Below are 222,720 nucleotides of genomic sequence, written 5' to 3'. Positions count from 1 at the left end.
CGCCCAAGTGAAGATATAATAGGTCTCCAACTCCGGCCCGGCGACATCGGCGTCAGGTGCGGTGCCCTGCGGAATTTCTTCGGCCGGTACTTCAGGGATGTTGGTATCGACCTCGGGGTCTTCCGCCGCAACATCGGCCATAGGCGCAATGCCATCGTCGGGCATCTGGGCCACGTCCGCCGGGCGGTCGTCGGGGTTGGTCTCATCCGATGGGGTTTCGATGATACCGCCTGCGGGCTCCTCGGCGGCGACATCCATGATTGGCTTGTCTGCCGCGTCATCGCCGGGCAGATCGCTGTCGAGCTTTTCGGGCACGTTGGTATCGGCAGAGGGGTCCATTGCATCATGGCTGCCATCTTTCGGCATCACGACATCAACGGGTTTCACCTTGGTCCGCTCGTCTTTTTCCGCCTTGTACCCCAAGCCCTCCATCAGGTCGGCGAATTGCTCAAGCGTCATGCCCGTGATCGACAGCATGTCAGGCTTGGCTTCGAACCCACCACGGGAATCTTCGGCGCGCAGCATGTCGGCCAAACGCTCCAGCATGTCGATGCGGATCGCGCGTTTGCCTGCATTGCGGTAGCCCGACATGGTGTCGGCCCCTTCGGGCGCGCCGGTTTCGACCGGAATGGTCACCAGACCGGGAGGGGGCGATTCCGGGAACTCGTTCAGGCCCTTGCTGAGCGACCATAGCACCAAGCGCAGACGTGTCGGCGCAGGCTTGAGCATCAGCGGCATAAAGATAGTGAACTGGCCAAAGCGGATGCCATGTTTACGCAATGCGCCGCGGGCGTCTTGATCCAGCGCTTTCACGTCCTCGGCCACTTGGGCGCGCGGCAGAATGCCGAAATTCTCAACCAGTTGGAAAGCAAAGCCACGGGCCAAGCCGGTCAGCGTCTCATCCTTGCTCAGCCCCAGCAGCGGCTCGAACAATGCGGCAACCTTGCGGTCGATGAAGTGCTGCAAACGGCGCTTCACCTTCTCCGCCACTTCGGGACCGGCGATATCATCGACGAAAACCTCGACCTGCGGCTTCAGCGCGTCGCTGCCAGCGGTCAGTTTACCAACCGCAGCGCTGCCCCACATCAGGCCGCCCTGTTCGGTGAAATCAATCTCGGTATCGGGTGCGTTGTAGAACCGGTCGGCACGCAGATGGAACTGCGGAGCCAAGGCCTGCAATGCGGCGGTTTTCACCGTCTTGTCCTCGGCCGCGCCCGCGCCCTTGTCCACCCGAAAGCGGAACCCGTCCAGCTTGCCTACAAATTCACCTTCAACGGTGACTTCACCGGTCTCGTTTACATCGGCCACCATGGCTTCCTTCTGTCCAAGCCGGCGCAGCAATACGGATGTGCGCCGATCTACAAATCTTTGAGTCAAACGCTCATGCAGAGCATCCGACAAGCGGTCTTCTACGACACGCGTCGTGTCGCGCCAATGGCTTTCGTCCCTCGTCCAGCCTTTGCGCTGCGCAACGTAGGTCCATGTGCGAATAAACGCGAGTCGTTTGGACAACGCATCAATGTCGCCATCGGTTCGATCAATTCTCTTGATTTGTCGCCCAAGCCAATCGTCGGGGATATATCCGCGCTGGTGCAGGTCGTTAAAAATGGTCTCCAAAAGCCCCGCATGTTCCGCGTGGCTGATGCCGCGAAAGTCGGGAATACGGCAGACATCCCAAAGTAGCCGCACCGAAGCGCCGTCGGTGGCGCGGGCAAAAACTTCATCCACCTGCGCCAGCGCTTTCAAGGCCCGCAGATCATCGGATTCACGCGCCCGCACCAACCGCTCATCCTCAGGGGGCATTTCCAGCGTCTGGATCAGCCGATCGATGCTGCCGAACTGCAGAGCGTGGTTGCGCCAGTTCACTTTGTTCTGCGGGGTAAAGTTGTGATCCATGATCGCGCGGGCCACGTGATCGTCCAGCGCAGGCGCATCGCCGGTGGTGCCGAAGGTGCCGGACTTAAACCCGCGCCCCGCCCGGCCCGCGATCTGCGCCAACTCATTCGGGGCCAGCGGCCGCATGCGACGCCCGTCGAATTTGGAAAGCGCCGAGAAGGCCACGTGATCAACGTCTAGGTTAAGCCCCATGCCGATGGCATCGGTGGCGACCAGATAGTCGACTTCTCCGTTCTGGTACATCTCTACCTGCGCATTGCGCGTGCGCGGGGAAAGTGCGCCCATCACCACGGCTGCACCGCCCTTTTGGCGGCGGATCAGCTCGGCGATGGCATATACATTCTCAACCGAAAACCCCACGATCGCGCTGCGCGGCTTCATTCGGCTTATCTTTTTCTGACCAGAATAGACCAATTCGCTCATCCGGTCGCGGCGCATGAAATCGACACCCGGAACCAGCGCCGCGATGGTGCCGCGCATCGTATCAGACCCCATGAACAAGGTCTCATGCAGACCACGCGCCCGCAGCAAGCGGTCGGTGAACACATGGCCCCGCTCGGGGTCGGCGCAGAGCTGGATCTCATCAATGGCCACGAAATCCGCGCCCATCTCTTGCGGCATCGCCTCAACGGTGCAGACCCAGTATTGCGTGCGCGGCGGCACGATCCGCTCTTCGCCCGTGACCAAGGCCACGACCGAGGGGCCACGCGCCTTGACGATCCGGTCATAAACCTCACGCGCCAGCAGGCGCAAAGGCAGGCCGATCACTCCGGTCCGGTGCGCCAGCATCCGCTCGATAGCATAAGTCGTTTTGCCGGTATTTGTCGGGCCGAGAACGGCCACGACGCGCTTGTTGCCTGCCACCTGTTTATCCTTGAATTAAAGCTCGCGTCCGATGCCGTCCCGGCGCAGACCCTCAAGGGCCGACCGGGCGTCTTCGTGATGCGGGTTGAGGGCGAGCACCTTACGGTAAAGCGCCGCGGCGCGGCCCAGATCTCCGAACTCCTGTATCATCACGGCAAGCCCGAAGATCGCGTTGTAGTTGTTGGGGTTCAGCGCCAGCGTCCGTTCCAGATCATCCAGCGCGGGACCATAGAGGTTGGCCGCATAATAGGCCTGCGCCCGCGTGTGAAACCCTTCGGCAAACTCGGGCGCGTGATCGGTCAGCGCAGTCAAATGCTCAATCGCCAACCGGCTGTCGCCATTTGCCATCGCTTCGCGCCCTCGCGACAGCAGCAAATCCATCGAGGCCGAGCCGGACCGCTGCCAATGCGCTTCGATCTCATGGGCGATTCTGGGGGCTTCGGCCGCCGGGGCCTCGCGCAGCTTTTGCATAAGCTCAGGCAGCGCCCCCTCGGCCACGGCCATGCCCGCAAGCAACACAAAGCCACCAACTGCCGCAACGGTATGTTTGAGGTTGACGGGTATGATGCGCATAACAAAACTGAATGTAACAGGCTGCCGCCGCAATTCCAGACGTAGCGGGGCCAAATGCCAAAAAAGGGCGAGCGATGAGCGATATTGTGAACGAAGCGGTTGTGGTGCTGAACGAAAAGCTGGCCGGCAGCGATTTTGACGGCACGGCCAAGTTCGACATCGAAGGCGAAGGCACCGTGATGATGGACGAAAACGGCGCCCGCGCTGCTGACGAAGAAGCGGACGTGACGCTCAGCGCCGACGCCGAAACCTTCCAGTCGATTCTCGAAGGCGACACCAACCCGACCTCCGCTTTCATGACCGGTAAGCTCAAGATCGACGGCGACATGGGCATGGCGATGAAGCTCGCTGCTGTGCTCGGCTGATGCGGCTGGACCCGGCCCCGCTTTTTACCGATATCGCCCCCGGCCCCGAGGGGGGCCAAGCCCATTGGGCCGAGACATCGGATGGCAAGCGGATCAGGCTGGGTCATTGGCCCTGCGCCGGGGCGCGCGGCACGGTGCTGCTGTTCCCCGGGCGTACCGAATATATTGAAAAATACGGGCTTTGCGCCGCCGACTTCGCGCGGCGCGGCCTTGCCACCATGGCGATTGACTGGCGCGGTCAAGGTCTGTCGGACCGGCTGCTGCCAGATACCCGCATCGGCCATGTGGATGTTTTCAGCGACTATCAAAAAGACGTTGCCGCCATGCTGCGCGCCGCGCGCAGCCTGAACCTGCCGCGGCCCTATTTCCTGCTGGCGCACTCCATGGGGGGCTGCATCGGGCTGCGCGCCGTGATGGAGGGGCTGCCGGTGCAGGCCGTCGCTTTCACGGGCCCGATGTGGGGCATCTATGTCGTCCCGCACCTGCGCGCCGTTGCTTGGTCCTTGGCGCAGTTCATGCCCCGGGTCGGACAGGGCCACCGCTTGCCGCCGGGCACCAAGATCGAAGCCTACCCCGCCATCGCCCCTTTCGACGACAACCTGCTGACCACCGACCCGCAGATGTACGACATGATGCGCGATCAACTGGCCGCCCATCCTGAGCTTAGCCTTGGTGGCCCCAGCTTCGTCTGGCTGCGCGAGGCGCTGGCCGAGACGAAGCACCTCGCCGGGCGGTCCGCGCCCAACATTCCTTGCGTCACCTATCTTGGCAGCAACGAGCGGATCGTCGCCACAGACCGCGTCCACAAGCGCATGGCGCAGTGGAAAGGCGGGCGGCTTGAGATTGTGCCGGGCGGCGAACATGAGGTGCTGCTGGAGACCCCCGAGTTGCGCAAGCCGATCTTCGATGGGCTGGAAAAGCTCTATCTGGGCAATATCACCGGTTAACCCCGCTCAGGCGTCATTTTCCTGTGCAATCGGCCCGCGCCGCCTAGATTGCTTGGGATGACACGTGAACCCGTCCTTACCTTCACCGAAAACGGCATCTATTGCCCTGCAGGTGACTTTTACATCGACCCTTGGCGCCCCGTTGACCGGGCGTTGATCACCCATGGTCATGCCGACCATGCCCGCGACGGGATGGGCAGTTACCTTGCCACCCACGCTGCCCTGCCCGTTATGCGCCACCGCTTGGGCGAGATCGCCATCGAGGGCATCGCCTATGGCGAGAGGCGGCAGATCGGCGGGGCCACGGTCTCCTTCCACCCGGCGGGCCATGTGCCCGGCAGCGCGCAGATCAGGGTTGAGGTCGGCGGAGAGGTCTGGGTCGCGTCGGGCGATTATAAGGTGATCGACGACGGCATGTCAGAACCCTTTGAGCCGGTTCAGTGCCACCATTTCATTACTGAGAGTACCTTTGGCCTGCCGGTCTTTCGCTGGGCACCGCAGGCCGAGGTGGCAGCGCAGATCAACGACTGGTGGGCGGGTTGCAAGGCGGCGGGCAAGACCGCTTTCCTCGGGGCCTATTCGCTGGGCAAGGCGCAGCGGCTCCTGTCGATGCTCGATCCCACGATCGGACCGATCCTGACCCATACTGCGGTGGAAAATACCAATGCGGTGCTGCGCGGACAGGGCATCACCCTGCCCGAGACCACGCTCGTGACGCCCGATCTCGTCCCCAAAGACCACCCCGGCGCGTTGGTGCTGGCGCCGCCCTCGGCCTTGGGCAGCCAATGGGCGCGGCGCTTTGGACCGCAGGAGAGCGCCTTTGCCTCGGGCTGGATGGCGCTGCGCGGGGTGCGCAGACGGCGCGCGGGGGATCGTGGATTTGTCATCTCGGACCATGCGGATTGGCATGGGCTGCTTTGGGCCATCCGTGAGACTGGCGCGGAAAACATATATGTAACCCATGGTTACACCGATATCTTCACGCGTTACCTTAACGACGAGGGCTGGAACGCGCAGGTCGTCCCGACCCAGTTCGACAGCGATGGAGGCGACAGCGAATGAAGGACTTTGCCGCTCTTTTCAATGCCGTCGACCAGACCACCAAAACCACGGTAAAGGTCGCCGCCTTGGCCGAGTATTTCACCACCGCGGCCGAAGACGACCGTCTTTGGACCGTGGCGCTTTTCTCAGGCCGCCGCCCGAAACGCGCCGTCACCACGACCCGCCTGCGGGAATGGGCGTCTGAGGCGTCCGGTGTGCCGCTGTGGCTGTTCGAAGACAGCTACGCCATCGTCGGCGATCTGGCCGAGACCATCGCGCTGGTCCTCCCCCCGGTAGAGAACGACGACACCGGCACGCTGACCTCGTGGATCAACGCCCTGCGCGGGCTGAAAGACGAAGACGACGCGGCGCGCAAGGCATTCGTCCTTTCGGCTTGGCAACAGCTTGGCGGCACCGAGCGGTTCCTGTTCAACAAGCTCATCACCGGCGGTTTTCGCATCGGCATCAGCCAAAAGCTGATGACCCGCGCCCTGTCCCGCGCCAGTGGCCGCCCCGAGCCGGAAATGGCGCACCGCCTGATGGGTAACTGGCACCCCGATGACGTGACGTGGCACAGCCTGATTGAGGCCGAAGACGCCAGCGCCGACGCCTCGCGCCCCTTCCCTTTCTACCTCGCCTATGCGCTGGAAGACGGACCAGACGCCTTGGGCGACCCGACCGACTGGCGGGCGGAATGGAAATGGGACGGCATCCGCGGCCAGTTGATCCTGCGCGATGGCGACTACTTCGTCTGGTCGCGCGGCGAAGAACTGATGACCGACCGCTTCCCCGAGCTTGCCCGCGCAGCCGATCACCTGCCGCCGGGCACGGTGCTCGACGGCGAGTTGCTGGTCTGGCAGCCGGGGGCCGAATTCCCTTCATCTTTCAACGCATTGCAGGCCCGCATCGGACGCAAGACTGTGCCCAAAAAGCTGCTAAAGGAAGCGCCCGTGGTGCTGCACGCCTACGACCTGCTGGAATGGCAGGGCGAGGACATCCGCGACCGTCCCTTTGCCGAGCGCCGCGCGCTGTTGGAGCAGGCCGCAGCCGATTTGCCCGCCGACGCGCCCGTGCGCCTGTCGCCGCAGCACCAATTCACCGATTGGGCCGAGCTGGCCACCCTGCGCGACACCGCCCGTGAGGCGCAGGCCGAGGGGTTGATGCTGAAACGCGCCGACAGCCCCTACCTGTCGGGCCGCAAAAAGGGCGACTGGTGGAAATGGAAGCTGGATCCGCTGACCATCGACGCGGTGATGATCTATGCGCAATCGGGCTCGGGCCGCCGGGCGAACCTTTTTACCGATTTCACCTTTGCAGTCTGGAACGGCAATGATCTGGTGCCCTTCACCAAGGCCTATTCCGGCCTGACGGATGCCGAGTTCCGCCAGATCACCGCATGGGTGCGCAAGAACACACAGCAACGCTTTGGCCCCGTGCGGCAGGTGACCCCGCATCATGTATTCGAGATCGCCTTTGAAGGCATTCAACCCAGCCCGCGCCATAAATCCGGCGTCGCCCTGCGGTTTCCGCGCATGCTGCGCTGGCGCAAGGACAAGCCGCTGCAAGAGGCCAACACCCTCGACGATCTGAAAGAAATGCTGCGCATCTACGGATAGGTTGTTCCGGCCCGCCCGGAGGCATAGATGTGACGAAACGCAAATGAGGTACACCGATGTTTCAGCTTCCCTTCCCGCTTCACGATGCCAACGCCAGCGCCGGGGGCAAAAACCTCGGCGATCTGCCGGAATGGGATCTGAGCGACCTTTACACCGCCGAAGACGCGCCCGAACTGAAGCGCGACCTCGACTGGCTAGAGGAAGCCTGCGCGCGTTTTGCCACTGATTACCAAGGCAATCTGGCCGCGCTCGACGCCAAAGGGCTGCTCGACTGTGTGCTGCGCAACGAAAAGATCAATCAGGTCGCGGGGCGCATCATGTCCTACGCGGGCCTGCGCTATTACCAGCAGACGACGGACTCAGGCCGGGCCAAGTTCATGTCCGACTGCCAAGAGAAAATCACCGATTACACCACGCCGCTGGTCTTTTTCACGCTGGAACTGAACAAACTGCCCGACGATCACCTTGCCAAGCTCTTGGACGAAAACCCGGATCTGGCACGCTACAAACCCGTCTTCGACCGTATCCGCGCCATGAAGCCCTATCAACTGTCGGATGAAATGGAGAAATTTCTGCACGACCTCGGCGTGGTCGGCGATGCTTGGGAGCGGATGTTCGACGAGACAATCGCCGGGCTGGAATTCGAAGTCGACGGCGAGACGCTTAACATCGAAGGCACGCTGAACCTGCTGACCGACCCCGACCGCGCCAAACGCGAAGCGGGCGCGCGCGAATTGGCCGAGGTGCTGGGCCGCAACATCCGCACCTTTGCCCGCGTCCACAACACGCAGGTAAAAGAGAAAGAGGTCATCGACCGCTGGCGCGGCATGGAGACACCGCAGACCGGGCGGCACCTCAGCAACCATGTCGAGCCCGAGGTGGTCGAAGCGCTGCGCAACGCCGTGGTCGAAGCCTATCCGAAGCTGAGCCACCGCTACTATGAGCTGAAGCGCAAGTGGCTCGGCCTTGATGTGATGCAGGTCTGGGACCGCAACGCGCCGCTGCCGATGGAAGACCCCAAGGTGGTCGACTGGGCGCAGGCCGAAGCGACCGTGATGGAAGCCTATACCGCCTTTGACCCGCGCATGGGCGAGTTGGCCAAGCCGTTCTTCACCAAGGGCTGGATCGACGCGGGTGTGAAACCGGGCAAAGCACCGGGCGCCTTCGCGCATCCCACCGTGACCGACGTGCATCCCTATGTGATGCTGAACTACCTCGGCAAACCGCGCGACGTGATGACGCTGGCGCATGAGTTGGGCCATGGCGTGCACCAAGTGCTGGCCGCCGATCAGGGCGAGATGCTGTCCTCGACCCCGCTGACATTGGCCGAAACGGCCTCGGTCTTTGGCGAAATGCTTACCTTCCGCAAAATGCTCGACAAGGCCAAGACGCAGTCAGAGCGTAAGGTGCTGCTGGCTGGCAAGGTCGAGGACATGATCAACACGGTCGTGCGCCAGATCGCCTTTTATGATTTCGAGTGCAAATTGCACGAAGCGCGCCGCGGCGGGGAGCTTACGCCCGACGACATCAACGCGCTGTGGATGAGCGTTCAGGCCGAGAGCCTTGGGCCAGCATTCGAGTATATGGACGGCTATGAGACCTTCTGGGCCTATATCCCGCATTTCGTGCATTCGCCCTTCTACGTCTATGCCTATGCCTTTGGCGACGGGCTGGTAAACGCGCTCTACGCAGTCTACGCCGAGGGCGAGGAAGGCTTTGAAGAGAAGTATTTCGACATGCTGAAAGCAGGCGGTTCGAAACACCACAAGGAGCTTCTGGCCCCCTTCGGGCTTGATGCCTCTGACCCCGCCTTCTGGGACAAGGGACTGTCGATGATCTCTGACATGATCGACGAATTGGAAGCGATGGAGGTCTGATGTCCCTCGCCGAGCGCATGAAGGACAGGTTCGCGCCGTTCTTTGCTTGGGTCCAAAGGCGGGTCCCGCCCGGGTTCAGGTTTGCGCTCGGCCTGCTGCTGATCTGCGGCGGCATCCTTGGGTTCTTGCCGATCCTCGGCTTTTGGATGCTGCCGCTTGGTTTCATGGTGGCGGCGATGGATGTGCGGTTGTATCGGCGCTGGCGCTCTCTTCGGCGTCGGCGCCGGGCAATGCGCCCCTAACATCACTTCAACTGGCTGTCTTTCGACCCGCGCCGGTTTATCCCGCCGCGCATCTGCGCCTGCCCGTCCCGGTCGCGCACGCAATCAATGCAAAGTTTCACCCCCGGCAGAGCGATACGTCGTGCTTCGGGGATAGGCTCTTCGCATTCCGCGCAATGGGTCAGGCTCTCACCCACCGGCGCGCGGCGGGCTTTCAGCCGTGCCAATTCGTCCGATATGGATGCTTCGATCTGTTCGCTTACCGCGCCATCACGCGCCCATCCGCCTGCCATCCCACGCCCTCCTGTTGCTATGCTCATCATTGATATGGCGCCCGCGGGCCGCATGTCACGGACCTGCGCCCGACATCTATGCCAAGCCCTCGCTGCCCTCATCAGAGTGTAACAAATGGGGGGCCTGCGCGAATATACAAGGTCCACAGGCCGAGCCGATGCGCCGGAGGACAATTGCGCGAAACGCGACCGTACCGCCTGCCCGACATAAAAAAACACCCCCATAAGGGGGTGCAGTTGCTAGGCATTGGACTGTGCGTCAAGCAGCACGCAGGGTCGTATCTCCTTCATTTTGACGATTGATCAGGACGGACAGGGTAACGGCACTTTGAATGAGCCGTTGGCGAAGCTCTTGGCGCTGCCCGGCAGGGCGCAGCGGCACGTTGGTGCGCAGGTACACGGTCTGCGGCATGGCGCGCGGATGGTGCGTATAGGTCACCTCGACCACCGCCTCCACCCTGCCAAAGTCGCGGTCATGGTGGACACTGTGGAAACGCGCGCTGCAAATGTTTAGAACAGCGGGAAATTCATCGGAAGGATGACAGACGGTAACGGGTTCATAGCTGCGCCTACGGCGGATAATGTCACCTGCATTGAGGGACGCGATGGGGCCGGATGTTTCTGGCGCGATGGAGCGGCTTTGCATGTCTAATCCTCTTTCTACTCGTCTGTTCGTTAGTCTTCCCTTTCTGTGGGCTGTTGCGTTCCCTCGGGAGGTTCCGCTGTTGCCCAACCTGTATACATGTTGTCCGATCCAATTGCGGCAAGAATGGGGCAACAACTTGCCGACAATTGGGCAATCGTATAATTCGACAATCTTTTTTCACACGATCTATGCGAATGGAGCGCTTAACCCGCCTTTTCGACCTCTAGGAGCCAGGTCTCCTGAAGGCGGTTCTCGATTGCCTCAGGGAAGTGATCCCGCACTAGGGCAATGGCGTCGCCTGCCGGAAGCCCGGCCCCCATCAGCAACCAGGCCGCAATAAGTCCGCTACGGCCCGCCCCGTATTGGCACGACAGGGCCACCGTCTCCCCCGCATCCAACGCCTGCTCAAAACCGGCCCGACGTTCCGGCCATTGCGTCAGGAAAGCGTCGCCGGGCACATTGAAATCTTGGATCGCCGCGAAAGAAAGCCTCAGGCCAAGGGGTTGAGAAACTTTGGAAATCAAAGGAAACGCCCCCTCGGGAAGCTCTGCTTCCTCAGTCAGGATGAGCAATTGACGGGCGCCGGTCGCGCGCAACCCTTCCAAGGTTTCGGCCATTTGATGCGGATCAAGATAGGCAGAGCCATCGACATGGGTCAGCAGCCCCGGATAGCCGGTCATCGCCAGATGCCCCCCACGCGGGGTCGGGATAACGGCGCGTATCGAGGTCGCTTCGGGATCGAAAAAAGGCAGAACGACAGACATGACAGCATCCATAAAATTTGAGTAAGCGCAGCGACACCTGTATACATGTTAGTCAGGCAAGATGTGAACAGACCGAAGGATGCCGGGCAATGCTCAACCAAGTCAAATCCAGCACTGCGATTGCTGACACGCTCCGGGCGGATATCTGCCTGAATCGCGACATTGCGGATGGTATGTTGCACGAGATGGCCTTGGCGCAGCGGTTTGGCGTCTCCCGCACGCCCATCCGACAAGCGCTGCAACGGTTGGCCTATGAGCGGATGATCGCCGTTAAATCCGGTGTAGGCTCTGTCGTGACGCCCTTGGAGGAATCGATGCGCGCTGACGATATCTGCGCAGCAGCGGCGATTATCGAGGCCGCGGCCAAATGTGCCCCTTCTAGCCCCGCGCCGCCAACGCAATTCATGTCGCTGGCCGGGCTTTTGGGGATGATGGACATCAGTCAGCTGGACCAAGCCGAGGCGTTTTTCGAGATACGCGCCCAGCTTTTGAATGCCTTATCCGAGATGATCGAGAACCCGATCCTCAGTGATGCTTTTCGCGCGGCCTATTGGCGTCTGATCAGGTGGTCGCTGCGGGATTTTGAAACCCAGCCACAGGTCCAGATTGCGCATCTGCGTGAGGTGCTGCAAACCGCGGCCCGCGCGATGAAGAGCGGCACCCTTGCCGCCTGCTTTGAACAGATTGCCGAAATTGAAAGCAGGGTTGCCGAACCGAGCCAGACGTAAAAAAAAGCCCCGCTCCTGGGAGCGGGGCCATCTATGTTAAGTTAGCCTAGAATTAGCTGGCCGCCATCATGCCTTTTTCCTTCGCCAAGTCGCGCATGCGCTTCTGCAACTTTTCAAAAGCACGTACTTCGATTTGGCGAATACGTTCGCGGCTGACATCATATTGCGACGACAGGTCTTCCAAAGTGACCGTCTCATCCGACAGGCGGCGTTGGGTCAGAATGTCCTTTTCACGGTCGTTCAACACGTCCAAGGCTTCGGCCAACATCTCACGCCGGGTTTCCAACTCGTCACGTTCGGCATAGTCGCCCGCTTGGTCGGCGTCTTCGTCCTCCAACCAATCTTGCCACTGCATCGTGCCTTCGCCTTCGGACCCGACGGTGGCGTTAAGCGAGGCATCCCCGCCCGACATCCGCCGGTTCATCGAAACGACTTCAGCTTCGGTCACGCCCAGTTGGGTTGCAATCTCTGTCACATTCTCAGGGCGCAGATCGCCTTCTTCCAAGGCACCGATCTTGTTCTTTGCCTTACGCAGGTTGAAAAACAGCTTTTTCTGACCCGAGGTTGTGCCAAGTTTCACCAGCGACCACGACCGCAGGATATACTCCTGAATTGACGCGCGGATCCACCACATCGCGTAGGTCGCAAGGCGAAAGCCCTTCTCCGGATCGAAACGTTTGACCGCCTGCATCAGGCCGACATTCGCCTCCGAGATCACCTCGGACTGCGGCAGCCCATAGCCCCGGTAGCCCATCGCGATTTTCGCGGCAAGACGCAGGTGCGACGTGACCATGCGGTGCGCGGCTTCGGTATCTTGTTCCTCGACCCAACGTTTGGCCAGCATGTATTCTTCCTCAGGCTCCAACAGCGGGAACTTGCGGATCTCTTGCATATAGCGGTTCAGCCCGCCTTCTGGTGTCGGTGCGGGCAGATTTGCATAATTTGCCATGTCTTGTCCCTTTCCCCAGTTTGATCGGGGCCTATGTTATTTCGCTTAACATGCAATATGGGCGGCCCCCTTCGTGCTTTCAAGACAGAAGCCTTCACGCTTTTGTTCATGGTTGCACAGCTTCTGTGAACAAAACGTAACCAATCCTAGGGCGGTTCCCTGAGGTGGCGGGGTCACGCCGACGGGGTTGCTGGCCCTTCACGAAGCAATTGCAACAGCGCTGCCATATCCGATGGCAAAGGCGCTTCGAAACGCAGGCTTTCGCCCGTCACTGGATGCTCAAACCCCAAAACAGCGGCGTGCAGCGCTTGGCGGGGGAAGGCGCGGATGGCGTCGGCGGTGGCCTCGGGCAAGGCCGCTTTGGCCAGCTTGCGCCGCCCGCCATAGGTCGCATCCCCCACCAAACCGTGGCCTGCGTGAGACATATGCACGCGGATCTGGTGCGTGCGCCCCGTTTCCAGCCAGCATTCCAGCAGCGCCAGAACGGGTGGCGTGCCGAAACGCTCAACCGTGCGGGCGCGGGTTACGGCGTGGCGGCCGCCTTGGAACAGCACCGCCTGCCGCTGGCGGTCGGTCTTGTGCCGCGCCAACTGGGTGGTCATGCGCAGGATATTCCCCGCCTCAAAGGACGCGCCTTTGACGCCGCGCAGACGCGGGTCATTGGCATCGGGCACCCCGTAGACGAGGGTTTGATAATACCGCTCAACCGTATGTTTTTCGAACTGCGCCGCCAGCCCGTGATGCGCCGCGTCGGATTTGGCGACAACCAGCAGTCCCGTGGTGTCCTTGTCAATCCGGTGCACGATGCCGGGCCGCTTCATCCCGCCCACGCCCGAGAGATCATCGCCACAGTGTGCTAACAATGCGTTTACCAGCGTACCGGAAGGCGAGCCCGGGGCGGGATGGACCACCATGCCCGCTGGTTTGTCGATCACGATCAGGTCGTCATCTTCGAACACCACCGACAGGGGTATGTCTTCGGGCAGGATGTGGCTTTCCGCCGCTTCTTCGACCGTGATCTGCACTACCTGCCCTTCGGCCACTTTGGCGCGGGGGTCTTGGACTTTGACACCGTCCAGCGTCACGGCCCCGTCGGCGATCAACCGGCCCAATCGCGTGCGCGACAGGTTCGCTTCCTCTGGCACATCGCGGGCCAGCGCCTTATCAAGACGGGCGGGCGGGCTATCGCCCAGAATGAAATCAATGCGGCGGTGAGACATGGACACGGACAACCCTGATGAACCGGCGAACCTGCGGTTTCTGCGGCGGATGGTGACGGTCTTGACCGTCGTGATGATTGGCGGGGTTCTAGTGCTGATCTTCGTGCTTGTCACCCGTCTGAGCGATCAAGGCCCGACCATGCCGCGCAGTATTTCCCTGCCCGATGGCAGCAGCGCCCAAGCATTTACGCAAGGACGCGGCTGGTATGCGGTGGTGACGGACGCAGATGAAATCCTGATCTTTGACCAGTTGACCGGCGAATTGCGCCAGACGATCCCGATCGAATAATCAGCCGCGGATCGTTTTGGCGAAGGTCGAATAGATCGGCTCGTTGGAGCAGATAATCTCGCCGTGCTGCAGGATATTGCGCTCGGGACGGATCGCTTCGACAAGGCCACCGGCCTCTTTCACGATTAACATGCCTGCGGCCACGTCCCACGGCTTCAAACGGCGTTCCCAGAAACCATCGTAGCGGCCCGAAGCGACGTAAGCCAGATCAAGCGAAGCCGCACCCCAGCGGCGCACACCGGCGCAAACGGGCAGAAGTCGGCCCAGATCTTTGAGCGTTTCGGGCAGGTCGGCGCGACCGCCGAAAGGCAGACCCGTGGCAAAGATCGACTCGATCATCCGGTGACGGCCCGACACCCGCAGGCGGCCTTCGTTCATCCAAGCGCCGGTGCCCTTCTCGGCAAAGAACATCTCATCCTTGGCGGGGTCGAAAACCACCCCGGCAACGATTTCGCCCTTATGCTCCAACGCGATGGAGACAGCCCAATGCGGCAGACCGTGCAAGAAGTTGGTCGTGCCATCCAGCGGGTCGACGATCCAACGGCGCGTGGGGTCTTGGCCCTCTTCCTCGCCGCCCTCTTCGGCCAGCCAGCCGTAGGTCGGGCGCGCGCCCATCAGGTCGTCTTTGATGATCTTCTCGGCGCCAATGTCGGCTTTGGTTACGAAATCGCCCGCGCCTTTGACCGAGACCTGAAGGTTCTCGACCTCGCGGAAATCCTTGACCAATGCACGCCCCGCTTTGCGTGCCGCTTTGATCATGATGTTAAGATTCGCACTACCGATCATTGTTCGCGCCCTTTGATGGATAAGGCGGGACGTATAGGGCGCAAGAGCGCAATTGCCAAGGGGGCAGAAACCTAGGCCGCTGGGGCATTCTTACGCAGCGTGCGGGTTGTTTTAAAAGCACAAGGTGACACCTTGGACCCAAAGCAATCAGCCCGAAGGAAATCCCATGTCCGACCAGATGCAAAAAATCGTCCTCGCCAGCCGCCCTGACGGCGCGCCCACGCCTGAGAACTTCCGTCTAGAGAGCGCGGATATGCCCCAGCCGGGCGACGGGGAAATCTTGGTCGAAGTGCACTACATGTCGCTTGATCCCTATATGCGGGGCCGCATGGATGATGCGAAATCCTACGCGCAGCCCGTGCCTATTGGCGGGCTCATGGAGGGCGGCAGCGTCGGCAAGGTGATCGCCTCCAATGATCCGAGCTTTAACGTTGGCGATTTTGCCTTTGGTGCCTTTGGATGGGCGACCCACGGCGTTGCCCCGGCCAAGCAGTGTCAAAAGGTCGATGCCGAAGCCGTGCCGATCACCGCCTCGCTTGGTGTGCTGGGGATGCCCGGATTGACCGGTTGGTACGGGCTGAACGAAATCGGCCAGCCGAAAGAGGGTGAAACGCTTGTCGTCGCGGCCGCCACGGGGCCTGTCGGGTCGATGGTGGGGCAGTTGGCCAAGGCCAAAGGGCTGCGCACCGTCGGCATCGCGGGCGGGGCCGAGAAATGCGAGATCGCCACGCGCGACTTCGGCTTTGACGTCTGTCTTGACCACCGCGCCTATGACGACGCCAAATCCCTGCGCGCCGCGTTGAAAGAGGCCGCGCCGGATGGCATTGATATCTATTACGAAAACGTCGGCGGCAAAGTGCTGGATGCGGTACTGCCGCTGATGAACCCGCATGGCCGTATCCCGCTTTGCGGCATGATCGCGTGGTACAACGCGGGCGGGCTTGGTGCCGACGCGGAGGGCGCTGGCCTCACCGCGCCGCGGCTGTGGCGGACGATTTTGGTGAACTTCCTCACCGTGCGCGGCTTTATCATCTCGAACCACTGGAACCGCATGCCGGAGTTCCACCGCGAGGTGGCCCCGATGGTCGCGGATGGACGTGTAAAAGTGAAAGAGGACATCACCGAGGGGCTGGAGAATGCGCCGCAGGCGTTCATCGACATGCTGAATGGCGGCAACACTGGCAAGGCAATCGTTAAGGTGAAGTAAGCCTTGCGCCTACCTTTGGCCCGGAATCAAGCCGCAGGCGCCGGGCCATCGCCTGCCCGCCCAGACGGGTAGGCGATTTGGTGGGGCTGGGTGCTGCCCCTCAGAACGCCGCCTAGGCCCGCTGCAACTTCCGCGCCTCTTGCCCGGCCAGTTTCAACAACTCATCCATAAACGGTTTGCCCAGATCATCCTTGCGCACCGCCGCATAAAGCCGCCGCGTTATGCCCTGTGCCGTCAAAGGCCGCGTGACGTAATCCGACGAATATTTCACCTCGCGCACCACCCAATCGGGCAGGACCGACACCCCGCGATTGGACGCCACCAGCAGCAAGATCACTGCCGTTAGCTCGACCTGTCGGATCGCCGCAGGCTCGACCTTGGCGGGGATCAACAACTGGCTGAACACATCCAGTCGCGTCCGTTCCACCGGATAGGTAATGAGCGTCTCACCGCGAAAATCAGCCGCCTCGACAAAGGGTTTCTCGGCCAGAGAGTGGCTTTGCGATGCCACGAAAACCGGATTGTAATCAAAGAGTTCGACAAACTCGACCCCCGGCAGTTCTTCGGGATCCGATGACACCACCAGATCAACCTCTTCGCGCAGCAGAGCGGGCAGCGCGTCAAATGCCAGACCGGGGCGGATATCGACATCAACATCCTGCCAATGCCGCCGGAACTGCTCCAACACCGGGAAAAGCCACTCGAAACAGGCGTGGCATTCAATGGCAATATGCATCCGCCCCGTGCTGCCTGCCCGCAGCCCCGAAAATTCATCTTGCAAGGCTTCGACCTGTGGCAATACCTGCTGCGCCAGTTTCAACAACCTCTGCCCGGCGGGCGAAAGCTTCAACGGTTTTGAGCGCCGGACAAACAACTCAACCCCGGCCTGATCCTCCAAGCCCTTCACCTGATGACTTAACGCCGATTGCGTGATATTCATCTGATCCGCCGCGCGGGCCAGCCCGCCCGCCTCGTGAATGGCCTTGATTGTGCGCAGGTGACGGAACTCAATGTGCATGTGAGGCATTACTCATGTTCAAGATGAATGTTATGAGTTTGTCTCACAAGGCTAGATGTGAGACAAGACGTGAAACCGCCAAAAGGATCTCTCAATGACCACGCCTGCCGTTTCCTTCGAAGTCTTCCCGCCCCGCACCGTCGGCGCGGCGTTCAAACTGTGGGATGCAGCTCAGGCGCTGGCCCCACTGGCGCCGCGTTTCTTCTCGGTCACCTATGGCGCGGGTGGCACGACCCGGGATCTGACCCATGATTCGGCCCATGTGCTGCACCGTACCTCCGGTCTGCCTGTCGCCGGGCACCTGACCTGCGTGGGGGCCAGCCGCGCGGAAACCATGGAAGTCGCCGATAAATTCGCCGAAGCGGGCATCAAAGACATCGTCGCCCTGCGCGGCGATCCGCAGGCGGGCACCGACAAATTCGCGCCCCACCCCGAAGGTTTTGCCGATAGCTGCGAGTTAATCGAGGCGCTGGCGAAAACCGGCAAATTCACCATCCGAGTGGGCGCCTACCCCGACCCGCACCCCGAAGCGGCCGACCAGCAGGCCAATATCGATTGGCTGAAACGCAAGTTCGACGCGGGCGCGGATGAGGCCTTGACCCAGTTCTTCTTTGAAGCCGATACCTTTCTGCGCTTCCGCGACGCCTGCGTCAAAGCAGGCATTGACAAACCGATCACGCCGGGCATCCTGCCAGTGGTGAATTGGACCTCAGCCCGCAAATTCGCCGTCAAATGTGGCACGCCCATCCCGGAATGGGTCGACCAAGCCTATGAAGCGGCGATCCGCGATGACCGTCATGACCTGCTGGCCCAAGCCATGTGCACCGAACTGTGCAGCGAATTGATCGACGAGGGCGTGGACGCACTGCATTTCTACACGCTCAACCGCGCCGAACTGACCCGCGATGTTTGCCGCGCCATCGGTGTGACACCGCAGGTTGATCTGTCGGACGTCGCGTAAACTTGGCACCTCGGGCGCAGGGGCTTGCCCCTGCCCCCCTCGGGCGTATCCTCCGGCGAAATTCATCTGCCGGAGAAGACCATGCCCCGCATCGCCCAAAGCCCTGCTGACCTTTTGTCCCAATCCGAGGCCCTGAAACTGTCGGGGCTGGAGTTCATGCAGGCCATCCTCGACGGCACCAACCCCGGCCCGCCCATCGGCCAAACCATGGGCTATGCGCTGCATTCGGTCGAAGAGGGCCGCATCATCTTTCGCGGCGCGCCGAGCTTCGCCATGACCAACCCGATGGGCACGGTGCATGGCGGCTGGTACGGCACGCTGCTCGATTCGGCGATGGCCTGCGCGGTGATGACGAAAGTGCCGCGCGGCTCGGTCTATACCACTTTGGAATACAAGATTAATATCCTGCGGGGCCTGCCCTTGGGGATGGAGATCGACTGCATCGGCGTGACCGATCACGTAGGCCGCTCCACCGGTGTGGCGCATGGTGAAATACGCGGGGTCGAGGATGGCAAACTCTATGCCACCGGCTCAACCACCTGCATCGTGATGAAGTTGGGCTAACGCCATCCATGAAAAAACCCCGGCGTGGACGGCGCCACGCCGGGGTCAAAACTCTTTCGGCAAAGAGTTAACCGTTCAGATTAGTCCCAGAAACCTTCGTCAACGCTGGGCAGCGCTTCCAGTTCTTCTTCGCTCAGGCGGGTGACATAGGCATAGGTTTGGTCGTCGACCGCCACGAGGTTCACGTCGGGCGTGGAAATCATGACATGTTTGTCACCAATATCGAGGAAACCACCGACTTCGGCCACGATACCGACCATTTGGCCGTTTTTGGACAGAACGATGTCTTCGATCTCACCGATCTCGTTCCAGTCGGTGCCGATTTCGGCATATGCCGTGTTGGGGCTCCATTCGTCGCCGGCTTCGTTGATGGTGAAGATCTCTCCACCGGTGATATCCCGCGAGCGGATCAGATCGCCGCGCATCTCGTTCATCGCCACACTGTCGAGGTTGGAATGGTCGACCATATGGGCCTCTGCGAAAGCGGCGGTGCCTGCGATTGTTAGGGCAAGGGTGCTGGCTGTGAGCGTTTTCATGTCTCTCTCCTCTTTCGTTAATTGCTGTGGTTACAACGAAAGCTGCGAATTAACGTTCCAGAAAAAGCTAAAATTAACTATGGATTAGGGCGGAAACGCTGGTGCGGCACCGCGCGGCCAGCCCTCGCGGACAGGTGCCAGCCTCGCTGGAAAGAGTGACCGATGTACTAAAGGGGGGGATGGTACCACCTCCTGGTCTCGAACCAGGGACCTCTTGATCCACAATCAAGCGCTCTAACCAACTGAGCTAAGGCGGCACTGGGGCGGATTTAGCGCCCGTGGCAGAGGAATGCAAGACCTCAGGGACAGAAGAATGGTCGGTTTTGGGCAGAATTTTCGCGTCATCCCGAGCGTCACCTTTTCCGGGGGAAACTTCGGCGGCTGGCCATTGGTTCTTGCGCCCCTGCCCTTAAACCTCGCCTTCTTCAGTCCGCTCGGCTCAGAGGTGTGCCAGAAAACGGCATTGTAGCCCACCACGCGCCGCATAGAAGGTCAGCGTTTCCCGCCGGCATCCGCACCTTGCCGAATCCCGGTCCCCAAAGCCCCGCAACACCGCAAGATCCCTTGCCTTTTCTGCCACGCCGCGCTAGCGATAAGCCCCACCAAACCGGAGGCTCCCATGGGCATCGACACCGAACGCGATATCGAAGCAAACCTGCAAATCGGCCCGACCGACAAAGGCATGGTCCGCCTTTTTGTCGAAGGGGACGGCGTTGAAATTCCGATGGATTTCACGCCCGAGGAAGCCCGCGAAATCGCCGAAGAAATCATGGCCGCAGTGAACCGCGCGGGCAAAAAGGGGCGCTAAGCCCCTTTGAGGGAACGGTAGCCTGCAGGGCATTGCGTTCTTCCAGCGCTCTGCCAAGGCACCCTTTCGAAGCAAAAACTGCGCCCGGCCCCACAATCAAGACCAGTTCGGCACCATATCTGGATCGCGCAGCCGATGCAGGCGCCGGGCGGCATGGGTCGCGAACTTTTGCACCATCACCTTGCGCCGGGCGGGCGCAAGCTTGGTCTCATCGCTCATCCGAACGATCTCGGCCCCATAGGCGTCACCGATGATAAGGCCGCTGTCCTCCGGCAGCAGCTCGGCCGGAAAATCACTGTCGACGGCCCAAAAGAACCGGTCCGCCCATTCCAAATAGCCCTCCCATTTTGCATCACCCATGAAATCGGCGCGGCAGGATTTACATTCGACGATCCAAATCTCCCCCTTGGGGCCAAGTGCCATCACGTCCACCCGCAGGCCGGGCGTTGGCACCAGTTCCTCAACAGAGGCGAAACCCAGATCGGCTAAATGCCGCATCACCCCCCGCGCCAGAAGCTGACCGGGTTGGAACTGTCGTATCTCGTTTTCCATCATAGCGACAAATATGAACATTTGGTGAACATTCGCAAGAGCCCAAACCGGAAAGTTTGGTATTTCCCCCACAACCCCCTATCTTCAAACAAGCAAAGCGAGGGGGGCCCATGGCACAACGCGAACCGATGAGTGAGACACAGGCGCGCGGGGTGCGCTATGCCCGTGAATTGGAGGGCCATTTGACATGGCTCGACACATTCTCTGGCACGGCGCTTGGTGTCCTCGCCGTGGCCTCGGGCATCTACACCTACCTTGGCGTCTCCTCACTGCTTGATGACAACGGCGCCATGTCGGCCTTTGCCGCGATCGCCTATTCCGTGGCGGTTTCGGTCGGTATCTTCGTCTTTTGGTCCTATCTGCTGCGGCTCTTCCCTGCCGTGCGCACGACACGGGCGCGGATGGGGCTTTTAGGGGCCATGGGCCTCGGCTCCGTCGCGATCATTGCGATGTCGAGCTGGCTGAACGCCGCGGCGCTGGCCGGGTCGGCGGCGGTCGAACAGCATCTGGCCGAGACGGTGCAAGACTACCAAGGCGCGCTGGAGCGCACCCATGAAATCGCTCTTTCCGCTCAAGGGCTTGAGCGTGACGTGGCGCGGGTTAGACAGAGCTTCGAGGACCTGAGCGAACAAGAGGCCGCGGGCAGCCTTTCGGGCCTTGCCGGGCGCGGCGCGGTGTTCCGTGTCCTGCGGCAGAAATCGGCGGAATTGGCAGGGCTAGAGGCGCAGATCGCCACGCAGACCCCGCTGGTGAATGACGCCTTTGCAGAGGGCAACCAAATCCTCAGCCGGATGCGCGCGCTGACGGTAGAGCCCGGCCCGGTCCAAGCACGCTCGGTCGAGTTTTCCGAACAGGCCGTGCGCCTTGCCGGTCTGATTACCCGTTTGCGGCAACTTTCGGTCGCACCACTGGTTGAACGCGCGGCGCAGGATTTGGCGGCCTCCGTCGTGCTGCCGGAACTGGACGGCAGCAACGAAGAACAGCGCGGCGCGCAGGGCGCAACGATCACCTCGGTGCTCGAAGTGCTGGCGCAGCGTGCAGCGACATTGGAACGCGCGGCGCAGGATGTGCAGGCCATGCCGCCCGCCGCCGACACGACCTATACGCCGATCTCCAGCGCCGATGCGGTGATCCTCTATGCGCGCAACTTCGTGCCCTCTTGGGCCGGGGCGATTGCGATTGACCTGTTGCCCGCCGTGCTGGTGATGATCCTCGCCATTACCCAAGGCGCGATCCGCTCTGGCCGCGAGGGGGCCGCGGTCGAAGACACGCTGACCCTTGCCGAGCTGCGCGCAGCACTGGCCGCCGTGCGCGATGTCGATGTGGCGATGCAAGAAAGCCCCGCCCACAAACGCCCCACCGCCGAAGCCGCCCCTTTGCCCAATGAGAGCGTGCGTGAAGACGCTCCCGGCCACGTCACGCCGATCAAAAGCACATGAGCGAGGAGACTTCGGAAGAAATGGAAGGCACCCGCCGCCCGCCCATCGTCGGGCGGGTGCTGATCGGCGTGCTGATCTTTCAACTGGGCCTCGCGGTGCTGCTGTTCTGGGGCGATTTGGGCGAAGGACTGCGCCTGCCCGGCTTTGGCCCGCGCGCACCGGAACTGACCGAGCCCATCCGCCCCGGCGACCAGACCCGCCGCTTTCGCCCCGAACGCGCGCCAAATCCCGGCCAGCCGATGCCCGATACCGCCCTGCCCGACCGGCTGATCCTGACGCCCGTCTCTGGCGGTCGCGCGGCATTGTTAGAAGGCACCATCGAAGCAGGCGATGCAGAGCGGATCGCCAAGCAACTGGCCGAGCTTTCCCCCGCGCCCGAGGAAATCTATCTCAACTCCCCCGGCGGGTCGGTCCGCGATGCGCTGGAACTGGGCCGCTACCTGCGCCGCGAAGGGTTCGATACCGCGCTGCGTGAGGGCGACATCTGCTATTCCGCCTGCCCCTACCTGCTGGCCGCAGGCGAGGCACGCACGGTCCCCGACAGCGCCTCGGTCGGGGTACATCAGCATTACTTTGGCGAAAGCACGATCCTGCCCGCCTTTGTCGCCGTTGAGGATATCCAACGCGGCCAAGGAGAGGTGATGCGCTATCTGGATGACATGGGGGTAGACCCGCTGGTGATGCAGCATGCGCTGGTCACCCCGCCCGATGAAATCTACGTGCTGCTGCCGGAAGAGTTACGCCGCTATGGCTTTATCCCTTCTGAGGACTGAGCGGAGCGCAGAAGTTTTGCAAATCCACCTTCGCCCCCTTGCCGCAGCCCCCCATGGACCCTACATCGGGGGTCGACGGGTTCTGCCCTGTTCGTGAACGTTACATTCCAGTGGCCTTAAGCAAATCCGAGGGAGCTGGCTCTGTCCGAGCCCTGGTTCGGTTACCTGGCGCCCACCTGTACATACAGGTCCTCGGGAATATAAAACAGCAGCGGCAGGCGCGGTTCCCGTCACTTTTCCCAAGATTATGATGTGGTTGATGGCCCCTCGGGGCCACTTTCCCTTGCGTTTAAAACGCTTCGGGACGGGCCTCGCGGGCCATATGGTCGAGCACGGCGTTCACAAAGCTCGGCTCGCGCCCTTCGGGGAAGAACGAATGCGCCACGTCGACGTATTCCTTGATCACCACACGCGGCGGCGTATCGTCATGGCGGAGCTCGGCACCCGCGGCGCGGAACAGCGCGCGCAGGGTCGGGTCGATCCGGGCGATGGCCCATTTGGCGACGATGGCACGGTTGGCCATCTGGTCGATCGGTGCCTGATAGTTCACCGCATCTTCAAGCACGCGAGAGAAGTGATCGACATCCCCCTCCTGCATTTCGTCGCCCTCATAGACGGCGCCGAAACGGTGGTCGATGAACTCGTGACGCACGACATCGACCGTCTGCGCGGAATGTTCCATCTGGAACAGCGCCTGCACGGCATAGAGCCGCGAGGCCGACTTCATCTTACGTTTCTGATTGCCCGAAAGCGCGTTGCTGGTCATGCGAGGTTTGATCCATCCGTATCGCCGGCCATCAAAGTGTCCTGCCCGAATGGCTTGAACCCGATGCCCTTGCTCTGGCGGCCCCATTTACGAGCGAGCGCGATAAGATGCAAGGCCGCAGCCGCCGCCCCGCCACCTTTGTTTTGCCCCTCAGGGTCGGCGCGGACCTCGGCTTGTTTCTTGTTCTCGACGGTCAGGATGCCATTGCCGATGCAAAGCCCTTGCAGACCAAGCAGTTGCAAGGCGCGGCTGCTGTCGTTGCAGACGGTTTCATAATGCGTCGTCTCGCCACGGATCACGCAGCCAAGCGCGACATAGCCGTCAAAATTGCTGCCTCGGTCGGAAATGCCGATGGCGGTGGGAATCTCCAACGCGCCGGGCATCTCGATGATCTCATAGGTCGCACCGGCGGCCTCAAGCTCGGCCTTGGCGCCGGTCAGCATGCCGTTCGCAATGTCCGAATAATAGGGCGAGACAACGATCAGCAGCTTCACCGGCTCATCAAATTCCGGGCGCGGCAGGATGGTGTGTTCTTCGGCGGAAGCCATGGCGATTACTCCGTGGTGATGGGCCGGGTGCCCACGATTTCCAGCGCATAGGCATCAAGGCCCAGATAGCGCGTGTCGGGATTGTCGGTCAGCAGGACCAACTCATGCAGCCCCATCGACGACAGGATCTGCGCGCCCAGCCCGGTGCGTTTGATGGTGCGCGGACGCTCATCATCTTCGGCATCCAGCCGCAGGCGCGGATAGGGATCGCGGAACAGCACAACAGCGCCGCGGCCCTCATCAGCGATGATCTGCATGGCACGCGGCAGCTCATCCGCCGGGCTGGGGCCGAGGCCGAGGATATCCTCCAGCGCATTGATCGCATGGGTCCGGATCAGCACCGGCTCAGGGGTCGAGATATCGCCCTTGGTAAGCACCACATGGTCGGTCCCGGTGATCTGGTCGGAGAACACCCGCATCTGCCAATCGCCGCCATAGGCGGAGGTCACGGTGCGGCTGTCGCGCTCCACCAGCAGGTTGTCGTGTTTGTGGCGATAGGTGATCAGGTCGCTGATCGTGCCGATTTTCAGCCCGTGTTCAGCCGCAAACGCCACCAGATCGGGCAGACGCGCCATTTCGCCATCGTCTTTCATGATCTCGCAGATCACGCCCGAAGGGTGCAGCCCCGCAAGTCGCGAAATATCGACTGCCGCTTCGGTATGCCCTGCCCGCACCAACACGCCACCATCGCGGGCGCGCAGTGGGAAGACATGGCCGGGGGTCGCGATATCCGCCGAGCCTGCTTGCTCAGAGATCGCCACCGCCACGGTCAGCGCGCGGTCGGCGGCGGAAATACCCGTGCTGACCCCCTCACGCGCTTCGATGCTGACGGTAAAGGCCGTTTCATGCCGAGACGAATTGTTCACCGCCATCATCGGCAGGCCCAGATGATCAACCCGCGCTGAGGTCATCGGCAGGCAAATCAACCCGCGCCCATGGGTCGCCATGAAATTGATCGCCGCGGCATCGGCAAACTGCGCCGGGATCACCAGATCGCCTTCGTTCTCGCGGTCCTCATGGTCCACCAGAATGAACATCCGACCTTGGCGCGCGTCTTCGATGATGTCTTCGATCGGCGAAATCGCGTCGCTCAGCCCTGTCTCGACCGGTCCGGGTTTGTCAAATTGCATTGGCTGCTTCCATCTATCTGTTGCCCGGCTCTTAGCCTGACCCGCGCCGCTTGGCCAGAGCGCGCCCCGAAGGGCGCCGCGTCACATCTCGTTCAGCCGCGCGACGTAGCGCGCCAGCGTGTCGATTTCGAGGTTGACCAGATCGCCAACCTTGGCGTCACCCCAAGTGGTCACCTCTTTGGTATGCGGAATGAAGTTGATGCCAAAATCGCAGCCTTCGACGTCATTCACCGTCAGCGAGGTGCCGTTCAGCGCCACGGAACCCTTGGGCGCGATGAACCGCGCCAAATCCTTCGGCGCGCGCAGCGTCACGCGGGTGCTGTCGCCCTCATCTTTCATCTCGGTAATCTCGGCCACGCCATCGACATGGCCCGAGACGATATGCCCGCCCAGCTCATCGCCCACCTTCAACGCGCGTTCAAGGTTCACGCGCCGCCCTTCGGCCCAATGCTGGCCTAGGTTGGTCTTGGCCACCGTCTCGGCGCTGATCTGTACCTCGTACCAATCATCGCCCAGCCCCACGACCGTCAGGCAGACCCCGTCGCTGGCGATTGACGCGCCCATGTCGATGCTGCTGGTGTCATAGCCGGTCTGAATGCGCGCGCGCAGGTCGCCTTCCTGTTCCAGCTTGGTCACGCTGCCAACGTCTGTGATAATGCCGGTGAACATGGATAGGCTCCTTTGCTGTTTGGCGCAGTGGTAAACCCGCGCACCGCCACAGGCAAGAGCGGGTGACGCCACATTGTCGCCCCTATTATATGGTGGTTAAGGGTAAAACACGCCGATTTAGGACCCGTATGACCGTGACCGCTGCCCCCGCCCGCACCTTCCTGTTCCTGCAAGGCCCGCATGGGCCTTTCTTCAACAGTCTGGGCAAGATGCTGCGCCGGGCGGGCGCTGAGGTCTGGCGCGTAGGGTTCAACGCGGGCGACCGGGCCTTTTGGTTTCATCCGTCGACCTACATCCCCTATCGCGGCACGGTTGAGGACTGGCCGAGCGTTTTCGCCACCCTGTTAGAGCAAAAACAGGTCACCGACATCGTGCTTTATGGTGACACACGGCCCATTGCCGCGCGACAAACAAGGTGAGAATCCAGCGTCAATCAGGATGAGAACGCGGGGATTGGGGCTCGCAGGGAGGGCGTAGCCCGACTGGAGAGGTCCAATCCCCGCGTTGCGCCCAGAATGGGTGGGTCTGACGGTCGTGGCCGGCTCGGATAGGGAATGATTTTCTGCGTAAGGAGATCGTTCATGCCGGGCCGTCATGTCACCGACCAACAGATGAGGCTTTTCATGACGCTCAGACAGACCCACACCGTTCCTGTGGCCGCGGCCAAGGCGGGGATCAGCCAGGCAACTGGCTATCGGCTGCAAGCCGACCCAACTTTACCATCCCAGAAGAAGACCCCGCGTGGCCGACGTCGCCCGGATCCGCTTGCCGATATTTTCGATACGGATGTCGTGCCGCTGCTGCGGTCCTCACCGGGGTTCCGTCCTGTCGCCGTTTACGAAGAGCTGCTGCGGCGACACCCCGAGCTGGGCACCGGCATCCGGCGCACTTTGGAACGGCGGATACGCGCCTGGAACGCCGAGCATGGCCCCGAACAGGAAGTCATTTTCCGGCAGGTCCACACGCCGGGCAAGATGGGCCTGTCGGATTTCACCGCCATGGGCAAACTGGGGGTGACCGTGGCCGGTGAGCCGTTGGATCATCGGCTATATCACTTCCGGCTTGCTTATAGCGGGTTTCAGCACGCCCATGTTGTGCTGGGCGGCGAAAGCTATGTGGCGCTGGCTGAGGGATTGCAGAACGCCCTCTGGGCGCTCGGTGGTGTGCCGCACGCACATAGGACCGACAGCCTGTCGGCGGCCTTCAAGAACTTGGACAAGTCCGCCCAGGCTGATCTCACCGACCGTTTCGATGCTCTGTGCAGTCATTACGGCATGACGCCAACGCGTAACACCAAAGGTGTCGCGCACGAGAACGGCTCGATCGAAAGCCCCAATGGCCATCTCAAGCGCGCCATCGAAGATGCGTTGCTCATGCGTGGGTCGCGCGACTTCCAGACTTTGCCGGACTACCGCCGCTTCATCGATGAGATCGTTGGGCGGATCAACGCGCGCAATGCAAAACGCATCGATGTGGAGCGCGCCAGCCTCAGGCCTTTGCCTGCGCGTCGCACCACGGATTATGAAGAGGTCAGGCTGCGCGTCACGTCCTCCGGTGGCTTCACCTTGCGCAAGGTGTTCTACACCGTGCCGTCCCGGCTGATCGGTCATCATCTGCGCATACGGCTCTACGATGATCGGCTGGAGCTGTTTCTCGGAGGCACCTCCCTGCTGACGCTGCCACGCGGGCGCGCATCGAGCAACGGCAGCCATGGTCACGTGGTCAATTACCACCATGTCATCCATTCGTTGCGCAAAAAGCCGATGGCCTTGATGGGACTGATCTATCGTGACCAGCTGTTTCCGCGCCGGGCGTTCGGCGACATGTTCGCAGTCCTGCTGGAACAGACCGGCGAGAAGAAGGCTTGTCGCATGACCGTCGATCTTCTGGCGCTGGCCCACGACCGGGGGTGCGAGGCCGAATTGGCCGCTCAGATCGAGGAGGATCTTCGTCAGAACCGCCTGCCTGACATGGCAGCCCTGCGCGTGCTCTTCAGCCCGTCGACCGAGGCGCTCCCCCAAGTCGAGGTGCGCCTGGCCGACCTGTCATCCTACGACCAGCTGGTCGGCAATGCGGCATCCGCCGAGGAGGTTGCAGCATGACGTCGTCGCAGATCGACACCGCCCGTCTCACCCTCGCTCTGAACGAATTGCGCCTGCCAGCCATCAAGGCGCTCTGGCCGCGCTTCGCTGAACAGGCCGACAAGGAAGGTTGGCCCGCCGCCCGGCTGCTCAGCACCCTGGTGGAGCACGAGCTGGCCGAACGCGTTCGCCGCCGTATCGAGCGACATCTCGCACAGGCCCGCTTGTTGCCCGGAAAGACCCTCGAGACCTTCGACTTCTCAGCCGTCCCCATGCTGTCCAAGGCCCATGTCAGCGCCATCACCGCGGGTGACAGTTGGATCGGAAAGGGCAGCAACATCATGCTGTTTGGCCCGCCGGGCGTAGGCAAGTCGCATCTCGGCTCCGCCATCGGGCTCGCACTTGTCGAGAAAGGCTACCGCGTCCTCTTCACCCGCACCACCGATCTGGTCCAAAAGCTCCAGCAGGCGCGCCGCGATCTCGTCCTCGAAAGTGCAATCGCGAAACTCGATAAGTTCCACCTGCTCATCCTCGATGACATCACCTACGTCACCAAGGACCAAGCCGAGACCAGCGTGCTCTTCGAACTCATCAGTGCAAGATACGAACGCCGCTCCATGCTGATCACGGCCAACCAGCCTTTCGGGGAATGGAATACGATCTTTCCTGACCCGGCAATGACACTGGCCGCCGTCGACCGGCTCGTCCACCACGCGACGATCTTCGAGATGAATGTCGAAAGCTACCGCCGGAGAGCCGCCGAAAAGGCAAAGGGGCCGGGGCGGCCCGCGCACAGGGCCTCACCGACAGATATGAAAGCTGATTGACGCGCCGCGACAATCAAAAACACAAATCCCTTGATCGCGGCTGAAAAGGCCACCATCGTTACCAGTGTCGCGACCAAGGATTCTCATCCTGATTGACGCGCTCTTCTCACCCAGATTGTCGCGCTACAGCCCATCCACGCCGAAGCGGTGGCCGAGGCCAAGCGCCGCGGCATCACCGTGCATGTTTTCGAGGAAGGCTATATGCGGCCCTATTGGGTCACCTATGAGCGCGGCGGCTCAAACGGCAACTCGCGCCTGATGGAGATGACCATTCCGCAGATGCAGGCAGCGCTGGCGCGCTCGGACATGGAAGCCCCCCTGCCCCCCGGCCACTGGGGCGACATGCGGCACCACATCTTTTACGGCGCGCTTTACCATTGGTTCGTGATGTTCCGAAACGGCGACTACCGCAATTTCAAACCCCACCGCAGCCTGCCGGTGACCAAGGAATTCCGCCTCTATCTCAAGCGCCTGCTGCTGATGCCGGTGCTGGCCGCCGACCGTTTGCTGGCGACGCTAAAAATCCGGCTGGGCGGTTTTCCCTATCATCTGGCGCTGCTGCAACTTGAGCATGATTCCTCTTTTCAAAAGCATTCACCCTTCGACACGATGGCCGATTTCCTAGAGTTGGTGATCGAAGGCTTTGCCAAGGGCGCGCCGCAGCACCACCACCTCGTCATCAAGGCGCATCCGTTGGAGGATGGCCGCGTCCCCGTGCGGCGCGATGTCAAACGGCTGGCACGTGCCTTCGGCGTTTCAGACCGGGTGCATTTTGTCCGCGGCGGCAAACTGGCACAGCTTTTGAACGACACGCGCAGTGCTGTGACAGTGAACTCCACCGCCGGGCAACAGGTGCTTTGGCGCGGCATCCCCCTCAAGGTCTTTGGCCGGGCGGTCTATTCCCAGCCAGAATTCGTTTCGGACCAGCCTTTGCCGGATTTCTTTGCCACGGCCAGCCGCCCCGACAACCGCGCCTATAAGGACTACCGCCGCTATCTGCTTGAAACTTCTCAGGTTCCGGGCGGGTTCTATGCCGCGCGGGGGCGGCGGCAATTGCTGCGCCAAGTGGTCGATATGATGCTCGCGCCCGACGATCCATATGACGCGCTGGAACAGGGCACCGCGGCCCCTCGGCAACAGTTGCGGGTCGTCACCTGAGTTAACCCATTCCGGCCTGTAGATTTTTTCGTTAGGCTGCGCTAAGTTGCAAAGTAATACGCCAAAACAATTGGCGATTTCGAGGCAGATATTTCAGGTCGAGGAGACCGGGCAGTGAAATCCGTATCTTTCCGGTGGGCGCGTCCCGTCGCAGCACTGGCGGCAGTGGCCGTCATCTCATCTTGTGGTTTGCCGCAGGTCGGGCCGAACAAGCGGCAAATCTATGCAGGCTCCGTTCAGCGCGAGGGCGATGCCTTTGTCGTCAGCGTGAACGACCGCGTCACCCGTGCCACCGCCGTGGCCCCCGCGCTTGGCTTTTCCGAAAGCTTTAAAAACGCAGGCCGGGTCGGCTCTGACACGATCCAACCGGGCGACATCCTTGGCATCACCGTGTATGAGAACGTGGATGACCCGCTTTTGGGCGTCGAAGGCGCGCCGGCCACCCTGCTCGAAGAAGTGCAGGTCGACGGCGCGGGCTTTATCTTTATTCCCTACGCGGGCCGCATCCGCGCTGCGGGCAACACACCCGAGGCCATCCGCCGCATCATCACCCAAAAATTGGGCGAACAGACCCCCGACCCGCAGGTCGAAGTGCGCCGCGCTGCTGGTGACGGCTCGACCGTATCGCTCATTGGCTCCATCGGTGCGCAGGGCGTTTACCCGATTGAGCGCCCCACCCGCACGCTGGCCGCCATGCTGGCCCGCGCAGGCGGTGTGACCATCATTCCCGAAATCGCTCAGGTCACCGTGATCCGTGGCGGGCAGCGGGGCAAAATCTGGTTCCAAGACCTCTATGACCACCCCGAACTCGATATCGCGCTACGCCCCGGCGACCGTATCTTGGTCGAAGAGGATACACGTTCATTCACCGCACTTGGCGCCACAGGCGGTCAGGCCCGCGTGCCGTTTGAATCGCAAAACCTGTCACTGCTCGAAGGCATCGCACAGGTCGGCGGGCTGAGCCCGATCTCGGCTGACCCAACCGGCGTCTTCGTCTTCCGCAACGAGCCGGAAGCAGTTGCCGAACAGGTGTTGGGCCGCAGTGATCTGACCGGCGCGCAGCGTATGGTCTATGTGACCGATCTGACCAAGCCCAACGGCATGTTCATGGCCCGTGACTTCGTTATCCGCGACGGTGACACGATCTATGTGACCGAAGCCCCCTTCACCCAGTGGAGCAAGGTGATTTCGGCCATCACAGGCACGGCAAGTTCGGCCGACAGCATCTCATCGCTCACCAGCGGCTGATCCACGCCGGTGGCCTTTGAAGCTGACCCATACCAATACCCTGCCGCCGGTCCCGAAAGGAGCCGGCGGCTTTTCGTATATAACGGCGGGTTTCTGACGCAGCGGCGGGTGCGGCGCATTTTGCAGCTGTCGGGCCATTCCTTGCGTCTTGGCCTGCCTGGCCCTGGTGATGCCGTGGCGGTTTGGGGCAACTCCCCCACCGCGCACCGCGGGCTGGCGGTGGCCGCGAAACGCGATGTGCCGGTGATCCGGGTTGAAGACGCGTGGCTGCGTTCGCTCCATCCGGGCCGCGCAGGGGAGCCGCCCTTGGGGCTACTGATCGACAGCCGGGGGGCGCATTTCGACCCTGCCCAACCTTCCGACCTTGAAGAACTTCTGGCCCGTCACCCTTTGGACGACACCGCCCTTCTGGACCGCGCGCGGGGCGGCATGGCGCAGTTGGCCGAGGCGCATCTGACCAAATACGCGGGCTTTGACCCTGCCACGCCAGCGCCTGATCCGGGCTATGTGCTGGTGATCGACCAGACGCGCGGCGATGCATCAGTCACCGCCTCGGGCGCGGATCGCGCACGGTTTCTAGAGATGCTCGTTTTCGCCCAAGAGGAACACCCCGGCGCGCGGGTCATCATCAAAACCCACCCCGAAACGGCCCAGGGGTTTCGTCCCGGCCACTACAGACCCGAGGACAGCAACGACCGGATCACCCTGCTGACCGATCCGGTCAGCCCTTGGAGCTTGTTTGAGGGGGCGGTGGGTGTCTATACCGTCTCTTCGCAAATGGGGTTCGAGGCGATTTTTGCAGGTCATAAGCCGCGTGTCTTTGGCCAGCCCTTCTACGCCGGTTGGGGGCTGACGGAGGATGAATTCCCTGTCCAACGCCGCCAACGCCTCCTTACCCGAGCGCAACTCTTCGCGGCGGCGATGATCCTTTATCCGGCGTGGTACGATCCCTATCGCGACCGGCTCGGGGATTTCGAGACGGCCCTCGCCTGCCTCGCCGCGCAGGCCCGCGCGTGGCGAGAAGATCATGCCGGTTGGGACGCATGGGGCATGCGCCTGTGGAAGCGCCGTCCGCTGCAGCAATTCTTTGGCGCGTCAACGCCGCTTCGCTTTCGCAAAGGCGCTGCAGAGACGCCGCAGCCGCCCCGCCGCGCCATGGTCTGGGCCAACCAGGCAGAGACCGCGCCCCAAGGCGCATTGAGGGTGGAGGATGGCTTTCTCCGCTCCCGCGGGCTGGGGGCCGAACTGGTCCCGCCCCTGTCGCTGGTCTGCGATGATCTGGGCATCTACTACGACCCCCAAGGGCCAAGCCGTCTGGAAAAATGGATCGAAAAGCGCGCCGAGCTGCGCCCCGATCAACTGGCCCGCGCCCGCGCGCTGATCGACAGGCTCACCGGCGCGGGGCTGAGTAAATACAACCTTGGCGGCGCCGCGCCCGATCTGCCAGCGGGACGCCGCATCCTTGTGCCCGGTCAGGTGGAAGATGACGCTTCGATCCTCACTGGCACAGACACCGTGCGCAGCAACGCGGCCCTGCTGGCCGCCGCCCGTGCCGCCAACCCGGATGCCGTGATCCTCTACAAACCCCACCCCGATGTCGAAGCGGGCCTGCGCAAAGGCGCGACCGAGGCGGGCGACGCCGATCTGATCCTGCACCACGCCGACCCGATGGCGCTTTTGGATCAGGTCGATGCGGTTTGGACCATGACCTCGCTCTTGGGGTTCGAAGCCCTGCTGCGCCGCGTGCCGGTCGTGACCTTGGGCGCGCCTTTTTACGCAGGCTGGGGGCTGACCGAAGACCGGAGCGATGTGCCGCCCCGCCGCCGGGCGCAACCGACGTTGGAAGGGCTGGTCCATGCTGCCCTCATCGACTACCCACGCTACCGCGATCCGCTAAGCGGCCTGCCCTGCCCCGTCGAAGTGGTGGTCGAACGGCTGGCTTCCGGCAGCCTGCCCCGCGCCGGGCTGGGCAACCGGCTGCTGTCGAAACTTCAAGGGGTCTTTGCCAGCCAGAGCCACCTCTGGCGGCGGTAGCGTTTAGTCGGCCGCGTTCCGACGCCAAACGTGCAGCAAGTCCGGCCCGATCTGCTGGCTCGATTGCAGGGCAAAGCGCGGCGCCTCGGCCAGCCGCGAAAGACCGAGCGCTCCGATCCCCGGCAGACCTTCGGCGCCGATCACCAGCCCAGCGGTAAAGCCCACCAGCCGGTCGACCAGATCCGCCTCAATCAAGGACGCGGCCAAGGCGCTGCCGCCCTCGCAGAAGATACGGGTGAGCCCATGGCCCGCCAGTTGCCGCAACACATCAGTGGGGTTCAATTGCGCCCCCCGCGCCGCGCACGGCAGCAGCGTCGCCCCCAGATCGGACCACGCTTTGACCAAGGCCGGATCGGCATCCGTGCCATGGCAGAGGATCAACGGCACCTCTGCCGCCGTCCGCGCCAACTGCCCCATCAGCGGCAGGTCAAGCCTGCGCGAGACGACGACGCGGGCCGGTTGCTGGGCGACGCCAAGACCGCGCACCGTGAGGCTTGGATCATCCTTGCGCGCGGTGCCTGCCCCGACCATCACCGCGTCGTGCCGCGCGCGCATGGCATGGGTCAACCGCCGCGCCGGGGCGTCGGTGATCCACTGGCTCTCGCCCGTACCGGTGGCGATGCGCCCGTCAAAGGAATTGGCCAGCTTCAGCGTGAGCATCGGACGGCCCAAATCGGTACGGCAGAAGAAACCCGCGTTATCCGCGCGGGCCGCGTCTTCGTGCAGCCCGACTGAGACCTCGATCCCCGCCGCGCGCAACATCGCGATGCCGCGTCCGTTCACCCGCGCGTCGTCATCTTGCGTCGCGATCACCACCCGCGCCACGCCCGCGTCGATCAGCGCCTGCGCGCAGGGCGGTGTCTTACCGTGGTGGGAACAGGGCTCAAGCGTGACATAGACCGTCGCCCCGCGCGCCGCAGCGCCCGCCTGCGCCAGCGCCTGCGGCTCTGCATGGGGGCGCCCGCCGGGCTGGGTCCAACCGCGCCCAACGATCCGAGCGCCTTGCACGATGACACAGCCGACCGCCGGGTTGGGCCAGACATTGCCCTGCCCGCGCCGCCCCAAGGACAGCGCAAGCGCCATGAACCGCACGTCGCTCACCCCATCGCCGGTCACTCTTCCGGCAGGGCGTCGGGCCGCAGTTCTTGGACGAATTTATCGAAATCATCCGCGGCTTGGAAGTTCTTGTAAACAGAGGCGAAACGCACATAGGCCACGGTGTCGATCCGGGCCAGCGCCTCCATCACGATCTCGCCGATGTGTTTCGAGCTGATGTCGGTCTCGCCCATGCTTTCCAACCGCCGCACGATGCCAGAGATCATCTGATCGATACGCTCGGGATCGATGGGGCGCTTTTGCATGGAGATGCGGATCGAGCGTTCCAGCTTGTCGCGGTCAAAGTCTTCGCGTTTGCCAGAGGTTTTGATCACCACAAGATCGCGCAGTTGCACCCGTTCATAAGTGGTAAAGCGACCCCCGCAGGCCGGGCAAAACCGTCTGCGCCGGATCGAGACGTGATCCTCGGCCGGGCGGCTGTCTTTCACTTGGGTGTCGATATTTCCGCAAAACGGGCAGCGCATGGGCCGTCCCCCTCTTCATCCTGCCTCACTTGTGGGGCGCGCGGCCCTCTTGTCAAAACTTATAGGGGAGCCGCGAGGTTTTGGGTAGAGAAGATTTCCACAGCTAGATGTTGCGTTCAAAAATGTGTCATGGACCCAACGCCATGCCCCTGCGTTGGTCAGCCAAGGACATAAACGGAGCATGCTATGACCAAGACACTTTTCCTCACCGGTGCCTCCAGCGGGATCGGCGCGGCCACCGCGCGAGCCGCAGCCAAGGCGGGCTGGAACATCGGCCTGTTCGCCCGCAGCGAAGAGAAACTGAACGCCCTCGCCGATGAGATCGGTGATCAGGCGCTGGTGCTCGTGGGCGACGCCACCGATTACGACACGCAGAAACAGGCGCTCGACAAGCTCGCCGATCACTTTGGCGGGGTCGATGCGGCATTCGCCAATGCCGGACGTGGCACCAGCCCGGCGGGCACCGAAAAGGGCGATCCGCAGGATTGGAAGGCGATGGTAGACCTCAATATCATGGGCGCGCTCTATACCGCTCATGCCGCCATGCCGCATCTGCGCAAAACGACCGGGCAATATGTCGTCACCGGCTCTGCCGCAGGACGGCGCCATATCCAAGGCTCGATTTATAGCGCCACCAAATGGTTCATCCACGGCTTCGCGGGCAATCTGGCGGATGAGATGGCCGAATGGGGTGGCCGCTGCATGGTGGTGTCCCCCGGCATGGTCGATACGGCCTTTTTCGATGAGGCCAAACCCGACAAGCTGCAACCTGAGGACGTGGCAAATGCCGTCATGCATGCGCTCGACGCGCCTGCGCGGGCGGCGGTGCGTGAAATCCATCTGATGCCGACGGGCTAAGCCCGGTCCGGTCCGGCGTCAGTCGGGCCGGAAATGCGCCGCGATTTGGCGGTGATGGGGGGCGTTGCGGTGCTCGAACAGATAGATGCCCTGCCATGTCCCCAGCATCATCCGCCCCCGCCCCACGGGGATGCTGAGGCTGACGGGCAGAACCGAGGCTTTGATATGCGCAGGCATGTCATCCGGCCCTTCCAACAGATGCGTGAGATAGCCCATTTGCGGCGCATCCGCAGGCGGCACCAGCCGCGCGAAATAGGCCAAGAGGTCGCGCTGCACGTCTGGATCGGCGTTCTCTTGGATCAACAGCGAGGCAGAGGTGTGCCGCACAAGGAGCGTCAGCAGCCCATCCCCCTGCCCGGCAAGCCAGCGGGCCACATCATCGGTGAATTCGTAGAGCGCCTGCCCGCGCGTTTCGACGGTAAATACAGTCTGCATCTTAGCAGGCTCCCCAATTTTGCGCGTCAGCGTCCTAGCATTGGCCCGCCGCCTGTTTCGCATCGCTGAGCGCAAAGAGCCCCAGTTCCGCCGTGCCGCTGTCGCAGGTAAGCGCCGCGATCTCTCGGCCCTGCTCGGTCACTGTCACACCGCCATTGCTGGTTTGATCAATCTTGTCGTATGCGCCGTAGACCTCATAGGAAAACGCCCCGTTGCGAAAGGTCGTGCTCTCCCGAATGGCGCGACCAATCCCCGGCCAAGGCTGATGCGCGACCTCCATGATCGGAGCGCTCAGCCTCAGGTCAGGCGCGGTGTGAGGGCCAAAGCGGTAGGTCACGCGATCCCCGGTGATACAGACATCCAACTGCTTGGTGCCCCTGCCGGTCGTACAGCTCAAAACCGTGGTGCTGCCTGCGTCGCAAAGGGCAGCGGCTTGGCTGACGCCGAGGGTCAGAAACAGGCTGGCAAGAACGAGACGCATGAGATTGATCCACCGCAACATCCCACGCAGGATAGGCCCGAGGTGCCGCGCAAACAACGGTCTAGGTCAGAGTGTGGCTCTAGAAATCTTCCAACTCGATCAGGTGGTCCAAACAGAACTGGCGCGCATGGTGGCTGGGCAGGTTCTCTCCCGCGCGGCGCAGGGTGACGGAATAGGACTGCCGGATATCGCCGTTCACCCGCTCGGGATCGGTGGTGAAAACAACGCCGGTTCGGCCCACACCGCTGAGCGACGGTCCACGGGGCGTTTTGATGAAAAGCCGCTTACTGCTCGGCAGGCCCAAAACATCCTGCGCAAACTCCGCAGCGGCGCACCAGACGTGACGCGCGCCTGCGCCGTGGTCTTCGATCACTTCAAAATCACGCGCGGTGAGGGGCACGACGACCAACCAATTCTCGGCCCGATAGGCCTGCGCGGCGGCTTGCAGCGGCAGCACCAAGCACAGAAGCGTAAGGAGAGTTTTGCGCATCATGGGATCCTCCTTGGGATATCCCATTGATGTAAGCGGCGCGCGCGGCAGGTCAAAGGCCCACCCCGCAAAAGGAAACGCGGCCACCGGGGCCGCGCATCGTTTTATTGATCAAGGAAGCTGCGCAGCTTGCGCGAACGGCTCGGGTGTTTGAGCTTGCGCAGTGCCTTGGCTTCGATCTGGCGAATACGTTCGCGGGTGACCGAGAACTGCTGACCGACTTCTTCGAGCGTGTGGTCGGTGTTCATGCCGATACCAAACCGCATCCGCAGGACACGCTCCTCCCGCGGGGTGAGCGAAGACAGCACGCGGGTCGTGGTCTCCTTGAGGTTTTCCTGAATGGCGCTGTCTAGCGGCAGCACGGCATTCTTGTCCTCAATGAAATCGCCCAGTTGGCTGTCTTCCTCATCGCCGATGGGCGTCTCAAGGCTGATCGGCTCTTTGGCGATTTTCATCACCTTGCGGACCTTTTCGAGCGGCATCTGCAGCTTCTCGGCCAGTTCCTCTGGCGTCGGCTCGCGGCCGATTTCGTGCAGCATCTGACGACCGGTCCGAACCAGCTTGTTGATCGTCTCGATCATATGCACCGGAATACGGATGGTGCGCGCCTGATCGGCGATCGAACGGGTGATCGCCTGACGGATCCACCATGTTGCATAGGTGGAGAACTTGTAGCCGCGGCGGTATTCGAACTTATCCACGGCCTTCATCAAGCCGATGTTGCCTTCCTGAATGAGATCAAGGAATTGCAGGCCACGGTTGGTGTATTTCTTGGCGATGGAGATGACGAGGCGCAGGTTCGCTTCGACCATTTCCTTCTTGGCCTGACGGGCTTCTTTTTCGCCCTTCTGGACCTGCTGCACGATGCGGCGGAATTCAGAGATATCAAGACCGACGTACTGACCGACCTGCGCCATGTCAGCGCGCAATTCTTCGACCTTGTCGCTAGAGCGTTCGATAAACATCTGCCAACCGCGACCGGACTTCTCGGCCATCCGCTCCATCCAGTTGGGATCAAGCTCGTAGCCACGGTAGTTATCGACGAACTCCTTGCGGTTGATGCGCGCTTGGTCGGCGAGCTTTACCATCGCGCTGTCGATCTGCATGATGCGGCGGTTGATGCCGTAAAGCTGGTCGATCAGGGCTTCGATACGGTTGTTGTGCAGGTGCAGTTCATTCACCAACAGCACGATCTCGGACCGCAGCTTTTGGTACATCGCTTCCTGATCTTTGGTGAAAGACCCGTCTTCGTTCAGCGTGGCCGAGATACGGCTGTCCTGCATCGCGCTGAGCTTTTCGTAGTCGTCGGCGATGATGTCGAGCGCTTCGAGAACCTGAGGCTTCAGCGCCGCTTCCATGGCCGCAAGACTCATGTTGGCCTGTTCGTCCTCATCGTCATCGTCGTCGGAAGAGATCGGGTTGCCGTCGGCGTCGTACTCGGGCTTGGCTTCTTCGCTCTTGGTCTCGGTCCCGGCGGCAGGGGCCACGACCGGCGTGGTTTCTTCCTCATCGCCCATCTGCGTGCCAAACGTCGCCTCAAGGTCGATCACGTCGCGCAGCAGAATGTCTTCGGACAGAAGTTCGTCGCGCCAGATGGTAATCGCCTGAAACGTCAGCGGGCTTTCGCAAAGCCCGGCGATCATCGTGTTGCGGCCCGCCTCGATCCGCTTGGCGATGGCGATCTCGCCCTCACGGCTAAGCAACTCAACGCTGCCCATCTCGCGCAGGTACATGCGGACCGGGTCATCGGTGCGGTCGAGTTTTTCAGAGGTGCCAGAGGACAGCGCCACATCACGGTTGGACTCGGTGGTCGTGACTTCGGTCGAGCCTTTGTTCTCTTCCTCTTCGGCCTCTTCGTCTTCGATGATGTTGATGCCCATTTCCGACAGCATCGACATCACGTCTTCGATCTGTTCCGAGCTTACCTGATCGGGCGGCAGCACCGTGTTGAGCTGATCATAGGTGATATAGCCCTTCTCGCGGGCCTCGCCGATCATCTTCTTCACGGCGGCTTGGCTCATGTCGAGCGAGTGGCCAGCCTCTGAATCGTTGCTCTTTGCGTCGTCATTCGTATCTTTGGCAGCCATCTCATGCTCCTTCAGCGCGTCAGCGCGAATCATCCGCAGACGATTCGGTTTTCCGAATCATGCGGGGTTATTGGTGATTCTTAAACCCGTTGCCCAGCATTTTCAAAAAGTCCTGCAAATGGGCCACGCTGATGCCTCATCCGCGACCCTTCGACTTCTCATATTTAATCGTTCCAAGCAGCGCATCCAGCGCACTGCGTTCATCGCGGTCCATGGTCATGCCGTTGTCGCCCACGTCGAATTCCCCGTTGCTTTCTTCCTGCGCGCTGCGGCGGGCAAGGTCGGCGGCGCGGGCCGCTTCGCTCAGACGCCAGGTTACCCCCTCGTCCGCCGGGCCACTGAGGTCTTCGACGGCTTCGGCAATCTCTTCGTTCAGTCCACGGGCGGCATCCAGCTTGGCCAGTTCCTCGGCGACGGTCAGGCGGGTCATGTCCACGTTGCCGGGATTGCGAATGCAGGGCGTGATGGCAACGTGGCGTTGCCCCTTCATGTTTTCAAGTGTCTCCCAGCCCAGCGAATAGGAAATCTCATCGCGCAGCGTCTCTTGACCCGCGTGGCCAAAGCGCAGCAGCAGATCGCGCAGCCGGGCGTGGTCGGGATCGTCGCAGCGCATCGCCTCCAACCCGGTCTCGAAAGTCTCGACCAATTGCGGGCAGTCCACGAGGGCCACGAGGATCACCGCCTCGCGCAGATGCATGCCCACCTGTTCATCGCTCATCGCCACGAGGGCCGAGGCTTTGGTGCTCGCCAAAGGGGCCAGCGGCGCGCCCCATGGAGCACCCTTGCCTCCTTTGCCCCCGCCCTTGCCCGGCCCCCTGCCGCCCACGGGGCGGAATTCAGGGCGCTGTTTTTGGGGGCGGAAAAGGTCCCACCGTAGGTCTTTGATCTCTTGCCCATAGTGGCTGCGGATCGACGGATCGCGGATAAGTTTAATCTTTTCACGCAGACTTTTATCCAGCGCCGCTTTTCGTTCGGGGCTGTCAAAGACTTTGCCCTCGGTCTCGCGCTGCCACAGCAGGCGCACCATGGGCAGGGCGCTGTCCAAAAGCTTTTGCAAGGCCCCGGCCCCTTGGGCCCGCAGCAGATCGTCGGGGTCTTGCCCCTCGGGCATCACCGCGAAACGCAGGCTTTGCCCGGCCTCTAGCAGCGGAAGCGCCAGATCGATCAGGCGAAGCGCAGCACGCTGGCCCGCCGCATCGCCATCCAGCGTAATAATCGGCTCGGGCGCGATCCGCCAAAGCATCTGCAACTGGTTTTCGGTAATCGCGGTGCCAAGCGGGGCCACGGCCCCCTCGAACCCCGCCCCGTGCAGGGCGATCACATCCATATAGCCTTCGGCCACGATCAACGCCTGCCCCCGACCTGCAGCGGCGCGGGCGTCTTTCACATTGTAAAGGCTGCGGCCCTTGTCGAAGAGTTCTGTCTCAGGCGAGTTGAGGTATTTCGCCTTATCCTCTGGGTCCATCGCGCGACCGCCAAAAGCAATCGCCCGCCCCCGCGCATCGCGGATCGGGAACATGATCCGGCCCCGGAAAGTGTCATAGGGTTTGCCCCCCTTGGACGAGGGTTTCGCCAGCCCCGCACCAAGGATCAACTCATCCGCCACGCCCTTAGATTTGAGGGCATCCCAAAGCCCCTGCCAACTGTTCGGCGCAAAGCCAATCTCCCAATGCGCCTGCGCCTGTTCCGAGAGGCCGCGCTTGATCAAATAGTCCCGCGCCGCCCCCGCCGCGCCGGTGCGCAATTGCAGGCGGAACCACTGCACCGCTTGCTCCATGACCTCGGCCAATTGGGTCCGCTTGTCGGCCTTGGCCTGCGCGCGCGGGTCTTGCTTGGGCACCGGCATGCCGACTTCACGGGCGATGATCTCTACCGCCTCCATAAAGCTCACATTCTCGGTCTCGCGCACGAAAGAGATCGCATCCCCCTTCGCGTGGCAGCCAAAGCAGTAGTAGAACCCCTTGCGGTCATCGACGTGGAAGCTGGCGGATTTTTCCTGATGGAAAGGGCATGGCGCCCACATGTCGCCCTTGCCCTGATTGGACTTTCGATTGTCCCATATGACCTTGCGCCCCACCACCTGAGACAGGCTGGCGCGGTCACGCAGTTCTTCCAAAAATCCAGGGGGCAGGCTCATGGTTTCATATACCGGCTGGGGCGGATCAGAGTCCAGAGGAGGCAGGTCAGCCACGGGCGGCAAAGCGCCTTTCCATGCCGGGCAGCGCCCCTGCCCGGCATGGTGTTTGTTAGCTTACTGCGCGAGGCACATTTCTTTCCACGCGGCGGAGAGATCGTTCTTTTTCACGTCGCGCATTTTCATCTCATAAACCCAAGGGGTCACCAGCGGGATCGCGGTGTTAAAGCTTTCGGGCCATGTCGCCTTGGCCTTCACGGCGGCAGGCACTGCGCGTTCCTTCACGCGGTCAAGCCTCGCCTGCTGCACGGCGGCGACCACGGCGGCCTGATGCATACAGCTGTCTTCTTTTTTCGAGGCTGCCAGCGCCGGGCCCGAGACCGCCATGCTGATCGCGGCCAAAGCGGCGAAAATCGTTTTGTTCATGTCTATGCTCCGTTGTTTGCCAAACGGGGATTCGGGCCCCCGCCGGACAACCTAGCGCCGCGATGCCACCGCTTCCATAGCGCGGCGCAACTCCTGCACCAAAGTGGCGGCCATCGACCGATAGACCATCAGCAGGAAGCCGGTCTCAGTGCGGGTGATCAAGGCAGGCATGTCGCGCAACGCGCTGCGCAGGGTCTGACCGGGTTTGAACGCCGCCGCGCGCAGATCCACCGGGGCCAAACGCGCCAAGACGTCTTCGGCCCCCGGCCCCTGCAATTCCGCCACCGCCCATCCGTCTGAGACATCGACGAGGGCCGCATGTTTCGTCAGCGCCTCGCCCGGCGCAACACCGAAGAGCAGCACTTCATCCCGACCAAAGCACAGGCAGCGGGCATCGCCTTTGGCGGTGCTGCGTAGCGGGTCGGGCAAGGCGAGGCCATGGGTCGCCTCAAGCGCCTCTGACAGGCCCGCACGATCGAAAGCGCCCAGGACGGTCAACTGACCCATGTCACAGGCCGCCACCGTCATGCCGCCAATCTTTAACGGGAGCAGGTCGCCAAAGGGCGTTTGTGCTTTCAACTCAACCACGGGCGCGCCCTCCTTCGGGGTCGACAAAGACTGGGGCGCAGATCTCCACCTCCGCCTCAATCTCGCGCAGATGGTCGACCATGCGCATCACCTCTCCGTGCCGCTGACGGCCCCGCGTGACAAAACCCAGCCCGATAAAGGTGCCGATATCCGGCGAAAAGCCGACCGAGGTCGTATGCCCCTGCGCATTCTCGCGGCGCGCCTCGGCCCCGGCCTCAAACAAAAACGCCCCCGCCGTCAACTGCTTCACCGCGCCCACGGGCTGCAGCCCCACCAACTGCCCCCGCTCCGGATCGCGCAGGCCGGGGCGTTCGGACATGGTCTTGCCGATGCAATCCTTGGCGTCCGACAGCATCCGCCCCATGCCGATATCCTCCGCCGTGGCGCGGCCGTCGATCTCTGCATGGGTGATATGGCCCTTTTCCAACCGCAACACGTTGAGCGCCTCCATCCCGTAGGCCCCACCGTCCAGCGCCTCGGCCCGCGCGACCAGCAGATCAAACAGCGCCGCGCCATAGCGCGCGGGCACCGCGATTTCATAGGCATGTTCGCCAGAGAAAGAGATGCGGAACAGCCGCGCCGCGACACCGCCGAGCCACACGTCACCACAGGCCATGAAGGGAAAGCTGTCATTGTCGATCGGCTGCTCCAGCAGCCCATTCAGCAATTCACGAGACTTCGGCCCCGCCACGGCGAATTGGGCCCATTGTTCGGTGACCGAAGACAGATGCACCTGCCATTCGGGATGCAGACATTGCGTCACGAATTCCAGATGGCGCATCACCTCACCGGCAGCGCCGGTGGTGGTGGTCATCAGGTAATGCGTCTCCCCCAACCGCGCGCAGGTGCCGTCGTCCATGACGAAACCATCCTCGCGCAGCATCAACCCGTAGCGCACTTTGCCGACCTTCAAGGTGCTGAACTTATTCGTATAAACCAGATCGAGCAGCTTGGCCGCGTCCGGCCCTTGAATGTCGATCTTGCCCAAGGTCGAGACATCGCAGACCCCAACCGTGTTGCGCACAAAACCGACCTCCCGGTCACAGGACTGCCGCCAGTTACGTTCCTGCCCGCGCGGGAAATAGCTGGGGCGATACCACAGCCCCGCCTCCACCATCGGGGCGTTCATGGCAAGGCTGGCCGCGTGGCTGGTCGTCAGCCGTTCGGGCGCAAAGCCCTTGCCCTGCCCGCCCGCGCCCATCGCTGCAATCGCAACCGGGGTATAGGGCGGGCGGAAGGTGGTCGTGCCCGTCTCGGCAATGCCGCGCCCCGTGGCATCGGCCAGCACCGCCAGCGCCGCAACGTTTGAGTTTTTACCCTGATCGGGTGCCATGCCTTGGGTCGTGTAGCGTTTCATATGCTCGACCGAGCGGAAGTTTTCTGCCGCCGCCTGCTGCACGTCTTTCACACAGACATCGTTCTGAAAATCGAGCCACGCCCGGCCCTTGCCCGGCACCGCCCAGAGGGGTTTGAGAGTGTATGGCGCATCATCGGCCTGCGGCAGGTCCACGGCCTCTGCTTTGCAGCCCAGCGCCTCCAGCGCGTCCCCGGCCGCGGCCACACCCGCGGCAAGGCAGCCGTGGGTCGAGAAGGTGCCGTTGCAGGCCCCCGCCACATGCATCCCCGGCACAGCGCCGGGGGTTGGGACGAAGGCGTGAATATCGGGCTCCCACGTCGGTCGCCCGCCCAGATGACAGGTCAGATGCAGCGAGGGGTTCCAGCCGCCCGACATGGCCAGACAGTCGGCCTGTATCTTATGCTCTCCGCCCGCTGTGCGGATGGTCACGGCCTCCAATTCCTTGCGACCCGAAGCGTTGCAGACCACGGCACCGCGCAGCACCGGAAAATCCGCGCCTTCAATGCTGACCCCCTCGCGGCTGTCGATCAATGCAGCCACATGCACCCCCGCCGCTGCCAGATCGCGCGCTGTGCGGTGGGCGTCGTCGTTGTTGCCAAAGACCGCCACTTGCTTGCCCGGTGCCACGCCCCAACGGTTGAGATAGGCCCGCACCGCGCCTGCCGTCATGATGCCGGGGCGGTCGTTGTTGGCGAAGGCCACGGGGCGCTCTAACGCGCCTGCCGCAAGGATCGATTGCTTGGCCGCGATGCGCCAGAAACATTCCAGCGGCGCACCCTCGCCGCGCCGCGCGCGGTGTTGGTTGACCCGTTCGAGCGCGCCGAACATGCCGCCGTCATAGGCCCCGGTGACCGTCGTGCGCGGCATCAGGCGGACGTTCTCCATCGCGGCCAGTTCCGCCACCATTCCCGCTGCCCATGTGTGACCCGGTTGGCCACCGATACTCTCGTTCTCGGCATAGAGCCGCCCGCCCATCAGCGCGTCTTCGTCGGCGAGGATCACATCGGCCCCAGCCCGCGCCGCGCTCAGCGCCGCCATCAACCCCGCCGGCCCCGCGCCGATGACCAAGAGGTCGCAAAAGGCATAGGCTTTCTCATAGGCATCGGCATTGGGTTGACCGCTCAGCCGACCAAGCCCCGCAGCACGGCGGATCACCGGCTCGTAGACATGTCGCCAGAACCGGCGCGGCCACATGAATGTCTTGTAATAGAACCCCGCCCCCAGAAAGGGCGCGCCAAGGTCGTTTACCGCCATCAGATCAAAATCGAGGCTCGGCCAAGCGTTCTGGCTGCGCACCGCCAGCCCCTCGTAAATCTCTTGCATCGTGGCGCGAACGTTAGGCTCTGACGCGGGACCGACACCTGTGGTCACCAGCGCGTTCGGCTCTTCGCTGCCCGCGCTGAGCACCCCGCGCGGGCGGTGGTATTTGAACGACCGCCCCATCAGCCGCTGCCCGTTCGCCAGCATGGCCGAGGCGACCGTATCGCCCGCAAAGCCGTCATAGCGCCGCCCGTCGAAGGTGAATCTGACCGGCTTGTCCCGGTCAATCAATCCGCGCCCTGCGATCCTCATGCCATGGCCCTTTTCACATCAGATGCCAGTTCCACGGCCTGCACCGCATGGGTCACCGTATTGCGGGTGACGACCACCCACGCGCCGCAACCGCTCTCATGCTGCCACAGGTCGCGCGTCTGCCCTGCCGGGTTGTCGCGCAGGTGGAGGTAGCCGTCCCAGACATCGTCGCCAGCATCAGGTGCTGGCCGCGCCAAGGCGATGGCGTCGCCGCGATAATAGAACTCTCGCCGGTCCCGGCTGCCGCAGATGGGGCATTCAATCCGCATGGTCGCCCTCCCTCAATGCAAGTTGTGCTGAGACCCGGTGGCCTCTTCATCCATCAGACCTTCGCCCGAGCGGAAACGGTCGAGCCTAAGGCCCGCCGCCGTCTCATGGTGTTGCCCGGTGGCCATCAGATGCGCCAGCGCGTAGCCCGAGGCCGGCACCGCTTTGAAGCCGCCGTAACACCAGCCGCAATCGATGAACAAACCTTGCGTATCAGTCTTGTCGATGATCGGGCTGCCATCGGGGGTCATGTCCATGATCCCACCCCAAGAACGCAGCACACGGGCCTTGCCGAGCATCGGCATCAGGGTCATCCCCGCCTCCATCACATGTTCCATCATCGGCATATTGCCGCGCTGCGCGTAGGAGGCATAGAAATCCAGATCGCCGCCAAAGACCAATCCGCCCTTGTCGGACTGGCTGATATAGAAATGCCCCATGCCGAAGCTCACCACATGGTCGATCACCGGCTTCAGCCCCTCGGTAACGAAGGCTTGCAATACATGGCTCTCAATCGGCAGGCGCATCCCGGCCATCGCGGCCACTTGGCCCGAGCGCCCCGCTGTCACAATCGCCACCTTCTTGGCCCGGATCGGCCCGCGCGTGGTCTCTACGCCGCGCACCTTGCCGTTCTCGATGTCGATGCCGGTGACCTCGCATTGCTGGATCAGATCGACGCCGCGCTGGTCCGCGCCGCGCGCATAGCCCCATGCCACCGCATCATGCCGCGCGGTGCCGCCGCGCCGGTGCAGCAGCCCGCCGTGGATGGGAAAACGGCCGTTGTCGTAGTCCAGATAAGGCAGCAATTTTCGCAAGTCGTCGCGGCCCAAGAGTTCCGCGTCGTCGCCTTGGTTGATCATCGCATTGCCGCGCCGGGCCGAGGCGTCGCGCTGTGCGTCGGAGTGAAACAGCGTGATCACCCCGCGTTGGCTGAACATGACGTTGTAGTTCAATTCCTCCGACAACCCTTCCCAGAGCTTCAGCGAATGGCTGTAGAACTCGGAATTGCCCGGCAAAAAGTAATTGCCCCGCACAATCGTGGTGTTGCGCCCCACGTTGCCACCGCCCAGATAGCCTTTCTCAAGCACCGCGATATTGGTCATCCCGTGGTTTTTGGCGAGGTAATAGGCCGTGCTCAGCCCATGGCCGCCGCCGCCGATGATGATGGCGTCATATTCCGCCTGCGGCTCTGGATCGCGCCATTGCGCTGTCCAACCGCGATTGCCGGTCAAACCTTCGCGCAACACCCGCAGTCCTGAAAATCGCATCATTCGCCTCCCCCGGTCTTGCCGCAGTCAAGCAACTTGGGGCGCAAGTATCAATGACCGAAAACGCCCTCTGCCCCCATCGTGGGCCCGGTCAGCAAAAAGGGGCGCACTGCGCCCCTTTTTCGTTCACTTAAGGGGAAATACGCCCCCTTAAAGCCCCTTGGCGTGATAGCTCGCCGCCACCTTTTCGATCGAGACGAGATAGGCGGCCGTGCGCAGGTCATCGACATCGTCGCGGCTGTGCCAGACATGGGCCATCGCCTCATAGGCCGTGCGCATCGTGTCGTCCAAGCCAGAGCGGACCAGCTCCAACTCGCCCGCGCCGCGCAGGTACTTCTCTTTGAAGTTCGGGCTCAGCGTCCAACCCAGTTGCTTGTCCGCGCTCAGCCGCTCAAGCTCGTCCACCACCAGTTGGTGACGCGATTCCTCGGCGCGGCGCTGCATACGGCCAAAGCGGATGTGGCTAAGGTTCTTGACCCACTCGAAGTACGAGACCGTCACACCGCCCGCGTTGGCATACATATCCGGCACGATGACCGTGCCCTTCTTGCGCAGCACCTCATCCGCCCCGGCGGTCACAGGGCCGTTGGCGGCCTCGATGATCAGCGGCGCTTGGATACGCTCGGCATTGCTGAGGTTGATGACACCTTCAAGCGCGGCAGGGATCAAGATATCGCATTCTGCTTCCAAAAACTTGGCGCCATCTTCCTCAAACTTCGCATCAGCGTAGCCTTTGATGCTGCCGTGCTTTTCGATCCACTTGTGCACGGCTTCGACGTTCAGCCCGTCTTCGCTGTGCAGCGCGCCATCGCGTTCGATGATTGCGGTGATCTTTGCGCCATCCTCTTCGCTCAGGAACTTGGCGGCGTGATAGCCCACATTGCCGAGACCCTGAATGATGACCCGCTTGCCCTCAAGCTTACCGCTCAGACCGGCTTTCTTCAGCCCCTCGGGATCACGGAAGAAGGCTTGCAACGCATATTGCACGCCCCGGCCCGTCGCCTCGGTCCGGCCTTGGATGCCGCCCGCGTTGATCGGCTTGCCAGTGACACAGGCGACACCGTTGATGTCGGTGGTGTTCATGCGTTTGTATTGATCCGCGATCCACGCCATCTCACGCTCGCCAGTGCCCATGTCGGGGGCGGGCACGTTCTGCGCGGGGTTAATCATGTCGCGTTTGATCAGCTCATAGGCAAAACGCCGGGTGATCAACTCTAGCTCATGCTCGTCGTAGTCGCGCGGATCAATGCAAAGCCCGCCCTTGGACCCGCCAAAGGGCGCTTCGACCAAGGCGCATTTATAGGTCATCAGCGCCGCCAGCGCTTCGACCTCGTTCTGGTTCACGGCCATGGAGTAGCGGATGCCGCCCTTCACAGGCTCCATATGTTCCGAATGCACCGAGCGGTAGCCGGTGAAAGTATGCATACGGCCCCGCAGGCGGACGCCGAAACGCACCGTGTAGGTGGCGTTACAAACGCGGATTTTCTCTTCAAGACCGGGTGGCAAATCCATCAGCGCGACCGCGCGGTTGAACATCAGGTCCACACTGTCGCGGAAACTCGGCTCATTGGCTGGATTCATCGGTCTCTCCTCTTCTTGTCTGGCCGCGTTACCTCTGTTGCGGGGCGCGACTCATCTGGCTGCCCTAGGGGCATGCTGCCGCACCGTAGGACGCCTCATGACGGGGTGCGACCTAATTCAGCGCGATTTGCAAAACTTTATCAACCCTGGGTAGGGCCGGGAAACACGCCCTCCCCGTTCGGTGGAAATCAGCCAGTGCTAGGTGGGTCATTTCCATGAAAACCTGCCCGGAACGCTGCCTATTGCCCCAGATGCGCCAAACTCTGGACACTTTCCCACAGCACAACAAGGGCAAGGCAAATGCCGCCCATTCCCTTTGGTGCCCGCAGGACGCCACAGGAAGAAAGGTTGATGACGATGCGCAAGACATCTCACAGTTCGGAACATTCCCCGCGGCCCCTGCCCGCGCTGCTTCGGCGTTTTGCGCGGGAAGAAGACGGGTTGGTCACGTTTTTCGCCATTCTGATGATCCTGTTGATGATCCTTTTGGGCGGTGTCGGGGTGGACCTGATGCGCCATGAGCGTGAACGCTCTCTGGTGCAGGCCGTGGCCGACCGCGCCGTGCTGGCGGCAGCTGACCTTGATCAGACGCTCAGCCCCGAAGCTGTGGCCCGCGACTATTTCGATAAGGCAGGGCTGGCCGAATATGTCTCAAGCGTCACGGTCGAAGAAGGGCTGAACTACCGCCGCGTCACGGTCGATGCCTCCCATACCCTGAACACCATGTTCATGAGCAAATTCGGCCAAGACAACCTGCGGGTCCCCGCCAAATCCCAAGCCGAGGAAAAGGTGAACAAGGTCGAGATTTCCATGGTGCTCGATATCTCCGGCTCCATGCGGGAGAACGGCAAAATGGCCAACCTACACGATGCAAGCGATGCCTTCATCGACACGGTGATCAAACCCGAGAACGCCGACCTGATCTCAATCTCGGTGGTGCCCTATACCGCGCAGGTGAACGTCGGGCAGGACATCATGAATGAGCTGAACGTCACCCAACTGCACTCCTTTTCGCACTGCGTTGATTTTGACGACAGCGAATTTGATCTCACCGCCATCAGCCAGACCCGCAGCTATGAGCATATGCAGCATTTCGAGGCGGGATATAGCTGGAACGGCTATGACCGCGAGAACACCGGGCGCTATGACAACATCTATAATCCCGGCTGCCCGAAACAAAGCTATGAAGAGGTGGCCGCCTTCTCGCAGAACGCCGCCGCGCTGAAGGCCCGTATCTCAAATTTCCAGCCCCGCGCGAATACTGCCATCCATCTGGGGATGAAATGGGGCGTGGCCCTGCTCGACCCGTCCTTCCGGGCGATCAACCAGGCCACGGGTGGCGAGGCTGCATTTCAAGATCGCCCGGCGGCCTATGATGATATCGAGACGCTTAAGACAGTGATCCTGATGACTGACGGCGTGAACGTGACCACCCGCCGGATCAACCCGCAGGTCTATGCCAACATGGACCACTACCGCCACTGGAGCGATTACCCCTTTTATTGGTGGCTCAACCGCAATGTCCGCTCAAGCGAGCAATACCGCTGGTATTACACCAAATACACCGCCTCGCGGGCCGACGCCCTGTTGGACAACATCTGCGACGCGGCCAAGGCCAAGGGCATCGTGATCTGGTCGATCGGCTTTGAGGTGACCGACCATGGCGCGTCGGTCATGAAAAACTGCGCCTCTTCCGACAGCCATTTCTTCCGCGTCGAAGGGGTCGAGATCGTCAGCGCCTTTGAGGCCATCGCCCGGCAAATCAACCAGTTGAGGCTGACGCAATGATACAACGCAGCATCAAAGCATGGCGCCGGTTTCGCGGCGATGAGGACGGATCGGCGATGCTGATTGAATTCGCCATTCTGTCGCCGCTGCTGTTTGGCTGTCTGCTTATGTCGGTCGAAATGAGCTTTTACGCCATCCGCCACATGCTCCTTGATCGGGGCTTGGACATGACGGTGCGCTATGTCCGGCTAAACACCAACACACCGATGACGCATCAGACCATCAAGGACAAAATCTGTGAATCCGCGATCTACTTGGAAGACTGCAGCGAAGTCCTGCGTCTTGAGATGATCCAAGTGGATCCGCGCAATTTTGCAAGTTTCGATCAGTCACCCGATTGCGTCGACACCTCCGAAGACCCCAAACCGGTGCGCGGCTGGACCCTCGGGGTCGAGCATCAGTTGATGCTGCTGCGCGCCTGTGCCCGGTTTAAACCTTTCTTTCCGACCACCGGCCTTGGCTATGCCCTTGAGAAAGACGGCGCGGGCCGTGTTTCCATGGTCTCAAGCGCGGCCTTCGTACAGGAGCCGAACTGATGCGTACGCTCATCTCTCTGCTGGCCCGGTTCAAAGGGCGCGAAGACGGCTCGATCGCCGTTGAAACGGTGATCATGCTGCCGTTGATGTTCTGGGCCTATCTGGCCATGTATTCGACCTTTGACACCTTCCGCATGTATAACCTCAACCAGACGGCGGCCTATACCGTGGGCGATGCCATCTCGCGGGAGACGCAGGCGATTGACCCAGACTACCTGCAAGGAATGCAGCAACTTTTCGAATATCTCACCCGTGGCACAGGGCAAACCGACATGCGGGTCAGCTCGATTTGGTATGATGAGGCCAACAACCGCTACCATACGGATTGGTCGCAGGTGCGCGGCACCCCCACCCCTCTGACCAGCGATGACGTGCGCAATTGGCACGACAAGCTGCCGGTGATGCCCAACAACGAACGTGTCACCTTGGTCGAGACATGGCGCGATTTCGAGCCACTGTTCAAAACCGGGCTCGAGCGCCGCGATATCTATAACTTCGTCTTCACCCGTCCGCGCTATGCGCCGCGCACGGTCTGGTCAGACGGTTAAGCCGCGTCACGCTCGGCCAGTTTGGCGCGGATGATCTCGGCGATCAGCTTGGTCTCGTTGGCCGGGGTCATGCCACCAACACCAATACGGCGGCCAAGGCTCCACCACAGGCCCAAGCGCCAGCCCCGCGCCACGCGGCGGTTGGTCTTGAGCAGGAAACCGTTTGAGGGTTTGACCGCGAAAGCCCCCTGATCAATGCGGGCGATTTCGTCGATGCGGACGATCACCCGGCCATCGGCATCGCGCAGCGCCTCATTGGTGAGTTCCACGCCGCTGGCGGTTGAGCGGCGCATCAATTCGGCAATGCCGATGAAGCCCAGCCCCACCAGCGCCAGCGCGATCTGCCACCCCGGATCGGGCGAACGGGTGAGCGCGGAATAGATCAGCAACAGCCCCAGCCCCGCCAGCGACAAAAGCCCCACCCCGCGCCGCGCGGGAGAGGCTTTGGCCCTGGCCAGCACGGTTTCCGCGCCGCTGTGCATCGTCTGGGGGGTATCGGTCATCGGCCGGGCTTTCTGAGGGGCAATGGGGCCGCACGCCTGCCGCCGCCTGCCGATTTCATTCGCCCTCGGCCTAGCCCGCCGCCCCGCAAAGGGCAAGACCGCGCGCCCGGGGGCGCCCTGCCCGATTAACGCTCAGCCTTGCTCTCGCGCTTGTCTCTTTTGCGGGCGTGCCCGGCTTGCAACCGCTCTTGCAGCTTGTCGGCATAGGCTTTGCGGGCGGCGGCATCCATCGCGCTGACCTCGGCCAGCCATGCGTTATGGGCCACGGTTTGAACACTGGCCGCAGCCTCTCCTTGCGCGGCGAGCACCGCCGCGGCCACATCCGCCTGAAACGGCTCTGCCCGCAGCGCGGCAAGCATCTCGTCATAAAGCGCGCGCCGTGCCGCCCGGTCGAGGTGATGCGCCGTGCCGCTGCTGCGCATCTTGCCGTGCAGATCGCGCCGCGCTTCGGGCGGCAAAGCTTGCACATAGGGCGAAGCATAGCTGCGCAGCCCCGGCAGATCGCCATCGCCGCGCGGCCCCGGCCCGCCATGACGCCACATCGCCCCGCCAAGCGCGCCGAGGATCATCACGTTCAGCGCCAGCGACAGACCAAGCGCCAAGCGCATCAGTCGCTTGCGCCGTGGTGTGGGAACCTGTGTCATCTCAACTTTCCTCCATGTCCCAGCCAAAACCACCCAGTTCTGTGCCTGTATCGGCTTCGCCCGTGTCCAATGTCTCGGCCGTCCATGTACCAGAGACGAATTGCCCGGCGAGATCCGGCATGCCCTCAGGCGGGGCAACGCCGACCCAAACCCCAACCGCCGCGGCGGTGGCAAGACCGCTTAGCCCCGCCGCACCGCCCAAAAGATGCCAAAGTGCTTGGTGCCACGGCTGGCGCGCTGCTTTGGGCATATGCGCTTCGGCATCGGCCAGAACCCGCGCTTGCAGATCGGCAGAGACCTGTGGCGGAGTAGCCCGGGCTGCGGCAAAGAAATTTTCCAGTGCGGCGTCACTCAATGCCCCATCACTTAATGCGTCGTCAAAATCATTCATTTTCAAACCCCAATGCGTCCCGTTGCGCAGATAGCTGCGCGGCCAACGCCCGTTTGCCCCGTGCGGTCAGGCTCTCCACCGCTTCGACCCCAATGCCCAAGACTTCGGCAATTTCGGGGTTTGCCATACCGTCAATGTGGCGCAGCACCACCGCCTGACGCTGCCGGTCGGGCAGGCTGGCCAGCGCCTGTTGCAGCGCATCCACACGGGCGGCCTGCTGCATCTTCTGTGCGGCACCCGGCGTCGGATCGACCGGCTCGGCCACGTCATCAAGCCCTGCCGCCCCCGCGCCACGACGGCGCAGACGGTCAGTGCAAAGGTTGGCCACGACGCGATAAAGCCATGTGGTGACCTTGGCCTCACCTGCGCGCCACTTTGGCGCCTGACGCCACAGCCGCAGCATCGCTTCTTGGGCCACATCCTCTGCCTCGGCACGGTCGCCGAGCACCCGCAGCGCATGGCCGTGAATGCGCGGCACCAGCCGGGCCGTCAACAGCCGCGCCGCCGCCGCATCGCCGCTGGCGTAGCGCTGCAACAACTCGGCATCCGCATCGTGCTGCTCGTCGGACAAATCCTGCATCCCGTCCATCGCTAAGGCCCGGGCGCGCCATGATCAAGCGCGCCCGACGCATCATTTAGTCGCGCTGCGGCTTGTCATGGTCCATCTTCTGGCCCTTGCCGTGGCGCTTGCCATGCATTTTCTTCGCCGCTTCGAACTCTTCGGCGCTGATGCTGCCGTTTTCGTCCTTGTCCAGACGCTCGAACATCTTGGCGGGGTCGTGGCGCTGCGTCATTTCTTCCATCGACAGCTTGCCGTCGTCATTGGTGTCCATACGCTCGATCATGCGCGCGCCCTTGTCGCCGCCCTTGTCACCGCGCTTGCCGCCCTCTTTGCCGCCGTGCATCTCGCCGTGTTTGCCCCCCATGGCTTCCAGCTCTGACGCATCGAGGCTGCCGTTGCCGTCGGTGTCGAACCGCTCCAGCATCTTGGCGGCACGCTCAGCATGGCGCGCTTCGCCTGCAGCTTTCATTTCTTCAGCCGTCACGAAGCCGTCGCCATCTGCATCAACCTTAGCAAAACGCGCCTCGGCGTGGGCCTGAAACTCTGCCTGTGTGATCTCACCGTTGCCGTCAGCGTCAAGCTGCTGGAATGGGTTCTGATCGCCGTTCTGCTGCGCAAATGCAGCTGCGCCACCGAGTGCCAGCAAACCGCTGAGAGCTGCGATCTTCATATTGGTACGAATGGTCATCTTGATACTCCTCGTTTTTTAAAGATCGTCTCACGCTTTTGCGCCGCGATCACAGGGTCAAACGGCTGGCGCCAGAACTTCCGTCGCTCGAACCCGAAGTTTTTTCAAAAAGTCGGCAAAGCCCCGCCCCCTGCGCGACATGGCGCCGCAACGGCGTCCTCAAGTCTTTTCTTTTCACGCCCCAGCCTGCATCTACCCCTCAACCAAAGGATCGCCCCCATGTCACAGACACAGCAATTGTCCCCCGACACCGCAGAACCGCACGACAGCGAAGAACGGGCCCGCCTGCCCGCCATGCTGCGCGGCTGGCGCGGCAAATGCCCCTCTTGTGGGGGCGGTCAGTTGTTGCACGGCTATCTTAAGGTGAATGACGACTGCGCCGTCTGCCGCCAAGAGTTCCACCACCACCGCGCCGATGATGGCCCAGCCTATCTGACCATTCTTCTGGTCGGCCACCTGCTGGCCCCGGGTCTGCACATCGCTTTCGTCGTCTGGCGGCCCGAGCCTTTGACCCTGTTCACCATTTTTGCGGTTGGCTGCACGGCGCTGTCCCTCTACCTTCTGCCCAGACTGAAGGGGGCCATGATCGGCTTTCAATGGGCCAAAAGGATGGGCGGCTTCGGCGGCACCACCTAGCGCGGCCCGCCCTTCGGCCCCTGACCGCCGGAGCATCGCCGCATGACCATCGACAAGACCAAAATCCGCAACGCCGCCACAGTAATCGTGCTGCGCGACCGCCATGTGACGCCGCATATCCTGATGGGGCAGCGCGGGGCCAAAGCGGCATTCATGCCCAATAAATTCGTTTTTCCCGGTGGTGCAGTCGATGCGACCGATGCGCAGGTGCCGCTGGCCGCGCCGGTGAACGCGCTCTGTCACGGCAGGCTTTGCGATGACGCCGAACCGTCCTTGGCCCATGCCATCGCCGTCGCCGCCATTCGTGAGTTGTGGGAGGAGACCGGTCTGGTGCTGGGCCGCAAGGGCGCGTGGGAGGGCGACGTGCCCGCCGATTGGCAGACCTTTGCCGCTACGGGGCACTTGCCCGACGCCTCTGCCCTGCAATTCGTGTTTCGCGCGCTGACACCTCCGGGCCGTCCGCGCCGCTTTGATGCGCGGTTCTTTTTGGTCGACGCCGAAGACATCGCCAGCGATCCGGATGATTTCGATGCCGCCTGTGATGAGCTTTCGCATCTGCAATGGGTGCCGCTCAGCCGGGCGCGGTCGTTTGACATGCCCTTCATCACCGAGGTCGTGCTGGCCGAAGTCGCCGCCCGCGCGCGCGATACCAATCCGCCCGCCTCGGTCCCGTTTTTCAAAAACAACGACGAAGAGAGCCTGTTCCTGCGTCTCCATGGCCGCCCGATGACGGGCTAAGTCGCCAGCACCAGCGCCAGGATCGACAGCGCCAGCACGGCCATCCCCGCCCATTCCCGGCGCGAGATCCTTTCGCGGAAAAACAGAGTTGAGGCGGCGATGCTCAGCATCAACTCCACCTGCCCCAAAGCCTTCACATAGGCCGCGTTTTGCAGGGTGAAGGCGATGAACCAGCACAGCGATCCGCCCATTGACGTCAGCCCGATCCACACTGCCACGCGGCGCGCGGCCCAGACCCGACGCATCTGTCCCGGTTCGCGCAGCCGCAGCCAGACAGCCATGATCAGCGTCTGCATCAGCACCACCGCCGCCAGCGTCACGCCCGCGCGCAGCAGCGGATCGTCAGAGACCACGGCCAGCGACGCGCCGCGATAGCAGACCGCCGAAATGGCGAACAAAAAACCCGAAGCAATCCCCAGCCCCGCCGCGCGGTTGCGCAGATCGGCCAACCGCAGCCCCTTGGCCTCGGCCCCGCCGGACAGAACCAGCAGGCCCACCACGCCAAGCGCAATGGCAGCAAACCCCGCGCCCGAGACACCTTCGCCCAGCACGATCCAGCCCATCAGCACGGTCTGGATCACTTCGGTCTTCTTAAAGGTGATGCCGACGGCAAAGTTGCGTTGCTTGAACAGCAGCACCACGCAAACCGTCGCCATGATCTGCGCCGTGCCGCCCATCGCACCGTACAGCCAGAACCCCGGACCAAGCGCCGGCAGCGCCTGCCCGCTAAGGCCCAGATAGAGCGGCAGCAGCAGCGCGATGAAGGGCGCAGAGTAGAGAAACCGCGAAAACGTCGCCCCGCCCGCCGAGAGCGTATCGGTCGCCAGATGCTTTTGCAGCATGAAGCGCCCGGTTTGAAACGTGGCGGCGGCAAGGGTGACGAGGATCCACAGATCGGGCGCGAAAATACTGTCCATAACAGCCTATAGGCCGAAGCCGGGCGGCAGTGCCAGCGCCGTCGTGGTCAGCGCCTCATTTGCAGCGCACTGAGGTCGTAGCCGTTGAAATCTAAAATCTCTTGCGCCGCGGTGATCCGGTCTTCGCCGCCTGTCGCCTGACGGTCAAGGATCCAGCCGTACCCCCCCTCGGGGCTGCCGATGACGGCGGTGCGGAACCCCTCATCGACCCAAAGCACCCAGAACGCACGCTCGGCCCCACCCATGGCGGCGCGCATGGTATAGCGCCCCGGCCCCTCTTCGCTCAGCGCCCAGAGATCACGGCGGTCGGTGCAGATTCCAGCAGCATCACAGGATTGGCGGTGCTCGATCAGCGTTGGCCCCTGCGGCGCGAAGGTCACCGCGCGCAGATTGGCATCATTGGGAAAGGCCGCCCGGACCTGCCAATCACCGCCAAACCGCGCCGCGTCATAGCGGCTGGTGGCCCCGATCAGCGCCTCGGCATTGCGAAAGCCGGTCTGCGCGGGCGGCGGTGCGCTGCGGTTGCAGGCGGCCAGTGCGCCGAGCAACACCAGCACAACGACACGGCGCGCCCCAGAAGATGCGAAACGGCCCATCAATAGGGCATCGGATGGGATTTATGCGCCGCATCAAGGTCGGCCATCACCTCATCGCTCAGGGTCAGGTCGGACCCGCCGAGCGCCACATCAAGCTGCTCAAGGCTGGTCGCGCCAAAGATCACCGAGCCCATAAAGGGCCGCGTCGCGCACCACGCCAGCGCCATCTGCACCGGGTCGAGCCCATGTTTCTGCGCCACATCAAGGTAGGCGGCAACGGCCTCAAAGGCGCGGGGTGTGACGCGACCGCCCAGGTCTTCGTTCAGAGAGAGGCGCGATCCGGCGGGCACTTTGCCACCCTGATATTTCCCGGTCAGCAGCCCTGCGGCGAGGGGTGAGAAAGACAGCATGTCGATCTGTTCGTTCACACATGTTTCCGACACATCGGTATCGGCCAAACGGCACATCAGCGAATATTCGTTCTGCACCGAGATCGGGCGCGGCCCGCCCGTGCGCTCGGCCACGGCGGCCCATTGGGTCAGCCCCCATGCGCTTTCGTTGCTCAGACCAAAGGCGCGGATCGTGCCACGCTCAACCTCGCGCTGCAGCGCGCCGAGGGCGTCTTCCATATGGGCAATTGTCTCGGCCCGGTTCTGACCGGACGGGTCAAAGGTCCAATTCTTGCGGAACATATAGCTGCCGCGGTTGGGCCAGTGAAATTGGTACAGGTCGATATAATCCGTCTGCAACCGCTTCAGCGACCCTTCGATGGCACCGGGGATCGTGTCGGATGAAATCGGCGCACCGTTGCGGGCATGTTGCATCCCCTCGCCGGAATGTTTGCTGGCCAAGACCACATCATCGCGGCGGTTGTCGCGGGCAAACCACTGGCCGATGATCTCTTCCGTCCGGCCAATCGTCTCGGCGCTAATCGGGTTCACGGGGTACATCTCGGCCGTGTCGATGAAGTTGATCCCGGCGTCGAGCGCGCGGTCGATTTGCGCGTGGCCCTCTTCGGCGGTGTTCTGGGTGCCCCATGTCATGGAGCCCAGACAGAAATGCGAGACCTCGATATCGCTTGAGCCGAGCTTGTTCATCTTCATCTTGTGGTCCTCGCTTGTGATTTGCCCGCAACCTAGCCGCCTGCCCGGCCTTCGCAAGGGCAATTGCCAAGCGCCAATCTCACGGTCCCGGCAAAAATGCGGACCCGGCGCATTCGCGCTTCCGTTCGGGCAGCAATGGACGCAATGTGCCCTCATGCGCCTGCTCATTTCCTTCGCCGCCCTGTTTTTCTCGGTCATCCTTTTGCAACTCTCCACCGGGGGTGTGGGGCCAATTGATGTGCTTTCTGGCGTGCAGCTTGGGTTTAGCCGTCAGGAAATCGGTATGCTCGGCTCGGCGCATTTTTTAGGGTTTTTCATCGGCTGCTGGTGGGCCCCGCGGCTGATGGGCAGCGTCGGCCACAGCCGCGCCTTTGCCGCCTTCACCGCCGCCGGGTCAATCGGGTTGATGGCGCATATGATGGTGGTGGATCCTTACGCATGGGGCCTGATGCGGGTGGCGTCGGGCATGTGCGTCGCCGGGTGCTATACGGTGATCGAGGCGTGGATGCAGGCCAAGGTCACCAATGAGACGCGCGGGCGCACCATGGGGGTTTACCGGGTGGTCGACATGAGCGGTTCGCTCGCCGCGCAGTTGATCGTCGGCGTGCTCGCCCCGGCGTCATATGTCTCGTATAATCTGCTCGCCATCGGCTGCTGTGCCGCACTTTTGCCCCTGACGCTGACCAAAGTCCGCCCGCCAGAGACGCCAAACCAACCACGGCTGCGCCCGCGCCTCGCCTTTGACCGTTCGCCTTTGGCGGCGGCGGGTGTCGTGGTGGCGGCGGTCTCAAGCGCGTCGTTCCGGATGGTCGGGCCGATCTACGGGCAAGAAGTGGGTCTTAGCGCCCCACAGATCGCTTGGTTCCTTGCCGCTTTCGTGCTCGGCGGGGCGCTGGCGCAATATCCGATGGGGATTCTCGCCGACAAATACGACCGCCGCTGGGTGTTGATCTGGCTGTCGTTCGCGGCGATGGGTGGCTGCGCTGTCACGATGATGGGCGCGGGCTATGGCACGGCGGGGATCATGCTTTCGGCAGGGTTCTTTGGGGCCACGACATTCCCGATCTATTCCGTCTCTGCCGCCCATGCCCATGATTTCGCAAGCTCTGACGAGCGTGTCGAACTGTCTGCCGCCTTGATGTTCTTTTTCGCCGTGGGCGCCATCGGCGCGCCCTACCTTGCCTCTGTGCTGATCGACGGTTTCGGTGCATCGGCGTTGTTCGCGATGATCGCGGCGGCCCATGGGGTGCTGGTGGTCTTTGGCCTTGCCCGGATGCGCGCCCGGCCCACGCGCGCAGAGCGTACGCCCTATGTCTATGCCCCCCGGACCACCTTTCTTATCGGCCGCTTGCTGGGCCGCACCCGAGACCGCGACTAGCCGATCCCGTCTTTTGCTGGCAACAGCGCAGCCCTTGCGATAAGGCTGCGCCAAGCACCGGGAATATTGATATGACACGCCACCTCATCACCTCCGCCATCCCCTATATTAACGGGATCAAACATCTGGGTAACCTTGTAGGCAGCCAACTGCCTGCGGACCTTTACGCGCGCTACCAGCGTGGCCGGGGGCAGGATGTTCTGTTCCTCTGCGCCACCGACGAACACGGCACCCCTGCCGAACTCGCCGCCGCCAAAGCGGGCAAACCGGTCGAGGAATACTGCGCCGAGATGTATGAAACACAGGCCCGCATCGCCGAAGGCTTTGGCCTGTCGTTCGACCACTTTGGCCGTTCTTCAAGCCCGCAAAACCGCAAGCTGACCCAGCATTTCGCGGGCGCGCTGGCGGATCAGGGGCTGATCGAAGAAGTTTCGCAGCGCCAGATTTACTCCCCCACTGATGGCCGCTTCCTGCCGGATCGCTATGTCGAAGGCACCTGCCCCAACTGCGGGTTCGAGGACGCGCGCGGCGATCAATGCGACAACTGCACCAAGCAGCTCGACCCCGAAGACCTGATCAATCCGCGCTCCACCATCTCGGGCGCGACCGATCTGGAAATGCGCGAGACCAAGCATCTGTTCCTGCGGCAGAGCAAGCTGAAGGACGAGCTGGACGACTGGATCAATTCCAAGACCGATTGGCCCGTGCTGACCACCTCCATCGCCAAGAAATGGCTTCATGACGGCGATGGTCTGCAAGACCGTGGCATCACCCGCGACCTTAGCTGGGGCGTTCCGGTGAAGCGCGGCGATCAGGATTGGCCGGGCATGGAGGGCAAGGTCTTTTACGTCTGGTTCGACGCGCCGATCGAATATATCGCCTGCGCGCAGGAATGGGTCGATACGGGCAAAGGCTCTGACTGGGAAAGCTGGTGGCGCACCGACAAGGGCGCAGACGACGTGCGCTATACCCAGTTCATGGGCAAGGACAACGTGCCCTTCCACACGCTCAGCTTTCCGGCCACGATCAAGGGCTCGGGCGAGCCGTGGAAGCTGGTGGATTACATCAAATCCTTCAACTACTTGAATTACGACGGCGGCCAGTTCTCCACCTCGCGCGGGCGCGGGGTCTTTATGGATCAGGCGTTGGAGATCCTGCCCGCGGATTATTGGCGCTGGTGGCTGCTCAGCCACGCACCCGAGACTTCGGATGCCGAATTCACATGGGAAAACTTCCAAGCGTCGGTGAACAAAGATTTGGCAGACGTGCTGGGCAACTTCGTCAGCCGCATCACCAAATTCTGCCGCTCCAAATTCGGCGAAGCCGTGCCGGAGGCTGGGGAATACGGTGAGGCGGAGCACGCCTTGATCGAAGACATCACCGCCCGCGTCGCGCGTTACGAGGCGCTGATGGAGGCGATGGAAGTCCGTAAATCCGCCGCCGAACTGCGCGGCATCTGGGCGGCTGGCAACGAATACCTGCAGGCCCAAGCGCCCTGGACCACCTTCAAGACCGACCCCGACAAAGCGGCGGCACAGGTGCGGCTGGCGCTGAACCTGATCCCGCTCTATGCGGTGCTATCGGCCCCATTCATCCCTGCGGCTTCGGCCTCGATGCTCGAGGCGATGAAGGTCGAAGACATGCCTTGGCCCGATAATGTGCCAGCGGCCTTGGGCAAACTAGCCCCCGGTCATGGCTTTGACGTGCCCGAGGTGCTTTTTGCCAAGATCAGCGATGAGGACCGCGAAAGCTGGGCCGAACGCTTCGCCGGCAAGCGGGATTGATAGAAACCGACGGATCAGCGGCGCCGCGTAAGTCGCCGCTGTTTCTTTATGCGCTGATGGGCATTCGCGGCTAGCTGCCCATGGCGCGCCGCGAAGCCCCCTTCCCCAACGCGCGCACCGGTCCCACATCGTTCGCCGCGGCTTCCACGCCCCGAAACCGGATGGTTTGAACCCGCCCATCAGGGCCGCACGCCGCGCTGAACTGTCCGTCGACGATCCGGGCTGTGTCCTCTCCCGGGTGCATCTGAAAACGCCCCTGCGGACACTGCCCCCGCAGGACCTGCGTCCAAAGTTTGCCGATCTCAGCCCCATCGCAAAGCCTTGGGCCAAAAAGATCGTAGATATGCTGCCCGTTCAGACAATCCCCCAGCCCGTAGGTGACGCCGCAGGCCGCCTCATTCGCGTGGCGGACGTGCCCGTCCGGCGCGAAGTCCACTTCGATCTCAGCCATATCGACGTTGACGTTGGAAAGGATGCGCGCACCTTCGGCCCCCGTCAGCGCCGCGTGACAGAAAGTGGGGAAAAGCCCCCCGCAGCGCCGCGCCTTGGGCGCCCCCCCGCCTGTGACGCCATCGTGATTGTGCCTAAACATGCGCCGCTCTGCCGCGAAAACGATGGAGATAAGCGGGAATTGCCCTAAGGTAAGCGGTCCCTCTGAACCAGTTAAGTCCTTGCGGAAAACCAGCCTGTTTTCGCACTGCCTTCCTCGCCCAAACGCACGACGCTGCCGCGCCCGCCCCATCAGCTGCCCGACATGGCGAAACAAGCGAAAAACAAATCGCCGCAATGGGTTAGACGGTTTTACCCGCTCGTTTAACTCTACCATACCCCCGCCTTTTCCTCATCTCGCCGCAATACCGATCATGGCTGAGGTTTAGCGCCCTGCCCTTAAGAACGAGTTAAAACTGCAGCATAGTGTGAACTTGCGGGGGCCTTATTTTGGCCTTATTCGGCCAGCAATTAACTAAATCTTAGTATTTGATAGGATTAAGATGTTCCGGGTCGCCCACAGTATTCATCATGATCACGACCTCGGGCTCGTGCTGCTGGCGGCGCTGCTTTGTATCTTTGGCAGCTGGGTGGTGTCGCGGCTTTATCAGCATGTGCTTGAGCAGCCGCGCGCACAGGCAATGATCTGGTGCTATCTGACCGCGATGACCGCCGGGGTCACGATCTGGTGCACCCATTTCATCGCGATCCTCGCCTATCAGCTCGACGCGCCAGCAACCTTCCATTTTTCCCTGACTTTCCTGTCCCTGATCATCGCCATCGTTGGATCGATCTTGGGTGTCGTCATCGCGGGTCTGTTAAAATCGCGCCGCGCCACGGTTTTGGGGGGGGCGATCTTCGGCTTGGCAATCTCGGCCATGCATTACACCGGCATGATCGCCTACCGTGTGCAGGGCACCATCCAATGGGACATTGGCTATCTGGCCGCCTCTGTGATCATCGCGGTGACCCTCGCCACCCTTGCGCTCGGGGCCGCCGGCCGTGGGGGAAAGGGCAGCGTGCTGTGGATGACCGGGCTTTTGGCCTTGGCCATTATCCTATTGCATTTCACCGGAATGGCCGCCTTTCAGGTGACGCCGCTCGCCGCGCAGCCTCTCTATGACAATCCTGTCGAATACCGGCTCATCGCGCTGATCATCGCCGGAACCGCCGCCATCATCGCGCTGGCCGCGCTTTTCAGCTATGTGGTCGAAAACCGGACACGCAACGAAAGCGTCGAGGAACTGCGTCAGGCCCGCGATGCCGCCGAAAGCGCCAGCCGCGCGAAATCGGAATTCATGAGCGTGCTCAGCCACGAATTGCGCACCCCGCTGACCATCGTCATCGGCTACGCTAGCTTCCTGTCGGAACTCAAGCGTCACAACCTTGCCAAGCTCGAACCGGAGGAGAAACCGGCATCAGAGCATTTCACCAAGATGGGCGATCAGGCGGAACTCTACGGTCAGCGCATCAAATTTGCGGGCGGGCAATTGCTGACCATTATCAACGACATCCTCGATTACACGAATATGGAATTGAACGACCTCGCGCTGGACAAAACCCCCTTTGATACGCGCATGTTATTGGAGGAAGTGGTCGAGCAGCACCATGGGGCGGCGCATGACAAGACGGCCAGGCTGCATATCGACACCCCCCCGCTCACCGTTACCGCCGACCGCCGCCGCAGCCTGCAGCTGCTCGGCTATATCGTCGGCAATGCGCTGAAATTCTCCAAGGCGCGCGACATTCACCTACGCGCCCGCCCGCATGCAGGCGGGTTCGTTTTTGAGGTCGAAGACAACGGCGTCGGCATCGCCGCGCAGGACTTCGACCGCATCTTCGAAGCCTTCACCCAGATTGAAGACGCCGACGACCGCGCCGAAGGCGGCACAGGTCTGGGGTTGGCGATCTGCAAGAAACTGGCGCTCGCGCACGGCGGCGACATCACGGTCAAAAGCACCCTTGGCCAGGGCACGATCTTTACCGTCTTCATCCCCGGCGCCACGCAGATGGCGGAACCTGCGACGCTGGCCCAAGCAAGCTAAGTCTTTGAAAAAGGTGGTGCGGGCGGTGGGACTCGAACCCACACGGGGCTACGCCCCAACAGATTTTAAGTCTGGTATGTCTACCATTCCATCACGCCCGCATCGGGGCGCACAATAAGCATCACGTGGGCGGTGTAAATGGGGGAATGCCCCGGCCCACGGTTTAGGCCGTATCGGCCAGCATGGTTTCTTTCACCGCCTCCATCGCCACATAGGTCGATGTGCTGGCCACATGCGGCAGGGTCGAAATAACCTCCCCCAGAAAGCGCCGATATTCCGACATGTTCCGCGTGCGAATCTTGATCAGATAATCGAAATGGCTGGCGATCATATGGGCCTGTTCGATCTCTGGCACCTTGGCGACGGCGACGTTGAAGGCCCTCAGCGCCGCCTCGCGCGTGTCGTTCAACCGGACCTCGACAAAGGCCACATGGTCGAGCCCCAGCCGGATCGGATCCAAAAGCGCGCGGTAGCCGAGGATCACGCCGCTTTCCTCCAACCGGCGCAGGCGCGCTTGGGTGGGTGACTTCGACAGGCCGATGCGGCGGGCAAGGTCGGTGATGCTGATGCGGCCATCCTCGGCCAGCACCGATAGAATCGCGCTGTCGAACCGGTCCAGATCGAAAAGTTCATTTGCCATGTGATTACCCCATACTTCAGTCTGATCGACTGAAGTATGGATTATCTTCAGTCGAATATCCCGCCGATCATCAGGTATTTTGGGTCAAACATCAACTGGAGCTTGCCATGCCCCTCGATCACGCCCCCGCCCTTCGCCAAACCATTGACGCGCGCACCTATGCCGACCCGGATGCGCTGCTGACCGAGCTCAAGGCGCAGGCCAATCTTTCTGCCGAAGATCGCGCCCAGATCACCGCCGATGCGGCGGGTCTTGTCCGTGACATTCGCGGCACCTCCGCGCCGGGGATGATGGAAGTCTTCCTCGCTGAATACGGTCTCAGCACCGACGAAGGCGTGGCGCTGATGTGTCTCGCCGAGGCGCTGCTGCGGGTCCCAGATGCCGAGACCATCGACGCGCTGATCGAAGACAAGATCGCCCCCTCGGACTGGGGGCGCCACATGGGGCATTCGACCTCCAGCTTGGTGAACGCCTCCACTTGGGCGCTGATGCTGACGGGCCGCGTGCTCGACGATGACCAGCCCGGCCCGGTACGCCACCTACGCGCCGCGATCAAACGTCTGGGCGAGCCGGTGATCCGTACCGCCGTCAGCCGCGCCATGCGCGAGATGGGCCGTCAGTTCGTTCTGGGCGAAGACATCCACGCGGCGATGAAACGCGCGAAGGGGATGGAGAAAAAGGGTTTCACCTATAGCTACGACATGCTGGGCGAAGCGGCGCGGACTGAGGCCGATGCCAAACGCTACCACCTCAGCTATTCCCGTGCGATCTCGGCCATTGCCGATGCCTGCACCCATGACGATATCCGCAAGAACCCCGGCATCTCGGTCAAGCTATCGGCCCTGCACCCGCGCTATGAATTGGCGCAGGAAAAGGCGGTGATGCGCGATCTAGTGCCGCGTCTGCGGGCGCTGGCGCTCTTGGCGAAATCCGCGGGCATGGGCCTGAACATCGACGCCGAAGAAGCCGACCGCCTCGCGCTCTCGCTCGAAGTGATCGACACGGTGATGGCCGAGCCTGCGCTGGCAGGCTGGGACGGTTTCGGCGTGGTGGTGCAGGCCTATGGCCCGCGCGCGGGCGTGGTGCTCGACACGCTTTATGACATGGCCAAACGTCACGATCGGCGCATCATGGTCCGTCTGGTCAAGGGCGCCTATTGGGACACCGAGATCAAGCAGGCGCAGGTCGAAGGCATCGACGGCTTCCCGGTCTTCACCCGCAAGGCCGCGACCGATGTGAGCTATATCGCCAACGCCCGCAAACTGCTGAACATGACGGATCGCATCTATCCGCAGTTCGCCACCCACAACGCGCATACCGTTGCCGCCGTGCTGCATATGGCCGACGACCCCGAGGCCTATGAGTTCCAACGCCTGCACGGCATGGGCGAGACCCTGCATGACATCGTGATGGAAAAACACGGCACCCGCTGCCGCATCTACGCCCCCGTCGGCGCGCACCGCGACCTGCTGGCCTATCTGGTGCGGCGTTTGCTTGAGAACGGCGCGAACTCCAGCTTCGTGAATCAGATCGTTGACGAAAACGTGCCGCCCGAAGTGGTGGCCGCCGACCCGTTTGACCAATTGCAAGACAGCGCGCCGACGATCCCGAAAGGCCCGGACGTATTCCAGCCGCAACGCGCCAATGCGCGGGGTTTCGATCTGGCCCACACCCCGACGCTTGCCGCCATCGAAGAGGCCCGCGCCCCCTTTGCGGACGCCATATGGACCGCCGCGCCAATCCTCGCGGGCGATGCCAAACCCGAGGCGGAAGAGACCGTCAGCAACCCCACCGGCGGCACCTCTCCCGGCACGGTACAGCCTGCCTCCGAGGCCGATGTCGCCACTGCGCTGGACAATGCCACTCCTTGGGATGCGCCACTCGACACCCGCCGCGCCTGTCTGCTCCGCGCCGCCGATATGTTCGAGGACCGCTACGGCGAGATCTTCGCCATCCTCGCCCGCGAAGCTGGCAAAGGTCTGCCCGACTGCGTGGCCGAGTTGCGCGAAGCGGTGGACTTTCTGCGCTACTACGCCGGCCAAGCCACCAATACGCCGCCCTCGGGCATCTTCACCTGTATCTCGCCGTGGAACTTCCCGCTGGCGATCTTTTGCGGGCAGGTCACAGCGGCGCTGGCGGCTGGCAATGCCGTGCTGGCCAAACCAGCCGAGCAAACCCCACTGATCGCCAAACTCGCCGTGGAAGTGCTACACGAAGCGGGGGTGCCACGCGCCGCCCTGCAACTCCTGCCGGGTGGCGGCAAGGTCGGCGCGGCGCTGACCGGTGATGCCCGCATCAATGGCGTGGCCTTCACCGGCTCCACCGCCACCGCCCTGCGCATCCGCGCCAACATGGCCGAACATTGCGCCCCCGGCACCCCGCTGATCGCCGAGACCGGTGGCCTTAACGCCATGATCGTCGACAGCACCGCCCTGCCCGAGCAGGCCGTGCAGGCCATCGTCGAAAGCGCATTCCAATCGGCCGGCCAACGCTGTTCCGCCGTGCGCTGCCTCTATGTGCAAGAGGACATCGCCGAAGACCTGATCCGCATGCTGACGGGGGCCATGCAGGCGCTCAACATGGGCGATCCGTGGCACCTGTCGACCGATGTCGGCCCGGTGATCGACGCGCAGGCGCGCAAGACAATCGTGGATCATATCGAAGCGGCCCGCGCCGAGGGGCGGCTGATCGCCGAGATGACGGCCCCCGAGGGCGGCACTTTCGTCGGCCCGGCGATCCTGCGGGTGGGCAGCATCAGCGAGATGAAACGCGAGATTTTCGGCCCCGTGCTGCATGTCGCGACCTTCAAGAGCCACGAACTTGACACCGTGATCGACGCGATCAATGCCACGGGCTACGGGCTCACCTTTGGTCTGCACACCCGCATCGACGACCGGGTGCAGCATGTCTCGGAACGGATCGAGGCGGGCAACATCTACGTCAACCGCAACCAGATCGGCGCCATCGTCGGCAGCCAGCCCTTCGGCGGCGAGGGGCTTTCGGGCACCGGGCCAAAGGCGGGCGGGCCGAACTATCTGCCACGTTTCTCGGCACCTGACCATCAGGAGGCCGCTGGCACTTGGGACAGCGCAGAGGCCAAGCTTCCCACCCTGCCCGCCCAGCATCCGACCGTTCTGGAAACCCAGTCGATGCCCGGCCCGACCGGTGAGAGCAACCGCCTGTCGACTCTGCCGCGCCCCGCACTGTTGTGCATGGGACCGGGCGCCGAAACGGCAGAGGCGCAGGCCAAGGCCGTGCGGGCGCTCGGCGGTGTTGCGGTCACGGCCTCTGGCCGGATCGACCCTGAGGCGCTGACCACCGGCCCGGCCTATGGCGGCGTGCTTTGGTGGGGCGAGGATGCGACGGCGCGGCAGATCGAGAAGGCGCTGGCGGCCCGCGAGGGCGCGATCATCCCGCTTTTGCGCGGCAAACCCGACACCGCCCGTGTCCGCGCCGAACGGCATGTCTGTGTTGACACCACGGCCTCGGGCGGCAATGCACAGCTCTTGGGCATGATGGCCTAAAGCAGACAATCGGAGGAGCGCCATGCTGACGAACAGCGACATCGAAGACCTGACGCGGTTTCGCAGGGCGCTCCACCAATATCCCGAAATCTCGGGCGAAGAGATTGAGACCGCCCGGACCATCGCGGCGGAACTGGAGAAACTCGGCCCCACCCGCATTCTCTCCGGCCTCGGCGGGCACGGTGTCGCGGCGGTCTTTGACAGCGGCAGCCCCGGCCCCACGGTGCTGTTCCGCGCCGAGTTGGACGCTCTGCCGATCCCCGAAGAGCACGACATTCCGTGGGTCTCGAAAGTGCCGGGGAAAGGCCATGTCTGCGGGCACGATGGACATATGACCATGCTGCTGGCGCTTGGGCGATTGGTCGCACGACAGCCGGTTGCAAAGGGCCGCGTCGTGCTGATGTTTCAACCCGCCGAAGAAGACGGCAGCGGCGCACGCGCCGTGGTGGACGACCCGGCCTACGCCGAGATCGCCGCCGATTATGCCTTTGCCATCCACGTCGAGCCGGGCCGCCCCTTTGGCCATGTGGATACAGCCCCCGCCCTGATCAATTGCGCCTCCAAGGGCATCGCCCTGACCCTCAGCGGCAAGACCGCCCATGCCGCCAGCCCCGAAGACGGCAGATCGCCCGCCGTGGCGCTGGCCGAGTTGATCCCGGCGCTGCAAGCCCTCGGCCCCGGCGGGCCGCTCGACGATGGCTTCCGCCTTGTCACCCTGACCCACCTGCGCATGGGCGAGCCGACCTTTGGCATTGCCCCCGGCGCAGCGGTGCTCTACGCCACGCTGCGCAGCACCCGCGACGATGCACTGGCCGAGATCGAAGCCGCCCTGCGCGCCGAGGTCACCCGCAGCGCAAAGGCCCATGGGCTGAGGGCGGAATTCGCAGAGTCCGACCATTTCGCCGCCTCAATCAATCATCCCGAAGCCTATGAGATCGCCGCCGCGGCGATGAACGCGCTTGGCGTGTCGCACGGGCAGAGAAATCTGCCGATGCGCGCCTCTGAGGATTTCGGCCTGTTCGGACGCGACGCCAAGGCGGCGATGCTCTGCCTCGGGCCGGGAGAAGATTACGCCGCGCTGCACAATCCCGATTACGATTTCCCCGATGATCTGATCCCCATCGGCGCGGGTATTTTTGAGCGGATCGCACGGGATTTGCTCGGTTCTGCTTGACAGACGCCCCGGCGGGCGCAGCTAAACATGCAAGTTCCCCCCGTGCCGCTTGACGCTGCGCGCGACTTGGCAAAGGCTGGCCCGCATGTTCCCGATCCGCGATCATAACCCCTCGGGCCGCACGCCCTATGTCACCTATGCGCTGATGGCGGTGAACATCGGGGTGTTCCTGTCTTCCCTGTCGCTGATGGCGGATGAGCGTGCCTTGGCAGAGTTTTACTACACCTACGCTCTGCTGCCCGCGCGGCTGAGCCATGGAGAGGGGTATTTCGGCCTCATCACCTCGCAATTTCTGCATGGCGGCTGGATGCATTTGGCCGGTAACATGCTGTTTCTGTGGATCTTCGGCGACAATGTCGAGGATGAGATGGGTCACGGGCGCTACCTGCTGTTCTACCTTGCCTGCGGTATCGCGGCGGGGCTGGGCCAAGTCGTAACAGAGCCGCTCTCATGGGTGCCCATGGTCGGCGCCTCGGGCGCGATTGCGGGGGTCATGGGGGGCTATTTGCTGCTGTTCCCCCGTGCCAAGGTCGACATTCTGGTGATCCTTATCGTGTTTTTCCGCATCTTCGCGATCCCGGCTTGGATCATGCTGGGCCTGTGGTTCGGCATGCAGTTCATCGGGGGGATCGGCGCCACACCGGGCACCGGCGGCGTGGCCTATTGGGCCCATGCGGGCGGGTTTATCGCGGGGCTGGTTCTGACCCTGCCGCTGTGGCTGCGCCGGGGCGGTTTTGCCTTTTGGCGGCAGACCGACGGCCATCCGCCCCATGCCGCTGCCGACTATGACCTCAGCGAAAGTCGCATTCCGAAAGTGAGACGCAAATGACCGAAACCTCAGAAACCCGCCGCGCCTCCTGCCATTGTGGGGCGGTACTGATCGAAGCCCTGTTCCCGCGCGGTCTGGCCTCGGCCTCGCGCTGCACCTGTACGTTCTGTCGCCGTCGCGCGGCGGCCACGGTGACCGCACTGGCCGAGACCGTGACCGTGTTGAAAGGCGCCGAGAACCTCACGCTTTATACATGGGGCACCCATACGGCGCAGCATTACTTCTGCAAGACCTGTGGCATCTATACCCACCACCGCCGCCGCTCGAACCCCGATGAATGCGGCGTGAACCTTGGCGCGATCGAAGGGGTCCTGCCTTGGGAGATGGAGCCGCTGCCCTATAGCGACGGGGTCAATCACCCCTCGGACCGCGAGGGCAGCTAAAGGCTGGAAATCACCCCCTGCATCCGCGCCAGAAGCCCCGGCTGCGGCTCGGCGTGCGCACGGCGTTGATCCACGCTTTCGTGCAGCCGCTCTGACGGGTCCGCGCCCACCAGACGGCGGCGGCGGGTCACAAGCATTTTGCCATAGCCGCGCCAGCGCCCGATGGAGGGTGCAGCGGGGTCTTGATCAAAGCGTGTGGTCCAGCCGTCGGGGAGCGGCAGACCGCTTTCTTCCATCCGCGACAACAGCCAGACAAGCGGGATATTTGCCAAGGGGCGCGCGGCCTCATCACCGCCCAACTGCCCGCCGACATCGCCGTGGGTGCCCGGAAACCAGACCTGCTCAAGCCGCCCGGCATAGCCCTCGGGCGTGGTCCACATCACCGGGGCATAGGCGACACGGGTTTCGTTCAGCGCCAGCGCCTGAAAGCCGTTCTTCACATTGCGGCTTAGATCGTGGTTGTGGAACATGTGCAGCGGCTGCGAGAACCGCCAGAACAGCGGCGCGTTCAGACCCAACGACTTGACCGTATCCCAAACGCCGATCGCCTCGATCTCCACCTCGGGGTGGCAGTTGGCCCGCGCAAACAATTCGCCCGCCTTGCTCAGATGATGCGCCTCGTAATGGCGGTAGACATCGCGAATGTTACGCTCTGTCGCGACCTCGGCGCGCAGGAGGCCCACACGGTCGATCACCCCGGCGAGCGAACGCACGGCATAGCCGCCACGCGAATAACCCATCAGGAAAATCCGGTCCCCGGGTCGGTAGCGCGATGCGAGATAGCCATAGGCGCGGCGGATCTGTCGGTTGATCCCGCGCCCCATGATCACATCGCGCGCGCTGCGCCAATCACGCCATTGCAGACCCGGTTCATAATAGATCGAGAGAGCACTGCCCATCTCGCGGCACAGGCTATAGGCGATGCCGGCGTTGGTCTCTCGCCCCAGTTCGAGCGAAGACATGGTCCCATCAAGGATAATGACGTGGGTCACCGCCCCCCGGCGCGGGCCGAAGTCACTTTCAGGCCGTCGCCATAACCGCCCAAAGAGCCGTTGGAACAGGCTTTTACTCGGCTGCGATTGCGGCACCTTGCAGCATCTCCCAGACCCTATGCGGGGTGAAAGGCATATCCGCCTGCCGCACACCGCGTTCCCAAAGCGCATCCTGCACCGCGTTCGACACCGCCGCCAGCGCGCCCACAGTCCCAGCCTCACCACAGCCCTTCATGCCCATGGCATTGGCGGTCGAGGGCACAGGCTCAGACGTGAAAGAGATCATCGGCAGGTCGGCGGCGCGGGGCATGGCGTAGTCCATGAAGGTGGCGGTCAGCAGTTGCCCGTCTTCGTCATAGACGACCCGTTCTTGCACCGCTTGGCCGATGCCTTGAGCGACCCCGCCATGCACCTGCCCTTCGGCCAGCATCGGGTTGATCAGGTTGCCGAAATCATCGACCACCGTATAGCGGTCGAGGGTCACCACCCCGGTTTCAGGGTCGATCACCACCTCGGCCACATGCGCCCCGTTGGGATAGCTGCGCCCCGGCAGGCTGGCGCGTTCGTGGTGAGACAGCAGATCATCCCGGCCCTTGGCGCGGGCCATTTCGGCCACTTCCATCATCGTGGGGCTGACGTTCGACCCCTCGGCGCGGAAGCGTTCATCGTCAAAGGTGATATCGCTCGCCGCAACGCCCAGTTCATCAGCCAGAAACGCGGTGAAGACTTCGGTTATCTTCGCCACGGTCGCCAAGGTCGCCGTGTTCTGCGTGGTGACCGAACGCGAGCCGCCGGTGCCGCCGCCCTTTTTAATCAAATCGCTATCCCCCTGCACAACGCTGATCCGCTCCGCCGGGATGCCGGTCTGATCCGACAGGAACTGCGCATAGACCGTCTCATGCCCCTGACCGTTGCTTTGGGTGCCGACATAGATCGTCACGTGGCCATTCTCCTCAAAGACCACTTTAGCCCCTTCGGAAGGATCGCCCAGAATGCTTTCGATATAGTAACACAAGCCCTGCCCCCGCAGCAGGCCGCGCTTGGCGTCGGCGGTACGGCGGGCCGCGAACCCCTCACGGTCGGCCTCCTCTGCCGCCCGGGTCAGGAGGCGCGCGAAATCGCCCACGTCGTAAAGCTCTCCCGTGGCGGTGGTATAGGGAAACTGATCCGGCTTGATAAAGTTGATCCGCCGCAATTCCCACGGATCGACGCCCAACTCACGCGCGGCGCGGTCCATCAACCGCTCCAGCACATAGATCGCCTCGGGCCGCCCGGCGCCGCGATAGGCGTCGACCTGTACGGTGTTGGTGTAATAGCCCTCGACATGCAGATAGGTGTCTTGCACGTCATAGACGCCCATCAAAACCTTAGAGAACAGCGTCGACTGAATCGGCTGGCCGAACTGGCTGTTATAGGCCCCGAGGTTGCAGCGCGTGTCGACACGGTAGGCGGTGATCTTGTGGTTATCGTCAAACGCAAATTCGGCCCAAGACACCAGATCGCGCCCGCCATTGTCGGTGAGCATGGCTTCGGTCCGCTCTGACATCCAGCGCACCGGGCGGCCCAGCGCCCGCGCGGCTTGAGCGATGCAAAAATACTCTGGGTAGGTCATCGCCTTCATACCGAAACCACCGCCGACATCGGGGTTTGTCACGCGCACGGCATCTTCGCTGAGACCAAAAGCTTTGACAAAGAAGCCCTTATGCGCCCAGACGCCCTGCCCGCCCAGCGCCACATGCAACCGGCCATCGGCCCATTCGGCATAGCAGCCGCGCGGCTCCATGGAGTTGACGATGATGCGGTTGTCGCCGATCTCCAGCTTGACGCGCTGTGCAGCCTTCGCAAATGCCGCCTCGACCTTAGCCTCATCCCCCATGCCCCAGTCGAAGGCGCGGTTGTCGGGGGCCTCAGGATGCAGGGTCTCGCCTCCGGGGGTGAGGTCCATCTTGGCGGGCAGGTCATCAGCGTCGAAAAGGATCAGTTCAGCCGCATCGCGCGCCTTTTGCAAGGTTTCGGCCACAATCAGAGCGACCGGCTCTCCCACATAGCGCACCCGGTCTTTCGCCAACATCGGGCGCAGCGGTGCCGCTCCCTTGCTGCCGTCACGGTTGTCGACCACCGTATGCGGCAGGGCGATATTCATACCCGCCGCTTCCAGATCGGCACAGGTCAGCACCAGATGCACGCCCTCCGCGTCGCGGGCATCGCTCACGTCCAATTCAGTGATCACCCCATGCGCCACCGGCGCGCGGAAGAACACGCCGTGCAGTGCCCCCTGGGGGGCGATGTCATCGACATAGCGGCCATCGCCGGTCAGGAAACGGTGGTCTTCCACCCGTTTGACCGGCTGGCTTTTCCCGAACTTTTCCATCTGACGCTGCCCCTGCTGCCCTGCCTATTCCAGCGCAACAGTAGCGGGCGAACCGCCAGTGTCCAGAGGCTCAGGCCGCCTTGCGTTTGGGCACGGCTCCAAGGTCCGAAACAAGCGTGATCCCTGCCAGCCCATAGCCATTAAAGGCGGTGGACATGGCGATGGAATAAGCCCCCATGCCGCCGAACAACAGATAATCCCCCGTCTGCGCATCTTCGGGCAGCGGCAGGCCGTCGGGCAAGCGATCCAACGAATCGCAAGTGGGGCCAAAGACCACGCGCGGTGTCGGCGCCCCTTGGCGCAGCGCCCCCTCAGGGCCGACCACATCCACCAGCCCAGACAGGCCCATGTCCCGCAGATCGGGCAGACCGCCATAGATACCGTCGTTCAGGAAGACCGTCCGCCCGGCGTTGCGCATCCCCTTGATACGGGTCGCCAGCACGGCGGCATCGGCAACCATCGCGCGCCCCGGCTCGCAAAGAAGCGAGGGCGCATCCGTGCCAAAACTCTCGGCAAGCGCACCCTTCACCGCGGCAAAAACCGCCCGGTGATCCGGCGCGTCAAATCCACGGTCTACGGCAAAACCACCGCCGATATTCATCCGTTTGATCGAGACACCCGCCGCACGCAGAATATCCGCCGCCGCGTGGACATATTGCACCCAGGCCTGCGGATCATTGCACTGCGTGCCAGGGTGGAAACACATCGACGGGGTGAACCCCATCTCAACCACCGCGCGCAACAGGTCAGCCGCCTGCTCAGGGGCCGCGCCGAATTTCGACCCGAAGTCATAGGCCGCACCCTTCACTGGCAAGGCAAAGCGCACCGCAACTTCATTGTCGCGCGGCACGTCGCGCAGCTTGGCCAGTTCCGACATATCGTCGATCGACCAGCTATAGACGCCCGCCGCGATCCCGGCCCGCACCTCTGCCGCCGAGCGGACAGGGTTGTTGTAATGCAGCACCGCCTGCGGGCAGACCGCCCGGACCGCCGCCATCTCTGCCGGAGAGGCCACATCGAAGGTGGTGATCCCCGCCGCGACAAGGTTCGAGAGCACCTCGGGCCGGTCATTGGCCTTGACCGCATAGGTCACCAACCCGTCGAAGTCCGCCTGAAAGCGCCGCGCCGTGGCTTGCAGCACCGAGGGGGCCAGGAACAACACCGGCGCATCTGGGCTATGTTTGGCCAAATAGGCGGCGGGGCTGTCGGAAAGGGGGGCGATATGCTGCATGGGGGCCTCTTGTTTGCTTTTCTCCAGTAAACCCGCGATTTCAGTCGATTCATCGTGTCAAACCGCCTAAAGTGATGCGAACTTTCGGCGGATTGACGAGATGGCAGTACAACTTGACGACACCGACCGCGCTTTGATCGCGGCACTGCAGGGCAACGCCCGATTGCCGGTGGCCGATCTCGCGCGCAGTCTGGGCCTTGCCCGCACCACCGTTCAGGCGCGGCTGGAACGGCTGGAACGCAGCGGTGCTATTGTCGGCTATACCCTGCGCTTGGGCGAGGCAGCCCGCGCGCCTCTTCATGCCACGGCGCTGGTTAATATTGAGTTGCGCGCTGGCCCCGCCGTGCTGGCCCGGTTGCGCAGCCTGCCGGGCGTGCAGGTGGTCCACACCACGTCGGGCCGTTTCGACCTGCTGGTGCAGATCGCGGCGCAGACCACGCAAGAGTTGGACGAAACCCTCGACCGTATTGGCGAGACGCGCGGCGTGAAGGGCAGTGAGAGCCTCATTCACCTTAGCACCAAGATCGACCGGCGCGGCTAGGCCGCTTCCCGCCCCAAATCCGCTTTGCCATAGGTCTTTCCCTCGCCGCGCCAGACCGCTAAACGGGGCGCAACAAAAGGGATCATGACCATGGCACTCGAAAAGACCTTCAACGCCGCTGAGGCCGAAAGCCGCATCTACGCCGATTGGGAAACCAAAGGCGCGTTCAAGGCCGGCGCAAACGCACAACGGGATGAGCATTTCTCGGTGATGATCCCGCCGCCGAATGTCACCGGCTCGCTGCACATGGGGCATGCGTTTAACAACACGCTGCAGGATATTTTGATGCGCTGGCACCGGATGCAGGGGTTTGACACGCTCTGGCAGCCGGGCCAAGACCACGCGGGCATCGCCACGCAGATGGTGGTGGAACGCGAATTGGCCGCCACCGGACAGCCCGGCCGCCGCGAGTTGGGCCGCGAGGCGTTTACTGCCAAGGTCTGGGAGCAGAAGCAGAAATCCGGCGGCACGATCATCGACCAGCTGCGCCGTTTGGGCGCCTCTTGCGACTGGTCGCGCAACGCTTTCACCATGTCCGGCGCGCCGGGTGCCCCCGAGGGCGAGGAAGGCAACTTCCACGACGCCGTGATCAAGGTCTTTGTGGATATGTACAACAAAGGGCTGATCTACCGCGGCAAGCGGCTGGTCAACTGGGACCCGCATTTCGAGACGGCGATCTCGGATTTGGAGGTCGAGAGCACCGAAGTCGACGGCCACATGTGGCACTTCAAGTATCCGCTGGCCGGGGGCGAGACCTATACCTACGTCGAGAAAGACGAAGACGGGAACACGCTCTTCGAAGAGACCCGCGACTATATCTCCATCGCCACCACACGGCCCGAAACCATGCTGGGCGACGGCGCGGTGGCGGTTCATCCATCAGATGAGCGTTACGCCTCAATCGTGGGGAAACTCTGCGAAATTCCCGTGGGCCCGAAAGAGCAGCGCCGCCTGATCCCGATCATCACCGACGAATACCCAGACAAGAACTTCGGCTCTGGTGCTGTGAAGATCACCGGCGCGCATGACTTCAACGACTACGGCGTCGCCAAGCGCAACGGCATCCCGCTCTATGCGCTGATGGACACCCAAGGCCAGATGCGCGCCGACGGGTTGCCCTATGTCGAAGCCGCCGCCCGCGCCCAAGCCATTGCCGACGGCTCCGAGCCCGCCCCCGAGGACGCGACTGAGATCAACCTCGTGCCCGACGCCTACCGCGGCCTCGACCGTTTCGAGGCCCGCAAGCGCGTGGTCGAGGACGTGACCGCCGAGGGCCTTGCCGTGATGACCGAGGCGACCGACCCGCGCCTCGGCCGCGCCGCCAAGAAGGCCCCGGTCGAGCCCGGTGAAGGCGGCGAGATGCGCACCGAGGAAGAGAACCTCGTGCCGCTGGTCGAGGCCAAGAAGATCATGCAGCCCTTCGGCGACCGCTCCAAAGTGGTGATTGAGCCGATGCTGACCGACCAGTGGTTCGTCGCCACCGATAAGATCGTGCAGCCCGCCATCGACGCCGTGCGCTCGGGCGAGGTGACGATCCTGCCCGAACAGGACCGCAAGGTGTATTTCCACTGGTTGGAGAACATCGAGCCATGGTGCATCTCGCGCCAGCTGTGGTGGGGGCATCAGATTCCGGTGTGGTTCGACGATGAGGGCAATGAGTATTGCGCGCCGACCGAGGCCGAAGCACAGGCCATGGCCCCCGGCAAAACCCTGCGCCGCGACCCCGACGTACTCGACACATGGTTCTCCTCCGGCCTCTGGCCCATCGGCACGCTGGGCTGGCCCGAGCAGACCGCGGAGCTTGAGAAATACTTCCCCACCTCCGTGCTGGTCACCGGTTTCGACATCATCTTTTTCTGGGTCGCCCGGATGATGATGATGCAATACGCCGTGGTCGATCAAAAGCCCTTCGACACCGTCTATGTCCACGCGCTGGTGCGCGATGAGAAGGGCAAAAAGATGTCGAAATCCTTGGGCAACGTGCTCGACCCGCTGGAGTTGATCGACGATTTTGGCGCGGATGCGGTGCGCTTTACGTTGACCTCGATGGCCGCCATGGGGCGTGACCTGAAACTCAGCACGCAACGCATCGCGGGCTATCGCAATTTCGGCACCAAGCTCTGGAACGCGCACCGCTTTGCGGAGATGAACAACGTCTTCGACAGCATGCCCGCCGCGATGCCGCAGCCGCAGGCCACGCTGAACAAATGGATCGTGGGCGAGACCGCGCGCATCCGCGAAGAGGTCGACGCTGCGCTTGGCAACTTCCGCTTTAACGACGCGGCCAATGCGCTCTATGCCTTTGTCTGGGGCAAGGTCTGCGACTGGTATGTGGAACTCTCCAAACCGCTTTTGCAAGACGACGCGCCCGAGGCCGAAGAGACCCGCGCGACGATGGCATGGGTGCTGGAGCAATGTCTGGTGCTGCTGCACCCGATCATGCCCTTCATCACCGAAGAGCTGTGGCAGACCACCACCAAGCGCGACCAATTGCTCGCCCTGACCGATTGGCCGACCTACACCACCGCCGATCTGCTGGACGCAGAGGCTGACCGGGAACTGAACTGGGTGATCGGCCTGATCGAAAGCATCCGCTCTGCGCGTCAGCAGATGCATGTGCCCGCCGGGCTGAAGGTGCCGATGCTGGTGACAGAGATGGACGAGGCTGCACAGGGCGCATGGGATCGCAACGAGGTGATGATCAAACGCCTCGCGCGGGTCGAGAGCCTTGAGCGTGCCGAGAGCTTCCCCAAAGGCACCGTGTCGATTGCGGCACCGGGGGCCAGCTTCGGCCTGCCCTTGGCCGGGTTGATCGACATCGACGCCGAGAAGGCACGGTTGCAAAAGTCGCTCGACAAGCTGGGCAAGGAGATCGGTGGGCTGAAGGGGCGTTTGAACAACCCCAAATTCGCGGCCTCCGCGCCCGAGGAAGTCGTGGCCGAAGCGCAGGCCAATCTGGCCGCGCGTCAGGAAGAGGCGGACCAGTTGCAGGCCGCACTGGACCGTCTGGCCGAACTGGGCTGAGATTGAGGGCGTGGCGGTTTAGCTGCCACGCCAAAAACGCCACGCGAGCCGGGCAGCGCCAGACCGCGGGGTGGCGCTGCATACGGGGCAGTTGGGCAGTTTATCCCTGTTGCGCATACACATTTATTTCAGGACAGCACTTCGATTGCAAAAGCGCCAGCCCGTCCGGGCGGTCTGGCTCTGCCCGGCGGCCTTACGGCCTTGATTCCGGGCTGTTCCGGAGAACGCCACCAGCCTACTTAAACACCGCAGGCCGCTTGCCGAACTCCGCCGCGATCACCTCCATCTGCTCTGGCCTGCCCAAGAGCGCCGCCTGCTCGCGCGACTCGGCCTCCAGTACATCCACATCCGACGCCCCGGATTCCGCATATCCAATCAACCGCTTGGCCGCCCGCACGGCAGTCGGCCCCTTCCCCGCAATCACCTGCGCCAGTTTCAAAGCCGCCGCCTGCGGGTCATCGGCGACCTCGGTCACCAGCCCCCAGCGCTCGGCCTGCGCGGCCCCCACGGGTGCCGCCGTATAGGTCAACCGCCGCAGCACATCCGAGCGCACCAAACGCGGCAGCAACACCATGCCGCCCATATCCGGCACAATGCCCCATTTCATCTCCATCACCGCCAGCTTGGTATCCGGCGCGGCGATGCGGATATCCGCGCCAAGCGCCAATTGCATCCCAGCGCCATAGACCACGCCATGCAGCGCCGCGATCACCGGGATTTCCAAACGGTGCCAGACCATCGACACCTCCTGCCATTTGTTCGTTGTGCCCTCGCCATGGGTGCGCGGCATGATCAGCGCCTCAACATCCTGCCCCAGCATCCCCGAAAGCCCGCCGATATCGATGCCCGCGCAAAAACCTTTGCCCTCGCCCGACAACACCACCACGCGGGCATCCGAGGCCGCAACCTCCTGCCCTGCCGCGATGATCGCTTCGATCATCTCATCATCCACGGCGTTCATCTTGTCGGCGCGGGTGAGGGTCACATGGGCGATATGGTCTTCGATCCGGGTGGTGACGCGGGGCATGGCTGTTCTCCTGAATGTTTGGCGCAGTTCAGCGCAGATCAACGCGCGGCACCAGCAAAACGTGGCGGCAGGTGCTGCGACCCTTGCCCTCTCAACGGCGCAACCCTACACCTTGGCGCATGACATATGCACGCCTCACCCCACTCGCCCAAAGCCTGCCCGCCAACGTCCCCTTTGTGGGCCCCGAAGCGCAGGAGCGCACGCTTGGCCGCCCCTTCAAAGCGCGGCTTGGCGCCAATGAAAACGTCTTTGGCCCTTCGCCTCGCGCCATCGCGGCAATGGCTGAAACGGAGATGTGGAAATATGGCGATTCAGAAAGCGTGGAGCTGCGCGCGGCATTGGCCGAATTGCATGGCGTGACGCCCGACAATATCATCGTCGGCGAAGGCATCGACGGACTGCTGGGCTATCTCGTCCGTCTGCTGGTGGACGAAGGCGATGCGGTGGTAACCTCGGAAGGCGCGTACCCAACCTTCAACTACCATGTCGCGGGCTTTGGCGGCGTGCTGCACAAAGTGTCCTACCGCGACGATCACGAAGACCCGGCAGCGCTTTTCGCCAAAGCGGCAGAGGTTGACGCCAAGCTCGTCTACCTCGCCAACCCCGACAATCCGATGGGCACTTGGCATGAGGGCACGGCACTGGCGCGCGCGCTTGACGATCTGCCCCAAGGCAGCCTGCTTTTGCTGGATGAGGCCTATATCGAATGCGCCCCCGAGGGCACAGCACCCCAGCTTTCCGCCGATGACCCGCGGGTGATCCGGATGCGCACCTTCTCCAAAGCCTATGGGCTCGCCGGAGCGCGGATCGGCTATGCGATTGCAGCGCCCGACTTGATCACGGCCTTTCACAAGGTTCGCAATCACTTTGGTCTCAACCGCGCAGCACAGGCAGGTGCCTTGGCGGCGGTACAGGATCAAGACTACCTCAAGAAAGTTCAGATCCAGATCGCCGAGGCCCGCGACAGGATCGCTCAAATCGCTGAAAAGAACGGGCTGAGCACCCTGCCCTCCGCAGCCAATTTCGTCGCGATCGACTGTGGCGGCGATGGCGCCTTCGCCAAGGCGGTGCTGGATGCCCTAGTGGCGCGGGGCGTCTTTGTGCGCATGCCCTTCGCCGCGCCGCAAAACCGTTGCATCCGCATCAGTTGCAGTACGACAGAGGAATTGGATTACTTCGCCGCCGCCTTACCCGACGCTCTGACCGAAGCGCGCGGGGCTTAAGCCCCGCCGATCACCTCCGCCGCCGCTTGCAGTGCGCCGGGCCCGTGTTCGATCTTCAGCGCCGAAAGCCCAGCTTCGATCCCGCCGAGCAGCCCCATGACCATATGGCCGTTCACATGGCCCATGTGGCCAAGGCGGAAAAAACCATGCCACGCAGGCTCCCCCGGCAGGGCCATGCCCAGACCCACGCCCAGTGTCAGGCCCAGATTGCTCTGTACCCAATCGCGCAACTCTGTCGCATGGGGCGCTTGCAGCCGCAGAGCGGTGACGGCATGGCTGCGCAGGGCGCGGTCTTCGATGTTGAACCGCAGGCTGCCCTCTGCCGACCATGCCTCGCACGCTGCCCAAACCGCGCGGGCCAAGGTGGCATGGCGCTGCCAGACCTGCTCGATCCCCTCTTCATGGATCATATCAAGGGCGGCCCGAAGGCCATAAAGGTGATGCGTCGGCGCGGTGCCGCCGTGGTATTGATAGAATTCCTGCGCATGGGCGCGCGGCGACCAATCCCAGTAGCGGCTCACCCGCGGCAGACGCGCGCGGGCTTCCTCGGCACGGTCGTTGAAAAACACGAAGGCCATGCCCGGCGGCACCATCAGCCCCTTTTGCGAAGCGGTGACCATGACATCGACGCCCCAAGCGTCCATCTCGAACCGCTCGCACCCAAGCGAGGCGATGCAATCGGCCATCAAAAGCGCGGGGTGGCCTGCCTCATCCAACAGGCGGCGCAGGCCGGGGACATCGTTGCGCACCGAGCTTGAGGTGTCGACATGCACCGCCATCAGCGCCTTGATCTGGTGGCCCGTGTCGGCCTTCAAACGCTCGGCCACCTGCGCCAGATCAACCGGCGCATTGCGGCCAAAGTCGAGGATATCCACCTCCGCCCCCAGCCCCGTTGCCATCTCGGCCCAACCATGGCCGAAACGCCCCGTCGCCAAGACCAGCACGCGGTCGCCCGGTGCTATGACATTGCTCAGCGCGGCCTCCCAGGCGCCGTGGCCGTTGCTGATATACATCGCCACATGACGATCTGTACGCGCCACACGCTTCAAATCGGCCGCCAGTGCCGGCATCATCTCAACCAACTCACCCTCATAGATATTGGGCGCGGCGCGGTGCATCGCGCTCAGCACCGCGTCGGGCATGACCGAGGGGCCGGGAATGGCAAGGTACGAACGACCTTGGACGAGTTTATTCTGCTTTGTCATGATATTGGCTGCCGTTTTGAAAATGCGTGACCGGGCTGCGGTCGGGCGCAGCTTACTGCCCGCCGGGCCGGGGTCAACACGCGATCGGACGTAAGGTAAGCCGCGCCCCGGACGCCCCTACCCCGGCCCGCTCCGGCCCGGATGCGCGTCCCATGCGCGCCCTGCGACGGCTTGCCCTGCCTGCGCGGCTTTCGTACACGGGATCCGACTGCCCAAAAGGATCAGGCACCGGCATGAATGATGACAGTTACACCTCCGCGCAGTTGATGCGTTGGCTTTGGCATGACTATCTAAAGAAACACACCGGCCTGATGGCCATCGCGGTGATCTTCATGATCATCGAAGGCTCGACCTTGGGCGTGCTGGCCAAGCTGATGGAGCCGATGTTCGACCGCGTCTTTGTCGGCGGCGACCAAGGTGCGCTGGTTTGGGTGGGGCTGGTGCTGGTGGCGATCTTTGCGCTGCGCGCGCTGGCCACGGTGGTGCAAAAGGTGCTGCTGACCCGCGTGGCGCAACGCACGGCGGCGGACCTGCGCATCGACCTGTTGGACCGGATGATGCAGCAGGATGGTGCCTTTCACCAAAACCACCCGCCCGGTTTTCTTGTGCAGCGCGTGCAATCGGATGTGAACGCGGTCAGCGATGTCTGGCGCGCGGTGATCACCGGCGCGGGGCGCGATCTGGTGGGGCTGGTGATCCTGATGGGCGTCGCCATCGCGATTGATCCGATCTGGGCGCTTTTGGCGATGGTCGGCGTGCCGCTGATGGTGCTGCCTGCCGCCATCGCCCAGCGTTTCGTCCGCGCCCGCTCGCGCGAGGCGCGCGACATCGGCGCCAGCCTCTCGACACGTCTGGACGAGGTCTTTCACGGCATCGTGCAGATCAAACTGAACGCGCTGGAAGACTATCAGGCCCGACAATACCGCGAGTTGACGCGCACCTTTATTCGCACCGAAGTTCGCGCCGCCTTTGGCAATTCCGCGATCCCGGCGATGATCGATATTATGTCCGGCATCGGTTTCATGGCCGTGATCGTCTACGGCGGGTCCGAGATTATCGCGGGCAACAAGACCATTGGCGAGTTCATGACCTTCTTTACCTCGCTCGGGTTCATGTTCTCCCCCCTGCGGCGCCTCGGTGCGATCAGCGGCCTGTGGCAGATGGCCGCCGCCGCGCTGGAGCGGATCAAGGAGCTGCTCGACGCGCCCCTGCACCTGCGCAGCCCGGCCAAGCCCGTGGCCGCGCCCGATGGCCCGCCTGACGTTACCTTGGCGGATGTTTCGCTCTCCTACGGCGATACGAAGGTGCTGAATGCGTTGAACCTGACCGCGCAAGCGGGCCAGACGACCGCCCTTGTTGGCGCCTCCGGCGCGGGGAAGTCGACCATTTTCAACCTGCTCACGCGGCTGGTGGATCCACAAAGCGGCACGGTTCAAATCGGCGGGGTCGACACCACGTCGATGACCATCCCAGACCTGCGGGGCCTGTTTTCTGTCGTGACGCAAGAGGCGCTGCTGTTTGATGAGACCCTGCGCGAGAATATCGTGCTGGGCCGCGAGAACGTCAGCGACGAAGAACTCGACCGGGTGTTGAAAGCCGCCCATGTGGCCGATTTCCTGCCGCAGCTTGAACAGGGGCTAGAGACCCGCGTCGGTCCGCGCGGCTCGGCCCTGTCGGGCGGGCAGCGTCAGCGTGTGGTGATCGCCCGCGCCCTGCTGCGCGACACGCCGATTCTGCTGCTTGATGAGGCCACCAGCGCCTTGGATGCGCAATCTGAACAGGTTGTGCAGGATGCCCTTGATCGGCTCGCCAAGGGGCGCACCACCATCGTGATCGCGCATCGGCTCTCGACCATCCGCAGCGCGGATAAGATCGTGGTGATGGACCGCGGCCAAGTCACCGATGAAGGCACCCACGACGAATTGATGGAGCGCGGCGGCATCTATGCCGACCTTTACCGCCTGCAATTCCGCGACGGAAAGACGGTGTCGGATGCCCGCGGCCTCAGCGCCCTCTCTGCAAAAAAGCGCCGCGAAAGGGCGCGCCAGCCCAATCTGTTCCAACGGATCGGGGCGGTCTTCTTTAACTGAGTGCAGGGGCGTGAGGGCAACCCGCGCCCTTTTCACGACCGCCGATAGCTTTCCGCAAGGGCTTCGGGGCTGGCGCCCATAGCGTAGCGCATCAGCGTCCACAGGTTGCGCCCACCGCGGCGCAGCCAGCCCTGACGGCGGTATTTCTCGGCACTGGTCACGGCGATGCCCTCAAGCCGCGCCAATCGGCCCCGCAGGGCGCGGGCCAGTGCGACATCCTCCATCAGCGGCTGATCGGGGTAACCGCCGACCGCGTCATAAAGCGCGCGGGGCAGCAGCAGCCCCTGATCACCATAGGGCAAGCCGCAGACGCTGCGCAGGTTCGCCCAACCTGCGACCAATCGTGGTGGCAGCCCGCGCTGATCGAACCTGAGGCGAAACCACCCCGCAGCCCCTGTCCCGCGCGCCATGTGATCCTGCACCGCATCGGTCCACCCCGGCGCCAGCACCGTGTCGGCATGGATCACCAAGAGCCACTCCCCCCGTGCCGCTTCGCATCCGCGGCGCAACTGCCCCCCCCGCGAGGGCGCGCCCGAGATCACCTCGCCCCCCCAGCCTTCGGCCAGCTGAGGCGTGCCATCTGTCGATCCGCCATCGCTCAGGATCACCTCGCGGATCAGCCCGGCCTGCAACCCTTCGACAAGCGCGGCAAGGCAGGCAGGCAGCGCGGCGGCTGCATTGAGACTGGGAATGACGACAGAGATCGGCGCGCGCATGGTTGCCCCTTTTGGATGGGTTTGACAGGTTATATGTCATGGCCAGCAATCAAAGGACAACCGCATGACCACGCGCCGCATTCTGCGCCTCTCCGGCCCCGACACCCGCGATTTCCTGCAAGGCATCGTGACCAATGACGTTGGCAAACTGGACCAAGGCCCGGTCTACGCCGCCCTGCTGACGCCGCAGGGCAAATATATGGCCGATTTCTTTCTGATCGCTGACGGCGATAGCGTTCTGCTTGATGTGGACGAAAGCCTTGGCGACATGCTGAGCCAACGGCTGTCGATGTATAAGCTGCGCGCCAAGGTGACGATTGAGCCGAGCGGGCTGCACCTGCACCGTGGCACCGGCCCCGCACCCGAAGATGCCGTGTCCGACCCGCGTCATTCGGAAATGGGCTGGCGCGCCTATCGCGACACGCCGCAGACAGATGACACTACCGATTGGAACGCCCTGCGCGTGGCGCATCTGATCCCCGAAACCGGTGTGGAACTGACGCCTGATACGTTTATCCTCGAAGCCGGGCTTGATCGGATCAACGGGCTCGACTTCCGCAAGGGCTGCTATGTGGGCCAAGAGGTCACGGCGCGGATGAAACACAAGACCGAGTTGCGCAAGGGGCTGACGCGAGTTGAGGTCAGTGGCAGCGCCGCGCCGGGCACGGCGATCACGGCAGAGGGCAAACCGGCGGGCACGCTGTTCACTCAAGCGGGGGACCAGGCGCTGGCGCATCTCCGCTTTGACCGCGCCAACGGGCATATGCAGGCCGATGAGGCGCAAGTCACATGGCCCGGCCCAGCCGCCTGAGCACCCCAAAACAAGAAAAAGCCCCGGCAAAACCGGGGCTGATCTAGCTTACGTTGGATGACGTTGCGTCAAGCGCGTTCGACATATTCCATGGTTTCGGTGTTCACCACGATCGCTTCGTCCTGCCCTACGAAGGGCGGAACAGAGATCTTCACACCGTTTTCCAGAATGGCTGGTTTGAAGGAATTCGCCGCTGTCTGGCCTTTGACGACCGGCTCGGTCTCGGCAATGTTGCAGACCACTTTTTGCGGCAGACGGGCGTTCAGCGCCTCGGCGTCATGGTACTCGACCACGATCATCATGCCGTCTTGCAGGAAGGGGCGCGTGTCACCCAAAAGCTCGGCATCAAGCTGCACCTGCTCATAGGTTTCGGTGTCCATTACCACCAGCATACCGTCGTCTTCATACAGAAATTGCTGGTCTTTTTGCTCCAGTCGCACGCGCTCGACCTTATCGGCAGAGCGGAAGCGTTCGTTCAATTTGGAGCCGTTGCGAAGGTTGCGCATCTCGACTTGGGCAAAGGCACCGCCCTTGCCGGGCTTCACGTGATCGACCTTCACGGCCGCCCAAAGGCCACCGTTATGTTCAAGGACGTTTCCGGGGCGGATCTCGTTTCCGTTAATCTTGGGCATGTGACAAAACCACGACATAAGGTTGATGATAAGATGACCGGGTCTATATCGGGAGGGATGGTCCCCTGCAAGCGGGCGATATCCGGGCGTCGCTGCGGCAACTAGATATGCGCAAGTTGCATGGGAGGTATGCTAAATAGAGGTATCCGAATCAAAGGATATCCGTCATAAGGGCCTCCACGCCCGAATGACAAGAGCAAGAATAATCGAAAGGACGACGAGATGAAAGATTTCGTTGATGGCACCGCTTTCAACAACGAGCAAGGCAACCGCGCACGCAAGCTCTTTGCTGCTGTGGTGCTTGCTGCTTTGGATGACGCAATTGCCGACGACAAGAAATATGGCAACGGCCCAGAACAGATTGCCCGCTGGGCCCGTTCGCGCGATGGCCGCGAAGTGCTGAGCTGTGCCGGGATCGACCCCAATGAGCGGGTCGTCGAAGGCCTGATGGAATTTGTCGGCAAAGGCGTGCGGACCTCCGTCGCCCTGTCGCGCGAAGAGTCCGAGCGCCGCAATGCCGCGCTTCAGGCCGAAGCCGCCTGAGAATATCCGCCAAGCGGAGCAATTGACGCAGCCTTCGGGCTGCGTTTTTTTGTGTCTGCTGTTTCTCGCGCGGTCAATCTGCCCCGAAAAAGAAGATCCAGTTGCGTAGGGCGAGCCCCTCGGCCAGCAGCAGCGCCAACGTCAAGCAAGAGAGCACCCACCCCGGCCTGCGCCACCACAGCGTAATGGCGGCAAGGGTGCTGACCAGCGCCTCAATCGGTGCGACCCAGGCCGCGCCGTGACGCACATCCCAATAACTGACCGGGCTTTCGAATATCCAACCCGTCAGCGGCCAGAAATGCGCCCGCCCATCATCGTGGTGCAGCGGCAGGTCGAACAGGAGATGCAGCAACGCCGCCCCCGTCAGCGCCACGGCCCAGCCCGCCTGCCGCCAGACCGCCAGCGCCAAAAGCGCACCCCAGACGATGAATGAATTATCTATCGAAAAGATCGTCTGCCAGAGGTCCGAGTAGTAAAGCTCCCCAAAGACCACACTTCCCGGCAGCCCTTGGATATAGAGCGCAAAACCCGCCATCAGATAGAGCGACAAGTCCGGCAGCAGGGCCCCGGCAAGTGCTGCCCAGATTAACGGCTTGGCCCCTTCCCGCCCCATCACGGCAGCGCCCAAAAGCAAATGTGCAGGCGTGTTCATCGCGGCTCTTTCCCCTTGGATCATTTTGCGCCAGTTTGCGCGAAACAGGGGCAGAATGACATGACCAAAGCCATCATGATACAGGGCACCGGCAGTAATGTCGGCAAGTCGATGATCGTTGCCGGATTAATCCGCGCCTGCACCCGGCGCGGGCTGCGCGTGCGCCCGTTCAAACCGCAGAACATGTCCAACAACGCCGCCGTCACCGAGGACGGGGGCGAGATTGGCCGCGCGCAGGCCTTGCAGGCCCGTGCCGCAGGCGTGGCACCGCATACGGACATGAACCCGGTGCTGCTGAAGCCTCAAAGCGCCACCGGCGCGCAGGTCGTGGTGCAGGGCAAGATCGCGGGCCAGCAACAGGCGTGGGAGTTTGGGCGCAACAAAGCGAGCCTGATGCCCGCCGCGCTACAGTCCTTTCACCGCTTGGCCGAAAACTGCGACCTAATCGTGATCGAAGGCGCGGGCTCCCCGGCAGAGACCAACCTGCGGGCAGGCGATATCGCCAATATGGGTTTCGCCCGCGCCGCCGGGGTGTCTGTGGTGCTGATGGGCGACATCGACCGTGGCGGGGTGATCGCGCAGATCGTCGGGACGCAGGCGGTGCTAGATGCCGAAGACAACGCGCTGATCCGTGGCTTTGCCGTCAATAAATTCCGCGGCGACCGCAGCCTCTTTGACGCAGGCCGCGATGACATCGCCAAGCGCACCGGCTGGCCCAGTCTTGGGGTAATCCCGTGGTTCGACGCCGCCCACCGCCTGCCCGCCGAAGATGTGATGGACCTGCCCGCCCGCGCCCGTTCCGGTGGCTCAGGCTGTGTGATCGCCGTCCCGCGCCTGCCGCGTATCGCCAATTTCGATGACCTCGACCCATTGGCCGCCGAGCCGGGCGTCGACCTGAGGATGATTATGCCCGGCAGCCCCCTGCCCGCCGACGCCGATCTGGTGCTGATGGTCGGCAGCAAATCGACGATCTCCGATCTCGAAGCCTTCCGGGCCGAGGGATGGGACATCGACCTTGCCGCCCATATCCGGCGGGGCGGCCATGTGCTGGGGCTGTGCGGTGGCTATCAGATGTTGGGCAAGACCATCACAGACCCGCAGGGCATCGAAGGCCCGGCGGCGCGGGTGGCGGGGCTGGGGCATCTGGACGTGGAAACCACGATGGCCCCGCTGAAACATCTGGCGGAAAAATCCGGCCAGCATCCTGCCAGCGGCACCGATTTAACGGGATATGAAATTCACATCGGGGAAACCACCGGCTCCGATTGTGCCCGCGCATGGCTCACCTTTGACGGCACGCCCGAGGGCGCGGCCTCCCCCTCGGGCCGGGTGCAGGGCTGCTATATGCATGGAATTTTCAGCTCAGACGCCTTCCGCCGCGCCTACCTTGGCGGTTTTGGCGTGACCTCATCGCTGGATTTCGAAAGCGGCGTGGATGATGCGCTCGACGCGCTGGCCGATCATGTCGAGACCTATATCGATGTCGACCTGTTCCTCTCCCTCGCGGCAGAGGTCTAGGCTGGAGAGCGCGCAGCCCTCCAGCCCAATATTTAGAATTCGACGACCGCGCGGATCGATTCACCTTTGTGCATCAATTCAAAGCCTTCGTTGATCTGATCCAGCGTCAGCTTATGGGTGATCATCGGGTCGATCTCGATTTTGCCGTTCATGTACCAATCAACGATCTTGGGCACGTCCGTCCGCCCCTTGGCCCCGCCAAAAGCGGTCCCGCGCCAAACCCGGCCGGTGACCAATTGGAATGGCCGCGTCGAAATCTCGGCTCCCGCAGGTGCCACGCCGATGATGATGCTTTCGCCCCAGCCCTTGTGGGCGCATTCCAGCGCGTCGCGCATGACCTTGGTGTTGCCAGTCGCGTCAAAGGAATAATCCGCGCCGCCTTTGGTCACCTCGACCAGATGCGCCACCAGATCGCCCTCGACGTTCTTAGGGTTCACGAAATCGGTCATCCCGAAATAACGCCCGACCTCTGCTTTGTCGTCGTTAAGATCGACACCGACGATCTGATCCGCGCCTGCCATCCGCAGCCCTTGGATCACGTTCAACCCGATGCCGCCCAGCCCAAAGACCACGCAGCGCGCGCCCAGTTCGACCTTGGCCGTGTTGATCACCGCACCGATGCCCGTGGTCACGCCGCAACCGATGTAGCAAATTTTATCAAAGGGCGCGTCTTTGCGGACCTTGGCCAGCGCGATTTCCGGCACCACGGTGTGGTTGGCAAAGGTTGAGCAGCCCATATAGTGGTGAATCGGCGTGCCATCGAGCATCGAAAACCGCGTTGTGCCATCGGGCAGCAAGCCTTGGCCTTGGGTCACGCGGATTTTTTGGCAGAGGTTGGTTTTGCCCGACAGGCAGTATTCGCATTCGCGGCATTCTGGCGTGTAGAGGGGGATCACATGGTCGCCCGGCTCCAGCGTGGTCACGCCTTCGCCCACTTCCAGCACCACGCCCGCGCCTTCGTGGCCAAGGATCGCGGGGAAGATCCCTTCGGGGTCGTCGCCCGAGCGGGTGAATTCGTCGGTATGGCACAGGCCGGTTGCCTTGATCTCAACCAAGACCTCACCGCGTTTCGGCCCTTCAAGGTTCACCTCCATGATTTCAAGCGGTTTGCCAGCTTCCACGGCAACGGCGGCACGGGTTCTCATCATGGGTCTCTCCTTCGAGGTTAATCACTTGGTGCTATATGGCGCACGCGGGCGTCAAATGTCCATTTCAGAACGACACCGCAACTTCGCGCGCGTTTCGCCAGTGGGGCACGCGGCGTTCACCTTAGCCGGTGATCGGCGCGTCGGATTTGATCTGCCGCAAGATCACATTGGTGGTGGCCGAATTGACCGCCGGATGTAGGAACAAAAAGCTTTCTAGAAAGGCGTTATAGGCGTCGATATCGCGGCAAAGAACGCGCAGGTGATAATCCGCTTGGCCGGTGGTGGCGAAACACTCCGTCACCTCCGTCCGGCTTTGGATCGCACGGATGAAACTGGCAAGGGCCGAGGCGTCATGCCGGGTCAGATGCACATGCACCATCGCCTCAAACCCCAGCCCCATCGCCTTGGGATCGACCACCGCGGCATAGCGTTTGATCACCCCCGCCTGCTCCAACGCCTTGACCCGCCGCCAGCAGGCAGAGGCCGAGATATTCAGCTTTTCGGCAAGTTGCGCATTGGGCAGACGCGAATCCTGCTGGAGCAAAAACACAAGCTGTCGGTCTGTCGCATCCATCTCACTCATCGGGTAAATCTTTCACTTCACGGAACTACAATGGATAAATTACCCGGATTTCACCCATATCGCCAGCAAAACCGGAGCGAAAATTCGGACCCCCTGCGGTATACTCCCAAGTGAGGAGACCCCCATGACAGAACAACCGCGCGAATTTACCACTTATAAACTCGACGACCGCTATGATCAGACCGAAGGCCGCGTTTTCCTGACCGGAACGCAGGCACTGGTGCGCATCATGCTGGATCAGGCCCGCCGCGATCGCGAGGCGGGGCTGAACACCGCCGGTTTCGTTTCGGGCTACCGCGGCTCCCCCTTGGGCGGGCTCGATCTGGAATACTGGCGCATCAAAGACCGCGTGGCCAAGGCGGGGGTGAAATTCCTGCCCGCCGTGAACGAAGACCTCGGTGCCACCGCGGTCTTGGGCGCGCAACAGGCCCACCTCGACCCGCAGGCGGAGGTCGAGGGCGTCTTTTCTATGTGGTACGGCAAGGGGCCGGGGGTGGACCGTTCGGGCGACGCGCTGAAACATGGCAACGCTTACGGCTCCGCGCCCAAGGGCGGCGTTTTGGTGGTGGCGGGCGACGATCACGGCTGCGTCTCGTCCTCCATGCCGCATCAATCCGATGTGGGCTTCATGTCGTGGTTCATGCCGACGCTGAACCCGGCAAGCGTGGCCGAATATCAGGCGTTTGGCGAATACGGCATCGCGCTTTCACGCTTCTCGGGCACTTGGGTGGGTTTCAAGGCGATCTCGGAAACCGTGGAAAGCGGCGCATCGGTGACACTGACACCCGACCGCGTGTTCAACCAGCCCGACTACACCGCGCCTCCGGGCGGGCTGTACGTGCGGCTTGGCGATCTGCCCTCGCCCGAGATTGAGACGCGGCTGCATCACAAGCTCGACGCGGTGCAGGCTTTCATGCGCGCCAATCCCATCGACCGGCATATCTACGACACGCAGGACGCCTCTTTCGGCATCGTGACCACCGGCAAAGGCCACCTCGACACGATGGAAGCGCTGCGGCTTCTGGGCCTTGATGAGACCGCCTGCCGCCGCCTCGGCATCGACATCTACAAGATCGGCATGGTCTGGCCGCTGGCGCTGGACGACGCGCTCGACTTCGTCAAGGGCAAGCGCGAAGTGCTTGTGATCGAAGAGAAACGCGGCATCATCGAAAGCCAGTTTAAAGAGGCCTTCTATGACTGGCCCGGCTCCAAACCTGCGCGGATGGTGGGCAAACATGACGAAAACCTTGAGGAGTTGGTGCCTTGGACCGGCGAGCTGTCGCCGCTCAAGCTGCTCCCGATCATTGCCGCGCGGCTCAGTGCCTTCTTTCCCGAAGAGAACCTGCTGGAAAAGGCCCGCGCCCTGACTGACCAGCCGCCCGTGCTGCTGAACGTCCCCGGCGCCACCCGCACGCCTTACTTCTGTTCGGGCTGCCCACATAACTCCTCGACCAAACTGCCCGAAGGATCAAAGGCCAACTCCGGCATTGGCTGCCATGTCATGGCCTCGTGGATGGACCGTGAAACCGCCGGTTTTGCCCAGATGGGCGGCGAAGGCGTGCCGTGGATCGCCACCTCGATGTTCAACGGGGGCAAACATGTGTTCCAGAACCTTGGCGAGGGCACGTGGTACCACTCCGGCTCGCTCGCCATCCGCCAAGCGGTCGCGGCAAAGACGAACATCACCTACAAGATCCTCTACAACGACGCGGTTGCCATGACTGGCGGGCAGCCTGTCGATGGCCCTGTCTCAGTCGCCGCCATCGCGCAGGCCTGCCGCGCGGAAGGCGTGGCGCGGATCGCGCTGGTCTCGGACCGGCCCGAACTGCTGGAGAAGGGTGATTTCCCCGACGGCACCACATTTGATCACCGCAGCGCGCTTGACCGCGTGCAGCGCGAGCTGCGCGATATTCCGGGCGCCACGGTGCTGATCTATGAGCAGACCTGCGCCACCGAGAAACGCCGCAAGCGCAAGCGCGGGCTGATGGACGACCCTAAGAAATTCGTCATGATCAACGAACTGGTCTGCGAGGGTTGCGGCGATTGTTCGTTGGAATCCAATTGCCTAAGCGTCGAGCCGAAGAAGACTGAGTTCGGCACCAAACGGCAGATCAACCAATCGACCTGTAACAAGGATTACTCCTGTCTCAACGGGTTCTGCCCCTCTTTCGTCACCGTCGAGGGGGGCAGCCGCCGCAAACGCTCAGGGGCCGGGCTGGACGTGGCGGGCCTTTCGGCGCAGCTGCCGATGCCCGAACTGCCCAGGCTCGACCAGCCCTTCAACCTGCTGGTGACTGGCGTAGGCGGCACCGGCGTTGTCACCGTGGGCGCGCTTATCACTATGGCGGCGCATCTCGAAGGGCTGGGCTCCAGCGTGCTGGACTTCACCGGCTTTGCACAGAAGTTCGGCACCGTGCTGGGCTATGTGCGGCTCGCCCAAACCCCCGAGGAAGTGCATCAGGTACGCATCGATCAGGGCGGCGCCGACGCGGTGATCGGTTGCGACATGGTGGTCAGCTCCGCGCCCAAAGCCTCGGCCCACTACCGGCGCGGCACGCGGATCGTGCTTAACCGCGCCGAGATGCCGACCGGCGATCTGGTGCTGAACCGCGACGCCGAGTTGCGCATCGACGACCGCGAAGCGGCGATCGCGCAGGCGGTGGGAGCTGAGAACCTCAGTGCCTTTGACGCCAACGCCATGGCCGAAAAACTGATGGGCGACGCGGTGTTCGCCAATGTGATGATGCTGGGCTATGCTTGGCAGAAGGGGCTGGTGCCGGTCTCGCTCACCGCGCTGGAGCAGGCGATCGAGTTGAATGGCGTGGTGCCCGACAAAAACCGCGCCGCCTTTGGTTTTGGCCGGGTCATGGCCGCAAACCCCGAGGCGATTGAGGCGCATTTTGCCCCGGCGCCCGCCCCCGATCACAGTGTCGATAGCCTGATCGCGCGGCGGATGGAGTTCCTCACTGGCTACCAGAACGTTGCCTATGCCCAGCGCTACAAGGAAAAGCTCGACGCGCTGGCATTGAAGGTGCCGCAGGGGTCGGATGACCTGCTGCGCGCCGCAGCGAAATCGCTGTTCAAACTCATGGCCTACAAGGACGAATACGAGGTCGCCCGCCTGCACCGCCAAAGCGGTTTTGAGGATCGCATCGCCGATAGTTTCGAGGGCGACTACAAGGTGCACTACCACCTCGCCCCGCCCGCATGGCCCACCGGCCGCGATGGCCGCGGACGCCCCAACAAGCGCAAGTTTGGCCCATGGATGGGGCGTGCCTTTGACCTATTGGCCGCGATGAAACCCCTGCGCGGCACATGGGCCGACCCGTTCAGCTATGGCGCTGATCGCAAGCTGGAGGTCGGGCTGATCGACTGGTACGAGGCGGTCATGGCCAAGGCCCCGGCCCTGCCCCATGACGAGGCGCTCGCGGTGCTTTCCGCACCGATGGAGATCCGCGGCTACGGCCCCGTGAAAGAGGCCGCGGCCGAAAAGGTGCAGGACGAAGTCGCTGCGCACTTAGTCTAAGAGCGTCGTCGAGAAATCACCGCGCAGCCCGGCCTCATACAATTCGAGGTCGGGCGAACAATGGGCAAAGTGGGCCACCATCCCCGGGGGGATGACGAAAGCGTCGCCCGCCTCCCGCCTGCGCAGTGCTTGCACAGGTTCCGCCAAGATCGTCCAGCAAGCGCTTCAACATGGTCCCCCTCACGGCTCTTACAGTAGTTGAGCGCACAGGCGCGGCAGGCTTTTACTGCGCGCAACGTACGACATCCGATAAAGTTTCCCTCAATCACCTAAGCGTGAAGACGAGTCGCAGTGCGAACCCCCCCAGGTTCACAAGAACCGCATATTCTCGCCCTGTTTTGGCTCTTTATTCCGCTTCTCTGCGCCCAGAATTCCGCACGATATCCGCCAAATCACCTCCCGCGACGCGGGAAAACAAGGGCGCGAGGCTGCCACAGGCTGCGAATTCAATGGTTTCCCGGAACTTCAAAATATGGTTAATAATTAACGGAACGGCACAAACTATTGGTGCAGCAACGTCACAATTTCGCCGGGTTTATACGACTAAATGTGAACAGATTATAAAGACACCCGGACTGCCCGTCTGCCCCACGAAAGAGGTGCCAAAAATGAAAATTCTTGCCGTCGACGATGACCCTTTTATCCGCGAATTGCTGCCCGTCGTTTTCCGCGAAGCTGATTATCCCTATCTGACACTGGCCGATTCCGGCGCTGCCGCTTTGGAACTGCTCGAAACCACCAAAGACCATTTTGATTGCCTGCTCTTGGATATCGAAATGCCCGAAATGGACGGCATCACCCTATGCCGCCGCATCCGCACGCTGGAGGCTTATCAAGACACGCCGATCTTGATGGTGACCTCGCGCGCCGACGCGACCGCGATCGAAAGCGCTTTTGCCGCTGGGGCCAACGACTATGTGACCAAACCTTTCGATGTGAAAGACATCGCAACCCGCGTGCATATCGCCGAGCGGATGTTGGAAAACACCCAGCGTGCCCCGCGCCTTGACCCGCATCATCTGAAAGAAGCAGGAGAGCCCGGCGCCCATGATTTCGCGCTGGCCGATCCTGTGCATATCAACGGGGTCGAGCAGTTGGTGCTGCCCTTCTCTTTGGGCAATTACCTGTCGCAATTGTCGCGCCAGCACCTTGATATCTGTCAGGTTTTCGCCGTGAAGATCGAACATATTGATGAGCTTTACGCGACCTGCAACACCCGCGAATTCGCCCGCGCCGTTACCTCTGCCGCCCAAGCGATCGCGCGGGTGGTCGATTGCCCGCAACTGCTGATGACCCACAATGGGTCTGGCACGCTGCTGTGCATCGTGACCGGCGACAGCCTGCCCGCATGGCCCGAGATCGAAGTGCTCATTCAAGGCGAGCTTGACGGGATGGACCTGCGCTACGACGACAACAGCCCACTGTCGGTAATGCTTTCCGTGGGCGGCCCGATCCAGCCCAATGCCAGCCGCACCCAGCGGGTCAGAAAGACATTTGATCGCGCCATTCGCCGTGTGGCGATGCGCCAGAAGGTGAAACTTGACACCGCCCCGACCGAGAAACCCTCCGTCTCTGCCGCGCATTGAGCCAAAAGAGACCTCATGAAAAACCCGCCTCACTGGCGGGTTTTTGCATTCAGTTGATGGGGAATTGCACCAGACAACGCTCGGCGATGCGGCGGTAATCCTCCAATGTGTCCGGCACGCTGCGTCGGTCGCGCATCACCTCCATCGCCGCACGTTTCTGGGCCCAACTGCCCTCAACATGTCGGTCAAGGATGCGCACGGTGACGCCCAGCATCACGTTTTTCTCCCCCTCGCCGATCAGCTCCGCCGAAGAAAGCGCCACAGCCGTCAGGGCCAGCGTGTTGGCGCAGCGCAAAGCGGCGGCCTCGCGCCCCTCATAGATACGTGTGCCCGCTGTCGCCATGCCGGGATGGGCCAGCGCGCCAAAGGACAAAGCAAAAACCGCAACCGCCGTTAGAGAGAACCTGCGCGGCACCTCAAAAGACCTTGAAGGTCATCGTGGTCAAGGACCGCTCAATGCCTTCGATGTCCAATAGGTTGTCGTTGATGTAGACGCCCACATCCTCCCCCTTGGGGATATAAAGCTTCATTAACAGGTCATATTCACCAGAGGTGGAATAAAGCTCAGAATGGATTTCGCGCAGGGCGATTTCCTCGGCCACACGATAGGTCGTGCCCGGTCGGCAGCGGATCTGGATGAATACGCAGGTGGTCATGTCGCGCCTCTTTCTGGGATTTGGTTCAAGCTGACATATGGGCCCTGCCCCCGCAATCCCCGATCGCGTCAGCCCGGGCTAAAGGTGCTTCACCGCTTGGGCTTGGCGTGGCGGCATGCCCTGCTATAAGGGCGCAGCAATTGCCTTCGGAGATGCCCTATGCGTCGCAGCACCCTGACCCGCACCACTGCCGAAACCGACATCACGGTCGAGATCAATCTCGACGGCAGTGGCCGCTATGACAATGAGACCGGCGTGGGTTTCTTTGACCATATGCTCGATCAATTGTCGCGCCACTCGCTGATCGATATCACGGTGCGCGCCAAAGGCGATCTGCACATCGATGATCACCACACGGTCGAAGACGTAGGCATCACGCTGGGCCAAGCACTGACCCAAGCGCTCGGCGACAAACGCGGCATCCGCCGCTACGGGTCTTGCCTATTGGCGATGGACGACGCGCAAATCCGTTGCGCGCTCGACCTCTCTGCCCGGCCCTTTCTGATCTGGAACGTGGATTTCCCCACCAGCAGCATCGGCACATTCGACACCGAACTGGTGCGTGAGTTCTTCCAAGCACTCAGCACCCACGGCGGCATCACCCTGCATGTCGACGCGCTGCACGGGTTCAACAGCCACCATATCGCCGAAGCGGCCTTTAAATCGGTCGCCCGCGCCCTGCGCGAGGCGGTCGAAACCGACCCGCGCAAAGCGGATGCCATCCCCTCGACCAAGGGCGCCTTGTAAGCCAATGCTGACAGCAATCATCGACTACGAATCCGGAAATCTACACTCGGCCCACAAAGCCTTCGAGCGTATGGCCCGCGAAAACGACGCAGGCGAAGTCACGGTGACCTCAGACGCCGAGGTCGTCGCCCGCGCCGACCGTCTGGTGCTGCCCGGCGATGGCGCCTTCCCGGCTTGTATGGCAGCGCTGAAAGGCGCCGGTGGCCTCTATGACGCCATGGTCGAAGCGGTTGAGGAAAAGGGGCGCCCTTTCCTTGGCATCTGTGTCGGCATGCAACTGATGGCCAGCATGGGCCGCGAATACAAAGACACCCCGGGATTGGGCTGGATCGGCGGAGAGGTGACCCAGATCACCCCCGCGGACCCGAAACTTAAAGTCCCCCACATGGGCTGGAACGACTTGGTGATCGATCATGACCATGCGGTCTTCGACGGGTTGCACACCGGTGATCATACCTATTTCGTGCACAGCTACCACATGGCCGTAGCAGACCCTGCCGAACGGCTGGCCCATGTCGATTACGGCGGCGAGGTCACGGCGATTATCGGCCGCGATACGATGTTGGGCATGCAGTTTCACCCTGAAAAAAGCCAAACCACTGGCCTGCGGCTGATCTCGAACTTTTTGAACTGGACGCCTTAACGGTATTCCCCCCGTTTTTGCGGGGCTCGGTCGTAGAATTTACGCAGCCATTCTCAGTTTCTGTGCGGGGGTCATCCCGCCGTTGCCCATGTTGGGGCGTTCGTTGTTGTAGGACCAGAGCCACTCGGTGGCAATCTTCTGGACCTCTTCGATGCTTTCGAAAATGTATAAGTCCAGCCATTCGTGGCGGCGGACCGTCCGGTTGTAGCGCTCGACTTAAGCGTTCTGCTGAGGCTTTCCGGGCTGGATGTATACCAAGGCAATACCCCGGTCCTCCGCCCATTCCATGAAGGTGCCACTGACATATTCCGGTCCGTTATCGACTCGAATTTTCTCAGGTGCGCCACGCCATTCGATGATCTGGTTCAGGGCTCGAACGACCCGTTCCGCAGGCAGTGAAAAGTCGATCTCAATGCCCAGTCCTTCGCGGTTGAAGTTTTCCAGAACGTTCAGCAGCCGGAATTGCCGTCCATCCCCCAGCCTGTCGGCCATAAAGTCCATCGACCAGACCTCATTCGGGGCCTCAGGTACCGCCAGTTCGTCCGGCTTTTCCCGCTTCAGACGCTTGCGCGGCTTGATCCTGAGGTTCAACTCCAGCTCACGGTATATCCGGTAGACACGCTTGTGGTTCCACCTGTGACCCAGCACGTTGCGCAGATACAGGAAACACAGGCCAAAGCCCCAGGTCTTCCTTGCAGCCGTCAGGCCGAGGAGCAGGTCGGCGATTTGCTCGTTCTCCCCGTCCAGCTTCGGGCTGTACCGATAGCACGTCTCACTGACATCGAATGCTCGGCATGCCAGCGCAATGCTGACGCCCTTCATCGCCACCTCTTTCACGGCCAACTCTCGGCGTTGAGCTGGCCGGATCATTTTTTCCGAGCGCCTCCTTCAGCAGGTCGTTCTGCATGCTGACGTCAGCATACATGCGCTTCAGGCGCCGGTTCTCTTCCGCTATCGCCTTCATCTCGCTGATGAGGCTCGCGTCCATGCCGCCATACTTCGCCCGCCATTTGTACAGCTTGGCGCTGCTCATCCCGTGCTCGCGGCACAGCTCGGCTGCCGGCACACCGCCTTCCATCTGGCGCAGCACTCCCATGATTTGGGCTTCTGTGAATCGTGTCTTCTTCATCGGAATCTCCTCGTTCATCCTGCCGAGAAAATTATACTTCCGCATCCCCTTAAGATCCGGGGGGATTACCTAACCAGCGCCGCGCCTGCCGAAGCGTCGGACGGTATTTAAGAAAGGATGAAGTTGAAGAAAGACCCTCTTCAACTTCATCCTTTCTTAAATACCTCTGCGCTGCGCTTGCCTTCCGCAAAACGCAAAGAAGGCGCGGAGATCGTCCCTCGCGCCTTCTGACTTTCGTATTGAGGCAACGGCTTTACTTAATGCGCGCCCAGGTCTGTTTCGAACAAATCAACCCGCCCGCGACGCAGCCCGAGAGTTTGAGCGATTTGCCAGAGACGTCCATCTTGCCGATATAGATTTTGCCGTTCGACGGGCGCCATACTTTACCGGCGTATTTGCCGCCGCCCTGGGGCTTCATATCGATGACGAGCGTTTTGCCGATATTGGGTGATTTATACTCACCGCTGTCGTTGAACGTGCGCGCGATAGTGCCGCAGATCGCCCCGCCGCAGGGGGCCATTTTCACATGGGCGTATGCGCCGTCATCCACCTGAGTTTGCCATGTACCGACTGCCGGATCCGCCGCATGGGCGGCACCGGTCAGGCCAAGGCCCAGAAGGGCCGCTGCAAAAAACTGTTTCATGATCTCTCCTCCCGATCTGGGTTTAGTGTTAGACACAACTTTCTTTCGGGCAAGACTGACCTAGGGTCGCGTTGCAAAATCCTTGGCGACGTGCAAAAGGAAACCAACGTTCAGAACAAGGGCCCGGCCATGATCCTCTACCCCGCTATTGATCTCAAAGACGGTCAGGCCGTGCGCCTCGTGCATGGCGATATGGACCGCGCTACCGTTTTCAACGACGACCCTGCCGCGCAGGCGTTGAGTTTCGTCGAGGCGGGCTGCGAATGGCTGCATCTGGTTGATCTTAATGGCGCCTTTGCCGGAACACCGGTGAACGCCGCCCCGGTCGAGGCGATTTTGAAGGCCTGCAAGGTGCCCGCGCAGTTGGGCGGTGGCATTCGCGATATGGCGACGATCGAAAGCTGGCTGGATAAGGGCTTGGCACGGGTCATTCTGGGCACCGTTGCAGTAGAGAACCCTGAACTGGTCCGCGAGGCCGCCGCCGCCTTCCCCGGTCATGTTGCCGTGGGAATCGATGCACGGGGCGGCCGGGTTGCGACCAAGGGCTGGGCAACGGAGACCGATGTCATGGCCACCGATCTCGCGAAATCCTTTGAGGACGCGGGCGTGGCCGCGATTATCTATACCGATATCATGCGCGATGGCGCGATGGGCGGGCCGAATGTCGAGGCGACGGCCGATCTGGCGCGGGCGGTTTCGATCCCTGTGATCGCCTCGGGTGGGGTTTCGTCGCTCGAAGATCTGGCGGCGCTGCGCGACACCGGGGTGATCGAGGGCGCGATCTCGGGCCGGGCGCTTTATGACGGCGCGATCGATTTGACCGAAGCCATGAAGATGTTGAAGGGCTGAGCCATGCTGAAGACCCGCATCATCCCCTGTCTCGACGTGGCCGATGGGCGCGTTGTCAAGGGCGTGAACTTTGTCGGCCTGCGCGATGCGGGCGATCCGGTGGATGCCGCCATTGCCTATGACGCGGCGGGGGCGGATGAACTTTGCTTTCTCGACATCCATGCCACGCATGAAAACCGCGGCACGATGTTTGATCTGGTCACCCGCACGGCCGAGCATTGCTACATCCCGCTGACCGTGGGCGGTGGTGTGCGGACCGTGGCAGATGTGCGGGCGCTGCTCTTGGCGGGGGCCGACAAGGTCAGTTTCAACTCCGCCGCCGTGGCGAACCCGGATGTGATTGCCGAAGCGGCGGATCATTTCGGCAGCCAGTGCATCGTTTGCGCGATTGATGCCAAGACAGTCAGCCCCGGTAAATGGGAGATCTTCACCCATGGCGGGCGCAAGCCCACGGGCATCGACGCGGTCGAATTCGCGCGCACCGTGGCGGCCAAGGGCGCGGGGGAAATTCTGCTGACATCCATGGACCGCGATGGCACCAAACAGGGCTTTAACCTGCCGCTGACCCGTGCAATTTCGGACGCGGTTTCAGTGCCGGTGATTGCTTCGGGCGGGGTCGGCAATCTGGATCACCTCGTTGACGGGGTGATCGAAGGCGGTGCGTCGGCAGTGCTGGCGGCGTCGATCTTTCATTTCGGTGAATATACCGTGCATGAGGCCAAGCAGCATATGGCAGCAGCAGGCATTCCAATGAGGCTTTCATGACGCTTGATGACCTTTACGCCACCATCCTGAGCCGCAAAAGCGCTGATCCCTCAAGCAGTTGGACGGCGCAATTGCTGGCCAAAGGACCCGAAAAATGCGCTGAGAAGTTTGGCGAAGAAGCGGTTGAGGCGATCATTGAGGCGGTGAAGAACGATCCGAAGGGGCTTACCTCGGAAGCGGCGGATGTGCTCTATCACCTGCTCGTCATGCTGGCGTCGCGGGATGTGCCGCTTAGCGATGTGTTGGACGAACTGGCGCGGCGCCAGTCGACATCGGGCATCGCAGAAAAGGCCGCACGAAACTAGGCCCAGCCCAGCAGGCGCGGGATTTCAACCTTGGGGCAGCGGTCTTGGATCACATCCACGCCGCGTGCTTCGGCCTTGGCCGCGGCTTCGGCATTGGTGATCCCCATTTGCATCCAGATCGTTTCCAGATCGGGAAACGCCGCGAGCGCCTCATCCACGACGGGGGGCACATCCTCGGACCGGCGGAAAATATCGACCATCTGGACCGGCGGATCAATCTCGGCCAATGTCGCGACGATGGTCTTGCCGAAGACTTCTTTGCCCGCGTGCACGGGGTTCACCGGCACGACGTCATACCCCTTTTGTGCAAGGTATTCAGAGACATAGTGGCTGGGTCGCGCCGGGTTGGGAGAGACGCCAACCACCGCGATGCGGCGGGTGCGGGTGAGAACGTCTTTGATCAATGCATCTGTCATATGCTGAACTTAAGCGCCTGCGCGCGGGTTTCAACGCCATAATGACGCGGCGTAAAGCGTGGTGCCCCCTGCCCGTGATTGGCAAGCCTGCAGCGATTGCATAGGCTTGCCCCAAAGGAACGCCCAGCGGAGGAGCCGGGCGGCACCGCGAACCATCATCACCGGGAGCATAGGATGATCGATCAGACCTTGGACATGAACAATCTCGATATTTCGGAAAAGGCCAAACCGCTTTTGGCAGCTGTTACCAAGCACATCCGCGAGAATGTCGATCCGATCACCGAGGAGTTTTTTCGCCTTGGCGAAGGCCGCGCCGACCGTTGGTCCTATGCGCCGGGTCAATTGGAATTGCTTGATGGGGCCAAGCAGAAGGCGCGAGAGGCGGGGTTGTGGAACTTCTTCCTGCCCAATGCAGAAACCGGCGAAGGGCTGGCAAACCTTGATTATGCCTATATCGCCGCCGAACTGGGCAAAAGCCCCCTAGCCCCGGAAACGCTGAACTGCTCGGCGCCCGATACCGGCAATATGGAGGTGCTGGAGCGTGTCGGCACGCCTGAGCAAAAGGAGCAATGGCTGAAGCCCCTGCTCGCGGGCGAAATCCGCTCGGCCTTTGCGATGACGGAGCCTGATGTCGCCTCTTCGGACGCGCGCAATATCTCTACCAGCGCGGTTCTCGATGGCGACGATTGGGTGATCAACGGGGAGAAATTCTATATCTCCGGTGCGGGCGATCCGCGCTGTAAGATTATGATCGTCATGGTGAAAACCTCGCCCGAGGCTGAAACCTTCCGCCAGCAGAGCCAGATCCTCGTGCCGATGGACACGCCGGGGGTGGAGATCCTTGGCCCGATGCATGTCTTTGGCCATGACGACGCGCCGCATGGGCATATGCATATCCGGTTCACCGATGTGCGCGTGCCACGTGAAAACGTGCTTTGGGGCGAAGGGCGCGGGTTCGAGATCAGTCAGGTGCGGCTTGGGCCGGGGCGGATTCACCACTGCATGCGCTCTATCGGGTCGGCGGAAAAAGCGCTGGACCTGATGATTGAGCGCGGGCTGGGCCGTGAGGCATTCGGGAAAAAGATCATTGATTTGGGCAAGAACATGGAAACCATCAGCCGCGCGCGGATCGACATCGAAGCGATGCGGCTGATGGTGCTGAAAGCGGCCAAAGCGATGGATGTCTTGGGCAACAAAGAGGCCCGCATCTGGGTCAGCATGATCAAGGCGCTGGTGCCGGAAAAAGCCTGTGAGATCATCGACGCCTCGATGCAGGTGCATGGCGCCACGGGGATGAGCCAGTGGAGCCCGCTGTCGGGCATGTACACGTGGCAGCGCGCGCTGCGCTTTGCCGATGGGCCGGATGAGGTGCACCATCAGGTCATCGCGCGGGCCGAGGTGAAGGCGTTTCAGGCGTCGAACACGCGCGGCTCTGACGGCGACAGCTGATATGGATCTCGCGGGGCGCGTCATCGTCATCACCGGGGCGGCCAGCGGCATCGGGCGGGCCATGGCCCTGCGCTTTGCCAAGGAAGCGCCAGCGCATCTGGTCTGTGTGGATATCGACGGCCCGGGGGCCGAGGCGACAGCGACCGAGGTCGGCGGCACGGGCTTTCGCGTCGATGTTGCACACGAGGCCGAGATCGCCCAACTGATCGAAACCGTCGAGCGTGACATTGGGCCGATTGATCTATTCTGCTCCAACGCTGGCATCTCGGTCGAGGGCGGGGTCGAGGTGCCGGATGCCGATTGGCAGCGCATTTGGGAGATCAACGTGATGAGCCATGTGCGCGCCGCGCGGCATCTGGTGCCGCTGATGCGCGCGCGGGGCGGAGGTTACTTGCTCAACACCGCTTCGGCGGCGGGCCTGCTTAATCAGGTCGGGGCCGCGCCTTACGGGGTGACGAAACACGCCGCCGTTGGCCTCGCTGAATGGTTGGCGATGACCTATGGCGATGATGGGATCAAGGTTTCCGTGCTTTGCCCGCAGGCGGTGCGGACCGAAATGATGCGCGGGCTGGAGGATCATGTCGCCGCGATTGACGGCATGCTTGAGCCCGAACCCGTGGCCGACGCCTGCGTGCAGGCGATCCGCGATGAGGTGTTTCTGGTGCTCCCGCATCCACAGGTGCGCGATTATATCCGAAGCAAGGCGCAGGATTATGACCGCTGGATTGGTGGAATGCGCAAGCTGAACCGGCGGTTCGGGGCGCCAAACGACAGCTAGAAAACGCCTGTCCGGTGGCACAGCGCCCCAACCTCAGGGGAGGGTGCTGCCTTTAGCTTTAACCCTTAGGCCGCATCGGCCGCAGCAGCCCCTCTTGCGCCACGCTCGCCACCAACTGACCGTTCTGATTGTAGATCATCCCGCGATTGAACCCCCGCGCACCACCAGTAAACGGCGCATCCAGCGCGTAGAGATGCCATTCGTCAAAGCGGATCGGCGCGTGGAACCACATGGCGTGATCCAGACTTGCCGTCATCACCTTGCCCTGAAACCACGTGAGCCCATGGGGCCGCAGCGACGAGCCCAGCAGATTCATATCAGAGGCATAGGCCAAAAGCGCGTGCTGCATGACCGGGTTCTGGCCTTCGGCGGCCGCCATGCGGAACCACAGATAGTTGCGGTCGTCGACCTTTTCGGGCGTCATGAAATCACGTGGCTCAACCTCCCGAATCTCAATGGGTCGCTCGCGCAGAAAGTCCCCGCGATATTTTTCGGGCAGTTTCTCGGCAAAAGCCTCGCGCAACTCAGGTCGGTCCGGCCAGTTTTCGGGGGCAGAGACCTGCGGCATCTCATGCTGCCAGTCGAACCCCTCTTCCTCCACCTGAAAAGACGCCGACAGGTTCAGGATCTGCTTGCCATGCTGGATCGCCACCACCCGCCGGGTCGTAAAACTGCCCCCATCCCGGGCGCGGTCGACCTGATAGATCACCGGGATCTTCGGATCCCCGGGCCGGATGAAATAGGCATGAAGCGAATGGCATGCGCGCTCGGGCACGGTGCGATATGCGGCCATCAATGCCTGCGCGATGACATGGCCGCCAAAGATCCGCATCGATGTCTCGCCCCCCGCACCGGTGCCCCGAAACAGATCGACCTCAAGCTGTTCGATATCCAACAGATCAAGCAATTGCCGCGCAGCATTGGTCATGGGTCATCCTTTCAGGCCGGGGTGTTCCGGCCCTAGCAACAGGTTTTCGCCCCAAAGCTCAAGCACCAAAAGCCCCGCCGCCCGGTCAGCGGTCGCGATCCAGCGCCTCTAGCCCGTGGCGCGCAAAAACCGGGACATATTGCCCTAATTTCAGCCCATATTCGGGGTTTGAGGCATTGCCCTCCAACGCGCGTTTCAGCACGCCTTGGATGATGGCGGCCATGCGGAAAAAGCAAAAGGCGAGGTAATAGCCGAAGTTGTCGATCCCCTTTAGCCCGCGCCTGCGGCAATAGGCGGCGATAAACTCCGCATCGGTCGGCAGGCCAAGCGCCTTGCGGTCCACCCCGGCCAAGCCGCGCCCCTCGGCCCCCACGGGCATCTGCCATTGCATGATGACGGCGGCGAGATCGGCAAAGGGGTGACCGATTGTGGAAAGCTCCCAATCCAAAACCGCGCGGCAGGCCGTGCCATTGGTATCAAAGATCATGTTGTCGATGCGGTAGTCCCCGTGCACCAACGTGCGCTGCCCGTCATCTTCGGGCAACTCGGCACTCAAGCGCTGCATCAGCGCATCCATATCGGGCTGTGGCTCTGTCTCAGACGCGCGGTACTGCTTTGACCAGCGCCCCACCTGCCGCTCAAAATAGTTCCCCGGCGGGCCATAGTCCGACAGGCCAACCGCGTCGATATCGACCTCATGCAAGGCGGCCAACACGCCGTTCATCTCATCCACGACCGCGCCGCGCTCGGCCGGGGTGAGTTCCGGCAGGGTCGGATCGTTGAAATTGCGGCCCGGGACATGATCCATGACATAGAACATCGAGCCGATGACGCTCTCATCCTCACAGAGCAGATGCATCCGCGCGACCGGCACCTGACTGTCGGCCAGCGCCCTTTGCACCCGAAACTCCCGGTCCACCGCATGGGCGGATTTCAACAGCGTTCCCGGGGGCTTGCGGCGCAGAACATAGTCATGCGCAGGGGTCGAGAGCAGGAAGGTGGGGTTCGATTGGCCCGCCTGGAACTTGGTCACTTCAAGCGGCCCGGCAAAGCCCGGCAGGTTTGCTTCCAACCAGTGGCAGACAGCCGCCTCGTCCAAGGTTTGCGTATCCGTGCTCATTGCGCAAACTCCGCGGCCAACCGGGCCCCAGCGGTGCGGTATTCGGTCTCGATCCGGTCCACCAGTTCAGCCACCCCGCCGATTTGCTTGACCGCGCCAATGCCCTGCCCCGCGCCCCAAATTTCCTTCCACGCTTTGGGCTTGGAGGAGCCGGAGCCGAAGTTCATTGAAGAGGCATCCGCCGATGGCAGATTGTCCGGGTCCATCCCCGCCGCCTCAATCGAAGGCCGCAGGTAGTTGCCCGAGACCCCGGTGAAGAGCGAGGAGGTCACGATGTCATCCGCGCCGCCAGCAACAATCATGTCTTTGTAACCCGGCAGGGCGTTGGCCTCTCGCGTGGCGATAAAGGCCGACCCCATATAGCCCAAATCCGCCCCCATGGCACGCGCGGCCAGGAGCCCCTCGCCCGTGGCCAAAGCCCCAGAGAGCAGTACCGGGCCATCGAACCATTCGCGAATTTCGCGGATCAACGCAAAGGGAGACTGTGGCCCCGCGTGCCCCCCGGCCCCGGCGGCCACGGCGATCAGCCCATCGGCGCCCTTCTCAATCGCCTTCCGGGCAAAGCGGTTGTTAATGATGTCATGCAGCACCACGCCGCCACAGGAATGCGCGGCCTCGTTCACCTCCACCCGTGCGCCGAGTGAGGTGATCCAGATCGGCACCCGGTGCTTTACGCAAATCTCAAGGTCGCGCTCCAACCGGCTGTTGGAGCGGTGCACGATCTGGTTCACCGCAAAAGGCGCCGCAGGCCGGTCCGGGTTTTCTTGATTGTGCTTGTCCAAAGCCTCGGTGATCTGGGTCAACCACGCATCAAGCAGCGGCGGCTCGCCCTCGGCCTCGCGGGCATTCAATGCCGGGAAAGAGCCGACGATCCCGGCCTTACACTGTGCGATGACCAACTCAGGCCCCGAAAGGATGAACATCGGCGAGGCGACCAGCGGCAGGCGCAGCCCGCGCAGGGCTTGGGGTAGATGGCTGTCGTCACGCATGGGCGGTCTCCGTCTGAGTTTTCGTATTGGTCATGACAATGCTCTTTCAAAAATATTGGGGCCTGACATCACGTTGATGCCACCGCTGACCGGGATCACCGCACCGGTGACATAAGCCCCGCCGCGCCCGCAAAGGAACAGCATGCAGCCTGCGATATCTTCATCGCGGCCGACACGCCCAAGGGGGACATCTTTGCCCACGGCTTCGCGCGTGGTCTCATCTTGGGTGGCGAAGGCCGTCATACGCGACACAAATGGCCCCGGCGCCAGCGCGTTCACTGTGATCCCCTCCCCGGCCAGTTCTTTGGCGAGGATTTTGCTCAGGTGGATCACCGCCGCTTTGGAGGCGGCGTAGCTATAGGCCCCGTCGCCCATCTCGCGCTCGCCCATGACCGAGCCCAAATTTACGATCCGTGTCGGATCATCCGCCGTGGCCCCGGCCCGTAGTAGGGGCAGCAGCTTTTGCGTCAAATCGAAAAGGCCGGCAACATTGACGCCCATGACCTTATCCCATGCTCGGAAGGGGAATTGCCCCAGCGGCGCGCCCCATGTCACGCCCGCGTTGTTCATGAGAATATGCAGCCGGTCGCCGCGCGCCTGAACCTCGGCCACAAGCGCGTCAACGCCCTCTTCGCTGCCGACATCCCCGGCGAAACCTTCAGCACTGCCCCGGGCACCTAACGCATTCAACTCCTCTGCGACTGCTTGGCAGGCCTCTCCGGTCCGGCTGGCCAGCAAAACCCGCGCGCCCGCCCGTACCAAAGCCTCAGCCGCCATGCGCCCGATGCCCGTGGCGCCGCCAGTGATCAGCGCGGTTTTCCCCTCCAGCCCAAAGAGCGTCTCAATATCCATGTCCTGCCTCCCAGCCGCCGACTTTGACGCCACTGTGACAGGGCCTTGGGCGGGGTCAAGCGGATGGGAAGCCGCGACTGCAGTAACCGGGCGTCATAACAACTCGACAAAAGTGTAGTTTTACAACACAAAACCGCCGCAGCTTTATAGCTGCGGCGGTTTTGTTATTCTGTTGATCGTTGAGAGATACTTTTTTTATCAGGAACTTATTAGGTTTGGCGATGACCTACTCTCCCACGTCTTAAGACGCAGTACCATCGGCGCTACGGCACTTAACGGCTGGGTTCGGGATGGGACCAGGTGTTTTGCTCGCGCTATGATCACCAAACCAAATAAACTCCTGATAAAGCGCTCTGCGCGTTGCGACGCAGAGCGTGTTCCAAGTCATGTACAACTGATTGTATGTGTATGCTTTTGATTGATAAGTTGAAGTCTTGCTTCTACTGGATCAAATCAAGCCTATCGAGCAATTAGTACCAGTCAACTGAACGTGTTACCACGCTTACATCTCTGGCCTATCGACGAGGTGGTCTACCTCGGCTCTCAGGGATACCTTGTTTTGAGGGGGGCTTCCCGCTTAGATGCCTTCAGCGGTTATCCTGTCCGATCATAGCTACCCAGCACTGCTATTGGCATAACAACTGGTCCACCAGTGGATCGTTCACCCCGGTCCTCTCGTACTAGGGGCAACTCCTCTCAAGTATCCTACACCCACGGAAGATAGGGACCGAACTGTCTCACGACGTTCTAAACCCAGCTCACGTACCTCTTTAAACGGCGAACAGCCGTACCCTTGGGACCTGCTCCAGCCCCAGGATGAGATGAGCCGACATCGAGGTGCCAAACACTGCCGTCGATATGGACTCTTGGGCAGTATCAGCCTGTTATCCCCGGCGTACCTTTTATCCGTTGAGCGATGGCCCTCCCACTTGGGACCACCGGATCACTATGGCCGTCTTTCGACTCTGCTCGACTTGTCAGTCTCGCAGTCAGGCTGGCTTCTGCCATTGCACTCAACGAGCGATTTCCGACCGCTCTGAGCCAACCTTCGCGCGCCTCCGTTACGATTTAGGAGGCGACCGCCCCAGTCAAACTACCCGCCACACAGGGTCCCGGAACCGGATAACGGTCCGCGGTTAGACATCAAGCAGAACAAGGGTGGTATCTCAAGGGAGGCTCCACCGAGACTGGCGTCTCGGTTTCAAAGCCCACCACCTATCCTGCACATGTTCGGCCTAATGCCAGTGTGAAGCTGTAGTAAAGGTGCACGGGGTCTTTCCGTCTAACCGCGGGTAACCGGCATCTTGACCGGTAATTCAATTTCGCTGAGTCTATGTTGGAGACAGCGGGGAAGTCGTTACGCCATTCGTGCAGGTCGGAACTTACCCGACAAGGAATTTCGCTACCTTAGGACCGTTATAGTTACGGCCGCCGTTTACCTGGGCTTCAATTCAGAGCTCTCACCCCTCCTTTTAACCTTCAGGCACCGGGCAGGCGTCAGACCCTATACGTCGTCTTGCGACTTCGCAGAGCCCTGTGTTTTTAATAAACAGTCGCCACCCCCTGGTTTGTGCCCCCAGCCTCTAGTTGCCTAGAAACCGGGCCTCCTTCTCGCGAACTTACGGAGGTATTTTGCCGAGTTCCTTCAACATAGTTCTCTCAAGCGCCTTGGTATTCTCTACCTGTCCACCTGTGTCGGTTTAGGGTACGATCTAGCGATGGAGCTATTTCCAGGGACCTCTAAGCAGCCCATTCAATCCGATAAGGATGAACTACCCTCGAGATCCGTCACTTCCATCTGGCCCAGGAATATTAACCTGGTTCCCATCGACTACGCCTTTCGGCCTCGCCTTAGGGGTCGGCTTACCCTGCTCAGATTAGCTTTAAGCAGGAACCCTTGGACTTTCGGCGAGAGTGTCTCTCACACTCTTTGTCGCTACTCATGTCATCATTCTCACTAGTGATCTCTCCACCGGATCGCTCACGCGCCAGCTTCACAGAAAGCTCCTTGTGTCCAATCCTACCTAAGTAGGTAAGGACACATGGAACTATGTCACACTACGCTCTGCTACCATGCAATAAATGCATCCTCAGCTTCGGCTCATGGCTTGAGCCCCGTTACATCTTCGCCGCAAGACAACTTATTTAGACCAGTGAGCTGTTACGCTATCTTTAAAGGATGGCTGCTTCTAAGCCAACCTCCTGGTTGTTTTGGTCGTCTCACCTGCTTTCCCACTTAGCCATGAATTAGGGGCCTTAGCTGGAGGTTAGGGTTGTTTCCCTCTTCACGACGGACGTTAGCATTCGCCGTGTGTCTGCCGACTAGTACTCCTCGGTATTCGGAGTTTGGTTAGGATCAGTAAGCCTGTGGGGCCCCATTACCCATCCAGTGCTCTACCCCCGAGGGTATTCGGTCGACGCTCTACCTAAATAGATTTCGCAGAGAACCAGCTATCTCCGAGTTTGATTGGCCTTTCACCCCTAGGCACAGCTCATCCCGATCTTTTTCAACAGATGTGGGTTCGGTCCTCCAATAAGTGTTACCTTATCTTCAACCTGGCCATGCCTAGATCACTCGGTTTCGGGTCTGATCCCACGAACTCAACGCCCTATTAAGACTCGCTTTCGCTACGCCTACACCTAACGGCTTAAGCTTGCTCGTGAGACCAAGTCGATGACCCATTATACAAAAGGTACGCTGTCAGGACGCAAGGTCCCTCCAACTGTTTGTAGGCGTTCGGTTTCAGGTACTGTTTCACTCCCCTCGTCGGGGTGCTTTTCACCTTTCCCTCACGGTACTGGTTCACTATCGGTCAGTAAGGAGTACTTAGCCTTCGAAGGTGGTCCTCCGATCTTCAGACAGAATTTCACGTGTTCCGCCCTACTTAATACGTCCAATCATGCTTCTTATACGGGACTATCACCCACTTTGGTTGCGCATTCCAACGCATTCTAACCACACTCATGGCTCGGCTGGTCCCCGTTCGCTCGCCGCTACTAGGGGAGTATCATATTGATTTCCTTTCCTCCGGGTACTTAGATGTTTCAGTTCCCCGGGTTTGCCTTTTTAAGCCTATATATTCAGCCTAAAAATACCTGGTTTACCAAGTTATTAGCTGCACCGAAGTGCAGTAATAACAAAGTATCAGGTGGGTTGCCCCATTCAGAAATCCATGGATCAAAGCTTATTCTCAGCTCCCCATGGCTTATCGCAGAGTATCACGTCTTTCATCGCCTCTTACTGCCAAGGCATTCACCAAACGCCCTTTTCGCGCTTGATTTGATCCAGAAAAAGCAAGACTTAGCGTCTCGCGCGAAGATCAGAAGCTGGTAAGAAACTGATCCTCTTTATCCTGTATCAAAAGCATACTTTTACCCGCCCAGACTATCGTCTGGACAATGAGCGATGCAGATAGCGAACCGTCCGTGCAGGAGGTCCGCGTCATCGCTCTGGTTAGTGTACTTGACTTGGACAACATATTCGTTTCGGTCGCGATATGTCCGAAAGGCCGAGGAAACAGCCATTCAAACACCGGCCCCGAAGGGCAGCAACCGAGATCATCCCCTAACGCGGGCCGATCAAACATGTTGTTAGTATCTCTCTTTACGATGTCAATTCGTCTGTGGGATGAAGCTTGCTTCATCCGGGAACAGACGTTCAAACACATGGGTATGTGCTTGAAGGTATGTTCCGTGTGCCATCCGAAGGAGGATGGTGGGTCGAGGAGGACTTGAACCTCCGACCTCACGCTTATCAGGCGTGCGCTCTAACCACCTGAGCTACCGACCCAGAGATTTTGCCGTAGGCAAAACTCGTCGTTCCGGCAGGGCATTCCGAAGGAATGGCCCGAGAGGAACCAGCCCTTAGTGGTTGAAGGTTTAAGGACCGTTACGCTGCCCCTCTCGCACGTCCATTGGACGGGCAACCAGGGCGACGCCTTTTGCTTTGCAAAAGGCTTGGTGGAGCCTAGGAGGATCGAACTCCTGACCTCCTGAATGCAAATCAGGCGCTCTCCCAGCTGAGCTAAGGCCCCAAACTTTTGAGACCTACGCGTTCAGCGCAGGACCTATTTCTGAAGAGATATGAGGACGGCTCGGTTCTAATATAGTCGGCTTTGTTTGCCGACTTGCTAAGTGTTCCACGAGTGAGACAAGTCTCGCTGCTAGGAACATCCTTAGAAAGGAGGTGATCCAGCCGCAGGTTCCCCTACGGCTACCTTGTTACGACTTCACCCCAGTCGCTGATCCTACCGTGGTCCGCTGCCTCCCCGAAGGGTTGGCGCACGGCCGTCGGGTAGAACCAACTCCCATGGTGTGACGGGCGGTGTGTACAAGGCCCGGGAACGTATTCACCGTGGCATGCTGTTCCACGATTACTAGCGATTCCGACTTCATGGGGTCGAGTTGCAGACCCCAATCCGAACTGAGACAGCTTTTGGGGATTAACCCATTGTCACTGCCATTGTAGCACGTGTGTAGCCCAACCCGTAAGGGCCATGAGGACTTGACGTCATCCACACCTTCCTCCCGCTTATCACGGGCAGTTTCCTTAGAGTGCCCAGCCGAACTGCTGGCAACTAAGGATGTGGGTTGCGCTCGTTGCCGGACTTAACCGAACATCTCACGACACGAGCTGACGACAGCCATGCAGCACCTGTCACTGCGCCACCGAAGTGGACGCCCGATCTCTCGGGTTAGCACAGGATGTCAAGGGTTGGTAAGGTTCTGCGCGTTGCTTCGAATTAAACCACATGCTCCACCGCTTGTGCGGGCCCCCGTCAATTCCTTTGAGTTTTAATCTTGCGACCGTACTCCCCAGGCGGAATGCTTAATCCGTTAGGTGTGTCACCGAACAGTATACTGCCCGACGACTGGCATTCATCGTTTACGGTGTGGACTACCAGGGTATCTAATCCTGTTTGCTCCCCACACTTTCGTACCTCAGCGTCAGTATCGAGCCAGTGAGCCGCCTTCGCCACTGGTGTTCCTCCAAATATCTACGAATTTCACCTCTACACTTGGAATTCCACTCACCTCTCTCGAACTCAAGACCAGGAGTTTTGGAGGCAGTTCCGGGGTTGAGCCCCGGGATTTCACCCCCAACTTTCTGATCCGCCTACGTACGCTTTACGCCCAGTAATTCCGAACAACGCTAACCCCCTCCGTATTACCGCGGCTGCTGGCACGGAGTTAGCCGGGGTTTCTTTACCAGGTACTGTCATTATCATCCCTGGCGAAAGTGCTTTACGATCCTAAGACCTTCATCACACACGCGGCATGGCTAGATCAGGCTTGCGCCCATTGTCTAAGATTCCCCACTGCTGCCTCCCGTAGGAGTCTGGGCCGTGTCTCAGTCCCAGTGTTGCTGATCATCCTCTAAAACCAGCTATAGATCGTAGACTTGGTAGGCCGTTACCCCACCAACTATCTAATCTAACGCGGGCCGATCCTTCTCCGATAAATCTTTCCCCCGAAGGGCGTATGCGGTATTACTCACCGTTTCCAGTGGCTATTCCGCAGAGAAGGGCACGTTCCCACGCGTTACTAACCCGTCCGCCGCTAGACCCGAAGGTCTCGCTCGACTTGCATGTGTTAGGCCTGCCGCCAGCGTTCGTTCTGAGCCAGGATCAAACTCTCAAGTTGAAAAGCTATTGCTAGCTTATCCTTGACGTCGAACCTCTGCACATCGACCTGTATCCCTTACTGAAAGATACAAGCCATTCTCTGTTTGTTGTGCTTGAGACTACAAAGTAGTCGAAAGCCGTCCAAACAGTGAAGCTGACACTCTATCATCGGGCCTAAACCCTAAGAGCGCGATATACAGACGTTGATCCATCGAATGAACCAAACCGCCCACATATCTCTTCAGATATCAAATTTTCAAACAGCGTTGAGACAAAAGAAACTGAGATGCGCCCTAACTTCTTGGCGCGCCCCGCCCTAATACCTCGAATTTTTATCCACCTTCCGAACCGAACTCAGCGTCTCCGCTCCCGTCCGCCCCGTCTGGCGCCCCGCCGCTGCATCTCTGCGCCGCCGGTAGAGGGGGTTCTAAGGCGAGTGACAGAAACCCGCAAGCGGAAAGTTGAGAAAAGTGAAGGTTTTGAAGAGCCTTTGGGCAAGTTTTTGAAATCGCGTACTATTTCTGGTGTTTGAAACAGTAAACAGGCTCACCTGACGACAGGATGTTACGGGTATTTAAGTCAGCTGCCTCTGAGGTGACGTGAATCGCTTTGGACCTGACGCGGTTTGATGCCGCTCCTTTGATAGCATTTACTGCAACAAAGGAGATTGACTATGGGACTGAAACGGACGGACAAATTCCGCCAAGATGCGGTGCGTATCGCACTGACCAGTGGACTTACACGCAAGCAAGTGGCGGATGATCTTGGCGTCGGGATGTCGACGCTGAACAAGTGGATCACAGCACACCGAGATACAGATGTGGTGTCGAAAGGGGACTTGAGCCTTGCCCAAGAGAATGACCGGCTTCGGCGCGAAAGCCGCATTCTCAAGGAGGAGCGGGAGATTCTAAAAAAGGCCACGGTGTTCTTTGCGGGTCAAAAGCCGTGAGGTTTAAGTTCACCGAAGAGCACCAAACCACGTTTTCCATACAGCGTATGTGCCAAGTGACCTGCTCCCCATTGAGTCCGCTAATTTAGGTTAGCTCTGTTCAGGTTTTGGTCCTCTTCTGACCTGTTAGCATATTCGACTGGCGTCAGGCCAGCGAGGCTTGTGTGTGGGCGGTGGTGGTTGAAGTCGGTACGCCACGCAGCGATCAACTGGCGGGCATGGCGCAGGTTGTCGAACAGGTGCTCGTTTAGACATTCATCCCGCATCCTCCCGTTGAAGCTTTCCACGAACCCATTTTGCGTGGGCTTGCCCGGTGCGATGTAGTGCCAGTCAACCTTTCGTTCTTCCTGCCATTTCAGGATCGCATTCGAAGTTAGCTCTGTGCCGTTATCGCTGACCACCATGCAGGGGTAGCCGCGCATCTCAGCAATGCGGTCCAGCTCACGACCCACACGGTCGCCTGAGAGCGATGTGTCGACCACGGCAGCCAAACATTCGCGGCTAAAGTCGTCGATCACGTTCAGAATGCGGAACCGGCGACCGCAGGACAGGCTGTCGGACACAAAGTAGAGCGACCACCGTTGGTTTGGCCCCTGCGGGATCGCCATCGGCGCTCGGGTGCCCACTGCACGCTTGCGACCGCCACGTATACGGACTGTTAATCCCTCTTCGCGGTAAATCCGGTACAGCTTTTTCCAGTTTACTTGCCAGCCTTCGCGTTTGAGCAGGATGTGCAGACGACGATAACCAAACCGCCGCCGCTCAGACGACAGATCCTTCAACCGATCTCGCAGATCAGTATCCGCTGGCCGCTTCGACGTACGCCGATAAACACGCGGGTCGATCCCAGCCAAGGCGCACGCCCGCTTCTGATTGTATCGTTTCTCTGTCATGGCCCAGGTCACCGCGCTTCTGCGTGAACCGGGCCTCAAAAGTTTTTTCCCAACATCTCCTTGAGCGTTGAGACATCCATCATCTGTTCCGCCAGAAGTTTCTTCAGTTTCGCATTCTCAGCTTCCAGCGCTTTCAACTTCTTCGCGTCTTCTTCGCGTCGGACACCTCCATGCCGCCATACTTAGATCGCCATTTATAAAACGTCGCATCACTGACGCCATGCTTGCGACAAAGCTCCTTCGCGCCAAGCCGAGCTATGCTTGAATTTGGGTGACGCGCATCATCAGGCGGCGCGGTTTTCGGTGTCGTTGGTCACTTCGACACCGTCGTTGAATTTGATTCCTTCGATAACCTTTGGCAACTGATTTCTGCCCTTGAGGCGCAGCCATTTTTTCGATGCTGCCTGAATGAGGGTGAAAACCATCAGTTTTGCGGTCTTTTGTGACAGCGCCCCTTTGGTCCTCACCGTTCGGTGCCGAACAGTGGCGAACACGCTTTCAATCGGGTTCGAGGTGCGCAGATGGCCCCAATGCTCGGCTGGGAAGTCGAAGAATGCAAGCATCGCCTCTTCGTCCTTTGTCAGGCAGGCAACACCTTTTGGGTATTTGACGCCATACTTTTCGGAGAAAACTGCCAACGCAGCATCGGCTTCTGCGCGCGTTCCGGCGTGCTGGATGTCGTCCAGATCTGACTTGACCGCCGGGGCCATCTGCTTGGGAAAACAGTTCTGGACGTTCTTTACCTTATGCACCCAACACCGTTGGTGCTTTGTGCCTGGAAACGTTTTGTCCAGTGCGTTCCAGAACCCCATGGCTCCATCCCCAACCGCAATTTCCGGTGCGACGGACAGCCCGCGGCCTTTGATGTCGGTCAGCAACTCATGCCAGCTCTGCGCGCTCTCCCGCAGGCCGACCTGAAAGCCGATCAGCTCTTTCTTGCCCTCCGGTGTCGCGCCGATGATCACCAGCATGCATTCGGCATTTTCCTCCATCCGCGCCTGAAGATAAACGCCGTCCGCCCAAATGTAGACGTAGTGGCGGGCAGACAGATCCCGCCGTGCCCAGGCATCATATTGAACCTGCCATCCGGCAGTCAGACGCGAGATGACGCTTGGCGAGAGGTTGGGCGCATCCGGCCCCATGATGGCCGACAGCGCGTCCTGGAAATCGCCCGTCGATATGCCCTTCAGATAAAGAACAGGCAGCAGCGCGTCCAAGCTGATCGAGCGGCGCGCCCATTTCGGCAGAATGTTCGAGGTAAAGCGGATCTTTTCTGCCCCATCAGAGGACGCCATCCGGTCGCGCACCTTGGGCCGCTGGACATCCAGAGCACCGATCCCCGTCTGAATCTTCCGTTCAGGGCCAAATCCATGCCGCACAATCCGCTGACGCCCGTCTTCCAACTGCTCATCGGCAAAACTGGCGACAAAGGCATCAGCCTCGGCCTTCAGCGCTTCCGCCAGCATCCGACGAGCACCTTGCCGAGCAAGCTCTGTCAGCGGATCGACGATCGTTTCCGATTGGCGAAATGGCAGGATCGTTGTATCTTCCTTCATGGCGTATCGCTCCTTGTGAGGTTCTGGCCGGCTTTGACACCCGCCACGATACGCCGCACTTCAAATCACGCCATCACCCAAATTCCCGCATAGCTCGCCAAGCCCAGCCTGATGCTCCTTCAATATCACGATTATCTGCTCTTCGCTGAAACGGCTTCTCTTCATCGTCTGTCTCCTTTTGAGAGAACAGGCTAACTCAAAAACCGGACTTTTCAGGGGAGCCGGTCACAGGTCAGGCGCTCCCCACGCAGATGAGACACCAAACAGCGAAAATGGACGATGGAGCCCCCTCGCCGGTGGTGGCGCTCACGCTGAAGGTTCGTGCGGAAGACGTCGGGCATTAGGCAAGAATATGCCCCGCCCCCCAAAGACAAAACCGCCGCAGCTTTATAGCTGCGGCGGTTTTGTTATTTTTCTCATCGTCGAGAGATACTTTTTTTATCAGGAACTTATTAGGTTTGGCGATGACCTACTCTCCCACGTCTTAAGACGCAGTACCATCGGCGCTACGGCACTTAACGGCTGGGTTCGGGATGGGACCAGGTGTTTTGCTCGCGCTATGATCACCAAACCAAATAAACTCCTGATAAAGCGCTCTGCGCGTTGCGACGCAGAGCGTGTTCCAAGTCATGTACAACTGATTGTATGTGTATGCTTTTGATTGATAAGTTGAAGTCTTGCTTCTACTGGATCAAATCAAGCCTATCGAGCAATTAGTACCAGTCAACTGAACGTGTTACCACGCTTACATCTCTGGCCTATCGACGAGGTGGTCTACCTCGGCTCTCAGGGATACCTTGTTTTGAGGGGGGCTTCCCGCTTAGATGCCTTCAGCGGTTATCCTGTCCGATCATAGCTACCCAGCACTGCTATTGGCATAACAACTGGTCCACCAGTGGATCGTTCACCCCGGTCCTCTCGTACTAGGGGCAACTCCTCTCAAGTATCCTACACCCACGGAAGATAGGGACCGAACTGTCTCACGACGTTCTAAACCCAGCTCACGTACCTCTTTAAACGGCGAACAGCCGTACCCTTGGGACCTGCTCCAGCCCCAGGATGAGATGAGCCGACATCGAGGTGCCAAACACTGCCGTCGATATGGACTCTTGGGCAGTATCAGCCTGTTATCCCCGGCGTACCTTTTATCCGTTGAGCGATGGCCCTCCCACTTGGGACCACCGGATCACTATGGCCGTCTTTCGACTCTGCTCGACTTGTCAGTCTCGCAGTCAGGCTGGCTTCTGCCATTGCACTCAACGAGCGATTTCCGACCGCTCTGAGCCAACCTTCGCGCGCCTCCGTTACGATTTAGGAGGCGACCGCCCCAGTCAAACTACCCGCCACACAGGGTCCCGGAACCGGATAACGGTCCGCGGTTAGACATCAAGCAGAACAAGGGTGGTATCTCAAGGGAGGCTCCACCGAGACTGGCGTCTCGGTTTCAAAGCCCACCACCTATCCTGCACATGTTCGGCCTAATGCCAGTGTGAAGCTGTAGTAAAGGTGCACGGGGTCTTTCCGTCTAACCGCGGGTAACCGGCATCTTGACCGGTAATTCAATTTCGCTGAGTCTATGTTGGAGACAGCGGGGAAGTCGTTACGCCATTCGTGCAGGTCGGAACTTACCCGACAAGGAATTTCGCTACCTTAGGACCGTTATAGTTACGGCCGCCGTTTACCTGGGCTTCAATTCAGAGCTCTCACCCCTCCTTTTAACCTTCAGGCACCGGGCAGGCGTCAGACCCTATACGTCGTCTTGCGACTTCGCAGAGCCCTGTGTTTTTAATAAACAGTCGCCACCCCCTGGTTTGTGCCCCCAGCCTCTAGTTGCCTAGAAACCGGGCCTCCTTCTCGCGAACTTACGGAGGTATTTTGCCGAGTTCCTTCAACATAGTTCTCTCAAGCGCCTTGGTATTCTCTACCTGTCCACCTGTGTCGGTTTAGGGTACGATCTAGCGATGGAGCTATTTCCAGGGACCTCTAAGCAGCCCATTCAATCCGATAAGGATGAACTACCCTCGAGATCCGTCACTTCCATCTGGCCCAGGAATATTAACCTGGTTCCCATCGACTACGCCTTTCGGCCTCGCCTTAGGGGTCGGCTTACCCTGCTCAGATTAGCTTTAAGCAGGAACCCTTGGACTTTCGGCGAGAGTGTCTCTCACACTCTTTGTCGCTACTCATGTCATCATTCTCACTAGTGATCTCTCCACCGGATCGCTCACGCGCCAGCTTCACAGAAAGCTCCTTGTGTCCAATCCTACCTAAGTAGGTAAGGACACATGGAACTATGTCACACTACGCTCTGCTACCATGCAATAAATGCATCCTCAGCTTCGGCTCATGGCTTGAGCCCCGTTACATCTTCGCCGCAAGACAACTTATTTAGACCAGTGAGCTGTTACGCTATCTTTAAAGGATGGCTGCTTCTAAGCCAACCTCCTGGTTGTTTTGGTCGTCTCACCTGCTTTCCCACTTAGCCATGAATTAGGGGCCTTAGCTGGAGGTTAGGGTTGTTTCCCTCTTCACGACGGACGTTAGCATTCGCCGTGTGTCTGCCGACTAGTACTCCTCGGTATTCGGAGTTTGGTTAGGATCAGTAAGCCTGTGGGGCCCCATTACCCATCCAGTGCTCTACCCCCGAGGGTATTCGGTCGACGCTCTACCTAAATAGATTTCGCAGAGAACCAGCTATCTCCGAGTTTGATTGGCCTTTCACCCCTAGGCACAGCTCATCCCGATCTTTTTCAACAGATGTGGGTTCGGTCCTCCAATAAGTGTTACCTTATCTTCAACCTGGCCATGCCTAGATCACTCGGTTTCGGGTCTGATCCCACGAACTCAACGCCCTATTAAGACTCGCTTTCGCTACGCCTACACCTAACGGCTTAAGCTTGCTCGTGAGACCAAGTCGATGACCCATTATACAAAAGGTACGCTGTCAGGACGCAAGGTCCCTCCAACTGTTTGTAGGCGTTCGGTTTCAGGTACTGTTTCACTCCCCTCGTCGGGGTGCTTTTCACCTTTCCCTCACGGTACTGGTTCACTATCGGTCAGTAAGGAGTACTTAGCCTTCGAAGGTGGTCCTCCGATCTTCAGACAGAATTTCACGTGTTCCGCCCTACTTAATACGTCCAATCATGCTTCTTATACGGGACTATCACCCACTTTGGTTGCGCATTCCAACGCATTCTAACCACACTCATGGCTCGGCTGGTCCCCGTTCGCTCGCCGCTACTAGGGGAGTATCATATTGATTTCCTTTCCTCCGGGTACTTAGATGTTTCAGTTCCCCGGGTTTGCCTTTTTAAGCCTATATATTCAGCCTAAAAATACCTGGTTTACCAAGTTATTAGCTGCACCGAAGTGCAGTAATAACAAAGTATCAGGTGGGTTGCCCCATTCAGAAATCCATGGATCAAAGCTTATTCTCAGCTCCCCATGGCTTATCGCAGAGTATCACGTCTTTCATCGCCTCTTACTGCCAAGGCATTCACCAAACGCCCTTTTCGCGCTTGATTTGATCCAGAAAAAGCAAGACTTAGCGTCTCGCGCGAAGATCAGAAGCTGGTAAGAAACTGATCCTCTTTATCCTGTATCAAAAGCATACTTTTACCCGCCCAGACTATCGTCTGGACAATGAGCGATGCAGATAGCGAACCGTCCGTGCAGGAGGTCCGCGTCATCGCTCTGGTTAGTGTACTTGACTTGGACAACATATTCGTTTCGGTCGCGATATGTCCGAAAGGCCGAGGAAACAGCCATTCAAACACCGGCCCCGAAGGGCAGCAACCGAGATCATCCCCTAACGCGGGCCGATCAAACATGTTGTTAGTATCTCTCTTTACGATGTCAATTCGTCTGTGGGATGAAGCTTGCTTCATCCGGGAACAGACGTTCAAACACATGGGTATGTGCTTGAAGGTATGTTCCGTGTGCCATCCGAAGGAGGATGGTGGGTCGAGGAGGACTTGAACCTCCGACCTCACGCTTATCAGGCGTGCGCTCTAACCACCTGAGCTACCGACCCAGAGATTTTGCCGTAGGCAAAACTCGTCGTTCCGGCAGGGCATTCCGAAGGAATGGCCCGAGAGGAACCAGCCCTTAGTGGTTGAAGGTTTAAGGACCGTTACGCTGCCCCTCTCGCACGTCCATTGGACGGGCAACCAGGGCGACGCCTTTTGCTTTGCAAAAGGCTTGGTGGAGCCTAGGAGGATCGAACTCCTGACCTCCTGAATGCAAATCAGGCGCTCTCCCAGCTGAGCTAAGGCCCCAAACTTTTGAGACCTACGCGTTCAGCGCAGGACCTATTTCTGAAGAGATATGAGGACGGCTCGGTTCTAATATAGTCGGCTTTGTTTGCCGACTTGCTAAGTGTTCCACGAGTGAGACAAGTCTCGCTGCTAGGAACATCCTTAGAAAGGAGGTGATCCAGCCGCAGGTTCCCCTACGGCTACCTTGTTACGACTTCACCCCAGTCGCTGATCCTACCGTGGTCCGCTGCCTCCCCGAAGGGTTGGCGCACGGCCGTCGGGTAGAACCAACTCCCATGGTGTGACGGGCGGTGTGTACAAGGCCCGGGAACGTATTCACCGTGGCATGCTGTTCCACGATTACTAGCGATTCCGACTTCATGGGGTCGAGTTGCAGACCCCAATCCGAACTGAGACAGCTTTTGGGGATTAACCCATTGTCACTGCCATTGTAGCACGTGTGTAGCCCAACCCGTAAGGGCCATGAGGACTTGACGTCATCCACACCTTCCTCCCGCTTATCACGGGCAGTTTCCTTAGAGTGCCCAGCCGAACTGCTGGCAACTAAGGATGTGGGTTGCGCTCGTTGCCGGACTTAACCGAACATCTCACGACACGAGCTGACGACAGCCATGCAGCACCTGTCACTGCGCCACCGAAGTGGACGCCCGATCTCTCGGGTTAGCACAGGATGTCAAGGGTTGGTAAGGTTCTGCGCGTTGCTTCGAATTAAACCACATGCTCCACCGCTTGTGCGGGCCCCCGTCAATTCCTTTGAGTTTTAATCTTGCGACCGTACTCCCCAGGCGGAATGCTTAATCCGTTAGGTGTGTCACCGAACAGTATACTGCCCGACGACTGGCATTCATCGTTTACGGTGTGGACTACCAGGGTATCTAATCCTGTTTGCTCCCCACACTTTCGTACCTCAGCGTCAGTATCGAGCCAGTGAGCCGCCTTCGCCACTGGTGTTCCTCCAAATATCTACGAATTTCACCTCTACACTTGGAATTCCACTCACCTCTCTCGAACTCAAGACCAGGAGTTTTGGAGGCAGTTCCGGGGTTGAGCCCCGGGATTTCACCCCCAACTTTCTGATCCGCCTACGTACGCTTTACGCCCAGTAATTCCGAACAACGCTAACCCCCTCCGTATTACCGCGGCTGCTGGCACGGAGTTAGCCGGGGTTTCTTTACCAGGTACTGTCATTATCATCCCTGGCGAAAGTGCTTTACGATCCTAAGACCTTCATCACACACGCGGCATGGCTAGATCAGGCTTGCGCCCATTGTCTAAGATTCCCCACTGCTGCCTCCCGTAGGAGTCTGGGCCGTGTCTCAGTCCCAGTGTTGCTGATCATCCTCTAAAACCAGCTATAGATCGTAGACTTGGTAGGCCGTTACCCCACCAACTATCTAATCTAACGCGGGCCGATCCTTCTCCGATAAATCTTTCCCCCGAAGGGCGTATGCGGTATTACTCACCGTTTCCAGTGGCTATTCCGCAGAGAAGGGCACGTTCCCACGCGTTACTAACCCGTCCGCCGCTAGACCCGAAGGTCTCGCTCGACTTGCATGTGTTAGGCCTGCCGCCAGCGTTCGTTCTGAGCCAGGATCAAACTCTCAAGTTGAAAAGCTATTGCTAGCTTATCCTTGACGTCGAACCTCTGCACATCGACCTGTATCCCTTACTGAAAGATACAAGCCATTCTCTGTTTGTTGTGCTTGAGACTACAAAGTAGTCGAAAGCCGTCCAAACAGTGAAGCTGACACTCTATCATCGGGCCTAAACCCTAAGAGCGCGATATACAGACGTTGATCCATCGAATGAACCAAACCGCCCACATATCTCTTCAGATATCAAATTTTCAAACAGCGTTGAGACAAAAGAAACTGAGATGCGCCCTAACTTCTTGGCGCGCCCCGCCCTAATACCTCGAATTTTTATCCACCTTCCGAACCGAACTCAGCGTCTCCGCTCCCGTCCGCCCCGTCTGGCGCCCCGCCGCTGCATCTCTGCGCCGCCGGTAGAGGGGGTTCTAAGGCGAGTGACAGAAACCCGCAAGCGGAAAGTTGAGAAAAGTGAAGGTTTCGGGGAACCTTTCGGCAAGCGGCTGAAATTATGCGCTATTTTCAAGCTTTCGAAGGGCAGGTTCCAGCCGCCCTGCCCCGGCTCCGACGGTAGATCGGCAAGATTCCAGTGAATCACCCACGATTCACGGCCGCGAAGCACCTATTGGGTGAATCAAATCGAAAGCCAGCACCCCTTCATAATGCCGCAATCCTCAACCCTCTGCTTCATCATCCTCTGAACGGCTGAGCGGCAGCGGCTCTTTGAAGGTGAGCGTACGGTAAGGGAATGGTATCTCAAGCCCGGCGTCATCCAGCGCCCGCTTCACCGCCGTCACGACCTCGTCTCGGGAGCGGCGCTGTTCCAGCGGAGCCGAGCCTGTCCACCAAGTCACTTCGAAATTGATAGAGGAATCCCCAAACTCTTGGGCGAAGATATGAATGGGGTGATCCCCCTGCTCTACTGTCTCACAGCTCTCGACCGCTTTGGAGATGACAGTGCGCGCCTCATTCAAATCCACATCATAGGCCACGCCGCAGATCACTGTTTGACGGCGGTGTTTTTGATCCGTGCGAACATAAACTGATGGATTGGATGCCCCTCCTGCTGGTTCATTATAGAACCGTCCGAGCCATGGTGGTGCGGACGTCTTGCAGGAGGAACAAATGTCAGAAGCATTTATCATCGGTATCGACCTGGCGAAGCGCGTTTTTCAAATACACGGCGCTGATGCCGCAGGTAAAGTCTTATACCGTAGAAAGCTGAGCCGGCCTCAGTTCAATAAGTTTCTAAATGAGCACCCAAGTTGCATTTTTGCGATGGAAGCGTGCGCGTCCGCCCATCATTGGGGGCGTGAAGCGCTTGCTGCAGGTCATGAGGTTCGATTGGTACCGGCACGATATGTGAAACCGTTTGTCAAACGCCACAAGAGTGATGTTGTCGATGCAGAGGCCATTGCAGAAGCCGCGATGCGTCCCTCAATGCGCTTCGTCCCAGTGAAAGCCCCGGAACAGCAAGCACAGGCGATGTTGTTTCGGACGCGCGAATTGTTCGTGCGGCAGCGCACCCAGCTTATCAATTCGCTTCGCGGATACTTGGCGGAGTTTGGGATTGTGCTGCGGCTACGCATTCGGAACGCTGATATTCTCAAACGAGAAGTAGAGGAACAGGCACATAAACTGCCCGACGAAGCCAAAGGCTTGGCGGAACGGCTCCTAGCGCAGATCGAGACTATCAGCGCAGAAGTCGAAGGTCTGGATCATTCCATCAAGATGCATGCAAAAACGTCAGAGGAAACGCGGCTTATGCAAACGATGCCTGGCGTCGGCCCGATGTCCGCCATCGCAATTTCGGCCTTCTGTCCTCCCGCCAAAAACTTTCGCACGGGGCGGGATTTTGCAGCATGGCTTGGTCTTGTACCTCGACAGCATTCGACAGGTGGTAAGGAACGGTTGGGGCGAATTACAAAAATGGGCCAGAAAGATGTGAGGCGGTTGCTGATCATCGGTGCAATGTCCGTCATCAATTCCATCGAACGATGGAAGCGTTGTGCCGAACCATGGTTAGCGCGTATGCTTGAAACACGCCCCCGTATGGTTGTTGCTGTTGCTTTGGCAAACCGCATGGCTCGGAGGCTTTGGGCCATGTTGATGACGGGCCAGATTTATCGCATTCGCGGGGCCGTCGCTTAGCGGCAGACCCACGGATACCGGCAGGTATGTGAGGACGAAAGGATCGACTAAGGAAAGCGGATCGACGAGAACGAACATGGAAAAACCAGTGCAACCCTTCGCGGCTTCGAGCCCGATAAACTGATTTGGAGCCAAGTTCGCGCATCTCCATAAGGGCCAGCAGCCAAGTGTGCTGCACAAACAGGCCGGACACGTGACTGCACCCGATCATGCTATCTAAACGTCGAAACAATCACCCACATAAACCGGGGCATCCACACGTGGGTTTTTGAACAGCATCGCGTTCGGGACGATCACAAGTTGCCCGTCCGTCTGGCGAATGTGGCTCTCTCTGATGGCGATATGGGCGACTTTGCCCTCGATCCCCTCGCATTCGATATGATCCCCCATACGCATCTCGCGGCGAAAGAGGATGATGATCCCAGCAAGGAAGTTCTCAAAGACATCCTTGAAGGCAAAGCCGATGGCGACCGACCCGATGCCGAGGCCAGCCAGAATGCTGGCGGGAGTAAGGCCGGGGAAGACGATCACGGCCGCGACCATGATGCCGAAGACCCAAATGAGGATAGACGTCAGGAGCGTAAAGAGGTCTTGCAGGCTTGGGCGGAGTTTGGTTCGCGACAGGGTTCTAGTGACCAGCGAACGGCCAAGCGCGGCGATCGCCCAAGTCAATATCAATACAAGGGTGGCGACGGCAATCTGCGGCAAAAGCGCAATAGTATCCCGCGCCATCTCCATGATCTGGCGCCACATAATCCTAACTGGCTCCACCCTGCCCCTCCTCCTGCTTTTCGATAGAGTGCCGCAAAACCCTTGCTGCGGCGAGTGTAAATTGCCCGCGCCTGTCACGGCATCCCTGGCCGCTTGGCTGATGAGGGCTAGCTTAGACCAGCCACTAACCCACCTAGAAAGGAGCCCGGCGGCCCCGGCGTGACACTATGGACATCATTCGCATTATCATCGCTATTCTATTGCCCCCTCTGGGGGTGTTCTTGCAGGAAGGTCTAGGAAAGCACTTCTGGATTAATATCATCCTAACGCTACTGGGCTACATCCCCGGGATCGTCCATGCGATCTATATCATTATCAAGAAGTGAGCGCGCCTAGCCTTGCGGCTCAGACAGAAAAGCGCGCCTCCGGTCAGAGGCGCGCTTTTGCGATTAGTCTGATAGCTTATCTTTGGCGTCGCCGACGCCCTTTTGCACCTTGCCTTCAGCCTGATCGGCCTGACCTTCGTGCTTGAGGTCGTCGTTGCCTGTGGCATCGCCAGCTTCTTCTTTCAGCTTGCCACCGATGTCTTTCGCCTTGCCTTTAGCTTGGTCGTCATTCGCCATGGTTGCTCTCCTCTATATGGGTAGAGGGACAACGTCAGAAAGCTGGCGGAGGTTCCGGGCCGGGTGCGGAAGTCGCGCGCGCGGCAGGGGCGGAGGGTGCGATTTGTTTGGTTTGGTACAAATGGTGCCCGGGGGCGGAATCGAACCACCGACACGAGGATTTTCAATCCACTGCTCTACCCCTGAGCTACCCGGGCACGGGTCACCTCTTTCGAGATCGGGTGAGCGGGTTCTAGGACCTGTAGCGCGGGGTGTCCAGCCCCATTTTGCCCCGAAACCCACTTCTTTTCACGAAACGCAAATTATCCTGTCTTAATGGGGCTTTGCGGGGCGGTCTTGTGCTGCTTCGGCGGCTTCGATGGCTGCTTCAACGTCTTCAGGATCGTGCGAGGGGACGGCGTAGTTTCCGCTGAACCAGCGGCCCAGATCGATGTCGGCGCAGCGGCGCGAGCAGAAGGGGCGGTGTGCCTTGATGGTTTCGGCTTTGCAGATCGGGCAGCTCATAGTCCTGCCCCTGCAAGTACCTCCGCCAGCACCGGACGGGCGCGTTTACGCTGCAATTCGTAGTGACCCAAAGGCGTCCAACCGACCAGCGTCGTGTCCACGTCATCGGCGCGGAAGGCCGCACGCAGCGCGCTTTCGAAGGTGCGGCGGTCTTTCTTGGGCATGGGGGCCAGATCGAGCGTGATCTGCCCGCCCAGCCCGCGCAGGCGCAATGCGCGGGGCAGCGCCTTGGCGCAGGCCATATTGGCTTTCACCCCAGCCGCGAGCGAGGCGTCACTGCCCGTGTTCACATCCACGGCCACCAACGCGCGGGTCGGCTCGACAAAGATCGACGCCCCGCCACCAAGCGACACTTGGGAGGAGGACACGCGGTCAAGCTCTTCCAATACCCCATGATCGGCAAAGCCCCCGGCTTCGGTCACCACCTCGGCGGGCGCGGTCCAATCGCGCCATGCGAGCAGATGCGGCCCATCGCCTTCGCTCAGCACCTCCATCTCCTGCGCGTCGTCATTGGCCACGGTATCCGCAAGCGCCAACATATTCGCGATATCCTCGGCAATATCCTCGCCATCGGCCCCGGCGCAGGAGGACCGCAGGATCAGACCCAGATCAGCACCGCCTGCGGCCTCATGAGCGATTTCCAGCAGTCGGTCACGTTCTTCTTCGTCCTTGATAGAGCGCGAGATGTTCAGCCCCGGCGAATCTGGCGTCACGATGGCATAACGCGATTTGAACAGCAGCTTATTGGTCACCGGGATCGCCTTGCCCGGTTCAGCATGACCCGAGACCTGCACAAGAATCGTCTGGCCGGGGGCCAGCCCTTTGATCTGGCGCAGAAAAGCCGCCCCATCGGGGGTCTTGAGGAACATCCCCCCCTGCCCCTTTACCGGGCGATCGGCAATCGCGCGATACACGGTGCCAACGCGCGGCGCATCGCTGTCGACCAGAAAATCGTCCAGCTTGCCATCCACCATGAGTGCTGCAGCTTCAACATCGCCAAGATGGTCAAGAATGATCGTACGGCCCTTCATGCGGCACCTCCGTCAAATGGGTAGCCTGCCGCTTGCAGCAGGTTCGCAGCCTCGGCCAATGGCAGGCCGACGATTGCGGTGAATGAGCCGCTGATCCATGGGATCAGCGCGCCAGCGGGGCCTTGGATGCCATATCCACCCGCCTTGCCGCGCCAATCGCCGGTGGCAAGGTAGCGGCGAATCTCAGGCTCGGATAAAGATTTCATCTTCACGTTGCTTTGCACATCGCGCTGCCAAAGCTTGTCGCCCCGCTTCACGGCAACGGCAGTGACCACCCTATGCCGACGGCCCGACATCAACCGCAGGAAAGCTTCGGCTTCAGCCTCATCCTCGGGCTTGCCGAGGATGCGCCGCCCGAGCGCCACAGTGGTGTCCGCGCAGAGCACGATGTCATCCGCCCCAGCGGGCACAGCCGCCACCTTTTCACGCGCCATGCGGGCGCAATAGGGGCGCGGTAGTTCGACCTTATGGGGTGTCTCGTCAATGTCGGGGGCGCGGATGGCATCGGGGACCACGCCGATCTGGGCCAAAAGCTCCAACCGGCGCGGTGATCCTGATCCGAGAATGAACTGCATCTTATGGGCCTCTTTGCCTGAGGCCGGCAGCCCGGTCGGGGCCGCGCACGGCCCCGCCTGCGCCGCGCAACGCGCGAACGCGGTGCCGCTTACTTGAAGCGATAGTTGATCCGACCTTTGGTCAAATCATAGGGTGTCATTTCCACCTGAACCTTGTCGCCAGCCAGAACACGGATGCGGTTTTTCCGCATCTTGCCTGCCGTATGCGCGATGATCTCATGGCCGTTTTCCAGCTCGACCCGAAACGTCGCGTTAGGCAGGAGTTCCTTCACGACACCGGGAAATTCGAGCGTATCTTCCTTGGCCATGGTCTCTCCTTGAGCACAAAACCCTCCAATTTGAGGGCGCAGGCTTAAATGGGCGCATTTTTGCGCTTTTTCAAGGGGGATTCAGCGCAAAGCGACGTTTATCGCCTTTCCGTCGCGGCCAATCTGGTCTTGCCAGTCCCTTCGGTTCAAAACGATGCCATCTGCGCGCACCTCGGCGACCTGCGCCAAATCGGCTTCTGCAATGGTCCAGCCGGGGGCGTTCACCTCGCGCAGGCCCAAAATGCCCGTCGGCGGGAAGCCGCGATCCGGCGGGCAGAAAATCCCCCCCGCGCCAAAAGACTGCCCCAAAGCCTCGGACCAATCCGCCGCGCCCACCACCGAAGACATCGCCGTGATGCACTGATTCTCTAACGCGCGGGCCATGGATCCGATGCGCACCCGCCAATAGCCCGCCAGCGTTTCGGTGACACTGGGCACGCAGATCACATCGCAATCGCTCAGCGCCCGGCCCAGCAGGGGAAACTCACTGTCATAACAGATCAAAATCCCGATCTTGCCAATCGCGGTCTCGAAAACCTGAAGCGCATTGCCTCCGATCACGCCCCACTCTTCACGCTCGAAACGGGTCATGATCTGCTTGTCCTGCACCCCCACCTGCCCCGTAGGCGTGATCAGCCGCGCGCGGTTGACCGGACGGCTCTCGGTCGCCGCGGGGCCAGAGCCTGCTACGATATGCACATTGTGCTCGGTGGCGAGCTTCACGTGCAGCCGGTCGGCTTCCTCAAGCTTGTCCGAGACCGAGAAAAGCGAGCGCTCCAGATCGGCGGCCACTTCGGCCCCATCCAGCGTGGCCAATTCCATCGCGGCATATTCGGGAAAAACCAGCAGTTCCGCCCCCTGCACCGCGGCCTCGGCGACCCAATGGGCCAGTTTGTCTTCGTACTGCGCCCATGAGGTCAGAACATCGAGCGGATAGGCAGCTGTGGCGATTTTCATTCGGAGAGGCTCCTGAGGGCTGTTTGCCCGCAGTCTGCGCAGCTTTGGCGGCGGCTTCAAGGGGGCGGCCCGTGGGCCCGAAGCGCCTCCCGTCGCTTTCCCGAAATCAACAGATATGCTGCCACTTCCATGGGCAAATGCTTGACCTGAGCCGCCCGTGGTTTCACAAGATCCGAAAGAGTTGGGACCACATGCTGAACAAAGGCATCACCCTTCGGGGCATCGAAGTGTTTGAGGCGCTCGCGCGCAGCGGATCGGTGGCGCAGGCAGCAGAGGCCACGGGGCTCAGCCAGCCCGCCGTCAGCCAGCAGATGCGCAACCTCGAAGCCGCCATCGGGGCGGAACTGGTCGATCACACCCGCCGCCCCATGCGATTGACCCAAGCCGGGCAGATGTTTCTGCGCCGGGCCGAACAGGCGCTCAGCGAATTGCGCCAAGCGCAGAGCGAAGTCACGGTGATGGATCTGGCCCATCTGGAGGCGCTGAACCTCGGTGTGATTGATGATTTCGACGATGACCTGACCCCGCGCCTTGCCACAATCCTTGGCGACAGCCTGACCGGGTGCCGCTTTCGCATGATCACCGCAGGCAGCAACGAACTGGCCCAGGCGCTCCGCGATCAAAGCCTGCATATGGCGCTTTCGGCGCAGATCGACGGACCGATTGACGGGGTTTTGGAATACCCGCTGGCCCGCGACCCCTTCATCCTCGTTACCCCTGCGGGCGCGCCCTATGACCCCGAGGCCCTGCTGCGCGGCAGCACCGACCTACCCTTTTTGCGCTACGCCGCCGACCAGTTGATCGCGCGACAGATCGAGGCACATCTTACCGCGCAGGGCCACAACCTGCGCGCACGGTTCGAGATCGGCAGCCATCTGGCACTAATGGCCATGGTGGCACGGGGCATTGGCTGGGCGATAACGACGCCCTTGGGCTACATGCGCGCCGCCCGTTTCCACGACCGGCTGGCCGCGCATCCCCTGCCCGCCCCCCTGAACACCCCGCTGCCCGCGCGAACCATTTCGCTCTTTGCCGGGGCCGAATGGTCAGGCCCGGTGCCGCGCGACATTGCCCAGACCATGCGGCAGTTGATGCAGACGCATATGATCGCCCCTGCCATCGCGCAGCTGCCGTGGCTGGCGGATGGGTTTCACCTGCTTGAAGCCGAAGACCCGATCGGAGAATAATACCCCATGACCAAGATCGTGATCCTTACTGGCGCGGGCATCTCTGCCGAAAGCGGGCTTGAAACCTTCCGCGCTTCCGATGGCCTTTGGGCGCAGCACCGCGTCGAAGATGTGGCAACCCCCGAAGGCTTCGCCCGCGATCCAAAACTGGTGGTCGATTTTTACAACGCCCGCCGCGCACAGGCGGCCGAGGTGTCGCCCAACGCCGCGCATCGCGCCCTCGCCCGGCTAGAGGCCGAGCTTGACGGCGAGGTGGTCGTCATCACCCAGAATGTCGATGATCTGCACGAACAGGGCGGCTCGCGACAGGTGATGCACATGCATGGCGCCCTCAAAGGCGCGCTCTGCGCCGCCTGCGATCACCGCTGGCCTGCGCCCATGGTCATGGCACCGGGCGATCCCTGCCCCGCCTGCAACGCCCCCGCCGCGCGACCCGATATCGTCTGGTTTGGCGAGATGCCCTATGAGATGGACGCACTTTTTGATCATCTGGCCGAGGCGGATGTCTTTGCCGCGATTGGCACCTCCGGCAACGTCTACCCCGCCGCCGGCTTCGTCGCCGAGGCCCGCCGCGCCGGGGCGCATACGATTGAACTCAATCTCGAACGCTCTGCCGTGGGCAATCAGTTCGCGGAGCATCGCATCGGGCCAGCCAGCCAGACGGTCCCCGAATGGGTGGCAGAGGTTTTGGCGGCGCGCCGCTAAGTTACGGCGCGCCAGATAGTCTCAGCGCGGTTCGCTGCGCAGACCCTTGTAGACCGTATAGCACATCACCAGCATCAAGATTGCAAAGGGCACACCCGTCGCCGTGACCCCGGCCTGCAGGGCCGAGAGCCCGCCGCCGATCAACAGCACGATGGCGATCAACCCTTCGACGATGCACCAAAAGATACGCTGCGGGACCGGCGCGTCGATCTTGCCGCCCGCCGTGATCGTATCGACAACCAGCGACCCCGAATCCGACGAGGTAACAAAGAACACCAGCGCCAAGAGAATCGCGATGGTCGAGGCCACCTTGGTGAAAGGCAGTTCATTCAACATCCCGAAAAGCGACAGTTCCGGCGAATAGCTGTCGATCACATTGGCCTTCACCAACGATGTTTCGGGGCTGGTCAGGATTTGATCAATCGCAATACCGCCAAAGACGCCCATCCAGATAAAGATGATGAGGGAGGGGATCAGCAGCACGCAGATGATAAATTCCCGCACCGTGCGCCCGCGTGAGACCCGGGCGATGAACATGCCCACGAAAGGGGCCCAAGATACCCACCACGCCCAATAGAACGCCGTCCACCCTTCGCGGTAGCCGTCGTCATCGCGGCCAAAGGGGTTGGAAAGCGGAATGATCTCTTGCGTATAGGCCACCAAGCCGGTCCAAAAGCCATCAAGCCCCACCAACGTTGGGCCCACGAACAGCACAAAGAGGAAGAACAGGACCGCCACGATCATGTTCACCTCCGACAGGATCTTTACCCCGCCGTCCAACCCGCGCCAGACCGACACCAGTGCCACGGCAGTGACCAAAAGGATGATGACCACCTGCACGTTGGTCGAAATTTCAAGCCCGAAGGCAAAGTTGAACCCCGCGTTGGCCTGCTGCGCGCCCAAGCCAAGCGATGTGGCAAGACCAAAAAGCGTCGCGAAAACCGCCAAGATATCAATGATATGTCCCGGCCAGCCCCAGACCCGATCGCCCAGAAGCGGATAGAAACAGGACCGGATCGAGAATGGCAGCCCCTTGTTATAGGTAAACAGGGCCAAGGCCAGCGCCATGATCGCATAGACCGCCCAGCCATGCAGCCCCCAGTGGTAAAAGGTCGCCGCGAGCCCCATGGCGCGGGCGGCCTCGACATTCTCAGGTATGATCGACCCATCTTCGGCAATCGGCAGGGGCACCCCCAAGGGGCCAGAGACGTTCATATGATACACCGGCTCAAGCACGCCAAAGAACAAAAGCCCGATGCCCATGCCCGCGGCGAAAAGCATGGCGAACCAAGCAAGGTAGGAATACTCTGGCACGGCCTCTTTCCCGCCAAGCCTGACTTTGGAGATGGGCAAGAAAATCAGCACGATACAAAAGATAACGAAGATGTTCACGATGATCATGAACAGCCAGTCCAGCTTGGTGGTGGCGAAATCCCGAACAGCAAGGAAGACCACCCCGGCTTGATCCGGGAAAAGCATCGTCAGCAGCACAAAGGCCACTGCCGTCAGGCCGGACACCATGAAGACCGGGTTGTGGATGTCAAAGCCCAGCGGGCCCAATGTCCCGTCGATGTTATCTTGGCCAACCTCGAAATCAGTCTCGATCTCATTCGTGTCGGCGGGCGTGCCCGAGGGCGGGCTAGAGTTTGGCGTGCCGGGGGTGGGGTCAGTCATGAAATCTCCGATCTTGATGCACGGTCTGAGCCCCGCTTGGCAGGTAGCATGGCCAGAACAACAAATGTCAGAGGATCAATTAGCGCGCATTTCCAAGGTTTCCCGAATAAAAACATACCCCTGCGCAACAAAACCGCCAATGGCAGCGCGGGGTGCCATCCTGATAGCCGGGAAACCCTTAAGAAAGACCTAAGCCCAAAACGAAAAAGCCCCGATCCTTTCGGATCGAGGCCCAATCTGGTCTGTGGTAAGCCTTAGCTCAGCACATCGGCGGTCGCGCTGGTTTTCGCGATGGCCTTTTTGATTTTCAACGCATTGTCGGACAGTTCAACGTCCTTGGCTTTCGCCAGGAACTTGTCCAGACCACCGCGGTGGTCGACGCTGCGCAGGGCTGCGGCAGAGATGCGCAGCTTGAACGCGCGGCCCAGTGCTTCGGACTGCAACGACACGTCGTTGAGGTTCGGCAAGAACCGACGGCGTGTACGGTTGTTAGCGTGGCTTACGTTGTTGCCCGTCATCGGGCCTTTTCCGGTCAATTCGCAACGGCGCGACATGGGTTCATCCTTTTGCTGTTGTGTCCTTCCAGCGATCCGGAAAAACACATAACGTGGGGGCCGCGCAGAGCCGACCCTGAATTGGTTCGCTGGCTTTAAGGGGAATCGCGGTAGCCGTCAACCCGAAGCGCGGGACTTGGGCATATTTCCTGCGCAACGCCCGGCCCCGTCAACTGCGCCCCCGCTGACCCGCCTTTGCTACGCTGGTTTTTGCCGCCCACGCCAGAGTTTCCTTTGCATCCCCCCGGCGGATTTGCGATGCAGACACATGACCATACAGATGCGCGCTCTTTTCGTTCACCTTTTCACTGCCACCGGTGCGGTGCTTGCAATGCTTGCCATGCTCGCCGCCGTGGAAGAGAAATGGGACCTGATGTTCCTTTGGCTGGTGATCGCCTTCTTCGTCGATGGTATCGACGGCCCGCTGGCGCGCAAATACGATGTGAAGACCAACGCCCCGGAATTCGATGGTGTCTTGATGGACCTCATCATCGACTATCTCACTTATGTCTTCATCCCGGCCTTCGCGCTGTTCACCTCGGGCCTGATGGATGGCTGGAGCGGCTGGGCGATGATCATTATCATCACCTTTGCCAGCGTCATGTATTTTTCCGACACCCGCATGAAAACAAAGGACAATTCCTTTAAAGGTTTTCCCGGCTGCTGGAACATGTTGGTGCTGGTGCTCTTTGCTTTGCAGCCCGAATGGTGGATCAGCCTGATTGTTGTCACGATCCTTGCCGCAGCGATGTTTCTGCCGATCAAATTCGTGCACCCCGTCCGGACCGAGCGTTGGCGCCCCGTGACGCTGCCCATGGCGCTGGCATGGACCTTCTTCGCGGGCTGGTCGGCTTGGGTGAACTTTCACCCCGAAAGCTGGGCCCATTGGGGTCTGGTGATCACCTCGATCTACCTGATCTGCGCTGGTGCTGCGCAGCAGTTGATCCCCCTCGCCGAAGACTGAGCCTGCCTCGCGGGGTTAAATCAGCAGCCCCGCCGCGCCCTCATGGCGCAGCAATGCGACCTTGGTTTCAACCCCGCCCGCCCCGCTAAAGCCGGTCAGACCCTTCGCCCCCATCACTCGGTGGCATGGGATAATGACCGGGATCGGATTGCCGCCACAGGCCCCGCCGACCGCTTGCGCAGGCACGCCGAGGTCGCGGGCAATCTCTCCGTAGGTGCGGGTGTGGCCAAAGGGAATCGCAAGAATCGCGGTGCAGACCGCACGCTGGAAATCGCTCCCCATAACGCGCAACGGTAGGTCAAAGCTTTGACGCTCGCCTGTCGCGTATTCCTTGAGTTGGCGCAGCGCGGCATCAAGCAGATCCGAGCGATCCTGCCGCGCTGCCTGCCCCCACCCAAGCGCCGTGATCGCTCCGTCCTCTTCGGTCAGGGTCAGATCGCCGAAGGGCGTGGAGAGGGAGGCTTGTTTCATCGCGCCACTCTGCGCCAGAAATCACATGTGCGAAAGAGCGCTGAGGGCATCGCCCTCCCTGGACATCTTTCCGGCGGGCATGGGCGCCCAAGAGGCGCTGAAGGTGCGATCTGTGGAAACGCTGCAAAATTGCCCTCCAGCGGGTGGGCCAACGGGCAGGACATATGATCAGGGTCGCGCAAAGAAAAACGGGCGACAGATAAACCGCCGCCCGCCATTTTCAGTTCTAATGCTGGCTCAGGCGTCCGCCAAAGCCTCACGCACCGCCTCATCACAGCGCCCGCAAACGCCGGGATGCTCATGGGTGCCGACATCCGGCAGCACCTTCCAGCAACGCTCGCATTTGGCGCCTTCGGCCTTTTCGAACACCACAGCGACGCCTTGCGCCTCAGGCATGCGGAAAGCCTCAGCCGGGGCCGCGTCGCCGGTTACGGTGATGTCCGAGGTAATCGCCACATCCTCGAAAGACACGCTCTCCAATGCGTCGCGCTGCGCCGCGTCGGCCACATGCACCACGGGGGCTGCTTCGAGCGAGGCACCGATCACCTTCTCGGTCCGCTGCACCTCCAGCGCCGCCGTCACCACACGGCGCGCGGCACGGACCTTGGCCCATTTCGCGGCCAGTTCCGGGTTCAGCCATGCCTCGGGCGTTTCGGGCATATCCACCAGATGCACCGAAGATGCGTCACCGGGGAAGCGCTCGAGCCAGACTTCTTCCATGGTGAAGACCAATACCGGCGCCAGCCATGTCGTCAAACGGTGGAACAGGATATCCAGCACCGAGCGCGCGGCGCGGCGGCGCAGGGTATCGCCATCGCAATAAAGCGCGTCCTTGCGGATATCGAAATAGAAGGCCGAGAGATCGACCGTGGCAAAGGTAAACACCGCCTGGAACACACCTTGGAAGTCAAAGCGCGCAAAGCCGTCGCGCACCACCTTGTCGAGTTCCGCCACCCGGTGCAGCACCCAACGCTCTAGCTCCGGCATATCTGCCGGATCAACCCGGTCCGCCTCGCTGAAATCATTCAACGCGCCGAGCATATAGCGCATGGTGTTGCGCAAGCGGCGATAGCTGTCGGCCACGCCTTTGAGGATCTCATCCCCAATCCGCTGGTCGGCGGTGTAATCGGTCTGCGCCACCCAAAGCCGCAGAATATCGGCGCCATATTGCTGGACGATCTTCTCGGGCACGATGGTGTTGCCGATGGATTTGGACATCTTCATGCCCTTCGCGTCCAGCGTGAAACCGTGCGTCACCACGTTGCGGTAAGGCGCGCGGCCCGTGGTGCCCACAGACTGCAACAGCGAGGAGTGGAACCACCCGCGGTGCTGGTCGGTGCCTTCCATATAAACGTCAGCGATGCCGTCCTCCGTCCCGTCTTCACGGTCGCGCAGGGTGAAGGCATGGGTCGAGCCGCTGTCAAACCAAACGTCGAGGATGTCGGTCACCTGATCGAACTCTGCCGGATCGACGATGCCCTCAAGGAAGCGTTCTTTCGCGCCTTCCGCATACCAGGCATCCGCGCCTTCGGCCTCGAAAGCCTCAACGATACGCTGATTGACCTCAGGATTGCGCAGCAGGAAGCTCTCATCCGTCGGAGCGACGCCCTTGCGCACAAAACAGGTCAGCGGCACGCCCCAGGCGCGCTGGCGGCTGAGCACCCAGTCGGGCCGTGCTTCCATCATCGAATGCAGGCGGTTGCGGCCAGATTTCGGCACCCAGTTAACCTTGTCGATGCAAGTCAATGCGCGTTCGCGGATGGTCTTGCCGTTCTGGTCCAGCCCGTCGCCGACAACCTTGTCGATCGCGGCAAACCACTGCGGCGTGTTGCGGTAGATCACCGGCGCCTTGGAGCGCCAGCTGTGCGGGTAGCTGTGCTTGATCTTGCCACGCGCCAGCAGCCCGCCGACCTCAACCAGCTTGTCGATGATCGCGCTGTTGGCGTTGCCCTCTTTGCCGTTCGGCTTGAGGATTGCCTTGCCGCCAAAGAACGGCAGATCATCGCGGAAACGCCCGTCTTCCATGACGTTATAGGTGATGACCTGCGGCAGCATGCCCAGATCGCGATAAAGCTCGTATTCCTCAAGACCGTGCGACGGCGCGCAGTGCACGAAGCCAGTCCCCTCGTCCGAAGTCACAAAATCGGCGGCACGGAAATCTCGCGGATCATCCCACTCGCCCTCCGCCCCTTCGGCGCCGGCCAGCGGGTGCAAAAGCGAAATCTTGGCCAATTCGTCATTCTCGACACCGCGCACACGGTTCCACATACCGTCTTCCAGACGGGCACGGGCAAAGACATCCGCCGCCAGATCATCGGCCAGCAGGAAACGCTCGCCCACATTGGCCCAGCATTCGTCCGGTGTGCTGGTCACTTCGTAAAGGCCATAGGAAATGCCCTCGCCGTACACCACGGCCTTGTTCGAGGGCATGGTCCAAGGCGTCGTGGTCCAGATCACCACCTGCGCGCCGTCCAGATCGCCTTCTGTGCCGACGACCTTGAACTTCACCCAAACCGTGTGGCTTTCCTTGTCGTGATACTCGACCTCAGCTTCGGCCAGCGCGGTCTTTTCGACCGGCGACCACATCACGGGCTTCGAGCCTTGATAAAGCGTGCCGTTCATCAGGAACTTCATGAATTCCTCGGCGATGACACGCTCGGCATGGAAATCCATGGTCAGATAGGGGTTTTCCCAATTGCCGGTGATGCCCAGACGCTTGAATTCCTCGCGCTGCACGTCGACCCAACCGCGGGCGAACTCGCGACATTCGGCGCGGAATTCATTGATCGGCACCTGATCCTTGTCGCGGCCCTTCTTGCGGTACTGCTCTTCGATCTTCCATTCGATCGGCAGACCGTGGCAATCCCAACCGGGGATGTAGCGCGCGTCAAAGCCCATCATCTGATGGCTGCGCACAATCATGTCCTTGATCGTCTTGTTCAACGCGTGGCCGATGTGCAGGTTGCCGTTGGCGTAAGGGGGGCCGTCATGCAGCGTGAAGGGCTGGCGGCCCTCTTTCTCGCGCAGGCGGTCATAGACGCCGATCTTTTCCCACCGCTCCAACCAGCCGGGCTCGCGCTTGGGCAATCCGGCGCGCATGGGGAAATCGGTCTTGGGCAGGTTCAGCGTGGCTTTGTAGTCGGGGGTCTCGGCGCACATGGGGAGCGTCCTTTAGGCATATGGGGGTTATTCAATCTCGGTCGGTGCGAATGGCTCAAGCACCTCGGCCCGGCGTCTCAATTGCTCAGAGCGCCGGGGATATAATTCGAATAATGATCGCGGTGAGGCGTGTCATAGGGGCGCTTATAAACAGCCCCCCCTGCCCCGACAAGCCCCGGAAGAAGCGCAACAATCCGTGCTGAAAATCCTGCCACATGCGCCGCCCGCCAAACTTAACATTTTTTATGATCCCCGGCCTTCCCTTGAATTTTTCGGCAAAAACAGCATCATAAGCCTTTCGATAAAAGATATAGCCCGCGGACCCTGCATTTAAGGACCCGCGTCATTTTCATTGGGCGAAAGACTTACGTGTGACGATCAAAGACTCCTTTTACAACGATATGTCGGTCAAGCCCTGTGGCATGGTGGACCATCTAGACGGTGCGCAATGGGCTAGGCTTGCGCCGCTGTTGACCCAGCACAAGCAATTTACGCCGGGCGCCGTGATCAGCCGCAGGGGTGATTTCTTGGATTATAGCCTGCTGCTGCTGAATGGGCTCATCGCCCGCAGCGTGCCCCGCGGGCAGCGCGCGCGGAGCACGTTCGTCGCCCTGCAGTTCCCCGGAGAGTTTGTCGATCTCCATGCCTTCCCGCTCAAACGGCTAGACCATGATGTCATTTCGCTGACCGATACGCGGGTCGCCATGATCGCGCATGAGCCGCTGCGCGAATTGCTGAATGGCGATGTCGAAATGGCCCGGAACCTCTGGCTCATGACTTTGGTCGATGCCTCCATCCACCGCCATTGGGTGATGCGCAACAGCGCCATGCGCGCGCTCGCCCGGGTCGCGAATTTCCTGAGCGAGTTTGATGCCCGCATGTCCGCCGCCTACGGTATGGAGCGTCAAAGCCTGCCCTTCGACCTGCGCCAGACCGACATCGCCGATGCTACCGGCCTCACCTCGGTGCATGTCAGCCGGACATTGCGCGAATTGCGCGAACACGGCTGCTGTGCCGTAACGGGCGGCAAACTGCTGATCCATGACCGCGCGGGGCTGCATAAGGTCGGCCAGTTCGAGCCTGCCTACCTCTATATGCCGCAGTCCGAAGCGGCCCTTTAACCTGCCTCTGCCAGAGGCCGATCCGCACCCTCCACATGCAGGGCGATCGCCGGATATGTTCTGTGCGGCACTGCCACGTCGCCCTGCGCTAGGGCCGCGTGATAAAGCCGCTCGAACTTTGTCACCATCGCCTGCGCATCAAACAGCCGCGCCACACGGGCGCGCGGCACCTCGGCGGGGATCGCGAGCGCCTGTCGCAGTGCCTCAGCCAAGGCCACGGGGCTGTCATCCACAGCAATGACACCCGCCTCGCCCAACACTTCTTCAACCGCCCCATGCGGCGTCGCGGCCACTGGCAGGCCCGTCGCCATCGCCTCTACCGCCGCGAGGCCAAAGGGTTCCTCCCACTGCGGGGTAAACAGCGCCACCGACGCCCTGCCATAGGCCCGCCCAAGGGCTTGGGTATTCAAATGCCCAACATAGGCCACATCGTCATAAAGATGCGGTCTTACCATATCGTTAAAGTAGTCCTGATGCTCCACCACGCCGTAGATGCGCAGCGGCACCCCGGCGATCTGCGCCGCCTCTGCCGCCAGATGGGTGCCCTTGGTCGGGGTAATGCGCCCAGCCCAGACAGCGCTTCCGTCGCCCGGCCCGCCTTGGGGCCATTCGGATAGGTCGATCCCGTTGTGCACCACATGCGCCGTTTCCGGCGCGCCCTCGGGCCACCAGATGCCGCGCTGCCGAGCCGACACGACAGAGGACAGATGCCATGGCGCCGCCCCATCCATCAGCGCGCCGCGCAGCACTTTGAAGGGCGGAATATGCAATGAAGTGACCATCGGCAGACGTTCTGCCCGCGAGAGCCGCGGCAGGTAGCGGTGCAGTGCGTTGTTGTGTACCACGTCAAAGCGCCCCTCCAGCAGCAGCCGCGCGGCGCGAGCATAGCAGGCATCGAGGTGGTAGTTCAGCGCATCGGTGCCGTGAAACTCATGCCACGGATAGCGCGCGTCGTAATGCGCCTCGCAAATCGGCAGCAGTTTGACCCCCGGCGGCAAACCCGCTGCACTGTCCCCACTGGCCAACAGGGTCACGTCATGGCCCCGCTCGGCCAGCATACGGGCAAGGCTATGGGTAAAAGCCTCCATCCCGCCCTTGAACGGCGGGGCGATGGGGTGCCGAATATGGCCGACGATGGCGATGCGCAGGGTCATTCCGCCGCGATCCGCTCTTCGCCCCGCAGATAGCGCAGCACACGCGCGGTATTGGCATAGGGCTGGTCTGACTGCTGCTCACAAAGCGCAAAGTCATCTGCATCCGGTTCGCGCAGCTGCACCAGCGCATCGCCATCAGCCCCCACCAAACCCATCAGGCGAAAAGCGGTGAGCCAGTGGTTCATGGTACGGTGGCCCCATTTGTCGGCAAAGATCTCGGTATTGCGCAGGATCGATGGGATGTGGTGAATCGGCGGCATGCAATGCGGGTGATGCTGGTGAAAGACCTTCGCCCCCTTTGCCCAGTGAATCGGAACGCCGCGTTCGTCCAATTCGCGGCCAAAATCGGTATCCTCGCCCCCGTAGCCGGTGAAACGTTCGTCGAATCCGCCGGAGCGGTCCCAATCCGCGCGGTGAATGGCAAAGTTCAGCGACCAGAAGCAGCGGTAATCGTTGCAGCGCTTCAGCCCTTCTGCGGGCGGTCCTTGGCGGTCGGAATGGCGCACGGCCACGGCTTTGAGCGTGTCATAGCTCCATCCCTCGGTCGCCGTGCCCGCGGGGAGGTAATTGACCTCGCCCATGATCAGCCCGTTGCCCGGCACCGCATAGCCCATAAAGTCGGCGATCAACTCTGGGGCCGGAATGCAATCCACGTCGAGAAAGACAAGGCAATCGCCCATTGCCTCTGCCGCGACGGTATTGCGCGCGCGTGACAGCGGCAGTTCGCGGCCCGTGACCTGCACCTGCCGGATCGGGAAATCGGTCTGTGGCAGATCGTCATAAAGCCTGTCTTGCATGACCCCGATAACCAGTTCATCCGGCTGCCGGGTCTGACGGGTCAGGCCAAGGATCACATTGCGCAGATGAGCAGCCCGCCCCCGCGCAAGCGTCAGCGCGCTGACTGTGGTGGTTTCAGGCACGGATGGGGTGAACGATGTCATGTAAATCTCCGGTTTCATTGGATGTTTCGGATAGCAACTGATCGGTCAGGCCGGTCAGCCAACGGGTGGTCTTAGCCGCGGCATCTTCGTCGACCAAAGCGCGTTGCAGGGCCGGGTCATGGGTATCGAACGTGCGTTGGATCGCCGCGCGCCATGCCCCGGCAGAGGACGGGAAATGCGGCAGATGATGCGCCGCCCCCGCGCGGTGCAGCGCCGCAGCCTTTTCGATCTGTTCATCGAAATAGCGCCACTCCGGCACGGCCAGCCACGGCGTCTCGGCGGCGAGGATTTGATGACAGGTGGTATTGCCTGTCGAGGCCACGACCATGTCCGCCGCCGCCAGATAATCCGCCGCGTTATCGACCCAACCGTGATGGTGCAGGTTCGCAGGTTCGGTCGCATGCCAATCCCGCGCCATCCGACCGATGGTGACGAATGCCGTCTCAGGCAGCGCCCGCGCCGCGATGCCAAAGGGCGCCGAGGCAAATCCGGTGCCGCCCCCGCCTGACATGACAACCACCATGCGCTGATCCGGTGCGGTGCCAAGGTTTTCGCGCGACATCGCGCGCCGTGCGGGATCGGGTCGTTTTACGTCGACCCCCAAACCCCCGGCGAAATGCGTCTTTCCCATATGCCGTGCGGGCCAATCAGGCTGCGCCAGCGCCTTTGCGGCAGGACAGAGCAGGCCGACCGCGCCGTCATAGGCCGCCTGATGCCCCGGATCGCTGCGCTGGCCGTGTTGCAACACTTTCACATGCGGCACCGAACAAATCCGTGCCAGTTGGGCCACCTCCGCCGAGACATCGCTGATCATTAGCACCGGGTTGGCGCTGGCAAACCAAGAGGCCAGTTGCGCCATGGCCTGCCGAATGCCCGGCCAGCCGAGCGGCGCGCAATGCACCGTGTCCGGCGCGCTGGTGGTATCGTTGATGTCTTCGTATCCTGTGGGCTCAAAGAGCGACGGCAGGGCAATAAGCTCAACCTGCCGGGTGAAGGCGGGAAAGATATCGGGCTTGGCACAAAAGACAGTCACCGGCTGGCTTTTCGGCAGCGCGTTGACCACTGCGGCGCAACGTTCCGCATGGCCCCGGCCCTGATGGTGGACGAAGTAACCGATGGGCCGCGTCATTGCGCCACCATCTTGACCGGCGGCTCCATCGCGTTGAGGGCGAAACCAAAGGTCTCAAGCCCTTCCAAGACCCCCGCCGCATGGGCCGCGCGGGCATGGTAGAGCCGTCTGCCGCTCAGACGTTCGCGCAGCCCGTCCATCGCATTGCCGACCAAAATGCCCCGGCCCGGCCCATCCTCCACGGCCTGCAGCATATCGAAATCATTGCCACTGTCCCCGGCCACCACGACCCGGTCCATCGGCATGCCCAACCGCCGCGCCGCGGCATAGACCGCAGGGCCCTTGCCCGCGGCCAGAGGCAAGACATCAATCAGCCGCCCGTGGGAGGCCACGATTTGCGCCGCCACGCCGCGCCGTGCCAGATGGCGTTCCAACCGGCGCGCGGTGCGCATGTCGCCGAAACCGCTGAGCTTCCAGCGCCGCTGTTCGACCCGTGCCTGCCATTTAAAGCCGAACTCCTTCAGCGCGCGCTCCACCCGGTCGCGCTGCCATCCAGCGTCGAGCTTTTGGGCGAAACGCTCATCCAGACAAAGCCGCCCTTCCGCATCGGGCAGATAGACCTCAGTGCCTACAGAGGTGATGAAAACGCGCGGGCTTGGCAGGTTCCAATCGCGCAGGATGCGGCGGGCCTCCGGCAGGCTGCGGCCCGTGGCCACGGCAAACATCGGACGGTCGCGGGCGATCCATGCGTTGAACAAAGCAGCGGAAGGCGCGCAGCCGGTCAGCGTGTTGTCGATGTCGCTGGCCAGCATGACCGACGCTTGCGCCGTCACTGGCGCGGGGTTGCAGATATCCTCGCAGATATGCTGCACCTCTTCGGCCCATTTCGACCAATCGTAGCGCCCGACATGGGCGCGCCCGGCTTGTGCTGCATCGGCCCAGAACGAAGGCTCGTCCAAAAGCTTCAACAGCGCCGCCTGTATCGCCTCCACATCTCGGGGCGGCACGCAGATGCCATGGCCAAGGTCCGCCACGATATCGGCAGGCCCGCCCTCTTGCGTCGCCACCACCGGCAACCCATGAGAGGCCGCCTCCAACATGGTCAGGCCAAAGGGTTCATGCAGCGCGAGGTTCACGAAAACCCCGCCCGTTTGCGCCGCGCGGTCATAAAGTGCGGCCACATCGCCCTGCGTATGACTGGGCGGCAATGCCACCTTGCCCCGCAACGCTGGCACCTCCAGCGTCTCGCGCAGGCGGGTCAGTTCCGCGCGGGCCTCTGCATTCGCCTGCAGCGCATCGCCGTGCTGCCCTGCGAGGATCACAAGGTTCGCCCGCGCCTGTAGCGCAGGGCTGTCCGCATAGACCCGCGCCAAGGTTGCAAGGTTCTTGCGGGCTACGGGGCGCGCCACGGCCAGCAGCGTAGGGCGGTCGGGATCGCTCAGCCTATCCGCCAGCAAGGCGCGGCCCGCCCCGGCCTCTGCCGGGCGGCGCAGCGACACACCCGGAGAGACACGGTGCACCCGCGCCTGCGCATCCGCCCCATAGGCGGCGACCTGCACCTCTGCCTCATCGCGCGAAGACAGCACCACCGCATCCGCCTCTAGCAGCGCGCGCCGTTCCGCCGCGACCCGGTCGGTATCTACTGCAGGCCCCGATTTGCTCAGCGCCAGCGAATGCGGGGTATAGATCACCGGGATGCCGAACCGCGCGCGCGCCTCCAGTGCCAATTGCGCCGCATCGGCAAAGTGCGCGTGGATCACATCCGGCAACCGCTGCGTCTGCGCCAAATCCTCTAGAAAAGCATCCACCAGTGCGGGAATTTCCGCGGCGAGGTTTTCTTTGCTCAGATACCCCCGCTGCGCGGTCCAAAGCCGCCGGATCGACAGGCTGCGGCTGACCTGTTGTTCGGTCTGCACGTGAACCGCCCCGAGCGTCGGCTCATCGAAAGCACGGGTCACGATCTGCACCAAATCCACATCACCCCGTGCCGCCTGCGCGCGGGCGGCCCCCAAGATATAGGCGATGTGACCGCCGGTATCTTCGGTCACGCCATAGTTGACAGACGGCGCCGTGAGGCACCCCCCGAGGGCAATGTGGCAAATGAACATGAACGGGTCTCCTTATGGAGAGGTGACCCCCCTCGCGCCCTCTCCGTTCCGATAACAAATGTTAATGCATACATTTCTCGACGGCGGGCATGGCGGTCCTAGCTTCTAGCCACTGTACCCTGCCCAGCCCCAATCAGAGCCCGCCAATGCCTTCCCAGATCCCTCCGCGCTATCTGTTCATCGGCGGGCTGCACCGCTCTGGCACGTCGTTGGTCAATCGGCTGGCCAATGCCCTGCCCGGCGCGGGCGGCATCGCCGGATCGGCAGCGCCCGAGAATGAAGGCGTCTATCTGCAAGGGGCCATCCCCCACACGGCGCAATCCGGGCGGCCCATGCATTTCGCCACCAATCCACAGGAACATCTGACCGAGGCCCACCCGCTCAACACTTTGGAGACAAAGACCCGGCTGGCGCAGGACTGGGCGCCGTGGTTCGCCCCCGACCTGCGCTGGCGGGTTGAGAAATCGCCGGTGAACCTGACCCGCATGCGGTTGATGCAGCACCTCTTTCCGATGTCGCAATTCATCGTGGTCCTGCGCCACCCCGAAGCGGTCGCGGCCTCCGTCGCCGCATGGGTCGATGCCCCGCCACAGGCGTTGATCGATCACTGGATCGCGGCACAAGCGCAGATGTTGGGCGACCTGCCCTATCTTCATGCGGTGATGGTGCTGCGCTACGAGGACATCGTCGCCGACGCCCCCCGCGCCCTGCGCCGGATCGCGCGTTTCATCGACCTTTCCGAAGCGGCGCTGCCCGAAGGCATCGCGGATGGCAACCAAAGCTATACCGGGGTCCCGCAGATGACGGCGGAACAGGCGGAGGAAGCCGCGCGGTGGGGCTATGCCCCCGGGTTGCAGGTCTCACCTTGGCCCGGCCTGATCCAACACCCGCTGCGCGCCGTGCGGGAGGCGGTCGCAGCGGCCTGATCCGTTAGCCGTTGCCAAACACCCCGGTCAGCGCGCGTTTGACGATGCCCCGCACGCCGGGGCGTTTTTCGCGGGCAAAGGGCAGTGGGCGGCAGACCTCGATCGCGGCCACGCCCACGCGCGCGGTCAGCGCGCCGTTCACCAGCCCTTCGCCAAAACGTCGGCTCAGCTTGGCCACGATGGAGCCCCCCAAAAGCGGCTCAATCAGGTCGTCGCCCACCGCCACGGCCCCGGTGGCGACCAAATGCGACAGCACTGCGCGGGTCAGCCGCCACGAGCCGAAAAAGCCCGAACGCCCGCCATAGATCTCGGCAATGCGGCGGATCATCCGCAGGTTGCTGCTGAGCGCCGCGGCCACATCAGCCAGCGCCAAGGGGACCAGTGCCGTCACGGCGGCGACCTGCCGGGCGGCGGCCTCGACCTCGCGGGTGGCGGCGCGGTCGAGGGGGGCTAGAACCTCGCTCTCGGCCAGCCCTAGCAGCGCCTCGGCATCGAATTGATCGCCGCGCAGTTCGGTCAGCCGGTCGCGGCCCCAGCGGGTGTCTTCACGGTCTTTGTAAAGCGTTTCCAGCCGATCCGTCACGCTGCGGGCGGCGGCCAAATCCCCCTGTGCCAGCGCCTCGCCCGCGTCATGGCGCAGCCCGTCCAGCCGCGCCAGCCGTCCAAAGGCCGCCATTTCACGCAGGGACAGCAGCAGTAGCACCAGCAAGAACGCCCCAATCAGCAGCGTCATCGCCCAGCCCAGCAGCGGGTAGCGCGCCATCAGGTCGATAACGAAGGTCCAAGCCGCGATCGACACCAGCGCCGTCACCAGCGCCCCGGCCAGCGCCCAGAACATCCGCACCAGCCGCGAGGGTTTGCGCGCGGCGAGCCGTGCGGCGATCTGCATCGCTTGGCCCTTGGGCGGCGGCGCTTCCACGTCCAACTCTGGCACAGCAGGCGCGTCGGCGACCGAGGGCTGGGGCTTGGCGTCTTCTTCTAGGTCGAACAGGATCGGTCCCCGGGCCATCAGGCGGCCTCCCTTTGCCAGTGCAATGTTAGATCGGGCAGCCCTTCGTCATTGGCGCTGCCATCGCCGCGTGCGGTTTCGGCAAACCCGTGGTGGCGGTAAAAAGCGATGGCCTCTGCATTGGCCTGAAATGTCCAGCAAGTCAGTGCCTTATGGCGCGTCTTTAACCTTTTCAACAAGGCCGAGCCAATGCCCCGTCCCCGCGCCGCCTGCGACACATAAAGCGCATCCAACTCGCCGCCCTCACAGGCCGCGAAACCGGCGATCCGGCCTGACTGCTCGGCCACCGTGACCCAGCCGCGGGCGATCATTGCGTCAGCGTGGGCAATATCCTCAGCCGCCGTATGAATGCGCGGCAACCAATTGGTATCGCGGGCAAAATCGCTCATGATGCCGCCCACCGCGCCAGCGTCGAGGGGTTGCGCGAGGCGCAGGGTGGCGGGGCGGGTCAGCACCGCGGTCATAGCCGGTCCCCGATCAGAAATTCAGCCGCGCGGTCGAGCCGAATATGGGGCGGGCCGTCGCCGGGGCGCAGGTCCAACACCGCTGGGGCAAAGCGCATGATCTGGTAATCCGCGCCCAGCCATTCCTGCGCGCCCTGCCGGGCGGGGGTCAGCAAATGCGCCGGGTCTTCGGGCAACTCTCCGGGGTAGAATGCCGCCTGCCGCCCGCGTGTTTCATCGTCGTTCAAAAGCGTGCCGCGCACCACGTCGAGCGGCTCTCCACCATGGGTCATCACGTCTTCGGTCGTGGCGCGCAGGCTGGCGATGGCCATCGCCCGCGTGCCCGCGCCTGCGTATTGAGCCCGGTCCCGCGCGTCACGGATCAGCGCCTGCATGATGCCGCTCAACCGTGGGTGCTGGCTGTGGTGCAGGTGGTCGGCCTTGGTGGCCGCAAACAGGATTTTCTCAACCCGCTTGCCGCGCAGCAGGCTGGTCAGGAAGTTGTTTGTCCCCGGACGGAAGGCGCCCAGAATATCGGCCATCGCGCCGCGCAGGTCTTCGACCGCCCGCGGCCCTTGGTGGATCGCGCCAAGCGCGTCGACCAGCACCACCTGCCTGTCGATCCTAGAAAAATGATCCCGGAAGAAGGGCTGCACCACCTGTTTCTTATAGGCCTCGAACCGCCGCGCCATTTCGCGGATCAGCGACTTACGCGGTGCCCCGTCTGAGCCCGGCAGCGGCGCGAAGGTCAACACCGGTGAGCCTGCAAGGTCACCGGGCAGCAGAAACCGCCCCGGCGTACAGTCGGAATAGCCATTGGCGCGGGCGGTTTGCAGATAATCGGCAAAGCTGTCGGCAAGCCTGCGGGCGGTGGTTTCTTCCAACTCGGCATGGGGGTCGGTCTGCTCGGCCAACGCGCGGTAGCCCGCCGCCTCCTCACGCGAGGCGATACGCTCAATCACCTGCGCGGACCATTCGGCGTAGGAGACATCCATCAGCGCCAGATCAAGCAGCCATTCGCCGGGGTAATCCACGATATCCAGATGCAGCGTGCGCGGCCCTTGCAGCCCCGCCAGCAGCCCATTGGGCCGCACCTTGAGCGACAGCCGCAGTTCCGAAATCGCCCGCGTGCTTTCCGGCCAATGCGGCGTCTTGCCGGTCAGCGCGGCGAGGTGGTTCTCATAGTCAAAACGCGGCACGGTATCGTCGGGCTGTGGCTGCAAAAACGCCGCCTCTATCCGCCCTTCGGAGGCCGCCAACAGCCCCGGCATCCGCCCCCGGTCCAGCAGGTTCGCCACCAGCGAGGTGATGAAAACCGTCTTGCCCGAGCGCGCAAGACCCGTGACCCCAAGCCGGATCACCGGCTCGAAAAACGTCTCTCCCACCGTGTCGGTGACATTCTCAAACTGCCGCCAAATGCCGTCGGCAATGCCTGTGATACCCAAAGCTGCGCCCGTCCCCTTGTCTTTGCCGTTAACATAGGGTCGGCAGCCGGGGATTGCCAGAAGCGCCCGCCCGCGCTAAGGCCCCGTTCATGCCCAGATATGCCTTGAAAATCGAATACCACGGTGCGCCCTTCAATGGGTGGCAACGTCAGGTTGACCAACCCACGGTACAAGGCGCGATCGAGGCCGCCTTGGCCAAGTTGGAGCCGGGCGCGCATACCATCGCCGCCGCCGGGCGCACCGATACCGGCGTGCATGGGCTGGGGCAGGTTGCCCATTGCGACATGGCCCGCGACTGGCGGCCCTTTCGTCTGGGCGAAGCGCTGAATTATCATCTGAAACCGCAGCCCATTGCGATCACCGATTGCGTACTGGCCCCCGAGGACTTCCATGCCCGTTTCTCGGCGCTTGAGCGCCGCTATCATTTCCGCATCCTCAGCCGGCGTGCCCCGGCGGTGCATCAGGCGGGGTTGGTTTGGCAGATCAAACATGGCTTGGATGTAGAGGCGATGCAGGCGGCGGCGGATCTTTTGGTGGGTAAACATGATTTCACCACCTTCCGCTCAACCGTCTGTCAGGCGGAAAGCCCGGTGAAAACACTAGACCGCTTGCAGGTCTCTCAGGTCGAGACCATGGCCGGGACGGAATATCATTTCGACGTCCGCGCGCGGTCTTTCCTGCACAATCAGGTGCGCAGCTTCGTCGGCTCGCTGGAGCGTGTCGGCGCGGGCTCTTGGAGCGTGGCGGATATGGGGACGGCGCTTGCGGCAAAGGACCGTGCGGCCTGTGGGCCGGTCTGCCCGCCGCAGGGGCTTTATCTGGCGCATGTGAGCTATCCGGTGGACCCGTTTGCCAAAGCCTAACGAGGTCCATCGCCTCCCCGCGGGGTGGCGATGCTACGCTAATTTCATGCCACTTTATGGCGCAACCATGGGTGGGCTTTTCGTCGTGTTCCGCCCGTTGCTAAATCGCCTCCCCGACCGGGCGGGCAGGCGATGGTCCGGCGCCTTCGGCTTGTTTCCGGACCCGTAAGCCCCCTTACGGCAAAGGCGTCCACGTCCCGTGGAACTTGCCCTCTTCGCTTATCCGCTCGAACCCATGCGCGCCGAAGAAATCGCGCTGAGCTTGGATCATATTGGCCGTGCCGCGCGCCCGGCGCATGCTATCATACCACGCGAGCGCCGCCGACAGCGCAGGCAGCGCCACGCCGAGCAGCGCGCCCGCCGCCACCACACGCCGCAACGCGGGAACGCTCTCTTCCAGCCGTTTGCGCATGGCGGGGGCAAGGATCAGATGCCCGCCCGGCAACTCACCCCGGAAGGCGTCGGCAAACTCGTCCAACAGCGCCGAGCGGATGATGCAGCCCGCCCGCCAAATCTCGGAAATCCGCGCCATGTCGAGGGACCAGTCGAACTCCTCCGAGGCCGCAGAAAGAATGCGAAAGCCCTGCGCGTGGCCGATGATCCGCCCCGCCAAAAGCGCCATTTCCAGATCGTCCACCTCAGGCAGTGGCGCGTCTTGCACGCCTTCGGCCAGCAACGGTTCGGCCATCTCGCGCACGGCCTTTTCGCTCGACCAGCCACGCGCGCCGACGGCGGCTTCGATGGTATTGGCCGATTGCCCCATCTTGAGCGCTTCGATCAAGGTCCAGCGCCCGGTGCCCTTCTGCCCCGCCTGATCGCGGATCACGTCGACCATCGGCGTGCCGCTTTGGGCATCGACCGACAAAAGCGCGGCCGCCGACACTTCGATCAGATAGGAATTCAGCGGCCCCTTGCGCCAGTCGGCGAAAAGGTTGCCGATCTCCACCGCGCCCTGCCCGCCTGCATCCCGCAGCAGGCCGTAGACTTCGGCGATCATCTGCATGTCGGCATATTCGATACCGTTATGCACCGTCTTGACGAAATGCCCCGCCCCGTCGGGGCCCAGATGCGCCACGCAGGGGGAGCCTTCGAAATGGGCGGCAATCGTCTCGGCCATCGGTTTGAACTGGGTCCACGAATGTTCGCTGCCGCCCACCATCATCGACGGGCCATTGCGCGCCCCGGCCTCTCCGCCCGACACGCCCATGCCGACGAAATGCAGACCGGTGCCGTCCAATGCGGCACTGCGGCGGCGGGTGTCGTGGAAATCGGCGTTGCCGCCGTCGATCAAGGTGTCGCCCTCATCCAGCAGCGGTTTGATCGTCTCGATCATCGCATCGACCGGTGCGCCAGAGGGGATCATGAACAAGATGCTGCGCGGGCGGGCGATGGCGGCGACGAAATCTTCCAGCCGTTCGGCCCCGATCAGACGCTCGGCCAGCGGGCCGGCTTCGTTAAGGAAAGGCGCGATCCACTCTGCCTCACGATTGCTCACCGCCACGGTAAAGCCGTTGTCGGCCAAGTTCAGCGCCAGAGCCGAGCCCATGGTGCCCAGCCCGTATACCCCGATATCGGCGCCTGCCCCCCGTGCCGCGCCCCCGTCCGCCTGCGTGCCAGTTGCCATAACGATCATGCCTCATTTCTAGCCGGTCATACTGCCAAGCCCGCCGATCCGGCGCGCCGCAGTTTGATTTGCGTTCGGGAACACTATATAATGCGGGGATAACAAGAAAAACACCCGACCGAGGCATAGTTCTGTAATGACACAAGTATTTAGACGCGCTTGGGAGGATATGGTCCTTCCTATTTTCAAACGTCCCCGCCGCGTGCAGGTGGCGGCCCTTTGCTACCGCGAGTCCGAGGCAGGCAAAAAGGTGCTGCTGATCACCAGCCGTGACACGGGCCGCTGGATTTTGCCCAAGGGCTGGCCGATCGACGGGTTGGACGGTGCCGGAGCCGCCTTGCAAGAAGCATGGGAAGAGGCCGGGGTGACAAAAGCCGACATCGAATCCGATCCGATGGGCATTTTCGACTATGACAAGGGTCTCGGCGAAGGCTTGACCGTGCCCGTGACCACACAGGTCTATCTCACTCGCGTGCGCGATTTAAGCGAGGAATACCCCGAAGCGGGCATGCGCAAGCGCGCGTGGTTCACGCCCCAAGAGGCGGCGGAACTGGTGGATGAGCCTGATCTTAAAGCAATCTTATCTGCCTTTCACTAAAGCCTAATGGCATCGGGTCTCGGCCCGGTGCCCCATTGCCCTTCCCCAACAGCCAATGCCGCCCTCCGCCGAATGTTACAATTTTGTGACAGGGTGACTTGCGCCCTCGATAGCCTTATGTCACCCCCCGCTGAACGTTAGGATCGTTGGGAGATCATACAGGAATGGCAACGGAACCGCAGGGCAGCCAGTGGAAGACGCTGGACAAGGACCTCAACCGCATTTCGCAAGTCGAACTGGCCGCGACCTATGTCGCCCGCCCCCTCGTGGCGCCGGGCATTGCGCTGGCCTTTATCGTGGTGGCAGGTGCCGTTGCGGCGGTCTTCTTCGGGCATCAGCCCTCTAGCTTTGTCGTGATCGCGGCGGCGATCTTCGGCGCCTATATGGCGGTGAATATCGGCGCGAACGACGTGGCCAACAACATGGGCCCCGCCGTGGGCGCCAATGCGCTGACCATGGGCGGAGCGATCGTGATTGCGGCCTTGTGCGAATCCGCCGGTGCCTTGCTGGCGGGGGGCGATGTCGTCTCGACCATTTCCAAGGGCATCATCGACCCGGCCAGCGTGGCCGACACGCGCATCTTTGTCTGGGCGATGATGGCAGCGCTGGTGTCTTCCGCGCTTTGGGTAAACCTTGCCACATGGGTCGGCGCGCCGGTGTCGACGACCCATTCGGTCGTGGGCGGTGTCATGGGCGCGGGCATCGCAGCTGCGGGCCTTGGCGCGGTCAACTGGAGCTCGATGAGCATGATCGCCGCAAGCTGGGTGATCTCTCCCGTGTTGGGCGGTGCCGTGGCGGCGATGTTCCTTGCGTTCATCAAGGCACGGATCCTGTACCAAGACGACAAAATCGCCGCCGCGCGCACATGGGTGCCGGTGCTCGTGGGTCTGATGGCCGGGGTCTTTGCGGCCTATTTGGCGCTGAAGGGCCTCAAGAAAATCATCAGTATCGACATGCCCATGGCCTTGATCATCGGGCTGGTGACGGGGCTGGTGGTCTATGCCATCTCCGCCCCGTTGATCCGCCGCGCGTCCGAGGGGATGGAGAACCGCAACCGCTCGGTCAAAACGCTTTTTGGCCTGCCGCTGGTGCTGTCTGCCGCCCTTCTCAGCTTTGCGCATGGGGCCAATGACGTGGCCAATGCGGTGGGGCCGCTGGCGGCGATCGTACATGCGACAGAGTTCGGCGGCTTTGAGGATAAGGTCAGCATCCCGACATGGGTCATGATCATCGGCGCCTTCGGCATCTCCTTTGGTCTGTTCCTTTTTGGGCCGAAACTGATCCGCATGGTCGGCAGCCAGATCACCAAGCTGAACCCGATGCGCGCCTATTGCGTGGCCCTTTCGGCGGCGATCACCGTGATCGTGGCAAGCTGGCTGGGCCTGCCTGTGTCCTCCACCCATATCGCTGTGGGCGGGGTATTTGGCGTGGGCTTTTACCGCGAATGGCATATGGAGCGGCGCCTGCGCCGGATCGGCGGCCAAACCAGCGAAGTGAAACGCATCGCCAAGGAAGAGCGCCGCCGCCGCAAGCTGGTGCGCCGGTCGCATTTCATGACCATCGTCGCGGCTTGGGTAATTACCGTGCCCGCCGCGGCCCTGCTCTCTGCCATGGTCTTTTGGGTGCTCAACACCCTCGTGAACTGAGGTCAGGCGCGTCCGCGCCTTACCCCTCTTGCTGGTCCTGCCCTGCTGCCATCTCGGCCCCCAGGGCGGTGACCGGCAAATGCGGCAGCCCCTCGCCTGCAAGCTCTGCCCAGCCCATCACCCGCAAGACCATATCCGTTACCGGTGTCGCCCGGCCAAGCGCCTGCCCGCGGCGCTGCACCTCGCCTTGCAACGCGTCGATCTCGGTCGGGCGGAGGGCGGCAAGGTCCTGCGCCATGGAGGTCCGCGCCTGCGGATCAATCTGCAACATGGCCGAGGCGATGCGTGAGAACAGCGGTGTCGGCAGGCGCAACAGAGCCGGGACCAGCCGCGCCGGGATTGGCGTGGTCATAGCAGGGCGGATCTTCTCTGCCCGCAGAATGGCAAGCGCCTCGGCCCATTGATCGGCCATCAGACGCCGCCACGCCCGATCCTGCAACTGGGCTTGCAACGGCAACCCGCTTAGCGCGTTCAGCGCGTTGTTGAGGTTCATCAGGAACTTACCCCATTGCAGGGCCGTGATATCCGCGTGTTCCACCACCTTCAGATCCGGCAACGACAGCCGCGCCGCCAGATCCGCCGGTCCGCCCTCGATCACCAGATCGCCCGAGCTTGCCCGGTGGTAGCACCCCTGTCCCATGGCCACGACGTTGAAGGGCACCAGCCCGGCGCGCAGATCATGCTGCGGCAGATGCTGCGCCAAAATCGCCCGGTTGCCCATGCCGTTTTGCAGGCTGATAACCTGCACGCCCTGCGCGCTGTGGCGGGCGATTTGCCGGGCGATGTTTTCGGTGTCGCGCGATTTAACCGTGACCAGCACGATATCGGCATCGCGCAGGCAGGTCTCATCACCCGCAAGGGTCAGATCATCCGCCGAGAGGTAGCGGGCCATGCCGCCAAAATCGGTCAACGTCAGCCCGTGGGTGCGGATCTCGGCCTGAATACGAGGCCGGGCCAGCAGGGTTACGGAATGCCCGGCCCCGGCCAGCAATCCGCCGATGAAACAACCGATCGCCCCCGCGCCCGCCACAACGATGCGGGGGCCGTCGCTCATGCCCCCAGACACCAGCGCATGACGGCTTTTTGGGCGTGCAGACGGTTTTCGGCCTCATCAAAGATCACCGAATGCGGGCCATCCATGACCGAGCTTGTCGCCTCATCATCGCGGTGGGCGGGCAGGCAATGCATGAAGAGCGCGTCAGGTTTCGCCAGCGCCATCAGCGCGTCGTTCACCTGATAGCCACGCAGCTGGTTGTGCCGCCGTTCGCGGGCCGATTGCGGATCATGCATGCTGACCCATGTGTCGGTCACCACCAGATCGGCGCCCTCGACAGCCTTTTGCGGATTGCGTTCGACGGTATAAAGCCCGTCGAGCGCCGCTTCAGGGTCCAGCGGCTCGGGGCCGGTAAAGACGAGATCAAAGTCGAACTGTTTCGCCGCATGGGCAAAGCTGGCAAAGACATTGTTGCCGTCGCCCGACCAGACCACCTTGCGCCCCTTGATCGGGCCGCGGTGTTCCTCAAACGTCTGGATGTCGGCCATGATCTGGCAGGGGTGCGTGCGGTTGGTCAGCCCGTTGATCACCGGCACGGTAGCATGTTCGGCCATATCAAGCAGGGTCTGCTCTTCGAAGGTGCGGATCATGATCATGTCCACATAGCGTGACAGCACGCGGGCGGTGTCGGCGATGGTCTCTCCATGGCCAAGCTGCATGTCCGCCCCCGAAAGGACCATGGTCTGCCCGCCCATCTGACGCACGCCCACGTCGAAAGACACGCGCGTGCGGGTCGAAGGTTTTTCAAAGATCAGCGCGACCATGTGGTCTTTCAGCGGCTGATCTTCATCCGGCGCGCCGCGCGGGCGGCCTTGGCGCGCGGCCTTCATGGCGGCGGCGTTGTCGATGATCTGCCGCAAATCGGCGGGGTCGGTTTGGTGGATATCAAGAAAATGGTTCATCTGTCGTCTCTGTCTTGCGGGTTTAAGGCCACGGCCTCCGGTGCCCGAGGAATATTTTAGGTGAATGGCGTTCAGGCCGGGGTCAGCGCACGCGCGATGGCGTCAAGGCGGGTCACGGCCTCGGCGATCTCATCGTCGGAAATGGTCAGCGGCGGCAGAAGGCGGATCACATTGTCCGCGGCGGGTACGGTGATCAGGTCATGGTCATAGCCCGAGGCGACCACATCCGCATTCGCCACTTTGCATTTCAGCCCCAGCATCAGCCCCGCGCCACGGACCTCTTCAAAGACACCCGGATGCTCTGCCACCAGCCCCTCAAGGCGCTGACGCATCAGCCCCGCTTTGCGGTTCACCTCTGCCAGAAAGCCCGCATCGGCGACCACATCCAGCACGGCGCAGCCCACGGCACAGCCCAGCGGGTTGCCGCCATAGGTCGACCCATGGGTGCCAGCAGTCATGCCCGACGCGGCCTTTTCATTGGCCAGCACCGCGCCCAACGGAAAACCCCCGCCGATGCCCTTGGCGACCATCATGATGTCGGGTGTCACCCCGGCCCATTCATGGGCAAAGAGCCGTCCGGTCCTCCCAACGCCGCATTGCACCTCGTCCATAATCAGCAACAGCCCATGTTGGTCACAAAGCGCGCGCATCTGCTGCAACTCGGCATCTGGCACGGCGCGGATGCCGCCTTCGCCCTGAACCGGCTCCACCATGATGGCGGCGGTTTTATCGGTGATGGCGGCCTCCAGCGCGTCACTGTCGCCAAGATCGAGATGTACGAAACCCGGCAGCAGCGGGCCGAAACCTTTGGTCATTTTCTCAGACCCCGCCGCGGCAATCCCGGCAGATGAACGGCCGTGGAACGACCCGCTGAAAGTGATGATCTCAACCCGCTCGGGCTGGCCTGCTTCATAGAAATACTTGCGCGCCATCTTCACGGCCAACTCGCAAGCCTCGGTCCCTGAATTGCAGAAAAATGCCGTGTCGGCAAAAGTCTCGGCCACCAGCCGGTCAGCCAGCGCCTCTTGCTGCGGGATGTGGTAAAGGTTTGACGTGTGCCACAGCGCTTGGGCCTGATCCGTCAGCGCCTTCACCAGCGCTGGATGCGCATGACCAAGCGCGTTCACTGCGATCCCCGCGCCAAGGTCGAGAAAACGTCGCCCATCCGCCTCGATCAGCCATGTGCCTTCGCCTTTGACAAAGGTCAAAGGGGCGCGATTGTAGGTTGGCAGAACGGAAGGGATCATCTGTTTGTCCTTGAAAGAGGGCCGCGTCACGCCGGTAAAAGGGCATGGGGCTGGCGCAGGGTCAATGGGATTTGGTTGTTTTTGAAAGGGTGCAGCATGTCTGCTGCGAGATCAGGCCATCACGCCGCCCCCTAAAGGGCGCCATGTTTATCGAACGAAGCGTCGTCGGATGGAATATGTGGCACATTTGATCATGGGCCTTGCATAGCCGCCCTTCATCCCCCACGTAAAGCCCCAATCGCAGCGCGCCGCCCTCAAGGGGCATCGGCGCTTGCACCTGCGGCCCCAGAAGATAAAATGGGGGCCGATACACTGACAAAGCGGTCCGGGCTATGGGGCCGCTTTTTAACTGGGGAACCCCGTATGTCCTGGACTGATGAGCGCGTAGAGACACTTAAAAAGATGTGGGGCGAAGGCCAGTCCGCCAGCCAGATCGCAAAAGAACTGGGCGGGGTGACGCGCAATGCCGTGATTGGCAAGGTGCACCGTCTGGGCCTGTCGAACCGCACCGCCGGGGCACCCGCCGCCGCAGCGGCTGCCAAGCCAGAGCCCAAGGCCAAGCCCGCAGCGCCCAAGGCCGAGGCCAAGCCAAAGCCCGCCGCCAAGCCAGCAGCGGAACCCGAGGCCGAAGCCGCCCCTGCGCCCGAAGCCGAAGAGCCCGCCGCAGCCCCGGCGCCTAAGCCCAACCTGCCCGCGCGCAAACAGATCATCCCCGCAGGCCAACCGCTGCCGCCGCAGCCTTCGGCCAATGAGATCAGCCCAGAGGCGCTCGCCAAGGTCAGCGAAATCGAGAAGAAGGCCAAGAAGATCGGCCTGATGGAACTGACCGAGCGGACCTGCAAATGGCCCGTCGGCGACCCCGCGACCGATGACTTCTGGTTCTGCGGCCTGCCCGTACAACAGGGCAAACCCTATTGCGAGGCCCACGTCGGCGTCGCTTTCCAACCCATGAGCGCCCGGCGCGACCGCCGCCGCTAAGACTGGCAAGATGCAATGAAAAAGGCGGGCGGGCGTGATTGCCCTGCCCGCCTTTTCTTTGCCTCAAGGCAAAATTAGCGCAGTTTCGGCGGTTTCGCCGGATCACTGCCCGGGGCCATCCGGGGCGTGTTCTGCAAAGGCTCCATCTGCGGCAGGTCAAAGCGCAGGCCAACGCGGGCCAGTTTTTCGACCACCGCATCGTTGGGACCAAAGAAGCCCACATCCATCGCCCCTGCCTCGATCCCCGAAAAGGTCAGCGCCTCTGAGGCTGCCCGCACCAGCGCATCCTGCGCGCGGGGGATCGCGCCGACGAAGGCCAGCAGATGCCCGCGCCCGCCGCCGGTATATTCGACCCCAACGAGGAAGGCCCCTGCCGCCATGCCGGTCGCTGTTGCCAGCTTGGCGTCGATCGCGGCGATCAGCGTCTCTGGCAGCCCCTGCGGGGGGAACACCTGATCGATGCCCGCCTCCACTTCACCCGGGGCATGGGCCAAGGTGCTGCGCAGCCAGTCCAACGCCTCGGCAGGCAACAGGATTTCCGACGGGGCCACGCCGATGTTCACCGCCATGCCAAGCGGCTGGCCCTCCAACATCGCGGCAATCGACCGACCCGAAAGCGCCACATAGGGAGACGCCTCCCCCACATGGGCCGACAGCCGTGCGGCGCGGTCGAAAACCATGACATAGCTGTCCTCAAGCAGCACCGGGCTGATCTGATCGCCCTGCGGTTCATCCTCCAACAACATGAAAAGCTCAACATCCGCGATACGCTCGTAAAAGCGCAGGCGGGCGGCGTCATCCTCGGGGGCGGCCATCATCGCGGCATGGGCTTGGTCCAGCGGGGTCGGCTCAATCAACCGGGCTGTCTTAAGGTCAGCTTGGGGGTCAGTTTGGCGGTCGGTCATTCATCACCTCGGACACGGCGGCGCGCAGACGGGGCAAGACCTCTTCCGCGAACCAGGGATTCTTGTTCAACCATCCGGTATTGCGCCAAGACGGATGAGGCAAGGCAAAGACCCCCGGCGGATGATCCCGCCACCCCGCGACGGCCTCGGTCACATTGCGGAATCCGGGCAGGTGATACTTCATCGCATAGGCCCCGATCAGCACCGTCAGACGCAGGTCGGGCAGCATCTCAAGTACGGGCTTGCGCCAAGTTTGGGCACAGATACGCGGCGGCGGCAGGTCACTGCCCTTGGCGTCATAGCCCGGAAAGCAAAAGCCCATCGGCACGATGGCAACACGGTCGCGATCATAGAATGTCGCCTCGTCCAAGCCCAACCAGTCGCGCAGACGGGTGCCGGACATGTCCCAAAACGGCTTGCCCGCCTCATGCACCCGTTTGCCGGGCGCTTGGCTGGCAATCAGCAGCCGCGCGCCGGGTTTGAACCAGACGATGGGCCGTGGGCAATGCTGGGTCGCCGTCACGGCAAAACGCTCGGCACAAAGGCGGCAGGCCGCCAGATCATCTCGGATATCCTTCATGAGGAGGAGATAAGCGGTAGGGCCGAAAGATAAAGGGCCGCAACAGATCACTTCGACAAATATCGAAATAAAGCTTGCGTAAGGCTGACATTTCGATATTTCTAGAATCATGAAACAAGAATCCGCAACCCCCGCCCTCACCCTCGCCGCCAGCAGCTTTGCAGCACTTGGATCGGAACAGCGCCTCTTGGTGCTGCGCACCTTGGTGCGCGCCGGATCGGCGGGGCTGAGCATCGGCACGCTGGGCGAACGCACTGGGGTGACCGGCTCGACCCTGACGCATCACCTGAAACTCTTGGCCTCTGCCGGATTGGTGAAACAAGAAAAGCAAGGCCGCAGCACAATTTGCGCCGCCGTCGCCTATGAAGAAGTGCAGGCGCTGGCGAATTTCCTGCTCACCGAATGCTGCGCAGACGCAATCAACGAATGTACGGAGCATGACCATGGCTGAAACCACGCAATCCCCTCCCGTGCTCCATCGACTGGCGTTCTTGAAAGGCGCTTGGGGCATCACCTTGGCTCTTCTTGCCCTCCTCGCCCTGCTGGATCCCCCGCAAATCGTGCCGACCGTTATCTTCACCGCCGAGGCGCTTTTGGGCACCGCCCCGTTCATCGCCTTCGCCGTGCTGGCCGTGGCCTATCTCAAAGCCAGCGGCGCCGAGAGCCTGCTCGCCCGCGCATTTGAGGGCAATCCGGCCCGGATGGTGATCATGGCCGCCGCCCTTGGCGGGCTGTCGCCCTTTTGCAGCTGCGAGGTGATCCCCTTTATCGCTGCCCTGCTCGCCGTTGGCGCCCCGCTGGGTGCGGTTATGGCCTTCTGGCTTGCCTCCCCCTTGATGGATCCGGCCATGTTCGCGATCACCTCCGGCACGCTGGGGTTCGATTTCGCCGTGGCGAAAACCATCGCAGCACTTGGCGTCGGCATGTTCGGTGGCTTCACCGTATTGGCTCTATCGCGGACCCCGCTCTTTAATGATCCGCTGCACGCCCAGCCGGCGAAAAGCAGCTGCTGTTCGTCGGCCAAACCCTTTTCCGGCGCACCGGTCTGGAAGTTTTGGCAAGACGCCGATCGCCGGGCAAGTTTCAACGACACGGCTCTGACCAACGCGCTGTTCCTCGTGAAATGGCTCACACTCGCCTATGTGGTCGAAGCCTTGATGCTGACCTACGTGCCCGCAGAATGGATCGCCAATATCTTGGGCGGCACCGGGATCATGCCCATTATCCTCGGCGCTTTAGTGGGGGCACCGGCCTATCTCAACGGCTATGCCGCCGTGCCACTGATCGACGCGCTGTTGGCCCAAGGCATGACCCAAGGCGCGGCCATGTCCTTTGTCATCGCAGGCGGGGTCAGCTGCATCCCGGCGGCCATCGCTGTCTGGGCGCTGGTCAAACCGCATGTTTTTGCCGCCTATCTTACCTTTGCCTTTGTCGGAGCCATCTTCGCGGGCATGGCTTGGCAATTGGTGGCCTAATGGGGCACGGGCATCGCCCTTGCGCATATCCGCGATCAGGTCAAAGCGGTGTTGGCAGACCGCTTTGACCCGCACCACGGCACGCAGGCCACGAAAGACGCACAACAAAGCTGCGCCGAGACGAAAGTGATTGGCCACTGACGACGGGCCGGGCAGCCGCGAACCTAGGCCGCGGCCCGATCCCCGGAGGGTTTCTGGGGCTCTTCATCGCCGATCGGCCCGTCCCCGTTGACCATATCTTTGACATGTATCCCATGCGCCAACTCGCGCCCGGACCCATTGCCCAACGGCATATCGATATAGAACGTCGTGCCGGGGCCCGCGTTTTTGAAGTAGTCGATCTGACCGCCCAAGGCTTCGATGATCCGCTTGGAGATGTTCATGCCCAGACCGGTGCCACCCACGGCGCGCTGGTCAGACGAGTCGATCTGCGAGAATTCGTCAAAGACCTTCTCCCGCTCGGATTCCGCAAGGCCGATCCCCTCATCAATCACGCTGATCCGCACCTTATCCTCGTGCTTGACGGAGGTGACCTTCACCGTCGACCCCGCGGGCGAGAATTTGGCCGCATTGGACAGAAGGTTGGACATCACCTGCTGCAGGCGTTTTTCATCGGTGGCAATGCCCGCCGCATCCGAAGGCTTGGCATAGCGCAGCGTCACGCCCAAGTTGCCTGCAAAAGCCTGATTAAGCTCAATCGCGTCTTCGATAATCGTTTGCACTTCAAGCGGTTCGATATCAAAGCTCACCTTGCCCGCCTCGAACTTTTGCAGGTCGAGAATCTCGTTAATGATCGACGTGAGCCGCGCCGAATTGCGCTGCGCGATCTTCAAGACCTTCTCCATCTGCGGGGTCATTTCACCCAGAACCCCGGCGCAGGCCATATCGAGCGACCCTTTGATCGATGTCATCGGCGTGCGCAGCTCGTGGCTAATGGTCGAAACGAATTCGGTTTTTACCTTAAACGCGATCTTGGTTTTCTCATGCTCTGCTTTCAACTCTTCCAACTGGCGCAGGTTGGTGCGGTACATTTTCATGAAGATACGCGAGCAATCGACGATGAAATAAAGCACGAAGACCACGGTGAACAACTGGGTCCAGAGCTCGGACTCTATGCTCGCCCCGGTGCGGACGATGTCCCAGATTGGAATGAAAAGGAATGTCGCCCCATAGATCGCAAGCCGCAGCATCAACACTGGCAGGATATGATGGTTGTTCATCGACGCAAAAAGCGCTGCCGCGAATAGGAAGAACAGCGGCAGAAAATGGGTCGTCGCCCCCTGCTGAAGCGCAATCCCAAGCGCGAAATAGCTGATCACCCCGGCGCTTAGCACCGTCCCGAGGTAGATGCGGTTCATGAACAACCGCGCCAAACGGGGGCTGCGCCCGCGCCACCGGGTGATGCGCAAGAAGAGAAGGTAGTCAAAGGTCTCGGAAATCGCGATAAAGATCAACGTCGTGATCGACAGCCAAAGTTCGTAGTAGAAAGCGGACAGGCAAATGGCCGCCGCAAAAATCATTTGCCGCTGCCAGAACAGGTTAACGCCGACTTGGGAATAATCCCGCATCTGCTGCACCTTAGTCGCGTCAGCGAGATGCGGCGTATGAATCGGCCCGTATGTTACTTTTTCCTGCGACATCGCTCTCGTTTTCTTCGGTCGGCTGCTCGAATGTCAGCATTCTGCCGACAAACGCCCTTAACATGTTGCATTTCGGCATCGCCGCACATGTTAGACGCGATCTTCCCCACTTCTACACCCGGAAATGGGACATAAGTATGGCCATTTCATGCAACTAGAGGTTAGCCTCTTGATAAGAGTTATTTTTACAGCGAATTTTCGAGGTCAAACATGAGTCTGCAAGGACGGAGCTTCAGTGGGAAATCTTGGCAGGATGTTCTTCCCGAACTGACGCCACAAGACGCTAAAGCGTTGGAAGTTAAAAATAATCGTTTTCCCCGTAAACTCCTTGGCCCCAAAGCGGCTGAACCTGATCCCTACAGCCCAGAGGCCCTCGCCCGGGCCAATCCGTACATGCGCGCCACAACTTTGTCGTTTTTGAACATGCATCAGCACGGTGAATTATTCGTCAATTTCCTCCGGGCCCGACGCCGAATCTTTATCGATGACAAGCAATGGGATCTCCCTCAGGTTGATGGGATGGAGTTTGACCAGTACGACACGCCCCGCGCGCGCTGGATCGTTCTGCACGAGTATGGAGAGGTCATGGGCGGTGTGCGTTTGATGCCCACCACCTCGACCGGCGCGCAGTACAGCTACATGCTGCGCGATGCGCAGCTCGGGATGCTGCCGGACATTCCGCAGGACGTGCTGTTTTTCAAAGCGCCCGTCCGCGATGACATTTGGGAAGCGACCCGCCTTTTCCTGACCAGCGCGGTCCCCGCGCAGCGCCGCATTGCCGTGCAACGTATGCTCATGAACCAAATGGCCGGTGCCGCCTATGCCATGGGCGCAAGCCACGTTTTGGGCATTGTGCCTGCCACCTTTAGCCGGTGGATGACCCGGCTTGGCCTGATGAGCGCCGTGCCCGTGGGCCCTGTGCAAAACATCGACGGCGACCGCACGCAGGCGGCCTTGATGAACGTCAGCTACATCGGCGAGATGACCCCGACCGAAAGCACCCACACGCTGCACTGACCACCGCACCGACCGCTGCGCAGATAGGCAAGCCGACATCGCCCCGGCGGCTTGCCCAGCGACCGCGCTACAGGCGGCGGTTTGAGCCGCCGCAGCGCTGCTCGTGCCCTGCCCGCACGGCGACTTGCGGCGGCCATCGCCTGCATTTCGACATATTGTGGTCAAATTCGGCGCATAAACGGTTAAGGTACCTCTGATACAAGAGGCGCCGAGAGGCCGCGCTCAGCACCAACCGGAGCAGGGAATGCTGGAATTTGAAAATGTGTCCAAGTCCTTTTGGACGGGATCGCAGCACAAGGTCATCCTTGACCGGGTGTCTTTTCGCGTGGAACTTGGCAAGTCCTTGGGCATTCTGGCCCCCAACGGCACCGGCAAAACCACCCTGATCAACATGATGGCCGGGCTTGAGAAACCGGATGACGGTGAGATCAGGCGAAGCTGTAACATCTCGTTTCCATTGGGTTTTATGGGCGGCGTCGTCAACAAAGTCTCAGCCATGGAGAACGCCCGCTATATCGCGCGGCTCTATGGGCTCGACCCGGATTACGTCGAGAGTTTTTGCCGCTGGCTGTGCGGCTTGGGCGAATATTTCGACCAACCGCTTGGCACCTATTCCGCAGGGATGCGGGCGCGGTTCTCTTTCGCGCTGATGTTGGCGCTGGATTTTGATATCTATCTGATTGACGAAGGCATGCCCGGCACGACAGACGTAGAGTTCAACCGCAAGGCGGGCGACATTCTGAAAGAACGGTTGCAAACCACGACGATCATCATCGTTTCGCATCAGGCCCATACGCTTGAAAAGTTCGCCCGCTCCGCCGCTGTCCTTTTGGATGGTAAATTACATATGTTCGACACCTTGGAAGAAGCGAAACAGCTCTATGACTACGAAACCCAAGGCTAGGAAATTCCGCATCCGCAAGGCACCGCCGCCCGCCGCCTCCGGCGCATCGCCGAGCAGTGCAGCGAAAGCGCAGGCACCGCAGACCGATGCCGAAAAGGCCGAGAGAACGGCCGAGCTGCGCGCCGTGGCCGATGCAACGCAGGTAGAACCGTCGTACAGCAAGGAAGCCTTGGAACATGCCGCGCGCAGCGGCAAAACCTCGGATCCTGAAAGCCCCCGCAGCGGAGAGGTGTCGTCGGCCAAGGAAGTGTCGGCCGAGCAGGATATCGACGCGATCCGCCGCGAAGGGTTGACGGGCCGCCAATTGCGCATGGCGCGCCGCGTGGCGCAGAAACACGGGCTGGCACCGACCTCGGATTTCGACGCCGTGCGCCTTTTGCGCGCCAAGGGGATCGACCCGTTTCAGCGGTCCAACATGCTGGAACTCGTAGTGCCGCAATCGGGAGATCAGGGCGGCAGCGATCTGCCCGCCACCCGTGGGCAGCCCGGCGACGCAAAGGTGCAGCTGCCGCAGACCACTCCGCGCGGCCCCCGCGGCCTGCCCTCGACCGATGTGAGCCCCGCAGAGCGCCGCCAGCGCGAGATTTCGGACATTCAGCGCGACATCACCCGCCGCCGCCGCCGCAAAGCGGCCATGCTGCTGGTCCGGTTGGCGTTCTTTGTCATGCTGCCGACCTTCGCAGCGGGCTATTACTTTTACAAAATCGCCACGCCGATGTATGCCACCGACAGCCAGTTCCTGATCATTCAGAACGAAGGCGGCGGCGGTTCCAGCCCCTTTGGCGGGCTGCTGCCCACGCAATTCGCCAATAGCGCCGACAGCATTGCCACACAGGCCTATCTGCAATCCAAGGATGCCATGCTACGCCTTGATGAAGATGCCGGTTTCCGCACGCATTTTGCGGACCCTGAGATTGACCCGATCCAACGCCTGACCGAAAATCCGACCAACGAAGAGGCCTATAAAGCCTACAAGGAAAACGTCAAAATCGGATATGACCCAACCGAAGGCGTGATCCGGATGGAGGTTATCGCCGCCGATCCGGAGATCTCGGAAGAATTTTCGAAACGCCTGCTCACCTATGCCGAGGAACGGGTCAACGACCTGAGTAAGCAAAAGCGCGAAGACGGCATGCGTGACGCGCGCGAAGGCTATGAAACCGCTCTGGCGAACCGCCGCGCGGCACAGGAGGCTTTGATCAAGCTGCAGGTTGACAACAACGTCGACCCCGAGGCGATGATCGCTTCGATCCGCACTCAGATTACCAATTACGAAACACTGCTGATTGAGAAGGAACTCGAACTCGCCGCCCTGCTCGACAACCAACGCCCGAACCAAGCCAAGGTCGACGGCGCGCGGGGCGACGTGCGCCGGCTGCGCGAACAGCTGACCAAGCTGCGCGAGCGGATGACCGCTGCCAATGAAGGCGAAAACTCGCTGGCGCAGCAGGCGGTCACCGCGCAGCTTGCACAGGCCGATTTGGCCGCCGCTGACATGGTGCTGCAAAGCGCGCAAACCGCAATGGATCAAGCCCGAACCGAGGCCGGGCGGCAGGTCCGCTACCTCACTGTGGCGGTCAATCCCGTGGCCCCGGATGAGGCCACCTACCCCCGCAAGTTCGAAAACACGATATTGGCTTTCCTTATCTTTGCAGGCATCTACCTGATGCTGTCCCTGACGGCGTCCATTCTAAGAGAACAGGTAACTTCATGACCCAGCTGCGCATCGGAAATCTGACAGTCGGCAACGACCGCCCTCTCACCGTGATCGCTGGCCCCTGCCAGTTAGAGAGCGAAGATCACGCGCAGATGATCGCGGGCGTGCTGAAGGAAGCCTGTGACGCGGCTGGCGCGCAGTTCATCTTCAAAGCCAGCTACGACAAGGCCAACCGCACGTCCCTCTCGGGCAAGCGCGGTTTGGGCATCGAAAAAGGTCTTCAGGTGTTGCAATCTGTGGCCCGTGCCAATGACGTGCCAGTGCTAACGGATGTGCACAACGAGGCGCAATGCGCGCAGGCCGGGGAAGTGGTCGATGTGCTGCAAATCCCCGCCTTCCTCTGCCGTCAAACCGACATCCTGCTGGCCGCGGGCGAAACAGGCAAGGCCGTCAACGTCAAAAAGGGTCAGTTCCTTGCCCCTTGGGAAATGCAAAATATCGTCGACAAGATCGAAAGCACCGGCAACAAGAATATCCTGTTGACCGAACGCGGCACGACCTTTGGATACAACACGTTGGTTGCCGACATGCGTAGCCTGCCGCAGATGGCCCAAACCGGCTATCCGGTGGTGATGGACGCGACACATTCCGTCGCGCAGCCAGGCGGCAAGGGCGGCTCTTCGGGCGGTCAGCGCGAATTTGCGCCCGTCATGGCCCGTGCCGCCGCATCCATCGGCGTCGCCGCGATCTTTATGGAGACGCACGAAGACCCTGATCGCGCCCCGAGCGATGGGCCCAACATGATTTACCTCAACCAGATGCCGGGGCTGATCAACCTGTTGATGCAATTCGATGCGCTGGCAAAAAGCCATCCGCTGACTTTTTAAATTTATCCCAAAAAGCGAGTATTTGACGTGAGTAAACCGGCCTCCACCGTGACCCCAAACACTTGGGAATTTCTCCGCGATGCGATGATCACCCCGACAGGCTTTCGCGAATATGACGCGCGTTGGAAATATCCCGACGACATCAACCTGCCCGGCATCACCGCGCTTGGCCTTGGCCTTGGCACGCAAATGCACGCGCGCGGGATCGAGCCTGTCATCGCCGTGGGCAATGACTATCGCGACTATTCGCTGTCGATCAAAAATGCTCTGATGCTTGGGCTGATGCAGGCCGGGATCACGGTCAAGGATATCGGCCCCGCCCTTTCCCCCATGGCCTATTTCGCGCAGTTCCACCTTGATGCTCCGGCGGTCGCCATGGTCACCGCCAGCCACAACCCGAACGGCTGGACCGGCGTCAAAATGGGCTTCCAGCGCCCCCTGACCCACGGCCCCGATGAGATGGGCGAGCTGCGCGACATCGTCCTGAATGGCCGGGGCGAGCGGCGTCCGGGCGGTGCCTATGAATTCGTCGACGGTGTGCGCGAAGCCTACCTCGACGACCTTGTGGGAGACTTCAAAATGACCCGCAAGCTCAAGGTCGTCTGCGCCACTGGCAACGGCACCGCCTCGGCCTTCGCGCCTGAGCTGTTCCGCCGGCTGGGGGTCGAGGTTGTCGATAGCCACAACACGCTGGACTACACTTTCCCCCATTACAACCCGAACCCCGAAGCCATGGAAATGCTGCACGACATGGCCGACAGCGTGCGCGCCTCCGGCGCCGATCTGGCGCTTGGTTTTGATGGTGACGGCGACCGCTGCGGCGTGGTGGACAACGAGGGCGAAGAAATCTTCGCCGACAAAATGGGCGTCATCATGGCCCGCGATCTGGTGAAACTCTACCCCAACAGCACCTTCGTCGCGGATGTTAAATCCACCGGGCTCTTTGCCTCTGACCCTGAGTTACAAAAACACGGGGCCAAGGCCGACTACTGGAAAACCGGCCACAGCCACATGAAGCGCCGCGTCAAAGAACTGGGCGCGCTGGCGGGCTTTGAGAAATCCGGCCACTATTTCTTGGCCGAGCCGATTGGCCGGGGCTATGACTGCGGCATGCGCGTCGCGATAGAAATCTGCAAGCTGATGGACCGCAACCCTGACATGTCCATGTCTGACCTACGCCGCGCCCTGCCCCAGACTTGGGCCACGCCGACCATGTCGCCCTACGCCGCGGACACCGAGAAATACGACATCCTCGACCGTCTGGTTGAAAAGCTGGTCGCCAAAGCAGAGGCCGGAGACAAGATTGGCGGGCGCGCTATTGCCGAGGTGATCACCGTGAACGGCGCGCGCGTCATGCTCGACAACGGCGGCTGGGGCCTCGTGCGGGCGTCGTCCAACACGCCGAACCTTGTCGTGGTTTGCGAAAGCCCCGAATCCGAAGCCGAAATGCGCGCCATCTTTGCCGATATCGACGCAGTGATCCGGACCGAGCCGGGCGTCGGCGACTACGATCAATCGATCTGATCCGGCCCTTCGGCGACTTGAATAAGAAAGGCCCGGGGCATTGCCACCGGGCCTTTTTTCTTTTGATCTGAAAGGGCTTACTTCAGTGCCGCTTCGCAAAAGGCGCGAATACGCTCCGCATCCTTCACACCCGGCGCACTTTCAACGCCAGAGGACACATCGACCTGCCGCGACCCGGTAAGGGCAATCGCCTCTCCGACGTTGTCTGCATTCAAACCACCGGCGAGCATCCAAGGCTTCGGCCAGCGCCGCCCTGCGATCAGCCGCCAGTCAAATGCCAAACCATTCCCACCGGGCAGGACCGCGTCCTTCGGCGGTTTGGCATCAACCAAAAGCTGATCCGCGACCGTCACATAGTCGTTCAGCACCGCCAGATCAGCGCGGTCCGCCACGCCGATGGCCTTCATCACCGGCAGCCCATAGCGGGCCTTGACCTCGGCCACCCGCGCGGGGCTTTCGCTGCCGTGAAGCTGTAGCATGTCGAGAAACGGCACCGCCGCGAGCAGCGCATCAAGCGCTGCATCATCCGCGTTGACGGTCAGTGCGACTTTGCAAATGCCATCTGGCACCGCTTCCGTCATATGGGCTGCGGCCTCAAGTGACAGATGGCGGGGGGATTTTTCGAAAAAGACAAAGCCCAGTGTCCGTGCGCCCGCCAAAAGGGCGGCGGGCACATCCGCGGGGTCGGTCAAACCGCAAATTTTTACGTTAACATTCTCGGGCATGGGTGGGGTTTAGCCTGCTTCGTCCAGCAGCGCCAGCACCTCATCCTTGCCCTGATGCTTCTCTTCCTTAAGGCGGATCACTTCGCGCTCTAGGCGACGCCGCTCGCGGGCCTGTCGCGCCAGTTCTGCCCGGTGGCCGTGCTCTCGGATCCATTCCCAGACAAAACCAACCAAGAGACCCACGATAATCCCGCCAAGGATTACAATAAAGAGCGGCAGTTCCACGGATGGGTTCACCGCAAACCAACCTGAAATCTCGGTTGGAAGCACCTGAAGTGTCACGATATTTCGGTTCGCCAAGGCAACGGAAACCAGCGCCACCGCGAACAGCGCGATGCAGGCATAACGAATGTAACGCATCAGCTTTTCCCGTTCAGCCGGTCGCGCAGTAACTTGCCGGTCTTGAAGAAGGGCACGTGCTTTTCTTCGACATTCACTGTCTCACCGGTGCGCGGGTTGCGCCCCACGCGGGCATCGCGCTTTTTGACCGAAAAAGCGCCAAAGCCGCGCAGTTCAACCCGGTCTCCACGCGACATGGCACCCGTGATCTCGTCAAAGACCGTGTTTACGATCCGCTCAACATCACGTTGATAAAGATGCGGATTGTCGTCAGCGATCTTCTGGATCAGTTCCGACCGGATCATGGCACGTCCCCCGAGAATTTATTGATGTCTTAACCGACTATAGGAAATAACGCCCCACACGGGAAGGTGTTCCACCAGCGCTGCGATAGATTTTTCGCAGCGAAACCCCTGTTATTTCGGCTTTTTTCCGCCGCATACTGCCCGCAAAGGCTCTGATGCACAGGGATTGAGCGCACATCCCTAATCCCGCTTTGCGATTCGACTGCGGCGCGCGAAGGCAAAAAGGCCCCGCATGTTGCCATGCGGGGCCTTCGCTAAGATCACACATTCAACGTGGAATGTGCTTACTCGTCGTCGCCTTTCAGCGCCGCACCAAGGATGTCGCCCAAGCTCGCGCCGGAGTCGGAGGAACCGTACTGCTGTACCGCCTCTTTCTCTTCTGCGATCTCGCGCGCCTTGATGGAGACGCCCAGACGGTGTGCCTTGGCATCAACGTTGGTGATACGCACGTCAACCTTGTCACCGACCGAGAAACGCTCAGGGCGCTGTTCGGCACGGTCACGGCTGAGGTCGGAACGACGGATGAAGCTCTTCATGCCTTCGTATTCGACTTCGATGCCACCTTCTTCGATGGAAGTCACGGTTACGGTCACGATCGAGCCGCGCTTCACGCCGCCAACGGCTTCGGCGAACTTGTCACCGCCAACGTTCTTGATTGAGAGCGAGATGCGCTCTTTCTCAACGTCGACTTCGGAGACGACGGCCTGAACCACGTCACCTTTACGGTAGTCTTGGATCGCTTCTTCGCCGCGCTGGTCCCAGCTGAGGTCGGAGAGGTGAACCATGCCGTCGATGTCGCCGGGCAGGCCAACGAACAGACCGAATTCGGTGATGTTCTTGACTTCGCCTTCGACTTCGGTGCCCTCGGGGTGTGTTTCAGCGAACACTTCCCATGGGTTGCGCATGGTCTGCTTGAGACCAAGGGAAACACGACGCTTGGCGCTGTCGATTTCCAGAACCATGACTTCGACTTCTTGCGAAGTGGACACGATCTTGCCGGGGTGCACGTTCTTCTTGGTCCAAGACATCTCGGACACGTGAACCAGACCTTCAACGCCCGGCTCCAGCTCAACAAATGCGCCGTAATCGGTGATGTTGGTCACACGACCGCTGTGCACGGAGGACAGCGGGTATTTCGCGCCAACCAGATCCCACGGATCTTCTTGCAGCTGCTTCATGCCAAGGCTGATGCGGTGCGTCTCTTTGTTGATCTTGATGACCTGGACCTTGATGGTCTCGCCGATCGACAGGATCTCAGAGGGGTGGTTCACGCGGCGCCATGCCATGTCGGTGACGTGCAGCAGGCCATCAACGCCGCCAAGGTCAACAAACGCGCCGTATTCGGTGATGTTCTTGACCACACCATCGACGGTCTGACCTTCGGTCAGGTTGCCAATGACTTCGGCACGCTGTTCGGCGCGGGACTCTTCGAGGATCGCACGGCGCGATACAACGATGTTGCCACGACGGCGGTCCATCTTGAGGATTTGGAACGGCTGCTTGAGACCCATGAGCGGGCCCGCGTCGCGCACGGGGCGGACATCGACCTGCGAACCGGGCAGGAACGCAACTGCGCCGCCGAGGTCGACGGTGAAGCCACCTTTGACACGGCCAAAGATCGCGCCTTCGACACGCTCTTCTGCAGCATAGGCTTTTTCCAGACGATCCCAGGCTTCCTCACGGCGGGCCATTTCGCGGCTGATGACAGCTTCGCCACGCGCGTTTTCGACTTGGCGAAGGAAAACTTCGACTTCGTCGCCAACTTCGATTTTGGGGGATTCGCCGGGATCAGCAAATTCTTTGAGCTCAACGCGGCCTTCCATTTTGTAGCCGACGTCGATGATGGCTTGGCCCGCTTCGACAGCGATCACCTTGCCTTTGACGACTGTGCCCTCTTGGGGCGTGTCCATTTCGAAGCTTTCGTTCAGAAGCGCTTCGAATTCGTCCATTGCTTTAGTCATGTAGCTTTTCGTATCCTTATCAAATGTTTCTGGCCGCGCGGTTGTCTCCGCCGGTCTGGAGTTGCAATTGGTCGTCGTGGTGGCACCGTGCAGATCACGCCGGAGAAGCTCCGAAGCAAAGGCACAGCGGTAAACCCGCAGCCGAACGCAAACAAAAGAGGGCCGGTTGGTACCGACCCTGCCCGTTATATCGCGCCCGAAGCTGTAACCGCCCTTTAGACAGGGCGCGTATAGGCCAATTTTGCCGCTCCTGCAAGGGCTATGCATACGTTTGGCGGGTGATATGCGGGGGTCTGCCGGGTGGAGGCGCTGTCGGCTCTGGCAAAAATCAGGGATACTCGACACGATCCACGCGAGCGGAAAAGGCAGGCGGGGCCCGCGACGCCAACGCGCCACCAAGCGCCCTACGATGCCCGCGCGAACAGCCTCACCGTGGACAGCCCCGTCACCCGACTGCCCCACCCCATCCGGCACCCAGACCCGGTGTCGGTTTTGGCGGATCGGCAAGATCGCCTTCGGCAAGCTCGCTGCCTTGAAAGCTGGCCAGATCCTCTACAAACTCCCACAGGCGTAGGAAAGTATAATCGACCTTTGCCAGCTCTTCCTCCACCAGCGCCGGGTTCGACCGGTCGAGCGCGCGCAGGTCGCGCATCACGTCGCCGACCATCGGCTTTATCTCCTGCGCACATTCCCCGGCAAAGCGCCGCAGAACACTCTGAACCTGAGAGCGTTTCTGCTCCTGCGTGGTGATGCCCAGTTGCAGTGCTGTCTTTTGCAGGGCGTTGAAAGCCGAGCGCCGCAAAGTGCTTTGCGAAAGCTCATCCTTGGCGATGTAATCGCTACACCCGCCGCGCAGCGCCTCGATCGCCACCTCGGTTTGATCCGTCCCGGTGACCATCACGGTTGCCGCGGCACCATTCTGCGGATGCGCCCGGATCATCTGCAGCCCGCGCAACCCGTCCCCATCGGGCAGGTTGTAATCCAGCAAGATCAGGTCAAACTCCCCCTCATCCAACTGCTGGGCAAGGGCGGCGATACTCTCCGCCTCGGACATTCGGATGGGAAAGTCGAGCCCACCGCAAAGCCGTTTGATCCGCATGCGATCAAACCGCTGATCATCCACGATCAGGATACGCGCCACAGTTCCCGGTGTAGTCGTACCGCCTGCCGTATCGCCCGCGCCGGCCTCATGCCTTGCCACGCTCATCAGCTGTCCCCCTGCATTGCCCCGACATCTAGGCGCAGGGAGCCTAATAAATGATTAACCCCCACCTATTCGCCACCGCCCCTGCAGAGGAATGTTGCGGTGACGCGGCGGGGCGGCTACATGAGCCGCCATGAGTGAAACAGAACGCCCCCGCCGCAACTTCTATGGCCGCCTCAAAGGCAAATCCCTGAAGAAGTCGCAAAAGACCTATATCGACGAGGATCTCGACGCATTGTCGCCGGGGGCCGTCGATTGGGAGAACAATCCCGACCGCACGCCGCTGGACCTCGACACGCTGTTTGACGGGCGCAAGGTCTGGCTGGAAATCGGCTTTGGCGGTGGTGAGCATCTGGTGCATCAGGCGGGGCAAAACCCCGGCGTGGGCATCATCGGCTGCGAGCCTTACATCAACGGTGTTGCGATGCTGCTGGGCAAAATCCGGCGGGCGGGCGTGGATAACCTTGCCATCCATCCCGGTGACGTGCGCGATATGTTCGATGTGCTGCCCGAAGCCTCCATCGACCGGGCTTTTTTGCTCTATCCCGACCCTTGGCCAAAAACCCGCCACCACCGCCGCCGCTTTGTCACGCCTGAGCATCTGCAGCCTCTGGCTCGCGTGTTGAAACCCGGTGCGATTTTCCGCGTGGCGACGGATATCGAAGACTACGTGCGCCAGACCCTTGAACAGGTGCCGCAGCACGGGTTTGACTGGCTGGCCGAAGGGCCGGAGGACTGGCGTGCGCCTTGGGATGATTGGATCTCGACCCGCTACGAGCAGAAGGCGCTGCGCGAAGGGCGCACCCCGCATTACCTGACCTTCCGCAAACGCTGAGCCCGAGCGCCTGATACCACCCTGATTACAATCCATTGCACGCGCGGCGATGGACGCTGCCGCCCGCCTGCGATAATAGGGGCCTCAAGCAGATTAGAGGTACCTCATGTCCAGTCACGGCAGCCCCATTCCCATGTCATCGCGCGCTTGCGGGCCGCTTAGCGGCACTGCCGAGGTGCCCGGTGATAAATCTATTTCCCACCGCAGCCTGATCCTCGGCGCCATGGCCGTGGGAGAGACCACGATCACCGGGCTGTTGGAGGGGCAAGACGTGCTCGACACCGCCAAAGCGATGCAGGCTTTCGGGGCCGAGGTGATCGACCACGGCGGCGGCTCTTACTCCGTCCATGGCGTCGGCGTCGGCGGCTTTGCCGAGCCCGAAAATGTCATCGACTGTGGCAACTCCGGCACCGGCGTGCGGCTTTTGATGGGAGCGATGGCGACCTCTCCGATCAGCGTGACATTCACCGGCGATGCCAGCCTCAACAGCCGCCCGATGGCCCGGGTGACCGATCCGCTGGCCCTGTTCGGCACGCAATCCGTGGGCCGCGCCGGGGGCCGCCTGCCGATGACATTGGTGGGCGCGGCTGAACCTGTGCCGGTGCGCTATACTGTCCCGGTCCCTTCCGCGCAGGTCAAATCCGCCGTGCTGCTGGCCGGGTTGAATGCCCCCGGCAAAACCGTCGTGATTGAGGCGGAAGCCACGCGCGACCATACCGAGCGGATGCTGGCAGGCTTTGGCGCCGAGATCACGGTTGAGGACACGGACGAGGGCCGCATCATCACCCTGACTGGCCAGCCCGAGTTGAAGCCGCAACATATCGACGTGCCGCGCGACCCCTCCTCCGCCGCCTTCCCCGTTTGCGCCGCACTGATCGTACCCGGATCGGATGTGTTAGTGCCGGGCATTGGGCTGAACCCCACGCGAGCGGGCCTGTTCACCACCCTGCGCGAGATGGGCGCGGACCTGACCTATGAAAACGAGCGCACCGAAGGCGGCGAGCCTGTCGCCGACCTGCGCGCGAAATTCTCCCCCAATCTTCATGGCATCGAAGTGCCGCCCGCGCGGGCGGCGAGCATGATCGACGAATACCCCGTGCTCTCGGTCGTGGCGGCCTGTGCAACCGGCGAAACGGTGATGCGCGGCGTCAAGGAACTGCGCGTCAAGGAAAGCGACCGGATTGAGGCCATGGCCAGCGGGCTGCGCGCGAATGGGGTTGAGGTCGAAGACGGGCCGGATTGGTGGATCGTCAAAGGGCTGGGCCACGGCAATATTCCCGGAGGCGCGACCTGCCAAAGCCATCTCGACCACCGCATCGCCATGTCGTTCCTGATCCTCGGCATGGTCGCGCAAAACCCGGTGCAGGTGGATGACGGCGGGCCCATTGCCACGTCTTTCCCGATTTTCGAACCGCTGATGGCGTCCTTGGGGGCGCAGGTCGAACGGCTGCCTGCGTGATAGGCGACCGGCTCATCTGGCTCAGCCTCTGCGCCGCATTGGCCTTTGCAGCACTTGCGGGCTTTGCCGAAACCTACCTGCGCGCGGGGGGCATGGGGGTCTTGGATGGGCGGCTTCTGGGCTATGATCTGGCCGAGGCACGCGCCTATCTTGTCGCTCTCGACCCGAGGCAGACCGCACTCTACCTCGGCCAGTTCCGGCTGGCCGACACGGCCTTTCCTGCGCTTTTGGCGCTGGCGCTGTTGCTCTGGTTTCGGCGTTGGTCGGCGGGCGGGCTTCGGCTGGCCCTGACGCTGGCCGTCGCGCTCTACCTCGGGGCGGATTACACCGAGAACATGCTGATAGGGCGGCTCATTGAACTGGGGCCAGAACGGCTGACGGCACAAGCGGTCGCGACCGCCAGCCTGTTTACGCAGGCGAAATGGATGATACTGGCGGCCTGTTTCGGAGCAGCCCTGCTGCTTGGTCTACGGGCGCGCAACGAAAGGAACCTGCAATGACGAAGAACACCAGCGGCGGCATGACCGTCGCCATCGACGGCCCCGCAGCGGCGGGCAAAGGCACGGTCGCCAAGGCTGTCGCGGCGCATTTCGGCTTTGCGCATCTCGACACCGGGCTTTTGTACCGCGCGGTGGCCGCGAAAACCCTTACCGGGATGGACGCCGAAGAGGCCGCGCAAACCCTCGCCCCTGTCGATCTCGAAGACCCCAGCCTGCGCAACCCCGACGTGGCACAAGAGGCCAGCAAAGTGGCGGTGATCCCAGCGGTGCGGGCTGCCCTCGTGCGGTTCCAGCGCAGCTTTGCCACCCGCGCGGGCGGTGCCGTACTGGACGGGCGCGACATCGGCACGGTGATCTGCCCCGATGCGCCGGTAAAACTCTTTATCACCGCCAGCCCCGAAGTGCGCGCGCAGCGCCGCTTTGCAGAGCTTGCGGGCAAGGGGATTGAGATCACCTATGAAACCGTGTTGGAAGACGTCAAACAGCGCGACCTTCGCGACATGAGCCGCGACCAAGCGCCGCTGAAACCGGCCGACGATGCCAAGCAGATCGACACGACTGAGATGGCGATTGAAGATGCGGTGGCCGCTGCGGTCGCTCTCATTGAGGCCAAACAGGCCGAGCGGGGCTAAACGCCGCGAAGCCTAGGGGGTGGGCGCGACCGCCCACCCCGATATCGTTATACTGCCGCCTTAAGCTGATCGACCAGATCGCGGCGCTCCCAGCTGAAACCGCCATCCGCATCAGGCGCGCGGCCAAAGTGGCCATAGGCCGCCGTGCGCTGGTAAATCGGCTTGTTCAACTGCAGATGCTCGCGAATGCCGCGCGGGGTCAGGTCGATGATCTGACGGATCGCCTTTTCAATCGCCGCGTCATGCACATCGCCGGTGCCATGGGTGTCGCAATAGATCGACAGCGGCTCGCTCACGCCAATCGCATAGCTAAGCTGAATGGTGCATTTCTTGGCCATCCCCGCTGCCACGACGTTTTTGGCCAAATAGCGCGCCACATAGGCGGCTGAGCGGTCAACCTTGGTCGGGTCCTTGCCTGAGAACGCACCGCCGCCATGGGGCGCGGCTCCGCCATAGGTGTCGACGATGATCTTACGACCCGTGAGGCCCGCGTCGCCATCCGGCCCGCCGATGACGAAAACGCCCGTGGGGTTCACGTGCCAGACGGTGTCATCGTCGATCCAGCCCTCGGGCAGCACTTCGCGGATGTAAGGCTCAACGATGTCGCGGATATCGGCGCTGGTCTGGCGTTCGCTCTCATGCTGGGTCGAGAGCACGATGGAGCTGACCCCCACTGGTTTGCCGTTTTCATAGCGCACCGAAAGCTGGCTTTTGGCGTCGGGCCGCAGGGTGGGCTCGGTGCCGTCCTTGCGCACTTCGGCCAGACGCCGCAGCACCGCATGGGCGTAGTGGATCGGAGCGGGCATCAGCTCGGGCGTCTCGTCGGTGGCGAAACCGAACATGATGCCTTGATCGCCTGCGCCCTCTTCCTTTTCACCCGACGCATCAACGCCTTGGGCGATATGGGCGGATTGGGGGTGCAGCAGGTTGGTGATCTCACATGTCGCGTGGTGGAACTCATCCTGCTCATAGCCGATGTCTTTGATGCAGGCGCGGGCGATGTCTTCGACACCGGCCAGATATTCGTCAAGCTTGGCCTTGTTGGCCAGACCGACCTCACCGCCAATCACGACGCGGTTGGTGGTGGCAAAGGTCTCGGCGGCGACCCGCGCTTCGGGTTCCTCGCTGATGAAAGCGTCGAGGATCGCATCGGAAATCCGGTCGCAGACCTTATCCGGGTGCCCCTCGGAAACGGATTCCGAAGTGAAAGTGTAGTTCTGACGGGACATGTAGTGCTCCAATAAAAATTACGCACCACGTCAGGAAGCCGTTGTGGTGCTCTGCCAATGGCTTAGACAACCGCTGGTGGATGGTCAATCGGCATTCCCGGGGCTGCGGCGGCGGGCCACGGCAAGCCCCGCAAGGCACAGCGCCAAGAGCACAGAAAGCGGCAAATCTCCGCTCCGGCTATAGAGTGTGGGCGGCAAGGGCGCGGGCAGTGGCGCGTCGATGAACCCTTCGGTGTTCAGCGCCAGCGATGCGGTCACACGCCCCTGCGGGTCGATCATCGCCGAGATCCCAGTGTTGGCCGCACGGGCCATCGGCAGCCCCTGCTCAATCGCCCGCATCCGCGCTTGGGCAAGGTGTTGGCGCGGCCCTGCGGCCTTGCCGAACCATGCATCGTTGGTGACCTGCATCAGAAACGCGGGCCGCGCCGGGGCGGCGTTCACGTCATGGGCAAAGACGGCCTCATAGCAGATCAGCGGCAATGCCGCGCCGAGCGGTCCGATATCCAAAAGCTGCGCGCCCGGCCCGCTGGAAAAGCCGTTGCCCTCCTGCGCCGCAAGCCCGTGTATCCCGAAACGCGCCATCAGATCGCCCAGCGGCATATATTCGCCAAAGGGCACGAGATGGTGTTTGTCATAGACCTGTCCGACCGCTCCATCGGCATCCAGCACCACCAGCGAATTGTAATAGCGCATGTTCGACCGGCGCTGCACGCCCAGAGCCACCGGCACGTCAGAGGCGGCTCCAATCTCGGCCAGCGCACTGCCCGCCATATCCAGCGCCCATGGGATCGCGGTTTCGGGCCAGATTACCAGATCAGGCGCTTGGCCCCCGTCTTGCGGCGCGGTGGCGGTATAGTCGAGTTGCCGTGTGAAAAAGAATTCGAATTTGTCGGCGTTCCACTTCTCTCGCTGGGTCGCATTGGGCTGCACCAGCCGCACCACATGATCAGTCAGAACCGCTGGCGGCGCTTGCGGTGGCAGCAGCAAGAGCAGAACGGTCGACAGCGCCAGCGTCCCCTGCACCAATCGCAGCGCCAAAGGGCCGCGCAGCAGCAAGATCGCGGCGATGGCAAAGAGCCAGAGGTTCAGCGCATAGGGTCCAACCCAAGCCAACCCCTGCCCGGCCATCACGCCGACCAGCGCCTGCGCGGGCATGGCCCATGGGAAACCGGTGAAAATATAGGCGCGCAGCAGTTCCACCGCCGCCCAAGCCAGCGCCAAGGCCAGCCCGCGCCGTGGCGCAACCCAGCGGGCCAGACCAAAGGCCAGCCCCCAAAACAGCGCCATGCCCGCCGCCAGCAGGATCAGCGCAAAGGGCGCCATCCAGCCGTGGCGGGCCACATCGACCAAGAAGGGCGACACGATCCATTGCAGCGCGTGCAGGAAATAGCCAAAGCCAAAGCCCCAACCCAACAGCGCCGCGCGAAACGGGCCGCCAGATTGCGCACGGTACAGCCAAAACGCCGCCACCAGCCCGGCAAAGAGCATAAGCGGCAGTTCATAGGGTGCTTGCCCGAAGGCTGCGACGGCGCCGGCGATCGGAGCCAGCAACATCCGGCCCCGCATCGCCAGCCGTTGCCTCATCCCCCGGCCCCTTGGGTGCGGACCCGCAACCTTTTGATGCGGCGTGGATCGGCGTCGATCACTTCGAACTCAGGGCCATCGGGGTGCAAAACCACTTCGCCGCGCGCCGGAACCCGGCCCGACAGCATAAAGACCAAACCACCAAGGGTGTCGATCTCCTCCTCGTCGACGGTCTCATGATCGGTCAGCGAATGGCCAATCTCAGCCTCGAAATCACCCAATGGTGTCTTGGCGAGCGCCAGATAGGTACCGGGTTTCTCGACCGTCCAATAGGTGCCCTCGTCGACGTCATGTTCGTCTTCGATTTCGCCTATGACCTGTTCGATCAGGTCTTCGATGGTGACAAGCCCGTCAACGCCGCCATATTCATCAATCACCAAGGCCATATGGCGCCGCTCCGCCTGCATCTTGGTCAGCAGCACGCCGATGGTCATCGACGGCGGCACATAGACCAAGGGGCGCAGCATGGCGCGCAGATCAAATTTGGTGTTTTTGCCGTTAAAACCGTGGTTCAGCGCAAGGTCTTTCAGGTGGACCATGCCCACGGGCGTGTCCAGCGTGCCGTCATAGACGGGCAGCCGTGTCATACCGCTTTCCTTGAAGACGGCTACCAGCTCATCCAACGTGGCGCTGACCGGCACAGCGGTGATATCAGCCTTAGGCACCGCCACATCATCAACCCGCATTCGGCGCAGGTTGATCATGCCATGCCCGGTGGGCCGCTCGGTCTCTGCCGATGCCTCGGGGGTGTCATCCTCGCTGTCCGATGGGCTTAATGCCTCGAAGACCCGAGAAAAGAAATTGCCGGTGCGCATTGCGCTATCGTCCGGCAGCTCATGTCTATCTTCATCCGCAAGCGCGCTCTGCGCCGCCTCAGATGATCCGTCTGTATCGCCCATTGGGTCCCGTCTGTGTTACAAGCCCCCTAAGGGCCATTTTCCTTATATGGGTCATCATAACCCATTTTGCCAAGTATTTCGCGCTCTAACCCCTCCATCAACATGGCGTCGGGGTCATTTTCGTGGTCATAGCCCAGAAGATGCAACAGCCCATGTACGATGAGATGGGTCACATGCGCATTCAAAGGCTTGGCCGCCGCATTGGCCTCGGCGGCACATGTCTCATAAGCCATGGCGATGTCGCCCAGTTCAAGCATTCCGTCAATGCCGGGGGCGACGGGCAGCGGATCGCCGCCCGGTATGGCCGCGCCGCGCTCTTCCGCAGGCCAGCTGAGCACATTGGTGGCACGCGCCTTGCCACGAAAATCTTCGTTCAGCACAGCAATGCGCGCATCATCGCAGGCCAGTAGGGTCATCTCTGTCGCCTCGGCGTCGAGGCCGAGATGCCCCAGAGTGGCGCGTGCTGCGGCATGGGCGAGCGGTTCAAGGTCGACCGCGTTCCAGCGGTCGTCCTCAATCACGATGTCGAAATCCTCTAGTATCACATCAAGCGGCACCGCTATCCGCCTCATAAGCCTCGATAATCGCCGCAACCAGCGGGTGGCGCACAACGTCCTTGGAGGTGAAGTAGTTGAAGCTGATACTCGGGATCGTTTTCAGCAAACGTTCGGCATCCTGAAGCCCCGACTGCACCCCGCGCGGCAGGTCGATCTGTGTGCGGTCGCCAGTAATTACCATGCGGGAATTTTGCCCCAGACGTGTCAGGAACATCTTCATTTGCATCGACGTGGCGTTCTGCGCCTCATCCAACACGACAAAAGCATTCGACAGCGTCCGCCCCCGCATAAAGGCCAGCGGCGCGATCTCGATGCGCTTTTCCTCTAGCAGTTTCGCCAGTTGCTTGCCCGGCAGGAAGTCATTCAGCGCGTCATAGAGCGGCTGCATGTAGGGATCGACTTTGTCCTTCATGTCACCCGGCAGATAGCCCAGCTTCTCTCCCGCTTCGACCGCAGGGCGGGAAAGGATGATCCGGTCCACATGGCCGCCGATGAACATCGACACGCCCACCGCCACCGCCAGATAGGTTTTGCCGGTGCCCGCAGGGCCGATGCCAAAGGCCAGTTCATTGTCGAACAGCGACTGCACATAGGCTTTTTGCGCATCGGTGCGCGGCTCGACCCGTTTCTTGCGGGTCTGGATCTCAATCGCGTCGCCCATCGGCATTTCCAACTGGTCGCCCTGACGCACGCCAGTGCCCGCGCTGGAATTGCCCATGCGCAACATGCCGTCCACATCCGCAGGCTCAACCGAGCGCCCGCTTTCCAGCCGCACATAAAGCGCGTTGAGCAGGCTTTCTGCTTTCTCGACGGCCTCGCCCTCACCCAAGATCTGCAGGTGATTGCCGCGCCGGATGATCTGCACCTCGAGCGATTTCTCGATGGCAGCCAGATGCGCGTCATAGGCGCCGCAGAGGTCGATCAAAAGGCGGTTATCGGGAAACTCCACCACCCGTTCGGCCGCGGTTTCCGGTGTCATCAGATCAGTTGAAGGCAATGCGCGTATCCTTTGTGAAGCACTAAATGGTGAGATAGTCAGGCGGGCAGGATTTACCAACCCGTAGCGACAAAAAGGGCCGAAGCGCAACGCGCTCCGGCCCGGTGTGTTTGATATGGCCCGCCAAGGTCAGTTCGGGTCTTTGATCTTGGAGCCACCTTTGAAGTGGCCCGCGGTATGTGTCGGCGGCGCCACGCCCGAGCAGACCGGCTTGCCGAATTTATCAAGCCGCGCCGAGAGATAGCCCTCGACCCCGTCATCGATGATCCAGTGGTCGCAGCCGTTTGGATCAACCCAGATGCCCGCTTGAAGGGTGCTGAGGTGCTTTGTGTCGATGCCGCGGTCAACGGTCTTGTCCGAAGGATACCCCCGGCCCAGACCGCCTTCGTAATCGGTACAGGCCGACAGGCCGACGGCACAGGCGGTGACCATGAGAAGTTTCGTCTTAATCACTTTTACGGTCCCTTCAGCGAATGCAGATAATTTCGACACGGCGGTTTTTGGCCATGTTCGCAGCGGAATTGTTCGGCACGGCAGGCATCCGTTCACCATAGCCACGCACATCAGCGATCTTGGCCCCGACTTGGTTGGCGACACGCGCCACCGAGTTTGCGCGGTTGTAGGACAGACGCATGTTATAGGCATCCGAGGCACGGCTGTCGGTATGGCCGGTGATGATGTAGGACACCGCGCCGGTCGACTGGAAGAAATTCGCCAGACGCGCGCGACCCTGGGCCGAGATGTTGTATTTGTCGGTGGCAAAGAACTGGTCCGCTTCCATCACACCGCAGACATCGCCACGGCGGCATACCGGGATGCCCTGACGGGTCGTATGCGGGGTCATATAACCCTCGGCCCCGTCATCCATGACCCAATGTTCGCACCCATCGGGATCAACCCAGATGGTCGGCGTGTAGACGCCCTTGTCACGGCCCTGTTGCGAGGGTGTCTGCGCATCGGCCGACGTGCTGGCCACAGTCAGCGCCGCCGCCATCGTCAGGATGGCCATGGCGCGCAGTGCTTTGGAAATAGTGGGTCCCACAGCTTTTGTCCTATTCTAAATATTGATTCTTATTTTTGGCAAATGCGACCCCTCCCCGGACCCGCGCCTTGTTAGTATAGGGTTAGGTTAGGTAAAAACTGCCCTGCTGTGAAGCTGTGAAATCAACATTTTGTGGCCGAGCCTTGACCGATTACAACGAATCCTTCGCGCAATAACGGTGAAACCGATGACTGCGGCGGCCGTTTTCTGTTCACCGGAAAGACTGAAATTACCCTATTGCCTATGCCTTGGCGACAATCCCGGGCAAGCCCTTGAGATTGTTCTCAACCCCCTGACAGTGCCTTCGAATCTTCTTGAAACACGCACCTTTAGACCTAAACCTCTATCCATCGGATCGCGAGGGTGGGACTTCGCGCGGCTTTGCCGATCTTGATTGCTGCAATGATAACTGGGGGACCAACTCATGATGAAAATGCTACTCGCCACCGCCGTCACCGGCCTGCTTGCCATGCCTGCTTTTGCCGGGGGTGTGAAATACGCCTACCACAACCAGGGCAAGGCGCATCCAACGGGCAATGTGATCCACGTCAGCTGCTACCGCGGCCCGTGGAATGATGTGATCTGGGACCGGCCAAACTCGGTCTTCGTGGATAGCCTCGTGGCCGTCGGCTATGACTTCTCCACCGCCCATGCCGTGGCCGAGCGTGTCTGCCGGGATCACACGCTGGTGGGCAACCCTGAGGGGCTGAAAGCGACGATGAAACGGATCTTTGCGGATGCCGCTTCGCATCGCAAGCACAACTACTGACAAGCTTAGGGTGCGCGGCAACGCGCACCCGCAACGGCCCTAGTGGCGGCCCGTTAGACCAAGACAGCCGCCAAAGAGTTTGTCTTGGCTTCGGTCACCCTTACGCGCTGAATGTCACCGATCTGCGCCGTGCAGTTCTCGATATGAACCGCGTGCAGATACTCTGACTTGCCAAGCATCTGACCGGGCAAACGGCCCTTCTTCTCAACCAGAACCGACACCTCGCGGCCCACCATCGACTGCTGGATCTCTTGTTGGTGCTGGGTGATTAACCCTTGCAGGCGCTGCAAGCGATCGTCGGCCACGGCTGCATCGACCAGCGGGCGTTCGGCCGCCGGGGTGCCGGGGCGGGTGGAATATTTGAACGAATAGGCATAGCCGTAGCGCACCTGCCGGACGAGCTCCATCGTGGCCTCAAAGTCGGCATCGCTTTCCTCGGGGAAGCCGACGATGAAATCGCCTGACAGCACAATATCAGGCCGCGCCTCGCGGATGCGTTCGAGCAGCTTCAGATAGCTCTCGGCGGTGTGGCTGCGGTTCATCCGTTTCAAGATGTGATCACTGCCCGACTGCACCGGCAGGTGCAGGTAAGGCATCAACTCGGGCACCTCACCATGGGCCGCAATCAGATCGTCGCCCATGTCGTTGGGGTGGCTGGTGGTGTAGCGGATACGCTCCAACCCGTCGACCTTGGCCAGCGCGCGGATCAGACCGGCCAGCGTCATGCCGCCGTGGTAAGCGTTTACGTTCTGGCCCAGCAGAGTGACTTCGCGCACGCCGCGCTCGACCAGATCGCGGGCTTCTTCCAGCACCTTCTCGGCGGGGCGAGAGACTTCGGCCCCCCGCGTATAGGGCACCACGCAGAAGGCGCAGAACTTGTCGCAGCCCTCTTGCACGGTGAGGAAGGCCGCGGGCGCGCGTTTCATCTTGGGGCGGCCCTTGAGGTGGTCGAATTTGTCTTCGGCCGGGAAATCAGTGTCGAGCGCGCTTTGCCCGCTCTGCACCTTCGCCTCCATCTCTGGCAAACGGTGGTAGCTTTGCGGGCCGACCACCAGATCGACAGCCGGCTGGCGGCGCATGATCTCTTCGCCCTCGGCCTGTGCCACGCAGCCCGCCACGCCGATCTTCAGATCGGGGCGCGCGTCTTTCAACGGCTTCAGGCGGCCCAGTTCGGAATAGACCTTCTCTGCGGCCTTTTCGCGGATGTGGCAGGTGTTGAGCAGGATCATATCCGCATCATCGGCCCGGTCGGTCGTGACATAGCCCTGACCGCCAAGGCTTTCGGCCATGCGTTCGCTGTCATAGACGTTCATCTGGCAACCATAGGTCTTGATGAACAGCTTTTTCGGTTGTGTCATGGCGGGCATCCAAGGGTTTTGACGGATTTCGGGCAGATGGCGTCGTCTAACAGCGGTGGCCGCGTCTTGCAATGGACCCGGAATTGACCGACCTTGCGGCACGGAAATACCAGCGGGGGCCTATGCGGTATCGCGATCTAGATCATCTTATCAAAGAGGCCCGCCCGGCGCCGGAGGCAGGCCCCATCGCCATGATCTTGGTCGAGGATGAGGTCGAGGTCGACACCACCCTGCGCCACCACCAGCAAGCGGGCTTTGACAGTGTGGTGGCGCTGATGCCCCCCGCTTTTGACCTGCCCCGCGACTTGCAGCAAAGCGTGCTGCGGGTGGACTATGACACCACCGCCGAAGCCGCGCTGGAAGGGGCCGTGAACCGCATGATCGCCGCGGTGCCGGGGCAATGGCTTTATTATTGCTACAACGCCGAATATCTGTTCCACCCCTTCAGCGAGACGCGCAACGTCAAGGAATTGCTGGCCTTTCACGGAGAAGAGCGGCGCGATGCCATGCTGGCCTATGTGGTCGACCTCTATGCGCCGGACCTCCAAATGCATCCCGATGCCGTCTCACTCGATCAGGCGCATCTGGACCGGTCGGGCTATTACGCGCTGGCGCGCAAGGATCCATCGCGGCAGGGGCATCCCAAGGAACGGCAGCTTGATTTCTTTGGCGGGCTGCGTTGGCGGTTTGAGGAACATGTGCCACCGCAGAGCCGCAAGATCGACCGCATCCCCCTGTTTCGCGCCAAACCGGGGCTGCTGCTGCGCGGCGATCACACGTTCAACAACGAGGAATACAATACCTACGCCTGCGCGTGGCACCACAATGTCACCGCGGCGGTCTGCTCTTTCCGCACGGCCAAGGCGCTGAAAAGCAATCCCGGCAGCCGCTATGATATCCCGACATTCCAGTGGCATAATTCCGAGCCGTTCGAGTGGCATTCCCGGCAGTTGATGGATTTGGGTCTGATGGAGCCGGGGCAGTGGTTTTGAAAAGCTTCCTTCGCCACCACACCGCCCGATGGCACACCGGGCATCGCCGTCCCTCCCCCCGGAGGGCGATTTCGCAACGCTTCACCAACGAGACACGCTAGGTCCAAGAACTCCCGCCCCGCGCCACGTGACCATCGATCGCCCACCAGGGAGGGCGATGCCCTCAGCATTCCCCCTTGCACCGACCCGCCGATGCCGTCCCCAAGATCAAAACCTCCTTGCACTCACCCGCCATGCACCTATGACGGAAGACAGCCTGAACGGGAGGGTCCGATGTCCGTCAACTTGCTCGACACATTCATCAAACCGATGCACCGCGAGGGCATCAAATTCGTGGCGATCTTCGCCGCCGTCACACTGGTGCTCTTCGCCATCGAAGAGGTGCTGGGCTGGATCGGCGTCGGTCTCACCATCTGGTGCTACTACTTTTTCCGCGACCCAGAGCGTGTCACGCCGGATAGGCCCGACCTGATCGTCAGCCCTGCCGACGGCATCGTTTCGCTCATCGAGCCTGCGGTGCCGCCCGCCGAACTGGGCATGCCGGATGTGCCGCTGACCCGCGTCAGCGTCTTCATGAGCGTGTTCAACTGCCACATCAACCGCGCCCCCGTCGCGGGCAAGGTGCAGGCCGTGGCCTACCGCCCGGGCAAATTCTTCAACGCCTCGCTCGACAAGGCCAGCGCCGACAATGAGCGTAATAGCCTGTGCATCCGTATGGACGACGGGCGCGATCTGGCCGTGGTGCAGATCGCGGGTCTTGTGGCGCGGCGCATCGTTTGTTTCGTCAAATCCGGCGACGGGCTGGAAACCGGCGAACGCTTTGGCTTGATCCGCTTTGGTTCGCGGCTAGATGTTTACCTGCCCGAAGGGGTCGACCCGATGGTGCGCATCGGGCAAACCATGGTCGCCGGGGAAACCGTGCTGGCCGAGTTGAAACCGCCGGTGGCCCAGTCCACCCCCGTCTAGGATTGCTGCATGCGCCCCTCTTCTGAAAAGTCCGGCGCAGACCTTGCGCTGATCCAATTGCTGCCAAACGCCCTGACCATCACCGCGATCTGCGCGGGCCTTTCGGCGATCCGCTTTGGCGTGAATGGCAACTATGTGCTGGCGGTGCAACTGATCCTGCTGGCCTGCGTGCTGGATGGGTTGGACGGGCGTCTGGCGCGGCTCTTGCGGTCGTCCAGCCCGATGGGCGCGGAACTGGATTCGCTGGCCGATTTCCTGAACTTTGGCGTGGTGCCGCCGCTGATCCTCTACTTTTGGGCCTTGCAAGACATGGGCGGCGCGGCTTGGATTGCGGTGCTGATCTACGCAGTTTGCTGTGTGGTGAGGCTGGCCCGGTTCAATGTGAACGACAAGGCCGAAGCCGAGAAAGCCAAGAATGGCGACGCGGTCGGGGAATCCGGCTCCTACTTTACCGGCATCCCCTCGCCCGCAGGGGCCCTGCTGGTGTTGTTGCCGATGACGCTGTCCTTTGCTTTCCACAACCGGCCCATTCTGCCGGACTGGATCATTGCGCTGCATATGGTGCTGATCGGGTTTCTGATGATCAGCCGCATCCCCACATGGTCTTTCAAAACCACCAAGATTTCGCGCCGCCATGTGAAATACCTGCTCGTCGGTGTGGCAATTTTTGCCGCAGCGCTGGCGACCTACGCTTGGACCACACTGGTAGTCCTCTGCCTGGCCTATATCGGCATGGTGATCTGGGGCCTACTGCGGGGCAAGAGACTGAATAAACCCAAAAGGAATTAAAATGGATATCAAGGCGGTCGAGACTTCTTATGCCCGCTGGGCGCCGATCTACGACAAGACCTTTGGCGCGCTGACCAGCGGTGGCCGTCGCCATGTGGTTACCCATATCAACAAGGGCGGCGGCACAGTGCTCGAAGTCGGCGTCGGCACCGGATTGTCGCTGCCGCATTACGCGTCACATCTTTCAGTCACAGGTATGGATTTCAGCGATGAGATGCTTGCCAAAGCCCGCGAGCGCGTCGCGCGCGAAGGGCTGACGCATGTAGCCGACCTGCGCCAGATGGATGCCCGCGACCTTGATTTTCCCGACGCCAGCTTTGACACCATCGCCGCCATGCATGTCCTCTCGGTCGTGCCCGAACCTGAGCGCGTCATGGAAGAGATCGCCCGCGTGCTCAAACCCGGCGGTCAGGTGGTCATCGCCAACCACTTCATGCGGACCACCGGCGTGCTGGGCTTTCTTGAAAAGGTCTCGGCCCCCTTCGCCAATACGCTTGGCTGGCATTCGGATTTCGAGATGGAGACCGTGTTGCAACAAGACGCGCTGCAGGTCGAAGACGAACGCGCCTTGCCGCCAATGGGCATGATGACGTTTCTGGTGCTGCGCAAACGCGGCTGATCGCTCACGCGGCGGGGCGCGCCCCGCCCGTTCAGGATTTCCGGCGCAGGCGGATCACCACATCGACCGAGGCAATCTCGGCCCCATCGGGCGCATCGGGAAGCTGCGCGATCACCAATTGCTCAGAAGGCGCGTCGGTCAGCTTGCTGTCGTCTTCCCAAAAGAAATGCGGGTGGTCGTGGGTGTTGGTGTCGAAATAGCTTTTCGAGCCATCCACGGTCACTTCCTGCAACAGCCCCGCATCACAAAAAGCGCGCAGCGTGTTGTAGACCGTGGCCAGCGACACGGCCTCGCCCTGCCCCTTTGCGGCCTCAAACAGGCTTTCAGCGGTGACGTGGCGATCTTGGCCATCGCCCACCAGAAGGCTCGCCAGCGTGACACGTTGGCGCGTAGGGCGCAGCCCGGCCTGAGCCAGCCAGCGCGTTCCGACCTCTTGTTCCTGTTCGGACATCAGTTCCCTGCCTTTCAGGGTCATATAAAGGAGGAAATCCCCGGTTTTCAATTGAAAACCTCAAGCCAATCGTCGCAGCCCCCCGCGCGCGGGCCTTGCAGCATGCCGGAACGCGATGTTAAACGGGGCCGATGTTATAACAGAGCAGCAGGAGAGCCGCAGGATGGCCGACTACCCCACGAGTTTCGACAAGGAAGATCTGCTGAAATGCGCCCGCGGCGAGCTTTTCGGCCCCGGGAACGCACAGCTTCCCGCCCCGCCGATGCTCATGATGGACCGGATCACCGATGTCTCGGCCGATGGCGGCGCCCATGGCAAGGGCCATATCATCGCCGAGTTCGACATCACGCCCGACCTGTGGTTTTTCGAATGTCACTTCCCCGGCAACCCGATCATGCCCGGCTGTCTGGGCCTTGACGGTCTGTGGCAATTGACCGGTTTCAACCTCGGCTGGCGCGGCTGGCAGGGGCGCGGCTATGCGCTTGGCGTGGGCGAAGTAAAGCTGACGGGCATGGTGCGCCCTGAGCGCAAGATGCTGACCTATAAGATTGATTTCACCAAGGCGATCCAGACCCGCCGCCTGACCATGGGCGTGGCCGATGGCATCGTCGAAGCCGATGGCGAGGTGATCTATCAGGTGAAAGACATGAAAGTCGCGCTGAGCGAAAGCTGAGCCAAAGCGACATTCCGACAAGAAAAAAGGGGGCCCGCGTGGCCCCCTTTTGCGTTTGCATCACCCGTTCAGAGCGTCTGCATCTCTTGCACCTTGCCATCGTGGCGCCCGGTAACTGCCGCCTCGGCCAAAACGGCGGCGACATCAGCGCGATGTGCCTTGCCTTTCTGATCGACACCTTCGCCGAGATTGATCGCATTGGTCTTGGGGTCATCGGTCAGCGCCACAGGCCGCAGGATCGAATGGGTCAACCCAGAGGCTTGCAGGTGCGCGTCTGCTGCCTGCTTCGCCTTCAGGTAATGGGTCATCTCATTGTCCTCCGGCGGATTGTCGGCACCGACAGAGCTCAGCATGACGAAACGCTCAACATCGGCCTCGCGCGCCAGATCGACCAGATGTTGCGCGCCCTCGCGGTCGACCTTCTCGGTCATCTCTGGCCCTGTGCTCCCGCCAGATCCGGCAGCAAAGACCACCGCATCGACGCCATCACAGACGCCCGCCTGCAGATTGGTCAAATCACCCTTCCGCTGCTCGGTGCCCTCCGGCAAAACCGATGTGTCTGAACCGTCGCGCACCAGCGCGATGGGCTCGGCCCCTCGGTCTTTCAGTTCACTGACGAGCAAACGCCCGGTTTTGCCGGTCGCACCGGCGACAAGTACTTTCATAGTCATCTAGAACCTCTTGCAATCTATCGTTCAAATCGGCGAGCGGCATGCAGCACCGCCCGCCCTTTGCCATTTAGGACGGCAGAAAAATCGCCTTGGCGTTGACGAATTCGCTCATGCCAAAACCGCCATGTTCACGTCCATAACCGGAGTTCTTGACCCCGCCGAAGGGCATATTCGGATCCGCCAACCCAAAACCGTTGATCCGGATCATCCCGGTGTCAAACTCGGCCCGAGCCAACTCAAGTGCGCGGTCTTCGTCTTTCGAGAAGATACCGCCGCCAAGACCATAGCGGCTGTCATTGGCAATGCGCATCGCATCTTCATCGTCCTTCGCGCGGATCACCGAGGCGACAGGGCCGAAGATTTCATCGTCATAGGCGGGCGAGCCGGGCTTCACATTGCCCAACACGGTCGATGGATAGTAGGCACCGGTACGATCAGGCACTTCGCCACCGCAGAGCAGTTCGCAGCCTTTCTCGACGCTTTCCTTAACCTGATCGCGCACTGTTTCGAACTGCTCTTGGCTCGACAACGGGCCAAGGCCGGTGCTTTTGTCCATCGGGTCGCCCATCTCGATCGATTTCATCTGCTCGACAAAAGCTTTCACGAAGGCATCGTAGTTTTTGTCGGTCACGATAAAGCGTTTCGCCGAAATGCAGGTCTGGCCGTTGTTGTAAATCCGACCAGCAGCAGAGAATTTCACCGCCGTGTCGATATCCGCGTCATCCAACACGATGAAGGCATCGTTCGAGCCCAGCTCCAGCACCGATTTCTTGAGATGCTTTGCCGCCAGCGACCCAATGTGGCTGCCCGCCTTGTCAGAGCCTGTCATGGTCACGCCGCGCACCAGATCATGGGCGATCAGCTTGTCGCTGGTGTCATGGTCGATGATGACGACGTTAAACAGGTCTTTCGGCAGGCCCGCCTCTTCGCAAATTTCCTTAAGACGCAGCGCGCTGCCGGTACAAATCTGGGCATGTTTCAGGACGTTACCATTGCCTGCCATCAGGTTTGCCGCCAAAACGCGGACCGGCTGGTAAAAGGGGAAGTTCCAAGGCTGGACCGAATAGATCACGCCTATCGGCTGATAGGTCACCACGCCGTTTTTCTTGCCATCCATCAACTCGCGGGTCTCGTCCTTGAGCTTTTCCGGGCCCGCATCGGCGGTCCAGTCGAAGATCGCGGCGCAGAGGTCAACTTCGTCAAGGCTGTCTTGATAGAGCTTACCCACCTCGCGGGTCATCAACTCAGCCAGTTCCTCTTTATTATCGCGCAGCTTTTCAGCAATCTTTTTCAAATAGGGCGCGCGCTCAGTATGGGAGAGCTTGCGCCAATCCTTAAAGGCCTCATGCGTGGCTTCGACCGCGCGGAGCGCCTCGGCTTCGGACATGACGTTGTAGGTGTTCAGTACCTCTTCGGTGGCGGGGTTTACCGTCTTGATCTCGGGCATTCTGTTCTCCTTTATGTCTCGCTGTGCAAACACCGCCCGTCCAGCGCGCGTTCCATCACAGAACCTTGACCGCGAACTTCGCGCCCGCAGGACCGGCAAACCGCTTGCGCCGTATGGGCGTGCTGGCATACACCGGGGCTGCCAAAACAAAGGAGTGCTGCGCATGCGCCGCGTCGTCGTCACAGGATTGGGGATTGTCTCATCCATCGGAAATAACGCCGAAGAAGTGCTCGATGCACTCAAGAACGGCACATCCGGGATCGAAGCCAGCCCGGAGATGGCCGAACACGGGTTCCGCAGCCGCGTCGCCGGCACGCTCAAGATCAATCTGGCCGATCATATCGACAAGCGCACCCTGCGCTTCATGGGGCCGGGCGCGGGTTATGCCTATGTCGCGATGGATCAGGCGATCAAGGATGCCGGGCTGAGTGAAGATCAGATCAGCAACCCGCGCACCGGTCTGGTGGCAGGCTCCGGCGGGCCGTCGACCAGCGCCATGTTCGCCGCGCATAACATCGTCAAAGACACCGGGGCGACCAAGCGCATCGGGCCTTTTGCCGTGCCGAAATGCATGTCTTCGACTGTCAGCGCGAACCTTTCGACCGCGTTCAAGATTAAGGGAATTAACTATTCCATCACCTCCGCCTGTTCCACCTCGCTGCATTGCATCGGCAACGCGGCCGAGCAGATCATGCTGGGCAAGCAAGACGTGATGTTTGCCGGTGGCGGCGAAGAGTTGGACTGGACGCTGTCGTGCCTCTTCGACGCGATGGGCGCGATGTCGTCCAAGTACAATGACGCGCCCGAAACGGCGAGCCGCGCCTTCGACGCCGACCGCGACGGTTTCGTGATCTCCGGCGGCGGCGGTATGCTCGTGCTCGAAGACCTCGACCACGCGCTGGCGCGCGGTGCGAAAATCTATGCCGAAGTGACCGGCTATGCCGCCACCAGCGACGGCCACGACATGGTGGCCCCCAGCGGTGAAGGCGGCGAGCGTGCGATGCGTCTGGCGCTCGACACCCTGCCCGAAGGCCGCAAGGTCGGCTATATCAACGCGCACGGCACCTCGACGCCCGTCGGCGACGTGGGCGAAATCGAAGCCGTCCGCCGGGTCTTTGGCCAAGGCAGCACGCCGCCAGTAAGCTCGACCAAGTCGATGACCGGCCACGCGCAGGGCGCTGCGGGCGCACTGGAGGCGATCTTCAGCCTGCTGATGCTCGACAACGATTTCATCGCCCGGTCGATCAATGTGCAAAACCTCGACCCCGCGCTCGATCCTTCGGAGATTGCGCTGGAGCGCGTCGACAACGCGGGCCTCGATTCCGTGATGACCAACTCCTTCGGGTTTGGTGGCACCAATGGGTCGATGATCCTGTCAAAGTATAAGGGCTGAGGGCGCGATATGTCAGGAATGCTTGCAGGAAAACGCGGCCTTATCATGGGCGTGGCCAACGAACGGTCTATCGCTTGGGGCATCGCGAAAGCGATGTCCGAGGCCGGGGCCGAACTGGCCTTTACCTATCAGGGCGAAGCCTTTGGCAAACGCCTTGAGCCGCTGGCGCAGAGCGTCGGATCGGACTTCATGGTCGATGTCGATGTGACCGATGACGCCTCGCTCGACCGTGCTTTTGATGAGCTGGGCGCGCGCTGGCCGACGATTGACTTCGTCGTGCATGCCATTGCTTTCTCAGATAAATCCGAGTTAACGGGCCGGTTTCTGAACACCAGTCGGGCGAACTTCAAGAACTCGATGGACATCTCGGCCTATTCATTCATCGACGTCGCGCGCCGCGCGCATCCGCTGATGGTCGAGAACGGCGGCACGCTGATGACGCTGACCTACATGGGGTCGAACCGCGTGACGCCGAATTACAACGTGATGGGTGTGGCCAAGGCGGCGTTGGAAAGCGCCACGCGCTATCTGGCGAATGATCTGGGGCCGGAAGGCATCCGCGTAAACGCGATTTCACCGGGGCCGATGAAGACACTGGCGGGGGCTGCCATCGGTGGCGCGCGCAAGACCTATAAGCACACGGATCAAAACGCGCCGCTGCGGTCGAATGCGACGTTGGAGGCTGTTGGTGGCACGGCGGTTTATCTGGCATCGGATGCGGGGGCCTGCACCACGGGCGAGATTGTCCGGGTCGATGGGGGCTTTCATGTGCTGGGGATGCCGCAGGCGGAGCATCTTTAAACACGCACTGAGGGCCATCGCCTGCCCGCGGGTCGGCGATGCAACGGCTGGACCTTGCCACTTTATGGTTCAGCCGTGACGTGACTTCGCCAAGTCGCGTCTAGCCTCACCAAATCGCCTACCCGGGGGGGCGGGCAGGCGATGGCCCGGCGCCTGCGGCTTGATTCCGGGCTCAGGTGGTAGGTTCTACCGCAGCACATCCGTCTGCCAGAGCCAGATCTTCATCCCCCCATGCGCTATCGCTGGCCCCTGCGGTTTCCATGGCAGCCCTGTCGCCCGCGCCAGAGGCGGCTCTGACGTTACCAGCCCCACGCGCCAGCCGCGGAACCGCGTCTTCAGCGTCTCGCCCAGCGTCCCATACAAAGGATACAGCAGCTTCTTATTCCCAATCCGCCCCCCATAAGGCGGGTTCACGATCACCAGCCCCGGCGGACCCTCTGGCGGCTGCACCTCCCCTGCCCCGTGGCAGGCGAAATGACACCACGCACCCACACCCGCACGCTCGGCATTGGCCGTGCTCATGCGGATCGCGCCTGCGTCCCGGTCCGAGCCGTAGAACCGCGCCGCAGGTTCGGCCACCGCCCCACCGCTGCGCATCTCCTCCCAAACCCCGGCATCGAAACTCGCCAAATCCTCAAAGGCAAAGCTTCGGCTGCGCCCCGGTTTCACCCCCGCCGCAATCTCTGCCGCTTCGATCAGAAACGTCCCCGAGCCGCACATCGGATCCACCACCGGCTCGCCCGGCGTGTACCCACATGACCGCAACATCAGCGCCGCCATATTCTCGCGCATCGGCGCCTTGCCCACGGCCTCTTTATGCCCGCGTTTGTGCAGCGCCTCGCCAGAGGTATCGAGGCTGAATTGCACCGCATTGTCGTGGATGCGCACCTTGAGCACCAATGCTGCCTCGGCATCCACCGTGATGCCATGGCTTTCATGCAGCGCCGTCTCAACCCGCTGCTGCGCGGCCCCGGCATGGTAAATCTTCGACGCCTTGCACGTCACCTGCACCTTCACCGGCACATCGGCACGCAGCACGTCACCAAAGGGAAACTTGCGGCAGCGCTTGTCCAACTGCGCCAGATGGAAGGCCATAAACCCGCCGATCCGCGCCAGCACGCGACCTGCCCCGCGCAGCTCTAGGTTCGCGCGCCAAACCTCGGGCCAGCCGCCCTGCACAGTCACGCCGCCGGGCTGCGCCTGCGCTTCGGCAAAACCTTTTTCCTGCACCTCGGCGCAGAGCAAATCCTCAAGCCCGGGCGGGCAAACAAGGAAAATCTCGAATGTATCTGGGGTATCCATGGCCCCTGCATAAGCGCCTGCGCGCTGCGGTGCGAGGGGAAAAAGACGCGCATCGCGCCTTGTAGGCCCACCGGAGAGACATCCCCCCGGCAGGCAGTGTCAGATCGCTTAGGCGATTTTGACCAGTTCGATGTCGAACTGCAGGTCTTTGCCCGCCAGCGGGTGGTTGGCGTCGAGGGTCACGGTGGTCTCGTCCACTTCCACCACCGTCACCGGCAGCGCCTGACCTTCGGGGGTCTGCATCTGCAACTGCGTGCCGGGATCAAGCGGGATGTCCGCCGGAATGCCTTCGCGCGGCACCGATTGGCGCATCTCGGGGTTCACCGGGCCATAAGCTTCTTCGCTGGGCACCTGAACGACCTTCTTGTCGCCTTCGGTCATGCCGGGCAGCGCGCTGTCGAGGCCGGGAATGATCTGACCCGAACCCACAACGAACTCCAACGGGTCACGACCCTCAGAGCTATCAAATGTGGTGCCGTCCTGCAGCGTGCCGGTATAGTGAATCTGTACTGTGTCGCCGGATTTGACCTCAGCCATTGTTGTCTCCAATTTGTCAGGGGAAAAAGGGAAGGAGGCCGCGTATCTGCGCGGGTGCTCCAAATTCCGCGACAGCATGAAGATTGTGATCCCGAGAGTAAACCCCCAGTCCCGGCCGATTGGGGAATTCGCCCCTTTCCGCCGCTGCGTCCGCGTGCCACTCTGCCGCGACACGGAAAGGGAGAGCCTGTCAGATGCCCATCACAACCTGCGTTTTCGACGCTTACGGAACCCTGTTCGACGTGGCCGCCGCCGCCCGCGAGGCCGCGCGGGAGCCCGCCTTTGCCGCCATCGCCGAGACTTGGCCGCAGCTGGCAGAACACTGGCGCCTCAAGCAGTTGCAGTATTCATGGCTGCGCGCCGTGACCGGGGCGCATGACGATTTCTGGCAGGTCACCCAAGAGGGTCTGGACTGGTCGTTGGAGAAGATGGGCGTCGCTGACGACCCTGCCCTACGCGAGCGCCTCTTAGCGCTTTATTGGGAGCTTCAGGCTTTTGCGGAGGTTCCCGCCATGCTGCGCGCGCTGAAAGACGGCGGCCTGAACACCGCGATCTTATCCAACGGCTCGCCCGCGATGCTGGACGGAGCGGTGCAATCTGCGGGAATCAGTGACCTTTTGGATGTGTCGCTCTCGGTCGAAAGTGTTGGGGTCTTCAAACCCCATGTATCGGTCTATGATCTTGTCGGGCAGCACTACGGCTGCGCCAAAGACGAGGTGCTGTTCGTCTCCTCCAACGGCTGGGACGCGGCGGCGGCGACGGGCTATGGTTTCACGACCGCATGGGTGAACCGGGGCGGCGATCCGGTGGACCGGCTGCCATGGAAACCGGCGCATCAGTTGCGAGACCTCAGCGGCATCCCTGCATTGGCGGGCCTTTGATGGCCCGGTTCACCACCTCCGACGGGCTGTCACTGCACTACACGGACGACGGCTCCGGCCTGCCGATCCTCTGCCTTGCTGGCCTCACCCGCACCGGGGCGGATTTCGACTATCTGGCCCCGCATCTGGCGGATCATCGCCTGATCCGCATGGATTACCGGGGCCGAGGGCGTTCGGATTTTGACCAGAATTGGCAGAACTACACGCTGCCGGTGGAATGCCGTGATGTGCTGGAACTGCTGGCGCATCTGGGGTTGGACAAGGTCGCCATCATCGGCACCTCGCGCGGCGGGCTTAATGCGATGGGACTAGCGATGATCGCCCATGATCACCTGCTGGGCGTGGCGCTGAATGATGTCGGGCCAGAACTGGACGCCAAGGGGATCGAGTTCATCATGGGATATCTGGGCCGCAACCCCGCCGCCAAGACCTATGAAGAGGCCGCCGCCGCCATGGCCCGGGCCTTTCCCGAATTTCGCGGCGTGCCGGAAGGCCGTTGGCTGGAAGAGGTGCAGCGCCATTACACAGCCACCGACGACGGGCTGAAAATCACCTATGACCCGCATCTGCGCGATGCCATCGCCACAGCAGGGCAGCCGACGCCCGACCTCTGGCCGTTTTTCGACGCGCTTCAGGGCATGCCGCTCGCGGCGATCCGGGGGGCCAATTCGACCCTGCTCAGCCGCGAAACGCTGATGCAGATGCAGGCGCGGCGGCCGGATATGATCGTGGCCGAGGTGCCGGATCGCGGCCATGTGCCGTTTCTCGACGAACCCGAGGCGCTGGCCGCGTTGCACGAATGGATAGGACAATTGCAATGAACATCGACATGATCCGCGCCGCCGCCGCCCGGGCAGAGGGCCATGTGCGGCGCACGCCCCTGTTGAACTCGCCCTTTCTGGACGAGATCGCGGGCCGTCGCATTTGGGTCAAGCCAGAGTGCTTGCAACATACCGGCAGTTTCAAGTTTCGCGGTGCGTGGTCGGCGCTGTCATCGCTGGATCCTGACGCGCGGGCGAAGGGTGTCATCGCCTATTCCAGCGGCAACCACGCGCAGGGCGTGGCGCTGGCGTCGAAAATGCACGGTGCCCCCGCCGTGATCGTCATGCCCAAAGACAGCCCGCGGCAGAAAATCGCCAACACCCGCGCCTATGGGGCCGAGGTCGTGCTCTATCACCGCGCGAATGAGAGCCGCGAGGAGATCGGCGCGCGACTGGCCGAAGAACGCGGCCTCACGCTGATCAAACCCTATGACGAGCCGCAGGTGATCGCGGGCCAAGGCACCACGGGGCTGGAGATTGCACAGCAGGCAGCCGAGGCGGGGATCCACTCTGCCGAAGTCATCGTCTGCTGCGGCGGCGGTGGCCTAACCTCTGGCATCGCCTTGGCGTTGGAGGCCGAGGCCCCCGCCCTCCGCGTGCGCCCGGCAGAGCCGGAAGGCTTTGACGATGCGGCCCGGTCACTGGCCTCTGGCAAGATCGAGCAGAACCCAAGCGCTTTGGGATCAATATGCGACGCCATCGTCACACCCGCGCCGGGCGAGCTGACTTTTCCGATCATGCAACGGCTTGTCGGGCCGGGGCTGGTGGTGAGCGACGACGAGGCGCTGAAGGCGATGGGCCATGCCTTTAACCGGCTGAAGGTTGTGGCCGAGCCGGGCGGTGCCGTGGCGCTGGCGGCGGCACTGTTCCGTGGGGCAGAGATTGAGGGCGACGATGTGATCGTCACCATCTCTGGCGGGAATGTGGATGCGGATATGTTCGCGCGCGCATTGCAGACGTTGGGGTAAAGACAAGGGCAGCCCCGCCCTAGGGCGGGGCATTTCTGATCTGTCCCGCCTTTGACCTGCGCCGCGCGCGCTATATGCTGGCCACCACCGCCGCTCACAGGAGACCCCCCATGCAGATATTCGATATCGGTGACGTCCAACTTCACTACCGCGTCGATGGCCCCGAAGACGGCGCGCCTGTGGTCTTTGCCAATTCGCTCGGCACCGATATGCGCCTGTGGGATCCGATCCTACCGCTCCTCGCCCCCGGTCTGCGCATCATCCGTTTTGATAAACGCGGCCATGGCCTCTCATCCTGCCCGCCCGCGCCCTATTCGATGGGGTCGCTCATTACCGATACCGAACGGCTGCTCGATCACCTGCAGGTGCGCAACTGCGTCTTCGTCGGGCTCTCGATCGGCGGCATGATCGCGCAGGGGCTGGCCGTCAAACGCCTCGATATGATCCGCGCGGTGGTGCTCAGCAACACCGCCACCAAGATCGGCAACCGCGACATTTGGGCCGAGCGCATTGCTGCCGTGGAACAGGGCGGCATCGAGAGCCTCGCTGATGCCGTGATGGAACGCTGGTTCTCTGCCCAGTTCCGCGCCACGCCAGAACTGGCGCTTTGGCGCAACATGCTCACCCGCCAGCCAGACGCGGGCTATGCGGGCTGTTCGGCGGCGATCTCGCACAGCGATTTCATGACCCCCACCTCCGGCCTGCGCCTGCCCGCGCTTGGCATCGCAGGGTCCGAGGACGGCTCCACCCCGCCCGACCTGGTGCGCGAGTTGATGGACCTGATCCCCGCCTCGAAATTCAAACTGATCCGCCGCGCGGGGCACCTGCCTTGTGCCGAGCAGCCGCAAGAATACGCCGAAGTGCTGAACGAATTCCTCGCCAACGTCGGGCATATCCCCAAGGCGCAGGGCTGAGCATGGTGCCATGCGATCACGACACCCCTGCTTTCCGCGCCGGGCAGGCAAATTGCGCGCAGCCGACTGGCCCCGACCGCGCCCAGACCGATGCGCAGCCGCGTCACCTTGCACCGGGCGCCCTTGCCTTTGCCCCTCACGCGGACCACATCTGACCGAATGCCGCTGCCACTGATCTTTATCCTTGTGACGGTGATGATCGATGCCATGGGCGTCGGTCTGATCCTGCCCGTGATGCCGGACCTGATCCGCGAAGTGCGCGGCGGGGGGCTGAGTGATGCGGCCCTTTGGGGCGGCGTGCTGGCCACGGGGTTTGCCGCGATGCAATTCCTCTTCGGCCCGGTTTTGGGTGGCCTGTCCGACCGTTTTGGCCGCCGTCCGGTCTTGCTGCTGGCACTGGTCGTGATGACGGTGGATTACGGCGTCATGGCACTGGCGGGCAGTGTCTGGCTGCTGCTGATCGGGCGGCTGGTGGGCGGTGTGACGGCGGCAACCCATGCCACGGCCTCGGCCTATATGGCCGACATCTCTCCGGCGCAGGACCGCGCGGCGCGTTTCGGGCTGATCGGCGCAGCCTTTGGCGCGGGCTTTGTTCTGGGGCCGCTGATGGGCGGCATCTTGGGCGAATATGGCACCCGCGCGCCGTTTTGGGCGGCGGCGGTGCTGGCGGCGGGCAATGCGGCCCTCGGCTGGGCTGTGCTGCGCGAAACCCTGCCCCAGACGCAACGCCGCGCCTTTGATTGGCGGCGGGCCAATCCGCTGGGTGCGTTGCGTGCCCTTGGCCGCCTGCCCGAGATCGGCAGGCTTCTGGCGGTCTATTTCATCTACCACGTGGGCTTTGCCGCCTATCCGGCAGTCTGGGCCTATTTCGGGGTTGAGCGTTTCGGCTGGTCCCCTACGATGATCGGCCTGTCACTGGGTCTTTTTGGCGTGCAGATGGCCCTTGTCCAAGGCGCGCTGATCGGCCCCGTGATCCGCCGCTTGGGCGCCCGTGCCACGGTGATCTTGGGCCATGTCTTTGCCCTTGCCGCCTTTGCCGCGCTGACCGTGCTGACCTCAGGCACTTGGGCGCTGATCATGACCCCGCTTGCCGCCCTTGCCGGGGTCATCCCCCCGGCGCTTCAAGGCATCATGTCGGCCCGCGTCAGCGCTGATGCCCAAGGCGAGCTGCACGGCGCGCTCAGTTCCTCCACCGCGCTAGCGATGATCATCTCTCCCTTGGCGATGACCGCGGTCTTTGCGTATTTCACGGCCCCCGATACCGCGCTCTACCTGCCCGGCGCGCCCTTCCTGCTGGCGCTGTTTCTGACCCTCGGCGGGCTGGTGATCTTTGCCAGCCGCCCTCCCCTCACGTCACAAACCGGCACTTCGCCGCATTAGGCCCGTTCCCCGCCTTGCGCCACCGGCCCTTCCGCGTCAGGCTGGCGAAAACCAAGTGAAAAGGACAGGCCATTGCAAACCATCAAAGCCGCCGTCTGCCATGCCTTTGACAGCCCGCTGAGCGTCGAAGACATCCGCCTGCAGGCACCACAATCCGGCGAGGTCGAAGTGACCTTGGATGCCGTGGCGATCTGCCACTCCGACATCCTGTTTGCCGAAGGCGGCTGGGGCGGCACCCTGCCTGCCGTCTATGGCCATGAGGCCGCAGGCCGGGTCAGCGCCGTAGGGCCGAATGTACAGGGGCTGGTCGAGGGCGACAGCGTGGTGGTCACCCTGATCCGCGCCTGCGGCAGCTGCCCCAACTGTGCCTCGGGTCAGCCGACGATCTGCGAAACACCGCAAGCGCCCGAAGGGCCGCTTCAGACCGCAGAGGGGGCGCCGCTTTTTCAAGCCATGAACACCGGCGGTTTCGCCGAAAAAGTGGTGGTCGACCGCTCGCAGGCCGTGAAAATCTCACACGACATCCCCAAAGACGCCGCCTGTCTGATCGCTTGCGGCGTGATCACCGGCGTGGGTGCCGTGGTCAATGCAGCGGGCCTGCGCGCAGGCCAAGATGTGGTGGTGATCGGCGCGGGCGGGGTCGGCCTTAATGCCATCCAAGGGGCGCGCATCGCGGGCGCACGGCGGATCGTGGCGGTGGACATGACCGAAGAAAAACTCGCCATCGCCCGCGAATTCGGCGCGACCGACACCGTGCTCGCGACCGAGGCGAAACCGTGGCGCGCGGCCTTCAAGGCCATGGGGCGCGGGGCGGATGCCGTGATCGTCACCGTCGGCGCGATCCCCGCCTATGAAACCGCGCCGCGCTACCTTGCGGCCGGGGGCCGGGTGATCATGGTTGGCATGCCCCACAGCGGGGCCGAGGCCAGCTATGAGCCGGTGGTCCTTGCCGCCTTGGGGCAAGGTATGGTCGGCTCCAAAATGGGCGACGTGGTGATCCAGCGCGATATCCCGTGGATGGTCGACCTTTACCTTCAGGGCCGCTTGCAACTCGACAACCTGATCTCCGGGCGCTGGCGGCTGGATCAGATCAACGAGGCGATTGCCGACACCAAGACCGGCGCTGCGAAGCGCAACGTGATTATCTTCGACCGCACCTAGGCGGACCCAGAACCGGCTCAGCTTTCGGGTAGATCGCCGATCAGCAGGGCGCGGAAATCATTCACATTGGTCCCGGTGGGGCCGGTGTGAAACAGGGCGTCTACCGCCGCAAACGCGCCGTAGGCATCGTTGTGTTGCAAGGCGCGGCGCGGGTCCACCCCTGCCGCGCGCATCGCGCCCGCCGTGCCCGGCGTGACGAATGCGCCCGCGTTGTCCTCGGACCCGTCGATGCCGTCGGTGTCCGCCGCCAAGGCGGTGATGCCTTCCTGCCCGTCGAGCGCCAGCGCCAAGGACAGCGCGAATTCACTGTTGCGCCCGCCGCGCCCCTTGTGGCGCAGGGTGACCGTCGTCTCTCCGCCTGAGAGCAGCACCAGCGGCGCGGGATGCGGGAAACCGCTTTGTTGCGCCTGCCGGGCAAGTGCGGCATGCACCAGCGCCACCTCGCGCGCCTCGCCTTCGATCGCGTCCGACAGTATCCATGCGGTCACCCCCCGCGCCTGTGCCGCCTTGGCCGCCGCGGTGAGGGACAGACCCGCAGAGGCAATAACATGCGTGACCGTCTTGCTGGGCGCGTCTTGCGCAGGCTGCTGCGCGGCCTCTTGCAGAAAAGCCATGCAACGAGGCGGCAGTTCCAGCCCCCGCGCGGCCACCTCCTCCAACACCTTCGCCGCGGCCCGTCGCCCCGGCACCGTAGGGCCAGAGGCCACGGCCCCCGGATCATCCCCCGGCACATCCGAGACGACAAGGCTCACCACCTGCGCGGGATAGGCCAGTTCCGCCAGACGCCCGCCGTTCACCGTGCTGAACTGTTTGCGGATGTCATTCATCACCGAGATTGGCGCGCCTGAGGCCAGAAGCGCCGAGTTCAACGCCTGCAAATCCTCTAGCGTCAGCCCCTCGGGTGGGGCGGGCAAAAGCGACGACCCGCCGCCGCAGATCAGCGCGATCACCTGATCCTCCGGCCCCAGCCCGCGCAGCGCATCCTGCAAGGCGCGGGCGGCCTCGATCCCGGCCTGATCTGGCACCGGATGGGCGGCCTCCAACACCTTGATGCGCTGGCAGGGCGCGCCATAGCCATAGCGGGTGACCACGACACCGTCATAGGGATGCGGCCAGAGCGCCTCGAACGCCTGCGCCAATTGCGCCGCCCCTTTGCCCGCGCCGATCACCACCGTGCGGCCCTTGGGGGGCGGCGGCAGCCTGTCCTTCAAGATCAGCCGCGGATCGGCGGCGGCGACGGCGGTGTCGAACAGGTTGGCCAAGAACTGGCGTTTCGGATCATTGAGGTTGGACATAGGGCACTCCGGCTGCTGTGGCGATCATGGCGGCCCGCTGCCTGCTGTCAATCCGGCAGGGGGCGTTCGTGCTGCACAAACAGACAGTTGCGCGCACCCATGAGGCCAAAATCGGGGTCATTGCACAGGCCCAAGGGCAGCGCCGCGCGCCATTTGCTGTGCCGCCCGCCCGCGTTGAAGGCAGCGAGGAAGGCCTCATCCAACATCCAAGGGTTCTGCTGCGCCACGCCCCCCGTGATGAAAACCCCACCGCGCGCACCCAAGACCAGCCCCAAGTCCCCCGCAACCCCGCCAAGATATCGCGCCATCAAGGCCACCGCCCGGCAGGCACTCGTGTCCTCCCCAACCTTGGCCGCGGCAAAGATCGCCGCCGCCCCCTCCAGATGCGCCGCCTCGCCGCGGGCGGTTGCGATGGCGCGGTACCAATAGGGGATGCCGGTGCCCGACAGGATCGCCTCGGCCTCGACCGCCAGCGCGTCGCCCATCTGGACCTCGGGCCAAAGCGCGATCAGGGCTTCAAAATAGGCCACTTCCTCGGCGCTATGAGGGGTCAGCCGCAGATGCCCGCCTTCGCCCGGCACCGCCGTGGGCCGCGCCCCTTGCCAGACCAAAGACCCCACGCCCAAGCCCGTTCCCGGCCCGACAATCACCCGCGCGCCCGGTTGCGGCGCAGGGCCGCCCTGGAGAAAGCTCACCTTTGCCGCGTCCAGCGTGGCCAAGGACCAGGCCGCCGCCTCGAAATCATTGAGCAGCAGTACCTTGCCGGGCGCCACATCGCAGGCCCGCGCCAAATCATCGCGCGAGATGCTGCGCGCGGCGTTGGTCATGCGCACCTGCCCGTCGACAACCACCCCGGCCACCGCCATCGCGACCCCCTCGGGCGCGCCGCCCATCTCGCTACAAAGCGCCGCACAGGCGTCTGGCAATGTGGTCAGCCCATCGGTGCGATGCGTGCAGCGCCGCACCACCGCGCCTGCCGGGTCCACCGCCGCAAGCCGCAGGTTGGTGCCGCCAATGTCCCCTACAAGATTCCACATATGTCTGCCCCGTTACCCTTGTTTCCGGTGCAAGATGGCCCGCTCGCACGGCAGAGGTCAAACAACAAAAAACCCGGAAGCAAAGGCTTCCGGGTCTTGGCGGTCAACGCTGTTGACTGGGGGTCAATCGGGTGCGACAGGCACGGTTGCCGTATCATCGCCCTCAATCGCGTTGCCCTCGTCGACGATGACCTCGTCTTCGGTACCGGGGGCGGTGGCGACTTCCTCGCCCGTCCAAAAGACAATGATGCCGATGCCAAAGACCACGACAATCGCCATGCCGATCAAGGGCCACTTGTGACGGCTTTCCTGCTTTTTCAGATTTGTGTCTGGTGGACTCATGATCCGCTCCCTTTCGCTGGCTTCGGGCTATGCCGCGCAACACCACGCCGCGCGCGGCCCTTGTTAGGGGGCAAACCCGGCAGGCCGCGGCAAAGTTCCCGGAAGCTGGAAGGTTTCACAAAAGCGCCGTCAACTCTGCCATGGCGCGCCGGTAGCCCGCCACGATCCGGTCACGCTGCCGGTGCCGCCCGCCCGTCACCGCATGGCGCCCCGCCGACCACAGGTCCGTCACCACCCGATCCTTCGCCGCAAAGACCAGACCGTCGAGCAGTTGCGCGGGCCGCAGTGCACAAAGTGCCGGGTCTTGGCTGTCGATCGCCATCAGATCGGCCCATGCGCCCACTGCAATCTCGCCCGTTCCCCGGCCAAGCGCCTGCGCACCACCGCGCGCGGCCCCGGTATACAGCGTCTCCCCGACCGAGCCTTCGCCCGGCACCATCACGTTGCGCGCCAGATCGCGCAGGCGTTGGGAATACTCCAAAGTGCGCAACTCTTCGGTCAACGAAATCAGCACATTGGAATCCGACCCAATGCCAAACCGCCCCCCGGCAGCGAGGTAGCCCGGCCCGTTGAACGGCCCATCGCCCAAATTCGCCTCTGTCACCGGGCAGAGCCCCGCCACCGCGCCGGTCCGGGCCAAGGCTGCCGTCTCTGCTTCGGTCATGTGGGTCGCATGGATCAGGCACCAGTTCTCCGTCACCTCAGCGTTCGCCAGCAACCAGTCCACCGGCCGTGCGCCGAGCCAGTCCGAGATGTCTGCGACCTCCTTGGGCTGTTCGGCGATGTGGATATGGGTCGACACCTCGGGATGCGCGGCCAGCACCTCGGCCAGTTCCGCCGGGGCGGTGGCACGCAGCGAATGCGGCGCGATGCCCACACGACAGTCTGGGGGGAGATCAGCCACCGCCCGTTTCGCCCGCTCCACCAGCGCATTGAACTGCGCCACCCCATTGCCAAAACGCGCCTGACCCGGCTGTAAGGGCACCTGCCCCGCGCCACCGTAGGTATAGAGCACCGGCAGATGGGTTAGCCCGATCCCCGTCTCCGCCGCCGCCGCCGCGATCCGGGCCGAAAGCTCACCCAGATCATCATAGGGCGTGCCGTCGGGCTGGTGATGCAGGTAATGAAACTCGCCCACGCTGGCAAAACCCGCCTCTTGCATCTCAAGGAAAACAAAGGCGGCGATGGCCTCAATATGCGCGGGCGTGAGATGGGCGGTAAAGCGGTACATCAGGTCCCGCCACGTCCAGAAACTGTCTTTCCCCGCCATCCGCACCTCGGTCATCCCGGCCATGGCGCGTTGAAAGCTGTGGCTGTGCAGGTTGGCCAGCGCAGGCAGCAGGGTATCGACGCGGCTGTCGTCAGGATGGGGCGTTTGTCCGGTCTGCACCGCCGTGATGCGGCCCTCAGCAACCGTAATCCGAACGTCCCGCGCCCAGCCCTGCGGCAGTCTTGCGTGTTTTGCGAAAATCATTTGACGGCCTTTCGGTTTTTTATGTATAGACATATAACAATTAAAACCGCGTTAGAAAAGTAAAACCTCAGGAGGGGGCGATAGAGATGGCAGAGCACGACCGAGTTTTGATCGACCTCACCGCCGCGACCTTAGACGGCGCAGAACCCTATGGAATGATTGAGAATGCAGCGATTGCGATTGCCGGGAGCCAGATCGCATGGGTCGGCCCGCGCCTTGACCTGCCACGGGCCTACCGCCACCAGCCGACAGAATCACTGGGCCACCGCCTCGTCACCCCCGGTCTGATCGACTGCCACACCCATATCGTCCACGGAGGCGACCGCGCGCGCGAGTTCGAAATGCGCCTTGAAGGAGCCAGCTACGAAGACGTCGCCCGCGCCGGGGGCGGCATCGTCTCAACCGTCACCGCCACCCGCGCCGCCAGTGAGGCCGATCTGCTGGCGGATGCCCTGCGCCGCGTCGATGTGTTGATCGCCGAAGGCGTCACGGGGATCGAGATCAAATCCGGTTACGGTCTGGATATCGACACCGAGCTGCGCATGCTCCGCACCGCACGCGCCGTGGGCCAGCAGCGCCCGATCCGAGTGCGCACCACCTTCCTCGGCGCCCATGCCACGCCTACCGAATACGCAGGCCGCGCTGACGCCTATATCGACGAAGTCTGCCTCCCCGCCCTGCGCGCCGCCCATGCCGAGGGGCTGGTCGATGCGGTCGACGGGTTCTGCGAGGGCATCGCCTTTCAGCCCGCCCAAATCGCGCGGGTCTTTGACGTGGCGCGGGAATTGGGGCTGCCGGTGAAACTCCATGCCGAGCAACTGTCGAACCTTGGCGGCGCGAAACTCGCGGCCTCCTATGGCGCGCTGTCGGCGGATCATATTGAGTACCTTGACGCGGACGGCGTGAAAGCGATGGCCAAGGCGGGCACCGTCGCCGTCATCCTCCCCGGCGCGTTTTATACCCTGCGCGAAACCCAAGCGCCCCCGATTGATCTGCTGCGCAAACACGGCGTGCCGATGGCGCTGGCGACGGATATCAACCCCGGGTCGTCGCCGCTGAACTCCCTGCTGCTGACGCTCAACATGGGCTGCACCCTGTTCCGCATGACGCCCGAAGAGGCGCTGCGCGGTGCCACGCAACATGCCGCCCGCGCGCTTGGGCTGGACGGCTGCGGCATGATCCGCCCCGGCCTGCGCGCCGACCTCGCCGTTTGGGATATCAAACACCCTGCCGAGCTTGCCTATCGCATCGGCTTCAACCCGCTTCACTCTCGCATTTTCGGAGGCCAATCGTGACCACCCTGACCCTCACCCCCGGCGCGGCCACCTTGGACGATCTGGCCCGCATCTACCGCGAAGAGGCATCGGTGAGGCTCGACCCCGCCTGCCGCCCAGCGATTGAACTGGCCCACGCGCGCATTGCCAAAGCGGTGGCGGGCGAGGATGCCGTCTACGGCGTGAACACCGGTTTCGGCAAGCTCGCCTCGGTCAAGATCGCCTCAGATGACACGGCCACCCTGCAACGCAACCTGATCCTGTCGCATTGCTGCGGCGTCGGCCCGGCGATCCCGCGCGGCCATGCGCGGCTCTTGATGGCGCTCAAACTGCTGAGCCTTGGGCGCGGCGCCTCAGGCGTGCGGCTTGAGGTCGTCGATCTGATCGAAGCCATGCTGGAGCGTGGCGTGACCCCGGTGATCCCGGCGCAAGGATCGGTCGGTGCCTCAGGCGATCTGGCCCCCTTGGCCCATATGGCCGCTGCGATGATGGGCCACGGCGAGGCGGAAATTGAGGGCCGCGTCATGCCCGGCGGAGAGGCGCTGACCGCCGCGGGTCTCACCCCGCTGGAGTTCGGCCCGAAAGAAGGGCTGGCGCTGATCAACGGCACGCAGTTTTCGACCGCCTTCGCGCTGGCGGGGCTGTTTGACGCATGGCGGGCGGCAAACTCGGCGTTGGTGATCTCGGCCCTGTCGACGGACGCGATCATGGGCTCCACCGCGCCGCTGCAACCCGAAATCCACGCCCTGCGCGGCCATCGAGGCCAGATCGAAGCGGGCGAGACGATGCGTGCCCTGCTCAACGGCTCGGAAATCCGCGAGAGCCACATGGCGAACGATGCCCGCGTGCAAGACCCCTACTGCATCCGCTGCCAGCCTCAGGTGACCGGGGCCGCGATGGATGTGCTGCGCATGGCCGCCCGCACGCTTGAAGTCGAAGCCAACGCCGCCACCGACAACCCGCTGGTGCTGGTCGGCGCGGACCTGATCGTTTCAGGCGGGAATTTCCATGCCGAACCGGTGGGTTTTGCCGCCGATATGATCGCACTGGCCGTGGCCGAAATCGGAGCCATCGCGCAGCGCCGCGTGGCGTTGATCGTGGACCCGGTGCTCAGCTTCAACCTGCCGCCCTTCCTCACGCCAAACCCCGGCCTCAACAGCGGCTATATGATCGCCGAAGTCACCACCGCCGCCCTTATGAGCGAGAACAAGCACCTCGCCAATCCGTGCGTCACCGACAGCACGCCGACCTCGGCCAACCAAGAGGATCACGTCAGCATGGCCGCCCATGGTGCGCGGCGGCTGGGGCAGATGATCGACAACCTAAACCGTATCCTTGGGGTCGAGTTGCTCTGCGCGGCGCAGGGCATTGATTTCCGCGCCCCGCTGACCACCAGCGAGCCGTTGCAGCATGTGGTGACGCGGGTGCGCAAGGACGTGGCGACGCTGGACGAGGACCGCTACCTCGCCCCCGATCTGGAACGCGCCGCACAGATGGTGGCGCAGGGAGAGATCACCCGCGCAGCCTCTATCGAGATGCCGGAGCTTTCCGCATGACCCCGGTTGAGATCACCCGCGGCGACAGCCCCATCGTGCTTGGCCTGCCGCATACCGGCACCGATCTGCCCGACACAGTGCGCCGCGATCTGAACCCGCGCGGGCTCGAACTGGCGGACACCGACTGGCATATTCACCGACTTTACCAAGGGTTACTGCCCGGCGCGACCACCGTGCGCGCGACCTTCCACCGCTATGTGATCGACGCCAACCGCGACCCTTCGGGCGCATCGCTCTACCCCGGCCAAAACACCACCGGGCTGGTGCCGCTGACCGATTTCGACGGGCAGGACATTTGGACAACCCCGCCCGAAGAAGCCGAGATCGAGGCCCGCCGCCTGGCATTCCACGCCCCCTATCACGCGGCGCTTGAGGCGGAATTGGCCCGCGTCCGCGCGTTGCATGGCGTGGCGATCCTCTATGACTGCCACTCGATCCGCTCGCTGATCCCCTTCCTCTTTGACGGCCCGCTGCCCGATTTCAACATCGGCACGAACCTCGGCACCACCTGCGCGCCTGAGATCGAAGCCGCCGTCGCGGATATCTGCGCCGCCGCCCCCGGCTATACCTCTGTCATCAATGGCCGTTTCAAAGGCGGCTGGACCACTCGCCACTATGGCCGCCCCGCCGAAGGGTTTCACGCAATCCAGATGGAACTGGCGCAGAGCAGCTACCTCAGCGCCGAAGCCCCGCCCTGGCCCTGTGATCCCGAAAAGTCTGCGCGCCTGCGCAGGCACCTGACCGACATTCTGACAACTCTGGCCGCGATGGCCCCGACCCTGAAAGGCACAGCATGAGCGATCCGCGCAAGAACACCCGTGACGTCTATCCCGCCACCGGCACCGAGCTTTCGGCGAAAAGCTGGCTCACCGAAGCGCCACTGCGGATGCTGATGAACAACCTGCACCCAGACGTGGCCGAGAACCCGCATGAGCTCGTCGTCTATGGTGGCATCGGCCGTGCGGCGCGGACGTGGAAAGATTACGACCAGATCGTCGCCTCGCTCCGCGCGCTCGAAGACGACCAAACGCTGCTGGTGCAATCGGGCAAGCCTGTCGGTGTATTCAAGACCCACAAAGACGCCCCGCGCGTGCTGATCGCGAACTCAAACCTCGTGCCGCATTGGGCGAATTGGGACCACTTCAACGAGCTCGATAAAAAGGGTCTGGCGATGTACGGCCAGATGACCGCGGGCTCGTGGATCTACATCGGTTCCCAAGGCATCGTGCAGGGCACCTATGAGACATTTGTCGAGGCGGGCCGCCAGCATCATGGCGGCGATCTGACCGGCAAATGGATCCTCACCGGCGGGCTTGGCGGCATGGGCGGCGCGCAGCCTTTGGCGGCGGTGATGGCCGGGGCTTGTTGCCTCGCGGTCGAGTGCAATCCCGACAGCATCGATTTCCGTCTGCGCACAAAATACGTCGATGAAAAAGCCGAAACGCTCGACGAAGCGCTGGAGATGATCGAGCGTTGGACCGCTGCCGGAGAAGCGAAATCCGTGGCCCTCTTGGGCAATGCCGCCGATGTCTTTCCCGAACTGGTGAAACGCGGCGTGCGCCCCGATATCGTGACCGATCAGACCAGCGCCCATGACCCGGTGAACGGCTATCTGCCGCAGGGTTGGAGCATGGCCGACTGGCGCGAGAAGCGCGAGAGTGCCCCCAAGGCGGTCGAACGCGCCGCCCGCGCCTCAATGAAGGTACAAGTCAAAGCGATGGTCGATTTTCACGCGGCGGGCATCCCCACGGTCGACTATGGCAACAACATCCGCCAGATGGCGCTGGAGGAAGGGTTAGACAACGCCTTTGATTTCCCCGGCTTTGTCCCCGCCTACATTCGTCCGCTGTTCTGCCGGGGCGTGGGGCCGTTCCGCTGGGCGGCGCTGTCAGGCGATCCGGAGGATATTTACAAGACCGATGCCAAGGTGAAAGAAATCCTCTCCGAAGATACGCACCTGCACAACTGGCTCGATATGGCCCGCGAGCGTATTTCCTTCCAAGGTCTGCCCGCACGGATCTGCTGGGTGGGTCTGGGTGTGCGCCACAAGCTCGGTCTCGCCTTCAACGAAATGGTCCGCACTGGCGAGCTAAGCGCGCCCATCGTGATCGGGCGCGACCACCTCGACAGTGGTTCCGTCGCCTCGCCCAACCGCGAGACAGAGGCGATGAAAGACGGCTCTGATGCCGTGTCGGATTGGCCGCTGCTAAACGCGCTTTTGAACACTGCCTCGGGGGCCACTTGGGTATCTCTGCACCACGGTGGCGGGGTTGGCATGGGCTTTTCGCAGCACTCCGGCATGGTGATCTGCTGTGACGGGTCCGAAGACGCTGACCGTCGCATCGAACGGGTTCTGTGGAACGATCCGGCGACGGGCGTGATGCGCCATGCGGATGCGGGCTATGACGAGGCGCTTGATTGCGCCCGCGCGCATGGGCTGGACCTGCCGGGTATCCTTTGAGCACCACGCGCCGCCGCCCTCACGTGGCGGCGCATCAATAGCGGGTCGTCAGCCGGTGACCGGGGCGATGCGACAAGCGCACATAGGTCACCGCCTGCCCCTCCCACCATGTCGAACGCTCGACCGTGAAAACCGGATCACCCAAGGCGCAGGCGAGATACTCACTCAGCCGCTGATCGGCCAGTCCGGCGGAGAGGCTGATCTCAACATCCGAAAAAGGTATTGCCGAGATCAGCCATTCGTTCGGCCCCACCTCTGCAAAATCCTCCTCCCGCGCCTGCGGCAGGGTCGCAAGGTTGATCCAGCGGTCTTCATATTGATAGGGATCGCCATCGGCGTAATGCATGCAGACCAGATGCAGCGCCTCGCTGCCTGCGGTCAGTTTCAGCCGCGCGCGCAACCAGTCCGGCGCAGGCTCAACCGCGTGGCTCACCAGCGAATAGCGATAATCAGCGCCCTTCTCTTCGATCTCGGCCCGGACCAGCGGAATGTCGAAGCGCGCCTGCCGCACCGGGGCCATGCGCACCCGCGTCCCGGCTTTGCGGCGGCGCTCGATAAACCCTTCGTCGGCCAATTCGCGCATGGCACGGTTGACCGTCGCGCGGGCGCAGCCATAGGTCTCGGCCAGATCGACCTCATTGGGCACAAGACTACCCAGAGGCCATTCCCCCTTGGTGATCTTTGACAGGATGTCGGTTTTCACATCCCGGTAGGTGACTTTCATAAGAACGGCCCTGCTGGGTTCATGACTGTTTTATCAAGCATTACACTAGATCAATCGTCAGCCCAAGCGCCCCCGCGCGCCCCACCCGGAGAGAAACCGCCTGAGCGCGGGCGCGGGTCTTGCCTCGCCCCGCGTTTGCTGGAAAATTACGCGCCACCTGCCCCCTCACCCAGAAAGGCCGCCCATGCGCGTTCAGCCCCCGAAAATCCGCACCGCCGCTTTGATGCTGGGCCTTGGCCTGCTCGCCGCTTGTGGCGGTAAGCAGACCGAAGTGGTCGCGGTCCCGGTGGGTGAGGTGGAGTGTATGGCGCGGGCGATGTATTTCGAATCCAACCGCTCCAGCCGCGACGGGATGGTCGCCGTGGGCACGGTGGTGTTGAACCGCGTCCATTCCGAAGCCTTCCCCGATACGGTCTGCGGGGTGGTCGGCCAGCGCAATCAGTTCGCACCGGGCGTGATGACGAAACCGATGAGCGATCGCGGGGCCCCGCTGGCCCGCGCCACCGCGCTGGCGGTGCTTCAAGGTGAGCGTCACCCCAAGGTCACCCGCGCGAAATTCTTCCACGCCGCGTGGTACAATGCCAATTACAACAACATGCATTACGTGGTGACCGCAGGCGGCAATGCCTTTTACGAAAAGCGCCGTCCGGCCCTCGTGACCACGCCCAGCCCGCTGCCGCCGCTCGAAGGGATCACCCCGCTCTGAGCGTCACAGAACCCCGCGCGCGAGCAGGATCAGCACCAGATAGCGCCCGCCTTTGGCAAGGGTGACAATCAGCAAGAAGCGCCAAAGCGGTTCGCGCATCATGCCCGCGGCCAAGGTCAGCGGATCGCCGATGATCGGCACCCAACTGGCCAGCAGGCTCCAATACCCCCAGCGTTGATACCAGCCAGAGGCCCGCCCCATCTGCCGCGCCGAGAAAGGAAACCAGCGGTGATCGGCAAAATGGCTGAGGTAGCGCCCGAGCAGCCAATTCAGCAGCGAGCCCAGCACATTCCCCAGCGTCGCCACCAGCCACAACAACGCCGTGGCATGGGCACCCGACCACATCAGCCCCAAAAGCACCGCTTCGGATTGCGCGGGGATCAGCGTCGCCGCCAGCAGCGCCGCGAAGAACAGGCTCAGCAGGGCCAGCATGTCAGCGGCGAAGGACGGAAAAGGCGAAAAGGCCGGGCATGCCGCGTCAGTAAAGACGCCGTGGCGTGAGGGCAAGCCGCAGCCGCGCCTTAGGCGTTCCGCGCCGCAGTTGGGCAGCCGCGCGGCCTACTTCGTCAGGATCAATTTCCCTGCCCGTGTGATGCGCAGCGTATAGGTTTGGCCGTCCAGCACGATATTGGCCGTCGAGCCATTGGGCACCAAGGCACGCGCATCATGCACGGCGTCTTCGACCGGTTGGCCTGCGGGCGAGGGATCGGGCAGCTTTTGCATCAGGCTCATCCTGCGTCCCCCATCTGGCGGGCGCGTTGCAGATCGATGAGGTGCTCAAGGCCAAGGCCATCGCAGGGCGCGGTATCGTTGCTGCCAAGCGCGATATCGCGCCAGCTGTTGTTGGATTGCGTCTGTAGCCGGGCATGGGCCATTGGCTCGGGCGTGGTCACGGGTGTCCTCACGGGGGCGGGCTCCTTTCCATTGACATCCGGGCTTCCGACGCGCGGTGGCTTGGACGGTTTCGGCGTAAAGTCGTTCATACCCCGGCCAAAATACCGGGCTCTTATAACGGCTACTTAATCCGATTATTTTAGTCAAGTATAGAAAGTCCCGCCTGCCCCGCGTCAGACTGCTTCGATTTGCTGAATAGTCTGAAAGCCCTCGAACCGCGGCGCGCCTTCGTGCAGCTTGCGGGTTTGCCCCGCCCGCGCATGCGCCGCGCGAAAGGCGTCGCTGGTGGTCCATGCCCGAAAATGCGCTTCGCTTTCCCAAATGGTGTGCGAGGCATAGAGGATCGTCCCCTCCTCCTCTGGCCCTTTGAGCATGTGGAAGGACACGAACCCCTCCGTCTCTTTCAGATGGCTTTCGCGGTTCAGCCAAAGCTCTTCGAATGCGGCGGCATTCTCGGGCAGTACGGTGAAACGGTTCATGGCAAGGTACATGGGCGGGTCCTTTAATTCTTGGTCAGGGCGTTACAGGGGTCTTCGCGCTTGGTGGGCGGGATCAGGCGGGTCTCGTCAAATGGCATCTCTGTCTGTTTTTCGACAAAGCCGATGGCATGGGTCGTGACCTCGGGGGCCGCTTGCGCGATCAGCGCGGGAATGCCCCAATCGGTGCGGGCATGGCCGTTGCCGGTGATCACGGCCACGGGCGGGCCATAGGTCTCAAGCGCCTTGAGCGCCGCGCGCGCGAATGTGGCGTCGCGGTAGCGTTGCACGGCGACCATGCCCCCCATCATGTCGCGCGGCATGGCCCGGCAATGAGCGGCGAACTGCACCTCGATGCGGGCCGCCAGCTGATCGTCGGGCAGCGGTTGATCAAGGCCAAAGCGCGCCGCTTCCGGCCCGAAAAGCGCGGCTGCGCCTTCAAGATACACACTGCGCACCGCCTCGCGGGGGGCGGCGGCACCGATGATCCGGGCTTCACCCAAAGCATCGAAGATCGGCGCGTAGATGTCGAAATCCTGCCAACCACTTGCCGCCCAAGCCTGCGCAATCTGGCTGCGATCGGCATCGGCTTTCGCCCCCTGCGCGGCGGTGAGCATCTCGAACACCACAGCAGTGGGGCGCAGCGTCTCCAGCGCGGCGGCCTGTTCGAGATGGGCATGGGGGTTGTCATGCACCTCCCCCAAAATCACGATCTCGGCGAGGGGGTCGGCGCCCGCGGGCAGCGCGAGCCAGAGCAGCAAAGCGGCCCTGCGGGTCTTACCGCTCACGATTTGCGCTCATCCGTGTCGGTTTTCAGTTCGGGATCGTTATAGTCGTTGGGGTCAAAATCGTCGGGGTCGAAGGGGTCTTCGTCTTCGGCGATGCCGCTGACATGGGTGGTGCCGCTTTCTTCATCGAAAACCAGCCCATAGTTCGCCTTGCCCTCGCTTTTGTAGCGCCGGAATTCGTGGATGCCTGCGTAGACAAAAACCAATGTGATCGGCAACAGAATCAAAAATGCGATAATCTGGGCGTCCATAAACGCGCTCCTTTAGATGCTTGTCGGGGGCCTGTATCACCGAAGGGGGCGCGGCGGGGTGGCACTGCGCGACCGGTGATCCGGCCAAAGATATTACGGTACGCCGCGCGGGGCTGCGCGGTCTGACCCGATGCGGCCCTATCCGAACCGCCCTGTAAGAGAAAGCATTAATCCGGGGGCTTTGTTCCGCAAGCTCTATTTGACTGGCCCTTGTTCTATTGAGGTTGGCTGGCCTTCGCGCCGCAAATCCCCCAGCCTACGGACTGCTCCGCGCGGGGGCAGCCGCGCCGCCCAACCGCCTATAAAGCAAGCACAAACGCCTGCCCCCAGACAGCCGTTCCCGAAAAAACCGCGCGTTACAAAAGCTTCGTCAAACTTAAACATTCGTGACATTCACCGCTGCGATAGCTCGCCCCGCAAACCCCGGGGGACTTATGCTCGTCATATCTGAACTGACCAAAACATTCGGCGCGAACACAGCGGTGGCCCGCGCTAATCTGCAGGTCGACAAGCCGCAGATGATCGGGATCATCGGCCGCTCTGGCGCGGGGAAGTCCACGCTGCTGCGGATGTTAAATCGACTGACCGATGCCTCCTCTGGGCAGATCCTGTTTCAAGGGCGCGATGTGACCGCCCTGCGCGGCGCGGCCCGGCGCGGCTGGCAGGCAGAATGCGCGATGATCTTTCAACAGTTCAACCTCGTCCCGCGAATGGATGTGGTGTCGAACGTGCTGCACGGCACGCTCAACCGCCGCTCGACGCTCAGCAGCATCTTCAACCTCTACCCCGATGCTGACATCACCCGCGCGATTGAAATCCTCGACCGTCTGGGCATCGCGCAACATGCGCCCAAACGGGCCGAGGCGCTCTCGGGTGGCCAGCAGCAGCGCGTCGCCATCGCCCGCGCCCTGATGCAAGACCCGCAGATCATTCTGGCGGATGAGCCGATCGCCAGCCTCGACCCGATGAACGCGCAGGTGGTGATGCAATCGCTGCGTCGCATTCACGAGGAAGACGGCCGTATGGTCATCGCCAACCTTCACACGCTGGATACCGCGCGCCGCTATTGCGACCGCGTGGTGGGAATGCGCGACGGGAAAATCGTCTTTGACGGCACGCCCGAGCAACTGACCACCAGCATGGCCCGCGAAATCTACGGTGCAGACAGCAGCTTCTCCGAAGCCGCCACCTCAACCGAGATCGAAACGCTGGACAAGGTGCCAGCCTGACACGACCCGCCCCAATGGGCATATTTTCAAACTGGAGACGACAAAATGAAGAAGCTCATCGCCGCCGCACTGGCAACCACGGCCCTGACCGGCGCTGCACTGGCTCAATCCGCAGATGTCACCGAATTTCGCATCGGCATCCTTGGCGGGGAAAACGCGCAGGACCGGATGAACTCCTACGAATGTCTACGCGGCTACACCGAAGAGCGCCTTGGCGTTCCGGCCAAACTCTTCGCCCCTGCCGACTATAACGGCGTGATCCAAGGTCTGCTGGGCGGCACGCTCGACATGGCGTGGCTCGGTGCCTCGGCCTATGCCGCCGTTCACCTGCAAGACCCCGAAGCGGTTGAGCCGGTGCTGGTCAAGATCAACCTCGATGGCTCCTACGGCTACCACTCCATCGGCTTCGCACGCAAAGATGCGGGCATCAACACGCTTGAAGACATGCAGGGAAAAGTCTTTGGCTTTGGCGATCCGAACTCCACCTCTGGCTACCTGATCCCCTCCATCGAAATCCCCCAGACAACCGGTGCCACCATGGAATCCGGCGACTACTTCGGCGAAGTGAAATTCACCGGCGGGCATGAGCAGACCATCGTCGCGGTCAACAACGGTGATGTCGCGGGCGGCGTGACATGGGCCGACGGTCAGGGCAATTGGGAAGACGGCTACAACTCCGGCGCGCTGCGCAAAGCCGTGGATGCGGGCCTGATCGACATGAACGATCTGGTGGAAATCTGGCGCTCCAAGCCGATCCCCGAAGGCCCGGTCGTGCTGCGCAAAGACCTGCCCGAAGAGGTCAAGACGACCATGACCGCACTGGTGGATGAGCTGCACGAGATGGACGCCGACTGCGCCTATGGTGTGGCCGCGGGCGAAAGCCTCGGCTTCGATCCGATTGCCCATGACGCCTATGTCTCGATCGTCGAAGCGCGCAAGGCGAAATCTAACTGATCCTAAGGGACAAAAGACATCTGGCAGGTCCCGGCAACGATTGTCGGGGCCTGTCGTCATAGGGGGACGACAGATGCAACAGACCACCACCGCGCCTGATATCACGGCGGATTACCTTGCCCATACCCGACAAAAGCGGGTGATGAATATGATCCTGCTGGTCGTTTTCGTGGCCCTGCTGATCGGCGGCTTCGGCACCGCCAATGCCCGCAACGCTGGCGGGTTCTGGAACGGGCTGCCCAATGTTTTTGATTTCCCCGCCGATGTGCTGAGCGAGGCATGGGAGCGCGTCCATCTGCTGCCCGGCTATTTCGTGAAATACCTCCCCTCTCTCATCGAGACGGTGAACATCGCCGGGGCCGCGACGCTGATCGGTGCGCTTTTCGCGTTTTTCGCCGCCCTTCTGGCCACACGCGGCCTTGCCCCCGCGCCATGGCTCGTCGGCCCCCTGCGCCGCCTGCTAGACGTGCTGCGCGCCGTGCCTGAAATTGTCGTCGCCCTCGTGCTGATCTTTTTGCTCGGTGGTGGCCCGGTGCCTGCGATGATCGCCATCGCGCTGCATACCGTGGGCGCGCTTGGCAAGCTCTTCTCTGAGGTGAACGAGAACGCGTCGCTCAAGCCCGTCGATGGGCTTGCCTCTGTCGGGGCGGGCTGGCTGCAACGGATGGTCTTGGGCGTCGTGCCACAGGTCGCGCCCAACTATCTCTCCTACGCGCTGCTGCGGTTTGAGATCAACATTCGCGCCTCGGCCATCCTTGGTTTCGTCGGCGCAGGCGGCATCGGCTATGACCTGCGCAACACGATGTCTTGGGGCCAAGGCAAATTCGACGAAGCAGCGGCGATCTTTCTGCTGCTCTTCGGCACTATCATCATCGTTGACCAAGTCTCGAGCCATTTCCGCGACCGGCTGACCCATGGCCGCGCCTATAAGGACAAGGGAGCCATCCTGTGACCGACCTTACCGCTTCCACCCTCCCTGCCCAGCAGGTCGCCAGCCGCAGCTTCCGCCGCAAGCGTATGGCGAGCCTCGCCGCGCCGGTGCTGATCCTTGTCTACCTCACCTATGTCTTCTTCGCCTTCGACGTGGCCGGGCTAGGTGATCGCATCAACGTGTCGAACATGAAGACGCTGGTGGCCGACAGCTATAGCTACAAAACCCATGTCGCCCGCGACAACCGCAACGGCGAGATGGAGATCGCCATCGAAGGCGAGCGCAAGGGCCGCTATGCGCCGGGCACCGCCCCCGATTGGGTCACCTTGGGCGAGACGACGCTTGTCGAGCTTGGCAACGGCCATACCGTCGAACTGGGGCCGGAGGTGCGCTATGACGTGCCGGGCTACGGCCTGATCACCGCCACGCCGGGGCGCAGCGGCGTCAATGCCACCCTGCCCGACGGCCCCCTGCCCGAGTGGATCAACGCCTCTAAAAACCGCCTTGCGATCACCACGGACGCGGGCCGCCTGACGATCACCCGCAACCGTGCCGAGGTCTTTCGCTATTTCAACGGCTGGGAGCTGTTCTTCTTCACGCTCGACAGCCCCTACCATGGCATGTCCCCGCTAGAGCTGCTGCGCAGCGGTGAATACGGCGCGATCTGGCAGGATTTCTGGACCAACAAAATGTGGCGTCACGGCGATGTCGCTTGGGCGCTGGTTGAGACCATTCTCATGGCCTTTCTCGGTACCTTTGGCGCGGCGATGATTGCCCTGCCGCTGGGGTTCCTCGCGGCCAAGAACTTCTCCCCCTTAGGCGGTCTGCGCTTTGCCGCGCGGCGGTTGTTCGACTTCCTGCGCGGGGTCGACGGGCTGATCTGGACCATCGTTCTCTCCCGCGCCTTTGGCCCCGGCCCGCTGACCGGGTCGCTGGCGATCCTGCTGACGGATACCGGCACCTTCGGCAAAATCTTCTCAGAAGCGCTGGAGAATGTGGACGACAAGCAGATCGAGGGCATCGCCTCCACCGGGGCAGCACCTGTGCAACGCTACCGCTTTGGCGTCATCCCGCAGATCACCCCGGTGCTGCTGAGCCAAGTGCTCTACTATCTGGAATCCAACACCCGTTCAGCCACCATCATCGGCGCGATCACCGGCGGCGGCATTGGCCTGCTGCTAACCCAAGCGATCATCACCCAGAAAGATTGGGAGGAAGTCAGCTATTACATCGCGCTGATCATCCTGATGGTCGTGGCGATGGACAGCTTCTCGGGCTGGCTGCGCCGCAAGCTGATCGCAGGCACCGAGGCGGGTCACTGATGGCGCGTCTCAAACCCGATGCGCCCTTCCTCCACCCGGACTGCGAAGTGACCGACACGCAGTTCGGGCGCTATGTCGAGATCGGGCGCGCCACGCGCCTCGCCCATTCCGAAATCGGCGATTACTCCTATTGCGACCGCTGGTGCGACATCGCCAACACCCAAGTCGGCAAGTTCAGCAATATCGCCGCCAGCGTGCGCATCGGGGCCACGGATCACCCGATGGAAAAGGCCAGCCTGCACCACTTCCACTACCGCGCCGGGGATTACTTTGACGGGGCCGAGGATGACGCCGATTGGTTCGCCCTGCGCCGCAGTCGCCGCACGGTAATCGGCCATGACACATGGTTGGGCCACGGCGCGCAGGTCCGGCCCGAGGTGACCATCGGCAATGGCGCGGTGGTGGCGGGCGGGGCCATCGTCACCCGCGATGTGGCGCCCTATATGATCGTTGCTGGCATCCACGCCAAACCGCTGCGCCGCCGCTTTTCCGAAAGCATCGCTGCGCGGATGGAGGAATTGGCCTGGTGGGATTGGCCCCATGAACGGCTGCACGCATCATTGAAGGACTTCCAAACCCTGCCCGCCGAAGCGTTTCTAGAAAAGTACAGCTAGTCGCCGGGGTTGAGCGTCAGCGTCACGCGGTCCCCGGCGAACCATGTCACCCCATATTCCACCGGCACACACTCCGGGTCCACGTTAATCCCGGCAGACCGCAAGATCGGCGCGCCTTCGGTCAGCCGCAAATGCAGCGCCTGCGTGGCATTGGCCAGTTTCGCCGTCAGCCGGGTCGAAGCGCGGGTGTAATCTGCCACCCCGCCCTGCGCCAAGGCCGAGGTGACCGAGCGGCTGGTCTCAAGCGCTTTTAACAGATCAGGGAACCGCGCGGCAGGAAACAGGCTGCGGAAAATCGCGATGGGCTGGTCATCGGCCAGCGACAGCCCCTCATAGACATGCACGAGCGCCTCTCCCTCCAGCCCAAGCTGCTCGGCCTCATGAGCTGAGGCTGCGCGCGTCTCCAACGTCAAAATCTCCTTCGCTGGCACCCGTCCCGCCGCAGCAAGGTTCTGGTGAAACCGCACCCTCTTGCCGATGGGGTAATCCGTGGGCCGCTGCGCCACGAAGACCCCCGCTCCGCGACGGCTGTAGGTCAGCCCGCTCTCGTTCATTTCGCTGATCGCCCGGCGCACCGTGTGACGGTTGACCCCAAACCGCGCCGCCAATTGCGCCTCGGTCGAGAGCCGGTCGCCGGGGGCGTATTTCCCCGTGGCGATGTCATGGGTCAGCGTGGCGGTGATGGTTTTCCAGATCGCAGTTCGGGCCATGTCGTAGAAGTTTCACATATCCAAGCTTGCGCCAGCGGGAGGCCAGCGGCTAATACTTGTCTAGTTGTATAGTAAATTAGACAAATGCACAAGGTGTCTAGATGACGGTTGAAATCAAAGAAAAGACCCGCGATCGGCAGGCTTGGATGGGCCTGCTCGCGCGGGCCGAGGCCGCTGATCTGGCCCAGCTCTGGGCGCGCTACGGCGCGGTTCCAGCCCATGACCTGCTCCGCGCGCCAGAGATCGGTGGCGTCATGCTGCGGGGCCGGATGGGCGCCGTGGGCGATGCCTTTAACATGGGCGAAATGTCGGTCACGCGCTGTTCGGTGCGGCTTGCGGATGGGCCTGACGGCCACGCCTATGTCCAAGGCCGCAGCCGCGACAAGGCGCTGCAAGCCGCCCTCGTTGATGCCTTGATGCAGAGCGATGCCGCCAATGAGGTCCGCAGCAATCTGCTCGACCCACTGGCCGAGATCGAGGGCCAACGCCGCGCCCGCCGCGCCGCCAAAGCCGCCGCCACAAAGGTCGATTTTTTCACCATGGTCAGAGGAGAAGACTGATGCAGACCCTATCGCTGACAGGCGGGTTTCGCGACGCGCCGAAAGACGCCGCTTTCGCCTTTCGCGCGGTGATGAACGCCATGGCCAAACCGGGTGAGATCAACAGCGTGACCGGGGCCGAACCGCCTGCGGGCCTCTCCATCGCCGCCGGGGTCGTGCTGCTGACGCTCTGCGATCCCGAAACGCCACTCTACCTCGCCCCCAGCCTCGACCGGCCCGAGCTTCGCGACTGGATTACCTTCCACACCGGCGCGCCCTTCGTCCCGGCCAGCGCCGCTCAATTCGCCTTGGGCACTTGGGCAGAACTGCCCCTCAGCGACTTCCCCCTCGGGACCGCCGCCTACCCCGACCGTTCCGCAACGCTGATCGTCGAGGTGGATGATCTACAGGCCAACGGCGCAACCCTCACCGGCCCCGGCATCAAAGGCCGCACCGCGCTGTCGCTGCCCGACCGCGCGGCCTTCCAACAAAACGCGGCGCTCTTCCCGCGCGGTTTGGATTTCATTTTCACCTGCGGCGACCGTCTGGCGGCGCTGCCCCGAAGCACAAAGGTGTCCTGATGTATGTAGCGGTAAAAGGCGGCGAGCGGGCGATCGACAACGCCCACGCATGGCTTGCCGAGGAGCGGCGCGGTGACGCAAGCGTGCCGGACCTGAGCGTTGCGCAAATTCGTGAACAGATGACGCTGGCGGTGAACCGGGTGATGGCCGAAGGCTCGCTCTATGACCCTGACCTCGCCGCGCTGGCGATCAAACAGGCGCGGGGCGATCTGATCGAAGCGGTGTTCTTGATCCGCGCCTATCGCACCACCCTGCCCCGGTTTGGCGCCTCGCGCCCGATGGAGACTGGCTTAATGGCCTGCGACCGCCGCGTCTCGGCCACCTTCAAGGATGCGCCGGGCGGGCAGGTCTTGGGGCCGACCTTCGACTACACGCACCGGCTGCTTGATTTCAAACTGGCCGCCGATGGTGAGGTGCCGTCCGCGCCCGAAGTGGCCGATGCCGAGCCTTCTAAAGACACGCCGCACATCATGGAATTCCTCGACCGCGAAGGGCTGATGCAGCGCGACACGGATACCAGCACCCCGCCGCGCGATCTGACCCGCGAGCCGCTGGAACTGCCCGCCACCCGCGACCTGCGCCTGCAAGCGCTGACCCGCGGCGACGAAGGTTTCGTGCTTGGCATGGCCTACTCCACCCAGCGCGGCTATGCGCGCAACCACGCTTTCGTCGCGGAACTGCGCATCGGCAAAGTGGCGGTCGAGATGGACATTCCCGAACTGGGTTTCGCCATCGAGATCGGCGAGGTTGAGCTGACCGAATGCGAAACGGTGAACCAATTCACGGGCTCCAAGTCCGAGCCGCCGCAGTTCACCCGTGGCTATGGGCTGGTCTTCGGCATGTCCGAGCGCAAGGCGATCTCCATGGCGCTGGTGGACCGGGCATTGCGTTGGGAGGAACTGGGCGAAGACAACCTCGGCGCGCCTGCGCAGGATGCGGAATTCGTGCTTTATCATGCGGATAACATCCAAGCGACGGGGTTCTTGGAGCATATCAAACTGCCCCATTACGTCGATTTCCAATCCGAACTTGAACTGATCCGCAAGCTGCGCCGCGAGGCAACGGCGGCCCAAGACGCGCCGCGGGAGGCCGCAGAATGAGCCCCGCCATGACACCGAGCGAACAATACACGAATGAGGACCGGGGCATGAACGACTACAACTTTGCCTATCTGGATGAG

210 protein-coding genes, 7 tRNA genes, 6 rRNA genes, 1 other RNA gene, 5 pseudogenes and 1 riboswitch (2 of these 230 only partly in view) are annotated in these 222,720 nt (G+C 61.9%); of the genes and pseudogenes, 101 read left to right on the top strand and 128 right to left on the bottom strand.

Annotated features, from left to right (window positions below; genetic code table 11):
- Together B5M07_RS06555 and B5M07_RS06550 are read right to left on the bottom strand one after the other, a co-directional pair.
- Positions 1–2,760, bottom strand: partial view of a helicase-related protein gene (locus B5M07_RS06555; RefSeq protein WP_254693968.1) — the 5' portion only. Its footprint begins 225 nt before the window's first position; the window shows 2,760 of its 2,985 coding nt (coding positions 1–2,760); its start codon is at positions 2,758–2,760; its stop codon lies off the left edge, out of view.
- A gap of 15 nt (positions 2,761–2,775) precedes the next feature.
- Entirely contained in the window at positions 2,776–3,333 is a 558-nt protein-coding gene (locus tag B5M07_RS06550) for a hypothetical protein (protein ID WP_120350698.1), read from the bottom strand.
- 74 nt (positions 3,334–3,407) lie between these two features.
- On the opposite strand from B5M07_RS06550, the gene B5M07_RS06545 reads away from it, so the two are divergent.
- The 6 genes from B5M07_RS06545 to B5M07_RS06520 are packed head-to-tail and all read left to right on the top strand — an operon-like array spanning position 3,408 to position 9,421.
- On the top strand, positions 3,408–3,698 hold the full coding sequence (locus tag B5M07_RS06545) for an SCP2 sterol-binding domain-containing protein (RefSeq protein ID WP_067262473.1): 291 nt from the start codon (positions 3,408–3,410) through the stop codon (positions 3,696–3,698).
- Positions 3,698–4,645 (top strand): alpha/beta fold hydrolase, encoded by a 948-nt coding sequence (locus tag B5M07_RS06540; RefSeq protein WP_120350697.1) that lies wholly within the window; start codon positions 3,698–3,700, stop codon positions 4,643–4,645. Before B5M07_RS06545 ends, B5M07_RS06540 begins: the two co-directional genes overlap by 1 nt.
- A gap of 57 nt (positions 4,646–4,702) precedes the next feature.
- Positions 4,703–5,707 carry a ligase-associated DNA damage response exonuclease gene (locus B5M07_RS06535; RefSeq protein WP_120350696.1) on the top strand — a complete coding sequence of 335 codons (1,005 nt, stop codon included), beginning with the start codon at positions 4,703–4,705 and terminating at the stop codon, positions 5,705–5,707.
- On the top strand, positions 5,704–7,302 hold the full coding sequence (locus tag B5M07_RS06530; RefSeq protein WP_120350695.1) for an ATP-dependent DNA ligase: 1,599 nt from the start codon (positions 5,704–5,706) through the stop codon (positions 7,300–7,302). Before B5M07_RS06535 ends, B5M07_RS06530 begins: the two co-directional genes overlap by 4 nt.
- 56 nt (positions 7,303–7,358) lie before the next feature.
- Positions 7,359–9,179: a M3 family oligoendopeptidase gene (locus B5M07_RS06525; RefSeq protein WP_120350694.1), complete on the top strand. Its 1,821-nt coding sequence runs from the start codon at positions 7,359–7,361 to the stop codon at positions 9,177–9,179.
- Positions 9,179–9,421 carry a hypothetical protein gene (locus B5M07_RS06520; RefSeq protein WP_254693967.1) on the top strand — a complete coding sequence of 81 codons (243 nt, stop codon included), beginning with the start codon at positions 9,179–9,181 and terminating at the stop codon, positions 9,419–9,421. The genes B5M07_RS06525 and B5M07_RS06520 overlap by 1 nt, the downstream gene beginning before the upstream one ends.
- A gap of 2 nt (positions 9,422–9,423) precedes the next feature.
- Here B5M07_RS06520 and B5M07_RS06515 read toward each other — a convergent pair whose 3' ends face one another.
- The 3 genes from B5M07_RS06515 to B5M07_RS06505 all read right to left on the bottom strand — a co-directional run bounded on the left by B5M07_RS06515 (position 9,424) and on the right by B5M07_RS06505 (position 11,103).
- Positions 9,424–9,693: a DksA/TraR family C4-type zinc finger protein gene (locus B5M07_RS06515; protein WP_120350693.1), complete on the bottom strand. Its 270-nt coding sequence runs from the start codon at positions 9,691–9,693 to the stop codon at positions 9,424–9,426.
- Positions 9,694–9,952: 259 nt separating this feature from the next.
- A complete protein-coding gene (locus B5M07_RS06510) occupies positions 9,953–10,339 on the bottom strand; it encodes a hypothetical protein (protein WP_120350692.1) in 387 nt (128 codons plus the stop codon).
- Between the two features lie 203 nt (positions 10,340–10,542).
- Complete coding sequence (locus tag B5M07_RS06505) at positions 10,543–11,103, bottom strand: dual specificity protein phosphatase family protein (protein WP_162931823.1); 561 nt, start codon at positions 11,101–11,103, stop codon at positions 10,543–10,545.
- 89 nt (positions 11,104–11,192) lie between these two features.
- On the opposite strand from B5M07_RS06505, the gene B5M07_RS06500 reads away from it, so the two are divergent.
- On the top strand, positions 11,193–11,831 hold the full coding sequence (locus tag B5M07_RS06500; protein WP_120350690.1) for a GntR family transcriptional regulator: 639 nt from the start codon (positions 11,193–11,195) through the stop codon (positions 11,829–11,831).
- A gap of 52 nt (positions 11,832–11,883) precedes the next feature.
- On the opposite strand, the gene rpoH is transcribed toward B5M07_RS06500, so the two are convergent.
- Positions 11,884–12,780, bottom strand: a complete 897-nt coding sequence (gene rpoH / locus B5M07_RS06495) for an RNA polymerase sigma factor RpoH (protein WP_067624486.1) — start codon at positions 12,778–12,780, stop codon at positions 11,884–11,886.
- A gap of 173 nt (positions 12,781–12,953) precedes the next feature.
- The gene (locus B5M07_RS06490) at positions 12,954–14,000 is read right to left on the bottom strand and encodes an RluA family pseudouridine synthase (RefSeq protein ID WP_120350689.1); all 1,047 of its coding nucleotides are present in this window, start codon (positions 13,998–14,000) and stop codon (positions 12,954–12,956) included.
- Here B5M07_RS06490 and B5M07_RS06485 point away from each other — a divergent pair.
- Positions 13,999–14,289 (top strand): DUF6476 family protein, encoded by a 291-nt coding sequence (locus B5M07_RS06485; protein ID WP_120350688.1) that lies wholly within the window; start codon positions 13,999–14,001, stop codon positions 14,287–14,289. The genes B5M07_RS06490 and B5M07_RS06485 overlap by 2 nt on opposite strands.
- Here the strand turns inward: B5M07_RS06485 and B5M07_RS06480 are convergent, their stop codons facing one another.
- Positions 14,290–15,075: an inositol monophosphatase family protein gene (locus tag B5M07_RS06480; protein WP_120350687.1), complete on the bottom strand. Its 786-nt coding sequence runs from the start codon at positions 15,073–15,075 to the stop codon at positions 14,290–14,292.
- 166 nt (positions 15,076–15,241) lie between these two features.
- Between B5M07_RS06480 and B5M07_RS06475 the strand changes: the two genes are divergently transcribed.
- On the top strand, positions 15,242–16,282 hold the full coding sequence (locus B5M07_RS06475) for an NADP-dependent oxidoreductase (protein ID WP_120350686.1): 1,041 nt from the start codon (positions 15,242–15,244) through the stop codon (positions 16,280–16,282).
- Between the two features lie 112 nt (positions 16,283–16,394).
- Here B5M07_RS06475 and B5M07_RS06470 read toward each other — a convergent pair whose 3' ends face one another.
- Complete coding sequence (locus B5M07_RS06470; protein ID WP_120350685.1) at positions 16,395–17,300, bottom strand: LysR family transcriptional regulator; 906 nt, start codon at positions 17,298–17,300, stop codon at positions 16,395–16,397.
- 94 nt (positions 17,301–17,394) lie between these two features.
- Between B5M07_RS06470 and metF the strand changes: the two genes are divergently transcribed.
- Together metF and B5M07_RS06460 are read left to right on the top strand one after the other, a co-directional pair.
- The gene (gene metF, locus B5M07_RS06465) at positions 17,395–18,261 is read left to right on the top strand and encodes a methylenetetrahydrofolate reductase [NAD(P)H] (protein ID WP_120350684.1); all 867 of its coding nucleotides are present in this window, start codon (positions 17,395–17,397) and stop codon (positions 18,259–18,261) included.
- Between the two features lie 81 nt (positions 18,262–18,342).
- A complete protein-coding gene (locus B5M07_RS06460; protein WP_120350683.1) occupies positions 18,343–18,825 on the top strand; it encodes a PaaI family thioesterase in 483 nt (160 codons plus the stop codon).
- Positions 18,826–18,905: 80 nt separating this feature from the next.
- On the opposite strand, the gene B5M07_RS06455 is transcribed toward B5M07_RS06460, so the two are convergent.
- Together B5M07_RS06455 and B5M07_RS06450 are read right to left on the bottom strand one after the other, a co-directional pair.
- Positions 18,906–19,361 carry a PRC-barrel domain-containing protein gene (locus B5M07_RS06455; protein ID WP_120350682.1) on the bottom strand — a complete coding sequence of 152 codons (456 nt, stop codon included), beginning with the start codon at positions 19,359–19,361 and terminating at the stop codon, positions 18,906–18,908.
- A gap of 180 nt (positions 19,362–19,541) precedes the next feature.
- A tRNA-His gene (locus B5M07_RS06450) sits at positions 19,542–19,618 on the bottom strand.
- 362 nt (positions 19,619–19,980) lie between these two features.
- Here B5M07_RS06450 and B5M07_RS06440 point away from each other — a divergent pair.
- The gene (locus B5M07_RS06440; RefSeq protein ID WP_120350680.1) at positions 19,981–20,169 is read left to right on the top strand and encodes a DUF6324 family protein; all 189 of its coding nucleotides are present in this window, start codon (positions 19,981–19,983) and stop codon (positions 20,167–20,169) included.
- A 96-nt stretch (positions 20,170–20,265) separates the two neighbouring features.
- Here B5M07_RS06440 and B5M07_RS06435 read toward each other — a convergent pair whose 3' ends face one another.
- Entirely contained in the window at positions 20,266–20,742 is a 477-nt protein-coding gene (locus B5M07_RS06435) for an MmcB family DNA repair protein (RefSeq protein ID WP_254693966.1), read from the bottom strand.
- Between the two features lie 89 nt (positions 20,743–20,831).
- On the opposite strand from B5M07_RS06435, the gene B5M07_RS06430 reads away from it, so the two are divergent.
- From B5M07_RS06430 to ssrS, 3 genes are all read left to right on the top strand, one after another.
- Positions 20,832–22,160 (top strand): hypothetical protein, encoded by a 1,329-nt coding sequence (locus tag B5M07_RS06430; protein ID WP_120350679.1) that lies wholly within the window; start codon positions 20,832–20,834, stop codon positions 22,158–22,160.
- On the top strand, positions 22,157–22,933 hold the full coding sequence (locus tag B5M07_RS06425; RefSeq protein ID WP_205570910.1) for a hypothetical protein: 777 nt from the start codon (positions 22,157–22,159) through the stop codon (positions 22,931–22,933). Before B5M07_RS06430 ends, B5M07_RS06425 begins: the two co-directional genes overlap by 4 nt.
- Positions 22,934–23,009: 76 nt before the next feature.
- A non-coding RNA gene (gene ssrS / locus B5M07_RS06420) (6S RNA) lies at positions 23,010–23,164 on the top strand.
- A 58-nt stretch (positions 23,165–23,222) separates the two neighbouring features.
- Here the strand turns inward: ssrS and nusB are convergent.
- The 4 genes from nusB to B5M07_RS06400 all read right to left on the bottom strand — a co-directional run bounded on the left by nusB (position 23,223) and on the right by B5M07_RS06400 (position 26,046).
- Positions 23,223–23,699, bottom strand: coding sequence for a transcription antitermination factor NusB (gene nusB, locus B5M07_RS06415; RefSeq protein ID WP_120350678.1), 477 nt, complete (start codon positions 23,697–23,699; stop codon positions 23,223–23,225).
- Complete coding sequence (locus B5M07_RS06410; protein WP_120350677.1) at positions 23,696–24,247, bottom strand: 6,7-dimethyl-8-ribityllumazine synthase; 552 nt, start codon at positions 24,245–24,247, stop codon at positions 23,696–23,698. Before B5M07_RS06410 ends, nusB begins: the two co-directional genes overlap by 4 nt.
- Positions 24,248–24,252: 5 nt before the next feature.
- Positions 24,253–25,377: a 3,4-dihydroxy-2-butanone-4-phosphate synthase gene (gene ribB / locus B5M07_RS06405; protein WP_120350676.1), complete on the bottom strand. Its 1,125-nt coding sequence runs from the start codon at positions 25,375–25,377 to the stop codon at positions 24,253–24,255.
- 81 nt (positions 25,378–25,458) lie between these two features.
- A complete protein-coding gene (locus tag B5M07_RS06400; RefSeq protein ID WP_120350675.1) occupies positions 25,459–26,046 on the bottom strand; it encodes a riboflavin synthase in 588 nt (195 codons plus the stop codon).
- Positions 26,047–26,174: 128 nt separating this feature from the next.
- On the opposite strand from B5M07_RS06400, the pseudogene B5M07_RS06395 reads away from it, so the two are divergent.
- From B5M07_RS06395 to B5M07_RS06370, 6 genes and pseudogenes are all read left to right on the top strand, one after another.
- Positions 26,175–26,450, top strand: a pseudogene (locus B5M07_RS06395) (capsule biosynthesis protein CapA); the annotation flags it as partial.
- Positions 26,451–26,627: 177 nt separating this feature from the next.
- On the top strand, positions 26,628–28,148 hold the full coding sequence (gene istA / locus B5M07_RS06390) for an IS21 family transposase (RefSeq protein ID WP_120350674.1): 1,521 nt from the start codon (positions 26,628–26,630) through the stop codon (positions 28,146–28,148).
- Positions 28,145–28,954, top strand: coding sequence for an IS21-like element helper ATPase IstB (gene istB, locus B5M07_RS06385; protein ID WP_120350673.1), 810 nt, complete (start codon positions 28,145–28,147; stop codon positions 28,952–28,954). The genes istA and istB overlap by 4 nt, the downstream gene beginning before the upstream one ends.
- 126 nt (positions 28,955–29,080) lie before the next feature.
- A pseudogene (locus B5M07_RS06380) lies at positions 29,081–30,112 on the top strand (capsule biosynthesis protein); the annotation flags it as partial.
- Positions 30,113–30,226: 114 nt separating this feature from the next.
- Positions 30,227–31,360 (top strand): polysaccharide biosynthesis/export family protein, encoded by a 1,134-nt coding sequence (locus tag B5M07_RS06375; protein ID WP_205570909.1) that lies wholly within the window; start codon positions 30,227–30,229, stop codon positions 31,358–31,360.
- A 9-nt stretch (positions 31,361–31,369) separates the two neighbouring features.
- Positions 31,370–33,394, top strand: a complete 2,025-nt coding sequence (locus tag B5M07_RS06370) for a capsular polysaccharide biosynthesis protein (protein WP_120350672.1) — start codon at positions 31,370–31,372, stop codon at positions 33,392–33,394.
- Positions 33,395–33,397: 3 nt separating this feature from the next.
- Here B5M07_RS06370 and ribD read toward each other — a convergent pair whose 3' ends face one another.
- Together ribD and nrdR are read right to left on the bottom strand one after the other, a co-directional pair.
- Positions 33,398–34,477 carry a bifunctional diaminohydroxyphosphoribosylaminopyrimidine deaminase/5-amino-6-(5-phosphoribosylamino)uracil reductase RibD gene (ribD, locus tag B5M07_RS06365; protein WP_120352173.1) on the bottom strand — a complete coding sequence of 360 codons (1,080 nt, stop codon included), beginning with the start codon at positions 34,475–34,477 and terminating at the stop codon, positions 33,398–33,400.
- A gap of 29 nt (positions 34,478–34,506) precedes the next feature.
- Entirely contained in the window at positions 34,507–34,974 is a 468-nt protein-coding gene (gene nrdR / locus B5M07_RS06360; RefSeq protein ID WP_067264800.1) for a transcriptional regulator NrdR, read from the bottom strand.
- A 186-nt stretch (positions 34,975–35,160) separates the two neighbouring features.
- Between nrdR and B5M07_RS06355 the strand changes: the two genes are divergently transcribed.
- On the top strand, positions 35,161–35,832 hold the full coding sequence (locus B5M07_RS06355) for an SDR family oxidoreductase (protein WP_120350671.1): 672 nt from the start codon (positions 35,161–35,163) through the stop codon (positions 35,830–35,832).
- 18 nt (positions 35,833–35,850) lie between these two features.
- Here the strand turns inward: B5M07_RS06355 and B5M07_RS06350 are convergent, their stop codons facing one another.
- The 11 genes from B5M07_RS06350 to B5M07_RS06300 all read right to left on the bottom strand — a co-directional run bounded on the left by B5M07_RS06350 (position 35,851) and on the right by B5M07_RS06300 (position 48,518).
- A complete protein-coding gene (locus B5M07_RS06350) occupies positions 35,851–36,267 on the bottom strand; it encodes a secondary thiamine-phosphate synthase enzyme YjbQ (RefSeq protein ID WP_120350670.1) in 417 nt (138 codons plus the stop codon).
- Positions 36,268–36,301: 34 nt separating this feature from the next.
- Entirely contained in the window at positions 36,302–36,748 is a 447-nt protein-coding gene (locus tag B5M07_RS06345; RefSeq protein WP_162931822.1) for a hypothetical protein, read from the bottom strand.
- Between the two features lie 79 nt (positions 36,749–36,827).
- Positions 36,828–37,241, bottom strand: coding sequence for a hypothetical protein (locus tag B5M07_RS06340; protein ID WP_254693965.1), 414 nt, complete (start codon positions 37,239–37,241; stop codon positions 36,828–36,830).
- A gap of 101 nt (positions 37,242–37,342) precedes the next feature.
- Positions 37,343–39,325 carry an RNA polymerase sigma factor RpoD gene (gene rpoD, locus B5M07_RS06335; protein WP_120352171.1) on the bottom strand — a complete coding sequence of 661 codons (1,983 nt, stop codon included), beginning with the start codon at positions 39,323–39,325 and terminating at the stop codon, positions 37,343–37,345.
- A 136-nt stretch (positions 39,326–39,461) separates the two neighbouring features.
- Positions 39,462–41,462, bottom strand: a complete 2,001-nt coding sequence (dnaG, locus tag B5M07_RS06330; RefSeq protein WP_120350668.1) for a DNA primase — start codon at positions 41,460–41,462, stop codon at positions 39,462–39,464.
- A 114-nt stretch (positions 41,463–41,576) separates the two neighbouring features.
- Positions 41,577–41,885 carry a hypothetical protein gene (locus B5M07_RS06325; RefSeq protein ID WP_205570908.1) on the bottom strand — a complete coding sequence of 103 codons (309 nt, stop codon included), beginning with the start codon at positions 41,883–41,885 and terminating at the stop codon, positions 41,577–41,579.
- 51 nt (positions 41,886–41,936) lie between these two features.
- Entirely contained in the window at positions 41,937–42,473 is a 537-nt protein-coding gene (locus B5M07_RS06320) for a sarcosine oxidase subunit gamma (protein ID WP_120350667.1), read from the bottom strand.
- Positions 42,466–45,402, bottom strand: a complete 2,937-nt coding sequence (locus B5M07_RS06315) for a sarcosine oxidase subunit alpha family protein (protein ID WP_120350666.1) — start codon at positions 45,400–45,402, stop codon at positions 42,466–42,468. Before B5M07_RS06315 ends, B5M07_RS06320 begins: the two co-directional genes overlap by 8 nt.
- Positions 45,399–45,671: a sarcosine oxidase subunit delta gene (locus B5M07_RS06310; RefSeq protein ID WP_120350665.1), complete on the bottom strand. Its 273-nt coding sequence runs from the start codon at positions 45,669–45,671 to the stop codon at positions 45,399–45,401. The genes B5M07_RS06315 and B5M07_RS06310 overlap by 4 nt, the downstream gene beginning before the upstream one ends.
- Positions 45,672–45,683: 12 nt before the next feature.
- On the bottom strand, positions 45,684–46,937 hold the full coding sequence (locus tag B5M07_RS06305; protein WP_120352169.1) for a sarcosine oxidase subunit beta family protein: 1,254 nt from the start codon (positions 46,935–46,937) through the stop codon (positions 45,684–45,686).
- 150 nt (positions 46,938–47,087) lie between these two features.
- A complete protein-coding gene (locus B5M07_RS06300; protein WP_120350664.1) occupies positions 47,088–48,518 on the bottom strand; it encodes a Glu/Leu/Phe/Val family dehydrogenase in 1,431 nt (476 codons plus the stop codon).
- 357 nt (positions 48,519–48,875) lie between these two features.
- On the opposite strand from B5M07_RS06300, the gene B5M07_RS06295 reads away from it, so the two are divergent.
- Genes B5M07_RS06295 through B5M07_RS06285 form a run of 3 tightly spaced genes read left to right on the top strand, consistent with a single transcriptional unit; the run spans position 48,876 to position 51,390 of the window.
- A complete protein-coding gene (locus B5M07_RS06295; protein WP_120352168.1) occupies positions 48,876–50,306 on the top strand; it encodes a TadE/TadG family type IV pilus assembly protein in 1,431 nt (476 codons plus the stop codon).
- A complete protein-coding gene (locus B5M07_RS06290; RefSeq protein ID WP_120350663.1) occupies positions 50,303–50,842 on the top strand; it encodes a TadE/TadG family type IV pilus assembly protein in 540 nt (179 codons plus the stop codon). The genes B5M07_RS06295 and B5M07_RS06290 overlap by 4 nt, the downstream gene beginning before the upstream one ends.
- The gene (locus B5M07_RS06285) at positions 50,842–51,390 is read left to right on the top strand and encodes a TadE/TadG family type IV pilus assembly protein (protein WP_120350662.1); all 549 of its coding nucleotides are present in this window, start codon (positions 50,842–50,844) and stop codon (positions 51,388–51,390) included. The genes B5M07_RS06290 and B5M07_RS06285 overlap by 1 nt, the downstream gene beginning before the upstream one ends.
- On the opposite strand, the gene B5M07_RS06280 is transcribed toward B5M07_RS06285, so the two are convergent.
- The 5 genes from B5M07_RS06280 to B5M07_RS06260 all read right to left on the bottom strand — a co-directional run bounded on the left by B5M07_RS06280 (position 51,387) and on the right by B5M07_RS06260 (position 54,178).
- The gene (locus B5M07_RS06280; RefSeq protein ID WP_120350661.1) at positions 51,387–51,893 is read right to left on the bottom strand and encodes a hypothetical protein; all 507 of its coding nucleotides are present in this window, start codon (positions 51,891–51,893) and stop codon (positions 51,387–51,389) included. The genes B5M07_RS06285 and B5M07_RS06280 overlap by 4 nt on opposite strands.
- Before the next feature lie 125 nt (positions 51,894–52,018).
- Positions 52,019–52,537, bottom strand: a complete 519-nt coding sequence (locus B5M07_RS06275; protein ID WP_120350660.1) for a periplasmic heavy metal sensor — start codon at positions 52,535–52,537, stop codon at positions 52,019–52,021.
- A gap of 1 nt (position 52,538) precedes the next feature.
- Positions 52,539–52,928 (bottom strand): hypothetical protein, encoded by a 390-nt coding sequence (locus B5M07_RS06270; RefSeq protein WP_162931821.1) that lies wholly within the window; start codon positions 52,926–52,928, stop codon positions 52,539–52,541.
- Positions 52,921–53,517: an RNA polymerase sigma factor gene (locus tag B5M07_RS06265; protein ID WP_067626641.1), complete on the bottom strand. Its 597-nt coding sequence runs from the start codon at positions 53,515–53,517 to the stop codon at positions 52,921–52,923. The genes B5M07_RS06270 and B5M07_RS06265 overlap by 8 nt, the downstream gene beginning before the upstream one ends.
- 46 nt (positions 53,518–53,563) lie before the next feature.
- Entirely contained in the window at positions 53,564–54,178 is a 615-nt protein-coding gene (locus B5M07_RS06260) for an EF-hand domain-containing protein (RefSeq protein ID WP_120350658.1), read from the bottom strand.
- A 219-nt stretch (positions 54,179–54,397) separates the two neighbouring features.
- Here B5M07_RS06260 and B5M07_RS06255 point away from each other — a divergent pair, with 219 nt between their 5' ends.
- On the top strand, positions 54,398–54,814 hold the full coding sequence (locus B5M07_RS06255) for a DUF983 domain-containing protein (RefSeq protein WP_120350657.1): 417 nt from the start codon (positions 54,398–54,400) through the stop codon (positions 54,812–54,814).
- Between the two features lie 42 nt (positions 54,815–54,856).
- Entirely contained in the window at positions 54,857–55,552 is a 696-nt protein-coding gene (locus B5M07_RS06250; protein WP_067627603.1) for an NUDIX hydrolase, read from the top strand.
- On the opposite strand, the gene B5M07_RS06245 is transcribed toward B5M07_RS06250, so the two are convergent.
- From B5M07_RS06245 to B5M07_RS06235, 3 genes are read right to left on the bottom strand one after another with little or no spacing between them, the layout of a single operon-like run.
- Positions 55,549–56,469 (bottom strand): DMT family transporter, encoded by a 921-nt coding sequence (locus B5M07_RS06245; protein WP_120350656.1) that lies wholly within the window; start codon positions 56,467–56,469, stop codon positions 55,549–55,551. The two genes, B5M07_RS06250 and B5M07_RS06245, sit on opposite strands and share 4 nt — an antisense overlap.
- A 47-nt stretch (positions 56,470–56,516) precedes the next feature.
- Entirely contained in the window at positions 56,517–57,065 is a 549-nt protein-coding gene (locus B5M07_RS06240) for a lipocalin family protein (protein WP_120350655.1), read from the bottom strand.
- Positions 57,065–58,108 carry an aldo/keto reductase gene (locus tag B5M07_RS06235; RefSeq protein ID WP_120350654.1) on the bottom strand — a complete coding sequence of 348 codons (1,044 nt, stop codon included), beginning with the start codon at positions 58,106–58,108 and terminating at the stop codon, positions 57,065–57,067. Before B5M07_RS06235 ends, B5M07_RS06240 begins: the two co-directional genes overlap by 1 nt.
- Positions 58,109–58,262: 154 nt before the next feature.
- Between B5M07_RS06235 and B5M07_RS06230 the strand changes: the two genes are divergently transcribed.
- Together B5M07_RS06230 and metG are read left to right on the top strand one after the other, a co-directional pair.
- Complete coding sequence (locus B5M07_RS06230) at positions 58,263–59,486, top strand: MFS transporter (RefSeq protein WP_120350653.1); 1,224 nt, start codon at positions 58,263–58,265, stop codon at positions 59,484–59,486.
- Positions 59,487–59,557: 71 nt separating this feature from the next.
- Positions 59,558–61,270: a methionine--tRNA ligase gene (gene metG, locus B5M07_RS06225; RefSeq protein ID WP_120350652.1), complete on the top strand. Its 1,713-nt coding sequence runs from the start codon at positions 59,558–59,560 to the stop codon at positions 61,268–61,270.
- 70 nt (positions 61,271–61,340) lie between these two features.
- On the opposite strand, the gene B5M07_RS06220 is transcribed toward metG, so the two are convergent.
- A complete protein-coding gene (locus tag B5M07_RS06220) occupies positions 61,341–61,862 on the bottom strand; it encodes a PAS domain-containing protein (RefSeq protein ID WP_162931820.1) in 522 nt (173 codons plus the stop codon).
- 400 nt (positions 61,863–62,262) lie between these two features.
- Between B5M07_RS06220 and B5M07_RS06215 the strand changes: the two genes are divergently transcribed.
- Positions 62,263–63,804 (top strand): MHYT domain-containing protein, encoded by a 1,542-nt coding sequence (locus tag B5M07_RS06215; RefSeq protein WP_120350650.1) that lies wholly within the window; start codon positions 62,263–62,265, stop codon positions 63,802–63,804.
- Between the two features lie 14 nt (positions 63,805–63,818).
- Here the strand turns inward: B5M07_RS06215 and B5M07_RS06210 are convergent.
- Together B5M07_RS06210 and B5M07_RS06205 are read right to left on the bottom strand one after the other, a co-directional pair.
- Positions 63,819–63,905: transfer RNA gene (locus tag B5M07_RS06210), tRNA-Leu, on the bottom strand.
- Positions 63,906–63,967: 62 nt separating this feature from the next.
- Positions 63,968–64,444, bottom strand: coding sequence for an Lrp/AsnC family transcriptional regulator (locus tag B5M07_RS06205; RefSeq protein WP_067622609.1), 477 nt, complete (start codon positions 64,442–64,444; stop codon positions 63,968–63,970).
- Positions 64,445–64,551: 107 nt separating this feature from the next.
- Between B5M07_RS06205 and putA the strand changes: the two genes are divergently transcribed.
- The 4 genes from putA (at position 64,552) to B5M07_RS06185 (ending at position 70,354) form a co-directional block, all read left to right on the top strand.
- A complete protein-coding gene (gene putA / locus B5M07_RS06200) occupies positions 64,552–67,968 on the top strand; it encodes a bifunctional proline dehydrogenase/L-glutamate gamma-semialdehyde dehydrogenase PutA (RefSeq protein WP_120350649.1) in 3,417 nt (1,138 codons plus the stop codon).
- A gap of 22 nt (positions 67,969–67,990) precedes the next feature.
- Positions 67,991–69,142, top strand: coding sequence for an amidohydrolase (locus B5M07_RS06195; RefSeq protein WP_120350648.1), 1,152 nt, complete (start codon positions 67,991–67,993; stop codon positions 69,140–69,142).
- A gap of 85 nt (positions 69,143–69,227) precedes the next feature.
- Positions 69,228–69,971, top strand: a complete 744-nt coding sequence (locus tag B5M07_RS06190) for a rhomboid family intramembrane serine protease (RefSeq protein WP_120350647.1) — start codon at positions 69,228–69,230, stop codon at positions 69,969–69,971.
- On the top strand, positions 69,968–70,354 hold the full coding sequence (locus tag B5M07_RS06185) for a GFA family protein (RefSeq protein ID WP_120350646.1): 387 nt from the start codon (positions 69,968–69,970) through the stop codon (positions 70,352–70,354). The genes B5M07_RS06190 and B5M07_RS06185 overlap by 4 nt, the downstream gene beginning before the upstream one ends.
- On the opposite strand, the gene B5M07_RS06180 is transcribed toward B5M07_RS06185, so the two are convergent.
- The 3 genes from B5M07_RS06180 to B5M07_RS06170 all read right to left on the bottom strand — a co-directional run bounded on the left by B5M07_RS06180 (position 70,351) and on the right by B5M07_RS06170 (position 74,948).
- Positions 70,351–71,442 (bottom strand): DUF2235 domain-containing protein, encoded by a 1,092-nt coding sequence (locus B5M07_RS06180; protein ID WP_120350645.1) that lies wholly within the window; start codon positions 71,440–71,442, stop codon positions 70,351–70,353. The genes B5M07_RS06185 and B5M07_RS06180 overlap by 4 nt on opposite strands.
- The gene (locus B5M07_RS06175) at positions 71,420–73,717 is read right to left on the bottom strand and encodes a xanthine dehydrogenase family protein molybdopterin-binding subunit (RefSeq protein ID WP_120350644.1); all 2,298 of its coding nucleotides are present in this window, start codon (positions 73,715–73,717) and stop codon (positions 71,420–71,422) included. Before B5M07_RS06175 ends, B5M07_RS06180 begins: the two co-directional genes overlap by 23 nt.
- Before the next feature lie 70 nt (positions 73,718–73,787).
- Complete coding sequence (locus B5M07_RS06170; RefSeq protein ID WP_120350643.1) at positions 73,788–74,948, bottom strand: type III PLP-dependent enzyme; 1,161 nt, start codon at positions 74,946–74,948, stop codon at positions 73,788–73,790.
- A gap of 100 nt (positions 74,949–75,048) precedes the next feature.
- On the opposite strand from B5M07_RS06170, the gene B5M07_RS06165 reads away from it, so the two are divergent.
- Together B5M07_RS06165 and B5M07_RS06160 are read left to right on the top strand one after the other, a co-directional pair.
- The gene (locus B5M07_RS06165; protein WP_120350642.1) at positions 75,049–75,489 is read left to right on the top strand and encodes an Lrp/AsnC family transcriptional regulator; all 441 of its coding nucleotides are present in this window, start codon (positions 75,049–75,051) and stop codon (positions 75,487–75,489) included.
- A gap of 90 nt (positions 75,490–75,579) precedes the next feature.
- Positions 75,580–78,513 carry a valine--tRNA ligase gene (locus B5M07_RS06160; protein ID WP_120350641.1) on the top strand — a complete coding sequence of 978 codons (2,934 nt, stop codon included), beginning with the start codon at positions 75,580–75,582 and terminating at the stop codon, positions 78,511–78,513.
- Positions 78,514–78,748: 235 nt separating this feature from the next.
- Here B5M07_RS06160 and B5M07_RS06155 read toward each other — a convergent pair whose 3' ends face one another.
- Positions 78,749–79,540: a crotonase/enoyl-CoA hydratase family protein gene (locus tag B5M07_RS06155; protein ID WP_120350640.1), complete on the bottom strand. Its 792-nt coding sequence runs from the start codon at positions 79,538–79,540 to the stop codon at positions 78,749–78,751.
- A gap of 119 nt (positions 79,541–79,659) precedes the next feature.
- Here B5M07_RS06155 and B5M07_RS06150 point away from each other — a divergent pair, with 119 nt between their 5' ends.
- The gene (locus B5M07_RS06150; protein WP_120350639.1) at positions 79,660–80,763 is read left to right on the top strand and encodes a pyridoxal phosphate-dependent aminotransferase; all 1,104 of its coding nucleotides are present in this window, start codon (positions 79,660–79,662) and stop codon (positions 80,761–80,763) included.
- Here B5M07_RS06150 and B5M07_RS06145 read toward each other — a convergent pair.
- Positions 80,760–81,968, bottom strand: a complete 1,209-nt coding sequence (locus B5M07_RS06145) for a pyridoxal-phosphate-dependent aminotransferase family protein (RefSeq protein WP_120350638.1) — start codon at positions 81,966–81,968, stop codon at positions 80,760–80,762. The two genes, B5M07_RS06150 and B5M07_RS06145, sit on opposite strands and share 4 nt — an antisense overlap.
- Positions 81,969–82,201: 233 nt before the next feature.
- Here B5M07_RS06145 and B5M07_RS06140 point away from each other — a divergent pair, with 233 nt between their 5' ends.
- Positions 82,202–84,058, top strand: coding sequence for an ABC transporter ATP-binding protein (locus B5M07_RS06140; RefSeq protein WP_067938537.1), 1,857 nt, complete (start codon positions 82,202–82,204; stop codon positions 84,056–84,058).
- Positions 84,059–84,090: 32 nt separating this feature from the next.
- Here the strand turns inward: B5M07_RS06140 and B5M07_RS06135 are convergent, their stop codons facing one another.
- Positions 84,091–84,774, bottom strand: a complete 684-nt coding sequence (locus tag B5M07_RS06135; protein ID WP_120350637.1) for a TIGR04283 family arsenosugar biosynthesis glycosyltransferase — start codon at positions 84,772–84,774, stop codon at positions 84,091–84,093.
- A 64-nt stretch (positions 84,775–84,838) separates the two neighbouring features.
- On the opposite strand from B5M07_RS06135, the gene ygfZ reads away from it, so the two are divergent.
- A complete protein-coding gene (gene ygfZ / locus B5M07_RS06130; RefSeq protein ID WP_120350636.1) occupies positions 84,839–85,585 on the top strand; it encodes a CAF17-like 4Fe-4S cluster assembly/insertion protein YgfZ in 747 nt (248 codons plus the stop codon).
- A 68-nt stretch (positions 85,586–85,653) separates the two neighbouring features.
- On the opposite strand, the gene efp is transcribed toward ygfZ, so the two are convergent.
- Positions 85,654–86,217, bottom strand: a complete 564-nt coding sequence (gene efp / locus B5M07_RS06125) for an elongation factor P (RefSeq protein ID WP_067629376.1) — start codon at positions 86,215–86,217, stop codon at positions 85,654–85,656.
- Between the two features lie 222 nt (positions 86,218–86,439).
- Here efp and B5M07_RS06120 point away from each other — a divergent pair, with 222 nt between their 5' ends.
- On the top strand, positions 86,440–86,760 hold the full coding sequence (locus B5M07_RS06120; RefSeq protein ID WP_007120494.1) for a DUF6280 family protein: 321 nt from the start codon (positions 86,440–86,442) through the stop codon (positions 86,758–86,760).
- A 73-nt stretch (positions 86,761–86,833) separates the two neighbouring features.
- On the opposite strand, the gene B5M07_RS06115 is transcribed toward B5M07_RS06120, so the two are convergent.
- Positions 86,834–87,412, bottom strand: coding sequence for a cobalamin biosynthesis protein CobQ (locus B5M07_RS06115; protein WP_120350635.1), 579 nt, complete (start codon positions 87,410–87,412; stop codon positions 86,834–86,836).
- A gap of 60 nt (positions 87,413–87,472) precedes the next feature.
- On the opposite strand from B5M07_RS06115, the gene B5M07_RS06110 reads away from it, so the two are divergent.
- Positions 87,473–88,930 carry a cobyric acid synthase gene (locus tag B5M07_RS06110; RefSeq protein ID WP_120350634.1) on the top strand — a complete coding sequence of 486 codons (1,458 nt, stop codon included), beginning with the start codon at positions 87,473–87,475 and terminating at the stop codon, positions 88,928–88,930.
- A 32-nt stretch (positions 88,931–88,962) separates the two neighbouring features.
- On the opposite strand, the gene B5M07_RS06105 is transcribed toward B5M07_RS06110, so the two are convergent.
- Both B5M07_RS06105 and B5M07_RS06100 read right to left on the bottom strand, forming a co-directional pair.
- Positions 88,963–90,075, bottom strand: coding sequence for an S-(hydroxymethyl)glutathione dehydrogenase/class III alcohol dehydrogenase (locus B5M07_RS06105; protein WP_120352167.1), 1,113 nt, complete (start codon positions 90,073–90,075; stop codon positions 88,963–88,965).
- 124 nt (positions 90,076–90,199) lie between these two features.
- A complete protein-coding gene (locus B5M07_RS06100; RefSeq protein ID WP_067629340.1) occupies positions 90,200–90,661 on the bottom strand; it encodes an Lrp/AsnC family transcriptional regulator in 462 nt (153 codons plus the stop codon).
- Positions 90,662–90,785: 124 nt separating this feature from the next.
- Between B5M07_RS06100 and B5M07_RS06095 the strand changes: the two genes are divergently transcribed.
- Together B5M07_RS06095 and B5M07_RS06085 are read left to right on the top strand one after the other, a co-directional pair.
- Positions 90,786–94,187: an indolepyruvate ferredoxin oxidoreductase family protein gene (locus B5M07_RS06095; RefSeq protein ID WP_120350633.1), complete on the top strand. Its 3,402-nt coding sequence runs from the start codon at positions 90,786–90,788 to the stop codon at positions 94,185–94,187.
- Between the two features lie 608 nt (positions 94,188–94,795).
- On the top strand, positions 94,796–95,773 hold the full coding sequence (locus tag B5M07_RS06085) for a response regulator (RefSeq protein WP_120350632.1): 978 nt from the start codon (positions 94,796–94,798) through the stop codon (positions 95,771–95,773).
- A gap of 49 nt (positions 95,774–95,822) precedes the next feature.
- Here the strand turns inward: B5M07_RS06085 and B5M07_RS06080 are convergent, their stop codons facing one another.
- A complete protein-coding gene (locus tag B5M07_RS06080) occupies positions 95,823–96,188 on the bottom strand; it encodes a hypothetical protein (protein WP_120350631.1) in 366 nt (121 codons plus the stop codon).
- Between the two features lies 1 nt (position 96,189).
- Positions 96,190–96,429 carry an Lrp/AsnC family transcriptional regulator gene (locus B5M07_RS06075; protein WP_007120503.1) on the bottom strand — a complete coding sequence of 80 codons (240 nt, stop codon included), beginning with the start codon at positions 96,427–96,429 and terminating at the stop codon, positions 96,190–96,192.
- 159 nt (positions 96,430–96,588) lie between these two features.
- Here B5M07_RS06075 and hisB point away from each other — a divergent pair, with 159 nt between their 5' ends.
- Together hisB and hisH are read left to right on the top strand one after the other, a co-directional pair.
- Complete coding sequence (gene hisB / locus B5M07_RS06070) at positions 96,589–97,176, top strand: imidazoleglycerol-phosphate dehydratase HisB (RefSeq protein ID WP_067629332.1); 588 nt, start codon at positions 96,589–96,591, stop codon at positions 97,174–97,176.
- Positions 97,177–97,180: 4 nt separating this feature from the next.
- Positions 97,181–97,819 carry an imidazole glycerol phosphate synthase subunit HisH gene (hisH, locus tag B5M07_RS06065; RefSeq protein WP_120350630.1) on the top strand — a complete coding sequence of 213 codons (639 nt, stop codon included), beginning with the start codon at positions 97,181–97,183 and terminating at the stop codon, positions 97,817–97,819.
- Between the two features lie 39 nt (positions 97,820–97,858).
- Here the strand turns inward: hisH and B5M07_RS06060 are convergent.
- Both B5M07_RS06060 and B5M07_RS06055 read right to left on the bottom strand, forming a co-directional pair.
- Positions 97,859–98,948 (bottom strand): annotated as a pseudogene (locus B5M07_RS06060) (IS3 family transposase).
- Positions 98,949–99,201: 253 nt separating this feature from the next.
- Complete coding sequence (locus tag B5M07_RS06055; protein WP_120350629.1) at positions 99,202–99,591, bottom strand: DUF2147 domain-containing protein; 390 nt, start codon at positions 99,589–99,591, stop codon at positions 99,202–99,204.
- A gap of 129 nt (positions 99,592–99,720) precedes the next feature.
- On the opposite strand from B5M07_RS06055, the gene hisA reads away from it, so the two are divergent.
- From hisA to B5M07_RS06040, 3 genes are read left to right on the top strand one after another with little or no spacing between them, the layout of a single operon-like run.
- A complete protein-coding gene (gene hisA, locus B5M07_RS06050) occupies positions 99,721–100,440 on the top strand; it encodes a 1-(5-phosphoribosyl)-5-[(5-phosphoribosylamino)methylideneamino]imidazole-4-carboxamide isomerase (RefSeq protein WP_120350628.1) in 720 nt (239 codons plus the stop codon).
- Positions 100,441–100,443: 3 nt separating this feature from the next.
- The gene (hisF, locus tag B5M07_RS06045; protein ID WP_120350627.1) at positions 100,444–101,205 is read left to right on the top strand and encodes an imidazole glycerol phosphate synthase subunit HisF; all 762 of its coding nucleotides are present in this window, start codon (positions 100,444–100,446) and stop codon (positions 101,203–101,205) included.
- Positions 101,202–101,510 (top strand): phosphoribosyl-ATP diphosphatase, encoded by a 309-nt coding sequence (locus B5M07_RS06040; protein WP_120350626.1) that lies wholly within the window; start codon positions 101,202–101,204, stop codon positions 101,508–101,510. The genes hisF and B5M07_RS06040 overlap by 4 nt, the downstream gene beginning before the upstream one ends.
- On the opposite strand, the gene B5M07_RS06035 is transcribed toward B5M07_RS06040, so the two are convergent.
- The gene (locus B5M07_RS06035) at positions 101,507–101,926 is read right to left on the bottom strand and encodes a CoA-binding protein (protein ID WP_120350625.1); all 420 of its coding nucleotides are present in this window, start codon (positions 101,924–101,926) and stop codon (positions 101,507–101,509) included. The two genes, B5M07_RS06040 and B5M07_RS06035, sit on opposite strands and share 4 nt — an antisense overlap.
- 174 nt (positions 101,927–102,100) lie before the next feature.
- Here B5M07_RS06035 and B5M07_RS06030 point away from each other — a divergent pair, with 174 nt between their 5' ends.
- Together B5M07_RS06030 and B5M07_RS06025 are read left to right on the top strand one after the other, a co-directional pair.
- A complete protein-coding gene (locus B5M07_RS06030; RefSeq protein WP_409202467.1) occupies positions 102,101–103,375 on the top strand; it encodes an acyl-CoA dehydrogenase family protein in 1,275 nt (424 codons plus the stop codon).
- A gap of 1 nt (position 103,376) precedes the next feature.
- Positions 103,377–104,153, top strand: a complete 777-nt coding sequence (locus B5M07_RS06025; RefSeq protein ID WP_120350624.1) for an SDR family oxidoreductase — start codon at positions 103,377–103,379, stop codon at positions 104,151–104,153.
- A gap of 58 nt (positions 104,154–104,211) precedes the next feature.
- Here B5M07_RS06025 and B5M07_RS06020 read toward each other — a convergent pair whose 3' ends face one another.
- The 9 genes from B5M07_RS06020 to B5M07_RS05980 all read right to left on the bottom strand — a co-directional run bounded on the left by B5M07_RS06020 (position 104,212) and on the right by B5M07_RS05980 (position 113,685).
- Positions 104,212–105,081, bottom strand: coding sequence for an acyl-CoA thioesterase (locus tag B5M07_RS06020; protein ID WP_120350623.1), 870 nt, complete (start codon positions 105,079–105,081; stop codon positions 104,212–104,214).
- 85 nt (positions 105,082–105,166) lie between these two features.
- Positions 105,167–106,201: a phosphotransferase family protein gene (locus tag B5M07_RS06015; RefSeq protein ID WP_120350622.1), complete on the bottom strand. Its 1,035-nt coding sequence runs from the start codon at positions 106,199–106,201 to the stop codon at positions 105,167–105,169.
- A complete protein-coding gene (locus B5M07_RS06010; RefSeq protein WP_120350621.1) occupies positions 106,198–107,190 on the bottom strand; it encodes an NAD(P)H-dependent flavin oxidoreductase in 993 nt (330 codons plus the stop codon). The genes B5M07_RS06015 and B5M07_RS06010 overlap by 4 nt, the downstream gene beginning before the upstream one ends.
- Positions 107,191–107,220: 30 nt before the next feature.
- Positions 107,221–108,042 (bottom strand): SDR family oxidoreductase, encoded by an 822-nt coding sequence (locus B5M07_RS06005; protein ID WP_120350620.1) that lies wholly within the window; start codon positions 108,040–108,042, stop codon positions 107,221–107,223.
- A 213-nt stretch (positions 108,043–108,255) separates the two neighbouring features.
- Positions 108,256–108,370 (bottom strand): 5S ribosomal RNA (gene rrf, locus B5M07_RS06000).
- A 121-nt stretch (positions 108,371–108,491) separates the two neighbouring features.
- Positions 108,492–111,323, bottom strand: a 23S ribosomal RNA gene (locus tag B5M07_RS05995).
- A 432-nt stretch (positions 111,324–111,755) separates the two neighbouring features.
- Positions 111,756–111,832, bottom strand: a tRNA-Ile gene (locus B5M07_RS05990).
- A 168-nt stretch (positions 111,833–112,000) separates the two neighbouring features.
- A tRNA-Ala gene (locus B5M07_RS05985) sits at positions 112,001–112,076 on the bottom strand.
- Positions 112,077–112,221: 145 nt separating this feature from the next.
- Positions 112,222–113,685: ribosomal RNA gene (locus B5M07_RS05980) — 16S ribosomal RNA — on the bottom strand.
- The 16S, 23S and 5S rRNA genes sit together here with 2 tRNA genes alongside, the layout of an rRNA operon.
- Positions 113,686–114,339: 654 nt before the next feature.
- Here B5M07_RS05980 and B5M07_RS05975 point away from each other — a divergent pair.
- A pseudogene (locus tag B5M07_RS05975) lies at positions 114,340–114,674 on the top strand (transposase); the annotation flags it as partial.
- Positions 114,675–114,695: 21 nt separating this feature from the next.
- Here B5M07_RS05975 and B5M07_RS05970 read toward each other — a convergent pair.
- The 8 genes and pseudogenes from B5M07_RS05970 to B5M07_RS05935 form a co-directional block, all read right to left on the bottom strand.
- Positions 114,696–115,767, bottom strand: a pseudogene (locus B5M07_RS05970) (IS3 family transposase).
- A 25-nt stretch (positions 115,768–115,792) separates the two neighbouring features.
- On the bottom strand, positions 115,793–117,064 hold the full coding sequence (locus tag B5M07_RS05965) for an IS256 family transposase (RefSeq protein ID WP_120350436.1): 1,272 nt from the start codon (positions 117,062–117,064) through the stop codon (positions 115,793–115,795).
- 456 nt (positions 117,065–117,520) lie between these two features.
- Positions 117,521–117,635: ribosomal RNA gene (gene rrf, locus B5M07_RS05960) — 5S ribosomal RNA — on the bottom strand.
- A 121-nt stretch (positions 117,636–117,756) separates the two neighbouring features.
- Positions 117,757–120,588: ribosomal RNA gene (locus tag B5M07_RS05955) — 23S ribosomal RNA — on the bottom strand.
- A gap of 432 nt (positions 120,589–121,020) precedes the next feature.
- Positions 121,021–121,097, bottom strand: a tRNA-Ile gene (locus tag B5M07_RS05950).
- Between the two features lie 168 nt (positions 121,098–121,265).
- Positions 121,266–121,341 (bottom strand) — tRNA-Ala (locus B5M07_RS05945).
- 145 nt (positions 121,342–121,486) lie between these two features.
- Positions 121,487–122,950 (bottom strand): 16S ribosomal RNA (locus B5M07_RS05940).
- A gap of 654 nt (positions 122,951–123,604) precedes the next feature.
- Complete coding sequence (locus tag B5M07_RS05935; protein ID WP_254693964.1) at positions 123,605–123,922, bottom strand: mechanosensitive ion channel family protein; 318 nt, start codon at positions 123,920–123,922, stop codon at positions 123,605–123,607.
- Between the two features lie 133 nt (positions 123,923–124,055).
- On the opposite strand from B5M07_RS05935, the gene B5M07_RS05930 reads away from it, so the two are divergent.
- A complete protein-coding gene (locus B5M07_RS05930) occupies positions 124,056–125,081 on the top strand; it encodes an IS110 family transposase (protein WP_120350619.1) in 1,026 nt (341 codons plus the stop codon).
- 216 nt (positions 125,082–125,297) lie between these two features.
- Here the strand turns inward: B5M07_RS05930 and B5M07_RS05925 are convergent, their stop codons facing one another.
- On the bottom strand, positions 125,298–125,834 hold the full coding sequence (locus B5M07_RS05925; RefSeq protein ID WP_254693963.1) for a mechanosensitive ion channel family protein: 537 nt from the start codon (positions 125,832–125,834) through the stop codon (positions 125,298–125,300).
- A gap of 185 nt (positions 125,835–126,019) precedes the next feature.
- On the opposite strand from B5M07_RS05925, the gene B5M07_RS05920 reads away from it, so the two are divergent.
- Positions 126,020–126,178, top strand: a complete 159-nt coding sequence (locus B5M07_RS05920; RefSeq protein ID WP_120350618.1) for a YqaE/Pmp3 family membrane protein — start codon at positions 126,020–126,022, stop codon at positions 126,176–126,178.
- 63 nt (positions 126,179–126,241) lie between these two features.
- On the opposite strand, the gene B5M07_RS05915 is transcribed toward B5M07_RS05920, so the two are convergent.
- The 7 genes from B5M07_RS05915 to B5M07_RS05885 form a co-directional block, all read right to left on the bottom strand.
- Positions 126,242–126,415 (bottom strand): CsbD family protein, encoded by a 174-nt coding sequence (locus tag B5M07_RS05915; protein ID WP_082849461.1) that lies wholly within the window; start codon positions 126,413–126,415, stop codon positions 126,242–126,244.
- 122 nt (positions 126,416–126,537) lie between these two features.
- Positions 126,538–126,612 (bottom strand) — tRNA-Phe (locus B5M07_RS05910).
- A 115-nt stretch (positions 126,613–126,727) separates the two neighbouring features.
- A complete protein-coding gene (locus B5M07_RS05905) occupies positions 126,728–126,919 on the bottom strand; it encodes a DNA gyrase inhibitor YacG (RefSeq protein WP_120350617.1) in 192 nt (63 codons plus the stop codon).
- Complete coding sequence (locus B5M07_RS05900; protein ID WP_120350616.1) at positions 126,916–127,950, bottom strand: ribonuclease E/G; 1,035 nt, start codon at positions 127,948–127,950, stop codon at positions 126,916–126,918. Before B5M07_RS05900 ends, B5M07_RS05905 begins: the two co-directional genes overlap by 4 nt.
- Positions 127,947–128,525, bottom strand: coding sequence for a Maf family protein (locus B5M07_RS05895; protein ID WP_067938375.1), 579 nt, complete (start codon positions 128,523–128,525; stop codon positions 127,947–127,949). Before B5M07_RS05895 ends, B5M07_RS05900 begins: the two co-directional genes overlap by 4 nt.
- A gap of 89 nt (positions 128,526–128,614) precedes the next feature.
- Entirely contained in the window at positions 128,615–128,833 is a 219-nt protein-coding gene (gene infA / locus B5M07_RS05890; protein ID WP_005978431.1) for a translation initiation factor IF-1, read from the bottom strand.
- A gap of 81 nt (positions 128,834–128,914) precedes the next feature.
- Positions 128,915–129,790, bottom strand: a complete 876-nt coding sequence (locus B5M07_RS05885) for a carbon-nitrogen hydrolase family protein (protein WP_120350615.1) — start codon at positions 129,788–129,790, stop codon at positions 128,915–128,917.
- Between the two features lie 191 nt (positions 129,791–129,981).
- Here B5M07_RS05885 and B5M07_RS05880 point away from each other — a divergent pair, with 191 nt between their 5' ends.
- Positions 129,982–130,977 carry a LysR family transcriptional regulator gene (locus tag B5M07_RS05880; protein WP_120350614.1) on the top strand — a complete coding sequence of 332 codons (996 nt, stop codon included), beginning with the start codon at positions 129,982–129,984 and terminating at the stop codon, positions 130,975–130,977.
- A 6-nt stretch (positions 130,978–130,983) separates the two neighbouring features.
- Positions 130,984–131,682, top strand: coding sequence for an NAD-dependent deacylase (locus B5M07_RS05875; RefSeq protein ID WP_120350613.1), 699 nt, complete (start codon positions 130,984–130,986; stop codon positions 131,680–131,682).
- Positions 131,683–131,703: 21 nt separating this feature from the next.
- On the opposite strand, the gene B5M07_RS05870 is transcribed toward B5M07_RS05875, so the two are convergent.
- Positions 131,704–133,356: a BCCT family transporter gene (locus B5M07_RS05870; RefSeq protein ID WP_067625202.1), complete on the bottom strand. Its 1,653-nt coding sequence runs from the start codon at positions 133,354–133,356 to the stop codon at positions 131,704–131,706.
- 254 nt (positions 133,357–133,610) lie between these two features.
- Positions 133,611–133,910: a 50S ribosomal protein L28 gene (gene rpmB, locus B5M07_RS05865; protein WP_067625199.1), complete on the bottom strand. Its 300-nt coding sequence runs from the start codon at positions 133,908–133,910 to the stop codon at positions 133,611–133,613.
- 268 nt (positions 133,911–134,178) lie between these two features.
- Between rpmB and B5M07_RS05860 the strand changes: the two genes are divergently transcribed.
- Positions 134,179–134,874, top strand: coding sequence for a CDP-alcohol phosphatidyltransferase family protein (locus B5M07_RS05860; protein ID WP_120350612.1), 696 nt, complete (start codon positions 134,179–134,181; stop codon positions 134,872–134,874).
- A gap of 15 nt (positions 134,875–134,889) precedes the next feature.
- On the opposite strand, the gene B5M07_RS05855 is transcribed toward B5M07_RS05860, so the two are convergent.
- Both B5M07_RS05855 and ileS read right to left on the bottom strand, forming a co-directional pair.
- Entirely contained in the window at positions 134,890–135,345 is a 456-nt protein-coding gene (locus tag B5M07_RS05855; RefSeq protein WP_120350611.1) for a methylated-DNA--[protein]-cysteine S-methyltransferase, read from the bottom strand.
- Positions 135,346–135,582: 237 nt separating this feature from the next.
- Complete coding sequence (ileS, locus tag B5M07_RS05850) at positions 135,583–138,504, bottom strand: isoleucine--tRNA ligase (protein WP_120350610.1); 2,922 nt, start codon at positions 138,502–138,504, stop codon at positions 135,583–135,585.
- A 371-nt stretch (positions 138,505–138,875) separates the two neighbouring features.
- Here ileS and B5M07_RS05845 point away from each other — a divergent pair, with 371 nt between their 5' ends.
- The gene (locus B5M07_RS05845) at positions 138,876–139,625 is read left to right on the top strand and encodes a Crp/Fnr family transcriptional regulator (RefSeq protein ID WP_120350609.1); all 750 of its coding nucleotides are present in this window, start codon (positions 138,876–138,878) and stop codon (positions 139,623–139,625) included.
- Here the strand turns inward: B5M07_RS05845 and B5M07_RS05840 are convergent.
- The 4 genes from B5M07_RS05840 to B5M07_RS05825 are packed head-to-tail and all read right to left on the bottom strand — an operon-like array spanning position 139,622 to position 144,897.
- Complete coding sequence (locus B5M07_RS05840; RefSeq protein ID WP_120350608.1) at positions 139,622–140,779, bottom strand: glycosyltransferase; 1,158 nt, start codon at positions 140,777–140,779, stop codon at positions 139,622–139,624. The two genes, B5M07_RS05845 and B5M07_RS05840, sit on opposite strands and share 4 nt — an antisense overlap.
- Positions 140,776–141,720, bottom strand: coding sequence for a glycosyltransferase family 2 protein (locus B5M07_RS05835; RefSeq protein ID WP_120350607.1), 945 nt, complete (start codon positions 141,718–141,720; stop codon positions 140,776–140,778). The genes B5M07_RS05840 and B5M07_RS05835 overlap by 4 nt, the downstream gene beginning before the upstream one ends.
- Positions 141,692–142,849 carry a glycosyltransferase gene (locus tag B5M07_RS05830; RefSeq protein WP_120350606.1) on the bottom strand — a complete coding sequence of 386 codons (1,158 nt, stop codon included), beginning with the start codon at positions 142,847–142,849 and terminating at the stop codon, positions 141,692–141,694. The genes B5M07_RS05835 and B5M07_RS05830 overlap by 29 nt, the downstream gene beginning before the upstream one ends.
- Complete coding sequence (locus B5M07_RS05825) at positions 142,846–144,897, bottom strand: HAD-IIB family hydrolase (RefSeq protein ID WP_120350605.1); 2,052 nt, start codon at positions 144,895–144,897, stop codon at positions 142,846–142,848. The genes B5M07_RS05830 and B5M07_RS05825 overlap by 4 nt, the downstream gene beginning before the upstream one ends.
- A 146-nt stretch (positions 144,898–145,043) precedes the next feature.
- Between B5M07_RS05825 and B5M07_RS05820 the strand changes: the two genes are divergently transcribed.
- Positions 145,044–145,823, top strand: a complete 780-nt coding sequence (locus B5M07_RS05820; RefSeq protein WP_120350604.1) for a sulfotransferase family protein — start codon at positions 145,044–145,046, stop codon at positions 145,821–145,823.
- Positions 145,824–145,827: 4 nt separating this feature from the next.
- Here the strand turns inward: B5M07_RS05820 and B5M07_RS05815 are convergent, their stop codons facing one another.
- From B5M07_RS05815 to B5M07_RS05805, 3 genes are read right to left on the bottom strand one after another with little or no spacing between them, the layout of a single operon-like run.
- On the bottom strand, positions 145,828–146,832 hold the full coding sequence (locus B5M07_RS05815; RefSeq protein WP_120350603.1) for a YcjF family protein: 1,005 nt from the start codon (positions 146,830–146,832) through the stop codon (positions 145,828–145,830).
- Complete coding sequence (locus B5M07_RS05810; protein ID WP_120350602.1) at positions 146,832–147,296, bottom strand: GNAT family N-acetyltransferase; 465 nt, start codon at positions 147,294–147,296, stop codon at positions 146,832–146,834. Before B5M07_RS05810 ends, B5M07_RS05815 begins: the two co-directional genes overlap by 1 nt.
- Positions 147,293–148,720, bottom strand: coding sequence for a YcjX family protein (locus B5M07_RS05805; RefSeq protein WP_120350601.1), 1,428 nt, complete (start codon positions 148,718–148,720; stop codon positions 147,293–147,295). The genes B5M07_RS05810 and B5M07_RS05805 overlap by 4 nt, the downstream gene beginning before the upstream one ends.
- Before the next feature lie 89 nt (positions 148,721–148,809).
- On the opposite strand from B5M07_RS05805, the gene truA reads away from it, so the two are divergent.
- Entirely contained in the window at positions 148,810–149,583 is a 774-nt protein-coding gene (truA, locus tag B5M07_RS05800; protein ID WP_120350600.1) for a tRNA pseudouridine(38-40) synthase TruA, read from the top strand.
- 175 nt (positions 149,584–149,758) lie between these two features.
- Here truA and gndA read toward each other — a convergent pair whose 3' ends face one another.
- Positions 149,759–151,207, bottom strand: coding sequence for an NADP-dependent phosphogluconate dehydrogenase (gene gndA, locus B5M07_RS05795; RefSeq protein WP_120352165.1), 1,449 nt, complete (start codon positions 151,205–151,207; stop codon positions 149,759–149,761).
- A 136-nt stretch (positions 151,208–151,343) separates the two neighbouring features.
- Between gndA and B5M07_RS05790 the strand changes: the two genes are divergently transcribed.
- Positions 151,344–151,805 carry an NUDIX hydrolase gene (locus tag B5M07_RS05790; RefSeq protein WP_120350599.1) on the top strand — a complete coding sequence of 154 codons (462 nt, stop codon included), beginning with the start codon at positions 151,344–151,346 and terminating at the stop codon, positions 151,803–151,805.
- Between the two features lie 164 nt (positions 151,806–151,969).
- Entirely contained in the window at positions 151,970–153,451 is a 1,482-nt protein-coding gene (locus B5M07_RS05785; protein ID WP_120350598.1) for an inorganic phosphate transporter, read from the top strand.
- A gap of 19 nt (positions 153,452–153,470) precedes the next feature.
- Here the strand turns inward: B5M07_RS05785 and B5M07_RS05780 are convergent, their stop codons facing one another.
- From B5M07_RS05780 to B5M07_RS05770, 3 genes are all read right to left on the bottom strand, one after another.
- On the bottom strand, positions 153,471–154,505 hold the full coding sequence (locus B5M07_RS05780) for a 2-dehydropantoate 2-reductase (protein ID WP_120350597.1): 1,035 nt from the start codon (positions 154,503–154,505) through the stop codon (positions 153,471–153,473).
- The gene (argF, locus tag B5M07_RS05775) at positions 154,502–155,407 is read right to left on the bottom strand and encodes an ornithine carbamoyltransferase (RefSeq protein WP_067627797.1); all 906 of its coding nucleotides are present in this window, start codon (positions 155,405–155,407) and stop codon (positions 154,502–154,504) included. Before argF ends, B5M07_RS05780 begins: the two co-directional genes overlap by 4 nt.
- A gap of 71 nt (positions 155,408–155,478) precedes the next feature.
- Entirely contained in the window at positions 155,479–156,654 is a 1,176-nt protein-coding gene (locus B5M07_RS05770) for an aspartate aminotransferase family protein (RefSeq protein WP_120350596.1), read from the bottom strand.
- A gap of 363 nt (positions 156,655–157,017) precedes the next feature.
- Here B5M07_RS05770 and B5M07_RS05765 point away from each other — a divergent pair, with 363 nt between their 5' ends.
- Complete coding sequence (locus B5M07_RS05765) at positions 157,018–157,632, top strand: GcrA family cell cycle regulator (RefSeq protein ID WP_120350595.1); 615 nt, start codon at positions 157,018–157,020, stop codon at positions 157,630–157,632.
- A 74-nt stretch (positions 157,633–157,706) separates the two neighbouring features.
- On the opposite strand, the gene B5M07_RS05760 is transcribed toward B5M07_RS05765, so the two are convergent.
- Together B5M07_RS05760 and B5M07_RS05755 are read right to left on the bottom strand one after the other, a co-directional pair.
- Positions 157,707–158,489 (bottom strand): SseB family protein, encoded by a 783-nt coding sequence (locus B5M07_RS05760; RefSeq protein ID WP_120352164.1) that lies wholly within the window; start codon positions 158,487–158,489, stop codon positions 157,707–157,709.
- Between the two features lie 28 nt (positions 158,490–158,517).
- A complete protein-coding gene (locus tag B5M07_RS05755) occupies positions 158,518–159,117 on the bottom strand; it encodes a uracil-DNA glycosylase family protein (protein ID WP_120350594.1) in 600 nt (199 codons plus the stop codon).
- Between the two features lie 109 nt (positions 159,118–159,226).
- On the opposite strand from B5M07_RS05755, the gene B5M07_RS05750 reads away from it, so the two are divergent.
- Both B5M07_RS05750 and B5M07_RS05745 read left to right on the top strand, forming a co-directional pair.
- Positions 159,227–159,568 carry an ArsR/SmtB family transcription factor gene (locus B5M07_RS05750; protein ID WP_120350593.1) on the top strand — a complete coding sequence of 114 codons (342 nt, stop codon included), beginning with the start codon at positions 159,227–159,229 and terminating at the stop codon, positions 159,566–159,568.
- Positions 159,561–160,592 carry a permease gene (locus tag B5M07_RS05745; RefSeq protein ID WP_162931819.1) on the top strand — a complete coding sequence of 344 codons (1,032 nt, stop codon included), beginning with the start codon at positions 159,561–159,563 and terminating at the stop codon, positions 160,590–160,592. The genes B5M07_RS05750 and B5M07_RS05745 overlap by 8 nt, the downstream gene beginning before the upstream one ends.
- Positions 160,593–160,756: 164 nt before the next feature.
- Here B5M07_RS05745 and B5M07_RS05740 read toward each other — a convergent pair whose 3' ends face one another.
- Positions 160,757–162,160 carry a sensor histidine kinase gene (locus tag B5M07_RS05740; RefSeq protein WP_240791632.1) on the bottom strand — a complete coding sequence of 468 codons (1,404 nt, stop codon included), beginning with the start codon at positions 162,158–162,160 and terminating at the stop codon, positions 160,757–160,759.
- Between the two features lie 465 nt (positions 162,161–162,625).
- Between B5M07_RS05740 and B5M07_RS05735 the strand changes: the two genes are divergently transcribed.
- The 5 genes from B5M07_RS05735 to B5M07_RS05715 all read left to right on the top strand — a co-directional run bounded on the left by B5M07_RS05735 (position 162,626) and on the right by B5M07_RS05715 (position 168,221).
- The gene (locus tag B5M07_RS05735; protein ID WP_254693987.1) at positions 162,626–163,249 is read left to right on the top strand and encodes an acyl-homoserine-lactone synthase; all 624 of its coding nucleotides are present in this window, start codon (positions 162,626–162,628) and stop codon (positions 163,247–163,249) included.
- Between the two features lie 244 nt (positions 163,250–163,493).
- Positions 163,494–164,153 (top strand): ABC transporter ATP-binding protein, encoded by a 660-nt coding sequence (locus tag B5M07_RS05730; RefSeq protein ID WP_067628983.1) that lies wholly within the window; start codon positions 163,494–163,496, stop codon positions 164,151–164,153.
- Entirely contained in the window at positions 164,131–165,867 is a 1,737-nt protein-coding gene (locus B5M07_RS05725) for a capsule biosynthesis protein (RefSeq protein ID WP_120350589.1), read from the top strand. Before B5M07_RS05730 ends, B5M07_RS05725 begins: the two co-directional genes overlap by 23 nt.
- A complete protein-coding gene (gene kdsA, locus B5M07_RS05720) occupies positions 165,864–166,697 on the top strand; it encodes a 3-deoxy-8-phosphooctulonate synthase (protein ID WP_120350588.1) in 834 nt (277 codons plus the stop codon). The genes B5M07_RS05725 and kdsA overlap by 4 nt, the downstream gene beginning before the upstream one ends.
- A gap of 27 nt (positions 166,698–166,724) precedes the next feature.
- Entirely contained in the window at positions 166,725–168,221 is a 1,497-nt protein-coding gene (locus B5M07_RS05715; protein WP_120350587.1) for a phosphomannomutase/phosphoglucomutase, read from the top strand.
- Between the two features lie 77 nt (positions 168,222–168,298).
- On the opposite strand, the gene B5M07_RS05710 is transcribed toward B5M07_RS05715, so the two are convergent.
- The 5 genes from B5M07_RS05710 to B5M07_RS05690 form a co-directional block, all read right to left on the bottom strand.
- Positions 168,299–168,946: a phosphoribosylanthranilate isomerase gene (locus tag B5M07_RS05710; RefSeq protein WP_120350586.1), complete on the bottom strand. Its 648-nt coding sequence runs from the start codon at positions 168,944–168,946 to the stop codon at positions 168,299–168,301.
- 9 nt (positions 168,947–168,955) lie between these two features.
- The gene (locus B5M07_RS05705) at positions 168,956–169,306 is read right to left on the bottom strand and encodes a lipopolysaccharide assembly protein LapA domain-containing protein (RefSeq protein ID WP_067626059.1); all 351 of its coding nucleotides are present in this window, start codon (positions 169,304–169,306) and stop codon (positions 168,956–168,958) included.
- Positions 169,306–169,590 carry an integration host factor subunit beta gene (gene ihfB, locus B5M07_RS05700; protein WP_067626061.1) on the bottom strand — a complete coding sequence of 95 codons (285 nt, stop codon included), beginning with the start codon at positions 169,588–169,590 and terminating at the stop codon, positions 169,306–169,308. Before ihfB ends, B5M07_RS05705 begins: the two co-directional genes overlap by 1 nt.
- 284 nt (positions 169,591–169,874) lie before the next feature.
- Positions 169,875–171,818, bottom strand: coding sequence for a 30S ribosomal protein S1 (gene rpsA, locus B5M07_RS05695; protein WP_302649197.1), 1,944 nt, complete (start codon positions 171,816–171,818; stop codon positions 169,875–169,877).
- Positions 171,819–171,996: 178 nt separating this feature from the next.
- Entirely contained in the window at positions 171,997–172,758 is a 762-nt protein-coding gene (locus tag B5M07_RS05690) for a response regulator (protein WP_120350585.1), read from the bottom strand.
- A 130-nt stretch (positions 172,759–172,888) separates the two neighbouring features.
- On the opposite strand from B5M07_RS05690, the gene trmB reads away from it, so the two are divergent.
- The 4 genes from trmB to B5M07_RS05670 all read left to right on the top strand — a co-directional run bounded on the left by trmB (position 172,889) and on the right by B5M07_RS05670 (position 176,181).
- Entirely contained in the window at positions 172,889–173,590 is a 702-nt protein-coding gene (gene trmB / locus B5M07_RS05685) for a tRNA (guanine(46)-N(7))-methyltransferase TrmB (protein ID WP_120350584.1), read from the top strand.
- A gap of 106 nt (positions 173,591–173,696) precedes the next feature.
- Positions 173,697–175,049, top strand: coding sequence for a 3-phosphoshikimate 1-carboxyvinyltransferase (gene aroA, locus B5M07_RS05680; protein WP_120350583.1), 1,353 nt, complete (start codon positions 173,697–173,699; stop codon positions 175,047–175,049).
- On the top strand, positions 175,046–175,549 hold the full coding sequence (locus tag B5M07_RS05675) for a hypothetical protein (protein ID WP_120350582.1): 504 nt from the start codon (positions 175,046–175,048) through the stop codon (positions 175,547–175,549). The genes aroA and B5M07_RS05675 overlap by 4 nt, the downstream gene beginning before the upstream one ends.
- On the top strand, positions 175,546–176,181 hold the full coding sequence (locus B5M07_RS05670) for a (d)CMP kinase (RefSeq protein WP_120350581.1): 636 nt from the start codon (positions 175,546–175,548) through the stop codon (positions 176,179–176,181). Before B5M07_RS05675 ends, B5M07_RS05670 begins: the two co-directional genes overlap by 4 nt.
- Before the next feature lie 47 nt (positions 176,182–176,228).
- On the opposite strand, the gene metK is transcribed toward B5M07_RS05670, so the two are convergent.
- The 7 genes from metK to B5M07_RS05635 form a co-directional block, all read right to left on the bottom strand.
- The gene (gene metK, locus B5M07_RS05665; RefSeq protein WP_067627299.1) at positions 176,229–177,410 is read right to left on the bottom strand and encodes a methionine adenosyltransferase; all 1,182 of its coding nucleotides are present in this window, start codon (positions 177,408–177,410) and stop codon (positions 176,229–176,231) included.
- A 4-nt stretch (positions 177,411–177,414) separates the two neighbouring features.
- Positions 177,415–177,463: riboswitch (SAM-SAH riboswitch) on the bottom strand.
- A 31-nt stretch (positions 177,464–177,494) separates the two neighbouring features.
- On the bottom strand, positions 177,495–178,994 hold the full coding sequence (gene lnt, locus B5M07_RS05660) for an apolipoprotein N-acyltransferase (protein WP_120350580.1): 1,500 nt from the start codon (positions 178,992–178,994) through the stop codon (positions 177,495–177,497).
- Positions 178,991–179,893 carry a hemolysin family protein gene (locus B5M07_RS05655; RefSeq protein WP_067939931.1) on the bottom strand — a complete coding sequence of 301 codons (903 nt, stop codon included), beginning with the start codon at positions 179,891–179,893 and terminating at the stop codon, positions 178,991–178,993. Before B5M07_RS05655 ends, lnt begins: the two co-directional genes overlap by 4 nt.
- Before the next feature lie 26 nt (positions 179,894–179,919).
- Complete coding sequence (gene ybeY / locus B5M07_RS05650) at positions 179,920–180,465, bottom strand: rRNA maturation RNase YbeY (protein ID WP_120350579.1); 546 nt, start codon at positions 180,463–180,465, stop codon at positions 179,920–179,922.
- Positions 180,440–181,429 (bottom strand): PhoH family protein, encoded by a 990-nt coding sequence (locus B5M07_RS05645; RefSeq protein WP_067627305.1) that lies wholly within the window; start codon positions 181,427–181,429, stop codon positions 180,440–180,442. The genes ybeY and B5M07_RS05645 overlap by 26 nt, the downstream gene beginning before the upstream one ends.
- 147 nt (positions 181,430–181,576) lie before the next feature.
- A complete protein-coding gene (locus tag B5M07_RS05640) occupies positions 181,577–181,879 on the bottom strand; it encodes a hypothetical protein (protein WP_386283760.1) in 303 nt (100 codons plus the stop codon).
- A gap of 34 nt (positions 181,880–181,913) precedes the next feature.
- Positions 181,914–182,489, bottom strand: a complete 576-nt coding sequence (locus B5M07_RS05635; RefSeq protein WP_120350578.1) for an OmpA family protein — start codon at positions 182,487–182,489, stop codon at positions 181,914–181,916.
- Positions 182,490–182,913: 424 nt separating this feature from the next.
- On the opposite strand from B5M07_RS05635, the gene B5M07_RS05630 reads away from it, so the two are divergent.
- Positions 182,914–183,258: a hypothetical protein gene (locus B5M07_RS05630; RefSeq protein ID WP_067627307.1), complete on the top strand. Its 345-nt coding sequence runs from the start codon at positions 182,914–182,916 to the stop codon at positions 183,256–183,258.
- Positions 183,259–183,311: 53 nt separating this feature from the next.
- Here the strand turns inward: B5M07_RS05630 and miaB are convergent, their stop codons facing one another.
- Positions 183,312–184,616 (bottom strand): tRNA (N6-isopentenyl adenosine(37)-C2)-methylthiotransferase MiaB, encoded by a 1,305-nt coding sequence (miaB, locus tag B5M07_RS05625; protein WP_120352163.1) that lies wholly within the window; start codon positions 184,614–184,616, stop codon positions 183,312–183,314.
- A gap of 122 nt (positions 184,617–184,738) precedes the next feature.
- Here miaB and B5M07_RS05620 point away from each other — a divergent pair, with 122 nt between their 5' ends.
- From B5M07_RS05620 to B5M07_RS05605, 4 genes are all read left to right on the top strand, one after another.
- A complete protein-coding gene (locus B5M07_RS05620) occupies positions 184,739–185,608 on the top strand; it encodes a hypothetical protein (protein ID WP_120352162.1) in 870 nt (289 codons plus the stop codon).
- A 273-nt stretch (positions 185,609–185,881) separates the two neighbouring features.
- Positions 185,882–186,574, top strand: coding sequence for a phosphatidylserine decarboxylase (locus B5M07_RS05615; protein ID WP_120350577.1), 693 nt, complete (start codon positions 185,882–185,884; stop codon positions 186,572–186,574).
- 9 nt (positions 186,575–186,583) lie between these two features.
- Positions 186,584–187,363, top strand: coding sequence for a CDP-diacylglycerol--serine O-phosphatidyltransferase (pssA, locus tag B5M07_RS05610; RefSeq protein ID WP_120350576.1), 780 nt, complete (start codon positions 186,584–186,586; stop codon positions 187,361–187,363).
- A gap of 1 nt (position 187,364) precedes the next feature.
- Positions 187,365–187,982, top strand: a complete 618-nt coding sequence (locus tag B5M07_RS05605; protein ID WP_120350575.1) for a class I SAM-dependent methyltransferase — start codon at positions 187,365–187,367, stop codon at positions 187,980–187,982.
- Between the two features lie 31 nt (positions 187,983–188,013).
- Here B5M07_RS05605 and irrA read toward each other — a convergent pair whose 3' ends face one another.
- The gene (gene irrA / locus B5M07_RS05600; RefSeq protein ID WP_120350574.1) at positions 188,014–188,433 is read right to left on the bottom strand and encodes an iron response transcriptional regulator IrrA; all 420 of its coding nucleotides are present in this window, start codon (positions 188,431–188,433) and stop codon (positions 188,014–188,016) included.
- A 163-nt stretch (positions 188,434–188,596) separates the two neighbouring features.
- On the opposite strand from irrA, the gene fabA reads away from it, so the two are divergent.
- Entirely contained in the window at positions 188,597–189,106 is a 510-nt protein-coding gene (gene fabA, locus B5M07_RS05595) for a bifunctional 3-hydroxydecanoyl-ACP dehydratase/trans-2-decenoyl-ACP isomerase (protein ID WP_120350573.1), read from the top strand.
- Positions 189,107–189,174: 68 nt separating this feature from the next.
- Here the strand turns inward: fabA and B5M07_RS05590 are convergent, their stop codons facing one another.
- Entirely contained in the window at positions 189,175–189,777 is a 603-nt protein-coding gene (locus B5M07_RS05590; protein ID WP_386280195.1) for an SDR family oxidoreductase, read from the bottom strand.
- A 67-nt stretch (positions 189,778–189,844) separates the two neighbouring features.
- The gene (locus tag B5M07_RS05585) at positions 189,845–191,224 is read right to left on the bottom strand and encodes an NAD-dependent succinate-semialdehyde dehydrogenase (protein ID WP_120350572.1); all 1,380 of its coding nucleotides are present in this window, start codon (positions 191,222–191,224) and stop codon (positions 189,845–189,847) included.
- Between the two features lie 163 nt (positions 191,225–191,387).
- Here B5M07_RS05585 and fabB point away from each other — a divergent pair, with 163 nt between their 5' ends.
- Positions 191,388–192,617 carry a beta-ketoacyl-ACP synthase I gene (gene fabB, locus B5M07_RS05580; RefSeq protein WP_120350571.1) on the top strand — a complete coding sequence of 410 codons (1,230 nt, stop codon included), beginning with the start codon at positions 191,388–191,390 and terminating at the stop codon, positions 192,615–192,617.
- A gap of 9 nt (positions 192,618–192,626) precedes the next feature.
- Complete coding sequence (locus tag B5M07_RS05575; protein ID WP_120350570.1) at positions 192,627–193,418, top strand: enoyl-ACP reductase FabI; 792 nt, start codon at positions 192,627–192,629, stop codon at positions 193,416–193,418.
- A gap of 186 nt (positions 193,419–193,604) precedes the next feature.
- On the opposite strand, the gene B5M07_RS05570 is transcribed toward B5M07_RS05575, so the two are convergent.
- Both B5M07_RS05570 and B5M07_RS05565 read right to left on the bottom strand, forming a co-directional pair.
- Positions 193,605–194,720: a THUMP domain-containing class I SAM-dependent RNA methyltransferase gene (locus B5M07_RS05570; protein ID WP_120350569.1), complete on the bottom strand. Its 1,116-nt coding sequence runs from the start codon at positions 194,718–194,720 to the stop codon at positions 193,605–193,607.
- 108 nt (positions 194,721–194,828) lie between these two features.
- Positions 194,829–195,257: an FKBP-type peptidyl-prolyl cis-trans isomerase gene (locus tag B5M07_RS05565; protein ID WP_120350568.1), complete on the bottom strand. Its 429-nt coding sequence runs from the start codon at positions 195,255–195,257 to the stop codon at positions 194,829–194,831.
- A gap of 194 nt (positions 195,258–195,451) precedes the next feature.
- On the opposite strand from B5M07_RS05565, the gene B5M07_RS05560 reads away from it, so the two are divergent.
- The 6 genes from B5M07_RS05560 (at position 195,452) to B5M07_RS05535 (ending at position 201,382) form a co-directional block, all read left to right on the top strand.
- Positions 195,452–196,138, top strand: coding sequence for a haloacid dehalogenase type II (locus B5M07_RS05560; protein WP_120350567.1), 687 nt, complete (start codon positions 195,452–195,454; stop codon positions 196,136–196,138).
- Complete coding sequence (locus tag B5M07_RS05555; protein ID WP_120350566.1) at positions 196,138–196,959, top strand: alpha/beta fold hydrolase; 822 nt, start codon at positions 196,138–196,140, stop codon at positions 196,957–196,959. Before B5M07_RS05560 ends, B5M07_RS05555 begins: the two co-directional genes overlap by 1 nt.
- A complete protein-coding gene (locus B5M07_RS05550; RefSeq protein ID WP_120350565.1) occupies positions 196,956–197,927 on the top strand; it encodes a threonine ammonia-lyase in 972 nt (323 codons plus the stop codon). Before B5M07_RS05555 ends, B5M07_RS05550 begins: the two co-directional genes overlap by 4 nt.
- 110 nt (positions 197,928–198,037) lie before the next feature.
- Positions 198,038–198,841: a 3-oxoadipate enol-lactonase gene (gene pcaD / locus B5M07_RS05545; RefSeq protein ID WP_120350564.1), complete on the top strand. Its 804-nt coding sequence runs from the start codon at positions 198,038–198,040 to the stop codon at positions 198,839–198,841.
- Positions 198,842–199,000: 159 nt separating this feature from the next.
- Positions 199,001–200,221, top strand: coding sequence for a TCR/Tet family MFS transporter (locus B5M07_RS05540; RefSeq protein ID WP_120350563.1), 1,221 nt, complete (start codon positions 199,001–199,003; stop codon positions 200,219–200,221).
- Positions 200,222–200,293: 72 nt separating this feature from the next.
- On the top strand, positions 200,294–201,382 hold the full coding sequence (locus B5M07_RS05535) for a zinc-binding dehydrogenase (protein WP_120350562.1): 1,089 nt from the start codon (positions 200,294–200,296) through the stop codon (positions 201,380–201,382).
- Between the two features lie 17 nt (positions 201,383–201,399).
- On the opposite strand, the gene B5M07_RS05530 is transcribed toward B5M07_RS05535, so the two are convergent.
- From B5M07_RS05530 to B5M07_RS05515, 4 genes are all read right to left on the bottom strand, one after another.
- Positions 201,400–202,677, bottom strand: a complete 1,278-nt coding sequence (locus B5M07_RS05530; RefSeq protein WP_120350561.1) for a glycerate kinase type-2 family protein — start codon at positions 202,675–202,677, stop codon at positions 201,400–201,402.
- A 47-nt stretch (positions 202,678–202,724) separates the two neighbouring features.
- Positions 202,725–203,714, bottom strand: coding sequence for a glucokinase (locus B5M07_RS05525; protein WP_120350560.1), 990 nt, complete (start codon positions 203,712–203,714; stop codon positions 202,725–202,727).
- 123 nt (positions 203,715–203,837) lie between these two features.
- Positions 203,838–204,056 (bottom strand): hypothetical protein, encoded by a 219-nt coding sequence (locus B5M07_RS05520; protein ID WP_120350559.1) that lies wholly within the window; start codon positions 204,054–204,056, stop codon positions 203,838–203,840.
- A gap of 115 nt (positions 204,057–204,171) precedes the next feature.
- On the bottom strand, positions 204,172–205,530 hold the full coding sequence (locus B5M07_RS05515; protein WP_120350558.1) for a formimidoylglutamate deiminase: 1,359 nt from the start codon (positions 205,528–205,530) through the stop codon (positions 204,172–204,174).
- Between the two features lie 86 nt (positions 205,531–205,616).
- On the opposite strand from B5M07_RS05515, the gene hutI reads away from it, so the two are divergent.
- From hutI to hutU, 4 genes are read left to right on the top strand one after another with little or no spacing between them, the layout of a single operon-like run.
- Positions 205,617–206,825 (top strand): imidazolonepropionase, encoded by a 1,209-nt coding sequence (gene hutI, locus B5M07_RS05510; protein WP_120350557.1) that lies wholly within the window; start codon positions 205,617–205,619, stop codon positions 206,823–206,825.
- Positions 206,822–208,360 carry a histidine ammonia-lyase gene (gene hutH, locus B5M07_RS05505; protein WP_120350556.1) on the top strand — a complete coding sequence of 513 codons (1,539 nt, stop codon included), beginning with the start codon at positions 206,822–206,824 and terminating at the stop codon, positions 208,358–208,360. Before hutI ends, hutH begins: the two co-directional genes overlap by 4 nt.
- Complete coding sequence (gene hutG, locus B5M07_RS05500) at positions 208,357–209,157, top strand: N-formylglutamate deformylase (protein ID WP_120350555.1); 801 nt, start codon at positions 208,357–208,359, stop codon at positions 209,155–209,157. Before hutH ends, hutG begins: the two co-directional genes overlap by 4 nt.
- Complete coding sequence (hutU, locus tag B5M07_RS05495; RefSeq protein ID WP_120350554.1) at positions 209,154–210,821, top strand: urocanate hydratase; 1,668 nt, start codon at positions 209,154–209,156, stop codon at positions 210,819–210,821. The genes hutG and hutU overlap by 4 nt, the downstream gene beginning before the upstream one ends.
- A gap of 34 nt (positions 210,822–210,855) precedes the next feature.
- Here the strand turns inward: hutU and B5M07_RS05490 are convergent, their stop codons facing one another.
- A complete protein-coding gene (locus B5M07_RS05490) occupies positions 210,856–211,545 on the bottom strand; it encodes a UTRA domain-containing protein (protein ID WP_120350553.1) in 690 nt (229 codons plus the stop codon).
- A gap of 184 nt (positions 211,546–211,729) precedes the next feature.
- Here B5M07_RS05490 and B5M07_RS05485 point away from each other — a divergent pair, with 184 nt between their 5' ends.
- Positions 211,730–212,251: a cell wall hydrolase gene (locus B5M07_RS05485; RefSeq protein ID WP_254693962.1), complete on the top strand. Its 522-nt coding sequence runs from the start codon at positions 211,730–211,732 to the stop codon at positions 212,249–212,251.
- Positions 212,252–212,254: 3 nt separating this feature from the next.
- On the opposite strand, the gene B5M07_RS05480 is transcribed toward B5M07_RS05485, so the two are convergent.
- The 6 genes from B5M07_RS05480 to B5M07_RS05460 all read right to left on the bottom strand — a co-directional run bounded on the left by B5M07_RS05480 (position 212,255) and on the right by B5M07_RS05460 (position 214,660).
- On the bottom strand, positions 212,255–212,758 hold the full coding sequence (locus B5M07_RS05480) for a YqaA family protein (protein ID WP_441351404.1): 504 nt from the start codon (positions 212,756–212,758) through the stop codon (positions 212,255–212,257).
- Positions 212,759–212,809: 51 nt separating this feature from the next.
- Positions 212,810–212,974, bottom strand: coding sequence for a hemin uptake protein HemP (locus B5M07_RS05475; protein WP_082849466.1), 165 nt, complete (start codon positions 212,972–212,974; stop codon positions 212,810–212,812).
- Between the two features lie 5 nt (positions 212,975–212,979).
- On the bottom strand, positions 212,980–213,156 hold the full coding sequence (locus tag B5M07_RS19405; RefSeq protein WP_162931818.1) for a hypothetical protein: 177 nt from the start codon (positions 213,154–213,156) through the stop codon (positions 212,980–212,982).
- A gap of 162 nt (positions 213,157–213,318) precedes the next feature.
- Complete coding sequence (locus tag B5M07_RS05470) at positions 213,319–213,636, bottom strand: antibiotic biosynthesis monooxygenase family protein (RefSeq protein ID WP_120350552.1); 318 nt, start codon at positions 213,634–213,636, stop codon at positions 213,319–213,321.
- Positions 213,637–213,647: 11 nt separating this feature from the next.
- Positions 213,648–214,409 carry a ChaN family lipoprotein gene (locus B5M07_RS05465; RefSeq protein ID WP_162931817.1) on the bottom strand — a complete coding sequence of 254 codons (762 nt, stop codon included), beginning with the start codon at positions 214,407–214,409 and terminating at the stop codon, positions 213,648–213,650.
- A complete protein-coding gene (locus tag B5M07_RS05460; RefSeq protein ID WP_120350550.1) occupies positions 214,406–214,660 on the bottom strand; it encodes a hypothetical protein in 255 nt (84 codons plus the stop codon). The genes B5M07_RS05465 and B5M07_RS05460 overlap by 4 nt, the downstream gene beginning before the upstream one ends.
- Before the next feature lie 434 nt (positions 214,661–215,094).
- Here B5M07_RS05460 and phnC point away from each other — a divergent pair, with 434 nt between their 5' ends.
- The 5 genes from phnC (at position 215,095) to B5M07_RS05435 (ending at position 219,710) form a co-directional block, all read left to right on the top strand.
- Complete coding sequence (gene phnC, locus B5M07_RS05455) at positions 215,095–215,889, top strand: phosphonate ABC transporter ATP-binding protein (protein ID WP_120350549.1); 795 nt, start codon at positions 215,095–215,097, stop codon at positions 215,887–215,889.
- A gap of 45 nt (positions 215,890–215,934) precedes the next feature.
- Complete coding sequence (phnD, locus tag B5M07_RS05450) at positions 215,935–216,843, top strand: phosphonate ABC transporter substrate-binding protein (protein ID WP_120350548.1); 909 nt, start codon at positions 215,935–215,937, stop codon at positions 216,841–216,843.
- Between the two features lie 73 nt (positions 216,844–216,916).
- Positions 216,917–217,795 (top strand): phosphonate ABC transporter, permease protein PhnE, encoded by an 879-nt coding sequence (phnE, locus tag B5M07_RS05445; RefSeq protein ID WP_120350547.1) that lies wholly within the window; start codon positions 216,917–216,919, stop codon positions 217,793–217,795.
- 65 nt (positions 217,796–217,860) lie between these two features.
- Positions 217,861–219,096: a phosphonate ABC transporter, permease protein PhnE gene (gene phnE, locus B5M07_RS05440; RefSeq protein ID WP_120352158.1), complete on the top strand. Its 1,236-nt coding sequence runs from the start codon at positions 217,861–217,863 to the stop codon at positions 219,094–219,096.
- Positions 219,096–219,710 carry a chloramphenicol acetyltransferase gene (locus B5M07_RS05435; protein WP_120350546.1) on the top strand — a complete coding sequence of 205 codons (615 nt, stop codon included), beginning with the start codon at positions 219,096–219,098 and terminating at the stop codon, positions 219,708–219,710. The genes phnE (B5M07_RS05440) and B5M07_RS05435 overlap by 1 nt, the downstream gene beginning before the upstream one ends.
- On the opposite strand, the gene phnF is transcribed toward B5M07_RS05435, so the two are convergent.
- The gene (gene phnF / locus B5M07_RS05430; RefSeq protein WP_120350545.1) at positions 219,707–220,420 is read right to left on the bottom strand and encodes a phosphonate metabolism transcriptional regulator PhnF; all 714 of its coding nucleotides are present in this window, start codon (positions 220,418–220,420) and stop codon (positions 219,707–219,709) included. The genes B5M07_RS05435 and phnF overlap by 4 nt on opposite strands.
- Positions 220,421–220,521: 101 nt before the next feature.
- Between phnF and phnG the strand changes: the two genes are divergently transcribed.
- The 4 genes in view from phnG to B5M07_RS05410 are tightly spaced (at most 47 nt apart) and all read left to right on the top strand, a layout consistent with a single transcriptional unit that may run on beyond the window.
- Positions 220,522–220,980 (top strand): phosphonate C-P lyase system protein PhnG, encoded by a 459-nt coding sequence (gene phnG / locus B5M07_RS05425; RefSeq protein WP_120350544.1) that lies wholly within the window; start codon positions 220,522–220,524, stop codon positions 220,978–220,980.
- Entirely contained in the window at positions 220,980–221,540 is a 561-nt protein-coding gene (phnH, locus tag B5M07_RS05420) for a phosphonate C-P lyase system protein PhnH (protein ID WP_120350543.1), read from the top strand. The genes phnG and phnH overlap by 1 nt, the downstream gene beginning before the upstream one ends.
- Entirely contained in the window at positions 221,540–222,640 is a 1,101-nt protein-coding gene (locus B5M07_RS05415; RefSeq protein ID WP_120350542.1) for a carbon-phosphorus lyase complex subunit PhnI, read from the top strand. Before phnH ends, B5M07_RS05415 begins: the two co-directional genes overlap by 1 nt.
- A gap of 47 nt (positions 222,641–222,687) precedes the next feature.
- A protein-coding gene (locus B5M07_RS05410) for an alpha-D-ribose 1-methylphosphonate 5-phosphate C-P-lyase PhnJ (protein ID WP_120352157.1) crosses the window boundary here: on the top strand, positions 222,688–222,720 show its start. It continues 837 nt past the right edge of the window; only the first 33 of its 870 coding nucleotides appear in the window; it begins with the start codon at positions 222,688–222,690; its stop codon lies beyond the right edge, outside the window.

The sequence above is a fragment of the Sulfitobacter sp. D7 genome, from assembly GCF_003611275.1.
Lineage (GTDB): Bacteria > Pseudomonadota > Alphaproteobacteria > Rhodobacterales > Rhodobacteraceae > Sulfitobacter > Sulfitobacter profundi.
This window is presented reverse-complemented; position numbering and strand designations above follow the sequence as displayed.

What these genes read in the sequence shown, in the direction of transcription:
- B5M07_RS05540 (WP_120350563.1), top strand. Translation starts at nt 199,001, where the DNA reads ATGCCGCTGCCACTGATCTTTATCCTTGTGACGGTGATGATCGATGCC.
- B5M07_RS05755 (WP_120350594.1), bottom strand. Translation starts at nt 159,117, where the DNA reads ATGAAGGATATCCGAGATGATCTGGCGGCCTGCCGCCTTTGTGCCGAG.
- B5M07_RS06260 (WP_120350658.1), bottom strand. Translation starts at nt 54,178, where the DNA reads ATGACCATTCGTACCAATATGAAGATCGCAGCTCTCAGCGGTTTGCTG.
- B5M07_RS06035 (WP_120350625.1), bottom strand. Translation starts at nt 101,926, where the DNA reads ATGACAGATGCATTGATCAAAGACGTTCTCACCCGCACCCGCCGCATC.
- B5M07_RS06140 (WP_067938537.1), top strand. Translation starts at nt 82,202, where the DNA reads ATGAATGATGACAGTTACACCTCCGCGCAGTTGATGCGTTGGCTTTGG.
- ygfZ (WP_120350636.1), top strand. Translation starts at nt 84,839, where the DNA reads ATGACCACGCGCCGCATTCTGCGCCTCTCCGGCCCCGACACCCGCGAT.
- B5M07_RS06270 (WP_162931821.1), bottom strand. Translation starts at nt 52,928, where the DNA reads ATGAATGATTTTGACGACGCATTAAGTGATGGGGCATTGAGTGACGCC.
- B5M07_RS05770 (WP_120350596.1), bottom strand. Translation starts at nt 156,654, where the DNA reads ATGATCCCTTCCGTTCTGCCAACCTACAATCGCGCCCCTTTGACCTTT.
- B5M07_RS06245 (WP_120350656.1), bottom strand. Translation starts at nt 56,469, where the DNA reads ATGGACAGTATTTTCGCGCCCGATCTGTGGATCCTCGTCACCCTTGCC.
- B5M07_RS06120 (WP_007120494.1), top strand. Translation starts at nt 86,440, where the DNA reads ATGAAAGATTTCGTTGATGGCACCGCTTTCAACAACGAGCAAGGCAAC.
- B5M07_RS05855 (WP_120350611.1), bottom strand. Translation starts at nt 135,345, where the DNA reads ATGAAACAAGCCTCCCTCTCCACGCCCTTCGGCGATCTGACCCTGACC.
- B5M07_RS06280 (WP_120350661.1), bottom strand. Translation starts at nt 51,893, where the DNA reads ATGACCGATACCCCCCAGACGATGCACAGCGGCGCGGAAACCGTGCTG.
- B5M07_RS06545 (WP_067262473.1), top strand. Translation starts at nt 3,408, where the DNA reads ATGAGCGATATTGTGAACGAAGCGGTTGTGGTGCTGAACGAAAAGCTG.
- B5M07_RS05415 (WP_120350542.1), top strand. Translation starts at nt 221,540, where the DNA reads ATGTATGTAGCGGTAAAAGGCGGCGAGCGGGCGATCGACAACGCCCAC.
- hutU (WP_120350554.1), top strand. Translation starts at nt 209,154, where the DNA reads ATGAGCGATCCGCGCAAGAACACCCGTGACGTCTATCCCGCCACCGGC.
- B5M07_RS05740 (WP_240791632.1), bottom strand. Translation starts at nt 162,160, where the DNA reads ATGCGGGATTATTCCCAAGTCGGCGTTAACCTGTTCTGGCAGCGGCAA.
- hisH (WP_120350630.1), top strand. Translation starts at nt 97,181, where the DNA reads ATGCTGACAGCAATCATCGACTACGAATCCGGAAATCTACACTCGGCC.
- B5M07_RS05780 (WP_120350597.1), bottom strand. Translation starts at nt 154,505, where the DNA reads ATGAGCGACGGCCCCCGCATCGTTGTGGCGGGCGCGGGGGCGATCGGT.
- B5M07_RS05490 (WP_120350553.1), bottom strand. Translation starts at nt 211,545, where the DNA reads ATGAAAGTCACCTACCGGGATGTGAAAACCGACATCCTGTCAAAGATC.
- argF (WP_067627797.1), bottom strand. Translation starts at nt 155,407, where the DNA reads ATGAACCATTTTCTTGATATCCACCAAACCGACCCCGCCGATTTGCGG.
- efp (WP_067629376.1), bottom strand. Translation starts at nt 86,217, where the DNA reads ATGCCCAAGATTAACGGAAACGAGATCCGCCCCGGAAACGTCCTTGAA.
- B5M07_RS06100 (WP_067629340.1), bottom strand. Translation starts at nt 90,661, where the DNA reads ATGAGTGAGATGGATGCGACAGACCGACAGCTTGTGTTTTTGCTCCAG.
- B5M07_RS06430 (WP_120350679.1), top strand. Translation starts at nt 20,832, where the DNA reads ATGGCACAACGCGAACCGATGAGTGAGACACAGGCGCGCGGGGTGCGC.
- B5M07_RS06425 (WP_205570910.1), top strand. Translation starts at nt 22,157, where the DNA reads ATGAGCGAGGAGACTTCGGAAGAAATGGAAGGCACCCGCCGCCCGCCC.
- B5M07_RS06055 (WP_120350629.1), bottom strand. Translation starts at nt 99,591, where the DNA reads ATGAAACAGTTTTTTGCAGCGGCCCTTCTGGGCCTTGGCCTGACCGGT.
- B5M07_RS05825 (WP_120350605.1), bottom strand. Translation starts at nt 144,897, where the DNA reads ATGTTCATTTGCCACATTGCCCTCGGGGGGTGCCTCACGGCGCCGTCT.
- B5M07_RS06030 (WP_409202467.1), top strand. Translation starts at nt 102,101, where the DNA reads ATGATCGATCAGACCTTGGACATGAACAATCTCGATATTTCGGAAAAG.
- nrdR (WP_067264800.1), bottom strand. Translation starts at nt 34,974, where the DNA reads ATGCGCTGCCCGTTTTGCGGAAATATCGACACCCAAGTGAAAGACAGC.
- B5M07_RS05485 (WP_254693962.1), top strand. Translation starts at nt 211,730, where the DNA reads ATGCGCGTTCAGCCCCCGAAAATCCGCACCGCCGCTTTGATGCTGGGC.
- pssA (WP_120350576.1), top strand. Translation starts at nt 186,584, where the DNA reads ATGCGCCCCTCTTCTGAAAAGTCCGGCGCAGACCTTGCGCTGATCCAA.
- nusB (WP_120350678.1), bottom strand. Translation starts at nt 23,699, where the DNA reads ATGACCAGCAACGCGCTTTCGGGCAATCAGAAACGTAAGATGAAGTCG.
- rpoH (WP_067624486.1), bottom strand. Translation starts at nt 12,780, where the DNA reads ATGGCAAATTATGCAAATCTGCCCGCACCGACACCAGAAGGCGGGCTG.
- B5M07_RS05930 (WP_120350619.1), top strand. Translation starts at nt 124,056, where the DNA reads ATGTCAGAAGCATTTATCATCGGTATCGACCTGGCGAAGCGCGTTTTT.
- B5M07_RS06490 (WP_120350689.1), bottom strand. Translation starts at nt 14,000, where the DNA reads ATGTCTCACCGCCGCATTGATTTCATTCTGGGCGATAGCCCGCCCGCC.
- B5M07_RS06530 (WP_120350695.1), top strand. Translation starts at nt 5,704, where the DNA reads ATGAAGGACTTTGCCGCTCTTTTCAATGCCGTCGACCAGACCACCAAA.
- B5M07_RS06010 (WP_120350621.1), bottom strand. Translation starts at nt 107,190, where the DNA reads ATGCGTGACGACAGCCATCTACCCCAAGCCCTGCGCGGGCTGCGCCTG.
- B5M07_RS06195 (WP_120350648.1), top strand. Translation starts at nt 67,991, where the DNA reads ATGCTGACGAACAGCGACATCGAAGACCTGACGCGGTTTCGCAGGGCG.
- B5M07_RS06475 (WP_120350686.1), top strand. Translation starts at nt 15,242, where the DNA reads ATGTCCGACCAGATGCAAAAAATCGTCCTCGCCAGCCGCCCTGACGGC.
- B5M07_RS06115 (WP_120350635.1), bottom strand. Translation starts at nt 87,412, where the DNA reads ATGAACACGCCTGCACATTTGCTTTTGGGCGCTGCCGTGATGGGGCGG.
- B5M07_RS05525 (WP_120350560.1), bottom strand. Translation starts at nt 203,714, where the DNA reads ATGTGGAATCTTGTAGGGGACATTGGCGGCACCAACCTGCGGCTTGCG.
- B5M07_RS06510 (WP_120350692.1), bottom strand. Translation starts at nt 10,339, where the DNA reads ATGCAAAGCCGCTCCATCGCGCCAGAAACATCCGGCCCCATCGCGTCC.
- B5M07_RS06185 (WP_120350646.1), top strand. Translation starts at nt 69,968, where the DNA reads ATGACCGAAACCTCAGAAACCCGCCGCGCCTCCTGCCATTGTGGGGCG.
- B5M07_RS05830 (WP_120350606.1), bottom strand. Translation starts at nt 142,849, where the DNA reads ATGACGCGGCCCATCGGTTACTTCGTCCACCATCAGGGCCGGGGCCAT.
- B5M07_RS06540 (WP_120350697.1), top strand. Translation starts at nt 3,698, where the DNA reads ATGCGGCTGGACCCGGCCCCGCTTTTTACCGATATCGCCCCCGGCCCC.
- B5M07_RS05785 (WP_120350598.1), top strand. Translation starts at nt 151,970, where the DNA reads ATGGCAACGGAACCGCAGGGCAGCCAGTGGAAGACGCTGGACAAGGAC.
- B5M07_RS05515 (WP_120350558.1), bottom strand. Translation starts at nt 205,530, where the DNA reads ATGATTTTCGCAAAACACGCAAGACTGCCGCAGGGCTGGGCGCGGGAC.
- phnC (WP_120350549.1), top strand. Translation starts at nt 215,095, where the DNA reads ATGCTCGTCATATCTGAACTGACCAAAACATTCGGCGCGAACACAGCG.
- B5M07_RS06485 (WP_120350688.1), top strand. Translation starts at nt 13,999, where the DNA reads ATGGACACGGACAACCCTGATGAACCGGCGAACCTGCGGTTTCTGCGG.
- B5M07_RS05835 (WP_120350607.1), bottom strand. Translation starts at nt 141,720, where the DNA reads ATGACATCGTTCACCCCATCCGTGCCTGAAACCACCACAGTCAGCGCG.
- metF (WP_120350684.1), top strand. Translation starts at nt 17,395, where the DNA reads ATGACCACGCCTGCCGTTTCCTTCGAAGTCTTCCCGCCCCGCACCGTC.
- B5M07_RS05565 (WP_120350568.1), bottom strand. Translation starts at nt 195,257, where the DNA reads ATGGCTGAGGTCAAATCCGGCGACACAGTACAGATTCACTATACCGGC.
- B5M07_RS06535 (WP_120350696.1), top strand. Translation starts at nt 4,703, where the DNA reads ATGACACGTGAACCCGTCCTTACCTTCACCGAAAACGGCATCTATTGC.
- B5M07_RS06325 (WP_205570908.1), bottom strand. Translation starts at nt 41,885, where the DNA reads ATGAACAAAACGATTTTCGCCGCTTTGGCCGCGATCAGCATGGCGGTC.
- B5M07_RS05690 (WP_120350585.1), bottom strand. Translation starts at nt 172,758, where the DNA reads ATGAGCGTGGCAAGGCATGAGGCCGGCGCGGGCGATACGGCAGGCGGT.
- B5M07_RS05840 (WP_120350608.1), bottom strand. Translation starts at nt 140,779, where the DNA reads ATGACCCTGCGCATCGCCATCGTCGGCCATATTCGGCACCCCATCGCC.
- B5M07_RS05870 (WP_067625202.1), bottom strand. Translation starts at nt 133,356, where the DNA reads ATGACTGACCCCACCCCCGGCACGCCAAACTCTAGCCCGCCCTCGGGC.
- rpoD (WP_120352171.1), bottom strand. Translation starts at nt 39,325, where the DNA reads ATGGCTGCCAAAGATACGAATGACGACGCAAAGAGCAACGATTCAGAG.
- B5M07_RS05475 (WP_082849466.1), bottom strand. Translation starts at nt 212,974, where the DNA reads ATGCAAAAGCTGCCCGATCCCTCGCCCGCAGGCCAACCGGTCGAAGAC.
- B5M07_RS06290 (WP_120350663.1), top strand. Translation starts at nt 50,303, where the DNA reads ATGATACAACGCAGCATCAAAGCATGGCGCCGGTTTCGCGGCGATGAG.
- ybeY (WP_120350579.1), bottom strand. Translation starts at nt 180,465, where the DNA reads ATGAGGCGGATAGCGGTGCCGCTTGATGTGATACTAGAGGATTTCGAC.
- B5M07_RS06040 (WP_120350626.1), top strand. Translation starts at nt 101,202, where the DNA reads ATGACGCTTGATGACCTTTACGCCACCATCCTGAGCCGCAAAAGCGCT.
- B5M07_RS05735 (WP_254693987.1), top strand. Translation starts at nt 162,626, where the DNA reads ATGCGCGCCACAACTTTGTCGTTTTTGAACATGCATCAGCACGGTGAA.
- fabA (WP_120350573.1), top strand. Translation starts at nt 188,597, where the DNA reads ATGGCCGACTACCCCACGAGTTTCGACAAGGAAGATCTGCTGAAATGC.
- B5M07_RS05905 (WP_120350617.1), bottom strand. Translation starts at nt 126,919, where the DNA reads ATGAGCTGCCCGATCTGCAAAGCCGAAACCATCAAGGCACACCGCCCC.
- rpmB (WP_067625199.1), bottom strand. Translation starts at nt 133,910, where the DNA reads ATGTCGCGCCGTTGCGAATTGACCGGAAAAGGCCCGATGACGGGCAAC.
- B5M07_RS06305 (WP_120352169.1), bottom strand. Translation starts at nt 46,937, where the DNA reads ATGCGATTTTCAGGACTGCGGGTGTTGCGCGAAGGTTTGACCGGCAAT.
- B5M07_RS05570 (WP_120350569.1), bottom strand. Translation starts at nt 194,720, where the DNA reads ATGGATACCCCAGATACATTCGAGATTTTCCTTGTTTGCCCGCCCGGG.
- B5M07_RS06220 (WP_162931820.1), bottom strand. Translation starts at nt 61,862, where the DNA reads ATGTTTAGGCACAATCACGATGGCGTCACAGGCGGGGGGGCGCCCAAG.
- B5M07_RS06520 (WP_254693967.1), top strand. Translation starts at nt 9,179, where the DNA reads ATGTCCCTCGCCGAGCGCATGAAGGACAGGTTCGCGCCGTTCTTTGCT.
- B5M07_RS05925 (WP_254693963.1), bottom strand. Translation starts at nt 125,834, where the DNA reads ATGTGGCGCCAGATCATGGAGATGGCGCGGGATACTATTGCGCTTTTG.
- B5M07_RS05555 (WP_120350566.1), top strand. Translation starts at nt 196,138, where the DNA reads ATGGCCCGGTTCACCACCTCCGACGGGCTGTCACTGCACTACACGGAC.
- B5M07_RS06410 (WP_120350677.1), bottom strand. Translation starts at nt 24,247, where the DNA reads ATGGCTTCCGCCGAAGAACACACCATCCTGCCGCGCCCGGAATTTGAT.
- B5M07_RS06340 (WP_254693965.1), bottom strand. Translation starts at nt 37,241, where the DNA reads ATGATGCGCAAAACTCTCCTTACGCTTCTGTGCTTGGTGCTGCCGCTG.
- B5M07_RS05585 (WP_120350572.1), bottom strand. Translation starts at nt 191,224, where the DNA reads ATGCCCGAGATCAAGACGGTAAACCCCGCCACCGAAGAGGTACTGAAC.
- phnD (WP_120350548.1), top strand. Translation starts at nt 215,935, where the DNA reads ATGAAGAAGCTCATCGCCGCCGCACTGGCAACCACGGCCCTGACCGGC.
- B5M07_RS05550 (WP_120350565.1), top strand. Translation starts at nt 196,956, where the DNA reads ATGAACATCGACATGATCCGCGCCGCCGCCGCCCGGGCAGAGGGCCAT.
- B5M07_RS05605 (WP_120350575.1), top strand. Translation starts at nt 187,365, where the DNA reads ATGGATATCAAGGCGGTCGAGACTTCTTATGCCCGCTGGGCGCCGATC.
- B5M07_RS06110 (WP_120350634.1), top strand. Translation starts at nt 87,473, where the DNA reads ATGACCAAAGCCATCATGATACAGGGCACCGGCAGTAATGTCGGCAAG.
- B5M07_RS06020 (WP_120350623.1), bottom strand. Translation starts at nt 105,081, where the DNA reads ATGACCAATGCTGCGCGGCAATTGCTTGATCTGTTGGATATCGAACAG.
- phnE (WP_120350547.1), top strand. Translation starts at nt 216,917, where the DNA reads ATGCAACAGACCACCACCGCGCCTGATATCACGGCGGATTACCTTGCC.
- B5M07_RS06170 (WP_120350643.1), bottom strand. Translation starts at nt 74,948, where the DNA reads ATGCAGCATATCGCCCCCCTTTCCGACAGCCCCGCCGCCTATTTGGCC.
- B5M07_RS06095 (WP_120350633.1), top strand. Translation starts at nt 90,786, where the DNA reads ATGACAGAACAACCGCGCGAATTTACCACTTATAAACTCGACGACCGC.
- ribB (WP_120350676.1), bottom strand. Translation starts at nt 25,377, where the DNA reads ATGCAATTTGACAAACCCGGACCGGTCGAGACAGGGCTGAGCGACGCG.
- B5M07_RS06350 (WP_120350670.1), bottom strand. Translation starts at nt 36,267, where the DNA reads ATGCAGACTGTATTTACCGTCGAAACGCGCGGGCAGGCGCTCTACGAA.
- phnG (WP_120350544.1), top strand. Translation starts at nt 220,522, where the DNA reads ATGACGGTTGAAATCAAAGAAAAGACCCGCGATCGGCAGGCTTGGATG.
- B5M07_RS05880 (WP_120350614.1), top strand. Translation starts at nt 129,982, where the DNA reads ATGCTGAACAAAGGCATCACCCTTCGGGGCATCGAAGTGTTTGAGGCG.
- B5M07_RS05435 (WP_120350546.1), top strand. Translation starts at nt 219,096, where the DNA reads ATGGCGCGTCTCAAACCCGATGCGCCCTTCCTCCACCCGGACTGCGAA.
- B5M07_RS06300 (WP_120350664.1), bottom strand. Translation starts at nt 48,518, where the DNA reads ATGAATCCAGCCAATGAGCCGAGTTTCCGCGACAGTGTGGACCTGATG.
- B5M07_RS06400 (WP_120350675.1), bottom strand. Translation starts at nt 26,046, where the DNA reads ATGTTCACCGGCATTATCACAGACGTTGGCAGCGTGACCAAGCTGGAA.
- B5M07_RS06470 (WP_120350685.1), bottom strand. Translation starts at nt 17,300, where the DNA reads ATGCACATTGAGTTCCGTCACCTGCGCACAATCAAGGCCATTCACGAG.
- B5M07_RS06240 (WP_120350655.1), bottom strand. Translation starts at nt 57,065, where the DNA reads ATGGGCCGTTTCGCATCTTCTGGGGCGCGCCGTGTCGTTGTGCTGGTG.
- B5M07_RS05750 (WP_120350593.1), top strand. Translation starts at nt 159,227, where the DNA reads ATGAAACAAGAATCCGCAACCCCCGCCCTCACCCTCGCCGCCAGCAGC.
- B5M07_RS05470 (WP_120350552.1), bottom strand. Translation starts at nt 213,636, where the DNA reads ATGTACCTTGCCATGAACCGTTTCACCGTACTGCCCGAGAATGCCGCC.
- B5M07_RS06525 (WP_120350694.1), top strand. Translation starts at nt 7,359, where the DNA reads ATGTTTCAGCTTCCCTTCCCGCTTCACGATGCCAACGCCAGCGCCGGG.
- B5M07_RS06075 (WP_007120503.1), bottom strand. Translation starts at nt 96,429, where the DNA reads ATGACCACCTGCGTATTCATCCAGATCCGCTGCCGACCGGGCACGACC.
- B5M07_RS06005 (WP_120350620.1), bottom strand. Translation starts at nt 108,042, where the DNA reads ATGGATATTGAGACGCTCTTTGGGCTGGAGGGGAAAACCGCGCTGATC.
- B5M07_RS06500 (WP_120350690.1), top strand. Translation starts at nt 11,193, where the DNA reads ATGCTCAACCAAGTCAAATCCAGCACTGCGATTGCTGACACGCTCCGG.
- dnaG (WP_120350668.1), bottom strand. Translation starts at nt 41,462, where the DNA reads ATGAGCCTGCCCCCTGGATTTTTGGAAGAACTGCGTGACCGCGCCAGC.
- hisA (WP_120350628.1), top strand. Translation starts at nt 99,721, where the DNA reads ATGATCCTCTACCCCGCTATTGATCTCAAAGACGGTCAGGCCGTGCGC.
- B5M07_RS05705 (WP_067626059.1), bottom strand. Translation starts at nt 169,306, where the DNA reads ATGCGTTACATTCGTTATGCCTGCATCGCGCTGTTCGCGGTGGCGCTG.
- B5M07_RS05730 (WP_067628983.1), top strand. Translation starts at nt 163,494, where the DNA reads ATGCTGGAATTTGAAAATGTGTCCAAGTCCTTTTGGACGGGATCGCAG.
- istA (WP_120350674.1), top strand. Translation starts at nt 26,628, where the DNA reads ATGCCGGGCCGTCATGTCACCGACCAACAGATGAGGCTTTTCATGACG.
- B5M07_RS05590 (WP_386280195.1), bottom strand. Translation starts at nt 189,777, where the DNA reads ATGACTATGAAAGTACTTGTCGCCGGTGCGACCGGCAAAACCGGGCGT.
- B5M07_RS06455 (WP_120350682.1), bottom strand. Translation starts at nt 19,361, where the DNA reads ATGAAAACGCTCACAGCCAGCACCCTTGCCCTAACAATCGCAGGCACC.
- B5M07_RS05630 (WP_067627307.1), top strand. Translation starts at nt 182,914, where the DNA reads ATGATGAAAATGCTACTCGCCACCGCCGTCACCGGCCTGCTTGCCATG.
- B5M07_RS05895 (WP_067938375.1), bottom strand. Translation starts at nt 128,525, where the DNA reads ATGCAGTTCATTCTCGGATCAGGATCACCGCGCCGGTTGGAGCTTTTG.
- B5M07_RS06435 (WP_254693966.1), bottom strand. Translation starts at nt 20,742, where the DNA reads ATGTTCATATTTGTCGCTATGATGGAAAACGAGATACGACAGTTCCAA.
- B5M07_RS06355 (WP_120350671.1), top strand. Translation starts at nt 35,161, where the DNA reads ATGACCAAGACACTTTTCCTCACCGGTGCCTCCAGCGGGATCGGCGCG.
- fabB (WP_120350571.1), top strand. Translation starts at nt 191,388, where the DNA reads ATGCGCCGCGTCGTCGTCACAGGATTGGGGATTGTCTCATCCATCGGA.
- B5M07_RS06460 (WP_120350683.1), top strand. Translation starts at nt 18,343, where the DNA reads ATGCCCCGCATCGCCCAAAGCCCTGCTGACCTTTTGTCCCAATCCGAG.
- B5M07_RS06190 (WP_120350647.1), top strand. Translation starts at nt 69,228, where the DNA reads ATGTTCCCGATCCGCGATCATAACCCCTCGGGCCGCACGCCCTATGTC.
- B5M07_RS05725 (WP_120350589.1), top strand. Translation starts at nt 164,131, where the DNA reads ATGACTACGAAACCCAAGGCTAGGAAATTCCGCATCCGCAAGGCACCG.
- B5M07_RS06550 (WP_120350698.1), bottom strand. Translation starts at nt 3,333, where the DNA reads ATGCGCATCATACCCGTCAACCTCAAACATACCGTTGCGGCAGTTGGT.
- phnF (WP_120350545.1), bottom strand. Translation starts at nt 220,420, where the DNA reads ATGGCCCGAACTGCGATCTGGAAAACCATCACCGCCACGCTGACCCAT.
- B5M07_RS06230 (WP_120350653.1), top strand. Translation starts at nt 58,263, where the DNA reads ATGCGCCTGCTCATTTCCTTCGCCGCCCTGTTTTTCTCGGTCATCCTT.
- B5M07_RS06160 (WP_120350641.1), top strand. Translation starts at nt 75,580, where the DNA reads ATGGCACTCGAAAAGACCTTCAACGCCGCTGAGGCCGAAAGCCGCATC.
- B5M07_RS05460 (WP_120350550.1), bottom strand. Translation starts at nt 214,660, where the DNA reads ATGGACGCCCAGATTATCGCATTTTTGATTCTGTTGCCGATCACATTG.
- B5M07_RS05745 (WP_162931819.1), top strand. Translation starts at nt 159,561, where the DNA reads ATGGCTGAAACCACGCAATCCCCTCCCGTGCTCCATCGACTGGCGTTC.
- B5M07_RS06345 (WP_162931822.1), bottom strand. Translation starts at nt 36,748, where the DNA reads ATGCGTCTCGTTCTTGCCAGCCTGTTTCTGACCCTCGGCGTCAGCCAA.
- hutG (WP_120350555.1), top strand. Translation starts at nt 208,357, where the DNA reads ATGACCCCGGTTGAGATCACCCGCGGCGACAGCCCCATCGTGCTTGGC.
- B5M07_RS06515 (WP_120350693.1), bottom strand. Translation starts at nt 9,693, where the DNA reads ATGGCAGGCGGATGGGCGCGTGATGGCGCGGTAAGCGAACAGATCGAA.
- B5M07_RS06150 (WP_120350639.1), top strand. Translation starts at nt 79,660, where the DNA reads ATGACATATGCACGCCTCACCCCACTCGCCCAAAGCCTGCCCGCCAAC.
- B5M07_RS06235 (WP_120350654.1), bottom strand. Translation starts at nt 58,108, where the DNA reads ATGAAGATGAACAAGCTCGGCTCAAGCGATATCGAGGTCTCGCATTTC.
- kdsA (WP_120350588.1), top strand. Translation starts at nt 165,864, where the DNA reads ATGACCCAGCTGCGCATCGGAAATCTGACAGTCGGCAACGACCGCCCT.
- B5M07_RS05710 (WP_120350586.1), bottom strand. Translation starts at nt 168,946, where the DNA reads ATGCCCGAGAATGTTAACGTAAAAATTTGCGGTTTGACCGACCCCGCG.
- B5M07_RS06250 (WP_067627603.1), top strand. Translation starts at nt 54,857, where the DNA reads ATGACCATCGACAAGACCAAAATCCGCAACGCCGCCACAGTAATCGTG.
- B5M07_RS06165 (WP_120350642.1), top strand. Translation starts at nt 75,049, where the DNA reads ATGGCAGTACAACTTGACGACACCGACCGCGCTTTGATCGCGGCACTG.
- ribD (WP_120352173.1), bottom strand. Translation starts at nt 34,477, where the DNA reads ATGGCGCTTGCGCTGTCCTTGGGGCGGCGCGGGCAGGGCAATGTCTGG.
- B5M07_RS06175 (WP_120350644.1), bottom strand. Translation starts at nt 73,717, where the DNA reads ATGGAAAAGTTCGGGAAAAGCCAGCCGGTCAAACGGGTGGAAGACCAC.
- B5M07_RS06315 (WP_120350666.1), bottom strand. Translation starts at nt 45,402, where the DNA reads ATGAGGATCGCAGGGCGCGGATTGATTGACCGGGACAAGCCGGTCAGA.
- putA (WP_120350649.1), top strand. Translation starts at nt 64,552, where the DNA reads ATGCCCCTCGATCACGCCCCCGCCCTTCGCCAAACCATTGACGCGCGC.
- B5M07_RS05765 (WP_120350595.1), top strand. Translation starts at nt 157,018, where the DNA reads ATGTCCTGGACTGATGAGCGCGTAGAGACACTTAAAAAGATGTGGGGC.
- metG (WP_120350652.1), top strand. Translation starts at nt 59,558, where the DNA reads ATGACACGCCACCTCATCACCTCCGCCATCCCCTATATTAACGGGATC.
- B5M07_RS06085 (WP_120350632.1), top strand. Translation starts at nt 94,796, where the DNA reads ATGAAAATTCTTGCCGTCGACGATGACCCTTTTATCCGCGAATTGCTG.
- aroA (WP_120350583.1), top strand. Translation starts at nt 173,697, where the DNA reads ATGTCCAGTCACGGCAGCCCCATTCCCATGTCATCGCGCGCTTGCGGG.
- B5M07_RS05815 (WP_120350603.1), bottom strand. Translation starts at nt 146,832, where the DNA reads ATGGCCCGGGGACCGATCCTGTTCGACCTAGAAGAAGACGCCAAGCCC.
- B5M07_RS06285 (WP_120350662.1), top strand. Translation starts at nt 50,842, where the DNA reads ATGCGTACGCTCATCTCTCTGCTGGCCCGGTTCAAAGGGCGCGAAGAC.
- B5M07_RS05670 (WP_120350581.1), top strand. Translation starts at nt 175,546, where the DNA reads ATGACGAAGAACACCAGCGGCGGCATGACCGTCGCCATCGACGGCCCC.
- B5M07_RS06215 (WP_120350650.1), top strand. Translation starts at nt 62,263, where the DNA reads ATGTTCCGGGTCGCCCACAGTATTCATCATGATCACGACCTCGGGCTC.
- B5M07_RS05615 (WP_120350577.1), top strand. Translation starts at nt 185,882, where the DNA reads ATGTCCGTCAACTTGCTCGACACATTCATCAAACCGATGCACCGCGAG.
- B5M07_RS06135 (WP_120350637.1), bottom strand. Translation starts at nt 84,774, where the DNA reads ATGCGCGCGCCGATCTCTGTCGTCATTCCCAGTCTCAATGCAGCCGCC.
- B5M07_RS05900 (WP_120350616.1), bottom strand. Translation starts at nt 127,950, where the DNA reads ATGAAGGGCCGTACGATCATTCTTGACCATCTTGGCGATGTTGAAGCT.
- B5M07_RS05620 (WP_120352162.1), top strand. Translation starts at nt 184,739, where the DNA reads ATGCGGTATCGCGATCTAGATCATCTTATCAAAGAGGCCCGCCCGGCG.
- rpsA (WP_302649197.1), bottom strand. Translation starts at nt 171,818, where the DNA reads ATGCATAGCCCTTGCAGGAGCGGCAAAATTGGCCTATACGCGCCCTGT.
- infA (WP_005978431.1), bottom strand. Translation starts at nt 128,833, where the DNA reads ATGGCCAAGGAAGATACGCTCGAATTTCCCGGTGTCGTGAAGGAACTC.
- B5M07_RS06015 (WP_120350622.1), bottom strand. Translation starts at nt 106,201, where the DNA reads ATGAGCACGGATACGCAAACCTTGGACGAGGCGGCTGTCTGCCACTGG.
- B5M07_RS06025 (WP_120350624.1), top strand. Translation starts at nt 103,377, where the DNA reads ATGGATCTCGCGGGGCGCGTCATCGTCATCACCGGGGCGGCCAGCGGC.
- lnt (WP_120350580.1), bottom strand. Translation starts at nt 178,994, where the DNA reads ATGAGGCAACGGCTGGCGATGCGGGGCCGGATGTTGCTGGCTCCGATC.
- miaB (WP_120352163.1), bottom strand. Translation starts at nt 184,616, where the DNA reads ATGACACAACCGAAAAAGCTGTTCATCAAGACCTATGGTTGCCAGATG.
- B5M07_RS06255 (WP_120350657.1), top strand. Translation starts at nt 54,398, where the DNA reads ATGTCACAGACACAGCAATTGTCCCCCGACACCGCAGAACCGCACGAC.
- B5M07_RS06295 (WP_120352168.1), top strand. Translation starts at nt 48,876, where the DNA reads ATGCGCAAGACATCTCACAGTTCGGAACATTCCCCGCGGCCCCTGCCC.
- istB (WP_120350673.1), top strand. Translation starts at nt 28,145, where the DNA reads ATGACGTCGTCGCAGATCGACACCGCCCGTCTCACCCTCGCTCTGAAC.
- B5M07_RS05810 (WP_120350602.1), bottom strand. Translation starts at nt 147,296, where the DNA reads ATGACCGCGGTGCTGACCCGCCCCGCCACCCTGCGCCTCGCGCAACCC.
- B5M07_RS06275 (WP_120350660.1), bottom strand. Translation starts at nt 52,537, where the DNA reads ATGACACAGGTTCCCACACCACGGCGCAAGCGACTGATGCGCTTGGCG.
- truA (WP_120350600.1), top strand. Translation starts at nt 148,810, where the DNA reads ATGCCCAGATATGCCTTGAAAATCGAATACCACGGTGCGCCCTTCAAT.
- B5M07_RS05560 (WP_120350567.1), top strand. Translation starts at nt 195,452, where the DNA reads ATGCCCATCACAACCTGCGTTTTCGACGCTTACGGAACCCTGTTCGAC.
- hisB (WP_067629332.1), top strand. Translation starts at nt 96,589, where the DNA reads ATGCGTCGCAGCACCCTGACCCGCACCACTGCCGAAACCGACATCACG.
- B5M07_RS05875 (WP_120350613.1), top strand. Translation starts at nt 130,984, where the DNA reads ATGACCAAGATCGTGATCCTTACTGGCGCGGGCATCTCTGCCGAAAGC.
- irrA (WP_120350574.1), bottom strand. Translation starts at nt 188,433, where the DNA reads ATGTCCGAACAGGAACAAGAGGTCGGAACGCGCTGGCTGGCTCAGGCC.
- B5M07_RS05885 (WP_120350615.1), bottom strand. Translation starts at nt 129,790, where the DNA reads ATGAAAATCGCCACAGCTGCCTATCCGCTCGATGTTCTGACCTCATGG.
- B5M07_RS05790 (WP_120350599.1), top strand. Translation starts at nt 151,344, where the DNA reads ATGACACAAGTATTTAGACGCGCTTGGGAGGATATGGTCCTTCCTATT.
- pcaD (WP_120350564.1), top strand. Translation starts at nt 198,038, where the DNA reads ATGCAGATATTCGATATCGGTGACGTCCAACTTCACTACCGCGTCGAT.
- phnH (WP_120350543.1), top strand. Translation starts at nt 220,980, where the DNA reads ATGCAGACCCTATCGCTGACAGGCGGGTTTCGCGACGCGCCGAAAGAC.
- B5M07_RS05645 (WP_067627305.1), bottom strand. Translation starts at nt 181,429, where the DNA reads ATGACACCGGAAACCGCGGCCGAACGGGTGGTGGAGTTTCCCGATAAC.
- B5M07_RS06145 (WP_120350638.1), bottom strand. Translation starts at nt 81,968, where the DNA reads ATGACAAAGCAGAATAAACTCGTCCAAGGTCGTTCGTACCTTGCCATT.
- ihfB (WP_067626061.1), bottom strand. Translation starts at nt 169,590, where the DNA reads ATGATCCGGTCGGAACTGATCCAGAAGATCGCTGACGACAATCCGCAT.
- B5M07_RS05520 (WP_120350559.1), bottom strand. Translation starts at nt 204,056, where the DNA reads ATGAGTCCACCAGACACAAATCTGAAAAAGCAGGAAAGCCGTCACAAG.
- B5M07_RS06205 (WP_067622609.1), bottom strand. Translation starts at nt 64,444, where the DNA reads ATGGCAAATGAACTTTTCGATCTGGACCGGTTCGACAGCGCGATTCTA.
- B5M07_RS06480 (WP_120350687.1), bottom strand. Translation starts at nt 15,075, where the DNA reads ATGATCGGTAGTGCGAATCTTAACATCATGATCAAAGCGGCACGCAAA.
- B5M07_RS05965 (WP_120350436.1), bottom strand. Translation starts at nt 117,064, where the DNA reads ATGAAGGAAGATACAACGATCCTGCCATTTCGCCAATCGGAAACGATC.
- B5M07_RS05640 (WP_386283760.1), bottom strand. Translation starts at nt 181,879, where the DNA reads ATGGTCACCGCCTGTGCCGTCGGCCTGTCGGCCTGTACCGATTACGAA.
- phnE (WP_120352158.1), top strand. Translation starts at nt 217,861, where the DNA reads ATGGCGAGCCTCGCCGCGCCGGTGCTGATCCTTGTCTACCTCACCTAT.
- B5M07_RS05575 (WP_120350570.1), top strand. Translation starts at nt 192,627, where the DNA reads ATGTCAGGAATGCTTGCAGGAAAACGCGGCCTTATCATGGGCGTGGCC.
- gndA (WP_120352165.1), bottom strand. Translation starts at nt 151,207, where the DNA reads ATGGCAACTGGCACGCAGGCGGACGGGGGCGCGGCACGGGGGGCAGGC.
- B5M07_RS06440 (WP_120350680.1), top strand. Translation starts at nt 19,981, where the DNA reads ATGGGCATCGACACCGAACGCGATATCGAAGCAAACCTGCAAATCGGC.
- B5M07_RS06505 (WP_162931823.1), bottom strand. Translation starts at nt 11,103, where the DNA reads ATGTCTGTCGTTCTGCCTTTTTTCGATCCCGAAGCGACCTCGATACGC.
- hisF (WP_120350627.1), top strand. Translation starts at nt 100,444, where the DNA reads ATGCTGAAGACCCGCATCATCCCCTGTCTCGACGTGGCCGATGGGCGC.
- B5M07_RS05530 (WP_120350561.1), bottom strand. Translation starts at nt 202,677, where the DNA reads ATGTCCAACCTCAATGATCCGAAACGCCAGTTCTTGGCCAACCTGTTC.
- B5M07_RS06155 (WP_120350640.1), bottom strand. Translation starts at nt 79,540, where the DNA reads ATGCCCCGCGTCACCACCCGGATCGAAGACCATATCGCCCATGTGACC.
- metK (WP_067627299.1), bottom strand. Translation starts at nt 177,410, where the DNA reads ATGTCCCGTCAGAACTACACTTTCACTTCGGAATCCGTTTCCGAGGGG.
- trmB (WP_120350584.1), top strand. Translation starts at nt 172,889, where the DNA reads ATGAGTGAAACAGAACGCCCCCGCCGCAACTTCTATGGCCGCCTCAAA.
- B5M07_RS05915 (WP_082849461.1), bottom strand. Translation starts at nt 126,415, where the DNA reads ATGGCGAATGACGACCAAGCTAAAGGCAAGGCGAAAGACATCGGTGGC.
- B5M07_RS06265 (WP_067626641.1), bottom strand. Translation starts at nt 53,517, where the DNA reads ATGGACGGGATGCAGGATTTGTCCGACGAGCAGCACGATGCGGATGCC.
- B5M07_RS06105 (WP_120352167.1), bottom strand. Translation starts at nt 90,075, where the DNA reads ATGAGAACCCGTGCCGCCGTTGCCGTGGAAGCTGGCAAACCGCTTGAA.
- B5M07_RS05920 (WP_120350618.1), top strand. Translation starts at nt 126,020, where the DNA reads ATGGACATCATTCGCATTATCATCGCTATTCTATTGCCCCCTCTGGGG.
- ileS (WP_120350610.1), bottom strand. Translation starts at nt 138,504, where the DNA reads ATGTGCGCCGAGACCCCCGACTACAAAGCCACGCTGAACCTGCCCAAG.
- B5M07_RS05655 (WP_067939931.1), bottom strand. Translation starts at nt 179,893, where the DNA reads ATGGGCGATACAGACGGATCATCTGAGGCGGCGCAGAGCGCGCTTGCG.
- B5M07_RS05860 (WP_120350612.1), top strand. Translation starts at nt 134,179, where the DNA reads ATGACCATACAGATGCGCGCTCTTTTCGTTCACCTTTTCACTGCCACC.
- B5M07_RS05820 (WP_120350604.1), top strand. Translation starts at nt 145,044, where the DNA reads ATGCCTTCCCAGATCCCTCCGCGCTATCTGTTCATCGGCGGGCTGCAC.
- B5M07_RS06310 (WP_120350665.1), bottom strand. Translation starts at nt 45,671, where the DNA reads ATGCGGATTGAATGCCCCATCTGCGGCAGCCGGGACCGGCGAGAGTTC.
- hutI (WP_120350557.1), top strand. Translation starts at nt 205,617, where the DNA reads ATGGCAGAGCACGACCGAGTTTTGATCGACCTCACCGCCGCGACCTTA.